The 218,688-nt window shown below is 68.3% G+C and carries 228 protein-coding genes, 5 tRNA genes, 1 other RNA gene, 3 pseudogenes and 1 riboswitch (1 of these 238 only partly in view); of the genes and pseudogenes, 117 read left to right on the top strand and 120 right to left on the bottom strand.

Going from position 1 to position 218,688, the window contains the following annotated elements; translation table 11 throughout:
* Positions 1-35: 35 nt before the first annotated feature.
* Positions 36-623, bottom strand: coding sequence for a hypothetical protein (locus DOL89_RS24945; protein ID WP_162937526.1), 588 nt, complete (start codon positions 621-623; stop codon positions 36-38).
* Between the two features lie 255 nt (positions 624-878).
* Positions 879-3,305 (bottom strand): patatin-like protein, encoded by a 2,427-nt coding sequence (locus tag DOL89_RS14250; protein ID WP_119680448.1) that lies wholly within the window; start codon positions 3,303-3,305, stop codon positions 879-881.
* 288 nt (positions 3,306-3,593) lie between these two features.
* On the opposite strand from DOL89_RS14250, the gene DOL89_RS14245 reads away from it, so the two are divergent.
* Complete coding sequence (locus DOL89_RS14245; protein ID WP_162937525.1) at positions 3,594-4,475, top strand: methylated-DNA--[protein]-cysteine S-methyltransferase; 882 nt, start codon at positions 3,594-3,596, stop codon at positions 4,473-4,475.
* 5 nt (positions 4,476-4,480) lie between these two features.
* Here the strand turns inward: DOL89_RS14245 and ddpX are convergent, their stop codons facing one another.
* Positions 4,481-5,032: a D-alanyl-D-alanine dipeptidase gene (ddpX, locus tag DOL89_RS14240; RefSeq protein ID WP_119679742.1), complete on the bottom strand. Its 552-nt coding sequence runs from the start codon at positions 5,030-5,032 to the stop codon at positions 4,481-4,483.
* Positions 5,033-5,110: 78 nt separating this feature from the next.
* Here ddpX and tsaB point away from each other — a divergent pair.
* Positions 5,111-5,710, top strand: a pseudogene (gene tsaB / locus DOL89_RS26025) (tRNA (adenosine(37)-N6)-threonylcarbamoyltransferase complex dimerization subunit type 1 TsaB); the annotation flags it as partial.
* Positions 5,711-5,801: 91 nt separating this feature from the next.
* Positions 5,802-6,296, top strand: coding sequence for a GNAT family N-acetyltransferase (locus DOL89_RS14230; protein WP_119679741.1), 495 nt, complete (start codon positions 5,802-5,804; stop codon positions 6,294-6,296).
* A gap of 21 nt (positions 6,297-6,317) precedes the next feature.
* Here the strand turns inward: DOL89_RS14230 and DOL89_RS14225 are convergent, their stop codons facing one another.
* Complete coding sequence (locus DOL89_RS14225) at positions 6,318-6,515, bottom strand: sulfurtransferase TusA family protein (protein ID WP_404813499.1); 198 nt, start codon at positions 6,513-6,515, stop codon at positions 6,318-6,320.
* A 148-nt stretch (positions 6,516-6,663) separates the two neighbouring features.
* Between DOL89_RS14225 and DOL89_RS14220 the strand changes: the two genes are divergently transcribed.
* From DOL89_RS14220 to DOL89_RS14210, 3 genes are all read left to right on the top strand, one after another.
* A complete protein-coding gene (locus DOL89_RS14220) occupies positions 6,664-7,083 on the top strand; it encodes a MucR family transcriptional regulator (protein WP_119679739.1) in 420 nt (139 codons plus the stop codon).
* Between the two features lie 215 nt (positions 7,084-7,298).
* The gene (locus DOL89_RS14215) at positions 7,299-8,117 is read left to right on the top strand and encodes a GNAT family N-acetyltransferase (RefSeq protein ID WP_119680447.1); all 819 of its coding nucleotides are present in this window, start codon (positions 7,299-7,301) and stop codon (positions 8,115-8,117) included.
* Between the two features lie 38 nt (positions 8,118-8,155).
* On the top strand, positions 8,156-8,998 hold the full coding sequence (locus DOL89_RS14210; protein ID WP_119679738.1) for a lysophospholipid acyltransferase family protein: 843 nt from the start codon (positions 8,156-8,158) through the stop codon (positions 8,996-8,998).
* Positions 8,999-9,063: 65 nt separating this feature from the next.
* Here the strand turns inward: DOL89_RS14210 and DOL89_RS14205 are convergent, their stop codons facing one another.
* The 9 genes from DOL89_RS14205 to DOL89_RS14165 all read right to left on the bottom strand — a co-directional run bounded on the left by DOL89_RS14205 (position 9,064) and on the right by DOL89_RS14165 (position 17,972).
* The gene (locus DOL89_RS14205) at positions 9,064-9,339 is read right to left on the bottom strand and encodes a hypothetical protein (RefSeq protein WP_162937524.1); all 276 of its coding nucleotides are present in this window, start codon (positions 9,337-9,339) and stop codon (positions 9,064-9,066) included.
* An 87-nt stretch (positions 9,340-9,426) separates the two neighbouring features.
* Positions 9,427-9,864, bottom strand: a complete 438-nt coding sequence (locus DOL89_RS14200; protein WP_119679736.1) for an acetyltransferase — start codon at positions 9,862-9,864, stop codon at positions 9,427-9,429.
* A gap of 62 nt (positions 9,865-9,926) precedes the next feature.
* The gene (locus DOL89_RS14195) at positions 9,927-10,583 is read right to left on the bottom strand and encodes an HD domain-containing protein (RefSeq protein WP_205574592.1); all 657 of its coding nucleotides are present in this window, start codon (positions 10,581-10,583) and stop codon (positions 9,927-9,929) included.
* Between the two features lie 138 nt (positions 10,584-10,721).
* A complete protein-coding gene (locus tag DOL89_RS14190; protein ID WP_205574591.1) occupies positions 10,722-11,297 on the bottom strand; it encodes a helix-turn-helix domain-containing protein in 576 nt (191 codons plus the stop codon).
* Positions 11,298-11,370: 73 nt separating this feature from the next.
* Entirely contained in the window at positions 11,371-14,079 is a 2,709-nt protein-coding gene (locus tag DOL89_RS14185) for a bifunctional acetate--CoA ligase family protein/GNAT family N-acetyltransferase (RefSeq protein ID WP_119679734.1), read from the bottom strand.
* A 289-nt stretch (positions 14,080-14,368) separates the two neighbouring features.
* Positions 14,369-15,082 carry a CPBP family intramembrane glutamic endopeptidase, BDIM_20840 family gene (locus tag DOL89_RS14180; protein ID WP_119679733.1) on the bottom strand — a complete coding sequence of 238 codons (714 nt, stop codon included), beginning with the start codon at positions 15,080-15,082 and terminating at the stop codon, positions 14,369-14,371.
* A 60-nt stretch (positions 15,083-15,142) separates the two neighbouring features.
* Positions 15,143-16,282 carry an AraC family transcriptional regulator gene (locus DOL89_RS14175; protein WP_119679732.1) on the bottom strand — a complete coding sequence of 380 codons (1,140 nt, stop codon included), beginning with the start codon at positions 16,280-16,282 and terminating at the stop codon, positions 15,143-15,145.
* A 73-nt stretch (positions 16,283-16,355) separates the two neighbouring features.
* A complete protein-coding gene (ppa, locus tag DOL89_RS14170; RefSeq protein WP_119679731.1) occupies positions 16,356-16,895 on the bottom strand; it encodes an inorganic diphosphatase in 540 nt (179 codons plus the stop codon).
* A gap of 201 nt (positions 16,896-17,096) precedes the next feature.
* Entirely contained in the window at positions 17,097-17,972 is an 876-nt protein-coding gene (locus DOL89_RS14165) for an alpha/beta fold hydrolase (RefSeq protein ID WP_119679730.1), read from the bottom strand.
* 194 nt (positions 17,973-18,166) lie between these two features.
* Between DOL89_RS14165 and ggt the strand changes: the two genes are divergently transcribed.
* Positions 18,167-19,939, top strand: coding sequence for a gamma-glutamyltransferase (gene ggt, locus DOL89_RS14160; RefSeq protein ID WP_119679729.1), 1,773 nt, complete (start codon positions 18,167-18,169; stop codon positions 19,937-19,939).
* A 61-nt stretch (positions 19,940-20,000) separates the two neighbouring features.
* Here the strand turns inward: ggt and DOL89_RS14155 are convergent, their stop codons facing one another.
* On the bottom strand, positions 20,001-20,348 hold the full coding sequence (locus tag DOL89_RS14155; protein WP_119679728.1) for a hypothetical protein: 348 nt from the start codon (positions 20,346-20,348) through the stop codon (positions 20,001-20,003).
* Positions 20,349-20,406: 58 nt separating this feature from the next.
* Here DOL89_RS14155 and DOL89_RS14150 point away from each other — a divergent pair, with 58 nt between their 5' ends.
* Positions 20,407-20,760, top strand: coding sequence for a hypothetical protein (locus DOL89_RS14150; protein ID WP_119679727.1), 354 nt, complete (start codon positions 20,407-20,409; stop codon positions 20,758-20,760).
* A gap of 219 nt (positions 20,761-20,979) precedes the next feature.
* A complete protein-coding gene (locus tag DOL89_RS14145; protein WP_119679726.1) occupies positions 20,980-21,681 on the top strand; it encodes a DUF599 domain-containing protein in 702 nt (233 codons plus the stop codon).
* 14 nt (positions 21,682-21,695) lie between these two features.
* Here DOL89_RS14145 and DOL89_RS14140 read toward each other — a convergent pair whose 3' ends face one another.
* Entirely contained in the window at positions 21,696-21,908 is a 213-nt protein-coding gene (locus DOL89_RS14140) for a DUF1289 domain-containing protein (RefSeq protein ID WP_119679725.1), read from the bottom strand.
* A 238-nt stretch (positions 21,909-22,146) separates the two neighbouring features.
* Here DOL89_RS14140 and DOL89_RS14135 point away from each other — a divergent pair, with 238 nt between their 5' ends.
* Entirely contained in the window at positions 22,147-24,213 is a 2,067-nt protein-coding gene (locus DOL89_RS14135; protein ID WP_162937523.1) for a PAS domain-containing sensor histidine kinase, read from the top strand.
* Positions 24,214-24,318: 105 nt separating this feature from the next.
* Here the strand turns inward: DOL89_RS14135 and DOL89_RS14130 are convergent, their stop codons facing one another.
* On the bottom strand, positions 24,319-24,981 hold the full coding sequence (locus DOL89_RS14130) for a bactofilin family protein (protein ID WP_119679723.1): 663 nt from the start codon (positions 24,979-24,981) through the stop codon (positions 24,319-24,321).
* Positions 24,982-25,054: 73 nt separating this feature from the next.
* On the bottom strand, positions 25,055-25,672 hold the full coding sequence (locus DOL89_RS14125) for an EI24 domain-containing protein (RefSeq protein WP_404813466.1): 618 nt from the start codon (positions 25,670-25,672) through the stop codon (positions 25,055-25,057).
* A gap of 192 nt (positions 25,673-25,864) precedes the next feature.
* Here DOL89_RS14125 and DOL89_RS14120 point away from each other — a divergent pair, with 192 nt between their 5' ends.
* Positions 25,865-26,851 (top strand): adenosine kinase, encoded by a 987-nt coding sequence (locus tag DOL89_RS14120; RefSeq protein ID WP_205574590.1) that lies wholly within the window; start codon positions 25,865-25,867, stop codon positions 26,849-26,851.
* A 52-nt stretch (positions 26,852-26,903) separates the two neighbouring features.
* Here DOL89_RS14120 and DOL89_RS14115 read toward each other — a convergent pair whose 3' ends face one another.
* Positions 26,904-27,428 (bottom strand): FxsA family protein, encoded by a 525-nt coding sequence (locus tag DOL89_RS14115; protein ID WP_119679721.1) that lies wholly within the window; start codon positions 27,426-27,428, stop codon positions 26,904-26,906.
* Between the two features lie 224 nt (positions 27,429-27,652).
* Here DOL89_RS14115 and DOL89_RS14110 point away from each other — a divergent pair, with 224 nt between their 5' ends.
* Positions 27,653-28,351 carry a Tim44/TimA family putative adaptor protein gene (locus DOL89_RS14110; protein ID WP_119679720.1) on the top strand — a complete coding sequence of 233 codons (699 nt, stop codon included), beginning with the start codon at positions 27,653-27,655 and terminating at the stop codon, positions 28,349-28,351.
* A 43-nt stretch (positions 28,352-28,394) separates the two neighbouring features.
* The gene (gene mltA / locus DOL89_RS14105) at positions 28,395-29,576 is read left to right on the top strand and encodes a murein transglycosylase A (protein ID WP_119679719.1); all 1,182 of its coding nucleotides are present in this window, start codon (positions 28,395-28,397) and stop codon (positions 29,574-29,576) included.
* Positions 29,577-29,691: 115 nt separating this feature from the next.
* On the opposite strand, the gene DOL89_RS14100 is transcribed toward mltA, so the two are convergent.
* The 4 genes from DOL89_RS14100 to DOL89_RS14085 all read right to left on the bottom strand — a co-directional run bounded on the left by DOL89_RS14100 (position 29,692) and on the right by DOL89_RS14085 (position 33,101).
* A complete protein-coding gene (locus DOL89_RS14100; protein WP_225889809.1) occupies positions 29,692-30,354 on the bottom strand; it encodes a LysE family translocator in 663 nt (220 codons plus the stop codon).
* Between the two features lie 131 nt (positions 30,355-30,485).
* The gene (locus DOL89_RS14095; protein ID WP_119679718.1) at positions 30,486-31,877 is read right to left on the bottom strand and encodes an aminotransferase-like domain-containing protein; all 1,392 of its coding nucleotides are present in this window, start codon (positions 31,875-31,877) and stop codon (positions 30,486-30,488) included.
* 61 nt (positions 31,878-31,938) lie between these two features.
* Positions 31,939-32,343, bottom strand: a complete 405-nt coding sequence (locus DOL89_RS14090; protein WP_119679717.1) for a DUF983 domain-containing protein — start codon at positions 32,341-32,343, stop codon at positions 31,939-31,941.
* Between the two features lie 119 nt (positions 32,344-32,462).
* Positions 32,463-33,101, bottom strand: a complete 639-nt coding sequence (locus DOL89_RS14085) for an alpha-ketoglutarate-dependent dioxygenase AlkB family protein (RefSeq protein ID WP_225889808.1) — start codon at positions 33,099-33,101, stop codon at positions 32,463-32,465.
* A gap of 170 nt (positions 33,102-33,271) precedes the next feature.
* Here DOL89_RS14085 and DOL89_RS14080 point away from each other — a divergent pair, with 170 nt between their 5' ends.
* Positions 33,272-34,375, top strand: a complete 1,104-nt coding sequence (locus tag DOL89_RS14080) for a hypothetical protein (protein WP_119679715.1) — start codon at positions 33,272-33,274, stop codon at positions 34,373-34,375.
* A gap of 166 nt (positions 34,376-34,541) precedes the next feature.
* Here DOL89_RS14080 and DOL89_RS14075 read toward each other — a convergent pair whose 3' ends face one another.
* Complete coding sequence (locus DOL89_RS14075) at positions 34,542-34,748, bottom strand: hypothetical protein (RefSeq protein WP_119679714.1); 207 nt, start codon at positions 34,746-34,748, stop codon at positions 34,542-34,544.
* Between the two features lie 567 nt (positions 34,749-35,315).
* Here DOL89_RS14075 and dnaK point away from each other — a divergent pair.
* Both dnaK and dnaJ read left to right on the top strand, forming a co-directional pair.
* Positions 35,316-37,238, top strand: a complete 1,923-nt coding sequence (dnaK, locus tag DOL89_RS14070; RefSeq protein ID WP_119679713.1) for a molecular chaperone DnaK — start codon at positions 35,316-35,318, stop codon at positions 37,236-37,238.
* 212 nt (positions 37,239-37,450) lie between these two features.
* On the top strand, positions 37,451-38,602 hold the full coding sequence (dnaJ, locus tag DOL89_RS14065) for a molecular chaperone DnaJ (RefSeq protein WP_119679712.1): 1,152 nt from the start codon (positions 37,451-37,453) through the stop codon (positions 38,600-38,602).
* Positions 38,603-38,689: 87 nt separating this feature from the next.
* On the opposite strand, the gene DOL89_RS24940 is transcribed toward dnaJ, so the two are convergent.
* From DOL89_RS24940 to znuC, 3 genes are all read right to left on the bottom strand, one after another.
* Positions 38,690-38,866 (bottom strand): hypothetical protein, encoded by a 177-nt coding sequence (locus DOL89_RS24940; protein WP_162937522.1) that lies wholly within the window; start codon positions 38,864-38,866, stop codon positions 38,690-38,692.
* 241 nt (positions 38,867-39,107) lie between these two features.
* Complete coding sequence (locus tag DOL89_RS14060; protein ID WP_225889807.1) at positions 39,108-39,950, bottom strand: metal ABC transporter permease; 843 nt, start codon at positions 39,948-39,950, stop codon at positions 39,108-39,110.
* Complete coding sequence (gene znuC / locus DOL89_RS14055) at positions 39,892-40,761, bottom strand: zinc ABC transporter ATP-binding protein ZnuC (protein WP_119679711.1); 870 nt, start codon at positions 40,759-40,761, stop codon at positions 39,892-39,894. The genes DOL89_RS14060 and znuC overlap by 59 nt, the downstream gene beginning before the upstream one ends.
* A gap of 140 nt (positions 40,762-40,901) precedes the next feature.
* Between znuC and DOL89_RS14050 the strand changes: the two genes are divergently transcribed.
* Positions 40,902-41,861 carry a zinc ABC transporter substrate-binding protein gene (locus DOL89_RS14050; RefSeq protein ID WP_119679710.1) on the top strand — a complete coding sequence of 320 codons (960 nt, stop codon included), beginning with the start codon at positions 40,902-40,904 and terminating at the stop codon, positions 41,859-41,861.
* Positions 41,862-41,937: 76 nt separating this feature from the next.
* Entirely contained in the window at positions 41,938-42,738 is an 801-nt protein-coding gene (dapB, locus tag DOL89_RS14045) for a 4-hydroxy-tetrahydrodipicolinate reductase (protein WP_119679709.1), read from the top strand.
* A 39-nt stretch (positions 42,739-42,777) separates the two neighbouring features.
* On the opposite strand, the gene DOL89_RS14040 is transcribed toward dapB, so the two are convergent.
* The 10 genes from DOL89_RS14040 to DOL89_RS14000 form a co-directional block, all read right to left on the bottom strand.
* Positions 42,778-43,551 carry an amino acid ABC transporter ATP-binding protein gene (locus tag DOL89_RS14040; RefSeq protein ID WP_119679708.1) on the bottom strand — a complete coding sequence of 258 codons (774 nt, stop codon included), beginning with the start codon at positions 43,549-43,551 and terminating at the stop codon, positions 42,778-42,780.
* Between the two features lie 19 nt (positions 43,552-43,570).
* The gene (locus DOL89_RS14035) at positions 43,571-44,704 is read right to left on the bottom strand and encodes an amino acid ABC transporter permease (RefSeq protein WP_119679707.1); all 1,134 of its coding nucleotides are present in this window, start codon (positions 44,702-44,704) and stop codon (positions 43,571-43,573) included.
* Positions 44,705-44,707: 3 nt separating this feature from the next.
* Positions 44,708-45,907, bottom strand: a complete 1,200-nt coding sequence (locus DOL89_RS14030) for an amino acid ABC transporter permease (protein ID WP_119679706.1) — start codon at positions 45,905-45,907, stop codon at positions 44,708-44,710.
* A 94-nt stretch (positions 45,908-46,001) separates the two neighbouring features.
* Complete coding sequence (locus tag DOL89_RS14025; protein ID WP_119680442.1) at positions 46,002-47,045, bottom strand: amino acid ABC transporter substrate-binding protein; 1,044 nt, start codon at positions 47,043-47,045, stop codon at positions 46,002-46,004.
* 297 nt (positions 47,046-47,342) lie between these two features.
* Positions 47,343-48,983 carry an alpha-glucosidase gene (locus DOL89_RS14020; protein ID WP_225889806.1) on the bottom strand — a complete coding sequence of 547 codons (1,641 nt, stop codon included), beginning with the start codon at positions 48,981-48,983 and terminating at the stop codon, positions 47,343-47,345.
* A gap of 182 nt (positions 48,984-49,165) precedes the next feature.
* On the bottom strand, positions 49,166-49,330 hold the full coding sequence (locus tag DOL89_RS24935; protein WP_162937521.1) for a hypothetical protein: 165 nt from the start codon (positions 49,328-49,330) through the stop codon (positions 49,166-49,168).
* Positions 49,331-49,423: 93 nt separating this feature from the next.
* Entirely contained in the window at positions 49,424-49,861 is a 438-nt protein-coding gene (locus DOL89_RS25380) for a hypothetical protein (protein WP_205574589.1), read from the bottom strand.
* A 67-nt stretch (positions 49,862-49,928) separates the two neighbouring features.
* Positions 49,929-50,882 carry a glutathione synthase gene (gene gshB / locus DOL89_RS14010; RefSeq protein WP_119679704.1) on the bottom strand — a complete coding sequence of 318 codons (954 nt, stop codon included), beginning with the start codon at positions 50,880-50,882 and terminating at the stop codon, positions 49,929-49,931.
* Between the two features lie 100 nt (positions 50,883-50,982).
* Positions 50,983-51,840, bottom strand: coding sequence for a SirB1 family protein (locus DOL89_RS14005; protein WP_119680441.1), 858 nt, complete (start codon positions 51,838-51,840; stop codon positions 50,983-50,985).
* Positions 51,841-51,970: 130 nt separating this feature from the next.
* Positions 51,971-52,981, bottom strand: a complete 1,011-nt coding sequence (locus DOL89_RS14000) for an oxygenase MpaB family protein (RefSeq protein WP_119679703.1) — start codon at positions 52,979-52,981, stop codon at positions 51,971-51,973.
* Between the two features lie 396 nt (positions 52,982-53,377).
* On the opposite strand from DOL89_RS14000, the gene DOL89_RS13995 reads away from it, so the two are divergent.
* Both DOL89_RS13995 and DOL89_RS13990 read left to right on the top strand, forming a co-directional pair.
* Positions 53,378-54,055, top strand: a complete 678-nt coding sequence (locus tag DOL89_RS13995; RefSeq protein WP_119679702.1) for a TetR/AcrR family transcriptional regulator — start codon at positions 53,378-53,380, stop codon at positions 54,053-54,055.
* 258 nt (positions 54,056-54,313) lie between these two features.
* The gene (locus DOL89_RS13990; RefSeq protein ID WP_162937520.1) at positions 54,314-54,904 is read left to right on the top strand and encodes a nucleotidyl transferase family protein; all 591 of its coding nucleotides are present in this window, start codon (positions 54,314-54,316) and stop codon (positions 54,902-54,904) included.
* A 113-nt stretch (positions 54,905-55,017) separates the two neighbouring features.
* Here the strand turns inward: DOL89_RS13990 and DOL89_RS13985 are convergent, their stop codons facing one another.
* On the bottom strand, positions 55,018-55,308 hold the full coding sequence (locus DOL89_RS13985) for a 4a-hydroxytetrahydrobiopterin dehydratase (RefSeq protein ID WP_119680440.1): 291 nt from the start codon (positions 55,306-55,308) through the stop codon (positions 55,018-55,020).
* Between the two features lie 95 nt (positions 55,309-55,403).
* On the opposite strand from DOL89_RS13985, the gene DOL89_RS13980 reads away from it, so the two are divergent.
* Positions 55,404-55,817, top strand: a complete 414-nt coding sequence (locus DOL89_RS13980) for a metallopeptidase family protein (RefSeq protein WP_119679700.1) — start codon at positions 55,404-55,406, stop codon at positions 55,815-55,817.
* A 12-nt stretch (positions 55,818-55,829) separates the two neighbouring features.
* Here DOL89_RS13980 and DOL89_RS13975 read toward each other — a convergent pair whose 3' ends face one another.
* Positions 55,830-56,693 carry an ion transporter gene (locus DOL89_RS13975; protein ID WP_119679699.1) on the bottom strand — a complete coding sequence of 288 codons (864 nt, stop codon included), beginning with the start codon at positions 56,691-56,693 and terminating at the stop codon, positions 55,830-55,832.
* 197 nt (positions 56,694-56,890) lie between these two features.
* Here DOL89_RS13975 and cobB point away from each other — a divergent pair, with 197 nt between their 5' ends.
* On the top strand, positions 56,891-57,622 hold the full coding sequence (cobB, locus tag DOL89_RS13970; RefSeq protein WP_119679698.1) for a Sir2 family NAD+-dependent deacetylase: 732 nt from the start codon (positions 56,891-56,893) through the stop codon (positions 57,620-57,622).
* 4 nt (positions 57,623-57,626) lie between these two features.
* On the opposite strand, the gene DOL89_RS13965 is transcribed toward cobB, so the two are convergent.
* From DOL89_RS13965 to DOL89_RS13945, 5 genes are all read right to left on the bottom strand, one after another.
* Positions 57,627-58,142 carry a hypothetical protein gene (locus tag DOL89_RS13965; protein WP_119679697.1) on the bottom strand — a complete coding sequence of 172 codons (516 nt, stop codon included), beginning with the start codon at positions 58,140-58,142 and terminating at the stop codon, positions 57,627-57,629.
* Positions 58,085-59,155 (bottom strand): class I SAM-dependent methyltransferase, encoded by a 1,071-nt coding sequence (locus DOL89_RS13960; protein ID WP_162937519.1) that lies wholly within the window; start codon positions 59,153-59,155, stop codon positions 58,085-58,087. The genes DOL89_RS13965 and DOL89_RS13960 overlap by 58 nt, the downstream gene beginning before the upstream one ends.
* Positions 59,156-59,409: 254 nt before the next feature.
* Entirely contained in the window at positions 59,410-60,312 is a 903-nt protein-coding gene (gene ligD / locus DOL89_RS13955) for a non-homologous end-joining DNA ligase (protein ID WP_119679695.1), read from the bottom strand.
* Between the two features lie 21 nt (positions 60,313-60,333).
* Positions 60,334-61,065 (bottom strand): endonuclease V, encoded by a 732-nt coding sequence (locus tag DOL89_RS13950; RefSeq protein ID WP_119679694.1) that lies wholly within the window; start codon positions 61,063-61,065, stop codon positions 60,334-60,336.
* 62 nt (positions 61,066-61,127) lie between these two features.
* Entirely contained in the window at positions 61,128-62,081 is a 954-nt protein-coding gene (locus tag DOL89_RS13945; protein ID WP_119679693.1) for an AEC family transporter, read from the bottom strand.
* A 326-nt stretch (positions 62,082-62,407) separates the two neighbouring features.
* On the opposite strand from DOL89_RS13945, the gene DOL89_RS13940 reads away from it, so the two are divergent.
* From DOL89_RS13940 to DOL89_RS13925, 4 genes are all read left to right on the top strand, one after another.
* On the top strand, positions 62,408-63,895 hold the full coding sequence (locus DOL89_RS13940) for a SulP family inorganic anion transporter (protein WP_119679692.1): 1,488 nt from the start codon (positions 62,408-62,410) through the stop codon (positions 63,893-63,895).
* An 11-nt stretch (positions 63,896-63,906) separates the two neighbouring features.
* The gene (locus tag DOL89_RS13935) at positions 63,907-64,758 is read left to right on the top strand and encodes a universal stress protein (protein WP_119679691.1); all 852 of its coding nucleotides are present in this window, start codon (positions 63,907-63,909) and stop codon (positions 64,756-64,758) included.
* 89 nt (positions 64,759-64,847) lie between these two features.
* On the top strand, positions 64,848-65,414 hold the full coding sequence (locus DOL89_RS13930; protein ID WP_119679690.1) for a DUF421 domain-containing protein: 567 nt from the start codon (positions 64,848-64,850) through the stop codon (positions 65,412-65,414).
* Between the two features lie 114 nt (positions 65,415-65,528).
* Positions 65,529-65,933 (top strand): tellurite resistance TerB family protein, encoded by a 405-nt coding sequence (locus DOL89_RS13925; RefSeq protein WP_119679689.1) that lies wholly within the window; start codon positions 65,529-65,531, stop codon positions 65,931-65,933.
* Positions 65,934-66,370: 437 nt separating this feature from the next.
* Here DOL89_RS13925 and DOL89_RS13920 read toward each other — a convergent pair whose 3' ends face one another.
* A complete protein-coding gene (locus DOL89_RS13920) occupies positions 66,371-67,006 on the bottom strand; it encodes a S24 family peptidase (protein ID WP_119679688.1) in 636 nt (211 codons plus the stop codon).
* A 122-nt stretch (positions 67,007-67,128) separates the two neighbouring features.
* Here DOL89_RS13920 and DOL89_RS13915 point away from each other — a divergent pair, with 122 nt between their 5' ends.
* The 9 genes and pseudogenes from DOL89_RS13915 to DOL89_RS25560 all read left to right on the top strand — a co-directional run.
* On the top strand, positions 67,129-67,491 hold the full coding sequence (locus DOL89_RS13915; RefSeq protein WP_119679687.1) for a hypothetical protein: 363 nt from the start codon (positions 67,129-67,131) through the stop codon (positions 67,489-67,491).
* Entirely contained in the window at positions 67,488-67,832 is a 345-nt protein-coding gene (locus DOL89_RS13910) for a hypothetical protein (protein WP_225889805.1), read from the top strand. The genes DOL89_RS13915 and DOL89_RS13910 overlap by 4 nt, the downstream gene beginning before the upstream one ends.
* Positions 67,833-67,912: 80 nt before the next feature.
* On the top strand, positions 67,913-68,182 hold the full coding sequence (locus DOL89_RS13905) for a hypothetical protein (protein ID WP_119679686.1): 270 nt from the start codon (positions 67,913-67,915) through the stop codon (positions 68,180-68,182).
* Between the two features lie 3 nt (positions 68,183-68,185).
* Positions 68,186-69,672: pseudogene (locus DOL89_RS13900) on the top strand (portal protein).
* A complete protein-coding gene (locus tag DOL89_RS13895; RefSeq protein ID WP_119679685.1) occupies positions 69,665-69,931 on the top strand; it encodes a Bbp19 family protein in 267 nt (88 codons plus the stop codon). Before DOL89_RS13900 ends, DOL89_RS13895 begins: the two are co-directional and overlap by 8 nt.
* A gap of 43 nt (positions 69,932-69,974) precedes the next feature.
* Positions 69,975-70,229 (top strand): hypothetical protein, encoded by a 255-nt coding sequence (locus DOL89_RS13890; RefSeq protein WP_162937518.1) that lies wholly within the window; start codon positions 69,975-69,977, stop codon positions 70,227-70,229.
* A gap of 175 nt (positions 70,230-70,404) precedes the next feature.
* On the top strand, positions 70,405-71,088 hold the full coding sequence (locus DOL89_RS13885) for a capsid assembly protein (protein WP_119679683.1): 684 nt from the start codon (positions 70,405-70,407) through the stop codon (positions 71,086-71,088).
* Positions 71,089-71,236: 148 nt separating this feature from the next.
* The gene (locus tag DOL89_RS13880; protein WP_225889804.1) at positions 71,237-71,632 is read left to right on the top strand and encodes an MbcA/ParS/Xre antitoxin family protein; all 396 of its coding nucleotides are present in this window, start codon (positions 71,237-71,239) and stop codon (positions 71,630-71,632) included.
* A gap of 31 nt (positions 71,633-71,663) precedes the next feature.
* A pseudogene (locus tag DOL89_RS25560) lies at positions 71,664-72,143 on the top strand (RES family NAD+ phosphorylase); the annotation flags it as partial.
* 109 nt (positions 72,144-72,252) lie between these two features.
* Here the strand turns inward: DOL89_RS25560 and DOL89_RS13870 are convergent.
* Positions 72,253-73,047: a helix-turn-helix transcriptional regulator gene (locus tag DOL89_RS13870; RefSeq protein ID WP_119679681.1), complete on the bottom strand. Its 795-nt coding sequence runs from the start codon at positions 73,045-73,047 to the stop codon at positions 72,253-72,255.
* Positions 73,048-73,118: 71 nt separating this feature from the next.
* On the opposite strand from DOL89_RS13870, the gene DOL89_RS13865 reads away from it, so the two are divergent.
* From DOL89_RS13865 to DOL89_RS13810, 13 genes are all read left to right on the top strand, one after another.
* Positions 73,119-73,853 (top strand): glutathione S-transferase family protein, encoded by a 735-nt coding sequence (locus tag DOL89_RS13865; RefSeq protein WP_119679680.1) that lies wholly within the window; start codon positions 73,119-73,121, stop codon positions 73,851-73,853.
* Positions 73,854-74,391: 538 nt separating this feature from the next.
* Positions 74,392-75,207 (top strand): phage capsid protein, encoded by an 816-nt coding sequence (locus tag DOL89_RS13860; protein ID WP_119679679.1) that lies wholly within the window; start codon positions 74,392-74,394, stop codon positions 75,205-75,207.
* A 144-nt stretch (positions 75,208-75,351) separates the two neighbouring features.
* Positions 75,352-75,621 (top strand): hypothetical protein, encoded by a 270-nt coding sequence (locus DOL89_RS13855; protein ID WP_119679678.1) that lies wholly within the window; start codon positions 75,352-75,354, stop codon positions 75,619-75,621.
* A 318-nt stretch (positions 75,622-75,939) separates the two neighbouring features.
* On the top strand, positions 75,940-76,512 hold the full coding sequence (locus tag DOL89_RS13850; RefSeq protein WP_119679677.1) for a hypothetical protein: 573 nt from the start codon (positions 75,940-75,942) through the stop codon (positions 76,510-76,512).
* Entirely contained in the window at positions 76,509-76,811 is a 303-nt protein-coding gene (locus DOL89_RS25950) for a hypothetical protein (RefSeq protein ID WP_318658510.1), read from the top strand. Before DOL89_RS13850 ends, DOL89_RS25950 begins: the two co-directional genes overlap by 4 nt.
* Positions 76,812-76,856: 45 nt before the next feature.
* Positions 76,857-78,407, top strand: a complete 1,551-nt coding sequence (locus DOL89_RS13845; protein WP_318658509.1) for a hypothetical protein — start codon at positions 76,857-76,859, stop codon at positions 78,405-78,407.
* Complete coding sequence (locus DOL89_RS13840; RefSeq protein WP_119679676.1) at positions 78,407-78,946, top strand: hypothetical protein; 540 nt, start codon at positions 78,407-78,409, stop codon at positions 78,944-78,946. The genes DOL89_RS13845 and DOL89_RS13840 overlap by 1 nt, the downstream gene beginning before the upstream one ends.
* 585 nt (positions 78,947-79,531) lie before the next feature.
* The gene (locus DOL89_RS13835; RefSeq protein WP_162937517.1) at positions 79,532-81,370 is read left to right on the top strand and encodes a glycosyl hydrolase family 28-related protein; all 1,839 of its coding nucleotides are present in this window, start codon (positions 79,532-79,534) and stop codon (positions 81,368-81,370) included.
* 90 nt (positions 81,371-81,460) lie between these two features.
* The gene (locus DOL89_RS13830; protein WP_119679674.1) at positions 81,461-81,769 is read left to right on the top strand and encodes a hypothetical protein; all 309 of its coding nucleotides are present in this window, start codon (positions 81,461-81,463) and stop codon (positions 81,767-81,769) included.
* The gene (gene terL, locus DOL89_RS13825; RefSeq protein ID WP_119679673.1) at positions 81,766-83,286 is read left to right on the top strand and encodes a phage terminase large subunit; all 1,521 of its coding nucleotides are present in this window, start codon (positions 81,766-81,768) and stop codon (positions 83,284-83,286) included. The genes DOL89_RS13830 and terL overlap by 4 nt, the downstream gene beginning before the upstream one ends.
* A gap of 17 nt (positions 83,287-83,303) precedes the next feature.
* Positions 83,304-83,495: a hypothetical protein gene (locus tag DOL89_RS13820; protein WP_119679672.1), complete on the top strand. Its 192-nt coding sequence runs from the start codon at positions 83,304-83,306 to the stop codon at positions 83,493-83,495.
* Positions 83,496-83,528: 33 nt separating this feature from the next.
* Complete coding sequence (locus tag DOL89_RS13815) at positions 83,529-83,837, top strand: hypothetical protein (RefSeq protein ID WP_119679671.1); 309 nt, start codon at positions 83,529-83,531, stop codon at positions 83,835-83,837.
* Complete coding sequence (locus DOL89_RS13810) at positions 83,834-84,292, top strand: cell wall hydrolase (protein WP_119679670.1); 459 nt, start codon at positions 83,834-83,836, stop codon at positions 84,290-84,292. The genes DOL89_RS13815 and DOL89_RS13810 overlap by 4 nt, the downstream gene beginning before the upstream one ends.
* A 31-nt stretch (positions 84,293-84,323) precedes the next feature.
* On the opposite strand, the gene DOL89_RS13805 is transcribed toward DOL89_RS13810, so the two are convergent.
* Entirely contained in the window at positions 84,324-84,542 is a 219-nt protein-coding gene (locus DOL89_RS13805; protein ID WP_119679669.1) for a hypothetical protein, read from the bottom strand.
* A gap of 198 nt (positions 84,543-84,740) precedes the next feature.
* On the opposite strand from DOL89_RS13805, the gene DOL89_RS13800 reads away from it, so the two are divergent.
* From DOL89_RS13800 to DOL89_RS13785, 3 genes are all read left to right on the top strand, one after another.
* Complete coding sequence (locus DOL89_RS13800) at positions 84,741-85,148, top strand: DUF952 domain-containing protein (protein WP_225889803.1); 408 nt, start codon at positions 84,741-84,743, stop codon at positions 85,146-85,148.
* A 1-nt stretch (position 85,149) separates the two neighbouring features.
* Positions 85,150-86,205 (top strand): quinone-dependent dihydroorotate dehydrogenase, encoded by a 1,056-nt coding sequence (locus DOL89_RS13795; RefSeq protein ID WP_119679668.1) that lies wholly within the window; start codon positions 85,150-85,152, stop codon positions 86,203-86,205.
* A gap of 757 nt (positions 86,206-86,962) precedes the next feature.
* Positions 86,963-87,835, top strand: coding sequence for an EAL domain-containing protein (locus DOL89_RS13785; protein WP_162937516.1), 873 nt, complete (start codon positions 86,963-86,965; stop codon positions 87,833-87,835).
* A 44-nt stretch (positions 87,836-87,879) separates the two neighbouring features.
* Here the strand turns inward: DOL89_RS13785 and DOL89_RS13780 are convergent, their stop codons facing one another.
* The 3 genes from DOL89_RS13780 to groES form a co-directional block, all read right to left on the bottom strand.
* Positions 87,880-89,556, bottom strand: coding sequence for a methyl-accepting chemotaxis protein (locus tag DOL89_RS13780; protein ID WP_162937515.1), 1,677 nt, complete (start codon positions 89,554-89,556; stop codon positions 87,880-87,882).
* Between the two features lie 325 nt (positions 89,557-89,881).
* A complete protein-coding gene (gene groL / locus DOL89_RS13775) occupies positions 89,882-91,525 on the bottom strand; it encodes a chaperonin GroEL (protein WP_119679664.1) in 1,644 nt (547 codons plus the stop codon).
* A gap of 53 nt (positions 91,526-91,578) precedes the next feature.
* Positions 91,579-91,872 carry a co-chaperone GroES gene (groES, locus tag DOL89_RS13770; protein ID WP_119679663.1) on the bottom strand — a complete coding sequence of 98 codons (294 nt, stop codon included), beginning with the start codon at positions 91,870-91,872 and terminating at the stop codon, positions 91,579-91,581.
* 320 nt (positions 91,873-92,192) lie between these two features.
* Between groES and DOL89_RS13765 the strand changes: the two genes are divergently transcribed.
* Positions 92,193-92,456, top strand: a complete 264-nt coding sequence (locus tag DOL89_RS13765; RefSeq protein ID WP_119679662.1) for an usg protein — start codon at positions 92,193-92,195, stop codon at positions 92,454-92,456.
* Between the two features lie 45 nt (positions 92,457-92,501).
* On the opposite strand, the gene DOL89_RS13760 is transcribed toward DOL89_RS13765, so the two are convergent.
* Entirely contained in the window at positions 92,502-94,496 is a 1,995-nt protein-coding gene (locus DOL89_RS13760; protein WP_119680437.1) for a BCCT family transporter, read from the bottom strand.
* Positions 94,497-94,666: 170 nt separating this feature from the next.
* Here DOL89_RS13760 and DOL89_RS13755 point away from each other — a divergent pair, with 170 nt between their 5' ends.
* Positions 94,667-95,383 carry a TorF family putative porin gene (locus DOL89_RS13755; protein ID WP_119679661.1) on the top strand — a complete coding sequence of 239 codons (717 nt, stop codon included), beginning with the start codon at positions 94,667-94,669 and terminating at the stop codon, positions 95,381-95,383.
* 23 nt (positions 95,384-95,406) lie between these two features.
* Here the strand turns inward: DOL89_RS13755 and DOL89_RS13750 are convergent, their stop codons facing one another.
* From DOL89_RS13750 to DOL89_RS13735, 4 genes are all read right to left on the bottom strand, one after another.
* Complete coding sequence (locus tag DOL89_RS13750) at positions 95,407-96,120, bottom strand: extensin-like domain-containing protein (RefSeq protein ID WP_119679660.1); 714 nt, start codon at positions 96,118-96,120, stop codon at positions 95,407-95,409.
* Between the two features lie 39 nt (positions 96,121-96,159).
* A complete protein-coding gene (locus tag DOL89_RS13745) occupies positions 96,160-96,396 on the bottom strand; it encodes a hypothetical protein (protein WP_119679659.1) in 237 nt (78 codons plus the stop codon).
* A gap of 3 nt (positions 96,397-96,399) precedes the next feature.
* Positions 96,400-96,711: a TspO/MBR family protein gene (locus DOL89_RS13740; protein WP_119679658.1), complete on the bottom strand. Its 312-nt coding sequence runs from the start codon at positions 96,709-96,711 to the stop codon at positions 96,400-96,402.
* Between the two features lie 159 nt (positions 96,712-96,870).
* Positions 96,871-100,068, bottom strand: a complete 3,198-nt coding sequence (locus tag DOL89_RS13735) for a TonB-dependent receptor domain-containing protein (protein WP_119679657.1) — start codon at positions 100,066-100,068, stop codon at positions 96,871-96,873.
* A 560-nt stretch (positions 100,069-100,628) separates the two neighbouring features.
* On the opposite strand from DOL89_RS13735, the gene DOL89_RS13730 reads away from it, so the two are divergent.
* The 4 genes from DOL89_RS13730 to DOL89_RS13720 all read left to right on the top strand — a co-directional run bounded on the left by DOL89_RS13730 (position 100,629) and on the right by DOL89_RS13720 (position 102,906).
* On the top strand, positions 100,629-101,627 hold the full coding sequence (locus tag DOL89_RS13730; RefSeq protein ID WP_225889802.1) for a DMT family transporter: 999 nt from the start codon (positions 100,629-100,631) through the stop codon (positions 101,625-101,627).
* 118 nt (positions 101,628-101,745) lie between these two features.
* Positions 101,746-102,495 (top strand): SDR family oxidoreductase, encoded by a 750-nt coding sequence (locus DOL89_RS13725; protein WP_119679656.1) that lies wholly within the window; start codon positions 101,746-101,748, stop codon positions 102,493-102,495.
* Between the two features lie 22 nt (positions 102,496-102,517).
* A complete protein-coding gene (locus tag DOL89_RS25850; RefSeq protein ID WP_263973571.1) occupies positions 102,518-102,652 on the top strand; it encodes a hypothetical protein in 135 nt (44 codons plus the stop codon).
* Positions 102,649-102,906 carry a YlcI/YnfO family protein gene (locus DOL89_RS13720; protein WP_119679655.1) on the top strand — a complete coding sequence of 86 codons (258 nt, stop codon included), beginning with the start codon at positions 102,649-102,651 and terminating at the stop codon, positions 102,904-102,906. The genes DOL89_RS25850 and DOL89_RS13720 overlap by 4 nt, the downstream gene beginning before the upstream one ends.
* 182 nt (positions 102,907-103,088) lie before the next feature.
* Here DOL89_RS13720 and gyrB read toward each other — a convergent pair whose 3' ends face one another.
* The 6 genes from gyrB to DOL89_RS13690 all read right to left on the bottom strand — a co-directional run bounded on the left by gyrB (position 103,089) and on the right by DOL89_RS13690 (position 109,488).
* The gene (gene gyrB / locus DOL89_RS13715; protein WP_119679654.1) at positions 103,089-105,794 is read right to left on the bottom strand and encodes a DNA topoisomerase (ATP-hydrolyzing) subunit B; all 2,706 of its coding nucleotides are present in this window, start codon (positions 105,792-105,794) and stop codon (positions 103,089-103,091) included.
* Positions 105,795-105,924: 130 nt separating this feature from the next.
* Entirely contained in the window at positions 105,925-107,154 is a 1,230-nt protein-coding gene (gene recF / locus DOL89_RS13710) for a DNA replication/repair protein RecF (RefSeq protein WP_225889801.1), read from the bottom strand.
* Between the two features lie 4 nt (positions 107,155-107,158).
* Complete coding sequence (locus DOL89_RS13705; RefSeq protein ID WP_119679653.1) at positions 107,159-107,515, bottom strand: type II toxin-antitoxin system PemK/MazF family toxin; 357 nt, start codon at positions 107,513-107,515, stop codon at positions 107,159-107,161.
* Positions 107,512-107,757 (bottom strand): AbrB/MazE/SpoVT family DNA-binding domain-containing protein, encoded by a 246-nt coding sequence (locus DOL89_RS13700; RefSeq protein WP_119679652.1) that lies wholly within the window; start codon positions 107,755-107,757, stop codon positions 107,512-107,514. The genes DOL89_RS13705 and DOL89_RS13700 overlap by 4 nt, the downstream gene beginning before the upstream one ends.
* A 359-nt stretch (positions 107,758-108,116) precedes the next feature.
* The gene (locus DOL89_RS13695; protein ID WP_119679651.1) at positions 108,117-109,187 is read right to left on the bottom strand and encodes a hypothetical protein; all 1,071 of its coding nucleotides are present in this window, start codon (positions 109,185-109,187) and stop codon (positions 108,117-108,119) included.
* Positions 109,188-109,412: 225 nt separating this feature from the next.
* Positions 109,413-109,488 (bottom strand) — tRNA-Ala (locus DOL89_RS13690).
* Positions 109,489-109,834: 346 nt separating this feature from the next.
* Between DOL89_RS13690 and DOL89_RS13685 the strand changes: the two genes are divergently transcribed.
* The 6 genes from DOL89_RS13685 (at position 109,835) to DOL89_RS13660 (ending at position 114,668) form a co-directional block, all read left to right on the top strand.
* Positions 109,835-110,374 (top strand): GNAT family N-acetyltransferase, encoded by a 540-nt coding sequence (locus tag DOL89_RS13685; RefSeq protein ID WP_205574588.1) that lies wholly within the window; start codon positions 109,835-109,837, stop codon positions 110,372-110,374.
* A gap of 74 nt (positions 110,375-110,448) precedes the next feature.
* Positions 110,449-110,547, top strand: a riboswitch (TPP riboswitch).
* Entirely contained in the window at positions 110,542-111,693 is a 1,152-nt protein-coding gene (gene thiO, locus DOL89_RS13680; RefSeq protein ID WP_119679650.1) for a glycine oxidase ThiO, read from the top strand. It overlaps the preceding riboswitch by 6 nt.
* A gap of 153 nt (positions 111,694-111,846) precedes the next feature.
* Positions 111,847-112,047 (top strand): sulfur carrier protein ThiS, encoded by a 201-nt coding sequence (thiS, locus tag DOL89_RS13675; RefSeq protein ID WP_119679649.1) that lies wholly within the window; start codon positions 111,847-111,849, stop codon positions 112,045-112,047.
* A gap of 20 nt (positions 112,048-112,067) precedes the next feature.
* Complete coding sequence (gene thiG / locus DOL89_RS13670; protein WP_119679648.1) at positions 112,068-112,850, top strand: thiazole synthase; 783 nt, start codon at positions 112,068-112,070, stop codon at positions 112,848-112,850.
* A 4-nt stretch (positions 112,851-112,854) separates the two neighbouring features.
* Positions 112,855-113,496 (top strand): thiamine phosphate synthase, encoded by a 642-nt coding sequence (locus tag DOL89_RS13665; RefSeq protein WP_205574587.1) that lies wholly within the window; start codon positions 112,855-112,857, stop codon positions 113,494-113,496.
* 65 nt (positions 113,497-113,561) lie between these two features.
* On the top strand, positions 113,562-114,668 hold the full coding sequence (locus DOL89_RS13660) for a COX15/CtaA family protein (protein WP_119680432.1): 1,107 nt from the start codon (positions 113,562-113,564) through the stop codon (positions 114,666-114,668).
* 96 nt (positions 114,669-114,764) lie between these two features.
* Here DOL89_RS13660 and DOL89_RS13655 read toward each other — a convergent pair whose 3' ends face one another.
* The 4 genes from DOL89_RS13655 to motA form a co-directional block, all read right to left on the bottom strand.
* Entirely contained in the window at positions 114,765-115,601 is an 837-nt protein-coding gene (locus DOL89_RS13655) for an endonuclease/exonuclease/phosphatase family protein (protein ID WP_225889800.1), read from the bottom strand.
* Positions 115,602-115,883: 282 nt separating this feature from the next.
* The gene (locus tag DOL89_RS13650; RefSeq protein WP_119679647.1) at positions 115,884-116,453 is read right to left on the bottom strand and encodes a DJ-1/PfpI family protein; all 570 of its coding nucleotides are present in this window, start codon (positions 116,451-116,453) and stop codon (positions 115,884-115,886) included.
* Between the two features lie 352 nt (positions 116,454-116,805).
* Positions 116,806-117,489, bottom strand: coding sequence for an orotate phosphoribosyltransferase (locus DOL89_RS13645; protein ID WP_119679646.1), 684 nt, complete (start codon positions 117,487-117,489; stop codon positions 116,806-116,808).
* Between the two features lie 163 nt (positions 117,490-117,652).
* Entirely contained in the window at positions 117,653-118,513 is an 861-nt protein-coding gene (gene motA / locus DOL89_RS13640) for a flagellar motor stator protein MotA (protein WP_119679645.1), read from the bottom strand.
* A 239-nt stretch (positions 118,514-118,752) separates the two neighbouring features.
* On the opposite strand from motA, the gene DOL89_RS13635 reads away from it, so the two are divergent.
* Positions 118,753-119,220: a hypothetical protein gene (locus DOL89_RS13635; RefSeq protein WP_119679644.1), complete on the top strand. Its 468-nt coding sequence runs from the start codon at positions 118,753-118,755 to the stop codon at positions 119,218-119,220.
* Positions 119,214-119,813, top strand: a complete 600-nt coding sequence (locus DOL89_RS13630) for a hypothetical protein (RefSeq protein WP_119679643.1) — start codon at positions 119,214-119,216, stop codon at positions 119,811-119,813. The genes DOL89_RS13635 and DOL89_RS13630 overlap by 7 nt, the downstream gene beginning before the upstream one ends.
* Positions 119,814-119,851: 38 nt before the next feature.
* Here DOL89_RS13630 and DOL89_RS13625 read toward each other — a convergent pair whose 3' ends face one another.
* The gene (locus tag DOL89_RS13625; RefSeq protein ID WP_225889799.1) at positions 119,852-120,589 is read right to left on the bottom strand and encodes a Crp/Fnr family transcriptional regulator; all 738 of its coding nucleotides are present in this window, start codon (positions 120,587-120,589) and stop codon (positions 119,852-119,854) included.
* Between the two features lie 302 nt (positions 120,590-120,891).
* Between DOL89_RS13625 and DOL89_RS13620 the strand changes: the two genes are divergently transcribed.
* The 4 genes from DOL89_RS13620 (at position 120,892) to DOL89_RS13605 (ending at position 124,652) form a co-directional block, all read left to right on the top strand.
* Entirely contained in the window at positions 120,892-121,389 is a 498-nt protein-coding gene (locus DOL89_RS13620) for a hypothetical protein (RefSeq protein WP_119679641.1), read from the top strand.
* 83 nt (positions 121,390-121,472) lie between these two features.
* Positions 121,473-122,678, top strand: coding sequence for a class I SAM-dependent rRNA methyltransferase (locus tag DOL89_RS13615; RefSeq protein WP_119679640.1), 1,206 nt, complete (start codon positions 121,473-121,475; stop codon positions 122,676-122,678).
* A 226-nt stretch (positions 122,679-122,904) separates the two neighbouring features.
* The gene (locus DOL89_RS13610; RefSeq protein ID WP_119679639.1) at positions 122,905-123,948 is read left to right on the top strand and encodes a class I SAM-dependent methyltransferase; all 1,044 of its coding nucleotides are present in this window, start codon (positions 122,905-122,907) and stop codon (positions 123,946-123,948) included.
* Entirely contained in the window at positions 123,945-124,652 is a 708-nt protein-coding gene (locus tag DOL89_RS13605; protein WP_119679638.1) for a pseudouridine synthase, read from the top strand. The genes DOL89_RS13610 and DOL89_RS13605 overlap by 4 nt, the downstream gene beginning before the upstream one ends.
* Positions 124,653-124,750: 98 nt before the next feature.
* Here DOL89_RS13605 and DOL89_RS13600 read toward each other — a convergent pair whose 3' ends face one another.
* Positions 124,751-125,620 (bottom strand): MaoC/PaaZ C-terminal domain-containing protein, encoded by an 870-nt coding sequence (locus tag DOL89_RS13600; protein ID WP_119679637.1) that lies wholly within the window; start codon positions 125,618-125,620, stop codon positions 124,751-124,753.
* 79 nt (positions 125,621-125,699) lie between these two features.
* On the bottom strand, positions 125,700-126,206 hold the full coding sequence (locus tag DOL89_RS13595) for a hypothetical protein (protein WP_119679636.1): 507 nt from the start codon (positions 126,204-126,206) through the stop codon (positions 125,700-125,702).
* Positions 126,207-126,397: 191 nt separating this feature from the next.
* Here DOL89_RS13595 and murI point away from each other — a divergent pair, with 191 nt between their 5' ends.
* Positions 126,398-127,264 carry a glutamate racemase gene (gene murI / locus DOL89_RS13590; protein ID WP_119679635.1) on the top strand — a complete coding sequence of 289 codons (867 nt, stop codon included), beginning with the start codon at positions 126,398-126,400 and terminating at the stop codon, positions 127,262-127,264.
* A 108-nt stretch (positions 127,265-127,372) separates the two neighbouring features.
* Positions 127,373-128,113, top strand: coding sequence for a sulfite exporter TauE/SafE family protein (locus DOL89_RS13585; RefSeq protein ID WP_119679634.1), 741 nt, complete (start codon positions 127,373-127,375; stop codon positions 128,111-128,113).
* 13 nt (positions 128,114-128,126) lie between these two features.
* Here the strand turns inward: DOL89_RS13585 and DOL89_RS13580 are convergent, their stop codons facing one another.
* From DOL89_RS13580 to DOL89_RS13570, 3 genes are all read right to left on the bottom strand, one after another.
* Positions 128,127-128,504: a response regulator gene (locus DOL89_RS13580; protein ID WP_119679633.1), complete on the bottom strand. Its 378-nt coding sequence runs from the start codon at positions 128,502-128,504 to the stop codon at positions 128,127-128,129.
* A complete protein-coding gene (locus tag DOL89_RS13575) occupies positions 128,504-130,366 on the bottom strand; it encodes a sensor histidine kinase (RefSeq protein WP_119679632.1) in 1,863 nt (620 codons plus the stop codon). The genes DOL89_RS13580 and DOL89_RS13575 overlap by 1 nt, the downstream gene beginning before the upstream one ends.
* A 268-nt stretch (positions 130,367-130,634) precedes the next feature.
* On the bottom strand, positions 130,635-132,884 hold the full coding sequence (locus DOL89_RS13570) for a S9 family peptidase (RefSeq protein ID WP_119679631.1): 2,250 nt from the start codon (positions 132,882-132,884) through the stop codon (positions 130,635-130,637).
* 152 nt (positions 132,885-133,036) lie between these two features.
* Here DOL89_RS13570 and DOL89_RS13565 point away from each other — a divergent pair, with 152 nt between their 5' ends.
* Positions 133,037-133,702 carry an HAD family hydrolase gene (locus DOL89_RS13565; protein ID WP_119679630.1) on the top strand — a complete coding sequence of 222 codons (666 nt, stop codon included), beginning with the start codon at positions 133,037-133,039 and terminating at the stop codon, positions 133,700-133,702.
* Positions 133,703-133,821: 119 nt separating this feature from the next.
* Positions 133,822-134,790, top strand: coding sequence for a hypothetical protein (locus DOL89_RS13560; RefSeq protein ID WP_119679629.1), 969 nt, complete (start codon positions 133,822-133,824; stop codon positions 134,788-134,790).
* A gap of 54 nt (positions 134,791-134,844) precedes the next feature.
* Here DOL89_RS13560 and DOL89_RS13555 read toward each other — a convergent pair whose 3' ends face one another.
* From DOL89_RS13555 to DOL89_RS13535, 5 genes are all read right to left on the bottom strand, one after another.
* Positions 134,845-135,063, bottom strand: coding sequence for a hypothetical protein (locus tag DOL89_RS13555; protein ID WP_119679628.1), 219 nt, complete (start codon positions 135,061-135,063; stop codon positions 134,845-134,847).
* 333 nt (positions 135,064-135,396) lie between these two features.
* Entirely contained in the window at positions 135,397-137,112 is a 1,716-nt protein-coding gene (locus DOL89_RS13550; protein ID WP_119679627.1) for an acyl-CoA dehydrogenase family protein, read from the bottom strand.
* 62 nt (positions 137,113-137,174) lie between these two features.
* Positions 137,175-137,540, bottom strand: a complete 366-nt coding sequence (locus DOL89_RS13545) for a hypothetical protein (protein WP_162937514.1) — start codon at positions 137,538-137,540, stop codon at positions 137,175-137,177.
* Between the two features lie 170 nt (positions 137,541-137,710).
* Positions 137,711-138,487: a hypothetical protein gene (locus DOL89_RS13540; protein ID WP_119679625.1), complete on the bottom strand. Its 777-nt coding sequence runs from the start codon at positions 138,485-138,487 to the stop codon at positions 137,711-137,713.
* Positions 138,488-138,598: 111 nt separating this feature from the next.
* Positions 138,599-138,784 carry a hypothetical protein gene (locus DOL89_RS13535; RefSeq protein ID WP_119679624.1) on the bottom strand — a complete coding sequence of 62 codons (186 nt, stop codon included), beginning with the start codon at positions 138,782-138,784 and terminating at the stop codon, positions 138,599-138,601.
* Between the two features lie 157 nt (positions 138,785-138,941).
* Here DOL89_RS13535 and DOL89_RS13530 point away from each other — a divergent pair, with 157 nt between their 5' ends.
* From DOL89_RS13530 to DOL89_RS13520, 3 genes are all read left to right on the top strand, one after another.
* Positions 138,942-140,267 (top strand): solute carrier family 23 protein, encoded by a 1,326-nt coding sequence (locus DOL89_RS13530; protein ID WP_119679623.1) that lies wholly within the window; start codon positions 138,942-138,944, stop codon positions 140,265-140,267.
* Positions 140,268-140,346: 79 nt separating this feature from the next.
* Complete coding sequence (locus DOL89_RS13525; protein ID WP_119679622.1) at positions 140,347-141,027, top strand: SDR family NAD(P)-dependent oxidoreductase; 681 nt, start codon at positions 140,347-140,349, stop codon at positions 141,025-141,027.
* A gap of 32 nt (positions 141,028-141,059) precedes the next feature.
* Positions 141,060-141,860: an acyl-CoA thioesterase gene (locus DOL89_RS13520; RefSeq protein WP_162937513.1), complete on the top strand. Its 801-nt coding sequence runs from the start codon at positions 141,060-141,062 to the stop codon at positions 141,858-141,860.
* A 163-nt stretch (positions 141,861-142,023) separates the two neighbouring features.
* Here DOL89_RS13520 and DOL89_RS13515 read toward each other — a convergent pair.
* From DOL89_RS13515 to hppD, 3 genes are all read right to left on the bottom strand, one after another.
* Positions 142,024-142,100: transfer RNA gene (locus DOL89_RS13515), tRNA-Arg, on the bottom strand.
* Positions 142,101-142,219: 119 nt separating this feature from the next.
* Positions 142,220-142,765 (bottom strand): transcription elongation factor GreB, encoded by a 546-nt coding sequence (greB, locus tag DOL89_RS13510; RefSeq protein WP_119679620.1) that lies wholly within the window; start codon positions 142,763-142,765, stop codon positions 142,220-142,222.
* A 127-nt stretch (positions 142,766-142,892) separates the two neighbouring features.
* A complete protein-coding gene (hppD, locus tag DOL89_RS13505; RefSeq protein ID WP_119679619.1) occupies positions 142,893-143,996 on the bottom strand; it encodes a 4-hydroxyphenylpyruvate dioxygenase in 1,104 nt (367 codons plus the stop codon).
* A 135-nt stretch (positions 143,997-144,131) separates the two neighbouring features.
* Here hppD and DOL89_RS13500 point away from each other — a divergent pair, with 135 nt between their 5' ends.
* On the top strand, positions 144,132-144,611 hold the full coding sequence (locus DOL89_RS13500) for an Lrp/AsnC family transcriptional regulator (RefSeq protein ID WP_119679618.1): 480 nt from the start codon (positions 144,132-144,134) through the stop codon (positions 144,609-144,611).
* A gap of 7 nt (positions 144,612-144,618) precedes the next feature.
* Here DOL89_RS13500 and DOL89_RS13495 read toward each other — a convergent pair whose 3' ends face one another.
* The 5 genes from DOL89_RS13495 to DOL89_RS13475 all read right to left on the bottom strand — a co-directional run bounded on the left by DOL89_RS13495 (position 144,619) and on the right by DOL89_RS13475 (position 152,057).
* Complete coding sequence (locus DOL89_RS13495) at positions 144,619-145,251, bottom strand: DUF882 domain-containing protein (RefSeq protein ID WP_119679617.1); 633 nt, start codon at positions 145,249-145,251, stop codon at positions 144,619-144,621.
* Between the two features lie 134 nt (positions 145,252-145,385).
* Entirely contained in the window at positions 145,386-147,104 is a 1,719-nt protein-coding gene (locus tag DOL89_RS13490; protein WP_119679616.1) for a L,D-transpeptidase family protein, read from the bottom strand.
* 223 nt (positions 147,105-147,327) lie between these two features.
* Positions 147,328-149,238: a molecular chaperone HtpG gene (htpG, locus tag DOL89_RS13485; protein WP_119679615.1), complete on the bottom strand. Its 1,911-nt coding sequence runs from the start codon at positions 149,236-149,238 to the stop codon at positions 147,328-147,330.
* Positions 149,239-149,439: 201 nt separating this feature from the next.
* A complete protein-coding gene (locus tag DOL89_RS13480; protein ID WP_119679614.1) occupies positions 149,440-149,640 on the bottom strand; it encodes a hypothetical protein in 201 nt (66 codons plus the stop codon).
* 341 nt (positions 149,641-149,981) lie between these two features.
* A complete protein-coding gene (locus DOL89_RS13475) occupies positions 149,982-152,057 on the bottom strand; it encodes a S46 family peptidase (protein ID WP_119679613.1) in 2,076 nt (691 codons plus the stop codon).
* A 343-nt stretch (positions 152,058-152,400) separates the two neighbouring features.
* Here DOL89_RS13475 and DOL89_RS13470 point away from each other — a divergent pair, with 343 nt between their 5' ends.
* On the top strand, positions 152,401-153,804 hold the full coding sequence (locus DOL89_RS13470; protein ID WP_119679612.1) for an OprO/OprP family phosphate-selective porin: 1,404 nt from the start codon (positions 152,401-152,403) through the stop codon (positions 153,802-153,804).
* Positions 153,805-153,931: 127 nt separating this feature from the next.
* On the top strand, positions 153,932-154,864 hold the full coding sequence (locus tag DOL89_RS13465; protein WP_119679611.1) for a 2-hydroxyacid dehydrogenase: 933 nt from the start codon (positions 153,932-153,934) through the stop codon (positions 154,862-154,864).
* 93 nt (positions 154,865-154,957) lie between these two features.
* Here DOL89_RS13465 and DOL89_RS13460 read toward each other — a convergent pair whose 3' ends face one another.
* The 3 genes from DOL89_RS13460 to DOL89_RS13450 form a co-directional block, all read right to left on the bottom strand.
* Positions 154,958-155,812: a C40 family peptidase gene (locus tag DOL89_RS13460; protein ID WP_119679610.1), complete on the bottom strand. Its 855-nt coding sequence runs from the start codon at positions 155,810-155,812 to the stop codon at positions 154,958-154,960.
* Positions 155,809-156,222, bottom strand: coding sequence for a MarR family transcriptional regulator (locus DOL89_RS13455; RefSeq protein ID WP_119679609.1), 414 nt, complete (start codon positions 156,220-156,222; stop codon positions 155,809-155,811). The genes DOL89_RS13460 and DOL89_RS13455 overlap by 4 nt, the downstream gene beginning before the upstream one ends.
* Before the next feature lie 142 nt (positions 156,223-156,364).
* Positions 156,365-157,750 (bottom strand): leucyl aminopeptidase family protein, encoded by a 1,386-nt coding sequence (locus tag DOL89_RS13450; protein ID WP_225889798.1) that lies wholly within the window; start codon positions 157,748-157,750, stop codon positions 156,365-156,367.
* A 147-nt stretch (positions 157,751-157,897) separates the two neighbouring features.
* On the opposite strand from DOL89_RS13450, the gene DOL89_RS13445 reads away from it, so the two are divergent.
* Entirely contained in the window at positions 157,898-158,548 is a 651-nt protein-coding gene (locus tag DOL89_RS13445; protein ID WP_119680430.1) for a glutathione S-transferase family protein, read from the top strand.
* Positions 158,549-158,552: 4 nt separating this feature from the next.
* Here DOL89_RS13445 and DOL89_RS13440 read toward each other — a convergent pair whose 3' ends face one another.
* A complete protein-coding gene (locus DOL89_RS13440; RefSeq protein WP_119679607.1) occupies positions 158,553-159,722 on the bottom strand; it encodes a TAXI family TRAP transporter solute-binding subunit in 1,170 nt (389 codons plus the stop codon).
* A gap of 156 nt (positions 159,723-159,878) precedes the next feature.
* Positions 159,879-160,454, bottom strand: a complete 576-nt coding sequence (locus DOL89_RS13435) for a HupE/UreJ family protein (RefSeq protein WP_119679606.1) — start codon at positions 160,452-160,454, stop codon at positions 159,879-159,881.
* A 209-nt stretch (positions 160,455-160,663) separates the two neighbouring features.
* Here DOL89_RS13435 and DOL89_RS13430 point away from each other — a divergent pair, with 209 nt between their 5' ends.
* Positions 160,664-162,211, top strand: a complete 1,548-nt coding sequence (locus tag DOL89_RS13430; protein WP_119679605.1) for a malonate--CoA ligase — start codon at positions 160,664-160,666, stop codon at positions 162,209-162,211.
* 19 nt (positions 162,212-162,230) lie between these two features.
* On the opposite strand, the gene DOL89_RS13425 is transcribed toward DOL89_RS13430, so the two are convergent.
* Positions 162,231-162,779 (bottom strand): hypothetical protein, encoded by a 549-nt coding sequence (locus DOL89_RS13425; RefSeq protein WP_119679604.1) that lies wholly within the window; start codon positions 162,777-162,779, stop codon positions 162,231-162,233.
* 224 nt (positions 162,780-163,003) lie between these two features.
* Between DOL89_RS13425 and DOL89_RS13420 the strand changes: the two genes are divergently transcribed.
* Together DOL89_RS13420 and DOL89_RS13415 are read left to right on the top strand one after the other, a co-directional pair.
* Positions 163,004-163,711 (top strand): glutathione S-transferase family protein, encoded by a 708-nt coding sequence (locus DOL89_RS13420; RefSeq protein ID WP_205574586.1) that lies wholly within the window; start codon positions 163,004-163,006, stop codon positions 163,709-163,711.
* Positions 163,712-163,723: 12 nt separating this feature from the next.
* Positions 163,724-164,431 (top strand): hypothetical protein, encoded by a 708-nt coding sequence (locus DOL89_RS13415; protein WP_205574585.1) that lies wholly within the window; start codon positions 163,724-163,726, stop codon positions 164,429-164,431.
* A 169-nt stretch (positions 164,432-164,600) separates the two neighbouring features.
* Here DOL89_RS13415 and hisN read toward each other — a convergent pair whose 3' ends face one another.
* Together hisN and DOL89_RS13405 are read right to left on the bottom strand one after the other, a co-directional pair.
* Complete coding sequence (gene hisN, locus DOL89_RS13410) at positions 164,601-165,383, bottom strand: histidinol-phosphatase (RefSeq protein WP_119679602.1); 783 nt, start codon at positions 165,381-165,383, stop codon at positions 164,601-164,603.
* Positions 165,384-165,480: 97 nt separating this feature from the next.
* Positions 165,481-166,020 (bottom strand): c-type cytochrome, encoded by a 540-nt coding sequence (locus DOL89_RS13405; RefSeq protein ID WP_119679601.1) that lies wholly within the window; start codon positions 166,018-166,020, stop codon positions 165,481-165,483.
* 239 nt (positions 166,021-166,259) lie between these two features.
* Between DOL89_RS13405 and DOL89_RS13400 the strand changes: the two genes are divergently transcribed.
* Complete coding sequence (locus DOL89_RS13400) at positions 166,260-167,006, top strand: 3-deoxy-manno-octulosonate cytidylyltransferase (RefSeq protein WP_119679600.1); 747 nt, start codon at positions 166,260-166,262, stop codon at positions 167,004-167,006.
* A gap of 149 nt (positions 167,007-167,155) precedes the next feature.
* On the opposite strand, the gene nudC is transcribed toward DOL89_RS13400, so the two are convergent.
* Positions 167,156-168,139: an NAD(+) diphosphatase gene (nudC, locus tag DOL89_RS13395; protein ID WP_318658539.1), complete on the bottom strand. Its 984-nt coding sequence runs from the start codon at positions 168,137-168,139 to the stop codon at positions 167,156-167,158.
* A gap of 34 nt (positions 168,140-168,173) precedes the next feature.
* Here nudC and DOL89_RS13390 point away from each other — a divergent pair, with 34 nt between their 5' ends.
* The 6 genes from DOL89_RS13390 (at position 168,174) to recR (ending at position 172,191) form a co-directional block, all read left to right on the top strand.
* Positions 168,174-168,515 (top strand): nucleotidyltransferase domain-containing protein, encoded by a 342-nt coding sequence (locus DOL89_RS13390; protein WP_225889797.1) that lies wholly within the window; start codon positions 168,174-168,176, stop codon positions 168,513-168,515.
* Positions 168,512-168,892 (top strand): HEPN domain-containing protein, encoded by a 381-nt coding sequence (locus DOL89_RS13385; RefSeq protein ID WP_162937511.1) that lies wholly within the window; start codon positions 168,512-168,514, stop codon positions 168,890-168,892. Before DOL89_RS13390 ends, DOL89_RS13385 begins: the two co-directional genes overlap by 4 nt.
* Positions 168,893-168,985: 93 nt before the next feature.
* Positions 168,986-169,083: signal recognition particle sRNA small type (gene ffs, locus DOL89_RS13380), an RNA gene on the top strand.
* Between the two features lie 139 nt (positions 169,084-169,222).
* Positions 169,223-171,154 carry a DNA polymerase III subunit gamma/tau gene (locus tag DOL89_RS13375; RefSeq protein WP_119679597.1) on the top strand — a complete coding sequence of 644 codons (1,932 nt, stop codon included), beginning with the start codon at positions 169,223-169,225 and terminating at the stop codon, positions 171,152-171,154.
* 3 nt (positions 171,155-171,157) lie between these two features.
* Positions 171,158-171,481, top strand: a complete 324-nt coding sequence (locus tag DOL89_RS13370) for a YbaB/EbfC family nucleoid-associated protein (RefSeq protein WP_119679596.1) — start codon at positions 171,158-171,160, stop codon at positions 171,479-171,481.
* A gap of 116 nt (positions 171,482-171,597) precedes the next feature.
* The gene (gene recR / locus DOL89_RS13365) at positions 171,598-172,191 is read left to right on the top strand and encodes a recombination mediator RecR (protein WP_119679595.1); all 594 of its coding nucleotides are present in this window, start codon (positions 171,598-171,600) and stop codon (positions 172,189-172,191) included.
* A 1-nt stretch (position 172,192) separates the two neighbouring features.
* On the opposite strand, the gene DOL89_RS13360 is transcribed toward recR, so the two are convergent.
* Together DOL89_RS13360 and DOL89_RS13355 are read right to left on the bottom strand one after the other, a co-directional pair.
* Positions 172,193-172,762, bottom strand: coding sequence for a PAS domain-containing protein (locus tag DOL89_RS13360; RefSeq protein ID WP_162937510.1), 570 nt, complete (start codon positions 172,760-172,762; stop codon positions 172,193-172,195).
* 64 nt (positions 172,763-172,826) lie between these two features.
* Positions 172,827-173,828: a glycosyltransferase family 4 protein gene (locus DOL89_RS13355; protein ID WP_119679593.1), complete on the bottom strand. Its 1,002-nt coding sequence runs from the start codon at positions 173,826-173,828 to the stop codon at positions 172,827-172,829.
* A gap of 143 nt (positions 173,829-173,971) precedes the next feature.
* Here DOL89_RS13355 and DOL89_RS13350 point away from each other — a divergent pair, with 143 nt between their 5' ends.
* Positions 173,972-175,171, top strand: a complete 1,200-nt coding sequence (locus DOL89_RS13350; RefSeq protein WP_119679592.1) for an NAD-dependent epimerase/dehydratase family protein — start codon at positions 173,972-173,974, stop codon at positions 175,169-175,171.
* A gap of 6 nt (positions 175,172-175,177) precedes the next feature.
* On the opposite strand, the gene DOL89_RS13345 is transcribed toward DOL89_RS13350, so the two are convergent.
* Positions 175,178-176,959, bottom strand: coding sequence for a DUF4153 domain-containing protein (locus tag DOL89_RS13345; protein ID WP_162937509.1), 1,782 nt, complete (start codon positions 176,957-176,959; stop codon positions 175,178-175,180).
* 185 nt (positions 176,960-177,144) lie between these two features.
* On the opposite strand from DOL89_RS13345, the gene rmuC reads away from it, so the two are divergent.
* From rmuC to truA, 4 genes are all read left to right on the top strand, one after another.
* Positions 177,145-178,668 carry a DNA recombination protein RmuC gene (gene rmuC / locus DOL89_RS13340; protein ID WP_225889796.1) on the top strand — a complete coding sequence of 508 codons (1,524 nt, stop codon included), beginning with the start codon at positions 177,145-177,147 and terminating at the stop codon, positions 178,666-178,668.
* A 112-nt stretch (positions 178,669-178,780) separates the two neighbouring features.
* Positions 178,781-179,293 carry a peptide deformylase gene (gene def, locus DOL89_RS13335; RefSeq protein ID WP_119679590.1) on the top strand — a complete coding sequence of 171 codons (513 nt, stop codon included), beginning with the start codon at positions 178,781-178,783 and terminating at the stop codon, positions 179,291-179,293.
* A gap of 172 nt (positions 179,294-179,465) precedes the next feature.
* Complete coding sequence (gene fmt / locus DOL89_RS13330) at positions 179,466-180,392, top strand: methionyl-tRNA formyltransferase (protein WP_119679589.1); 927 nt, start codon at positions 179,466-179,468, stop codon at positions 180,390-180,392.
* 6 nt (positions 180,393-180,398) lie between these two features.
* On the top strand, positions 180,399-181,139 hold the full coding sequence (gene truA, locus DOL89_RS13325; protein WP_119679588.1) for a tRNA pseudouridine(38-40) synthase TruA: 741 nt from the start codon (positions 180,399-180,401) through the stop codon (positions 181,137-181,139).
* Between the two features lie 3 nt (positions 181,140-181,142).
* Here truA and DOL89_RS13320 read toward each other — a convergent pair whose 3' ends face one another.
* A complete protein-coding gene (locus DOL89_RS13320) occupies positions 181,143-182,204 on the bottom strand; it encodes a patatin-like phospholipase family protein (protein WP_162937508.1) in 1,062 nt (353 codons plus the stop codon).
* A 345-nt stretch (positions 182,205-182,549) separates the two neighbouring features.
* On the opposite strand from DOL89_RS13320, the gene DOL89_RS13315 reads away from it, so the two are divergent.
* Genes DOL89_RS13315 through DOL89_RS13300 form a run of 4 tightly spaced genes read left to right on the top strand, consistent with a single transcriptional unit; the run spans position 182,550 to position 185,854 of the window.
* The gene (locus tag DOL89_RS13315; protein WP_119679586.1) at positions 182,550-182,960 is read left to right on the top strand and encodes a hypothetical protein; all 411 of its coding nucleotides are present in this window, start codon (positions 182,550-182,552) and stop codon (positions 182,958-182,960) included.
* Between the two features lie 7 nt (positions 182,961-182,967).
* Entirely contained in the window at positions 182,968-183,834 is an 867-nt protein-coding gene (locus DOL89_RS13310; protein ID WP_119679585.1) for a DUF6895 family protein, read from the top strand.
* Positions 183,831-185,315, top strand: coding sequence for an alkaline phosphatase family protein (locus tag DOL89_RS13305; RefSeq protein WP_119679584.1), 1,485 nt, complete (start codon positions 183,831-183,833; stop codon positions 185,313-185,315). The genes DOL89_RS13310 and DOL89_RS13305 overlap by 4 nt, the downstream gene beginning before the upstream one ends.
* Complete coding sequence (locus DOL89_RS13300) at positions 185,312-185,854, top strand: hypothetical protein (protein WP_119679583.1); 543 nt, start codon at positions 185,312-185,314, stop codon at positions 185,852-185,854. Before DOL89_RS13305 ends, DOL89_RS13300 begins: the two co-directional genes overlap by 4 nt.
* Before the next feature lie 282 nt (positions 185,855-186,136).
* On the opposite strand, the gene DOL89_RS24930 is transcribed toward DOL89_RS13300, so the two are convergent.
* Both DOL89_RS24930 and DOL89_RS13295 read right to left on the bottom strand, forming a co-directional pair.
* The gene (locus tag DOL89_RS24930) at positions 186,137-186,280 is read right to left on the bottom strand and encodes a hypothetical protein (protein ID WP_162937507.1); all 144 of its coding nucleotides are present in this window, start codon (positions 186,278-186,280) and stop codon (positions 186,137-186,139) included.
* A gap of 294 nt (positions 186,281-186,574) precedes the next feature.
* Positions 186,575-186,757: a hypothetical protein gene (locus tag DOL89_RS13295; protein WP_119679582.1), complete on the bottom strand. Its 183-nt coding sequence runs from the start codon at positions 186,755-186,757 to the stop codon at positions 186,575-186,577.
* A 277-nt stretch (positions 186,758-187,034) separates the two neighbouring features.
* Between DOL89_RS13295 and DOL89_RS24925 the strand changes: the two genes are divergently transcribed.
* Positions 187,035-187,172 (top strand): hypothetical protein, encoded by a 138-nt coding sequence (locus DOL89_RS24925; RefSeq protein ID WP_162937506.1) that lies wholly within the window; start codon positions 187,035-187,037, stop codon positions 187,170-187,172.
* A 70-nt stretch (positions 187,173-187,242) separates the two neighbouring features.
* Here DOL89_RS24925 and DOL89_RS13290 read toward each other — a convergent pair.
* Positions 187,243-187,329, bottom strand: a tRNA-Leu gene (locus DOL89_RS13290).
* Between the two features lie 128 nt (positions 187,330-187,457).
* On the opposite strand from DOL89_RS13290, the gene DOL89_RS24920 reads away from it, so the two are divergent.
* The 3 genes from DOL89_RS24920 (at position 187,458) to DOL89_RS13280 (ending at position 190,173) form a co-directional block, all read left to right on the top strand.
* A complete protein-coding gene (locus DOL89_RS24920; RefSeq protein WP_162937505.1) occupies positions 187,458-187,607 on the top strand; it encodes a hypothetical protein in 150 nt (49 codons plus the stop codon).
* A 71-nt stretch (positions 187,608-187,678) separates the two neighbouring features.
* Positions 187,679-188,507 (top strand): IS5 family transposase gene (locus DOL89_RS13285; protein ID WP_119678677.1). Its coding sequence is split into 2 segments (ribosomal slippage): positions 187,679-188,047 and positions 188,049-188,507, totalling 828 coding nucleotides; the frame shifts between segments, so codons are not numbered across the junction.
* A gap of 130 nt (positions 188,508-188,637) precedes the next feature.
* Complete coding sequence (locus DOL89_RS13280; RefSeq protein ID WP_162937504.1) at positions 188,638-190,173, top strand: response regulator; 1,536 nt, start codon at positions 188,638-188,640, stop codon at positions 190,171-190,173.
* Positions 190,174-190,216: 43 nt separating this feature from the next.
* On the opposite strand, the gene purB is transcribed toward DOL89_RS13280, so the two are convergent.
* The 6 genes from purB to sfsA all read right to left on the bottom strand — a co-directional run bounded on the left by purB (position 190,217) and on the right by sfsA (position 194,830).
* Positions 190,217-191,509, bottom strand: coding sequence for an adenylosuccinate lyase (gene purB, locus DOL89_RS13275; RefSeq protein ID WP_119679580.1), 1,293 nt, complete (start codon positions 191,507-191,509; stop codon positions 190,217-190,219).
* 96 nt (positions 191,510-191,605) lie between these two features.
* Positions 191,606-191,944, bottom strand: coding sequence for a hypothetical protein (locus DOL89_RS13270; RefSeq protein WP_119679579.1), 339 nt, complete (start codon positions 191,942-191,944; stop codon positions 191,606-191,608).
* Positions 191,945-191,968: 24 nt separating this feature from the next.
* Positions 191,969-192,145 carry a hypothetical protein gene (locus tag DOL89_RS24915; protein ID WP_162937503.1) on the bottom strand — a complete coding sequence of 59 codons (177 nt, stop codon included), beginning with the start codon at positions 192,143-192,145 and terminating at the stop codon, positions 191,969-191,971.
* Between the two features lie 67 nt (positions 192,146-192,212).
* Positions 192,213-193,139 carry a RadC family protein gene (gene radC, locus DOL89_RS13265; RefSeq protein ID WP_225889795.1) on the bottom strand — a complete coding sequence of 309 codons (927 nt, stop codon included), beginning with the start codon at positions 193,137-193,139 and terminating at the stop codon, positions 192,213-192,215.
* 106 nt (positions 193,140-193,245) lie between these two features.
* Positions 193,246-194,064, bottom strand: a complete 819-nt coding sequence (gene map / locus DOL89_RS13260) for a type I methionyl aminopeptidase (protein ID WP_404813465.1) — start codon at positions 194,062-194,064, stop codon at positions 193,246-193,248.
* A gap of 58 nt (positions 194,065-194,122) precedes the next feature.
* Positions 194,123-194,830 carry a DNA/RNA nuclease SfsA gene (sfsA, locus tag DOL89_RS13255; protein ID WP_119679578.1) on the bottom strand — a complete coding sequence of 236 codons (708 nt, stop codon included), beginning with the start codon at positions 194,828-194,830 and terminating at the stop codon, positions 194,123-194,125.
* 121 nt (positions 194,831-194,951) lie between these two features.
* Between sfsA and DOL89_RS13250 the strand changes: the two genes are divergently transcribed.
* From DOL89_RS13250 to DOL89_RS13240, 3 genes are all read left to right on the top strand, one after another.
* Entirely contained in the window at positions 194,952-195,554 is a 603-nt protein-coding gene (locus DOL89_RS13250) for a hypothetical protein (protein WP_162937502.1), read from the top strand.
* A 19-nt stretch (positions 195,555-195,573) separates the two neighbouring features.
* Entirely contained in the window at positions 195,574-195,885 is a 312-nt protein-coding gene (locus DOL89_RS13245) for a hypothetical protein (RefSeq protein ID WP_119679576.1), read from the top strand.
* Between the two features lie 75 nt (positions 195,886-195,960).
* Positions 195,961-196,728 (top strand): competence/damage-inducible protein A, encoded by a 768-nt coding sequence (locus tag DOL89_RS13240; protein WP_119679575.1) that lies wholly within the window; start codon positions 195,961-195,963, stop codon positions 196,726-196,728.
* A 9-nt stretch (positions 196,729-196,737) separates the two neighbouring features.
* Here DOL89_RS13240 and DOL89_RS13235 read toward each other — a convergent pair whose 3' ends face one another.
* Positions 196,738-197,775 (bottom strand): SEL1-like repeat protein, encoded by a 1,038-nt coding sequence (locus DOL89_RS13235; RefSeq protein WP_162937501.1) that lies wholly within the window; start codon positions 197,773-197,775, stop codon positions 196,738-196,740.
* Positions 197,776-197,940: 165 nt separating this feature from the next.
* Between DOL89_RS13235 and DOL89_RS13230 the strand changes: the two genes are divergently transcribed.
* Positions 197,941-198,015, top strand: a tRNA-Gln gene (locus tag DOL89_RS13230).
* 10 nt (positions 198,016-198,025) lie between these two features.
* On the opposite strand, the gene DOL89_RS13225 is transcribed toward DOL89_RS13230, so the two are convergent.
* The 4 genes from DOL89_RS13225 to DOL89_RS13210 form a co-directional block, all read right to left on the bottom strand.
* The gene (locus DOL89_RS13225; protein WP_225889794.1) at positions 198,026-199,261 is read right to left on the bottom strand and encodes an MFS transporter; all 1,236 of its coding nucleotides are present in this window, start codon (positions 199,259-199,261) and stop codon (positions 198,026-198,028) included.
* Between the two features lie 49 nt (positions 199,262-199,310).
* Positions 199,311-200,216: a KPN_02809 family neutral zinc metallopeptidase gene (gene ypfJ / locus DOL89_RS13220; protein ID WP_119679573.1), complete on the bottom strand. Its 906-nt coding sequence runs from the start codon at positions 200,214-200,216 to the stop codon at positions 199,311-199,313.
* Between the two features lie 72 nt (positions 200,217-200,288).
* Positions 200,289-201,233: a tyrosine recombinase XerC gene (locus tag DOL89_RS13215; RefSeq protein WP_119679572.1), complete on the bottom strand. Its 945-nt coding sequence runs from the start codon at positions 201,231-201,233 to the stop codon at positions 200,289-200,291.
* Between the two features lie 21 nt (positions 201,234-201,254).
* Positions 201,255-201,998 carry a DUF484 family protein gene (locus DOL89_RS13210; protein WP_225889793.1) on the bottom strand — a complete coding sequence of 248 codons (744 nt, stop codon included), beginning with the start codon at positions 201,996-201,998 and terminating at the stop codon, positions 201,255-201,257.
* Between the two features lie 331 nt (positions 201,999-202,329).
* On the opposite strand from DOL89_RS13210, the gene DOL89_RS13205 reads away from it, so the two are divergent.
* Complete coding sequence (locus tag DOL89_RS13205; RefSeq protein WP_162937500.1) at positions 202,330-203,244, top strand: hypothetical protein; 915 nt, start codon at positions 202,330-202,332, stop codon at positions 203,242-203,244.
* Between the two features lie 63 nt (positions 203,245-203,307).
* The gene (locus DOL89_RS13200) at positions 203,308-203,868 is read left to right on the top strand and encodes a hypothetical protein (RefSeq protein WP_119679569.1); all 561 of its coding nucleotides are present in this window, start codon (positions 203,308-203,310) and stop codon (positions 203,866-203,868) included.
* Between the two features lie 13 nt (positions 203,869-203,881).
* Here DOL89_RS13200 and meaB read toward each other — a convergent pair whose 3' ends face one another.
* Entirely contained in the window at positions 203,882-204,877 is a 996-nt protein-coding gene (gene meaB / locus DOL89_RS13195) for a methylmalonyl Co-A mutase-associated GTPase MeaB (protein ID WP_119679568.1), read from the bottom strand.
* A gap of 199 nt (positions 204,878-205,076) precedes the next feature.
* Between meaB and DOL89_RS13190 the strand changes: the two genes are divergently transcribed.
* Positions 205,077-205,514, top strand: a complete 438-nt coding sequence (locus DOL89_RS13190; RefSeq protein ID WP_119679567.1) for a hypothetical protein — start codon at positions 205,077-205,079, stop codon at positions 205,512-205,514.
* 41 nt (positions 205,515-205,555) lie between these two features.
* Here DOL89_RS13190 and DOL89_RS13185 read toward each other — a convergent pair whose 3' ends face one another.
* Entirely contained in the window at positions 205,556-206,731 is a 1,176-nt protein-coding gene (locus DOL89_RS13185; protein WP_119679566.1) for a DUF4097 family beta strand repeat-containing protein, read from the bottom strand.
* Between the two features lie 203 nt (positions 206,732-206,934).
* Positions 206,935-209,088 carry a methylmalonyl-CoA mutase gene (gene scpA / locus DOL89_RS13180; protein ID WP_119679565.1) on the bottom strand — a complete coding sequence of 718 codons (2,154 nt, stop codon included), beginning with the start codon at positions 209,086-209,088 and terminating at the stop codon, positions 206,935-206,937.
* 189 nt (positions 209,089-209,277) lie between these two features.
* Between scpA and DOL89_RS13175 the strand changes: the two genes are divergently transcribed.
* Positions 209,278-209,664 (top strand): ribbon-helix-helix domain-containing protein, encoded by a 387-nt coding sequence (locus tag DOL89_RS13175; RefSeq protein ID WP_225889792.1) that lies wholly within the window; start codon positions 209,278-209,280, stop codon positions 209,662-209,664.
* A gap of 16 nt (positions 209,665-209,680) precedes the next feature.
* Here the strand turns inward: DOL89_RS13175 and DOL89_RS13170 are convergent, their stop codons facing one another.
* Positions 209,681-210,562, bottom strand: a complete 882-nt coding sequence (locus DOL89_RS13170; protein WP_205574584.1) for a TIGR01459 family HAD-type hydrolase — start codon at positions 210,560-210,562, stop codon at positions 209,681-209,683.
* A gap of 88 nt (positions 210,563-210,650) precedes the next feature.
* On the opposite strand from DOL89_RS13170, the gene DOL89_RS13165 reads away from it, so the two are divergent.
* The 5 genes from DOL89_RS13165 to DOL89_RS13145 all read left to right on the top strand — a co-directional run bounded on the left by DOL89_RS13165 (position 210,651) and on the right by DOL89_RS13145 (position 215,170).
* Positions 210,651-211,244 carry a nucleotidyltransferase family protein gene (locus DOL89_RS13165; RefSeq protein ID WP_119679563.1) on the top strand — a complete coding sequence of 198 codons (594 nt, stop codon included), beginning with the start codon at positions 210,651-210,653 and terminating at the stop codon, positions 211,242-211,244.
* Positions 211,245-211,429: 185 nt separating this feature from the next.
* On the top strand, positions 211,430-212,686 hold the full coding sequence (locus DOL89_RS13160) for a porin (protein ID WP_162937499.1): 1,257 nt from the start codon (positions 211,430-211,432) through the stop codon (positions 212,684-212,686).
* A 218-nt stretch (positions 212,687-212,904) separates the two neighbouring features.
* Positions 212,905-214,149, top strand: coding sequence for a bifunctional glutamate N-acetyltransferase/amino-acid acetyltransferase ArgJ (argJ, locus tag DOL89_RS13155; protein WP_119679561.1), 1,245 nt, complete (start codon positions 212,905-212,907; stop codon positions 214,147-214,149).
* 3 nt (positions 214,150-214,152) lie between these two features.
* Positions 214,153-214,719 carry a GNAT family N-acetyltransferase gene (locus tag DOL89_RS13150; protein ID WP_119679560.1) on the top strand — a complete coding sequence of 189 codons (567 nt, stop codon included), beginning with the start codon at positions 214,153-214,155 and terminating at the stop codon, positions 214,717-214,719.
* On the top strand, positions 214,712-215,170 hold the full coding sequence (locus DOL89_RS13145; protein WP_205574701.1) for a (deoxy)nucleoside triphosphate pyrophosphohydrolase: 459 nt from the start codon (positions 214,712-214,714) through the stop codon (positions 215,168-215,170). The genes DOL89_RS13150 and DOL89_RS13145 overlap by 8 nt, the downstream gene beginning before the upstream one ends.
* A gap of 25 nt (positions 215,171-215,195) precedes the next feature.
* Here DOL89_RS13145 and DOL89_RS13140 read toward each other — a convergent pair whose 3' ends face one another.
* The 5 genes from DOL89_RS13140 to trxA form a co-directional block, all read right to left on the bottom strand.
* Positions 215,196-215,774: a YcbK family protein gene (locus tag DOL89_RS13140; RefSeq protein ID WP_119679559.1), complete on the bottom strand. Its 579-nt coding sequence runs from the start codon at positions 215,772-215,774 to the stop codon at positions 215,196-215,198.
* 80 nt (positions 215,775-215,854) lie between these two features.
* Complete coding sequence (locus tag DOL89_RS13135; RefSeq protein WP_119679558.1) at positions 215,855-216,256, bottom strand: gamma-butyrobetaine hydroxylase-like domain-containing protein; 402 nt, start codon at positions 216,254-216,256, stop codon at positions 215,855-215,857.
* A gap of 8 nt (positions 216,257-216,264) precedes the next feature.
* The gene (locus DOL89_RS13130) at positions 216,265-216,462 is read right to left on the bottom strand and encodes a Trm112 family protein (protein ID WP_119679557.1); all 198 of its coding nucleotides are present in this window, start codon (positions 216,460-216,462) and stop codon (positions 216,265-216,267) included.
* A 46-nt stretch (positions 216,463-216,508) separates the two neighbouring features.
* Positions 216,509-217,171, bottom strand: a complete 663-nt coding sequence (locus DOL89_RS13125; RefSeq protein ID WP_119679556.1) for an LON peptidase substrate-binding domain-containing protein — start codon at positions 217,169-217,171, stop codon at positions 216,509-216,511.
* On the bottom strand, positions 217,168-218,118 hold the full coding sequence (gene trxA, locus DOL89_RS13120; protein WP_119679555.1) for a thioredoxin: 951 nt from the start codon (positions 218,116-218,118) through the stop codon (positions 217,168-217,170). The genes DOL89_RS13125 and trxA overlap by 4 nt, the downstream gene beginning before the upstream one ends.
* A gap of 323 nt (positions 218,119-218,441) precedes the next feature.
* Between trxA and DOL89_RS13115 the strand changes: the two genes are divergently transcribed.
* A tRNA-Gly gene (locus tag DOL89_RS13115) sits at positions 218,442-218,516 on the top strand.
* Between the two features lie 55 nt (positions 218,517-218,571).
* Here the strand turns inward: DOL89_RS13115 and DOL89_RS13110 are convergent.
* On the bottom strand, positions 218,572-218,688 hold the end of the coding sequence (locus DOL89_RS13110) for a pirin family protein (RefSeq protein WP_119679554.1). The gene runs 747 nt beyond the window's last position; the window shows 117 of its 864 coding nt (coding positions 748-864); the start codon falls outside the window, past its right edge; it ends in the stop codon at positions 218,572-218,574.

Genomic DNA, 218,688 nt, shown 5'->3' with positions numbered 1-218,688 from the left:
TTAGGTGTCTTCACCCAAATTGGACTGGAACGGCTTCATAGCGTCTGCTTATCTGAAGGAATCCTGACCCAAACGAATCTGATCCAGTAAAAACTGAATATTAATAAGAAAATAACGCCAGGAGCACAGAGTGCAAGGATGGTAGTTTTGGTCTCTTCGAATTGAGTAGTTAGTATAGGAACCAGAAGGGCTATAAGTGGAAGTAGGGCAAAAAGTGTAAGTACCGGAATCCCTATAAGAAAAGACCTGTCTAATCTTTTGAATTCTAATTCTCGCACGTATGACTCAAAATCAGGAATCTCCTTTCCTAGAATATGTTTGATGTCGCTCTTTATATCTTTCTGGATAAAATTTCCTATGTTCGTTATAGATGTTGCGTTGTCTAACCACAAGAGACCCAGGATAGGTGAAATAACAGGAATAAGGAAGAGTATGCGATTATAAAACAGATCCGTTTTTGTAAAATATGCTCCGGCTATCAGTCCCATTGCGGTAATGTTTAATTTGATTATATTTAATTGAGTGCTGGCACGGAAAAGAATTTCGTTTCTAAGAGCTTTGAACTCCTCCATTATGATGTCAATTTGTTGAGATTTGTCTGTAGTGCTATCTTCTAATACCATGGGCTTGTCCTTATGCAGCTCCTTGGGTTTCTAGAATTAGGCGACTATACCACAAGTTCCTCATTCGTAGCCTTACCCCGATATGTTAATGCTATCTAGTCGCACGTATGCTAACGCTGCAAGGAAATGTTAGAATTATATGTCTCAGAAACGCGGAGCAACTAGCTTCGGTTAATTCGCCATTACTCACGCTAAGCGGAAATGCATGCCCGAGTTAAGTTATTCGTGATTAATGTCAGTATGTATATACAGGTATCAGGCAGAAAGCTGAACAACTGGTTTGTCGGAATACGTACAATCAATCTGTCCTTCCGCACATTTTTCCACCCACTGCTCGGCCAGCCTCAATCCCCGGCTCTCGGGTCCAAGCCGTTCGCGCTCGGTCGCCAGGATGGTGCGGAAGGCGCGGAGCTTCAGGGCGGTGACCTTGTCCGCGCGGGGACGGTTCTCGCCGGCGGCATCCACCACCAGGTCGATGGCCCGCTCCGCCGCGTGCAGCCGGCCCAGAAGATAATCATGCTCCCGGTCGGCGGCGGAGAAGAAGGCGCCGAAGCGGTTCAGCCGCGCGCCCTTCAACTGCACGGGCGCTCCGCCGCGGCGTAGCAGCCGGGCATCCGGCGGGCCGACCCGGTCCACCTTCATCGCATGGTACTCGTCCAGCTCCTTCCAGCCGCTGGTGGAGAAGGTCAGCACGTCCCAGAAGGCAAATCCCAGATAGGCGGTCAGCAGGTCGCCCCGCGCCTCCGCATCCAGGCCCGCCACCATGGAGCGGCCGAATACCTCGTCCACCTCCAGGGTCAGGCTTTCCAGGTCGAACCGCGCCTCCAGACGGGCCAGCGCCCGGTCCAGCCCGCCCACATCGGGGTCCGGGGCCAGATGCAGGATCAGGGCGGTGCGGTCCTCCTCATCCAGGATGCTGCCGTTCGTGATGCCGCGCAGCCGTTCCAGCACGGCGTAAAGGCCGGTCTTCAGGCTGTCCAGCCCGTGCGGGGCCGCAGCGCCGCCGCCGCGGGCGTAGAGACGGTTCAGCTCCCGCATCACGAAGCGCAGGCGGCGGGCGCGGAAGGCTCCGTCGAACGCCATCAGGAAGCGTACCCAGGGGGCGGACTTCCCGTCGGCATCCACCGGCTCGGTCAGCGGGCGCGGGCCGAACACGCCGCGCTCAACCGCCCAGAGGCTGAGGGCGGCATGCATCCGCGCCACCGCCTCCCCATCCGCATGGCCGCCCAGCCCGGCCAGCAGCCGGGCCAGATGATCCAGCACCCCGTCGATCTTCAGGCGCAGATAGGCCTCATAGGCGAAGCCGGCCTCCGCCGCGGCGCGGTTCATGGACATTTCGCGCCAGCGGCCGATCTCGGCTCCGGTCGGCGCTTCCGGAATGCGGCCGCCGATGGTCTCCGCCACCAGGGCGGAGATGCGGGGGCGCGCCGCCTCCACCACCCCGCGCAGCCGGTTGATGCCGGCATTGGTGGCCGCGATCTCCGCCAGCTCGTCGCGCACCGGTTCGTTCCGGGGAATGTCGGACAGGGCTCCGATGATGGTGCGGAAGAAGCCCGGCGCCTCCGTCCGGCCGAGCGGGACCGGCTGCTCCGGATTGGGATCGATATAGACCACGCGCCGGTCCACCTCGCGATAGGCGGGGCGACCCTGGATGGCCGCCAGCGCCTCCGCGAAGGGCTTGTTGTTCAGCACGCTGCCATCGATGAAGCTGGCCTGCTCCGGATCGAAGCCGCAGGCGCGGTAATAGGTGAAGTTGGCGTCGATGAAGCGGGTGCGGTCCGGCCATGCCTCCTCCCGCTCGGCCAGCAGCCGGTCGAGCTGGCGGAGCTGGGTCGGCGGGAATGCGCCGGGGAAGCTGCTGGTGGCGCGGGCGGCGAAAACCAGGCCTGGGATGTTGCCATCCTCGAAGTCGCTCACCACCCGCCCGTCGGCCCCGCGTCGGTACTGGAAGGACAGGACATGCCGATGCTCCCGCTCCTCGATCTCGGCGGGATCATGGGCGGGGATGCGTTGGCGATAGCCGTGGAAGTCGGTGACAGTGACGGACAGCGACAAAGGCAGCCCGGTCGGGATCAGGCTGCATCGCGGCTCCGCCGCCTCCCCCATGGCGCGGCTTGCCTCCAGCAGGAATTCCATCAGCCGGTGCCCGTCGAAGGGCGGGGTGAACCAGCGGGAGCGCACGAACAGGGACAGCTTCTCCTGCGTCTCCGCATCCGGCGCGATCCTGCGCCAGGCCGGCAGGGTCAGCAGGGGGCGCATGAACCACTTGCTCCAGGGCGTGGCGCGCCGGTCCTCCGCGATCAGGCGGGTGACGTCGGCATTCTCCAGCCACAGGGCGGTCAGCGGTTCCAGCGACAGGTCATGGGCCAGGGCGCGGGCCAGGAACACCCCGTTGATGCCGCCCGCACTCGATCCCGACACCACGTCGATCAGCACGCGAAGGTCCAGGCTTTCCCCGATGTCGCGCAGCAGGTCGAAATAGACGGCCTCCGTGTCGAAGGCGCGGTCGCCATCCACATCGGCGAAGCTGGAACCCGTGCGGGCAGCCGGATCGGGCAGGGCGTGCAGCGCCCGGCTGGCCCGGACCAGCTTCCATAGCTCCTTGGTGACCCCGTGCATGTAGACGGCCAGGCTGACGCCGCCATAGCAGACCAGCGCGATGCGCAGTTCCTTTTCCTTCACCGGCACACCTGGAACATCGGCCCCGCCTTCGAGTGTGCGCCCGCGTGGTGCCGCGGGTCAAATGACGGGAATGTGGAAAAGGTTGGGAGAAGGTTTTCCCTACCGTCACCCCGGCGGAAGCCGGGGCCCAGGAGTCCCGAGGAAGGTGCCCGTGGCTCTGGGTCCCGGCTTCCGCCGGGATGACAGGAAAAAGGAAAGGCGGGAACACCCGGACCCGCACCACAGCTTTCGGGTGGCGCGCCAGGTCCCGCCGCCTCATCATCCCGCCGGAAACGGGAGGACCGGGCCATGACCATAATGCTGACAAACGCGCCTGTGGATGAAGAGCTGGACAATGCCGGGCTGATCGTGCAGCGGGCGATCGAGCGGCTGGCGCGGGACTGGCAGGCTCCGCCCGACCTGGACGATCTCGCCGCCGAGGCCGGGCTGTCGCCGGCCCATTTCCAGAAGCTGTTCAAGCGCCGCGCCGGGGTCAGCCCCAAGCGCTTCGCCCAGTTCGTGACGCTGGGCCATGCCCGCCGCCTGCTGCGGGAGGAGAGGGGCGGGCTGCTGGACGCCGCCTACGATCTCGGCCTGTCCGGCCCGTCGCGGCTGCACGATCTGTTCGTGGTGGCGGAGGCCTGCACGCCGGGCGAGTACAAGGCGGCTGGAGCCGGGCTGACCATCCGTTGGGGCGTGCATGATGTGCCGCTGGGCCGCGCCCTGCTGGCCGCCACCCCGCGGGGGCTCTGCTGGCTGAGCTTCGTCGCCGCACCCGGCACCGGCAAGGGGCTGGAGGAGAATCTGGCGGAGCTGCGGGCCGAATGGCCGGCGGCCGGCCTTGTGGAGGACCCGGCGGCGACCGCCTCCATGGCGGCCCGCGCCTTCGAGGGGGTGGGGGAGGGGCCGGTGACGGTGCATCTGCGCGGCACCAATTTCCAGCTCAAGGTCTGGCAGGCGCTGCTCGCCATCCCCTTCGGGCAGGTCACCACCTATGACGCCGTGGCGCGCAGCATCGGCAGGCCGGGAGCGAACCGGGCGGTGGGCAATGCGGTGGGCGCCAATCCGATCAGCTTCGTCATTCCCTGCCACCGGGTGATCCGCAAGACCGGCGTGCTGGACAATTACCGCTGGGGCCCCGCCCGCAAGCGCGCCCTGCTGGCCTGGGAGGCGGCGCGGCTGGCGGGATAGGCCCGCTACATCACCCGCTCCCCCAAGGCGCCATCCTCCACCAGCGGGTAGGATTTCGCATCTGGAAGCTGGTAGTGCCACCACTCATACTCGTACCGCTCCCACCCCGCCGCCGTCATGATGCCCAGCAGGGTGGCGCGGTTGCGCTGGGCCTCAACCGGGATGTCGGTGCGGGCATGGTAGGCCTGCTCCTCCATATCGTCGAAGCCGGTGCCCATCTCCAGCACCGTTCCGTTGGCGGCGGAGAGCGTCAGATCCACCGCCACGCCGCGGGCGTGGTTGGAACCAATGCGGGGATCGGCGATGAAGCGCGGGTCCGGCAGCGCCCGCCACAGCGCCCATTGCGCTGCGGGCGGCCGGTAGCCGTCGAAGATGCGCAGCCGCAGCCCCATGGCCCCGGCCAGCCGCACGGCATCATCCAGCCGCGCCGCCGCCTCCGGGTGCAGCAGGCAGAGCGGCCGCGCATAGATGGGCCTTCCCGTCAGGTTGCTGGCCGTGGCATAGCGGATATCCAGATCAACGTCGAAGGCGGGCGGGGCGATCCGGCGGAACTGCATCGGGCGGTCTGCTGGTTGGGGCGGTGCGGGACGCCAGCTCTACCACGCCCGTCCCGACCGGCCAGTCAAGAGTTCGCCATGCTGACCCTCGGCCTCGAAACCGCCACCAGCGCCTGCGCCGCCGCCCTCTGGTGCGGCAGGGAGCGGCGCGTCCTGGCCGTTCGGGCGGAGCCCATGGCCCGCGGGCAGGCGGAACGGCTGGTGCCCTTGGTGCAGGAGCTGCTGGCGGAGGCGGGGGTGGGCTTCGCCGATATCCACAGATACGGCGCCACCGTGGGGCCGGGCACCTTCACGGGGCTGCGCATCGGGCTGGCGGCGGCGCGGGGGCTGGCGCTGGCCTCGGCAAAGCCGCTGGCGGGGATCACCAGTTTCGAGGCGGTGGCGCACGGGCTGGACCCGGCTGTGCGGGCGGGGCGCACCGTGCTGGCCTGTGTGGAGTCCCGCCGCGACGATCTCTTCCTCCAGCCCTTCGGCGAGGGGCTGCGGCCCCTGGCCGAACCGGCGGACGTGCTGCCCGCCGACCTGCCGGCCTGGGCGGCCCGGCATCTGCCGCCGGGGCCGCTGGTGCTGGCCGGCGACGCGGCGGAGCGGGCGGCGGCCGGCCTGGGCGGCTGGGCGGGCGACATGGAGGTGCGGCCAGGCACGGGGGCGGCGGAGGCCGTGGCCGTGGCGCGGCTGACGGCGGAATTGAGCGAGGCGGAGCTGGCGGCCCGGCCGGCCCAGCCCTTCTATCTGCGCCCGCCGACGTCACCATGCCGAAGGCCAGGGAATGACGGCGGAACCCCGGCTGGTGGAACTCGGCCCCGCGGGAGCGGAGCTGCTGGCAGCACTGCATGCGCAATGCTTCGCCGATCCGGACGTGACCGGTCCGGCCTGGGACGACAGATCCTTTGCCGACCTGCTGTCCCTTCCCGGCACCTTCGCTCTGGTCGCGGTGCGGGGGGGGGGGGCGGATGCCCCGCCCGCCGGCCTGATCCTCGCCCGCACCGCGGCGGACGAGGGGGAGATCCTGACCATCGGCGTGCTGCCGCAACAGCGGCGGGGCGGGGTGGCAAGGCATCTGGTCCGGGGCGCCATGGCCCATGCCGCCGGGGCGGGTGCGACCACCCTGTTCCTGGAGGTGGCGGAAACCAACGCGCCGGCTCGCGGCCTTTACTCCAGCCTCGGCTTCAACGATGTGGGCCGGCGGCGCGGTTATTACCGGCTGGGTGGGCGTGCGGTGGATGCCATCATCATGGCGGGACCGGCCCAATTCTTGGGCTGATCTCTCACCGGGTATGGAATTTCAAGACTTTCTTACCAGCAGACGATGCACCCCTTGCGGGTTTGTCCCATCCTCCGGCTCTACCGACAGGACAGAGTGCCCGTGTTCCGCCAATGAGCGGGGCACGTTGGCCAGCGGTTCGCCTGCATTAAGGCGCACCTCAAGCGTCTGGCCCGCAGTCAATCGCTCCACAGCCAGCTTGGTCCGAACGAAGGTCATCGGACAGACCAGAGCCGTTATGTCCAGAAAGTAATCCGCAGCTTTTTCGACCGTCACGCTGTCCTCTTCGACCGCACTAATTCGATATTGCCAAGCTTCGCTTTAAGACTTATACCACCAGTACGTTCCTACGATGGAGCAAAGATAGATGTCGTCCGAGTCCCCTATGAATGAGCTGTTGTCTCTCACCGCCGAGATCGTGGCCGCTCACGTTTCCAACAATACAGTCGCCGTTGCCGATCTGCCTTCCCTGATCGACCAAGTCTACCGCAGCCTGACCAATGTGGGTCAGGAGCAGGTTGCCCAGCCGGAGCGTCCGCAGCCGGCCGTGCCGATCAAGAAGTCCGTCACCCCGGAATACATTGTGTGCCTGGAAGACGGAAAGAAGCTGAAGATGCTGAAGCGGCATCTGAAGACTGCATACGATATGACCCCGGAAGAATACCGGGACCGTTGGGGCCTGCCGGCCGACTATCCGATGGTCGCGCCGAACTATGCGAAGCAGCGTTCCAAGCTGGCCAAGCAGATCGGGCTGGGGACGCGGGCACGCCGCAACGCGGCGGAGTAAGTCCGGCGCGAAAGGGGACACGGGCGGGGAATTCAAGAGGCGGTCCATATCGGGCCGCCTCTTCCGTACCCCCTTCCCGCACGTGAAACTTTCGTGACTTGGGGGTATCGCTACTCAGGAGTCGGTTGACCTCCGTCTGGCTCATTGTGGTATGCCATTGGGCTGAGACGTGGGGAATGGACGTTCCGTCCCGCGCCAGCGACCGTGAAGAGAGCATGGCTGATATCACCACCGACGCGCTTTCCTCCGCCGACCTGCGCATGGGCAGTCTGGAGGTCCGCCTCGCCGAAACGGCCGCTGAAGTCAAAGCGGCACAGGCCCTGCGCTACCGCGTCTTCTATGAGGAGATGAGGGCGCGTCCCACGGCGGAGATGGCCGCCATCCAGCGGGATTTCGACCTCTATGACGAGGTCTGCGATCATCTCCTGGTGATCGACCATGCGCTGGGCCAGGGTGCCGCCAGCGTCGTCGGCACCTACCGGCTGATCCGCCGCCACGCCGCCGCCCGCACCGGCTCCTTCTACTCCTCCGACGAGTACGATATCTCCCGGATCGAGAGCTATCCGGGGGAGGTGCTGGAACTTGGCCGGTCCTGCGTGGATGTGGCCTACCGCAGCCGTCAGGCGATGCAGCTTCTGTGGCGCGGCATCGCGGCCTACGCGTTCCAGTACGATATCCAGTTGATGTTCGGCTGCGCCAGCCTGCCCGGAACCGAGCCGTCGAAGCTGGCCCTGCCGCTCTCCTATCTCTACTACCATCACCTCGCGCCGCCAGCCCTGCGTCCCATGGCCCTGCCGCACCGCTATGTGGACATGCGCATGCTGGACCAGCAGGCCGTCGATGCCCGCCGCGCGCTGGCGGAGCTGCCGCCGCTGATCAAGGGCTATCTGCGCCTCGGCGGTTTCATCGGCGACGGGGCCGTGATCGACCATCAGTTCAACACGACCGACGTGGCGATCGTGGTGAAGTCGGACCTGATCACCGAGAAATACATGCGCCATTATGAGCGGCGCAGCACCCAGGCCCTGCTCTGAGCGCCATGGGAACGCAGGGGGCAGGAAGCGCGGCCGCCATGGACATCGGGTCCAGCCTGCGCGGCACATGGCGGCTTGCCCTCTACTTCGCCTTCACCTTCGCCTGCATGCCGGTGCAGCTGGCGCTGCTGGCGCTGAACAGCCCCTGGCGGACCCGTTTCCCGCGCTGGTACCACCGCATGTGCCGCCCGCTGATCGGGCTTGAGGTGGAGGTGGTGGGGAAGCCGTCGGACATTGTGCCGACCCTGTTCATTTCTAATCACTCCTCCTACCTGGACATCCCGGTCCTGGCCTCCGTGATTCCGGTCTCCTTCGTCGCCAAGACGGAGGTGGGGACTTGGCCCTTCTTCAGTTGGCTGGCCCGGCTGCAGCAGACGGTCTTCATCGACCGCACCGCCCGGCGCGAGACGCAGAAGCAGGCCGACAGCATCGCCGGCCGGCTCCAGGCCGGGGACAATCTGGTGCTGTTCCCGGAAGGGACCAGCAGCGACGGCAACCGCACCCTGCCGTTCAAGACGGCGCTGTTCGCCGTGGCCTCCACCCGGATCGGCGACCGGCCGCTGACCATCCAGCCTGTCTCCGTCACCGCCACCCATCTGGACGGCATGCCGCTGGGCCATGTGTGGCGGGCGCTCTATGCTTGGTACGGCGACATGGAGCTGCCGCCGCACCTCTGGCGGGCGGTCCGCGCCGGCATGATCCGGGTCGTGGTGGAATTCCATCCGCCGGTGACGCTGGACGGTTTCTCTAGCCGCAAGGCCTTGGCCGACCATTGCTGGAGGGAAGTCGCCGCCGGCGTCAACCGCGCCGTATCCGGCCGGCCGCTGCCCGCGGCAGCCCCGGCCAACCCCGATATGCTGCCGCTTCCAGCCGCAGGCTGAGGATTCGCGAACGTAGGTCGGTCATGCAAAGCATGGCCGACACCGCTTGCCACCATCCCACCCCACTAAACACTCACATCCAGTTTGAAACCGCTGGACTGGGTTTCCTGCTCCACCGTTTCGGCTTCCGCATCGTATTGGCGGCCGCGGAAGGTGGCGTGCTGCCCCGTGCGGCCCTTTTCCACAGGCCCCACCGGCGTCGCGGCCCGGGCCGTCTGGGCCTGCACCGGGCGGGCAACACGCTGCGCTGTCACGGCCGCCGTCGCCAGCGCGGCATTCTGCTGCGGATTGGGGCCGGCGGGCTGGGCAGGAGCCACGGGCGGGGTGGGCGGGATAAGCATGTTGAATTGGGTGGACAAAGCTGTGGATAAGTCAAGGGAAACCGGACGCGCCCTATCCGCCCGATCTGGCCGCCCCAAGCCGACCGCTCACCCCTTGCGGAGATGGAGGAGCGGATATGGGCGGCCCTCGTCATCGGTGGGGGAGCGTCCCGTTTCCGTAAATCCCATACGGTGATAGAAGCCGACGGCCTGCAGGTTCTGTTCGTTCACATCCACCGTCAGGCCGGGGAAAAGCCGCTCCGCATGGGCGAGGAGCATCCGGCCGATCCCCTTGCCCCGCTGCTCGGCGCCGACGAACAGCGCGTCGACATGGGCGCCGGTCATTCCCATGAAACCGACCGGCCGGTCCTCGCCATCGGCAGCCACCCAGAGGTCGGCGTGGGGAAGATAGGCCTCCGACACGACGGTTTCGATCTCCCGGAAATGCGCTTCCGACAGGAAGCCGTGCGTGGCGCGGACGGAACTGCGCCAGATGTCGATGAGCGCCGACAGGTCCGAGGGCCTGGATTTGCGGATGGTGATCATGGACTGCCCATGCTGGTCCCAGGCGGAAGATGCTATCGCTGTCCGGCGGTGCGGGCCCGGCCTCAGCGGCTCGCTTCCGCCGCGGCCTCGACATTGGCATCCGGAGCCGGCCGCAGCCAGCCATTCGCGACGGCATCCCTGTACACGGCTTCCGCCGCCTGCCAGAGAACGGCGGAGCCTTCCTGGATGCGGCCGGTCTTCGCCCGGCAGCGCGCCACATCTACGTCATAGTCCGTCCAGGTGCCCCCGCCGACGGCATGGTTCAGCAACACCGGCTGCAACCTGTCCAGGGCCTTCGCGAACCGGGCATCGATGGTTTCGGCGGCCTCGAACTCCTCCCACAGGCTGCGGAACTCGGCCTCCTGGTCGGGCGGCAGCAGCCCGAAGATCCTGTCGGCGGCCTGCTTCTCCCGCTCATCCTGGCTGGCGGACAGCGTGGCGTCGTAAAGCGGCGTGTCCCCGCATTCGATCTCCACGAGGTCGTGCAGGATGAGCATGGCGACGACACGGAACCTGTCGACCTCTCCGACCGCCCATTCGCCGAGCACCATCGCGAACAGCGACAGGTGCCAGCTATGCTCGGCCGTGTTCTCCCGCCGCGTGCCGTCGGAAATACGGTTGGCGCGGATGATGCCCTTCAGCCGATCCGCCTCCATGAGGAAGCCCAACTGCCTGGCAAGGCGGGGGTCGAGGGCGTGCAGCCATGCATCCGATTTCACGAGACCGTTCCTTTCCGAACACGCCGCGGCAGCCCCCTTTGCGATACTGGCTACGCTTCCGGCACTTCCCGGCAGCCATAGCCCCGTCGGGCGCGGCTGTCAGCGCATAAAATATGCGGAAAGCCCGTCGGGACCCCGTCAGGAGAAGGCGACCGTGGTGCAGAGCCGCGCCGGCGTTCCATCAGCAAGGTATATCCGCTCCCACACCATCAACCCCGCCCGGATGGTCAGCCCTGCGGCCCCGGGACCGGTGCGGACCTCGACCGGGTCCACGCACTCCTCCTCCCACCAGCCGCACTGCGCGAGGCCCTGCTCGGCCTGCTGGATCTCCGGCGTCGCGAACCTCCACAGGCTTGTGCCGAGAAGGCCGGCGCAGTCCCGGTTCCATTCCCGCACGCGGGCGGGGGAGGCGGCCAGCAGCCGGTGGTCCACGTCGGTGACCAGATGGACCGGTGCGCGCGAACTCTCGACCAGACGCCGCAAGGCCGCGTCGCCGCTTCCGGGCCGGCTCCGGGCGAGGTGCCGCAGCACGGTCTCGACCACATGGGGGTCGGGCCGCAGCGCGCCCTTCTCCCATCGGGACACCGTCGCCTGGGTGACGCCGGCCATTTCCGCCATGGCGGATTGCTTGATCCCCCGCAGCCGGCGGAGACGGCGCAGGCGCAGTCCCGGATGCGGGAGCATTGTGGCTGCCGGGGTCGGGGTTCTGCCCATGGTGCCGCTCCCTGTGGACAGGGGTTCTTATCCGATCCGGGGCGGCCGACCGTCAACCCCCGCCGCGGCCGCCCTAGAACCGGTAGCTGACCTCCACGATGCCCGGATCGTCGGGATTGTCGTGATGATGGAAGCCCAGCTCGCGGCACAGCCCCAGCATGCTGGTGTTCTCCCGCAGCACCTCGCCGAAGACTTCCCGGATGCCGCGCGACTTGGCATAGGCCAGGATTTCCCGCATCAGCAGATATCCCAGCCCCTTGCCCTTCATCTCCGTGCGCACCAGCACCGCATATTCGGCCCGCTCATTGTCGGGATCGGCGGTGATGCGGACGGTGCCGTAGATGGCCTCGCGCTGCCCGCCGGCCTCGTCCGGCACCCGGCAGGCGGCGATCAGCGCCATCTCGCGGTCATAGTCGATCTGGGTCAGGCGGGCGGCCATCTGGTGGGACAGGCGCTTCATCGGCGCGAAGAAGCGCAGCCGCAGATCCTCCATCGCCGTGTTTGCCACCATCTCGTGGATCAGCGGCTCATCCTCCGGCCGGATCGGACGGATCAGGAACTCGCGCCCGTCGCGCAGCACGGCCTTGTGCTCCAGCTTCTTCGGATAGGCGCGGATCGCCAGGCGGCTGGTGGCCTTGCCCACCAGCTTCGGCTTCGCCACCCGGATGCGGGCGTCCAGCGCCAGCACGCCGGCCTCGTCGGCGAAGAGCGGGTTGATGTCCAGCTCCGCGATCTCCGGGAAATCGGTGACGAGCTGGCTGACCTTTATCAGGGCCAGGGCGATGGCGTCCTGGTCGGCCGCCGGGCGGGAGCGGTAGCCCTGCAGCAGCCGGTTCACCCGGGTGCGGCACATCATCTCCTTCGCCAAGTTCATGTTCAGCGGCGGCAGGGCCAACGCCTTGTCGTCCACCACCTCCACCGAGGTGCCGCCCTGGCCGAACAGGATCACCGGCCCGAACAGCATGTCGTCCACCATGCCCACGATCAGCTCGTGGGCACCGGGGCGGTGGGCCATCTCCTGCACGGTGAAGCCCTCGATCCGGGCGTCGGGCACGGCGCTGCGCATGCGCTCCAGCATCGCCTCCGCCTCCGCCCAGACCTGGGCGGGGGATAGATTCAGGGCCACGCCGCCCATGTCGGACTTGTGGATGATGTCGGGCGACAGGATCTTCAGCGCGATGCGTCCGCCCAGCCTCTTGGCCGCCCGCTCCGCCTCCGCCGGGGTGGCGGCCACCACGGTCTGCACGGCGGGGATGCCATAGGCGCGCAGGATTTCCTTGGCCTCGTACTCCGACAGCCAGGACCGGCCCTCCTCCAGCGCCCGGTCCACCAGGGCGCGGGCGGATTTCATATCCACCTCGAACTGCTCCGGTACGCTGGGCGGCGTCTCCATCAGCAGCTCCTGGTTCCGGCGGTAGCGGACCAGATGCATGAAGGCGCGGACGGCCTGGTTCGGGGTGGCGTAGTCCGGGATGCGGGCCTGGGTGAACAGCTTGCGGGCATCGGCCGCCGCATATTCGCCAAGCCAGCTCGTCAGCACCGGCGCCCTGCGGATGCCGCCGCCGGTTCTGTGGGACAGCACCTCCACCACGGCCCGCGCCGCCTCCTCGCTGTCGGCCACGGCGGTGGGGCAGTTCAGGACCAGCACGGCGTCGCAGCCGCGGTCCTCCAGCAGGATCTTCAGCGCGTCGGCATAGCGCTTGCCGTTGGCGTCGCCAATGATGTCCACCGGGTTGCCGCGGCTCCATGTCGGGGGCAGGACGCCGTTCAGCTTCTGGATGGTTTCCGGCGACAGCTCGGCCAGCCTGCCGCCGCCGGTGATCAGCGCGTCGGTGGCCAGCACGCCGATGCCGCCGCCATTGGTCAGGATGGCCAGCCGGTCGCCCTCGATCTTCACGCCGGTGGCCAGCGTCTCCACGGCATCGAACAGCTCGTCCAGCTCACCGACGCGCAGCATGCCGGCGCGGCGGAAGGCGGCGTCATAGACCTCGTCCGCCCCGGCCAGCGCGCCGGTGTGGGAGCTGGCGGCCTTCGCCGCCTCCTCGCTGCGGCCGGCCTTGATGACGATGACGGGCTTGGAACGGGCGGCAGTGCGGGCGGCGCTCATGAACTTCCGCGCGTGGGTCACCGCCTCCACATACAGGCAGATGGCGCGCACGCCCGAATCCTGGGCCAGATAGTCCAGCAGGTCGCCGAAATCCACGTCGGCCATGGCGCCCAGGCTGATCAGGTGGGAAAAGCCGATGCCCTTGGGCGTCGCCCAGTCCACGATGCTGGTGACCACCGCGCCCGACTGCGCCACCAGCGCGATGTCGCCCTTCAGCGGCGGCACATGCACGAAGCTGGCGTTCAGCCCCCAGGACGGCACCATCACGCCCAGGCAGTTCGGCCCGATGATGCGCAGCAGATGCGGCTTGGCGGCATCCAGCACCTGCTGCTGCAGCCGCATGCCCTCCTCGCCCAGCTCGGCGAAGCCGGCGGAGATGACGATGGCGGACTTCGTGCCCCGCTCCCCCAGCTCGGCGATCAGGCCGGGCACGGTGTGCGGCGGAGTGGCGATCACGGCCAGGTCCGGGACCATGGGAAGGTCCGCGACGGAGGGATAGGCCAGCACCCCCTCGATCGAGCGCTCCTTCGGGTTGACCGGCATGATCGGCCCGTCGAACCCGGCATTGAACAGGTTCCGCGCAACGACCTGCCCGACCGACCGCTCCCGGCGGCTTGCCCCGATCAGTGCGATGGAGGTCGGCTTCAGCAGTCGGTCCAGGTTGCGGATGGTCATCGGCTGCGGGCTCCCTTTCGGCGGCAGAACAAATGTGCGGGCGAACAACCCGTGCCGACAGGGTAAAGGAATGGAAATCCGCGGCGATGATGTGGGTCAAAAGGCGAGGGGCCAGCCCTTTCGGGTCCCGCCGGCCCTGTCCGCTGACGTCGCTACGCAGGCCGCCATGACCCGGATCGATCCTTCCATGGAACGTTGCCGATGTCGCTGCCGGGCTGCCGGCGGGCATCGGTTCCAGTTGGTTTTCCAACGGTCCGCTTGCCTGGGCCCGTCGTGCAAGATGCGGGCGCTATATCAATGTCGATATGGAGTTTCCGAAGTTGTGCATCACGATCGGCAGCAGCAGGCTGCCGGTCCGCAATCTCAGCCAGACACCGATGAAAGAAGGAAGCGCCGTCAGGGCCATGGTGAGCGCGTCGAACGAGAACTGACCATTGGAGAAACCGAACGCGTGCGCCATGCCGAACAGAAGGGATGACAGCACTGCGCCCCAACCCCAGTCGACGCCAAGGAAATGCACGCGGCCGGTATATGCCCGGTCGAGGGCGAATAGCAGGAGGCCGCGATAGAACGCTTCTTCCGCCAGCCCCGGCATGGTGAGCTGGAACGCGATGTCTTCGGCGCTCGTCGGACCGCTTGGAAACGCCACCGCGATGACGACGAAGAATGCGCAGTACAGCGCCAGGACGGGCAGAGCGGATTTGAGGCTTCCCGATGCCTGCGCGAGCGTCAGGCCGACCCGGCGCCACCCGAACATCGGAAGTGCCGCAATCGCCAGGGTCGCGATCAGCGCCAGCAGCATTCCCTGCCAGTTCCGATCGCCCTCTATCAGATTGGGTATCGTGCGGTAGATGCGGGTGAGCAAGGCATCGTTGATTGCCACAAGCAGGGCGGCGATCAGCAGCCAGCGCGGCGCGAAGCGCTCGCGATCCAGAATGCCGATCAATCCTCCGACGAGCAGCAGGAGGACGAGGGTTCCACAAAGTCCGATCAGGGCGTTCACGCTGTTGCTCTCAGATAGTTGGCGCGCGCATCTATGCCCCTGTCGCTCGCTGCGGTCGCATCAAAAGGCGGCTGATCGTTTCTCGAAACACGGCCCGGAGGACGATTCCGCCGGAAAATCACTGTTCTGGGCCGTGGATCGGGCGGCCAGGGCCGCGTCCCTGTACTCGCCGGGCGTACACGCCTCGTTGGCGCGGAAGACGCGATTGAAGCTCGGGAGAGATGCGAAGCCGCTGTCGAGTGCGATCGCGATCAGCTTGTCAGCGGAACGGCCGGGGTCCGCCAATAGCTTCCGAGCCTCCATGACACGATAGTGGTTCAAGAAGGAGCGGAAATGGTCGAAGCCCAGCTCGTGGTTCACCAGCTTCCGGACGGCCCGTTCAGGCGCGTTCATCCGCTGCACGAACATGGCGAAGGTCAGGTCCGGATCGAGGTGAATCCGCTCCACCTCCATCAGCGCGGCCAACCGCTGCCGCAGCGCGCCGTCCGCCGTTCGATCCTCAATGTCCTCCGTGGGCGGCAACGGCGATGGCGCGGCCAGGGCGGCGCCATCGAAGCTGAGCACGTCCGACCGGGCGGTCAGGACCCGTCCCGCAAGCCAGAGCGAAAAGCCGAGGATCGCAACGTTCTGCGCCATGGCGAAAAGAAGGGGACGCCACGCGAAACCGAAGACCAGGTCGATCGAAAGGTCGGTCAGCAGCAGACCGCCGAGCAGCATAGCGATCATGGCCCTGGCATCATGGCGCTTCTGGATCAGGTCGCCTTCGCGTTCGGCATAGAGCCGCCAGACCAGATGCGCCACGATCCCGAAGCCAAGCCCGACCAGCGTATAGGACAGCGCCGGCGCCGGATCGGCGATGGCCCGATCGGCGGCGGCCAAGGCGATCCAGCATAGTCCCACCGCCAGCACCCCGCCCCGGGGCCTGAACTGCCGGTCGAAGCAGGCCAGACAGAACCACCAGAGGAAGACGACGGTGCAGCCGCTGGCGAAATGGGCGATCGCACCGGGCGCGCCGGACAGGCGCAACGCCAGATCGGGCGTGTTGCCGGTGAGGAAACCCGACAGGCAGATCGCCATGGGCGGAAACAGCAATGCGGGCATGCCGATCGTGCGCCGCTGCCGGAACAGCAGCCAAGCAAGGAACAGCAGCATGGTCATGCCGCCAAGCCGGAGGGCGGCGTCGAGTTGTCCCAAGTCCATTCACAGGTCCAAAAGAAATGGGCGGTCCGGTGGCACCGGCCCGCCCATCTCCCGCCTCCGCATCGGGGCGGGATCAGCCCTCGCCCGTCTCGCCGGCGCGCTTGATCGCTTCCTCGATCAGGCTGGCGGCCTCGTCGGCCTCGCCCCAGCGGACGATGCGCGTCCACTTGCCGTGCTCGAGGTCCTTGTAGTGCTCGAAGAAGTGGGAGATCTGCTCCACCAGGATCTGGGGAAGCTGCCGGTAGCTGGCGATGTTGGAATAGAAGGGGTGCAGCTTGTCCACCGGCACGGCCAGGATCTTCTCATCCACGCCGGCATCGTCTTCCATGATCAGCACGCCGATCGGGCGGGAGCGCAGGATCACGCCCGGCACCACGGGGGTAGTGCCGACCACCATCACGTCCATCGGGTCGCCGTCGAGGGCCAGGGAGTGCGGCACGAAGCCGTAATTGGCCGGATAGAACATCGCCGTATGCAGGAAACGGTCGACGAACAGGGCGCCGGAATCCTTGTCCAACTCATACTTCACGGGCTGGCCGCCCTGCGGGATCTCAATGACGACGTTGATGTCCCACGGCGGATTCTTGCCGACGGGGATCTTGGTGATGTCCATGGCTCAGCCTTCTTGCTGCTGGCGTTTCCTTGAAACCCGGCCCATGCTGAGCGGGGTCCGGGGTGATGCGCCGGGCAGTCTATGCGAGTGCAGTAGCGAAATGAAGCGTCCGTAAGGCGTGCATCCCGCGCGATTGCGCCGCATACGAAGGCTCCCGAAAGTCTGAGCTGAAGGAGTGGGCGTCCGGAAGGCGGATGCCCATCAGCCAAGCTGCTGGAGGAATCCGCGGATCGCCTCCAGCGCCGCATCGGGATCGTCGCGGAAGACGCCGTGCCCGCAATGGGGGAAGCGGCGGAGCTGGTTGGGACCGGGGGGCAGGCGGGCGAACAGCTCCTCCGCCGCCTCCCAGGGGGTAACCGGGTCCTGGTCGCCGGCCAGCACCAGCACCGGACAGGCGATCTCGCCCAGCCGGTCGCGGAAATCCATGCGCCAGATCTCCCCCACCTTGCCGGAGAAGTGGGCCAGGACCTCCGGCCGCACAGTCGTGCGGTTGCCGCCGGGAAGCCCGTGCGGGTGGGTGGTGGTGTAGAGCGCCATGCAGTCCCGCTGATACGGGGCCAGCGCATCCGTCGTGACGTCGCTCCAGAACAGCTCCGCCGCCGCCCGGGCCGCCGGCCCGCCGCGCCGCTCGAACGCCGCCAGGATCAGTTCCAGATCCATACGCGCCGCGGTGGAGGACAGGATCAGCCCGGCGGTATGGCCGGGATGGCGCAGCGCATAGGCCTGGGCTACGAAGCCGCCGAAGCTGTTGCCCAGCACCACCGGCCGCTCGATCCCCAGCGCATCGCAGAAGCCCCGGACATCGTCGGCCCACTGGTCCAGGGTCCAGGTCCCCGGATCGCTGCCTGTTCCCATGCCGGGTCCGCCGCTGCGCCCCTGGCCGCGCTGGTCCAGATAAACGATCTGCGCCGTGTCGGTCAGCGCGCTGAAGCAGGGCTTGAATCCGGTATGGTCGAAGCCGGGCCCGCCATGCAGCAGCAGCAGGGTAGGGCGCTGGCGCATCCCGTCCGGCTCGGCCACCAGCCCCGCACCTTCCACATCGAAATAGAGCCGCGCGCCGTTGACGGTGACGTACATGGATGCCCTCCTGCCGGCATACTCCCCATTCGGGGGAGACTGCACCGGCCGGCGATCCCGCACAAGTACGGCCGAACGGGGCTCTGCCGGTTGCGTACGCCGGCTTCGGACCTTAGAACCGTAACAACCACGCGCGGGAAGGCCCGCGCCGACCGCCAGGGACCGGCAACCGTGACTGGGAAGGCTGAAGATACATGCGCAAGAAGATCGGAGCGTTGCTGATGGCAGCGGCAACGGCCATGAGTTTCTCTGCACAGATCGCCGGTGCGGCGGAACCGATCATCCCCCAGCCCGGCCGCGGCGACCGGCTGGTCGGGCAGAACTTCGCCGGGCGCAGCGAGATCATTGCCAAGAACGGCATGGCCGCGACCAGCCAGCCCCTGGCGACGCAGGTGGCCATCGATATCCTGAAGCAGGGCGGCAGCGCCATCGATGCCGCCATTGCCGCCAACTCCACCCTCGGCTTGGTGGAGCCGACCGGCAACGGCATGGGCGGCGACCTCTTCGCCATCATCTGGGACCCCAAGACCCAGAAGCTGTACGCCTATAACGGCTCCGGCCGGTCGCCCAAGGGGCAGACGCTGGAACAGTTGATGGTCCGGCTGAAGGAGAAGAACACCGAGACGATCCCCAGCTTCGGCTCCCTGCCGGTGACGGTGCCGGGGGCGGTGGATGGCTGGTTCGCCTTGCATGAGCGCTTCGGCAAGCTGCCCATGGACCAGGTGCTGGCCCCGGCCATCGCCTATGCCCGCGACGGCTTCCCCCTTTCCCCCTTCATCGCCAAGGGCTGGGCGCGGAACATCACCCGCCTGCTGGAACATCCGGATGTGGAGGAGAAGGAGAACGCCCGCAGGACCTACACCAAGGACGGGGTGCCGCCGGTGGCGGGGCAGATCTGGACCAACCCCGATCTGGCGAACACGTTGGAGAAGCTGGCCAAGGGCGGGCGCGACGCGTTCTACAAGGGCGAGGTGGCGAAGACCCTCGACGCCTACATGAAGCGCATCGGCGGCCCGCTGCGCTATGAGGATCTGGCCAGCCACCAGGGCGAATGGGTGGACCCGGTCAGCACGAACTATCGCGGCTACGATGTCTGGCAGATCCCGCCCAACGGGCAGGGCATCGCCACGCTCCAGATCCTGAACCTGATCGAGGGCTTCGACCTCAAGGCGATGGGCCACAATTCGGCGGACATGATCCATTTGATGGTGGAGGCGAAGAAGCTGGCCTTCGCCGACCGCTCCCGCTGGTACGCCGACCAGCAGTTCGTGAAGGTCCCGGTCGCCCGCCTGATCGGCAAGGAATATGCGGATGAGCGCCGCAAACTGATCTCCATGGAGAAGGCCGCGACCAACATCCAGGCCGGCCCCATGCCGGAAAGCCACGACACCATCTTCCTGACCACCGCCGACAAGGACGGCATGATGGTCAGCCTGATCCAGTCCAACTACCGCGGCATGGGCACCGGGCTGGTGGCGGACGGGCTGGGCTTCATGCTCCAGGACCGGGGAGAGCAGTTCGCCCTCGATCCCGAGCATCCGAACGTCTATGCGCCCGGCAAGCGGCCCTTCCACACCATCATCCCCGGCTTCGTCACCAAGGACGGCAAGCCCTGGCTGTCCTATGGCGTGATGGGCGGGGCGATGCAGCCCCAGGGCCATGTCCAGGTGCTGGTGAACATGATCGACTTCGGCATGAATGTGCAGGAGGCCGGGGACGCCGCCCGCTGGCAGCATGACGGCAGCGCCGAACCCACCGGCGCCCCGGAGAACCCGCCGGGCGGCGAGCTGTGGCTGGAATATGGCGTCGCGCCGGAGGTGCTGGAGGCGCTCAAGGCCCGCGGCCACAATGCGAGCTTCCGCCAGACCCATTACGGCAGCTACGAGGCCATCCAGCGCGATCCTGCCAACGGCGTCTATCACGGCGGCACGGAGATGCGCGTGGACGGGCACGCGGCCGGGTACTGAGCCCGTATCCCATCCTGTCCGGGAAAGAGAAGGGGCGCGGCCGTGGCTGCGCCCCTTTTTCTTAGAAGACGATCCAGAGCAGGACCAGCACCGCCAGCGCGATCAGGCCCCAGGTCATCCAGCGGGTGCCGCCGATGCCGGTGGACGCCGCGGCGGTGTTGGAGGCGGCGGCCGTGGTGGACCCGGTGGAGGTTGCTCCCGCCCGGTCGTAGCTCGGCGTCGGGTTGGCGGCCATGTTCGGCGTGGTGACGTCCGGCCTGGGCGCTGCGGCCGCGGGCCGGGTCGTCTCATGATAGCGGCCGGTCTCCGCCTCCGGCGCCGGGCCGGTATGGGCGACGGTGCGGGGGAAGCCTGCGGACACGGCGCCCGGCCGTTCCGCCCCGGTCCCCAGCCTGCTGGCCCCCTCCATATCGCCGTCCCGCGGGGCCGTGGTCCCGGGGGATGCGGTACTGGCGGAAGAGGCGCCGATGGATGCAGCCGGGTTCGGCGTCGGCGTGCCCGCCGGGGCGGCGGAGGCCGACATGGGGCGGGTGGCGGCATTCATGTCGCCGGTCGTCCCGGCGGTGGGACCTGCAGTGCTGCCGGTCATTCCGGTCTTGCCGTCGGAGGTGCTGGCTCCCATGCTGCCGGCCGTGCTTCCATCCGGAGCAAAGGGCGTCTCGCCGGCGGCGAAGGGCGCGCCGCCGGAGCCGCCGTCGGCGGCGGGCCGGCCCAGGCCGGTGGGCGGCGTGGTGCCGCCGCGGTCGATCTCCGGCCCGCTTCCCTCCCGCGCGGCGGTGCCGCGCGCCGTCTCCGGCGTGGTCGGGGCATGGTGCGGTTGATGTCGCGCGCAGCATCGCTGCGGGGCGCGTCGGAGCGGGGGGTATCGGTGCGGTCGGTCTCGCGGTTGGACTCCGGGGCTGTGCTGCGGCGTTCATTGTCCATGGGTGAACCTCTCTCAGGTGGACGGGTCCTTCCCCTTTCGGCAACATCGCCCCGCGGGTGAAGTTCCGCCCCACGCCCGCCCCGCCCGACCTCCACACAAACCGGTGCCCTTCGCCATGCTCTCCCAGCTGACCGTTCCCGACCTCATTGCGCTTGGCTGGTTCTTCGCGGCCTGGGTGGTGCACGGGCTGCTGGTGGAGCGGGGCTGGTTCGGGCTGGTCAGCCTGAACGCCCACATGTACCAGGTGCGGCGGGTCTGGATGCGGAACCTGCTGCGCCGGGAAAACCGGATCATGGACAGCCAGTTGATCGGCCACCTGATCACCTCGGTCGCCTTCTTCGCCTCCACCACCACCCTGATGCTGGCCGGCGTGCTGGGCGTCCTGGCCTCGGCCGAGAACGCGCACGCCGTGGTCGTCGACCTCGGCTACACCATGACCACGAGCCGCGCCCAGTTCGAGATGAAGGTGCTGATGATCGGCGGCGTCTTCATATACGCCTTCTTCGCCTTCACGTGGTCGCTGCGGCAGTTCAACTACAGCCTGGCCCTGATGGGCGCGGCCCCGCTCGAACACGCGCCGGAGATGGACGCGCTGGCCGACCATGCGGCACAGGTGATGTCGCTGGCGGTGCGGGCCTTCAACAGCGGCATCCGATGCTATTACTACGCCTTCGCCAGCCTGGGCTGGTTCGTCAGCCCCTGGGTGTTCATGGGGTTCGTGACATTGGTGACGGCGGTGCTTCTGCTGCGGCAGTTCGGCTCCCGCGCCATGTCCTCCGTGCGTCATTTCAGCGCCGTGACCCGACTGCCGGAATAATCATCCGCGGCCCCTCAGCGGCGGAACAGGCTTCCCTTCCCGCGGCGGCCGGGCAGCTCGGCCAGGACAGCGCGCTTGGCGTCCGCCGACATGGTGCTCCAGCCGGCAATCTCATCCAGCGTGCGCAGGCATCCCGTGCAGGTCCCGGTCGCCGGGTCCAGCCGGCACTCCCGCACACAGGGGCTTCTTACATATTCCTCGGGATCGCTGGCCGCGGGGTCCCTCATGATGCGGTCTCCGGCGGATCGGCTCCTGCCGATATGGGAAAACCGGCCCTGCCCAAACAAGCGGAAAAATTGTACATCCGATACGTTAGTATGCTCTAATGTTGATGGGCTGGTAGGGAATTCGTGGAAGAATGGGGTCGGAGGGTCGTCGTGTCCAGAGGGGGGCGCGTCGACCCAGCTTGATCCTTTGTTCAAATGCTGTTCATATCGAACGTATGAGACGGGTGTGGTGGAGCGGATGACCCAGCCTGCGGACCAGGGCGGCCGGAACCTGCAACGTGCGTCGTTGCGGATCGCCCTCGCCGTGGGCGCGATCGGCGTCGTCTGCTCGCTGGCGCTGGGCGCCGTGGTGCATCATGCGGCCGGCAGGCTGGATGCGGCCCGGATGGTCGGCCGGACCGACATGGCGGCCGACCGCGTCCAACTCCGTCTGCGCGGGCTGGAGACGGGGCTGGCCGCCTCGGCCGCCTATCTCGGCAGCATCGCCGGCGGCAGGCAGCCCGACCCGGCGGAGCTGGAGGGATTCGGCCGCTTCGCCGAGCAGACCGTGATGCGCGCGGATGGGGTGAAGACCCTGGCCCTGCTGCGTGACGGCTGGCTGGACCCTGTGGCCGGCGCCGCCACCGATGCCATCACGCCGCGCCTGCTGGATGCACTGCGCGCCGCCGCGCCGGGCGGGTCCGGCCTGTCGGCCACGCTTTCGCACAACGGATCGCTGCTGGCGCTGGGCGGCCGGGTGAACGGGCTGGAGCTGGTGTTGCTGGCCGATGCCGCGCGGGTGTTCGACGCCGCCTTGCCCGGTACGGCGGCGGGGGAAGCTTTCATGCCGTGGCGGACGGTTTCCGTCCTGCCCCCTGGCGCTGCGGAGCCGGAGGGCGGGAACCAACTGGTCCGGCCGGTCGATATCGACGGCCAGCCATGGCGGCTGGTGTTCACCGCCGATCCGGCGGATGGCCGCATTCCGCGCTGGGAGGCACTGGCGGTGGTGTGCTTCGGCCTCGCCTTGAGCCTGCTGACCGCCGCCCATGCCCACGGCGTCCACCGCCGCACGCGGGAGAAGGCGGAGCTGGCCACGCGGCTGGAAGTCACCAATGCCGAGCTGCGCCGCCGCATCGCCGAGCGGGAGCGCTTCGCCGAGGTGGTGCGGGAGAGCGAGCGCCGGTTCCGCGATATCTATGAGAATGCGCTGGAAGGCATCTTCACCACCTCCCCCCAGGGGCGCTTCATCTCCGCCAACCCGGCCATGGTCCGCATGCTGGGCTACGAGACGGAGCAGGACCTGATCGACGCGGTGGAGGATACCAGCCGGCAGCTTTACGTGAACCCGGCCCGTCGGGCGGAGTTCGCCCGCCGCGTCACCCAGGACGGCACGATCCACGATTTCGAGGCGGAGATCCGGCGCAAGGACGGTTCCACCCTCTGGCTCAGCATGACGGCGCGGCTGCTGCGGGAAGGCGGGCTGCCCGATGGCGCCGTGTTGGCCTTCCAGGGCACCGCCCAGGACGTCACCGCCCGCCGCCGGGCGGAGGAGGCGCTGCGCCTCGCCAAGGAGCAGGCGGACCTTGCCAATCGCGCGAAGACCGAGTTCCTGGCCAATATGAGCCATGAGCTGCGCACGCCGCTGAACGCCATCATCGGCTTCTCCGAGATCATCGGCGACCAGGCGCTGGGCCCGATGCAGAACGAGGCTTATGCCGAGTACGCCCGCGACATCCATGAAAGCGGGCGGATGCTGCTGGACCTGATCAACGACATCCTGGACCTGTCCAAGATCGAAGCCGGCCGCAAGGAGATCAACGAGCGCACGGTGGACGTGCCGCGGCTGGTCCGCGCCAGCATGCGGCTGGTGCGGGAACGGGCGCTGAAGGGCTCCATCGATCTACGGGCCGAGCTGCCGGACGGGCTGCCGCCGGTCTGGGCGGACGAGGTGGCGCTGAAGCAGATCCTGTCCAACCTGCTGTCCAACGCGGTGAAGTTCACCCCGCCGGGGGGCACGGTCACCGCCGGGGCGGCGATGGAGCCGGACGGACGGCTGGTGCTGACGGTGCGTGACACCGGCATCGGCATCAAGGCGGAGGATATCCCCAAGGCGCTGGAGCCGTTCCGCCAGATCGAGGGCTCGCTCGCCCGCTCCACCGGCGGGGTCGGGTTGGGGCTGCCGCTGGTCCAGGCTCTGGTGGAGCTGCATGACGGCGAGTTCGGGCTGGAGAGCGAGCCCGGCGTCGGTACGGTCACCCGCGTCTGGCTGCCGGCCGACCGGCTGCGCCTCACCCCAGGCTTGCCGCCGATGCGCGCCAGCGTCTGACGCGGGCGGCCCCTCGAAGCCCGCACCCCTCGAAGCCCACATACGAAAAGCCCCGCCGCCGGTCTCCCGGGGCGGGGCTTTTGTCGTCCAGCAGGCGCTGGAGGCTTACTCGGCGGCTTCGGCGCGGACGGCCGGCTTGCCGGACAGCACCTCGATGGAGCCGGAGAGCTGGCCGCCCTGCTCCACCTCGAGGGTGCCGTAGCGGATGTTGCCCTGGATCTTGCCGGTGCCGCGGACGCGCAGCGTGCCCTTCACCGTGATGTCGCCCTCGAAGCGACCGCCGATATCGGCGTCGTCGATCTCCACCGAGCCCTTGAACAGGCCGGTGTCGGCGATCTCGATGATCTTGCCCTCGCGCAGCTTGGCCTCGACCGTGCCCTCGACCACCAGCACGTCGCAGGCGGCGATCTCACCCGACAGGGAGATGTCGCGGCCGACGATCAGCTTGCGCATGTCCGCCGACTGGGCGGCATTGCCCTCGGTCCCGGTGGGGGCGACCCGCTTCGGCGCCTGGCCGGGGATATCGACCACGCGGCGCGGAATGGCGCTGCCGGCGTTGGGAGCAAGCGGATTGCCGGCCGAGGGGGTGGCGGGCTGCGACGGGGTGGTGTTCATGGACGGCCTCACGGTGGGGTCGGGGGACTTGTCGGCAAGCGGGGAGCGGGTGTCGGACGCCGGCTCCGCCGGGCGGGCCTGGGTGGTCGGTGCCGGATCGGCAGCAGTGGTGCTGCCGGTCGGGCCGGCTGGCGGGTTACGGCGTCGGAACATGGCGGTCAGCCCCCAAGATGATTGGTACAGCGAAAGAGCGCATCGTCGCTCAAACCGGCATGCCTTCCGGGTATCATGCAGCTCCCGGAGGCGGCAAGCCCCGGCGCATATCCTCGAAGATATGAACCATGAAGGCGGCCGCGACGACTGGGATCAATAGATTCACGATCGGCAGGGTGGAAAGAAAGGCAATAATCACTCCGGCCACAAAAAGTCCCAGCGAACCTTCCGACCTTAGGTACCTCATCCGGTCGGGATCGAGTCTTCTGGCCGCCACAAGTTCGTAGTACTCCCTTCCAAGGAGGTATCCATTGACACTGTAGTAGGCCAACTGTCCCGCGACCGGGATCAGATACAGCGGCAGCACGAGAAGATTGAGGACGAGAACCAGAAGGAAGAATTTGGCGGCATTCCAGAGCGCCTCCAGCGTCGTCTGGTCGCGGGCGGGCCCCAAGCCCGGATACCAGCGCCGCTCGACCGCGTGCACCACCCCGTCCAGCATGAAGGAGGAGATGGTCAGCACCACGGCCGGGAACATCACCCAGGCCAGCGCCACCGCGGCCAGCCCGCCCAGAATGTCCGCCGCCCACTCCATCCAGCTCGTCTCGAAGATCGCCGTGTGGCTGATGAGCCAGGCGCAGGCGGCCAGCAGCACCAGAAAGAGAAACAAGGCGGACAGGATGGACCGCACCACGGTTCCACTGACGGCTGGATCGGTAAGCTGGTCGAAGGCACGGAAAAGACTGGTCAGCATGCAGGCGTCCGGGGGCCGTACGCGCGTCATTGCGCTCACCGCCATCTGGTCACAAGCGCGTGCTTGCCGCAAGACCGCGCATGCCGGTACAAGGCGGCACAACCTATCCATTGGTAGAGGAGCAGCGCCTTGGCGGCTAAGTTCGATGTGGTCGGGATCGGGAATGCGATCGTCGACGTGATTTCGCAGACAACCGACGAGTTCCTGGCGCAGAACGGGCTGGTCAAGAGCGGCATGGCCCTGATCGATACCGCACAGGCCGAGGCGCTGTACGCCAAGATGGGACCGGGGCTGGAGATGTCCGGCGGGTCAGCCGGCAACACCATGGCCGGCATCGCCGTGCTGGGCGGCAAGGGCGCCTTCATCGGCAAGGTCGCCAACGACCAGCTGGGCGGGGTGTACCGGCACGACATCCGCGCGGTGGGCGTGACCTTCGACACGCCGGACCTGACGGACGGGACGCCCACGGGCCGTTGCCTGATCCTGGTGACGCCCGACGGGCACCGCACCATGAACACCTTCCTGGGCGCCTGCCAGCAGCTCACCCCCGACGACATCGACGACGACACCATCCGGGACAGCCAGGTCACCTATCTGGAAGGCTATCTCTGGGACCCGCCGCCGGCGAAAGAGGCGTTCCTGAAGGCCGCCCGGATCGCGCACGAGGCCGGCCGCAAGGTGTCGCTGTCCCTGTCCGACGCCTTCTGCGTCCACCGCCACCATGAAAGCTTCCTGGATCTGGTGGCCGGGCACGTCGACATCCTGTTCGCCAACGAGACCGAAATCTGCGCCCTGTACGGCACCGACTTCGACGGCGCGCTACGGGCCGTACGCGGCCATTGCGAGACCGCCGTGCTGACCCGCAGCGAGAAGGGCGCCGTCGTGCTGTCGGGGGACGACATCGTCGCCGTCCCGGCCGAGCCGGTGGAGAAGGTGGTGGATACGACAGGGGCAGGCGACCTGTTCGCCGCCGGTTTCCTGCACGGCTACACCACGGGCCGCGACCTTGCGACCTGCGCCCGTCTCGGCGCCATCTCCGCGGCGGAGATCATCAGCCACTACGGCGCCCGTGCGCAGGTGGATCTGAAGACGCTGGCGGCGAAGAAGCTGGGCTGACGTCGCGGTTCGAGCAGACGGCCTCCTCTCCCCGCCGGGGAGGGGAGGACGGCTAGTCCCGCTGCGGCGGACGCCAGCGGTTGTCGGGGGGCGGCAACTCCTCCGGGCCGCGCTCATCGGCGGGGCGGACCTCCCGGTACTCGCCCTCGATCACCTCGGGACCGCGGTAGCGGGGCTGGCTGTCCCCGCGCCATTCGTAGCCGCCGCCCCTGCGCACATCCGCTGCGGTCCGCACCTTGATATGCGCCCGGCCATAGGCCCAGCTCCGCACCGGCGGCAGGAACAGCAGCACGCCGATGATGTCGGTCAGGAAGCCCGGCACGATCAGCAGAACACCGGCCAGCGCCAGGCAGATGCCGTCGAACACCTCCCGCACCGGCGGCTCGCCCTGGTTCATGCGCGCCTGGGCCCGGCGCAGCGTGTCGAAGCCCTGACGCCGCAACAGCAGGATGCCTGCCATCCCGGTCAGCAGGATCAGCGCCAAGGTGCTGAACACCCCGATCTCCCCGCCGACGATCACGAAACCCGCGATCTCGATCAGCGGAAGGAGAAGCAGGATGGGAAGGAAGAGACGCATGGCCGTCCTTGCTCTTTCTCTGTCTACAGCCTATGTAACCGGGACACGGTTGGACAATCGGGCGTGGCCCGGAACGCGCGGCGGCCCCTGCGGTTACAAGTGGTGATCGCCGCACCGGGTTGAAGGGGAGCCATCGCACCAGTCCCCGCGGCCGATCGGCCCGATTGGCATTTTTTCCATGGTTGCGCGCCATCGGGGCGTCAGCCGCACCGGCAGGCAGGCTTATGGGTGGAGACAACTTCTTCCTGGACATACTGATCTTTGCCATGGTGGCAGCCTTCCTTGTGTACCGACTGCGCGGCGTTCTCGGCCGCCGGCACGGGGAGGAGCGCCAGAGGCCGAACCCGCTGGCTCCGCGGCCGCAGAACCGGCAGGGCCAGCCCCAGGAAAGCGACAATGTCGTCCCGCTGCCCGACCGCAACCGCCCGCCGCGGGCGGACGAGCCGCCGGAATTCAGCGGCCCCGTCTCCCTGGAGGAGGGGCTGCGGCGCATCCACGCCACCGACTCCAGCTTCAATGAGCGTCATTTCCTACAAGGTGCGCGCGCCGCGTTCGAGATGATCGTGCGGGCCTTCGCCGACGGCGACACCGCCACGTTGCGCCCGCTGCTGGCCGACGACGTCTATGACCGCTTCGCCGAGGCGATCCGCCAGCGCACCGCCGCCGGCGACACGCTGGAGACCCGCATCGAGAAGTTCGAGAGCGTCGATCTGGCCGAGGCGCGGATGGAGGGCAATGTCGCCTTCTGCACCGTGCGCTTCACCACGCATCAGGTAAATGTCACCGTGGATGCCGAGGGCAATGTGGTAGACGGCGACCCGGATGAGCCGGCGGAGGTCATCGACCTCTGGACCTTCAGCCGCAATGTGCGGTCCGGCAATCCGAACTGGCTGCTGACGGAAACCCGTTCCGCCCAGATCTAAGGCCGGTTCCGCCACCACCCACGACGCCCGGATTTCCCGACCCATGCGCCGGACCCTGACCCTTGCCCTTACCGGGCTGGCCCTGTTGGGGCTGGCCGCCTGCTCGCCCCGCCCGCCGGAGGAGCCGCCGGCCCCGAAGCTGGTTCTGTCTCCCGCCGATTTCGGCGACCTGCCGGGCTGGCGCACCGACCGCCACGCCGAGGCCATTCCCGCCTTCGTCCGGTCCTGCGACCGGCTGGTCCGCCAGCCGGCGGACCGGACGCTGGGCCCCGACGGGGCCATGGGCGCCATCGCCGACTGGATCGAACCCTGCCGCGCCCTGAAGGCGCTGCCGGCCGGCAACGATGCCGCCGCCCGCGCCTATTTCGAGCAGTGGTTCCGCCCTATGCTGGCCAGCGACAATGGCGAGGCCGAGGGGCTGTTCACCGGCTATTACGAGGCCAGCCTGCGCGGCAGCCGCACCCGCAAGGGTCCCTTCCAGACGCCGCTGCGCCGCCGCCCCGCCGATCTGGTCATGGTGGACCTCGGCGAGTTCCGCCCCTCCCTGAAGGGGGAGCGGGTGGCCGGCCGGGTGGTGGATGGCCGCCTGCGCCCCTATGAGGACCGCGCCGCCATCGAAGCCGGAAAGCTGCCCGAAAAGGGGCTGGAGCTGGTCTGGGTGGACGATCCGGTGGATGCCTTCTTCCTGCACATCCAGGGCTCCGGCCGGGTGCTGATGGAGGATGGGACGGAGCTGCGTGTCGGCTATGACGCCCAGAACGGCCATTCCTATTTCGCCATCGGCCGCGAGCTGGTGGCGCGCGGCATCCTCTCCAAGGAAGAGGTCTCCATGCAGTCCATCCGGGCCTGGCTGGAGGCGAATCCGGGCGAGGCGGATGCGGTGATGAACAAGAACCCGTCCTACGTCTTCTTCCGCTTGCTGGAGGGGGAGGGGCCGATCGGGGCGCAGGGCGTGCCGCTGACGCCCGGCCGCTCCCTGGCCGTGGACCGCAGCTTCGTCGCCTATGGCACGCCGCTGTGGCTGGAGGCGGAGGACCCGCTGGACGGCAAGGCCAGCATCCGCCGGCTGATGGTGGCCCAGGATACGGGCGGGGCCATCCGCGGGCCCGTGCGCGGCGACGTCTTCTGGGGCCACGGCCCGGATGCGGAGCTGCGCGCCGGCAAGATGAGGAGCAAGGGCCGTTACTGGCTGCTGATCCCGCGCACGGCGCAGCCGGTGGGCTGATCCCGCCCACCCCGGAAGCGGCAACCGGGCGTCACAAAGTGGTTGGGGTTGGAACCCGGTCCGCCTCACAGCGGCCGGCTGCTTCCGGCCCTGGGCGGATATTGCGCCCGATGGATCAGTTCGCAGGGCGCTTGGCCAGAGCCAGACCGATGCCCAGCGCGATCATCGCGGTTCCCGATCCCTGTCGCAGGCGACGGATCAACGCGGGACGTGCAGCCGCGCCATCCCGGATGCCGCTCGCCGCGAAAGCGACCACGATGTCGGCAACGGTGTTCAGCGCAACCGATACGAAGCCGAGCATCACAAACTGCAGTGCCACATGACCCTCGGCCGGGTTCACGAACTGCGGAACGAAGGCAAGGAAGAAGGCTGCCGTCTTCGGGTTCAGCGCTTCGACCAGCACGCCTTCACGAAACGCCCGCTTCGGCCCGATCGGCGGTGCCGCCAATCCGCCATCCAAACCTGCCACCGCGTCCCGGCGGGCTGACTGGACAGTACGAAAGCCGATCCAGATCAGATAACCGGCACCGATCAGCTTCAGGGCGGTGAACAGTTCCGCGCTTGTCAGCACGACGGCGGAGACGCCCAGGCTGCCTGCAAGGACGTGGACCATGCCCCCCAACCCGGTGCCGAAGCTGGAAGCCACGCCTTCCGCGCGACCGCCGGCAAGGGTACGGGCAGCGACGTAGAAAATGCCTGGACCGGGCGTGATGGCGAGAACCAAAGCCGCGGCGAAGTACAGGGCGAATTGGGCGAGGTCTGGCATGGCATCAAGCATTTATAGCATCGCGGGCCCGCTGCCCAGGCTGAACAGCCTGTCGCGTTGCTGCCGGCTCGCAAGACCACGGACGCTGTGAGGCGTCGACCAGGAGCAGGCCCTGGAACATACCAGAGTGATCCGGAACCGCCCTAGACCACTTCCGCGGCGTGCGCCTGCTGCTCCAGCGTTGCTGCGATGCGGCCCAAGGCGGAGGTCAGGACCTGCCGGTCCGGAGCGGCGCCGAGGGAGATGCGCAGGGCCTCCGGCCCCGGCCCGCCCACGGCGAAAACCGGGCCGGGCACCACGGCCAGACCGGCCCGGCGCACCTGTTCGGCAAAGGCCACGGCGCTCCAGGCCGGGGGCAGGCGCATCCAGACATGGTGCCCTTCGGGGTGGGCGGAGATCAGCTCCGCCGGCAGGGCCGCCGCCGCCAGACGCTGCCGCTCCCGGCTCTCCTCCCGGATCGCCGCCACCATCGCAATGGCGGTGCCGTCCTGGACCCAGCGGGTCGCCACGGCGGCCGACAAGGGCGGGGCCATCTGCGCCGTGGCCCGCAACGCCGTCCGCGCCCGGCCGGCGCTGCGCTCGTCCGGGGCGGCCACATAGGCGATGCGCAGGCCGGGGAAGAGGCATTTCGACAGGGTGGAGACGTACCAGCTCAGCTCCGGCGCGAAGGCGGCGATGGGCGGGAGCGGTGCGGCGGGCAGCAGGCCATAGGCATCGTCCTCGACGATGGGCAGCCCGTGCCGGCGCGCGACTGCCGCCACAGCCTGCCGGCGGGCCGGCGTCATGGTGGCCGTGGTGGGGTTCTGGATGGTGGGGATGCAGTACAGCGCCTTCGGCCGCAGGCGGATACAGGCCTCCTCCAGCGCCTCGGGCAGCAGCCCCTCTGCATCCATGGGCAGGCCGTGCAGGCGGATGCCGGTCTGGGCGGCGGCGGCCCGGATGCCGGGATAGGTGAACTGCTCCGTCAGGACCGTGTCTCCGGCCCCGGCCAGCGTGGTCAGCAGCGCCATCAGCGCCGCCTGCGCTCCCGCCGCCATCAGCACCCGGTCGGGGGTGACGCCGGGCAGCAGCGGGGCCAGCCATGCCGCCCCGGCAGCCTGTTCCGCCCGGCTGCCGCCGCTGGGATGGTAGCTCAACAGGCGGGCGGATTCCGGGCGGCGCAGCGCCGCCGCCATGGCCCGCAACAGGGTGGCCTGGATGGATGCCGCGGCCGGCTGCGGCGGCATGTTCATGGACAGATCCACCTCGGCCGGGGCGGCCGTGGCGGGCTGGCGCGGCTCGCAGACGAAGGTGCCGCGGCCCACGGACGCATCGACCAGCCCCCGCCGCCGCGCCTCGGCATAGGCCCGCGTCACGGTGGTGAGGTCGATGTCCAGCCGCGCCGCTAGGAAGCGGTGCGTGGGCAGCCGCTGGCCGGGGACCAGAATGCCGGCCGCGATGTCCGCCTCCAGCGCCTCGACGATGGACAGGTAGATCGGACCGGACCCTGCCGGGACCGCCGGAACCCACTCGGCTGGCGGCGTGCTCCTCCTCATGGCGCTTCCCCTGGCGGAACCGGTTCTATTTGTATGGAATGTACAAGGACCGGACAAGCCGTCACGGCCGGCCCGCAGGTCCGTCGCCGGTCTCGTCGAGCCGCGCCTGTTCCGCCTTGTTCATGTACTGGGAGCAGACGAGCCACCCCTTGATCGGCCGCAGCAGGGCGCAGCAGGAGCCGATGATCAGCCCGATGGTCAGCAGCATGTTCAGCCACAGCGGTATGCCGACGGCCAGCTCCAGCCAGGCGGCGAAGCCCACGACCGGGAAGCTGGCGATGGACATGGCGAAGAAGGCCGGACCGTCCGCCGGATCGGCGAAGGAGTAGTCCAGCCCGCACACCTCGCAATGGTCCGCCAGGGCCAGGAATCCGTTGAAGATGTGCCCCTTCTGGCAACGGGGGCAGCGCCCCAGGATGCCCAACCCGATGGGGGTCTGCCAGAAGTTCGCCCGTTCGGTCGCCATGCCGCGCCTCGATTGTAGGGATGATCAGCGGCTCGATATGTATGGAACGTAAGGCCGCTTGGCTAGCCATACAAACTGAATGGCTGGCATCCGGGGGCGGCTGCGGCGGCGGGCCGCACCTAGCGGGGTCGCGTCACCCGCCGGAGGGTCAGGTTGATGCGCCCGCCGCCGGGGATCAGGGCGGAGGTGCCGGGCAGGATGCGGTCGACGCCGTGGTAGAAGGTCCGGGCCTCGCCCGCGAACACCATCACGGTGCCGCTCTGCACCACGAAGGTGCGGGCGGGATCGCCGCGCCGCCGCCCGCCGAGCCGGAACATGGCGGCATCGCCCAGCGACACGCTCAGGATCGGGGCGTCGAACGCCTCCTCATCCTGGTCCCGGTGCATTCCCAGCTTGGCGCCGACGCCCTGATAGAGGTTGATCAGGCAGCATTCCGGCGGGGCGGGATAGTCGGTCAGCTCGCGCCACAGCGCCAGCAGCAGGTCCGGGATCGGGGGCCAGGGAAGGCCGGTGCGCAGATGGGCCGGGCTGTAGCGGTAGCCGGACCGGTCGGAGACCCAGCCCAGGGGTCCCGCATTGGTCATGTCGATGGAGAGCGGCCGGCCGGTGCCGGGCATCACGAACCGGTCGAAGGGCGCGGCCTCCCCGATCCTCTCCACCTCGGCCAGCAGGCGGCGCTGCGCGGCCTCGTCCAGCCGGTCCGGCAGATAGCGGAATCCGGTCTCCGTACCGACGACCCTGGCGCTGTGCGGCTCCACCAGCTGGATACCCCTCTTGATAGCGTATTTGCGAAGTTCGGCGGAATCCGGCCGTTTCAGCCGCTTTCCGGCCCTTCCAGGCACAGATGGGGCGCATGCCGCCAGGGAAAAGTGGGCAATCTCGGGGAGGATCATGGACTCGCGCGCTCCGGACGCCTAGATTCCGCTTCATGTGGGATGAAGCCTTCGAAACCGATACGGCCATGGACTGGGCCCCCGTCGCCCTCAGGGGCGGGGTGGCGCGGCTCCGCGTGCCCGCAGACTGGCAGCGCATCTCGCGCGATGACGGCGGGCTTGCCTATCAATCGCCGGGCGAGAACCCGGTGGACCTGCTGGTGTCCGTCACCACCTACCGCAACCCCTACGGCGTCTCCGCCGACGAGGCGATCCAGTATCTGGACCGGGAGAATGTGCTGCCCCGCGGCATCAGCCCGTCCGGCGACGATGACGACCTCGACCGCCGTTGGATTGCCTATGCCGTGGCGCAGCCTCCCGACCGGCAGATCTTCGTCTGGAAGGTGGCGGAGTTCTCACCCCCCGACCATGTCCGCGTTGTCACCCTGCAGCTCCATGTGCCGGAGATCAGCGAGGCTCAGCCGGAGCTGGCCGACCTGATCGACCGGCTGGGCGAGGAAGCCGCCCGGGTGGAATTCAGCGACGGCGACCCGGTGTCGGAGCCGGTGCAGCGCGTCACCATGCGCAATGTCGGCCATGGCGACCTGGTCCGTTTCCGCCTGCCCTGGGACTGGCAGTCCGAGCCGGATGGCGAACTGACCATGTTCTTCCGCGATGCGCCGGGCACCGGCACGTTGCGGGTGGCCGTCCATGCCTTCCCCTATGACGGGCGCGAGCGCGTCGCGCAGGAGGATGGCGCGGACGGAGAGGAGGAGGATGACGGCGACGACGCGCTGAGCCTGCTGGACGGGCTGGACCCGGAGGCGGAGATCGCCGCCCGGGTGGTGCTGCGCCAGACGGCCGAACAGTTCGCCGACGGCCCGGACGGCCGGGTGGGCGAGGGCAGCGTGGAATGGCTGCCCGATGGCGAGGTGATGGCCCGCTTCTCCACCGATGGCGAGGAGGATGGGGAGAAGCTGCGCTTCCACCTCTGGCTCCGCGGTTCGGTGGCCGATGGCCAGACCACGCTCGCGCTCTTCTCCTATGCGGTCGGCGTGGACAAGCGCGACAGCGAGATCGAGAAGGCCACCATCGGCATGCTGGAATGCGAAATCCGCTCCGCCATCGTCGGGCCGGGCGCGGAAGAAGCCGAAGACTGAATATCGGGGCCCGAGCGGCGGGGCATTGGTCGGTCACGCACTGCGTGGCCGACTTTCTCATGTCCGTTTCATGCCCGGAACCTGACGCAGCACTTGCACCTGCCGGACTCGCCGGCGGCGGGCCTCTGCCCGACCGGCCTTTCCCGGTCTCCGTGGCAGGCTGGCGTCAGCAGCTGCCCGCAGGGCGGGTATGCATCAGCTCGTCCATCAGGGTTTCGGCGCCGCGCGCGGTGCGGGCTGCATCCTCGGCCGCCAGGGAGGCGATGCCGATGAAGTGGGCCAGTTCCGACAGGCTGCTTTCCTTCGCATCGCTGGCCAGCCTGTCCAGGCAGCGCTTGATGGCGATGGCAACGTCCCGCCGACGATCCGACATGGTCCACTCCGCAGCAACGGGCTGCCCTCATCCCCCGGGCCGGCCCGAATTTTCCCATAGGATGGAAGATATCCGAGTCTTTAGTCGTAGGATAGAATAAAATCGCATCCAAATTCCGCAACTCGCAATTGATGCGAGCCTCGCAAGAGAACTGAAAGCTGAGTAAACCTGTTTGCGTTACCCTTCGCTGCATTGGTGAAGGTTTGATTACTTATCCTGTTAACACGGGGTTAACTCGATACTGTTGCGGCAGGATCGAATACAATGGTGTGCAAGCCAAACAGATGCGGTCGGGCAGGCGGGGAGCCGCCGCTTCCGGTGCGGGCCGGGGCTGGGACCATTTGGTGCGTAGCGGCACAGGCCGGTTGCAGCGCCCCTCGGACCTTCCTATATCTCCCTGCGGCGCAAGGGCCGTTTCCGGGATGGCGCCCGCCGGGCTTGGGCGGGTGGTTTACGGGGCGGCTTCGGCGTCCTATCTGATGCGATCTGAAACCGATCTGGGGGATCGCGGCGGTGCCGGAACATGAGCAGGGCCGTCGCGCGTCTGCCGTAACCAAGAGGTAGAGCATGAGCAAGGTCATCGGGATCGACTTGGGCACCACCAACTCTTGCGTGGCCATCATGGAAGGCACGCAGGCCAAGGTGATCGAGAATGCGGAAGGTACCCGCACCACCCCGTCGATGGTTGCCTTCACGCAGAGCGGGGAGCGGCTCGTCGGTCAGCCGGCCAAGCGCCAGGCGGTGACGAACCCCGAGAATACCCTGTTCGCGATCAAGCGCCTGATCGGGCGTCGTTACGAGGACCCGCTGACCCAGAAGGACAAGGGCCTCGTTCCTTACAAGATCGTGTCCGGCGGCAATGGCGACGCCTGGGTGGAAGCCCAGGGTGAGAAGTACAGCCCCAGCCAGATCAGCGCCTTCATCCTGCAGAAGATGAAGGAGACGGCGGAGAACTATCTGGGTGAGAAGGTCACCCAGGCGGTCATCACCGTTCCGGCCTACTTCAACGACAGCCAGCGCCAGGCCACCAAGGACGCCGGCAAGATCGCCGGCCTGGAAGTGCTGCGCATCATCAACGAGCCGACGGCCGCCGCGCTCGCCTACGGCATGGAGCGCAAGGGCAGCGGCACCATCGCGGTCTACGATCTCGGCGGCGGCACCTTCGACATCTCCATCCTGGAGATCGGCGACGGCGTCTTCGAGGTGAAGTCCACCAACGGCGACACCTTCCTGGGCGGTGAGGATTTCGACGCCAAGATCATCGACTACCTGGCCGAGGAGTTCCAGAAGGAGCAGGGCATCGACCTGCGCAAGGACCGCCTCGCCCTCCAGCGCCTGAAAGAGGCTGCGGAGAAGGCGAAGATCGAGCTGTCCAGCTCGATGCAGACCGAGGTGAACCTGCCCTTCATCACCGCCGACGCGTCCGGCCCGAAGCACCTGAACATCAAGCTGACCCGCGCCAAGCTCGAGGCGCTGGTGGATGAGCTGATCCGCCGCACCGTCGGCCCCTGCCAGGCGGCGCTGAAGGATGCCGGGCTGAAGGCCAGCGAGGTGGACGAGGTGATCCTGGTCGGCGGCATGACCCGCATGCCCAAGGTCATCGAGACCGTGAAGCAGATCTTCGGCAAGGAGCCGAACCGCGGCGTCAACCCGGACGAGGTTGTGGCCATCGGCGCCGCCATCCAGGGCGGCGTGCTCAAGGGCGAGGTGAAGGACGTCCTGCTGCTGGACGTGACCCCGCTGAGCCTGGGCATCGAGACGCTGGGCGGCGTGTTCACCCGGCTGATCGACCGCAACACCACGATCCCGACCAAGAAGTCCCAGACCTTCTCCACCGCCGAGGACAACCAGTCCGCGGTCACCATCCGGGTCTTCCAGGGTGAGCGCGAGATGGCGGCGGACAACAAGCTGCTGGGCCAGTTCGACCTGATCGGCATTCCCGCCGCCCCGCGCGGCGTGCCGCAGATCGAGGTGACCTTCGACATCGACGCCAACGGTCTGGTCAATGTCTCCGCCAAGGACAAGGCGACGGGCAAGGAGCAGAACATCCGCATCCAGGCGTCCGGCGGCCTGTCCGACGCCGACATCGAGAAGATGGTGAAGGATGCCGAGGCGCATGCCGCCGAGGACAAGAAGCGCAAGGAGCTGGTCGAGGCGAAGAACCACGCCGACGGCCTGATCCACACCACCGAGCGCACCCTGTCGGAGAGCGGCGACAAGATCGCCCCGGCCGACAAGACCGCGGTCGAGGGCGCCATCGCCGAGCTGCGGGAAGCCCTGAACGGCGATGATCCCGCCGTCATCAAGACCAAGACCGACGCCCTGGCCCAGGCGGCCATGAAGCTGGGCGAGGCCCTCTACAAGGCCAATGAGGCCGGCGGCGATGCCGGTGCGGCCGGCGGCGAGGGTCCGACCGACACGGCCGGCGGCGACAAGGTGGTGGACGCCGACTTCGAGGAAGTCGACGACGACCGCAAGAAGTCGGCCTGACCGGGGCTGGCTGAGCCATGACGAAGGCGTCGTCCCGTTCCGCGGGTTTCCCGGACGGGGCGGCGCCATCGGCGAAGGACCGCCCCTGTCCTGGCACCAGGATGGGGGCGGTTTCATTTCATGTGCCTCCGGGCTCCCGCCCGACAATGTTCAACGTGCCTGCGGGCCTTCGCCCGTCCGGGCGGTAGCGCGGCCAGGGAAGCAGAACCGCCATGTCGAAGCGCGACTATTACGAAATCCTCGGCGTCCAGAAGGGCGCCAGCGCGGACGAGCTGAAAAAGGCCTATCGCAAGCTCGCCATGCAGTACCACCCGGACCGCAACCAGGGTGACAAGTCGGCCGAGGTGAAGTTCAAGGAAATCAACGAGGCCTATGACGTCCTCAAGGACGAGCAGAAGCGCGCCGCCTACGACCGCTTCGGCCACGCCGCCTTCGAAGGCGGGCGCGGGCCGGGCGGCATGGGCGCTGGCGCCGGCCCCGGCGGCTTCGATTTCGGCGCCGGCTTCGCCGACATCTTCGACGAGATGTTCGGGGAGTTCATGGGCGGCCGCGGCCGGCCCGGCCAGGCCAACAACCGTGGCGCCGACCTGCGCTACAATCTCGAGATCACGCTGGAGGACGCGTTCCGCGGAACCGCCTCCACCATCCAGGTGCCCACCTCCGTCCAGTGCGACCACTGCAACGGCAGCGGTGCGGAGAATGGCAGCCAGCCCATCACCTGCCCGACCTGTAGCGGGATCGGCAAGGTGCGGGCGCAGCAGGGCTTCTTCACCATCGAGCGGACCTGCCCCGGTTGCGGCGGGGCCGGCCGGGTGATCAAGGACCCCTGCCGCAGCTGCGGCGGCCAGGGACGCGTCCGCAAGGAAAAGACGCTCAGCGTCAACATCCCGGCGGGCGTGGAGGACGGCACCCGCATCCGCCTAGCCGGGGAAGGCGAGGCGGGGCTGCGCGGCGGTACGCCGGGCGACCTCTACATCTTCCTTGCGCTCGCCCCGCACCAGTTCTTCCAGCGCGATGGGGCCAACCTGCATTGCCGGGTGCCGATCCCGATGACGGCGGCGGCGCTCGGCGGTCAGGTGGAGGTGCCCACCATCGACGGCAACCGCGCCCGGATCACCATTCCAGCCGGAACCCAGACCGGGGCGCAGTTCCGCCTGAAGGGCAAGGGCATGAGCGTGCTGCGCAGCCCGGCCCGCGGCGACCTCTATATCCAGGTGATGGTGGAAACGCCGGTCAACCTGACCAAGAAGCAGCAGGAGCTGCTGAAGGAGTTTGAGAAGGCCGGCAAAGCCGACGGACACCATCCCGAATCGGAAGGCTTCTTCGCCAAGGTGAAGGAGCTGTGGACGGACCTGACGGAATAATCGGGTCCGTCAGGTCCGGAGCGTCACGTCCCCGGCGGCCCGCCGGTCACCCGCTGGTCGCTGGAACCGGAGATGCGGCGGACGGGCTCAGCAGCCCGTTCCGCCCGTCCGCTCCGCCGCCATCTGCATGGCAAGCGCCCGGCGCGTGGCGGCATCGGCCAGTTCGAACCAGGCCAGCCGTGCCACCCGGATGCTGGGCGGATCATCGCCGGTCGGGCGCTGCGCATCGTGCGGATCGTCCATCGGGCTTTGCCTGTCGAGCATGCCAGTCCCCATATCGAGATCGCTGTAAACCTCGCATGAACAGATTGGAGCCCGAGGCTCCATTTGCATAGACATTTCTCGGTGATTTTAGGGATATGCATGTGACTTTTCGTCCGCGCACCATATCTGGTGGCGATGGCGGTCCGGCCGCGTAGAAGGCCCGGCTTTGCCGCGCACCCCCCAGCGCGGGACGTACTGGCGGGAGCGGTTCCGTCGCGCGACTCGGGAATCCCGGCTCCGCTCAGGCCGTACGCGCCCGGGGCAGCAGATGGCTCACGACGAACAGCCCGGCCGCGGACACCACGATGCTGGGACCCGTCGGCATGTCGGCATAGAGCGACAGGGCAAGCCCGGACAGCACCGCCAGCGCGCCAAGCACTGCCCCGATCAGGGCCATGGCCTCCGGATTGGGGGCGAAGCGGCGGGCCGTGGCGGCGGGGATGATCAGAAGGCTGGTGACCAGCAGGATGCCAACGATCTTCATGGAGATTGCGATGGTGCCGGCGATCAGCAGCATGAATCCCATCCGGACCCAGCGCACCGGCACCCCCTCCACCCGCGCCAGATCCTCATCCACCGTCAGGGCGATCAGCCTGCGCCAGATCACGGCCAGGGCTGCCAGCACCAGCGCGCCGCCGCCCCAGATCCAGGCCAGATCCGTCGCCGTCACCGACAGCACGTCGCCGAACAGATAGGCCAGCAGATCGACCCGCACCGCCTCCATCAGCGCCAGCGCCACCAGCCCCAGCGACAAGGTGGAGTGGGAGACGATGCCCAGAAGCGTGTCCGTGGCCAGCCGCCGCTGCTCCTGCAACAGGGTCAGCGCCACGGCGATGCCGACGCAGACCAGGGCAACGCCGGTATTCAGGTCCAGTCCGAACAGGAAACCCAACGCGATGCCCAGAAGGGCGGAATGGGCCAGCGTGTCGCCGAAATAGGCCATGCGCCGCCACACCACCACGCATCCCAGCGGTCCCGTCACCAGTGCCAGCCCGATGCCGCCCAGCAGGGCGCGGACCAGGAAATCATCCAGCATGGCGGCTCTCTTGATGGTGATGATGGGCATGGCCGTGCGTATGGTCATGCCCGTGCCCATGGCTGCAATCGTGGTTGTGCTCATGCCCCAGCGGCACGGCGCAGCCATCGGCGGCGTGGGCGTGGTCGTGCATGTGGTGATAGACGGCCAGCGCCTCGGCATGCCGGCCGAACAGCGCCATGTATTCCGGATGCCGGCTCACATGCTCCGGCTTTCCATGGCAGCAGACATGGCGGTTCAGGCAGACCACCGTGTCGGTGCGGGCCATCACCAGGTGAAGATCGTGGCTGACCATCAGCACGCCGCAGCCGCGCCGCCGGCGGATGTCGCCGATCAGCTCGAACAGGGCGATCTGCCCGTGCACATCCACCGCCTGCACCGGTTCGTCCAACACCAGCAGGTCCGGCCGGCGCAGCAGGGCGCGGGCCAACAGCACACGCTGCATCTCCCCGCCCGACAGGCTCTGCACCGCGCTGTTCACCGTATGCGCCGCTCCCACCTCGGCCAGCGCCTGTTCCATCTCGCCGGGGCCGGTCCTGCCCCACAGGGACAGGAAGCGCCTCACCGTCAACGGCAGGGCGGCATCCACTGTGATCCGCTGGGGCATGTAGCCGATATTCAGGCCGGGTTGGCGGCGCACCGTGCCGGCCGCTGGCTTCACCAGCCCCAGCATGGCCTTCACCAGCGTGGACTTGCCCGCCCCGTTGGGACCGATCAGGGTCACGATCTCCCCCGGACCTACGGCCAGATCCACGCTCTCCACCGCCGTCCGTCCGCCATAGCGCACGGTCAGACCCTCTGCCGCCAATAGCGGGGCGGCGGCTTTTGCCGCCGGGGCCGGGTGGTGGTGATTGGGCATGCTGGAACTCCGCTCCGGCGGATGCGCCGCGGGCGGCATCCTGTCCGTAAAACCAATCCCCTTGACATACGTTATAATATAACGCTTCACAAGGGGCCGCTGTGCACCGGCCCCATGCCCGAATCGTCCGGAGTTCCGCCATGCCGATCCGTCTCGCCCCGCTCCTGGCCCTGCCGCTGTTGGCGGGATTTCTGCTGGCCGGGCCGGCGCGGGCCGAAGCGCCGCCGCCGGACGTGGTGGTCACGGTAAAGCCGCTGCACTCCCTGACCGCCGCCGTGATGCAGGGCATCGGCACGCCGCATCTGCTGGTCCGCGGCGCGGCCAGCCCGCATGCCTTCTCCCTGAAGCCGTCCGATGCGCGGGCGCTTGACGGGGCGGAACTGGTGGTCTGGGTCGGCCCGCCGCTGGAGGCATTCCTGGAACGGCCGCTGACCAGTCTGGCGGGCGACGCCGACATCCTGACCCTGGCCGACGTTCCGGGGATGGAGCTGGCGCAGAACCGTGTGGGCGATGCCTGGGGCGGCGGCGGTCACGGCCACGACCATGCCGCGCACGGGACGGATCATCACCACCAGGCGGGCGAGGTGGATGGGCATATCTGGCTGGACCCGCACAATGCCAAGCGCATCGTGGCTGCTGTCGCCGACGCCCTGGTCCGGATCGATCCCGCCCGCGCCGACACCTACCGGGCCAACGCGCAGGACGCGGCCGAACGGCTCGACACGCTGGACCGGGAGATGGCGGCGAATCTGGAACCGGTGAAGGACCGGCCCTTCGTCACCTTCCACGATGCCTACCAGTATCTGGAGCGGCGCTACGGGCTGAACGCCGTGGGCGCCATCACCGTCAGCCCCGACCAGCGTCCCGGCGCCCGCCATGTGGCGGAGCTGCGCAACCGCATCAGGACGCTTCAGGCCGCCTGCGTCTTCGCCGAGCCGCAGTTCGAGCCGGCGCTGGTCCGCACCGTGGCGGAAGGCACCGATGCCCGCACCGGCGTGCTGGACCCGGAGGGGGCGAACCTGACGGAGGGGCCGGATCTGTATTTCGAGCTGATGCGCTCCAATGCCGGCGCGCTGGCGGAGTGTCTTGCCGGTTCCTGACCGGCCCGCCCCCATCTCGCGGACCGGCGCTTTCTATGCTAAGGGAGCGCGCATGACAGGTCTGGAGAGGGGCGCCATGCGGATCGGGATCGTTGGCTGTGCCGGGCGGATGGGGCGGATGCTGCTGCGGGAAGTGGCTGTCCTGCCCATGGCGGAGCTGTCGGGCGGCACCGACCGGCCCGGCGGATATGAGATCGGCACCGATCTGGGCACCTTGGCCGGGCTGGACCCGATCGGCGTCACCGTGGGCGACAATCCCGACATGCTGTTCGGCGCCAGCGACGTGGTGATCGATTTCACCACCCCCACCGCCACCGTGGGCCATGCCGGGCTGGCGGCCCGCCACGGGGCGGCGCTGGTGGTCGGCACCACCGGGCTCAGCGCACCGCAGATGGATGTGCTTCGCGATGCCGGGACGAAGGTGCCTGTGGTCCAGGCCGCGAATATGAGCCTGGGCGTCAACCTGCTGCTGGGCCTCGTCAAGCGGGTGTCGGCGGCGTTGGAGGCGTCCGACTGGGATATCGAGATCGTGGAGATGCACCACCGCCACAAGGTGGACGCCCCCAGCGGCACCGCCCTCGCCCTCGGCCGGGCGGCGGCGGAAGGGCGCGGCGTGGATCTGGATGCGGTCAAGGAAACGGTGCGCGACGGCCATACCGGCCCGCGCCAGCCCGGCGACATCGGCTTCGCCACCCTGCGCGGCGGCGATGTGGTGGGCGACCATACGGTCGTCTTCGCCGGGGCGGGGGAGCGGCTGGAGCTGACCCACAAGGCCGGCGACCGCGCCATCTTCGCCAAGGGCGCCGTCCGCGCCGCCCTCTGGGCCGCCAACCAGAAGCCCGGCTTCTACGGGATGGAGGATGTGCTGGGGCTTTGATTCAAACCCCTTTCCCCGCCGGGGAGAGGGGTTGGTCTTTCAGTGGCTCAGCACCTGGCTCAGGAACAGCTTGGTGCGGTCGCTCTTCGGATTGTCGAAGAACTCCTCCGGCGGGGCCTGCTCGACGATCTCGCCGCGATCCATGAAGATCACCCGGTCGGCCACGCGGCGGGCGAAGCCCATCTCATGGGTCACGCACAGCATGGTGATGCCGGCCTCGGCCAGATCGGTCATGACGTCCAGCACCTCCTTGACCATCTCGGGGTCGAGAGCGCTGGTGGGTTCGTCGAACAGCAGGATGTTGGGGTTCATGCACAGGGCGCGGGCGATGGCGACGCGCTGCTGCTGACCGCCGGAAAGCTGGCCGGGAAACTTGTTCGCCTGCTCCGGGATGCGTACGCGCTCCAGGTACTGCAGGGCCATCCGGTCCGCCTCCGCCTTGGGCATCTTCTTCACCCAGATCGGAGCCAGCGTGCAGTTCTCCATTACCGTCAGATGGGGGAACAGGTTGAACTGCTGGAACACCATGCCGACATCGCGTCGCACTGCCTCGATGTTCTTGGAATTGTTGGTCAGCTCGATCCCGTCCACCGTGATGGTGCCGGCCTGATGCTCCTCCAGCCGGTTGATGCAGCGGATCAGGGTGGATTTGCCGGAGCCCGACGGCCCGCAGATCACGATCCGCTCCCCCTTCGCGACGACGAGGTCGATGTCGCGGAGCACATGGAACTCCCCGTACCATTTGTTGACGCCCCGAAGTTCGATCACGGGATCGCCGGCGGTGCGGTCAGGTGCGGTTTCGGCTGCGGTCATGCTGTTTCCTTTCCGTCGCTCACCGCTTGCGGCTCTTGTTGAACTCCCGCTCCAGATACATGGAGTAGCGGGACAGCGCGTAGCAGAAGGCGAAGTAGATCAGGCCGATGAAGAGATAGGCTTCCTTGTAGAAGCCGCGCCATGCCGGGTCGGTCAGGGCGGCCTTGGCAGTGGAGAGCAGGTCCAGCAGGCCGATGATGATGACCAAGCTGGTGTCCTTGAAGAAGCCGATGAAGGTGTTGACCAGCGGCGGGATCACCAGGGCCATGGCCTGGGGCAGGATGATCAGCCGCGTGCGCTGCCAGTAGCTGAGACCCAGGGCCTCCGCCGCCTCGTACTGGCCCTTCGGAATGGCCTGCAGGCCGCCGCGCACCACCTCCGCCAGATAGGCGGCGGCGAACAGGATCAGGCCGATCTGGGCGCGCAGCACCTTGTCGATGGTCATCCCCTGCGGCAGGAACAGCGGGAACATCACGCTGGCCATGAACAGGATCGAGATCAGCGGCACGCCGCGGATGGCCTCGATATAGACCACCGACAGGGCCTTCACGACGGGCAGGTTGCTGGTGCGGCCAAGGGCCAGAAGCACGCCCAGGGGAAAGGCCAGGGCCAGCCCGACCACCGACAGGGTCAGGGTCAGCGGCAGGCCGCCCCAGCGGTTGGTGTCCACATAGTCCAGCCCGAACACGCCGCCGAACATCAGCAGGGCGGCGATGCCCAGCCCGGCCCCCCAGATCAGGATCAGCGGCTTGCCCCAGAAGCGGCGGTCGGCGCTGGCCAGCAGCATGACGATCACCACCAGCATGGCCACGGTGGGCCGCCAGTGCTGCTCGTACGGGTAGGTGCCGAACAGGATGAAGCGCCACTTCTCGGCCACGAAGGCCCAGCAGGCCCCCTCGGCCGCGCGACAGACGCCGGCATCCTCCGCCGTCCATACGGCGGAGGTGAAGAGCCAGGAGACGAGGCCGGGGATCACCTGCGCCAGCAGCCAGATGATCAGGGCGGTCAGGAGGGTGTTGTACCAGGTGTTGAACAGGTTCGCCCGCAGCCAGCCCAGAACGCCGGTGGAGGCGACGGGCGGCGCCCGCCGCGGACCGGCATCGGTCTGGGCGGAGGGGTTGGGAGGAGACGCCTGATGGGCCTGCATGGTCATGGCTCAGCGCTCCTTCAGGGCGATCCTGGTATTGTACCAGTTCATCAGGAAGGACAGGGCCAGACTGATGGTCAGGAACACGGCCATGATGCTGGCCACGCCCTCGATCGCCTGTCCGGTCTGGTTGATGGTGGTGTTGGCCACCGACACGAAGTCGGGATAGCCGATGGCCACCGCCAGCGAGCTGTTCTTGGTCAGGTTCAGATACTGGCTCGTGGTGGGCGGGATGATGACGCGCAGGGCCTGCGGCAGCACCACGAGGCGCAGCACCTTGCCCTCCGACAGGCCGAGGGCGCGGGCGGCCTCCGTCTGGCCGTGGGAGACGGCCAGGATGCCGCTGCGCACGATCTCCGCGATGAAGGCGGAGGTGTAGACCACCAGACCGAACAGGAGGGCTGCGAATTCCGGCGTCAGGGTCAGGCCGCCAGTGAAGTTGAAGCCCTGGAGCGCCGGCATGTCCAGCGCCGCCCCGCCGAAGGCGATCAGCACCAGCAGCGGCAGGCCGACGACCAGACCGGTGCCGATCCAGCCCATGGGCAGCACCTGCCCGGTGCGCTGCTGGCGCGCCCGGTTCCAGCGGGACAGCAGGATCGTCGCCAGCACGCCGACGCCGAACGCCGCCATGATCCAGAACCAGGCCGGATCTTCGGCCGGCCCCGGAATCTTCAGGCCGCGGTTGGACAGGAACACGCCCGGCACAGGCTCCATCGCCTGCCGGGGGCCGGGCAGACCCTCCGTCAGCAGCCCGTACCAGAGGAAGAGCTGCAGCAGCAGCGGCACGTTACGGATCATCTCGACGAAGCCGGCGGACAGCTTCGCCACCAGCCAGTTGGTGGAAAGCCGCGCGATGCCGACCAGGGTGCCGAGGATGGTCGCCAGCACGATGCCGATCGCGGCGACCTTGAGCGTGTTCAGAAGCCCGACCAGGAAGGCGCGGGCGTAGCTGTCTGCCGGGCCGTACGCGACCAGCTGCTCACCGATCTGGAAACCGGCCGGGCGGTCCAGGAAGTCGTAGCCGGAGGAGATGGACTGGCGCGCAAGGTTCTCCATCGTGTTGGAGATCAGGTACCAGGCGATCAGACCTACCAGACCGGCAGTCAGGATCTGCCACAGGACCGACCTGACCATCGGATCGTTGAGGGAAATTCCCCGCTTCGGCGGGCCGGTGCGTACCGGCGATCTGGCCTCGGTCGCTTGCGCCATGCAGCTCGATTCCGTTGTGAACAGGACGGCAGAGATGAAAGGAACGGCCGGCCGGGCCAGGGCGTCGCGCCCATGGCCCGGCCGGCCGTCGCACTCAGCGGATCGGCATGCCGTACATCAGGCCGCCGTTGGTCCACAGCGCGTTCAGCCCGCGCTCTAGCTTCAAGGGCGTATCGGCGCCGATGTTGCGCTCGAAGACTTCCCCGTAATTGCCGACCTGCTTGACGATGCGGTAGGCCCACTGGTCATCCAGGCCAAGCGCCGTTCCCATTCCCGGCTGCGCGCCGAGCAGACGCTGGACGCTGGGATTGTCGCTCTTCGCCTTCTCGTCCACGTTCTGGCTGGTGACGCCGTACTCCTCGGCCTCGATCATGGCGTACACCGTCCACTTGACGATATCGAACCACTGGTCGTCGCCATGGCGGACCACCGGGGCCAGCGGCTCCTTGGACAGGACCTCCGGCAGGATGACGTAGTCGTCCGGATTCGGCGCGACCGAGGCGCGGATGCCCGCAAGACCGGAGATGTCGGTGGTCAGCACGTCGCAGCGGCCGGCGAAGAAGGCGGCGTTCAGCTCATCCAGCGCCTCGATCACCACCGGCTTGAACTGCATGCCGTTGGCCCGGAAATAGTCCGCCAGATTCAGCTCGGTCGTGGTGCCGGGCTGCACGCAGACGGTGGCGCCGTCCAGCTGCTTGGCGCTGGTGACGCCCAGATCCTTCCGGATCATCAGCCCCTGGCCGTCATAATAGACGACGGGGGCGAAATCCATGCCCTGGGCGTCGCGCGTCAGCGTCCAGGTGGTGTTGCGCGACAGCACGTCGATCTCGCCGGACTGCAGGGCGGTCAGGCGCTGCTGGGCGGATAGCGGCGTGTAGCGCACCTTGTTCGGGTCGCCCAGCACGGCCGCCGCGATGGCGCGGCAGACATCCACGTCCAGGCCGGTCCATTTGCCCTGGCTGTCCGGGTTGCCGAATCCCGGCAGGCCGGTGTTCACGCCGCATTGCAAGGCGCCGCGCTGCTTGATGGCGTCCAAGGTCGGCCCGGCATGGGCGGTTCCGGCCACCAGGCCGGCGGCGGTGAAGGCGGCGGCTGCGCCCAGCATGCGGAGGCCGCGGCGGATCGGTCGGTCGGTCATTATGGTCATGTCCCCTCGCTCGTCCCTGTCGGGTGCGTTCCGCCTGAACGGCGGTCGCCCGTGATTTGTTCGTGGGCAGTCTAAACATGGGAGCGCGATGCGGTACAGTCTTGATCGCCGTCCGGTGAATGCTAAACGCCCGAACGCGCTGGATTTCTCTGACCGGGGTAGGATTTCCGCTCCATCCCGGCGCTCATTGCGCCGGGAATGCCCGCACCCGCCGAAGGGGTATCGCCGACGTCCCTGTTCCCGCCATGCAGTGCGGGTCGGGCGGGGGGCGCGGGGCCTGCGTCCGGCTCAGCCCTCGCCCAGGAATACGCCCAGGGGCGGCAGGGTCAGAAGGCCGCCTTCCATGCGCGGCTCCGGCGTGCCGGGGGCCACGGGAATCTGGATCGGCCGCAGGTCGCCCGCAGGCAGGGCGCAGGCGGCGGGCTGCGTGGAGAAGTTGAAGGCGCAGACGATCCGGCTGTCGCCGCTGTCGCGGGCGAAGGACAGGACGGCGCCGTCCTCGTCCACATGGGTCAGGGCGCCCGTGGAGAGGGCGGGATGGGTGCGGCGCAGGCCCAGCGCGGCGCGCCAGACGGAGAGGGCGGAGGCGTTGCGCCGCTCCTGCACCGCCACGGCGCGGGACAGATGCGCCCGGTCCACCGGCAGCCAGGGCCGGGCGTTCTGCGGGCAGAAGCCGGCATTGGGCGCTTCCGGCGTCCAGGGCATCGGCGTGCGGCTGCCGTCGCGGCCCTTGAACTCCGGCCAGTAGTTCAGGCCGAACGGGTCGCGCAGATGCTCGTACTCCAGCTCCGCCTGCCCCAGCCCCAGCTCGTCGCCCTGATACAGGCAGATGGTGCCCGGCAGCGTCGACATCAGCACCGCCAGCAGCGCCTCGAAGCGGGCCGGGTCCGCCCCCGCCGGCCACCAGCGGCTGGCCGCCCGCTCCACATCGTGGTTGGAGAAGGACCAACAGGTATGGCCGTAGCTGTCCGCCGCCATCAGCGCGGTGCGGAAGCCCTGGGGCGTGAAGGGGCGCTTCGGCAGGTCCAGCGTGTAGGCGGAATGCAGCCCGCCGGGGGCGGTGTAGCGGGCGATGCGTTCCGCCGCGCCGGGCTGGCTGGACAGCTCGCCCAGCAGCACGCGGTCGTCATAATCGTCGGTGACCCGGCGCAGCCGTTCCAGCACGGCGCGCACATCCGCATGCATCATGTCATGGATGTGCATCTGCATGCCGAAGAGCTTGGCCGGAAACTCGTAGGGATGGGCATCGACCGGCGGGTTGCTGCGCAGGCCGGGGTCGCGGGCCAGGAAGTCGACCGCATCCACCCGGAACCCGTCCACGCCCCGGTCCAGCCAGAAGCGGGCCACATCCATCATGGCGTCGGTCAGCGCGGCGCTGCGGTAGTTCAGGGTGGGCTGCTGCGGCAGGAAATGGTGCAGATAATACTGCCGCCGCCGCGGCTCCCAGCTCCAGGCCGGGCCGCCGAACACCGACAGCCAGTTGTTGGGCGGGCTGCCATCGGGCGAAGGGTCGGCCCAGACGAACCAGTCGGCCTTGTCATTGTCCCGCGACCGGCGGCTTTCCGCGAACCAGGGATGCATCTGGCTGGTATGGCCAAGCACGAGATCCAGCAGCACCCGCATGCCCAGCCGGTGCGCCTTGGCCAGGACCCGGTCGAAGGCGGCCAGATCGCCCATGCGCGGGTCCACCGCCTTGTGGTCGGCGATGTCATAGCCGAAATCGGCCAAGGGGGAGGTGTAGAACGGGCTCAGCCAGATGGCGTCCACGCCCAGGGCGGCCACATGGTCCAGCCCTTCATACACCCCCGCCAGATCACCCCATCCGTCGCCATTCCCGTCGCGGAAGCTCAAGGGATAGATCTGATACAGCGCTGCGCCGTCCAGCCAGGAACGGCGGCCGGGCATATGGGATGCGGATGAACTCGGCACGGTCGGGGCCTCCCCTGCGGGTCGGCCTCCAACCTACCTCAAAAGAGAGGAGAGGTGCGATCGGCCGATCAGAATCCGGCCGAGCCTCTGGTGCCTCTGGTTAAGAAGGAGTGTATGGGGAGGGGGCGTCGTCCCCTCCCGCCGAGGAATATCCGGCTGGCGGCTGCGCGCCGCCCGGATGTTCAGCGCCCCGGCTTGCCGCGGGCAAAGGCCGCGGCGGCGCGCATCAGCCGCTCCATCTCGCGGATGCGCTCGGCCTGGCGGCGGATGCGCAACTCGTCGGCGCTGGGCTCGCCGCCATTGGGCATGTTGCCGGGTGTGCTGTTCGGATCGTTGCCTGCCGCCATGGTCCTGGTCCTCGCGCTCTCGTCCCTACGACCCATCCGCAACGAGGAATCAGGGCTCCGAGTTCCGCGTGCCTGTGCACGCTTTTTGCACGGTCATTGTCCTTGGGGGGCCAGGGCCAGACAATTCTCAACGATGGAGTAGCACGCCGCCGCATCGTCGGCGTCCTCGCGGTAGACCAGTTGGGCCACCCGGCCCTCGCGCAGGGTGAAGGTGGCAACGCAGCCGCTGGGTCCGCTGCCGCCGCCCAGCGGGATGCCCAGCGACAGGCCGCCGCCGATATTGCCGCCGATGCCGCCCAGCCCGACGCCGACGCTGCTGCCGCTGCGCCCGCCGCCGGTGATGTTCTGGTAGGTGAAGAACTCCGACGCTCCCGCCTGCTCGCGCCGGTTCGGAACGCCGGCGCAGGACAGAAGGGTTTCGGTCGGCATGCCGACCAAGGCCTGCTGGGCATATTGCGCCTGTTCCGCCTGACGGCTGGAACAGGCGGACAGGGCCAGGGCGGCGGCCAGGGCGATCAGCGGGGTGCGCATGACGGGACTCCTCATTGGGTTCCCAATCGAACCATGGTGGGAGCCCGCAGGTTCCGGCAGCGGCCTTTTACCTCCGCGTCGCCCGGTACCGCTCCTCGACGGCGTCCATCAGGGTGGCTTCCAGCCGGGAGCCGTCCAGGCGGTTGATCTCCTGGATGCCGGTGGGGCTGGTGACGTTGATCTCCGTCAGCCAGTCGCCGATCACGTCGATGCCGACGAAGACCAGCCCCTGCTGGCGCAGGGTGGGGCCGATGGCGGCGCAGATGTCCTTTTCCCGCGCGGTCAGGCTGGTCTTGCCGGCATTGCCGCCGGCATGGAAGTTGGCCCGCGCCTCCCCCTCCAGCGGGATGCGGCTGACCGCGCCCGCCGGCTCCCCGTCGATCAGGATGATGCGCTTGTCGCCCTTGCGGATCTCCGGCAGGTACTTCTGCACGATCACCGGCTCGCGGTAGAGCTGGGTGAAGGTCTCCAGCAGCGCGCCGAGGTTCTCGTCGTCCGGCTTCAGGTGGAACACGCCGGCCCCGCCATTGCCGAACAGCGGCTTGACGATGATGTCCTTCCACTCCGCCCGGGCCCGCAGCACCTCCTCCTTGCTGGAGGTGATGACGGTGGGCGGCATCAGCTCGGGGAAGTGGGTGACGAACAGCTTCTCCGGCGCGTTGCGCACCGCGGCCGGGTCGTTCACCACCACCGTCTTCGGATGGATGTGCTCCAGCAGGTGGGTGGCCGTGATGTAGGCCATGTCGAAGGGCGGGTCCTGGCGCATCAGCACCACGTCCATGGTGGACAGGTCCAGCGTGTCCGCCCCGCCCAGCGTGTAGTGGTCGCCCTTCTTCCGCCGCACCTCCAGCGGGCGCGCCTTGGCGTAGAGCCGGTTGCCCCGCAGCGCCATGTCGCGCGGATGGTAGTGCCAGAGCGCGTGCCCGCGGGCCTGCGCCTCCAACGCCATCATGAAGGTGCTGTCGGTTTCGATGTTGATGGACTCGATGGGGTCCATCTGGATGGCGATCTTCAGGCTCATCGCGGCGATTCCTGTGGCGCGGACGATCGGGGAAAAGACGGGAAGCCTTCCCGCCCCCGGCTGTCAAGGGCGATGACGGCGGTCACACCGGCGGCCGGGTCTAGTTCAGCCGGGTCCGCAACTGCTGCACCAGTGTCGCCGTCTGGTGCAGGAGCTGGCTGGAGGCCCCGGCCTTGGCGCCCAGATCCATGAAGGTCTCGAAGGCGGCGATGGCGCTGGTCAGGTTGCCGAGATGGGCGTTCAGCAGGCCGGATTCCCGCCACAGCGCCGGCTGGTCCGGGTAGAAGAGCAGCATGACGTCCACCACCTCCGCCGCCTTGTCGGCCCGGTCCTCGCGCAGGTGGCGGAGCTTGAGGTTGTTCTGCAGGCGCAGCAGCACCTCGCGGTTGGTGACCGGCGCGTAATGCTCCGGCGTCAACTCCGCCGTCAGGCCGGCGGTCTGCTTCAGCAGCTCCCGCAGCTCCTGCGGTTCCTTGGCGTCCAGCCCGTTGAAGGGGTCCAGGATCATCCGCTCCCCCTCATGGTCCATGCGGATCAGGAAATGGCCGGGGAAGTTCAGGCCGCGTATGTCCCAGCCCTGGGCGCGGGCGGCGTGCATGTACAGGATGCCCAACGCGACGGGCAGTCCCTTGCGCCGGTCGATCACCCGCATCAGGTTGGCGTTGGCCATGTCCTCATAGGTCAGGCTGTCGCCGCGATAATGGTAGCGGTCCACGACCACGGCGCGCAGCGCAGCAACCCGCGCTTCGAGCTGAGAGCCCGGAACGGTCGGGCTGGCGGCCATCTGGTCGGCCACGGCGGCAGCCAGATCGGCCAGATGCTGGCGGTAGGGGCCGGGCTCGGCAGCGGGGGCGTCCAGCACCGCAAGCGCCAGCGCGGCTTCGGCCAAGTCGATCTGATCGTCGGGAAGGGACCCGGTGGTGCGCAGCAGCTCCAGGGCCTTCTGGCGGGTGTTCACGGCTCGGGCTCCCTTGTCCCGGGACGGGCGGAAGGTGGTGGGGTCCAGCGTGGGCTGGACCGACATAGCGCAGGTCGAAGGGGGGTGTCGAGGGGGATGGCGTATACGCCATCCTGGCTGGGCGCGGCTCTCAAATGGCCGGCCTCCCGATCCAGGCGCGGTTCAAAAGGCGTGTATAGGGGGCGGGCCGCTCCCGCCCTGCCAGCCGGCCCGCCGCCTCCCGGTAAGGGCCGACATGGCGCAATGCCGTCGGCAGCAGGGGATAGGAGCGGCGGATGAGGAACAGGACCCGCTTCGCCCGCCGTTCCTGCCGCGGCCCCCAGGCAAGGCCGAACCCGTCGCGGAGTGCGGGCGGCATCGTCATGGCGGTCAGGTCCAGATACCAACCCGGCAGCCGCATCCAGGGGCTGCCGCCGGAAAACAGGGTCCAGGCCACATGGCGGGCGGCCCGGGTCACCGTCAGCTCCGGCCCGCCCCAGAGATTGCGGCAGGAATCCTGGAACCCCGCCCAGTCGTCGGGCAGGCTATCCGCCGGGATGCCGAACAGCAGCCCGAAACGGCGGTTCTCCTGCCAGTACCGCTCCCGCACCGCCGGGTCGAGCGGCGGCAGCACCATGTCGTGGACCCTGAGGGCGGTATCCGCCAGCGTGGCATGCACCCAGGCCAGGGCATCTGTGCGGTTCGCCTGATAGGCGCTGCCGGGGGCGAAGCCGCCCCCTCCCTCCGCCAGCGTGCCGGTCACGGCTCCGTGTCGGCGGTGCAGCCGGCGGGCGGCGGTCAGCGCTTGGTCCGTCGTGCCGAACACCATCGCATAGACATGGCCGAAGGTGCGGTGGAAGCGGCCCAGCGGGTCCTGCAGCGCCACCGAATGCTCAGCCACGCCCTCCGCCACCCAGGGATGGGCGAGCTGGAGCAGCAGGGCGCGGGCCGCGCCCAGGAACACCAGCGCCTCCCGGTCCACCTGCCAGAGGGCGCTGCCGGGGCCGAACAGGCCGGCGCGCCCATCCCTCGCCCCGCCTGGGGAGGAGGCCACGGCCTCCGTCAGGCAGGCCTCCAGCGTCTCCGCGGTGACCGGCGCGCCGAGGGGGGCGGACGGCGGGTGGCCTGCCCCTGGAAGCTCGGAAGATGGCGCGTGCGGCATCGGCGATCCGGTTAGCGGCAACTGGCAGTCGGCTCATCCCCTTGTCAGGAGAACCGGCATCATCCTGGAGGCGGCGCAAAGGGGGCGCAACCCCGCCGCTCGTCGGGAACGTCATAGCCCCCTTGGCCGGTGCCTTTCGTCCGGGTCCCGCGAAACCGGCGGGCCGTCCGGACTGTTGTCGAAGAACAGCGACCATGGGAACTGACGGGCGTGGCAGTGCCGCGCCCGTCTTTTTGTCGATGGCCAGTAATGGCGCCGCCAGCAGCACAGAATTTCTGCATCATGGCTTAAATTGCCGGAAGCATTAACACCATGTTGCGAGCATCTCTGCTGGACGTATAATCGGCCTGTGAAGCGGCGAAGCAACGCCGCCCTCCGGTTGGGATATGCGGGGTCATGGAAAGTAAAGCCGCCGGCAGCCGTGTGCGGCAGACCCGGAAAAGCATCGCGACCCGCAGCAGGGTGATCGATGCCGCCATCGCGTGTTTTCTTGAACTCGGCTATTACCGCACAAATACATCTGAAATTGCAAAACGCGCGCGCATCACCCGCGGCGCCGTCCAGTATTATTTCCCGACCACGGGCGACGTGCTGAAGGCCACGGCCGAGTATATCGTCGAACGCATCATGGCGGACTGGGAGCACCGGCTCGGCGACATGCCGCCGGACGCGGACCCGTTCGACTTCGCCATCGACCTGATGTGCGAGATCGCGCAGGGCCCGTTCTGGACCGCCTGGCGGGAGCTGGAGGCGGCGGCGCGCACCGATGCGGAACTGCGCGCCATCCTGGACCCTGTCTCCGCCGCCCTGTCCGACCGGCAGGGCCGGCTGGCATCCAGCGTGTTCAGCGAGCTGAGCAGCGCCGACCCGGATCTGTTCGATCTGTGCCGGCTAATGAACTGGTACTTCATCCAGGCCCTGTCCACGACGCCGCATGCGGCCAGCGGGCCGGCGGACAAGCAGCGTCTGGTCGCGGGATTGAAGAACCTGATGCACAGGATATGGAACCTTCCGCGCTCCGGAACCGGCGCCGCCGGCCGGTCCGTACCTGCCCTGCCGGAAGCGAATGGCTGATCGGCGTCACGCGGGCGCTTTACAGCCGCCCCGACTCCGTGTAGAGAGGAAGATGAGATAAGGAGTTGCGCTGTGGCACGTTCCAGCTTCGCATTCGTGTCGTTTTATGGGTGGACCACCGACTTGGCGGCCCACCGTTCGCGCATCTCCTAAGACGAACCAAGGGCCGCCGGCGAAAGTCGGTGGTCCTGGTCGCGAGCCTCTCTCCCGCGAAACAGCCCCGACGATCACCGGCCCCTTCAACCCAGGGGTCAGATCATGTCGCAGGTTACTTCCTCTTCCTCCCGCAGCGCCGCTCCGGTGCTGATCCGCGTTTCAGCCCAGCCGCGTCTGTCGCTGCTGCCGACGCTCCGCGCCGCCATCGCCCGCGCCCGGCGCGAGGGCGGGCAGGTGGCCGTGGCCGCCATGCCCGGCGCGCCCGAGGGAGCGAAGCATCATGTGGAGACGGCGCTGCTGGCGCTGGGCCTTCCCGCCGACCGGCTGCATGCCGGCGATCTTCCGTCCGTGAGCCGCACCTCCGCCGCCCCGCCCGCCGAGGCGGCGCTGCTGGACGGGCTGGCGCTGTTCCCCACGGCCGACGAGGTGCAGGGCTGGGTGGCGAAGCTGCCCGCCGATGGCCGTCAGGCCGGTGAGCCGAAGGACCCGGACTCCTCCCCCATCTTCCACGCCTACGCCCTGTTGGCCGACCCGATGCGGCTGGAGACCATGCGGCTGCGCTATCACGGCGGCATCAGCTGGGAGGATGCGCGCATGGCCCTGGTGCAGATCATCCTGCGCGCCACTGCCGAGCCTGCCCGTCGTCAGGCCGATCTGGCTGCCGCGGCTTCCCCCCTGAAGACGGCGGTCTGATGCGGGCGGAAGCGCTGCCGGGCGGACGGACGGGTCACGGTCCGTCGCTTCCGTCTGTCATTCCGGCCCTGACGGGGATGATGGATGGTGACGGAGAATCGGCGGCTCCACGGTCAGCCGGCGATGCTGTCCATGAACCGGGCCATGCGCACGTCCAGCTCGGTCAGTCCGTTGGCGTCATGGGTGCTCAAGGTGACTTCGACGCGGTTGTAGACATTGAACCACTCCGGATGGTGGTCCATCTTCTCCGCCAGCAGGGCCACGCGGCTCATGAAGCCGAAGGCGGCGTTGAAGTCCTTGAAGGTGAAGGTTCTGGAAATGGCGTCCCGTCCCTCTGTCACCGTCCAGCCGGACAGCTCGGACAGGGCCTGGGCGCGCGTCGCCTCGTCGAGTTTCGTGGCCATCTGATTCCCCCCCAATCGAATTGCATTCTTGCCGGCCTTGAACTGGCCGGGATAAGGCGTCACGTCAAGCCATCATGATCCTTGGACATTCCCGTATGACATCCCTGCGCCGCTTCACCACCGCCCCCACGATCGAGGAGTTCGAGGCCATTGCCGCCCGCGCCTTCGACACCATCCCGGAGGAGCTGCGCCGTCATGTCGGCAATGTGGTCATCCAGGTGGAGGAATTTCCCGACGAAGAGACCGAGCAGGAGATGAAGCTGGAGAGCCCGTTCGACATACTGGGCCTCTATCGCGGGATCGGGCTGCCCTTCCAGAGCATGACCCAGCCCCATCCGGAACCGGAGATGATCTATCTCTACCGCCGGCCCATCCTGGATTACTGGTGCGAGACCGGGGAAGAGCTGACCGACGTGATCCGCCATGTGCTGATCCATGAGATCGGCCACCATTTCGGTTTCAGCGACGACGACATGGAGGCGCTGGAGCAGCAGGCGGAGGAGGATTGAGCCGGCGGGCGCTCAGCCCCGCTTCTCCAGCACCGCCCGCAGCGCCGCCAGATCGGCCCTCAACCCGCGCAGCTCGTCGGCCATGCTCTCCCGCTCGGCGCGGGCCTTGTCCTCCCGCGCTTCCGCCTCCGCCTTGCTGTCGGCATCGTGCAGCGCCTGCATGGAGTTGACGATGATGGCGATGAACAGGTTCAGCACGGCGAAGGTCACCAGCACGATGAAGGGTATGAAGAACACCCAGGCATAGGGGTAGATCTCCATCACCGGGCGGACGATGCCCATGGACCAGCTTTCCAGGGTCATCACCTGGAACAGGGTGTACATGGACCGGCCGATGGTGCCGAACCAGTCGGGGAAGCTGGCCGCGAACAGCTTGGTCGCCAGCACGGCGGAGACATAGTAGATCAGCGCCAGCACGGCGATGATCGCCCCCATGCCCGGCAGCGCCCCGAACAGCGCCTGGATAACCGCCCGCATCTGCGGCACGACGGAGAGTAGCCGTAGGACCCGCAGGATGCGCAGGGCGCGCAGCACCGACAGGTTCCCGCCCCAGCCTACCCCGACCAGCGGCGCCAGACTCACCGCCACGATGGCGAAGTCGAAATTGTTCCAGCCCTGGCGGAAGAAGCCCAGCCGGTAGACCCAGAGCTTCAGCGCAAGCTCCACCACGAAAATGGCGAGGGCCAGCCTGTCGAGCGTTATCAGCAGCGGCCCCATGGCCGCCATCGCGCTTTCCGACGTCTCCAGCCCCAGCGTGACCGCATTGACCAGGATGACGGCGATGATGAAGCGCTGGAACCCTGCCGATTCGACCAGGCGTTGGAGCGGGCTCTGGACGCGGCGGGAGGCGGAGGAGGAGGCGACGGTGTCGGTCATGGTCAACCCTTGCTGCAGCGCCCATGAGAAAAGAAGCGTCCGGCCCACCTTCAAGGGCCGGCTGAAAAGATCGGGGATGCGGGTCGGGAGCTAATGATGGCGACGCCAGCGGCGCTGCCGCTGTTGGAGGGCGGCTTGACCTCGCCCCCGGGCTTGCCCTACCTGCCCCTTGCAACCGACAGGACAGAGCCGATCCCATGCCCACCAACATCCGCCTGCCCCGCGACGCCCGCATCGTGATCCTGACCGGTGCGGGGATCAGCCGGGAATCCGGGCTGCACACCTTCCGCGACGCCGACGGCATCTGGGCCAAGGTGAGGCTGGAGGATGTGGCGACGCCGGAGGCCTTCGTGCGCGATCCGGCGCAGGTCCAGGCCTTCTACAATACGCGGCGGCGCGACCTGCAGGACCGGAATGTCCAGCCCAACGCCGCCCATGCCGCCCTGGCCCGGCTGGAGCGGGAGTGGCGGGGGGAGGTGCTGCTGGTCACCCAGAACATCGACGACCTGCATGAACGCGGCGGCAGCCGCCACCCGCTCCACATGCATGGGGAGCTGCTGAAGGCCCGGTGCCAGTACTGCGACCATGTGGTGGAGGAGCGCGGGGACCTGTCGGTGGAGAGCGCCTGCCCCCATTGCGGCCTGCCCGGCGGCATGCGCCCCCATGTGGTCTGGTTCGGGGAGATGCCGCTGGAGATGGAGCGGATCTACGGCGCGCTGGCGGAGTGCGACCTGTTCGTGTCCATCGGCACCTCCGGCAATGTCTACCCCGCCGCCGGCTTCGTGGCGGAGGCCAGGGCGCACGGGGCGCATACGGTGGAGCTGAACCTGGAGCCGTCGGACGGGGCGCGGGCCTTCGCCGAGGGGCATTACGGCCCGGCGACGGAGGTGGTGCCCGCCTTCGTGGACGCCCTGCTGCAACAGGGCTGAGTGGTCAGGCGGCGCCCAGCGCCTGGAGCACCGGCAGCCGCTCCCGCCCGAAGCGGTGCCAGCGGTCCCCCAGCTCCTCGAGATTATCGGCCGCGCTGGACAGCAGCCGCCCGTCGCGCACCAGCCGCTCCCCCCGGCCGGACAGCACGCTCCAGGCGAAGGCCACCGGATCGCTCTCCTGCCGCAGGGCCAGCAGGAACAGCCGCTCCACCCGTTCGGTCTCCACCCCGCTGCCCAGCACGGGGGCGGCCAGGGCGGAGATGGTGTCGCCGCCCCGCGCAAGCTCCAGCACATGGGCGTTGAAGGCGGATGCGGTCGCGGTCGAGTGCGGCGTTCCGACAGCGGGGGCGGCGAGGTTCAGGGCGGCCAGGGCGACCAGCGCCTCCGCCACCTCCTCCGCGCTGCGGCCTGTGGATGGGGCGAGGCTGGCGGCGCTGCGCGGGGCCTCTGCCAGACTTTCCATCAGGCGGAGGCAGAGATCACGGTCCAGGGCGAACTCCCCCTGCGGCAGCCGGGCCATGCCGGGCACGCGGTGGGCGGGGGCCAGGGCGGCGAAGGGGATGTCGAACAGGGCAGGGGCGGGGCCTGGCGCTGGGCGCGCACCGGCGGCAGGCCGCTGGCGTTCATCTCCTCCGCCTTGGTGAACAGGTCGCGGCGGAAGGGCTGGTTGGTCAGGAAGTCGCGCACCGTCTCCCGCAGAAGGGGATCGCCGACCTCCCGCAGCAGGGCATGGCGTTCGGGCGGCAGCGCCCTGTGGTCCAGATGGTCGGAGGGCAGGGCCGGGGCGGCGAAGGCGAGCCCTGCCCTTGCCAGCTCCCCCGCCGCCTCGCTGAAATGCTGCGGGTCCCAGTGGCGGTTGAAATACTCATGCGCCAGATAGCCGGCGGGCCGGCCCTTGAGGTCGCCTAGCCGGTCCAGCGCCGTGGGTGTCGCGGCGAAATAGCCTCCGCCCGCGGCGGCCACCCTTCCCGCGAAGTCCAGCGCCCGCCCGATCTGCTCCGCCAGGGGTCCCGCATCCTGGTCCACATGCGCCTTCATCAGATGGCGCAACGGCAGATGGTGGGACCAGCCCGGCAAGGCGTTGTAGCTGACATAGACCACCCCGCCGGGCTTCAGCCTTCGGCGGATGAACTCCACCACCAGCCCCCGGTTCTCCGCCCCCACCCAGCTCCAGACGCCATGCAGGGCGATCACGTCCATGGGCGGCAGCGGGGCCTCCAGATAGCTGGCGAAGCTGTCGGCGGTGACGTGCAGGTTCGCGGCCCCCGCCGCCGCGGCAAGGCTGCGGGCGGTCTCCACATGGGCGGGCAGGATGTCGTTGCCGTAGAAGCGGCCCTGGGGATGGCAGGCGGCCAGCAAGGCAAGGTTCACCCCCTGTCCGAACCCCAGCTCGCACCAGGTGAAGGGGCGGGAGAAATCCGGCGGCTCCACCCCGCGCAGGGCCAGGGCCAATGGCACCGGCCCTGGGGCCATCTGGGCGTGGAAGCCGTGGGTATAGGCGATCTCGGTGACATAGCCGCCGGCGTCGGTCATGGGTGGGCTCATGGGGAAGGGGCGGCGGAGAGTAGCATGGAAGTGCAGTGGGAGGCCGCCACAGCCTCGCTTTCAGACAAGCGCAGGGCGAGGCTGTGGCTAGCGGTCAGGCATGAGGGTGCAAGGCGACCAATGCAGATGATATCGCCGGATCGCGTGCAGGCGTAGGTCGGACGGGCGATGCCCGGCCGACATCGGTGGGCACGGTATCCGCAGACACGGAAGAATGTCGGCCACGCGTTCGCGTGACCGGCCTACGACAGTTTGCGTGCGGCGTTCTTCCAGCCGGCCCAGGGGTCGGAGCCGCGCGACTTCAGATGGTCCGGCAGGGTCGCGACGCCCACCGTGGGCTTCCTGTCCCTCAGATCGTCCCAGGCCATGGGCAGGGCGACGGGGGCGCCTTCGCGGGCGCGGGGGCTGTAGGGGGCGACGGCGGTGGCGCCGAAGCCGTTGCGCAGCCAGTCCACATAGATGCGGCCCTTGCGCCCGGCCTTCGATGCCGTGGCGGTGAAGCGGTCCGGCTGCTCCGCCTCCAGGCTGCGGGCCAGCCCCTCCGACAGGGCGCGGGCCCGGTCCCAGTCGGCGCCGGGGGCGAGGGGGGCGGTGACGTGCAGGCCCTTGCCGCCGGTCCACATCAGGAAGGGCTCCAGCCCCGCCGCCTGCATCCGGCCGCGCATCAGCCGGGCGGCGTCCGCCACCTCCGCCCACGCCACATCCTCGCCGGGGTCGAGGTCCAGCACCAGCCGGTCCGGCTGCTCCAGGTCGGGGGCGGCGGCGCCGAACAGATGCACCTCCAGCACGCCGATCTGGGCCAGCGCCACCAGCCCGGCCACGTCCGTGGCCATGGGATAGGGCTGGGCGGCCCCGTTCCGCTCCCGCACCTCCATCGTCGCGACGGCGGGGTGCAGGCCGGCGCGGGCGTGCTTCTGGATGAAGCAGAAGCTCTGCCGCCCGCGCGGGCAGCGCATCAAGGTCAAGGGGCGGTTCGCGATATGGGGCAGGGCAAGCCCGGCCACCCGCACCCAGTGTTCGGCGAGGTCCTGCTTGGTCACGCCCTGGCCGGGCCAGAGCACCTTGTCGGGGCTGGAGAGGTCGATGCCGGCGATGGTGACGCCGGCCTCTTCCTTCTCCGTCTGTTTGCGGGCGGTTCTGGGCATGGGAAAAGAACCCGTACGGGCTCACTCCGGTTCCGCGCCGCCCTCCTCCAGCCAGCGGCGGCGGAAGGCGTTGGCGGCCTCATGCGCCTGCCGGGTGGGTTCGGGCAGGCGGTAGCGGGGGGACAGGCGCAGGGCCCATTCCACCGCCTCCCCCTCCGTCACGCGCTGGCCGATGGAGATGAAGACGGGGTTCACCCGGTTCTTGGTGCGCAGCACGGTGCCGATGTCCCGGTTCTTCCAGCGCAACGGCACCGTGCTGCCGCGCGCCTCCCCCAGCTCGGCCACGGGCTTGCCGACCAGGATGCTCTTGGCGACGCCGAAGCAGGGACGGTCCAGCAGCACGCCCAGATGTGCGGCGATGCCCAGCCCGCGGGGATGGCTGACCCCGTGCCCGTCCACCATCACCAGGTCGGGCGGGGTGGAGAGGTCGGCGAAGGCGGCCAGCAGGGCCGGCACCTCGCGGAAGCCGAGATAGCCCGGCACATAGGGCATGGGGGCGCGGCGCAGGGCGGTCGCCACCTCCCGTATCCTCATGGTCTCCGCATCCAGCAGCACGACGGCGGCGAAGATCAGGCCGCGGGGATCGCGCGGGAACTGGCTGACATCCACCCCGGCCACGGTGCGCACCGGCCCGGCCAGCGGCTCCGCCCGCACCTTCTCCGCCAGCAGGCGCTGCACGGTGCCGGCGGCTTTGAGGTCGGGCGGGGCGAGCCAGTCGGGGGATGGTCGGGGATCTGCATGGGAACGGGACAACAGGCGGGAAGGGCTTCCTGTCCCGCCCCCGGCCCGCCCCCCAGCCCGCCCTCGGCCCGGCGTCAGCTTGGCGTCAGGGGCAGTATCCAGGTGAGCACGGCGGTGAGGGTGGCGACGCTGGCGATGGTGGAGACCAGGATGACGGTGGAGGTGTGCTCCATCTCCAGTTCGTAGCGCTGGGCCACGACGAAGGTGAGCGCGCCGGTCGGCAGTGCCGCCAGCAGGATGCAGCTTCCGGCCCAGAAGGGCGGAAGCGGCCAGACCCATTGGATCAGCGCCCAGGCGATCAGAGGCTGCACCGCCAGCTTCAGCACCGTCAGCAGGATCACGTCCGGTTCCAGCACCCCGCGCAGGGGGCGGCCGGCCAGGAACAGTCCAATGGCGAACAGGGCGCAGGGGCTGGCGGCACTGCCCAGCAGATCGCCCAGCGTGACCAGGGCGCGCGGCAAGGGCAGGCCCAGCAGGGGCACCATCAGCCCGACCAGCGGCGACATCACCAGCGGGTTCTTCACCAGCGACTTCGCCACATTGCCAAGCGCCGTGCCCAGCCCCTGCCCATGGGCGCGCGCCGCCTCGATCCCCGTCACGGCGACGCCGATCACTAGGCTGGAGATCAGGATGGTCGCCAGGATCACCGGGGCCAGCCCGTTCTGGCCGAAGGCGGCCAGGAACAGGGGGATGCCCATGTAGCCGGTGTTGGAAAAGCTGGCGTTCAGCCCGTGCTGCACCAGGGAATCCGCCGGCGTGCCGCGGGCGAACAGCTTCACGATCACGATGGCCAGCCCGGCGGTGGCGAACAGGCTGGTCAGGAAGACGGCCATGAAGGGGCCGTTCAGTATGTCCTGGAGCGGGGCGCGCGCCATGCCCAGGAACAGCAGCGGCGGCAGGGCGAACCAGTAGACGAAGGTGTTCAGCGCCAAGGCCGCATCGGTGCCCATCAGCTTCGCCCGGCCGGCCAGCACGCCGCACAGCATGATGGCGAAGACGGGCAGGGCGACATCGATCAGGGCGGACATGGCGGTTCCAGGTTGGGCGGGTACGCGATCCTAGCCCAGCCGCAGTGCACAAGCCATGCGGCAGGGTGATGGAACGGGCGCTGAACCATTCCTTCGGTGCATTTCGGTATCCCGATGCCGGGAATTGCATCGGAAGCGGCAGCTCTGCTACAAAGGGTGCCATGCTGCATTGCAATACGCCGCCTTGACTGCCCGCCGCTAAGCCGGCCCGGCGCCCGATCCAGGGGCATCCGGCAGCATTTCCATGTAGAATTCCACTCCCGTGGTCTGCAGGTGCCCGTTTGGCAAGGCACATCCACGGCTACCATTCTATCCAGGAACACCCAATGGCTTTCGACGTCCAGCGGCTGCGCGCCGAATGGTTCGGCAATCCGCGGGGAGACATCCTCGCGGGTCTCGTTGTCGCTCTCGCTTTGATTCCGGAGGCGATCGCCTTTTCCATCATCGCCGGGGTCGATCCCAAGGTCGGCCTCTACGCCTCCTTCTCCATCGCCGTGATCATCGCCTTCGCCGGCGGCCGGCCGGGCATGATCTCGGCGGCGACGGGGGCCATGGCCCTGCTGATGGTCGATCTGGTGCGGGAACATGGCGTCGAGTACCTGTTCGCCGCCACGGTGCTGACCGGCATTCTCCAGGTGATCGCGGGATTTCTGCGCCTGGGTGCTTTGATGCGCTTCGTCTCCCGCTCGGTGATGACCGGGTTCGTCAACGCGCTCGCCATCCTGATCTTCATGGCGCAGCTCCCGGAACTGGTGAACGTCCCCTCCCTCACCTATGTGATGGTCGCGGCGGGGCTGGCGATCATCTATCTGCTGCCGCTGGTGACCAAGGCGGTGCCGTCCCCGCTGGTCTGCATCGTGGTGCTGACGGCCGTTTCCATCGGCTTCGGCCTCGATCTCCGCACCGTCGGCGACATGGGTGAGCTGCCCTCCGCCCTGCCGTCCTTCCTGATCCCGGACGTGCCGCTGAATTTCGAGACGCTGGCCATCATCTTCCCCTACGCGCTGACGATGATGGTCGTGGGCCTGCTGGAATCGCTGATGACGGCGCAGATCGTCGACGATCTGACGGATACGCCCAGCAACAAGAACCGCGAGTGCGTGGGCCAGGGCGTCGCCAACTTCGCCACCGGCTTCCTGGGCGGCATGGCGGGCTGCGCCATGATCGGCCAGTCGGTGATCAATGTGAAATCCGGCGGCCGTGGCCGGCTTTCCACCTTCGTGGCCGGTTCGGTTCTGCTGTTCATGATCGTGGTGCTGGGCGACTGGGTGCGGCAGATTCCCATGGCGGCCCTGGTGGCCGTGATGATCATGGTGTCCATCGGCACCTTCAGCTGGGCGTCGCTGAGGGACCTCAGGACCAATCCCAAGCGCTCCTCCGTGGTCATGCTGGCCACCGTGGTCGTGGTTGTCTTCACCCATGATCTGGCCCAGGGCGTGCTGGTCGGGGTGCTGCTGTCCGGCATCTTCTTCGCCTCCAAGGTGGCGCAGCTCTTCCGCGTCACCTCCGCCCTGTCCGAGGATGGGCGGGAGCGCACCTATATCGTCGAGGGGCAGGTCTTCTTCGCCTCCGCCGCCGATTTCGCCGCCGCCTTCGACCATAAGGAGGCGCTGGAGAAGGTCCGGATCGATGTCAGCCGCGCCCATATCTGGGACCTGTCCGGCGTTGGCGCCCTGGACATGGCCGTGCTGAAATTCCGCCGGGACGGTGCGGAGGTGGAGATCATCGGCCTGAACGAAGCGAGCGCCACCTTGCTGGACAAGCTCGCCATCCACGACAAGCCCGGCGCCATGGAGCGCCTGATGGGGCATTGAGGGAGGAAACGATGACCAGGATCCTGGCCTGCGTCGACGGCTCGGTCTACACGCAGAGCGTATGCGACCATGCGGCCTGGGCGGCGGAGCGCACCGGCGATGCCGTGGAGCTTCTGCATGTGCTGGGCAGGCGCGACGTCTCCTCCGCCCCCGCCGACCTCAGCGGCAGCCTTTCGGCGGATGATCGACAGAAGCTGCTGGCGGAATTCACGGCCCATGACGAGCAGCGCGCCAAGCTCATGCAGGTGCGCGGGCGCAGCATCCTGGAAGAGGCGAAAGCCCGCATCCAGGCCGCCGGGCAGGATGCCCAAGGCCTGCTGCGCCAGGGCGATCTGGTGGAAACCCTGGCCGAGTTCGAGGCCGAGGCGCGGCTGGTCGTCATCGGCAAGCGCGGCGAGGCCGCCGACTTCGCCCGGCTGCATCTCGGCTCCAACCTGGAGCGGGCGGTGCGGTCAAGCCACAAGCCGGTGCTGGTGGCGTCACGGGCCTTCCGGCCGGTGAACCGGTTCCTGATCGCCTTCGACGGGGGCCCGAGCGCCACCAAGGCGGTGGACATCATCGCCCAGGGGCCGCTGCTGCGCGGCATCGAATGCCATCTGCTGATGGTCGGAAGCCCCAAGCCGCAGGCGGAAGCGGCCCTGGATGCCGCCGCGGCCCGGCTGCGGGAGGCGGGGTACCCGGTTCATGCGGAGACCCGGCCCGGCCATGCCGAAGAGGTGATCGCCGCCTATGTGGAGCAGGCCGGCATCGACCTGCTGGTCATGGGCGCCTACGGGCATTCGCGCATCCGGAACCTGATCATCGGCAGCACCACCACCGCCATGGTCCGCGCCTGCAAGGTGCCGGTGCTGATGATCCGCTGAGCTACCCGGAGCGGTACGGATCGGCGGATTTCTTGGGAAAAGCGCAGGGCCGTCGGCAACACCGACGGCCCTGCGGCGTTTGAAGGGCCATGTTCTTCGATAGCTGGCCCGATCTGGGGCGGACCTTGGTGGTGGGCGCGCTGGCCTATGTGGGGCTGGTGTTCCTGCTGCGCATCTCCGGACCCCGCACCCTCTCAAAGATGAACGCCTTCGACCTCATCGTCACGGTGGCGCTGGGCTCCACCCTTGCGACGGTGCTGCTGTCCAAGGACGTGGCCCTGGCCGAGGGAATGCTCGCCTTCGCCCTGCTGATCGGGTTGCAGTTCGTCATCACATGGCTGTCTGTGCGCTCGGAAGGATTCCAGCGGCTTATCAAGGACGAACCGGCCCTGGTCGCCTGGCAGGGCAGGCTGCTGCCGGAACCCATGAAGGCCCGCCGGGTCACGCGGGAAGAGGTGATGGCCGCGATACGCGCCCAGGGCCATTCCGGCATGGACAGCGTCGGCGCGGTTGTTCTGGAAACCGACGGCAGCTTCAGCATCGTCGGCAGCCCTGTCAACAGCCCGGCCGAGGCGATGGACCCGGTCGGCGGTGCGGCCCGCCGGATGGTGACGTCCGGACCCGCCGCAAGAACCGGCGATGCCCCGCCGGGCTGATCCGCCGGCCCGTTTTCCCCATTCCCCTATCCGCCCCCGCGCTTGATTCCAGCTACATGCGTGCTGAGATAAGCGCAGGTCACAGGACGGAAGAACCCCCGAGAAGGACGCAAGATGATCGACCACCCCCGCGCGCTGATCTACACCATGGTCACTGTTTCGGCTTCCGACGGCGACATGACCGATCCCGAACTGAAGACGATCAGCGAGAATGTCCGCTACCTGCCGGCCTTCCGCGGGTTCAAGCTGAACGAACTGACCGACGTGGCGCAGGAATGCACCGAGCTGCTGTCGGACGAGGACGGGCTGGACAAGATCATCGGGATGATTAAGCAGTCCCTGCCGCCGCGACTGCGGGAAACCGCCTATGCCCTGGCCTGCGAAGTGGTGGCCGCCGACGGCACCGCCACGCAGGAGGAGCTGCGCATGCTGGAGCTGCTGCGCCACGGGCTGGATGTGGATCGGCTGACGGCGGCTGCACTGGAGCGCGGCGCCCGCGCCCGCTATGCGATGGGGTGAGGCGCGAGCCAGGTCGGATCGAGCGGAGCGCCGATCCGACCTACGGGGCCAAGGCCCGTTCCCGTGCTTTCGCCAGCCTGGTTGTCAGCCTGAGAAGCCATGCGTCCCCGCGCACCTGACGGGCCGGGAGCATGGCGCGGCGGCGGGCGGCAGCAATGCGGGCCGCCGCACAATCGCCTGCGGCCCAGGCCCTGGCGGATGCCGCCCGGTCGGCCAGCTAGGCGGCAGGTCCGCCGGCCCGCGCCACGGCAAGCGCCAGCGATGGCGGCGGACCGTCATAGGCACGCTCCAGAACATCGATCAGGGGAACGGGATCGGGGCGGTTCGGGATGGTCATGTGGGCTCCGCACGGGTGGGCGACTCGATTTCCAAGTCTCCCGCGCGCGGCGAAACTGTCAAGACTAAATTCCTAGGAGCATTTGCGGAAAATGGCCGGCCTACTGGCTGGCCCAGATGATCCGCGCCATCCAGGCCACGTCGGTCATCGCCAGCGACCGGTCGGCATGGGCCTTGTTCAGCGATTGCAACTCGATCTTCGTGGCCGTCATGCGGGCGAGATGCTTGGCCATCACCTCTCCCTCCCGTGTGCGGACCACCACCCGGTCGCCGCGGCGCACATTGGCGGCCGGCGACACGATGATGATGTCGCCATCGCGGTACAGCGGCTCCATGCTGTCGCCGGAAATCTCCAGCGCATAGGCGTGGGGATCGGCGACATGGGGGAATTCCAGCTCATCCCAGCCGCTGCCGACCGGATAGCCGGCATCGTCGAAAAACCCTTGGCTGCCGGCCTGTGCGTAGCCGATCACGGGAACCCGCTGGACCCGGCGGGGGCCTTCCGCCCCGCCGTCGGTCATGTTCACGAACTCCGCGAAGCTGCTGCCCGTCGCCTCCAGCACCTTGGCGATGCTTTCGGTCGAGGGCCAGCGCAGCTTGCCGTCCGGCGTGGTGCGCTTCGACTTGTTGAAGGTGGTTGGGTCCAGCCCGCCGCGCTTGGCGAGACCGGATGCGGATAGGCCATGGCGGGCAGCAAGCCGGTCGATGGCGCGCCAGATGTCAGCATGCTTGAGCATGGGAGAAATATCCCACGATTAAAAGAGGATGTCCCTAGGATCGTATTCCGATTCCCGTTGACTTAGGACTTAAAGCCTGAAATTCTGGTGGTCCAGTCCGCTTTCGGGGAGGGCCACCACTAATGTGTTCACGTTTTGTGCCAAACGCAACGATCTATACCGACGCCACCCCTTTCAACTCGACGGAGGAGGCTTGGTTCTGGTTCGTGCAGGCGCAGGACGCACGGGCAAACGGGGCTCGCGTGCGCGCCGGTCAGGCCCTGGTGCCCCGCCCCTGCGAACCGGTGGATGTCGCCCGCGCCGTGGACCGGCTGTACCGCCAGCGCCGCCTGTTCCGGGAGCATCTGGCCGTGATGGTGCATTACGGCCGCCGCTTCATGGCTCCCGACCCCCAGCGCCGGCATGAGGCGCGGGCCAGCGGCCTGTGGCGGGAGGCGCTGGACCGGCTGGACCCGGTGCTGCGCGGCAAGGGCATCGTGGCATGACCGCCCCCCGTACCCGCCGGCCCGGCACCGCCCTGGTCGTGTTCTGCGACGGCACGGAGCTGCCCTGGCTGCGCCTGCTGAAGCCCGGCTTCCGCCATGTCTTCGTGGCCCTGCGCGACGGGCCGCACTGGGTGACGCTGGACCCGCTCTCCCCCCACACCGAACTGGCGGTGCAGCCGATGGAGCCCGGCTTCGATCTGGCCGGCTGGTTCCGGGCGCGCGGGTTGACGGTGGTGGAAGCCCTAATCCGCCGCGGTCACCGCAAGCCGGCCCCCTTGGCCCTCTTCACCTGTGTGGAGGCGGTAAGCGCGTGCTGGGGCTGCACGCCCCCTTCGTGCTGACGCCCTTCCAGCTCTATCGCCGCCTCACCAGCCGGTAAGCCGGCTTCCCCCTTCCGCCCTTCATCCGGAGACGCCATCCCATGGCCCGCATCATCTCCTCGCCCAAGCCCCGCGCGACGGTGCCCGCCTTGACGCCGCCGGCCTCGGCCGCACCACTCGTCACCGGCAGCCCGCCCGCCGCCCCGGCTCCCGAAGCATCCGACCCGGTGGAGGCGGCGGTGGCCCAGGCCGCGGAACGTAGCCTGCTGCGCCGCTCGCTCGGCCGGGCGGGTACGGTGCTGACCGGCTGGCGCGGCGTGCTGACGCCCGGCAGCCTGGCCCCGCGCCGCAAGACCCTGCTGGGGGGCTGAACCATGCAGGCGATCACATCCACGGGCGATGCCGAAGCCATCCTGGCCCGCCACCATGCCGCACGGGTACGCCGGGCGGGGTGGGAACCGTTGTGGCGCGAATGCTATGCCCATGTGCTGCCGCAGAGCGGGATGTTCGGCGGGTCGGGCCAGGGGGCGTGGCGCGGCGACGCCCTGTTCGACGCCACCGCGGCGGACGCCGCCGACCAACTGGCCGCCAGCCTGCTGGCCCAGCTCACCCCGCCCTGGTCCCGCTGGGCCGGGCTGGCCCCAGGGCCGGAGCTGGAGGAGGGGGAGCGCGCGCTGCTGGCCCCCCTGCTGGAGCGGGCGAGCGCCGAACTCCAGGCGCAGATCGACCGCTCCAACTTCGCGGTGGAGGCGCACCAGGCCTTTCTGGACGTGGTGGCCGGCGGCACCGCCTGCCTGGCCGTGGAGGAGGCCGCCCCCGGCGGGCCCAGCGCCCTGCGCTTCACCGCCATTCCCCTGTCCGACTTGGTGCTGGAGGAAAGCGGGGAGGGGCGGCTGGACGTGGTGTTCCGGCGGGTGGAGCTGACCGGGGCGGAGATCGCGCGGCGCTTCGGCCCCGGTCGGCTGCCGCCCGACCGGCAGGCCGCGGCGGAGTCCGACCCGCAGGCGCGCTTCGCCGTGGTGGAGGCCGTGCTGCCCCTGGACCCGCAGGGCACCGGGCACCGCTGGGCCGTGGTGCTGGAGGGGGAGCCGCCGGTGCTGCTGGCCGATGGCCGCTTCGCCAACAGCCCCTTCATCGCCTTCCGCTGGCTGAAAGCGCCGGGGGAGACCTATGGCAGGTCGCCGGTGATGAAGGCGCTGCCCGACATCAAGACCGCCAACAAGGTGGTGGAGCTGGTGCTGAAGAATGCCAGCATCGCCGTGACGGGCATCTGGCAGGCCGACGATGACGGGGTGCTGAATCCCGCCAGCATCCGGCTGGTGCCGGGCACCATCATCCCCAAGGCGGTGGGCAGCGCCGGGCTGACCCCGCTGGCCAGCCCCGGTCGGTTCGACGTGTCCCAGCTTGTGCTGGACGATCTGCGCGCCCGCATCCGCCATGCCCTGCTGGCCGACAGGCTCGGCCCGCTGGAAGGGCCGCGCATGACGGCGACGGAGGTTCTGGAACGCTCCGCCGAGATGGCGCGGATGCTGGGCGCGACCTATGGCCGGCTGCAATCGGAGCTGCTGGTGCCGCTGGTGCGGCGCTGCCTCGCCATCCTGCGGCGGCGGGGGGAGGTGCCGGACGTGGTCGCCGACGGGCGGCTGGTGACGGTGCAGATCCTCTCCCCCTGGCCCGCGCCCAGGCCAAGCGGGATGGGGAGACCACCTTGCGCTGGCTGGAAAGCGTCGCTGCACTGGGGCCGGAGGCGCTGGCCGCCGTGGATCTCGGGGCCGCCGCCCGGCTGCTGGCCGATGCGGCCGGGGTGCCGGCCGGGCTGCTGAAGCCGCTGCCCGCGGCGGGGGAGGCGGACCATGCATGACCCCGCTGGCTGGGACTGGCTGCAGGACGCCCCCGCCGCCGTTCCCGCCCCGGCGGAGCTGGCCCCGGCCTGCGCCCGCCTGTTCGCAACGGCCGATGGAAAGCTGCTGCTGGCCCATCTGCGGCGAACCACCGTGGACCGCACGCTGGGGGCCAGCGCCGGCGACGCCGCCCTGCGCATGCTGGAAGGGCAGCGCGCCCTGGTGCTGCGGCTGGAGGCGCTGGCCCGTCCGGCTGCGCAAATCGCGGGCCAGGGTTAGGGCCGCGGACATGCTGGAAGATGAAGGAATGAGGGGAATGGGAATGATGGACCGGCTGCGCCGCAGGCAGTGCCCAGGACCGGGCAAGGCCGAACTGAAAGCCGAATGGCCCGGCTCCATCATGTTCATCCTTCCCATCCTTTTCATCATTCGAGATGTCGCCGGCCCGGCCATTCGACCCTGCCCGCGCGGGCCGTGGGAGACGGCTGGTTACTTGGAAAGGATGGATGGGATGGATGGGATGGCGCGCCGGACCGGCGGAGCCAGTCCTCCATCACCGGTCAAAGCCGCTGGATGAGATGCGCTCCGTCATCCCATCCATCCCATTCATCCTTTCCAATAACCCGCAGCAGCCCTCTCCACAGGGAGAACAGGGTCCAATGGCCTGGACGGGCAAAGGCTGTCGGCCACGCTGCGCGTGACCGACCTACGGTTCAGAAAATCGGCTTCATCAAACATCACCGAGGAACGACATGACCGAGACCACCATTGCCACCCGCCCCGCCAATGTGCCGGAGAAGTTCTGGGACGCCGAAGCTGGCGCCATCCGTGTGGAGGCGCTGCTGAAATCCTATGCGGAGCTGGAAAAGCGCCTCTCCGCCGCCCCCGCCCCGACGCCGGAACCGGACCGGCCGGCCCTGCTGAAGGCGCTGGGCGTGCCGGAAGGGCCGGAGGGGTACTGCATCGCCTGCGACCACGGCCTGTTCGCCCCCGATCCGGAGGTGAATGGCAGGCTCCACGCCGCCGGCTTCACGCCGGAGCAGGCGCAGCTCCTCTACGATCTGGCGGCGGAGCGCATGCTGCCGCTGGTGCAGGAGCTGGGCGGGGACCTCGCCGCCGACCGGGAGCTGGAACGGCTGGTCGCCCATTTCGGCGGGACCGATGCTTGGCGGGAGGTCAGCCGCCAGATCCTGGCCTGGGCCGAGCGCAACCTGCCCAAGGACGCGGTGGAGGCCATGGCCGCCACGGCCGACGGCGTTCTGGCCCTGCACCGCATGATGGCCGGCACGGAGCCCGCCGCCTTGAAGCCCGGCACGGTCGGGGCCGAGGACGCCGAACTCCACCGCATGGTCCGCGACACCCGCTACTGGCGCGACCGCGACCCCGCCTTCGTGGCGAAGGTCACGGAGGGGTTCAGGCGGGCATATGGGGGGTAAAATCCACCAAATGGGTCCGCGGGGACCTGTGGCTCCGCGGACTCACTTTTGATTGATACCGATTGCGCTGATCACCACGTCTTGACGGTGGGGAACCTTGCCCATATTAATCTGTAGAAAATAACGAGCCGCAATTTTGCAGGGGACGATGATGCGGAACGTGACGCCACCGGCTGCGCCTCAGGCAGAACAGGATCGTCGTGCGCATATCCTCACCAAGGCGACGATCCGTGCCGCGGATCACTTCGGGCTCAAAAGTGCAGAGCTTGCGCGCGTGCTGGGCGTATCGGACTCTACGGTCACTCGGATGCGCAAGGGCACCTATCTGCTGCAAGCCGAAACAAAGTCCTTTGAACTCGCCCAGCTCTTTTTACGATTATACCGCAGCCTTGACTCAATCACAGGAGGGGATGATAAGTCATCGGCCTCCTGGTTGAGGTCCGAAAACGTCGTGCTCGGAGCGGTTCCGGCGACGCTTATCCAATCGATCATAGGGCTGATGGCCGTTGCCGACTACTTGGACTCCAGACGCGGTACGGTCTAACGCCAGCACCTACAAGGGTAGTGTCTGGCGGGTGGTGGAAGCCCAGCATCGGGCGTCCACGAGCCGCATTACAGACAGCCTTGAGGAGCAGAGCCTGCTCGAAGAATTGATCGATGAGGTGAAACCTCCGCTTCCCACCAACTGCAGAGCCCTTCACTTCCTGCGTGCTACGCCCTTTCGGTATCGGCCAAGTAGGCCCGGGTCACGGTTCCGAAGAGCCGATCAGAAGGAAGGGGTGTTTTACGCGGCGGAGGCGGTAGAAACTGCCATAGCCGAAATGGCGTTCTACCGGCTTCTGTTCTTCGCGGAGTCCCCGAATACGGAGCTTCCAGCCAACCCGGTCGAGTTCACGGCATTTTCGGTTGAATGTGAAACCTCACGCATGGTCGACCTACAGCAGGCGCCATTTTCTTCCGATCAGCCGAAGTGGACGGACCTGTCCGACTATACAGCCTGTCAGGCCTTTGCCGATGTAGCCCGTGCCGCTGGTATCGAGATCATCCGCTTCAAGTCTGTGCGTGATCCGGGGGGCGGCGCCAATCTTGCGCTTCTGACCCCGGCGGCTTTTCCTGAAGCGGGCAGGGCCAGTGACCCCAGACAGACGGAGAGCTGGAAACTTTTCATACGCCCGACCGGCGTTCAGGCGACCCGCGAATTTCCTCGACTCGGACTGGAGTTTCCTCTGACCCAATTCGCTGGGGATCGTCGCTTGGCCTCTCTCGTCGATTTCCCTCCTCCCGCATCCGCCGGATGAAATCCACCAGCCGCCTCCCCGGCGTCAGCGGGTAGCGGTCCTCCAGGAAGTCGGCGCGGTCGACGCGGTCGATGCGGAAGCTGCGGAAGTCCTGGCGGAGTTCGCACCAGCCGACCAGAAGCCAGACCGGCGGGAAGAAGGCCAGGGCCTGGGGCCAGAGGATGCGCTCGGACGGGCGGCCGGCCTCGTCCCGGTAGGCGATCCGGAGCTTGCGCTGCTCCCGCACCCATTGGCGCAGCGTGGCCATGTCCAGCCCCGGTTCCGGCGGCGGGCGGCCGGGCGGGGCGGAAAGGCCTAGGCTGCGGATGCGGGCCTGGAGCGGGGCCGGAACCACCGCCTCGATCTTCGCCAGCAGGTCGCCGGCGGCGCGGCCGAGGGCCGGATCGGCCCAGGTCTCCACGATGCGGGCGCCCAGCACCAGCGCCTCGATCTCATCCTCCGAGAACATCAGGGCCGGCAGGTCGAAGCCCGGTTCCAGCACATAGCCCACCCCGGCCTCCCCCCTGATGGGGACGCGCCTGGCCTGGAGGTCGGCCATGTCGCGGTAGACGGTGCGCACCGTCACCTCCAGCTCCGCCGCCAGGGCCTGGGCGGTCACCGGCCGGAAGCGGTCGCGGCGGAGGATCTGGATGATCTGGAACAGGCGGTCGGCGCGGCGCATGCTGACAGGATGCTGTCAGGAGCGATGGGGCACAAGGGGGTATCCGCAACCGCTTGGGAGGAGATGCCGCCATGACCGCCCCCATCATCCTGCACAAATTCGCCGACACGCCGGGCGATGTGAATCTCAGCAGCTTCTGCCTGAAGCTGGAATGCTGGCTGAAGCTGGCCGGCCTGCCCTACCGGGTGGAGGAGATCGGCGATCTGGATGCCGCACCCAAGGGGCAGGCGCCCTGGATCACCCTGCCGGACGGCACGGTGATGGGCGACACCGGGCTGATCATTCCGCACCTGGAACGACTGTTCGGCGTGGACCCGGACGAGTGGCTGAGCCCGCGGCAGCGTGCCATGGGGCGGGCCGTGGCCGCCCTTTGCGAGGAGCGGATCTATTACGCCATCCTGCGCTTCCGCTGGATGGAGGAGGCCGGCTTCTCCGTGCTGAAGGACCTCTATTTCGATGACATCCCGGAGCCGGTGCGCACAGCGGTGTCCGGCCAGGTGCGGGACGGCGTGCGGGCCAAGCTGCACGGGCACGGCTATGACCGGCACAGGGCGGAGGAGGTGGCGGCGCTGGCCGCCGCGGACATCGCCGCTTTGTCCGAGTTGCTGGGCGACAGCCCGTGGCTGTTCGGCGACCGGCCCGGCACGGCGGACTGCACCGCCTGGGCCACGGTCGCCAATCTGCTGAGTTCCAGCTTCGTCACGCCGTTGCGGGCGGAAGCGGCAAGGCACCCGAACCTGGTGGCCTATCATCGCTGGGGAATGGCGCACTGGTTCCCGCAGGTGGCGCAGGCGCAGGCGGCGTGAGGAGGCCTAGGCGGATCGCGTCCTGGAGGGGCGATGATCCGATGTAGCGGCACCGTTCTGCACCGCTGTGTCGGATCGGCGCTGCGCTTGATCCGACCTACGGACGGGCGCCTTCCGAGCGCTGCGGGGCAGGCGCATTTTTCCGCTTGACTGAATAGGATTTTTATCTTACATCTGGCTTCGTCAACGCCCGGAGTGTGTCCGGGTCCGGCGGTGCGGGGTTCGACCCCGCCGCGGACCCGGCCCGCTGCCGGGCGTTGTGCGTTTCCGGAGCCCGCCTTCAGAGGCCCGGCCCGGAAGCGCCCTTTCCGTAGCTGTCTCCTCCCCTCGACTTCGGTGGCCGGACAACCGGTTCGGCCCGGCCACCGGCCCTTTTCCCCGGAACGGGCAGCGTCGGGGAGGGCAGCACGCATCCACGCGCACCAGCATGCGGCCATGCCCCCCGGCCAGGGGGCGTGAGAACCCATCGCGTCGGCGCGGACACCCCAATCCGGGGCCGCCCCGCGGCCCTTTCCAGTCAGGAAGGAAATCTTATCGGATGTCCACGTCCATCGATCTGGCCTTTGTAAAACAATTTGAGCGCGAAGTTCACGAGGCCTATCAGCGCATGGGATCGAAGCTGCGGTCCACCGTGCGTTCCAAGAACAATGTCCAGGGCGCCAGCACCGTTTTCCAGAAGGTCGGCAAGGGCTCCGCCAGCACCAAGTCGCGCCATGGCGAAATCCCGGTGATGAACATCGCCCACGAGTCCGTCGAGTGCCTGCTGGCCGACTATTACGCCGGCGACTGGCTCGACAAGATGGATGAGCTGAAGACCAACATCGACGAGCGCTCCGTGATCGCCAATGCCGGCGCCTATGCGCTGGGCCGCAAGACGGATGAGCTGATCATCGACGCGCTGGACGCCTCCGCCAACTATGCCGGCGATGCCGATGACGGGCTGACCAAGGAGAAGGTGCTGGCCGCCTTCGAGGCGCTGGGCGAGGCCGACGTGCCCGATGACGGGCAGCGCTACGCCGTGGTGGGCTGGAAGCAGTGGTCCCAGCTTCTCGGCATCGCGGAGTTCGCGGATGCGGACTATGTCGGCCCGGACGAGCTGCCCTGGCGCGGCACCCAGGCCAAGCGCTGGCTGGGCACGCTCTGGATGCCCCACTCCGGCCTGAAGGCGGAGGGCGGGGTGCGCAAGTGTCATTGGTACCACAAGACCGCCGTGGGCCATGCCAGCGGGGCCGACGTGCAGACGGACGTGACCTGGCACGGCGACCGGGCGTCCCACTTCGTGAACAACATGATGAGCCAGGGGGCGGTGCTGATCGACGGCGCCGGCGTCGTGACCCTGCGCTGCCTGGAGTAGCGGCGTCAGGCGGATCGGGCCCGGAAGGCAGCGATCCGATGCGGTGGTGCGAACCCGTTGCCGCCGTGTCGGATCATCGCCAGGGGCTCGATCCCGCCTACGGTCCTGCGCATCCGTCCAATCAGATATCCGGAGACTTCCCCCATGGCCTTCATGCCGAAGGATCTGAGCGTGCTTGCCTATGCCAACGGCTTCACGCTCTGGCACTACACGACGCCCGACGCCCACACCGATGTGCGGCGGACGGGCTATTTCAACGCGGCCGGCCACATGCTGCGCATCGGCGACATGTTGATGGCGAACACCAACACCGACGCCGCCCAGACCGCCGGCATCTTCCTGGTGGCCAGCAACAGCGCCGGCATCGTCGACCTGTCCGACCTGACCCAGGTGGGTGCGGCGGATACGGATTGATGTCGAGAGCCCGCCAACCACCCCTCGCCCATCGACAAGCTCAGGGTGAGGGGTGGTTGGCTCGGGGCTGGAACTCGCCTCACCGTCGTGGTGGCGGCGCATATCCTTGTCGTCAGGCGCAGTCGAAAAGCAAATCCTCGCCCTGAGCCTGTCGAAGGGCCAGGGGGCGGCGCATTTGCTTGTCATCGGACACAGGCGATCAGCAAACCCTCACCCTGAGCCTGTCGTTGCCGAAGGCAGACGCCAAAGGCAGCTAGAGCGAGGGTTTGCGCCGCCTTCGCAGGCATTCCACCAACATCCCAATCACCGGAGACTCCCATGGCCCTGACCGGCATCGGGTTGTGCGCCCGTGCGCTCTTGAAGATCGGGGCGGTGCCCATCCAGGGCTTCGCCGATGGAACGGCGGAGGCGGAGGTGGCGGCGGGGCTGTATGAGCCCACGCGCGACGCGCTGCTGTCCGCCCATGGCTGGAGCTTCGCCACCGGGCAGGCCCGGCTGGCGCGGCTGGAGGAGCCGCCGGTGGCCGATTTCACGGCCGGTTTCCGCCTGCCGCCGGACTTCCTGCGGGCCCTGTCCGCCGGGACGGGCGGCCGGGGGCGGGGGCTCTATTACCGCATCCAGGGCGGGGCGCTGCTGGCGGATGCGGGGGATGTGGTGCTGACCTACATCTTCCGCCCGGCGGAGGAGGCGTTTCCGCCCTTCTTCGACCAGGCGCTGATCGCCCGGCTGGCGGCGGAGTTCTGCGTGCCGCTGACGGAGAACAGCTCGCGGGCGGAGACGCTGTGGCGGCTGGCGGATGCGGAGTTCCGGCGCGCCCGGCTGATCGACGCCCAGCAGGACAGCCAGCCCGGATTCGAGGATTTCACCCTGATCGAGGCGAGGCGATCATGACCAGGGTGCGATCCGTCAAGACCGGCTTCACCGGCGGCGAACTCTCCCCCGCCTTGCTGGCCCGCGGCGACCTCGCGGCGTACGAGACCGGGGCGGGCAGGCTGCGCAACGTGCTGATCCAGCCCACCGGCGGGGTGCGGCGGCGGCCGGGCATGGCCTATGTCGCCACCGCCCGCGGGCCGGGCCGGCTTGTGGCCTTCACCTTCAGCACGCGCCAGAGCTACCTGCTGGTCTTCACCGACCGCTGGGTGCAGGTGTTCTTCGAGGATGCGCCGCTGGCGGAGATCGCCACACCCTAAACCTTCGAGCAGCTTGAGCGGCTGAGCTGGGCGCAGTCGGCGGATGTGCTGCTGCTGGTCCATCCCGAGGTGCCGCCGAAGCGGCTGGTGCGGGAGGGGGCGGAGGGGCGATTCCGGCTGGAGCCCTGGGAATGGCGGGTGGAGGAGGGGCTGAGCCGCATGCCCTTCCACCGCTTCGGCGCGCCGGAGGCGACCGTCGCCCCCTCCGCCGCCATGGGGCGGGTGCGGTTGACGGCCTCCGCCCCCATCTTCAGCCGCGCCCATGACGGGCAGCCCTTCCGCATCCACCGCAAGCAGCTCCGCATCGTGGCGGTGCGCTCCCCGGTGCTGGCGGAGGCGGATGTGCTGGAGGAGCTGCCGGGCACCGCGGCGACAGCGGACTGGGAGGAGCCGGCCTTCAGCGATCTGCGCGGCTGGCCGGTGAGTTGCGGCTTCCACCAGGACCGGCTGGTGATCGGCGGCAGCCGCGACCTGCCGAACCGGCTCTGGCTGTCCAGATCCGGCGACCTGTTCAATTTCGATCTGGGCGAGGGGGAGGATGACGCCGCCATCGAGTTCGCCATCCTGTCGGACGAGGTGAACCCGATCCGCAGCGTCTTCTCCGGCCGGCACCTGCAGGTCTTCACCACCGGGGCCGAATGGGCGGTGACGGGGGAGCCGTTGACGCCCGGCGGCATCCGGCTGGACCGGCAGACCCGCACCGGCTGCGCCATGACCCGGCAGGTGCCGGTGCGGGAGGTGGACGGGGCCACCCTGTTCGCCACCTGCGACGGGACTGTGCGCGAATTCGCCTATACGGAGCTGGAGCGGGGATACCAGGCCAACGATCTGGCCGTGGCCGCGCGCCATATCCTGAGCGATCCGGTGGATATGGATTTCGACCGCAGCCGCCGCCTGCTGCTGGTGGTGATGGGCGACGGCACGGTGGGGGCCTTGACGCTCCACCGGGCGGAGCAGGTCGCGGCCTGGACGGTGCTGGACACGGATGGCCGCATCCTCTCCGTCGCCTTGGCGGGCGGCACGGTCTACTGGCTGGTGGAGCGGCGGGGCACGGTGTGCGTGGAGGCCTGGGACGAGGCGTTCCGGCTGGACAGCGCGCTGGCCGGCAGCAGCCCGACGCCGACGCGCCGCTGGCGGGGGCTGGAGCATCTCAAGGGCCGTGAGGTGGGCGTGCTGGCGGATGGCGTCGTGCTGCCGGACCAGGGCATCGCCGCCGGAACCCTGATGCTGGACCAGCCGGCGGCTTCCGTGCAGGCCGGGCTCCGCTTCGCCCATGAGATCGCACCGCTGCCCGTCAATTTGCTGGCTGCGGAGGGGATGGGGCGGCGGATGCGGCCGGTGGCCGTGACCTTGCGCCTGGAGGGGACGCCGGTGCTGCGCGTCGATCTCGGGCGCGGTCCGGTGGAGGTGCCGTTGCGCCGGGCGGCGGGGCCGGCGCTGCACGGCGAGCCCGCCCCGCCTTTCACGGGGGACCGGCGGCTTTCCTGCCTGGGCTGGGCGCATGATGCGGCCCGGCCGCTGTGGCGGATCGCGGATGATCGGCCGCTGCCCTTCACGCTCCTCTCCGCGACACTCGAACTGAAGGTGAATGACTGATGGCTGGGATAAGCACGCCGGCGCTGGCGGCCCTGGGCGCCGTCAACCAGGTGCGTGGCACCGCCTCCGCCCTGGACGAGGCCACCGGCGGCGATGCGCGCCGCCGGCGCCGGGCGGAGGAAGAGGAACTGCGGCTGCTGGACGAGACGCAGGCCAGCCGGCTGGCCGAGCTGCGCGAGGCCCAGAGGCTGGAGGAGGAGCTGTCCGCCGCGGAACGGCGGGAGCGCGCCGCCCTGATCCGGGCGGAGGCGCAGGAGGCGGAGCGCAAACGCCGGAGCGCCTTGCGCCGCAGCGTATCCCGCACCCGCGCCCAACTCGGCTCCCAGGGCATCTCCAGCGCCGACGGCTCCGGCGAGGCCATCCTGCTGGGTCTGGTCCGCGAGTCCGAGGAGGAGCGGGCGGCGGAGGAGCGGCTGGAAGGGCTGCGGCTGCGGGCGCTGGATACGGACGCCACGGCCGCGCAGCGGCGCAACCTGCTGGAGCTGACCCGGCTTCAGGAGAGGCAGCGGCTGGAGCGGCTGGCGCGCGGGGTGGGGTGAGGGGGTACGCAGCCCTCTCTCCCCCGCACATAGCTTTCAATCCAACAAAGACGAGACCCGAGATGACCGAGCAAGCAGCGCTGCCGGCGGTGAGCCCGCGCGTGCAGTATGTGGCGGACGGGCAGGGGGCCGTGTTCGGCTTCTCCTTTCCGGTGTTCGAGGCCGGCGATCTGCAGATCTTCCTGGACGCCGCCCCCCAGCCCACCGGCTTCACCGTGGCCGGGATCGGACAGGCGGCAGGGGGCAGCGTCCGCTTCGACGCTGCCCCGGCCGCGGGCACCGTGGTGACGATCAGCCGGCGGCTGGCGATCTCCCGGCGGAGCGACTTCCTGGAAAGCGGCCCGCTTTCCGCCCGCACGCTGAACGACCAGCTCAGCCGGTTGACGGCCATCGCCCAGCAATTGCAGGCGGACCAGGCCCGTATGGTGCGCTATCCGGAAACGGACCTGCCGGCGGACGGGCTGCTGCCCGCCCGCGCCGCACGGGCCGGGATGGTGCTGGGCTTCGACGAGGCCGGGAACCCCGTGGCCCGGCCGCCGGCCGATCGGGGCGGACGGCACCTTCGTGCCCAGGGGCGGCGGGGCCGTGCGGCGCAGCATGCGCGACAAGCTGGGCGACATGGTCAGCGCCAAGGATTTCGGTGCGGCTGGCGACGGCATCGTGGACGACACCCATGCTATCCAGGCCGCGCTGGCCGCCCATGGGGCGGTGTTCCTGCCGGCCGGCACCTACCGCACCACCGGCACCATCACGCTGGGCCACGGGCAGAGCCTGACCGGGGTGGGGGAGGCCAGCGTGATCCAGGCGCGCGACCAGCCCTACGACGCCGTCAACCTGCCCTCCTATCCCAGCCAGTTCAACGCGGTGGAGTTGGTGGACAGCTACGCCGCCCTGCGGAACCTGCGCATCGTGGGCGGGGCGTCGGGGGTGAAGCTCTACGGTCGTGACGGGCCTTGCGTGAAGAATGTGGTGGAGAACCTGTCCATCTGGGACAGCATGATCGGCATTGTGCTGGACGGCTACAGCAGCCCGGACCGGCCCTGCTACTGGAACCATGTCGGCCGGGTGCTGGTGGCGCGGCCGCAGATCCACGGCGTGCTGTTGACGGTGGAGAGCAGCGGCGACACGCCGAACGCCAACAAGTTCCACGATGTCCGGGTCTACAGCCTGGCCGCGCCCATGAGCGGCTGCGGCTTCTTCCTGTCCGCCGGCCGCTTCAACAACAGCTTCGTGGATTGCGAGGCGAATTTGCATCCGGGCGGCGAGGCCTGCCTGCGGCTGGGCGCGGCGACGGACCAGAATTTGATCGTCAACTTCTATGCGGAAAGTGCCGGCGCGCTGCCCGGCATCCGCATCGACGGCGGCAGCCGGAACACCAGCATCGTCAACCTGTTCAGCGCCACCGCCGGCATGCCGATCTGGGACACCACCGACGCGCGCGCCTACAGCGCCGTCAATGCCGGCTTTCCGCTGCGCAACGATCTGAAGCAGACCCGCATCAGCGACCTGATGCTGGAAGGGCTGCGGCTGGAGACGGAGTATGTGGAGCCCGCTGCCGGCGGGCTGGTGGAACCGGACATCGAGGGCTGCACGATCTGGTTCGTCAGCGCCTATGGCGGGCCGGTGGAGTTCCGGCTTCCCCCCGCCGGAACCCATATCGGCCGCACCGTCACCGTCAAGAAGACGGATGGCAGCGCCAATCCGGTGACGGTGACCGTGGATGGCGGGCCGGGGCCGGACGGGGCGCCGGTGGTGCTGGCCTGCCGGCACGACCAGCTCACCGCCATCAGCAACGGCCACGGCTGGTGGGTGACCTCCTCCAACCTCATGCCCGCCAATACGGAGTTCGTGGAGGGGCCGGGGCCGTTCACGCCGGACCTGCTGAAGCCGCTCTATCTCGTCAGCGCCGCGGCGGGGGAGCTGGAGGTGCGCCTTCCGCCGGCCTCCGCCGGGGCGGGGCGCAGCGTCACCATCAAGAAGTCCGATGAGTCCGCCCATGCCGTGCTGGTGACGGAACAGGGCGGGGCCGGGCCGGACGGGCGGGTCCGGCGGCTGGGCAAGCGCTACGACTTCGTCACGGTCGCCAGCAATGGCGGCAACTGGTGGGTCACCGGCGCCCGCTCCGCCCCGCGCAGTGTGCAGTACCACGAGGCGGCGGGGCTGCTGCCCATCGATCTGGGGGCGGAGGCCTATCTGGTCAGCGCCTTCGCCGGCCCGGTGGAGGCCCGCCTGCCGGCTCCGGCGGCGGCCAATTCGGGGGCGGTGGTCGTGGTGAAGAAGACGGACCCCGGCGGCAACCCCGTCACCGTGACGGTGGCCGGCGGCACCGGACCCGACGGGGCGGCGCTGGCGCTGGGCGCGCAGCATGCGGGGGCGACGGTGCTGTCCAACGGCGCCGCCTGGCATGTGGTGGCGAGGGTGTAGGGGGATTGTGGCTGTGCGATTCGGCGCGGTGCCAACAGCGAGGCTCGGAAAACCACCCCAGCCCACTCACAACAACCAGGATGGAGACCCATGTCCGACACGGCTTTGGAAGCATGCTGCGAGGCGCTGTCGAAGGCCCTGCCGGCCGCCATGGAGATGGCGCTGAAGCGGCTGGACGGGGACAAGAGCGAGGCGGAGCTGCATGCCGTGCTGACCACGGCGGAGCGGCTCTTCAAGATGGCGAAGCTGGCGGCGGAGGCCGCCGAGAAGGCCGATCCGGAAGGGGACGCCGTCACCACGGCCCAGATGCGCCGGGTGGCGGAGCTGATGACCGAGCATGTCCACCGCATCGCGGATCAAAGCCCCTATGCCGACCAGATCAAGGAGGTGCTGGGATGACCGGAGCGGAGAGTGCGCCGACTTCCATCCCCGGCCCGCTGCCCTGGACCGAGAAGGTGCCCTTTCCCGAATTCGCCCAGATGTGGGCGGAGCATGAGGGGCGGAACCTGCCGCCGCCGCAGCTCTGGATGGCCGGGTGGCTGGGAAGGGCGTGGCGGGAAGGGCGGCGGGATCTGCTGCTGCTGGCCTTCCGCGGCAGCGGCAAGAGCAGCGTCGCCGGCCTGTTCTGCGCCTGGGCGCTGGCCGGCGATCCGGATATCCGCATCCTGGTGCTGGCGGCGGAGGATGAGCTGGCGGCCAAGATGGTGCGCACCGTCAAGCATGTGCTGGAACGCCATCCGGTCTGCATCGGCCTCCGGCCGCCGAAGATCGAGCTCTGGGGCGCCGATGCGCTGACCGTGGCGCGGGCGGGTACCTCGCGCGATCCCTCCATGCTGGCCAAGGGCATCGGGGCGAACTTCACCGGCAGCCATGCCGACATCGTGATCTGCGACGATGTGGAGGTGCCGAACACCTGCGCCACCGCCCATGCGCGGGCGGAGCTGCGGCGGCGGCTGGGGGAGATCACCCATGTGCTCGTCCCCGGCGGCACCGTGCTCTATATCGGCACGCCCCATGCCGCCGACAGCATCTATGGGGCGGAGCCGGGGCCGGGCGGGGCGGAACCGTTCCTGGCCGGCTTCCACAGGCTGGAAATCCCGGTCGAGGGCTCCCGCGGTCCCGTCTGGCCGGAGGTGTTCGGGCAGGAGGAGATCAGCCGCATCCGCACCCTCTCCGGCCCCAGCCGCTTCGCCAGCCAGATGATGCTGAAGCCCGTGCCGGTGGTCGCCGGTCTGCTGAACCCGGAGCTGCTGAGGCGCTACGATGCGGAGATCCTCTACCGCGAGGCGGGGCGGCGGCCGGTGATGGAGCTGGCGGGGCGTCGCGTCGTCTCCGCCCGGGCCTGGTGGGACCCGTCGCTGGCGCGGGCCGGCGGAGATGCCAGCGTGGTGGCGGTGGTGTTCTTCGGGGCAGAGGGCGACGCCTGGCTCCACCGCATCGAATATCTCTCCGCCGGGGCGGCGGAGGAATCGGCGCAGGCCCAGTGCGAGGCCGTGGCCGGCCTGCTCCGGAGCGTGCCGGTGCGGACCCTGCATGTGGAGGCCAATGGGGTTGGCGGCTTCCTGCCCCAGCTTCTGCGGGGGGTGCTGGCCCGGCACGGGCTGGCCGTCTCCGTCTGCAAGGAGGTCAGCCGCGCGCCCAAGGCCCAGCGCATCCAGGAGGGGATCGAGGCGCGGCTGGCCGCCGGCATGCTGCACGCCCATGCCGGCGTCTTCGCAACACCCCTGATCGCCGAGATGCGGGACTGGCGGCCGGAGGGCGCCGGTCCCGACGACGGGCTGGACGCCCTGGCCGGCTGCCTGCTGGCGGAGCCCCTGCGGCTGCCCGCCGGAAAGCCCGCCCCCGGCGCGGTGCGCCCGCCGGCATTCCCCATGGCCGCCGTCCCGCACCGGGCCGAGGCCGACTTCACCCCCTGACCATCGGGAGACACCCCATGTCGAAGCTGATCACCGGCGGCTGGTTCGCCGGGCGGAAAACCTATGTCACCGGCACGCTCACCGTTCTGGGCGCCGTCGCCGGCTATCTCACCGGGGAACTCACCCTCCCCGACCTGCTCCAGACCGCCATCCCCGCCATCATGCTGATGACCGTGCGGCATGGGGTCAGCACGGAGCGGGGGCGGTAGAGGCCACGTTTTCCTTCAACACGGAGAAAGATCATGACCGAGTCCCAGGGCATCGACCTGATCTGGTGGATCACGGTGGTGGATTTGCCGGCGATGGGCGGGCTTCTCTGGCTGATCCTGCGGGTGCGCGGGGAGGCGGAGGAGGCGACCGACCGGCTGCGCAGCGGGATGGAGGCCACCTCCATCCAGATGCGGGAGGCGCTGGCCGCCTACAAGCTGGAGGTCGCCAAGACCTATGCCAGCATCACCACGCTGCGCGAGGTGGAGCAGCGCCTGACCAGCCATCTGCTGCGCATCGAGGGCAAGCTGGACGGCGCCCGCACGGAAGGAGTTGCACGATGAGCCGCAAGACATTGAGCCCGGACACCGGAACCGCCGCCGAGCCGGAGGATGCGGTGGATGTGCTGGCCCGCACCCTGTGGGGCGAGGCGCGCGGGGAGGGGATGGCGGGGATGGAGGCGGTGGCGGCCGTCATCATGAACCGCGTCGCCCAGGCCCGGCGGCGCGGGCGCATGTGGTGGGGCAACAGCGTGGCGGAAGTCTGCCGCAAGCCCAGGCAGTTCAGTTGCTGGAACGCGGGCGACCCGAACCGGGCCAAGCTGCTGGCGGTCGATTCGACCGATCCCGTCTTCGCGCTGGCCCTGCGCATCGCCCGGCGGGCGGCAGCGGGCGGCCTGCCGGACCCCACCGCAGGGGCCACGCATTACCATGCGCGCGGCGTCCGCCCTGAATGGGCTGCCGGGCGCCAGCCGATGGCGGAGATCGGGCGGCACCTCTTCTATGCCGATGTGGGGTGACCCCGGCCGGAGGGGCGGAGCTGTTCCGCCCCTATTCGGAGGCCTTCAGCATGGCGGTATAGACGGTCCAGGCGGCCTCCACGCTGATATCCCCGGCACGGGCGCCGGCCAGAAGCATTTCCATGGTCGGCTTGACCGGCACCGCTGTCAGCCCGTGGCTGCCCATCGATTCCACGACGCCCAACGCATAGCGCATGCTCTCGCTCAGATTGTCGTCGTCGGGCAGGCCTGGGATTTCAAATGCAGTCACGCGGAACCTCCCTGGTTATACTGCTGGTGCTCCTGGAGCTGAGGCAGCTTCCAACCCCAAGTACCAACGGGCGTACTATCGAACACACATATGTGTTTAGAAAGAGTCAACTTTGCACGCTTCGCGCGTTAACCATACTGACACATACGGCCCTGCGCCCTCTGGTCAGCCGGCCGGCGCTGCACTAAGGTCGCGGCCATGAGCCAGCATCCCACCACCATCTTCCATATGTGCCGTGCCGAGGAATGGGAGGCCGCGCGGGACGCCGGCGCCTATCCCGGCTCCTCCCAGGACCGGGCGGACGGCTTCATCCATTTCTCCACCGCCGGGCAACTGCCCGTCAGTGCGGCGAAGCACCGCGCCGGCCAGACCGGCCTGCTGCTGCTGACCGTGGATGCCACGGCGCTGGGCGCTGCCCTGAAGTGGGAGCCGTCGCGGGGTGGGCAGCTTTTCCCGCATCTCTACGGCGCCCTGCCGGTCGGGGCAGCGGTGCGGGTGGACCCGCTGCCGCTGGGGCCGGACGGGCTGCACGTCTTCCCGCCCCATCTGGCGGAGGTCGCGGCGCGCGACAAGGATGCCGGCTTCCTGTCGGAGCAGGGGGGCTGACTTGGTCGATCTCTATCCGCTGGCCCGACCCTTCCTGCTGCGCATGGACCCGGAGCAGGCGCATGAGCTGACCATCCGCGCCCTGAAGACCGGGCTGGTGCCCCCGGCCGGCGGCAGGGACCCGGACATCCTGCGCACCCGCGTGCTGGGTCTGGAACTGCCGAACCCCATCGGGCTGGCGGCCGGCTTCGACAAGAATGCCGAGGTGCCGGACGCCATGCTGAAGCTGGGATTCGGGCTGGTGGAGGCCGGCACCGTCACCCCCCGCCCGCAACCTGGCAATCCGCGCCCCCGCCTGTTCCGCATTCCGGCGGCCGGGGCCGTGATCAACCGCTTCGGCTTCAACAACCAAGGCATCGACGCCTTCGCCGGCCGGCTGGAAGCGCGGGCCGAGCGGCCGGGTGCTGTCGGGGCCAATGTCGGCAAGAACAAGGAGACGGAGGATGCGGCGGCCGACTATGCCGTCGGCATCCGCCGTACCGCCCCCTTCGCCAGCTATCTGGTCGTCAACGTCTCCAGCCCCAACACGCCGGGCCTGCGCACGCTTCAGAGCAAGGAGGCCCTGTCCGCCTTGCTGGCCCGCTGCTTGGAGGCGCGGAAGCAGAGCGGGGCGGAGCCGCCGCTGCTGCTGAAGGTCGCCCCGGACCTGGCGGAGCAGGACAAGGCCGACATCGCCGAGGTGGTGCTGGGCAGCGGCATCGACGGGCTGATCGTCTCCAACACCACCATCGCCCGGCCGGACATCATTCCGCCCGAGCTGGCGAAGGAGGCCGGCGGCCTGTCCGGCCGGCCGCTGATGGTGCCCAGCACGCAGGTGCTTGGGGAGTTCCACCGGCTGATCGGCGGGCGGGTGCCGCTGGTGGGTGTCGGCGGTGTCGCCAGCGGGGCCGACGCCTATGCCAAGATCCGCGCCGGGGCCGCGCTGGTGCAGCTCTACACCGCGCTGGCCTTCAACGGCCCGGCCCTGGTCACCCGAATCAAGCGGGAATTGGCGGACCTGCTGGCCCGCGACGGATTCCGCAGCGTGGCCGAGGCAGTGGGGGCGGATCACCGGTAGGGGCGGCTCGCCGGCCATTGTTTCCCCTCGATATCCCTTCTCCCCGTCATACCTTCTCCACCGTCATCTCTTCTCCACCGTCATCTCTTCTCCATCGTCACCTCTTCTCCATCGTCATCCCGGCGAAAGCCGGGACCCAGGGGCCGCATGCACGGCTCTTGGGACTCCTGGGCCCCGGCTTTCGCCGGGGTGACGGAGATGGGTGGAAGGGCAGGTACAGCTCCTCAGGTGACGGAGATGGGTGGAAGGGTAGGCACCGCCCCTCAGGTGACGGAGATGGGTGGAAGGGTAGGTAGCGCACCTCAAGTGACGGAGATAAGGGGAGAGGACATGGAACCCGCCCCCTCACGAAAGTGGTATTTCCCCTCCAGGCGGGTAGCCGCATCCTGACCGTGTATGGATGGTCCGGGGCAGGGGGGCGGTATGGGCGGGTGGCTGCGGCATGGCATCTTCGCGGCGGTATACACCGCCATCGCCATCTCGGTGGCGCTGACCCTGCCGCTCTCCGTGGACGGAATGGACCCCCATACCGGCCTGCTGTTCGGGCTGGTGGTCTTCGTCTTCGGCGGGCTGCTGCACGAATTCTGGGCGCGGCAGGAGGAGCGGGAGCGGCTGGAGCATCGGCTCTGGCGGCTGAAGGAGGGGCAGGCGGACATCCGCGGGCTGCTGCTGAAGCTGGAACAGCGGCTGGACGGCCATCCGGCCAGCCTGCAGGAGCTGGACAGGCTGCTGTCCGACGCCCGCCTGCTGGAAAGCCTTGCCGCCCCCGTGCCGGAACCGGCGGCACCTGCGCAGCCCGTCATGGCGGAGGCGCAGCCCCAGCTTCCCCTGGACGCCACCTTCGCGCCGCCACGGGCCTCCGGCCCGGCCCCCCTGCCGCCTGCCGACGCCGCCATTCTGGAGGAGATCCGGGAGGCCCTGCGCGCCGACCGGATCGACCTGTTCCTTCAGCCCGTCGTCTTCCCTGCCCCAGCGCAAGCATCGCTACTACGAGGTATTCAGCCGCATCCGCCGCGCCGACGGCGCCCATCTGCTGCCCGAACAATATCTGCCGGTGGCGCAACGCGCCGGGCTGATCGCCGGGATCGACAACATGCTGCTGTTCCGCTGCATCCAGCTCCTGCGCGAGACGGAGAAGCGGCATCAGGCGGTGGGCTTCTTCTACAACATCTCCGCCGCCACCCTGGCCGACCGTGATTTCATGGAGGAGTTCGCCTCATATCTCGGCCGGCACCCCAACCTTGCCGCCAAGCTGGTGTTCGAGTTGGGGCAGGCCGAACTGATGCCGGACGGGTCGTTCAGCACCGGCTTCCTGGACGGGTTGCGCCGCTTGGGCTTCCGCTTCTCCATGGATCAGGTGGAGCGGCTGGAGGTGGACTGGGCGGAGATGGCCCGTCACGAAATCCGCCATGTGAAGCTGGACGCCGCCCGCCTGCTGGACCCCGCCGGTCCCTTCGCCGATCCGCAGGCCGCGCGGGACCTCAAAGGCCTTCTCGACCGCAACGCCATCGACCTGATCGCGGAGAAGGTGGAGACGGACAGGCAGCTCCTGGAGCTGCTGGACCTGCATATCGACTTCGGCCAGGGCTACCTGTTCGGCGAGCCGAAGCTGGCCCGGAAGGCGGGATAGCGGCGTAGGTCGCAAGGAGCGGAGCGGATTGCGACCTACGGGCGTCAGGCCGCGCGGATCATGGCGACGAAGCCCGCCACCTCGGCACGGAGCTTCTCGGCCTCGCCGGACAGGCCGGAGGCGGCGTTCAGCACCTGGGCGGCGGCGGCGCCGGTCTCGGCGGCGGCCTGGTTCACCCCGCCGATGCTGGCCGAAACCTCCTGGGTGCCATGGGCGGCCTGCTGGACATTTCCGGCGATCTCCCGCGTCGCCCCCTCCTGCTGCTCCACCGCGCTGGAGATGGCGGCGGCGATCCCGTTGATGCGCTCGATGGTGCGGCCGATCCCCTCGATGGCGGACTGGGCCCCGCCGGTGGCGGCCTGGATTTCCGCCACCTTGGCCTGGATGTCCTCCGTCGCCTTCGCTGTCTGGCTGGCCAGCGCCTTCACCTCGGACGCCACCACGGCGAAGCCCTTGCCGGCCTCCCCGGCCCGCGCCGCCTCGATGGTGGCGTTCAGGGCCAGCAGGTTGGTCTGGCCCGCGATGGCGTTGATCAGCTCCACCACGTCGCCGATCTGGCGCGCCGCCTCCACCAGCCCGGTGATGATGCCGGTGGTGCGCGCGGCCTCCCGCACAGCGGCGGCGGAAATCTCGGCGGAGCTGGAGACCTGACGCCCGATCTCCCCGATGGAAGCCGACATCTCCTCCGTCGCGGCGGCAACCGTGTGGACATTGACGGAGGCCTGCTCCGACGCAGCGGCCACGGCCATGGCCTGCCGGCTGGTCTCCTCGGCGGTGGCGGACATGGAGGAGGCGGAGGCCTGCATCTCCGTCGCGGCGGAGGCCACGGCCTCCACCACGCACTTCACGCTGGCCTCGAAGCTGTCGGCCAGCCGCATCATCTCGGCCCGCCGGGCAGCCTCGGCTTGGCGCTTGGTCTCCTCCTGCTCGGCGCGGAGCCGCTCCACCGCCAGGGCATTGTCCTTGAAGACGACGACGGCCTGGGCCATGCGCCCGATCTCGTCGGCCCGCGCGCTCCAGGGGATATCCACCGACAGGTCGCCGCCGGACAGCCGCTCCATGGCGGCGCGGATGCCTTCAAGCGGGCTGAACATCGCACGCCCGACCAGGAAGCAGCCGCCGGCCACCAGCAGGGCGATCACGGCGGTCAGGCCGCCGATCTTCCGATCCATGGAATTGACGCCGGCGAAGAACTCGGCCTGGGGGATGCCCACATACAGGATGCCGATGACCTTGCCGCCGGCATCCTTGATGGGATCGTAGGCGGTGAAGAACGGAACGCCCAGGATTTCGGCCTCCCCCCGGAACGGCACGCCCTGGCCCAGCACCGCGTCATGCACCGGCCCCTTCGCCAGGGTTGTGCCCACGGCCCGGCTGCCGTCCGGCTTCTTCACATTGGTGGTGATCCGCGTGTCGCCCATGAATACGGTCGCCGTGCCGCCAACCATGGCCTTGATCCGGTCCACCGGCTCGAAGAAATCGTTCAGCGGCATGTCCCCGGCCAGCAGCCGGCCATCCTCGATCCGGAACTCGCCGCCATATCGGCGCAGCACGTCCCAGGCCACCCGCATATTGGATTCCTGCCGCTCCATCGCCTGTTCACGGGCGTGGCTACGCATCGTCATGTCGGTGGCGAAGTAGATAGCGAGGCTGAGAATCGCGAGCGAACTTACGACCATGCCCGCGACCTTGGCCGACAGGGTGATTCGATGCAGTGGCATGTTGAGAATCCTGGAAGGTTTCGGATCAGCCGAAACAGCCGGCAGGAAGCGCTGCATACCATGTTATGGTGCAGTGGCGAAATAGTTTGTGCTAATAGGATAAATCTGGTGTTAACGATGCTCGGCCAGCGGGCAGTGCATGGCGCAGGGGCGGGCGCTGTTTGGCGTCGGCTGCTCTGTCATGATGATTCGGGGTCTCACCCCGCCTAAAAACAAAAACCCCCGGCGGATCGCTCCGCCGGGGGTCTTCGTGTCTTTGGCCGGTCGTAAGGAGCGTCGCAATCCGCTGCGCTCCTTGCGACCTACGGCCGGTCGAACGGACTTCTTAGAAGTCCATGTCGCCCATGCCGCCCATGCCGCCCGGGCCGCCGGCCGGAGCGGACTTCGGCTGGGGCTTCTCGCCGATCATGGCCTCGGTGGTGATCAGCAGGCCGGCAACGGAGGCGGCGTCCTGGAGCGCGGTGCGGACAACCTTGGTCGGGTCGATCACGCCGAACTTGAACATGTCGCCATATTCGCCGGTCTGGGCGTTGAAGCCGAAGTTCGCGTCGTTCTGCTCCAGCAGCTTGCCGGAGATCACGGCGCCGTCGAAGCCGGCGTTGGCGGAAATCTGACGCACGGGCGCGGTAAGCGCCTTGCGCACGATCTCGATGCCGAACTTCTGGTCCTCGTTCACCGCCTCGATGCTGTCCAGCGACTTGGTGGCGTAGAGCAGGGCGACGCCGCCGCCGGCGACCACACCCTCTTCCACCGCGGCGCGGGTGGCGTGCATGGCGTCGTCAACGCGGTCCTTGCGCTCCTTCACCTCGACCTCGGTCGCACCGCCGACGCGGATCACGGCGACGCCGCCGGCCAGCTTCGCGAGACGCTCCTGGAGCTTCTCACGGTCGTAGTCGGAGGTGGTCTCCTCGATCTGCGCCTTGATCTGGGTGATGCGGGCCTCGATGTCGTCCTTGGAGCCGGCACCGTCCACGATGGTGGTGGTCTCCTTGGTGATGACGACCTTCTTGGCCTGGCCCAGCATGTCGAGCGTGACGCTCTCCAGCTTGATGCCCAGATCTTCGGAGATGACTTGGCCGCCGGTCAGGATGGCCATGTCCTCCAGCATCGCCTTGCGGCGGTCGCCGAAGCCCGGGGCCTTCACGGCGGCGATCTTCAGGCCGCCGCGCAGCTTGTTGACCACCAGCGTGGCCAGCGCCTCGCCCTCGACATCCTCGGCCACGATGACCAGCGGACGGGAGGACTGAACCACCGCCTCGAGAACCGGCAGCATGGCCTGCAGGCCGCTCAGCTTCTTCTCGAACAGCAGGATGTAGGGGCTCTCCAGCTCCGCGACCATCTTGTCGGCGTTGGTCACGAAGTAGGGGGAGAGATAGCCGCGGTCGAACTGCATGCCCTCGACCACGTCCAGCTCGGTCTCGAGGCTCTTGGCCTCCTCGACCGTGATGACGCCCTCGTTGCCGACCTTCTCCATGGCGCGGGCGATCATCTCGCCGATCTCGCGCTCGCCATTGGCGGAGATGGTGCCGACCTGGGCGATCTCGGCGTTGGTCTCGATCTTGCGGCTGCGGGCCTTGATCTCCTCGACAACCTTGGACACGGCGATGTCGACGCCGCGCTTCACGTCCATCGGGTTCATGCCGGCGGCGATGGCCTTGGCGCCCTCGCGGACGATGGCCTGGGCCAGCACGGTCGCGGTGGTGGTGCCGTCACCGGCGAGGTCGGCCGTCTTGGAGGCGACCTCCTTCACCATCTGCGCGCCCATGTTCTCGAACTTGTCGGAAAGCTCGATCTCCTTGGCGACGGTGACGCCGTCCTTGGTGATGCGGGGAGCGCCGAAGCTCTTCTCGATCACGACGTTGCGGCCCTTCGGGCCCAGCGTGACCTTCACGGCGTCGGCGAGAATGTCCACGCCGCGCAGCATCTTGGCGCGCGCGTCGGTGCCGAACTTGACTTCCTTGGCAGCCATTTTTGTCGTCCCTATGAATTGAGCGGTTGATCAGGCGGTAAGGCGCGGTCGCATCAGGCGGCGTTCATCACGCCCATGATGTCGCTCTCCTTCATGATCAGGTACTCGACGCCGTCGATCTTCACCTCGGTGCCGGACCACTTGCCGAAGAGCACACGGTCGCCAGCCTTCACGTCGAGCGCCACCAGCTTGCCGCTCTCGTCACGGGCGCCGGGACCAACGGCTACCACCTCGCCCTCCTGGGGCTTTTCCTTGGCGGTGTCCGGGATGATGATGCCGCCGGCGGTCTTCTGCTCGGACTCGACGCGCTTGACCACCACGCGGTCGTGCAGCGGACGGAAACGCATGAATTCTCTCCCTCTAAAAGGCAAAGAGCTCGGGATGAGCCTGTTGTTAGCACTCACCCGCGGTGAGTGCCAGACGAGGTAATGGAGGCCCGTCCCCGAGTCAAGAGGGGTGGCCGTCCCCGGTTGCACGCATGCGGAGGGGGAGGGCACCCCGTTTGGCAGCACTCCAGCCCGCCGGCTGCCAACCTACTGAAATCATTACGTTTCCGTCTTCACAGAACCGTCATGTCAGGGCAACATCAAAGCTGGCGGGCGAGGGGAGGCAATCCTCCGCCCGGCCGGGGGAGACAGCCGCTGGGTCCACATCCGGGGAGACGCGAATGGCGAAGCTCTTGCTCCAGCTCAACAACTACCGCCTGACCACGGCGGAGATCCTGTATCACATGCCGGACCATCCGGGCCTGTTGCAGAGCTTCATCTGGCAGGAGCTGGACCTGGCCCCGAAATTTCCACAGCTCAAGCGGTTCCTGGATTTCTGGAGTCGTGAGCTGGACGGCAAGCTGCACAGCGTGCGGGTGGCCAGCCAGGGGCTGATCACCCCGGCGGAGGTGCGGATGGTGGGGGCGGAGCTGGTGCTGCACTGATGCCGGAAGGCCGGCCGGCCGCTCGGCGCGGCCGGCCCCGTAGCCTTACCAGCCCATCCACTTCGCATATTCGGCCACGAAGTCGCGCAGCACCGTGTCCTTGTCCGCCCCCTCCAGGGGCAGGTTCTTGTGCAGGCCGCCGCGCAGGATCACCTCCGCCTGCGCGATCCATGGCTCATCCTCCGTCTCCAGCTCGGGGAAGGCGAAGGTCCAGGGATGGTAGGCGCGGCTGCGGACCGTGTAGCTGAACTCCTCGTTCCCGTCGCGCAGCACGGTGATGCCGGCGCTGTAGCGCTCCACCGCGATCTCCGTGGTGCGCCGCTGCCGCTCCAGCTCCCGCGCAATCTGCTTGAAGGCGGGGAGTGCGGCCCCGGTGATGAAGTCGGCGGCCTGCCGCCGCGCCTCCTTCAGGCCGGGGGCCGCCGCCCCCGTCCGCTCATCCGCCCGGCCAGTCACGGCCTGCAGGCGCTGGCGCCAGTCCTCTTCCGGCAGATGGGCCAGCACCTCGTCGCCGCCCATGACCGCGGCGCCCGCCATGCCATAGGCCGCCCGGCCCTGGCTCAGGTGCCGCCGCTCCGCCGACAGGGCGTTCACCAGGCTGACGCACATCAGGATCATGACCAGGCTGAAGGGCAGGGCGGTGGCGATGGCGGCGGTCTGCAACGCGCCCAGCCCGCCCACCACCAGCAGCACCGCGGCGATCGTGCCGGTCAGCACCGCCCAGAACAGACGGCTGGCCATGGGCGGCTCCGGATCGCCATTGGAGCTGATGATGTCCATCACCAGCGCGCCGCTGTCGGCGGAGGTGACGAAGAAGGTGCCCACCATCAGCGTGCCGATGGCGGAGCTGACGACCGGCAGCGGCAGCCGGTCCAGCATGGCGAACAGGGCCGTGGGCACGCTCTCCTCCACCGCCGCGGCCATGCCGCCGGCCCCGAACACCTCCATGTGCAGGGCGGTGCCGCCGAACACGCTGAACCAGACGAAGCTCAGCAGCACCGGGGCGAACAGCACGCCGCCGATGAACTCCCGGATGGTGCGGCCCTTGCTGACCCTGGCGATGAACATGCCGACGAAGGGCGCCCAACTGATCCACCAGCCCCAGTAGAACATGGTCCAGCTCGCCTGCCATTCGATGCCGGCGAAGGGCATGGTGCGGAAGCTGGCATAGGGCAGGGTCTGGATGTAGCGGCCGATGGAATCCACCAGCTCGAACAGGATCCAGACGGTGGGGCCGACGGCGAAGACGAAGACCAGCAGCAGCAGCCCCGCCACCATGTTCAGCTCCGACAGTCGTCGGATGCCGCGTCCCAGCCCGCTGGCCACCGACGCGGTGGCGATCAGGGTGATGCCGGCGATCAGCCAGAGCTGGTTGCCCAGGCCGACATCCATCAGGCCCAGATAGTCCAGCCCGGCATTGACCTGCATGACGCCGACGCCCAGCGAGGTGGCGACGCCGAACAGCGTGCCGAAGATGGCGAAGATGTCCACCGCCCGGCCGATCGGCCCGTGGATACGCTCCCCCAGCAGCGGATAGAGGGTGGAGCGGATGGTGAGCGGCAGCCCGTGGCGATAGGCGAAATAGGCCAGGCTCAGGCCCACGACGATATAGACGGCCCAGGCATGCAGGCCCCAGTGCAGGTAGGTCAGGGTCATGGCCTGCCGGGCGGCGTCCAGCGTGCCGCCCTCCCCGAAGGGCGGGGAGGTGTAGTGCAGCACCGGCTCCGCCACGCCGTAGAACAGCAGGCCGATGCCCATGCCGGCGCTGAACAGCATGGCGAACCAACTGGCGTAGCTGAATTCCGGCTCGTCATCCTCGCGACCCAGCTTGACGGCGCCATAGGGGCTGACGAATACGCCGATGATGAACAGCAGGAACAGCCCGACGACAAGAATGTAGAACCAGCCGAAACTCCCGACGATCCCGGCCTGGAGAGAGGTCATGAAATCGGCGAGCGGTTCTGTGAACAGAACGGCAACCAGAACGAACAGGATGATGATCCCGCTCGAGATGAGGAATGTGTATCGATCGGTTTTCATGGCGGTGACTGTAGCGGAATGGGGCGGTTGGGGGAACAGTTCCGGCCCGATCCCGTCGCGCAACAATCTGTACTGATCGAAATCTATGCGAGATCAATCGCTGGCAGAGATGTTGGTCGGACCCGGCGTCATCTGCCGGGATCATCCTGCTGACAACGGTTCCATTTCTTATGCACCCACATCCCGCTTCCGCCCGCATCGCCCTGTCCCTTGCCGCTTTCGCGGCTTTTGCCGTCCTGCCGCCGGCCGCCGCGGCGCAGGCGCTGCCGGAGGAGTTCAGCGTCTCCGGGACGGTGCTGCTGGCCACCGACTATATCAGCCGGGGGCAGAGCTTCACCGGCGGGAAGCCCTTCATCCTGGGCTCGCTGGACCTTGCCCATGACAGCGGCGCCTATGCCGGCCTTTATGGCGGCAATGTGGATTTCGGGGACGACGAGTCGAACAGCGAGTTCGGCTTCTATGCCGGTTGGGCGGGCGAGGTGCAGGGCTTCAGCCTGGACACCAATGCCTACTATTACATCTATCCAGGCGTGCCGGAGGAGTTCGAGTACGATTACCTGGAATTCGGCGCCACGATCAGACGCACATTGGGCGCGTTCACGCCGCGGCTGCGGGCCAACTGGTCGCCGGACTATTTCGGCGGGCGGGGCGACGAGTTCTATCTGCGCGGCGGGCTGCGCTACGACGTTCCGCAGCTCGACGGGCTGGCGCTGGACAGCTGGGTCGGCCACCAGTTCGGCGACACGGCCGTGCCGCAGTTCGTGGATTGGGGCGCTTCGATCTCCTATGCCATTCCGGATGTCGGCAGAGTGCAGCTGCTCTGGTCCGATGCCGACCTGTCCGGCGTGGGCGACCGCCTGACCCTGGGCATCGGCCGCACCTTCTGACCGGTCCGGGCGGCGTCAGGGCGTCAGCGGCAGACGCCCCAGCGGCCGAGATCCAGATGCAGATGGTCGGCATGGGCGCGGTTGTAGTCCGGCGACAGGACTGCGCGGAAGCTGTCGCACGCCCCATCCCGCAGCCGGTGCAGGAAGCGCGCCTCCGCCGTCGACTCCCCATCCGGGCCGGTGCGGGTCCAGTCCCGCGCCACACGCACCGTGCGCCCGTCCGCCAGCGTGACGGCGGCGATGTCGATGGCGTTCGCGGTGGCGTGCTGGCTGCGATTCCGGCCCTGGCCGCGGTCGGTGCGGGTATTGCGACAGGCATAGGTGCCATAATGCTGGATGGTCTCCGCCTCCGCCCCCAGCAGCTCACGCGCCGCGGGCTGCAGCGTCCAGCGCTCCCACATCGCCAGTGCTGCCAGCACGGGGCAGGTGGCGGTGAAGGGCGCGCTGTAGCGCACCCGTTCGCTCCGCTCCATCCGCGCCGCCCCCTGGAATCCGCAGCCGGGGCCGGTCTCCCGGTCGGGCACGGGGGTGATCCGCATGCCGGCCGCCTCCACCCAGGCCAGGCAGCGGGCGGGATCGCGGTCAAGCCGCTGGAGCTGCATTCCGGTGAACAGGCCGGGCGGTTCCGCCGGGTCGGGCACGGCCCAGGGATTCCAGCGCGGCGGCGCCCAGCCCTGATGGAGGGCGAGTGCGCCGCAGCCGGCGAGCAGCAGCAGGAACAGAAGGAAGAACCGCATGCCGGATGAACACCGGCCCTGGCGGTTCGGGCAGGACGGCTAGTTCCCGCCCTGCTGCTGGCGCGGCCAGCGCATATAGGCCAGCAGCCACAGGCCGGCGGTCAGCAGCGGGAAGAACAGGAACACCAGCAGGGCCCAGAGCGGATTGCGCCCGGTCTTGCCCAGCACAAGCCCCGCCATGCAGACGGTCCAGGTGATGGCCAGCACCGCCACCAGCGTGCTGAGCCAGCCCGGCAGGAACAGCATCATCTCGGTCAGGTCGCCATAGCGCGGCATGGCCTATCTTCCCTCCTCGGCAGTGCGGGTCTCGCGCTGGCGGCGCAGCGCCTCGCGGGGGTGCAGCTTTTCCGGCCGCGGCGGCAGGTTGGGCCATTTGGCAAAGGCCAGATATGCTGCGAACACCGCCCAGCCCAGCACCGGAAGGGCCAGCCAGCCGGCATGCCCGGCCGGCAGTCCCGCCCGGCGCAGCAGCCGCACCGCCGGCCACAGCGCCAGCAGGGTCAGCGCCACATGGATCAGCAGCGCCAGCTCCAGCCCGCCGCTTCCGGCGGCCAGCTCAACCGCTCCCGTCACGCCTGCATCCGTCTCCACCGCCTGCCGCCTTTGCCTCGTGCGTCTGCGGGGGATGTAGCACAGGAACCGGGCCGGTCAAACGGATGCGGCCATCCGCCCGACGGTCAATGAAAAAGGACGGGGAGCGTACGGCCCCCCGTCCCTGTTCCGGCGCCGGACCGGCCCGACGCTGAACGGCTAGAAGCTGGCCGTCGCCCGCAGGAAGTAGGACCTTCCGCGGGCCGACACCGGAATGCTGAACTCGGTCAGGAACGGCTTCTCGTCGGTCAGGTTGTTCACGCCGGCGATGAAGCGGACCTGCTCGGTCAGTTCAAACGCGGCCGAGAGGTTGTGAACCCATGTGTTGCCCGTCTCATAGGGGGCGAAGCGCTCGAAATCGTCGGCCTCGACGCCGCGCAGATAGGTCGACTCCTCCCAGAAGGTGGACCAGTTCAGGGTGAGGCGGTCGCGGCGGTACTGGACGTTGGTGTTGAACGCCCATTGCGGCCGCTCCAGCTCGCCCAGCTCGTCGTCGGCGGCGTTGGGGTTCGCCACCGAGGCGTAGCGCACCAGCTTGTCCATGTAGGTGCCGCGCACCCCCAGGGTCAGGCTGCTGTCGTCATTGATGCCGATATCCGCCAGGTCGAAGGTGTAGCGGACATCCCAGTCCACGCCCGCCGCCTCCAGCGAGGCGAAATTCACCTGGGTCTGGCGCAGGAAGTTCAGGCCCAGGAACTGCGGGGAGCCGGACTCCCGGTTGCGGCCGATCAGGTCGCAGAACGGGTTTTCCAGCGAGTCCGCGTCATAGCAGCCGTCCACGATGTCCTGCGCGCTCACCGCCACGATGGCGTCGTCGATGGTGATGTCCCAGTAATCCACGGTCACGGTCAGGCCCGGAACGAAGTCCGGCTGGAACACCGCGCCCACCGTCCAGGAGTCGGAGGTCTCCTCCGTCAGGTCGGGATTGCCGCCGGATTCGCCGCGGAAGCGGGCGGAGAGCGGGTCGGTATAGCCCTCCGGAATGCCATCGGCGCGGCAGTTCGCCAGCCGGTTCTCCGGGGCCGGACCCTGGTTGATCTCGTTCGCGTCGCAGGGATCGACGGGGCGGAAGAAGGCCGATGACAGGGGAGAGAACAGCTCGGCGATGTTGGGCGCGCGGATGGTGCGGTTCAGGCCGCCGCGGATGCTGAGGAAGTCCGCCGGCTGATAGGTGCCGCCGACCTTGTAGGTCCAGGCGCCGCCCACATCGGTGCTGTACTCGTCGTATCGCACGGCGCCGTCCACCGCCAGAAACTGCACGAAGGGCAGGTCGCGCAGCAGCGGCGCGCTCAGCTCCAGCGACACGCCCCAGACATCGTAGCCGCCCTCGGTGATGGCCGGGTCGCTGTCGAACAGCAGGCCGGTGTCGGCCAGCTCGTCCGGGATGTACTCGCTCTGCTCGTCGCGGTACTCGCCGCCTATGGCGAAGGCCAGCGGCCCGCCCGGCAGCTCGAACAGGGCGGCGCTGTCGCCGGACAGGAAGCCGGACAGCACGAACTGCTCGATGGTCGATTCGTCATGCTGCTGATAGGCGACGAAGTCGATGGCCTCGGCCGAAGCGTTGCCCTGGCCGAAGATGTTCAGCGGCTGGCAGGTCCCGTCCAGCGGGTCGAAGGTGCTGATCTCCCCCGCATAGAAGGGGAAGGGGGATACGCTCAGCTCCCGCGAGCCGGTCAGGCTGGAGCGGCAGACGATGTTGCCGGTCGCCGGATCGCGCACCGCATCCACGGCGGCATAGAAGCGATCCTCGATGCGCTGATTGCCGTATGAGTCCTCTTTGGTCTGGCCCCAGTTGGCGGCCAGCTCATAGGTCCAGCCATTGTCGAACTCGCCGTCGAAGCCGCCGACCAGGCGGATCGTTTCGCGCTCGATCCGGTTCGGCCGTGCGGACAGCTCCGGAAAGTCTCGGGAAACGGTGACCTTGGCGGTGGAGGCGTCGAAGTCCGGGTTGGCCGCCAGGAACTCATTGATCTCGGTCAGCAGGGCGGTCGGCAGATAGGGATTGTCGAGCGCGATCGGAACCGCGTCGTTGAACGCGCCCGTGCTTGAATAATAATGGGTGGTGACGCTGGCGAATTTGGCTTCGAAGAAGGGCCGGAAGGCGGGGCTGACCTCGTAGCTGCCCATCAGATTGCCGATCAGCCGCTCATTGCGCGGGATGATGCTTTCCCGGTCCACCTGGCTGCCGGCGCCGTCGGGATTGTCGAACTGGTTGAAGCCGCCCGCCGCCGCCCCGTTCTGGAACGGACGCACATTGTTCAGCGCGGGATCGAAGACCAGACAGCCATAGCCGGCATTGGATTCCACCGTGGGCTCGGCGCAATCGGGGTTGCCGTCATTGTCCAGATCGACGAAGGCGTCGAAGGCCGGGTCGCCGTAATCGAAGGAATCGGCGTTGCCGAAGCCGATGCGCCCGTCGAAGGAGGAGATGGAGAAGGTGGGCCGGCGGCGGATGACGCGGCTGGGCGCGCCCTCCGTGCGGTCGATCAGCGACTGGGGCACGGTCAGGCCGGCGTCCACCGCGTCCAGGATGGAATCGCCGATGGCGAAGCCGGCATCGATGATCTCCTGCGTCAGCTCGCCGGGTTGGAAGAACAGGGCCGGGTTGGGGTAGTCGTCGGCCCGGCCGCGGTTGCGGGAAAAGCCGCGCTCCCCGGCCCTGACGCCCTCGTCATAGGCGTGGCTGAAGCTGGCCGTCAGGTTGGCGCGGTCGTCGGGCCCGAAATTCCGGCCCATTGTCAGGTCGAAGGTGTGGACGATGCCGCCCTCCTCCTCCGGCGCGGTGATCTGGGCGCTGGCCTCGACGCCCTCGAAATTCCGCTTCAGGACGAAGTTGACCACGCCCGTGACGGCATCGCCGCCATAGATGGCGGAAGCGCCGCCAGTCAGCACATCCACCCGCTCGATCAGCGCCTCGGGGATGGAGTTGATGTCCACGGCCGCGGAGCCGGGCACGCCGGCCACATGCCGCCGGCCATTGACCAGCACCAGCGTGCGGTCTACGCCCAGCCCGCGCAGGTCCAGCGTCGCTACGCCCACCGCGGCGCCATCCAGAACCGACTGCTCGCTGCTGATGGAGTTGGACAGGGCCGGCAGGGTGTCCAGCGCCTCGGAGACGTTGGTCTCACCCTCCAGCGCCATCTGCTCCGCCGTCAGGACCACGACCGGGATCGGGCTCTCCAGTTCCGGGCGGGCGATGCGCGACCCGGTGACGACGATCTCTTCCAGCGGAACGTCCGCCGGCGCCTCCTGCGCGACCGCGGGAACGGCCAGGATCGCTGCACCGCAGCACCCCGCCAGGAAGCCGGCGCGCAGCCCCGCGCGGCGAAGACGGCCCGAACTCACCATCAGCATCATGAAGTCCCCTGTCCTGCATCCGTTCGGCGCGCCTGTTCGTCCGTCCCGTAGCCGGGATCTGCGACGCGCCTTTTTCACATGCGCAGTTTAGGGGGGCGGCTTATCAGCCTGTCAACGATCACTCAAATATATCGCTTGCACTGTTGCAAATTGGACCCGGTATTCATAAGAGGAAACGGGCGGGAGCAAGCGATGCTCCAAATATAATGCGTGATGTCGCGCTAAGTATACTTGGCGCAATGCAAGTTTACATGCCGTGATGGCGGCGGTGTCTGTGGTTTGGCGTAACGCGGCCATGGTTCGGCGTATGAAGCACCATGATGTCCGCGCAATACTCTTCTGCCTCTGCCTAATCCGTAGGCGCGATTTGGCGGTATAGGGGCGGGTGCGGAGGCGGCGGGGCGGTGAATATTGCCGTCGGCATTGCCCGCACCAGCCATCATGACCGGGCCTGCTGCACAATTAATCGCCACTGGCAAAATCTGCCTGAAATTCGGACATTCGGCTTTTTCCTTCCTGCGCTGCACAAGGAATGGGGCCACCGGGCCCGGACGGGAACCATGGCCGTTGACAAGCGGCGGCCGGGCGGGCATCGCCAGGGCCGAACCGATGACGGGGCCGGCATGGACCACTCCACAGAGACGACGGGCACGGTGCCCGCCCGCAAGGGCATCGCCGACCAGGCATGGCTGCTGATGACCCTGCCCGGCCTGTTCTGGGCCGGCAACGCCATCGTGGGGCGGGCCGTGGCGGGGGACGTGCCGCCGGTGGCGCTGGCCTTCTGGCGCTGGGTGGGGGCGGTGCTGATCGTGCTGCCCTTCGCCTGGCGTCATCTGCGCGCCGACATCCGCCCGATGCTGAAGGCCTGGCCGATCATGCTGGCGCTCTCCGCCCTCGGCATCACGGCCTTCAATACGCTGCTCTACATCGCGGCGCAGACCACCAGCGCGCTGAACATCGTGATGCTGCAATCCAGCATGCCGGTGCTGGTGGTGGGGGCGACCTTCCTGCTGTTCCGGGAGGCGGTGACCGGGCGGCAGGCGCTGGGCATCGCGGTGTCGCTGGCGGGGGCGCTGATCCTGGTGTCCCACGGCGACCCGGCCTCCCTGGCGCGGCTGGAGCTGAACCGGGGCGATATCTGGCTGCTGGTGGCCATCGTCAGCTACGCCCTCTACACGGCCTTGCTGCGCCGCCGCCCGGCGGTGCACGGCCTCAGCCTCGTGGCCGCGACCTTCGCGCTGGGGGCGGCCATGCTGCTGCCCTTCTATCTGTGGGAAAGCCTGTCCGGCCGTCCGTTGCCTTTGACCTCCACCTCGGCCCTGGCCATTGCCTATGTGGCGGTGTTCCCCTCGATCCTGGCCTATCTCAGCTTCAACCGGGCGGTGGCGCTGCTCGGCGCGAACACGGCCGGCCTCGCCGTCCACCTCGTCCCCGTCTTCGGCACCATCCTGGCCGTGCTCCTGCTGGGGGAGACGCCCCAGCTCCACCACGGGCTGGGCATCGGCCTGATCGCCGTGGGCATCGGGCTGGCAGCGCGGCGGGCCGGCAAGGGGGCCTGACGCACCCCGCCGACATATGCGCCCGGCCCGCAGGTGCCATTACCCGGCGCAGGTTCCGGGCGGACTGCCGATGCCGCTATGATCGCCCGGCAAGGTTCCGGATCGGAGGAGGCTTCCCATGCTCACAGGGCCGGATGTTCTCTTGGTGACCGGCGGCAGCCGCGGGATCGGCGCCGCGATCGTCAGGAAGGCGGCGCGGGACGGTTACGCCGTCGGCTTCAGCTATGTGCGCAACGGCGATGCCGCCGCCCGGCTGGTTGCCGAGCTGGACCAGGCCGGCCACAGGGCCCATGCCGTCCAGGGGGATGTGGCGGACCCGGATTTCGCCGCACGGTTCTTCGACGCGGCGGAGGCCGCGCTCGGCCCCGCGACCGCCCTGGTCAACAATGCCGGGATCACGGGCCGCATCGGCCGCTTCCGGGACGCCGACCCGGCGATGCTGCGCAGCACCCTCGACACCAATGTGCTGGGCACCATGTACGCGGCACAGGAGGCCATCCGCCGCTGGGAGGCCGCCGGGATTCCCGGCCGCATGGTGAACATCTCCTCCATCGCCTCCACCCTCGGCGCGCCGGGCGAATATGTCCACTACGCCGCCACCAAGGCCGCGGTGGAGGCCTTCACCATCGGCCTGGCGAAGGAGGTGGCCCCGGCCGGCATCAGGGTCGCCGCCGTGGCGCCGGGCACCGCTTATACCGACATCCACGAAGCCGCCGGCGAGCCGAACCGCCCGGCCCGCGTCGTCTCCCGCGTGCCGATGGGCCGCATCGCCGAACCGGAGGAAATCGCCAACGCCGTGCTCTGGCTGCTCTCCGCGGAGGCGTCCTATGTGACCGGGGCGGTGCTGCGGGTGTCCGGGGGGCTGTAGCTGGCGCCAACATGATGAGATCGTGCTGGAAGCTGCCGTGAACGGGCGGGCGGACGCCCTGGTGTCATTCAACCATCGCCACTTTCTGCCGGCGGCGGAACGCTTCGCCCTGCCGGTGCTGCGGCCTGGCGAGGCATTGGAGAGGATACGGCTATGAGCAAGATGTCCACTTACCCGATACGCCTCCCGGCCTCGGTGAAGGCCGAGGCGGAACGCGTAGCCGCTGAAGACGGAACAAGCCTGAACCAGTTCGTCGCGACCGCCGTGGCCGAGAAGCTGGCTGCCCTGAGAACCGCCGCCTTCTTCGAGGAACGCCGAGGACGCGGGGACCGTGACGCCTTCAGGAAGCTGCTGACCCGCCAGGGCGGAGAACCGCCCCAGGAAGGTGACGAGCTGCCCGGTACGGCTTAGGACCGGTTAGGCGGCAAATGGCGGATCATTACAGGCACTGCCGAGACCACCAGTGACGCATAAAGGACGAACCCGACCCGCACCTTGATTATCAAGACAGGATGCGGTGCTCTGTCACTCTCATTCGCGCTTTATGCGTCAGCATTCGTCGATTATGCGTCACTTCGCACACGACACCATCCTCACACATCCAAATTCGCCACCTTCAGCGCGTTGTCCTGGATGAAGGCGCGGCGGGGTTCCACGACGTCGCCCATCAGGGTGCTGAAGACGTCCTCGGCCTCGTCGGCGTGGCTGACCTTGACCTGGAGGAGGGAGCGGATGGTGGGGTTCAGGGTGGTTTCCCAGAGCTGGTCGGGGTTCATCTCGCCAAGACCCTTGTAGCGCTGGATCTGAAGGCCGGCGCGGCCCTGCTCCAGAACCGCATCCATCAGGCCGGCCGGGCCGGTGACCAGCTTCAGCTCCTTGGCGCGGAAGCTCAGCCGGGCGGGGCCGTCGTAGAATTCCAGCAGATGGGCGGCCATGGCGTCCAGGCGGCGGGCCTCCACCGACTTCAGCAGATCGGCATCCATGACATGGCGGTGCGTGACGCCGCGGCGGGTGCGGGAGATCACATAGCCGGCCAGGGCAGCACCCTCGCCGGAGCCGTCATGGAGCAGTTCCGCCGTCCAGCCGCCGGCCAGGGCCGCGCTGGGGGGAGCGTGGTCGGGGCCGGGGGTGCTTTCGCCCACACCGGACTGGGCCGCACCGGCCGCACCGGTGCCGGCGGCGCCGCCCGCGGGCGGAACCACGGCATGGGCCAGCGTGTCGCCGGAATGCTGGAGCCGGAACAGCTCCAGCGCGTTCAGGCGGCAGGCCACCTCATCCGCCTTGGCCTTGGCCAGATCGGCATTGGCGAGCAGGGCGGTGGAGAGCGCGCCGGCGATGGCCGCCTGCTCCGCCACGTCGCGGCTGCCGGCCTTGCGGGCCAGGGTCAGGAGCTGGGTGCGGGCAAGCCGGGCCTGCTCCACCAGGGCGCGGAGCTCATCGCCGGTCTTGACGGCGTTCTGCTGGTTGGCGGTGGTGTTCTCCGCCGTCAGCGCCGTCAGCGACACGTCGGTCAGGCCCTGGCCGATCAGGTAATCCTCGAGCTGCCGGTCGTCCTTCAGGTACTTCTCCTTCGCCGTGCCGCGCTTCACGCGGTAGAGCGGCGGCTGGGCGATGTAGAGATAGCCCTTCTCGATGATCTCCGGCATCTGGCGATAGAAGAAGGTCAGCAGCAGGGTGCGGATGTGGGCGCCGTCCACGTCCGCGTCGGTCATGATGATGATCTTGTGGTAGCGCGCCTTCTCGATGTTGAACTCGTCGCGTCCGATGCCGGTGCCGAGCGCCGCGATCAGCGTGCCGATCTCGGCGCTGGACAGCATCTTGTCGAAGCGCGCCCGCTCCACATTCAGGATCTTGCCGCGCAGCGGAAGGATGGCCTGGAACTGGCGGGAGCGGCCCTGCTTGGCGGAGCCGCCGGCCGAGTCGCCCTCCACGATGAAGAGTTCGGACAGCGCCGGGTCCCGCTCCTGGCAGTCGGCCAGCTTGCCGGGCAGGCTCGCCATGTCGAGCGCGCCCTTGCGCCGGGTCAGCTCGCGGGCCTTGCGCGCGGCCTCACGGGCGGCGGCGGCCTCGACCACCTTGCCGACGATCTTGCGGGCCTCGTTCGGGTGCTCCTCGAACCAGGTGGACAGCGCCTCGCTGACGAGGTTCTCCACCACGGGGCGGACTTCGGAGCTGACCAGCTTGTCCTTGGTCTGGCTGCTGAATTTCGGGTCCGGCACCTTGACGGAGATCACGCAGGTCAGCCCCTCCCGCATGTCGTCGCCGGAGAGCGCCACCTTCTCCTTCTTCAGGATGCCGGTCTCTTCCGCGTATTTGTTGACGGTGCGGGTCAGCGCCGCGCGGAAGCCGGCCATGTGGGTGCCGCCGTCGCGCTGGGGGATGTTGTTGGTGAAGGCCAGCGTGGTCTCGTGATAGCTGTCGTTCCATTGGAGCGACACTTCCACGCCCACATTGGTGCCCAGCTCCGACGCCCGCTCCCCCTTCACATGGATGGCGGGCTTGTGCAGGGCGGTCTTGGAGCGGTCGATCCAGGCGACGAACGCCTCCAGCCCGCCCTCATAGTACAGCTCGGTGACCTTGGGCTCCACGCCGCGCGCGTCGGTGAAGACGATCAGCACGCCGGAGTTCAGGAAGGCCAGCTCGCGGAACCGGTGCTCCAGCGTGGCGAAGTCGAATTCGGTCTTGGTGAAGGTGGCCTTGGAGGCCAGGAAGGTCACCTCGGTCCCGGTCAGCGGCTGACCGGCGCGCGGTCCCTCCTTGACGATGGGGGCGGGGCCCACATCGGCCAGCGGACCCACGGCATCGCCATGGTTGAACTCCATCTCCCACTGGCGGCCCTTGCGCCAGATGCGGAGCTTCAGCACCTCCGACAGCGCGTTGACCACGGAGACGCCCACCCCGTGCAGGCCGCCGGACACCTTGTAGCTGTTCTGGTCGAACTTACCGCCGGCATGGAGCTGGGTCATGATGACCTCGGCCGCCGAAACGCCCTCTTCCTTGTGGATGTCGGTGGGGATGCCGCGACCGTTGTCGCGCACGGTCACCGACCCGTCCGCGTTCAGCGTGACCTCCACCCGGTCGGCATGGCCGGCCAGCGCCTCGTCGATGGCGTTGTCCACCACCTCGTAGACCATGTGGTGCAGGCCGGACCCGTCATCGGTGTCGCCGATATACATGCCGGGGCGCTTGCGCACCGCGTCCAGGCCCTTCAGGACCTTGATCGAGCTGGCGCCATACTCCTCGGCAGCGGCGGCGGAGGCGGCGGGCGCGGGGGTGGGGTTCGTGGGATCTTGGGTCATTGCGGCAGTATACCAGACAGGCGTTCGGACAGGGCTTAATTCGTTCGGCGGGAAAGGTTTAGAGCGTTTCACGATGGCTGGGAAGCCGCCGTTGACACCCCCTCCTTTCCGGGCGGGCGGATTCACGTTTTCAGGAGGAGTCTCCCGACCACGATCCGCCCGGCGGGCTCCTCGCCAGCCGCCCCTCCGCCACGCCGACATGGCAGGCGGCGTCGCCCAGCTCGGCGAAGAAGCCGGCATCCGTGCCGGTCATCCAGGCCTGGGAACGGGAGGCCAGGATTTCCTGGAACAGGGCGGTGCGTCGGTGCGGGTCCAGATGCGCCGCCACCTCGTCCAGAAGCAGCAGCGGGGCCGTTCCCGTCTCCGCATTCATCAGCCGGGCATTGGCCAGCACGATGGAGATCAGAAGCGCCTTCTGCTCCCCCGTGCTGCCCAGCTCCGCCGGCATGTTCTTGGCGAGGTAGGTGACGGACAGGTCGGACCTGTGCGGGCCGGTGGCGGCACCGCCCGACGCCTCGTCCTGGCGGCGGCTGGCGCGCAGGGCGGCGCGCAAGGCATCCTCCGCCGCCAGCGCCGGCATGGTTCCGATCCAGCCATCCACCTCCCCCGACAAGGACAGGCCGGGGGCGGGGAAGGGGCCGACACCCTGGCGGGCGGCATCGTTCAGGCGCCGCACCATGTCGGCCCGGGCGGCGGCCACGGCGATGCCGGTAGTGGCCATCTGGTCCTCCAGCGCCCCCAGCCAGGACGGATCGCCCACCCCGTCGCGCAGCAGCCGTGCGCGCTCCCGCAGGGCGTTCTCGAACTTGTTCAGCCGGCCGGCATGGGCGGGGTCGAAGCCGAAGACCAGCCGGTCCAGGAAGCGGCGGCGGCCCGACGCCCCCTCGATGAACAGCCGGTCCATCTGCGGGGTCAGCCAGACCACGCTGACATGCTCGGCCAGCGCCATCTGCGACTTGGCCGGCTGCCCGTCGATGCGGACCAGGCGGCGCTCCCCCTCCGTGGTGGCGGGGTCGCGGCCGGTGCCGATCTCCACGGCTCCGCGCGGCGTGTCCACATGGGCGGCCACGGCCCAGCCCTCGCCCTGCCAGTCGCCCTCGTCGGGCGGCTGGATGCGCTCCACCTCGCCCAGCTTCGCGCGGCGCAGGCCCCGGCCGGGGGCCAGGAAGCTCACCGCCTCCAGCAGGTTCGTCTTGCCGGCCCCGTTCGGCCCCGTCAGCACCACCGGCCGCGGGTCCACCTCCAGCCGTGCCGCGGCGTAGGAGCGGAAGCGGGTGACGGTCAGGCGCGTGACGGCCAGCCGGGCGGGGGCGGATTGCGGAGCGGCAAGCATCGGCATGTTCATCGCGGCCAGCATCATGCTCCTACTCCCACCCGATCAGGGCGGCCAGTTTCGCCCGCAACTCGTTCAGGACCCGCTCCGGCAGCGGGCGGCCGCTGAAACGGACCGGCCGCGCCAGCGTGTCGATGCTGCGGACATGGCTGGTCAGCACCTCTCCAGCGATGCCCAGCCCGTCCGGCAGCACCACGCTGGTCGGGAACGGGCGCACCCCGGACGTCACGGGGCAGACGATGCACAACCGGCTGATCTCCCAGAAGGCGCGGGCGGACAGCACCACGGCGGGCCTGCGGCCGCCCTGTCCGCCTCCGGTGCGGGAATCGAAGTCGGTCCAGATCAGGTCTCCGGCCTCCGGCGCGTAATCGGGTTCCGGCAGGCTCATTCGTCGACGATTTCCTGCCCCAGATCGGGACCCCAATCATAGATGCCGGCCATTTCGCCCGGCTTCATGCCGTGCAGCAGATCGTCCAGCCGATAGCGCGGGCGGCCGGGATCGATCACGATGCGGCCATTCTCCGTCGCGATCTCAACCATACTGCCTTCCACCAGCCCGACCCCGCCCGCCACGTCGCGCGGAATGCGGATGCCAAGGCTGTTGCCCCAACGGGCCACGCGCGCCTTCATCAACGATCCCCGGATATCCTGCGTATATCATCGCAGGCTCGACTGCGCGCCGCAAGGACGCGCCGGATGCAACGAAATATGGGTGCAAGGGGAGCTATTTGGAAGTGTCCGGCGGCAGGACGTGCGGACCGGGGAGGAGCGTTGCGGCGGGGTGCGTTGTCTTCAGGAAAGATGAAAATGATGAACAGGATTGAAATGATGATGCAGGGCCATTTGGCTACGCCTCAGCCCTGCATGGTCTTGAGCACCGCCTGCGGCGCGTCGGGCTTATCATCTTCATCCTGTTCATCATTTTCATCTTTCAAGATGTCCAGCACCTCGCCACCAAGTCTCCGGACATCATCTGTGCCTGCGCCGCCCTACGGGGCCTTCCGGTCCTTTGCCAGCGCCTCGTACTTGGCGAGGTTGGCCATCATCAGGTCGGCGATCAGGGCGCTCGGAAGCTGCGGCGTGCCGCCCTCGCTCCAGGCGGTGGTCTCGGCGGCAGGGGCACCGGCAGCGGTACTGGCCAGGGCGGAGGCTGCGGGCTGAGGCGCCGCGGCCGGTTGGACCGGGGCGGGGGCAGGCTGGGCGGCGGGTTGCGGTGCCGCGGCTTGTTCCTGGGCGCGCAGCAGAGCCTCCTGGGCGGCGCGGGAACGCTCCGCATTGGCCATCTGCACCACCTTGGGCGGGATCATGGATTTGGGCGGCTGCGGGCTGCCGGCCCCTGCCATGGCCCGGTACTGGGCCAGACCCATGCCTTGGGCCGCCGGCTTCGCGGCACCATTGTCCTGCATCACGGCCGCCATCACCGCATCCCCGCCGCCAAGGCCGGGAGAAGGCAGGGTGGCCGCGGCAGCGCCCGGCAGGCCGGCGGCGGCCATTGCGGCGGCGGACCCGCCCGGCGTCTCCGTCATCCGGCGAAGCTGCTCCTGCTGCAGCGCGGCCATGGGAATGGCTGTGGATTCCGCCGGCTGGCTGGCGGGCGTTGCCGCGGAAGCGGCCTCTTCGGCGGAGGGGCGGGCCGCAGGGGGCGGAGCTTCGGCGAGCTGGGTGGCATTCGCCGGCTGGGCGCTTTCCTCCCCGCTGCCGAACAGCATGGCGACCATATGCTCGCCCGCATCCTTGCCGGTTTCCTGCTTCAGCGCCACATCGGCGCTGGCGACGGCGAAGCCGACGGCGCCGAACATCAGGGTGCTTCCGGCGATCTGCGCCTCCGGACGGATGGTGTCGCCGGTCATGGCGCGGTAGGCGCGGTTGACCACGGGGATGTGCTGCAACGGGTTCACCACGTCCAGCAGATCCCAGAAGGAATAGCCGTCCTGCTGGCCGGCCGCTTCGGTCCCGGCCTCGCCGCCCTTCCGCGCAACCTCGCCCGACTGCTGCTGCGTTTCCGCTGCGCGGTGCATGTGGCGGGGATGATGGATGTTGTGGATGCTGTTCGGCGGCATGGCTCTCCCTCCTGCGATGGGAAGAGCAGCAAGCGGCGTGCCAGCCGGAAACGCCTTCAGAACAGTAGTTTAGCGAAGATGGGCGGGGGCAGACGGTGCCACCCGGCGGATTCTGCCGGGCAGATGACTCCGCCCTGCTGCGGACTGCATTCGGTGCGGCGGCGACACAGGCCAAGCACGGGCAAGACCCGATCAGCACATATATCGATGTTATCCGGGGGGAATTGGTGGAGCCGAGGAGGATCGAACTCCCGACCTACGCATTGCGAACGCGTCGCTCTCCCAGCTGAGCTACGGCCCCACGCTGGAACGCCCTGGGTATTCGGCGTTCCGAAGTGGGCGGGATAATGGTCATCCCCGCACCGGCTGTCAAGCGTCGCGATGAGCCCTTTTTGGGACGGCGTCAGGAGGGCGGCTTGACCGACCCGCAACCCCGGGTTAGCCTCCCTTCATGAGCATGCGCGCCGTATCCTGCCTAACCCTGACCGTCCAGGTCCACCTCGGTGGACAGGGGGCCATGGTCATGGGCTGACGGCAGGCGCCGCAAGCTTCCACACCCAGGCCCCGCCGGAGACGGATCGGGGCCTTTTTCATGCCTTTTCTCCCGCTTCCCTCCGCCGCCCGGCCGATAGACCGGAGATTCGGACATGGTCGAGATGGAGATGATCGAAGCGGAGAGCGGCAGGCCGGCGCCGGCCCGCATCACGGTGCGCGCGGCCCGGCCGGAGGATGCGGAGGCGGTATGGGAGATGGCCGGCATGCCGGGCTTCCGGCATGGCACTTTGCGCCTGCCGTTCCGCCCCCTGGCGGAGACGCGCCGCTGGCTGGAAAGCCCCGGCGAGGGCGACACGCTGCTGATGGCGGAGGCGGGGGGCATGGTGGTGGGCAATGCCGGTCTGCACAGGCGCAAGGGCCGCCAGATTCACACGGCCCATATCGGCATGGGCGTGCGCGATGACTGGCAGGGGCGCGGGGTCGGCAGCGCCATGATGGCGGCCCTGCTGGACACGGCGGACAACTGGCTGGACCTGAAGCGCGTGGACCTCACCGTCTATGCCGACAATGCGCCGGCCATCGCGCTGTACCGCAAGTTCGGCTTCGTGGAAGAGGGGCTGCACCGTGCCTACGCCTTCCGCGACGGGCGCTATGTAGATGCGTTGGCGATGGCGAGGCTGCGGGGTGTGTAGGGCGCGACGCGCGGCCCGGTATCCGCGGTCTCCGGTCCCACCCTCTTGCCTTGCCGTCCGCCAAGGTCCATGACTCTAGGGGCCTGGGGTGCCGCGGGCGGTCCGCGGCTGAGATCACACCCATAGAACCTGATCCGGGTCATGCCGGCGAAGGGAGCACGCGATCCATGACGATTCCATCCACATCGGCGGCCAAGCCTGCCGTCGCCATCATCGGCGGCGGCGTGGTCGGGCTGTCCATCGGCTGGCGGCTGGCGCAGGCCGGCTGCGCCGTCGACATCTATGAGAAGGGAACCGCCGGGGCGGGGGCCAGCCGCGCCGCCGCCGGCATGCTGGCCGCCGGGGTCGAGGCCGAACCGGGGGAGCAGAGCCTGCTGCCGCTGTGCCGGGAAAGCCAGCGCCGCTGGCCCGGCTTCGCGGCGGAGCTGGAGGCCGCCAGCGGCATGCGGGTCGGCCTGCGGCAGGAGGGCACGCTGGCCGTGGCCCTGACCCGCGACGATGTGGAACATCTGCGCAGCACCTATGAATTCCAGCGCGGGCTGGGGCTGGAACTGCACTGGCTGCATGGTGCCGCGGTGAAGGAGCGGGAGCCGTTCCTGAACCCCCGCACCTCCGCCGGGGTGTTCAGCCCGGCCGACGGGCAGGTGGACAACCGCCAGGTCTGCGCCGCCCTGATCCTGGCCTTCGCCAAGGCCGGCGGGCGGCTGCACCAGCGCACCGGGGTGCAGGCGGTGGACATCGCGGCCGGCCGGGTGCGCGGCGTCGTGGTGGACGGGGACTTGCGCCCGGCGGATGCGGTGGTGCTGGCGGCCGGCGCCTGGTCGCGCCAGATCGCCGGCCTGCCCGCCGGGGCCATGCCGCCGGTGCGGCCGGTGAAGGGCCAGATGCTGTCGGTGCGCATGGACCCGGCCAATCCCCTGCTGCGCCATGTGGTGTGGCCGCCGAAATGCTATCTGGTGCCCAGGCTGAACGGCACGCTGATCGTGGGGGCGACGACGGAGGAGAAGGGCTGGGACGAAAGCCTGACCGCCGGCGGCGTGCTGGCCCTGCTGGAGGCGGCGTGGCGCGCCCTGCCGGGGATCGAGGAGCTTCCCATCGCCGAGATGTGGACCGGCTTCCGCCCCGGCAGCCGCGACGACGCGCCGGTGCTGGGGCCGGCCCCCGGCGTCGACGGGCTGGTGCTGGCCACCGGCCACCACCGCAACGGCATCCTGCTGACCCCCGTGACCGCCGACAGCATCGCCGAGCTGGTCCTGACCGGGCGGACGGCCGATGTGATCGCCGGGTTCGGGATGGGGCGGTTCGGGGGTGGGGGGTGATGGGGTCCCGGCCTGCTTTGGCCTCGCCCATCGACAGGCTCAGGGTGAGGCCAAAGGGTGAGACCGGAGCAGTAACATCACGAATGGAGCCATTTTCCCTCACCCTGAGCCTGTCGATGGGCGAGGGAAAATGGCGGTGGCCTTGAGGAAAAGATGATCAAACTCAACGGAAAGCCCCGCGAGGGCGCGCCATCGGGGTTGGTGGAGCTGTTGGCCCGGGAAGGCTACGATCCCGCGGCGAAGGGCATCGCCGTGGCGCTGAACGGCGCCGTGGTGCCGCGCGCCCGCTGGGGGGAGACGTCGCTGTCCCCCGGCGACGAGCTGGAAATCGTCAAGATCATGCAGGGCGGTTGAGCCGCCGGATCGGACCCATCATGACCAATATCCACACCGACCCGCTGAAGATCGCCGGCAAGAGCTTCGGCTCCCGTCTGTTCCTGGGCTCCGCCGGCTATCCGAACCAGCAGGTGTTCCTGGACAGCCTGGCCGCGTCCGGGGCGGAGATCCTGACCGTGTCCGTGCGCCGGGCCGACTTGACCGGCCATGGGGAAGGGCTGCTGGAGCTGGTGGCCGGAAAGGTCCATCTGCTGCCCAACACCGCCGGCTGCGCCACCGTGAAGGACGCCGTGCTGACCGCCCAACTGGGGCGGGAGGCGCTGGGCACCGACTGGGTGAAGCTGGAGCTGATCGGCGACCGCGAAACGCTCTATCCGGATGTGGAGCAGTTGCTCCGCGCGGCGGATGAGCTGGTGCGCGACGGCTTCATCGTGCTGCCCTACTGCACCGACGACCACATCGTCTGCCAGAAGCTGGCCGATGTGGGCTGCGCCGCGGTGATGCCGCTGGGCTCCCCCATCGGCACGGGCTTGGGAATCCTCAACCCTTACAACATCGAAACGGTCTGCGCCCGCAGCCCGGTGCCGGTGGTGCTGGATGCCGGGATCGGCACCGCCAGCGACGCCGCCCTGGCGATGGAGCTGGGCTGCGACGCCGTGCTGCTGAACACCGCCGTCTCCAAGAGCACCGATCCGGTGCGCATGGCCGCCGCCATGCGGGCGGGGGTGGAGGGCGGCAGGCTGGCCCGTCTGGCCGGCCGCATCCCGAAGCGCACCCGTGCCGAGGCATCCAGCCCCGAGCTGGGCCTGATCGGTAGCTGACGCCGTGGCCCTGCCTGCACCGCCCGTGCTGCTGATCACCGACCGGATGCAGGCCCACCGGCCGCTGGCGGAGGTGGTCGCGGCGGCGCTGGCGGGCGGCTGCCGCTGGGTCGGCGTGCGGGAGAAGGACCTGCCGGCGGACGGGCTGGCGGCCCTGGTGCGGAAGCTGCTGCCGCTGGCGGAGCGGCACGGGGCGCGGCTGACGGTGCATGGCGATCCGGCCGCCGCGGGGCTCTGCCACGGGGTGCATCTGCCGGCCGGCGGCGATGCCGCGCGGGCCCGCGGGCTGCTCGGCCCCGCGGCGCTGGTGGGCGTCTCCTGCCACACGCTGGCGGAGGTGCGGGCGGCGCGGGAGGGCGGGGCGGATTACGTGACCTTCAGCCCGGTCTTCCCGACGGAGTCCAAGCCCGGCTACGGCCCGGCGCTGGGGCCGGGGGCGCTGGCCGAGGCGGCCGCCATCGGCGTGCCGGTGCTGGCGCTGGGCGGGGTGGATGCCGGGAATGCCGCCGCCTGCCGGCGGGCCGGGGCGGCGGGGCTGGCGGTGATGGGCGGCATCATGCGGGCGGGCGATCCTGCGGCGGCGATGCGGGAGCTGCTGGCCGCCCTGGCCGCCGATGCGACCCCGGGCCGCACGGATAGATTTTGACCCCTGCGCCCGCAGCGCCCATATCGGGCCGGAATGATGTGATCCGCCTGAAAGGGCCAGTTCCCGTGACCACCGAAACCTACAGCCCCGCCGCCGCCATCGGCGGCAAGGCGCAGGCCGCGACCAGGGCCGTGGCGGCGTGGCTGCTGTGCTGTGCGGCCATGGTCTTCGCCATGGCGATCATCGGCGCCATCACCCGTCTGACCGAAAGCGGCCTGTCCATCACCGAATGGAAGCCCATCACCGGCGCCATCCCGCCTTTGAACGAGGCGCAGTGGATGGCAGAGTTCGAGAAGTACCGCCAGATCCCGGAATACCAGTACGTCAACCGGGGCATGAGCCTGGAGGAGTTCAAGCAGATTTTCTTCTGGGAATGGTTCCATCGGCTCTGGGGCCGTCTGATCGGGCTGGTGTTCCTCATTCCCTTCGTCTGGTTCTGGGCCACGGGGCGGCTCTCGAAGCGGATGGTGCCGCGGGCCCTCGGCCTGCTGCTGCTGGGCGGGGCGCAGGGCTTCATGGGCTGGTTCATGGTGATGTCGGGGCTGGTGGACCGCACCGATGTCAGCCACTACCGGCTGGCCGCCCATCTGGGGTTGGCCTTCGTGATCTTCGGCGCGCTGCTGTGGGTGGCGCTGGACGTGCTGGACCCGCGGCCCGGCAGCCACCGGGCGCGGGAGGCGGTTGGGCTGCGCAAGCATCTCTGGTTCGCGCTGGCGATGGTGGCGGTCACCGTGGTCTGGGGCGCCTTCGTCGCCGGGCTGGATGCCGGCTTCGCCTACAATAGTTGGCCGCTGATGGACGGGCGTATCGCCCCGCCGGAGATGTGGAACCTGTCGCCGGTCATGGCGAACTTCGTGGAGAACACGGCCACGGTGCAGTTCGCCCACCGTTGGCTGGCGGTGGCGACGGCGCTGGTGGTCTGGGCCTATGCCTTCCGGGCGCTGAAGTCCGGGATCGATCCCCGCGGCAAGATGCTGGCGCTGGGCCTTGCGGGGATGATCCTTCTGCAGGTGGCCATGGGCATTGCCACCCTGCTGAGCTTCGTCTGGATTCCGGTCGCCGCCGCCCACCAGGGCGGGGCCCTGGTCGTGGTGGCCCTGATCCTGTGGAGCCTGCATGAGCTGAAGGTGCCGACGGAGGGGCGGGTGGCCTACGTGGGCGCAACCTCGTAGGTCGGATCAAGCGCAGCGCCGATCCGGCGCGGTGGCGAAGACCGGCGGCGGTATGTAGGATCATCGCCCAGGGCTCGATCCGACCTACGGACCGGCTCACCCCTTCCTCGGCACCCCGATCAGGGCCTTGACCGGCAGATGGTCGCTGGCGCGGCGGGTCAGGGCGTTGCGGACCACGTCGTAGCCGGCGAGCTTCAACTCTCCCGACACGAAAATCCGGTCCAGCCGAAGGGTCGGCAGGCGGGCGTGGAAGCTGCGCGGTGCGGCGCAGTCGGGCAGTTGCTCCGACAGGCGTTTCAGGCGCGGCGCGCTGGGCCGCCATTCGTTCAAATCGCCCATGAAGATGGTGGGCATGCTCCTGCCCGCCGCCACATGGTCCAGGATGCGGTCCACCTGGGCATTGCGCTCCCACGGGTCCAGCCCCAGATGGGCCACGATCAGCCGCACCGGCGTGCCCTCCACCTCCAGCACGGCGGCCAGCGCGCCGCGCGGCTCCCGCACTGGAAGCGACAGGTCGATGGGCACGGTGTCCAGCACCGGCAGGCGGGTCAGGATGGCGTTGCCGTAATGGGCCTGGCTGTTGTGCTTGGTGGGGCCGCTCAGCGCCTTGTAGCCGGTGGCCTCCGCCAGGAAGGCGAACTGGTCGATGCCGGTTTCGCCGCGATGGTGCCAGCCCACCTCCTGCAGCCCGATGGCGTCCACATTCAGCCCGCGGATCACGCCGGCGACCCGGTCGGGGGCGAAGCGGGCGTCGATGCCGACACAGGAATGCACGTTCCAGGTGGCCACATGCAGGGGGGCCATTCCCTCCGGCACCGGGCCTTCCCGGCGGTCGGCTGCGCGGCGCGCATCCTCATGGCTCATGAATCCGGGCTTCAGCCGTGCGGCCGCGCGCTCGCGGGCGCGACGGAGGAGCGGCGGGGTCTGGGCCATGGACACCTCGTACGTGGTCGGCGGAGCTGCCGGTCGTTCAACCGCTTGCGCGCCGGAATCTCCCCGGCACCGCGGACCGGTCGCGCAACCGCCGTCCCGTATAACGCAATCGGACGTGAATTCCTGCCCCTCTCTCGCACTGCAACGGATGATTCCGGCGCTCGGCGTCGCCCGGACATGAAAAAAGGCGCCGGAACCGGTTTCCCGGCGCCGACGCCTTTCAAGTCCGTTGCAGGGCCGCGCGGGTCGAACCGCCCGCGGGCCGATACTCTGCCTGCCGGATCAGGCCGCCTGCTTACGCTGCTCAACCGCCTGGACGAAGGTCCGGGTGACGGCCTCGACAAAGGCGTCCAGATGCTCCTGGCCCTGGGCGGTGACCAGATAGCGGTCGACCACCACGGGCTCCTCCGACCAGTCCGCACCCTCTGCCTTCAGCGCGTCGGCCACGGCCGGGGCGGAAGTCAGGGTGCGGGCCTTGGCCTTCTGGGCCGTCGCCAGCAGGGACACGCCGGTGCCGATGGCGGCGACGCCCTTGCCGGCATCCATGAAGCTGCCCAGGATGCGGCGGGTGTGCGGGTTGTTGACCAGCTTGGCCACGCTGCGCTCACCGCCCGGCAGCAGCAGCAGGTCGAAATCGGCGGCGAGAACGTCGCCGACCTGCTTGTCCACCGGGAAGTAGTGGCCCCAGGCGGTGCCGTGCCAGCCGTTGACCAGGCCCTGCTCCGGCGAAATGATCTTCAGATTGGCGCCCAGCTTCAGCAGGGCGCGCTGCGGCTCGGTCATCTCCAGCTCTTCGAAGCCGTTGGCGACGAGGATGGCGACGTTCTTTCCGGCGAGCGGCTGATCGGTCAATGTCTGTCTCCTTCTTGGTTGCTCCGGCGGCCCTGCGGTGACCGGTCCCGCCCATTCCTGCCCCAGCGTCGAACAACGCGCGGCAGGAAAGGTTCGCTGGTCCGTCCGCGGCGGCGGAAAGGACGTGACCGCTGCCACCCGATCAGCCCGTCTGGCCGGCCGGATGAAGCGACGGTCACGCGTCGCGCGCCCCCAGCGCTCAGAACGCGGGGTCGGGCGGGGGCGCGTGGTCTCGGATGTCGTGCATGGCACGGTATCTGGACGCTGGAAGCGCCGAGGTCAACATTCTATTCGGGCAGGGCAGCCATCGGCGGACGTTCGGTCGCATCGGGGAACAGCGGCGCTTACGGAGTCATCCGGTCCGCTGAGCGGTCCAGCGGCCGGGCTGGTCCAGAAAGCGCCGGATTTCCTCCTGCGCCTCCGGCGGCAGCCGGCCGGTCTCCCCCGCCGCCTCCAACAGGTCCCACCAGGTGACCAGCGCGTGCAGCCGCACGCCCATGGCGCTCAGCCGTTCATGGATGGTGTCGAAGACGCCGTACTGGAACAGGGTGAACAGTTCCGGCACCGTCGCACCGGCATCCTGCAAGGGGCGGATCAGCGCCTCCTTGCGGGCCCCGTCGGCAACGAGCTGCTCAACAAGCATAATGCGCCAGCCCGGCTCCACATGTCCTTCCACACTGTTCTTGTGCGGATTGTCCTCACAGGAGCGGCGGACGAAGACAAGGGGCAGGCACAGGCGGTCGGCGATCAGCGTGGCGAATGGCACGCCCTGGCCTTCCGTCCGGCAGGCGATGGCGTCCAGCCCCTCCGTACCGATGTCGCGCTTGATCATCTCCAGCGCCAGGCGCAACAGCTCGTCCCGCGCCGCGGGTCGGCTCAGGACCAGGCGGGCATCCACATGCAGCGGGCTTTCAAAACCCTGGGCAAGGCGGAAGGGAAGTTCCGGGTCGTAGCGCACGCATCCCGCTTCCAGCAGCAGGCGCGCCGTAGCACGGGCTTCCTGCCGCAGTTCCATGTCCGCATAGTCCGGCACCATGGCATCCTCCCCGTCCTGTGTTTTCGGTCCTTTGTCCAGGACCGTAACACCGGGAAGGCATTGGAACGGCGGGGGAGATAAGCCGGCCGGCCGGTGCAGGAGGGGTAGAGGCCCCCCTTCCTGCGGGGCGGCGGGTCGCCGTCCGCCCCGTGGACCCGCAGCCCTAGCTGATGGCGGCCAGCGCCTCTTCCAGCTCGGCGAAGTCCGGCATGTATTCCGACGGCACCTTCTTGCGCGCCGCCTCGATGGAGACCTGGGGGGCGTAGCCGGCCAGGTGGGCGGTGATGGCCGCGCGGATGACGTGGTAGAACTGGTTCTCCTCCTCCACGATGCTCTTCAGGCGGCCGGCAATGGGCGCCATGATGCCGTAGGACAGGAAGATGCCCATGAAGGTGCCGACCAGGGCGCCGCCGATCAGCTTGCCCAGCACTTCCGGCGGCTCGCTGATCGAGGCCATGGTCTTGATCACGCCCAGCACGGCGGCCACGATGCCCAGCGCCGGCATGGCGTCGGCCACGTTCTGCAAGGCGTGGGAGGAGTGGAGCCCCTCATGCTTCACCTTCTCGATCTCCTGCTCCATCAGGGACTCCATCTCGTGCGGGTTGTCCACGCCGATGGAGAACATGCGCAGGTAATCGGCCACGAACTTGACCGTGAAAGGGTCCTTCATGATCGATGGGTAGGCGTTGAAGATGTTGGACTCCATGGGCTTCTCGATGTGCTGCTCGATGGCCAGCACGCCCTTGGTCTTCATCGTCTTCAGAATCTGGTACAGGAGCGACAGCAGCTCCATGTACTCTTTCTTGTGGAAGCGTGCCCCGCTGAAGATCTTCTTGATGTCACCCATGGACTGCTTGACCACATGGGTGCTGTTCGTGATCAGGAAGGCGCAGACGGCGGAGCCGCCGATGATCATGATCTCCTTGGGCAGGGCCTCGAGCACAATCCCGATCTTGCCGCCGAAGATGATGTACCCGCCGAACACGCAGAAAAACACGCCGAACAGGCCGATGGCGGCAAACATGACCTACCCCGGTTGGTGGAAAGTACCCCTGTCTAGAGGGTCAAGGTAAACGAAAGCTTTGTCAAACCTTCCCTGCCGTATCGTCCGGCGGGCACGAGGCGTCTGTCCGGTATTCTTCCATGAAACATGGGGGTATATGGGGCCGCATTTACCGTAAAAGATGAAAGCGGCGTAGGAGGCGGCTTCACCTTCTACTCCGTTCGAGGTAGGCTCTGCCGCAGAGGACAGGCGGGGGCACCATGGCGGATATCACGGCGGAAACCGGGGCGGCGGTTGCCGGACGGCAGGCGGGCGGAACCGGATGGGCGGGGCGTCTGCGGGCCGGTGCGGAAACGGCCCCTCTCGGCACGGCCGATCATCTGATCCAGGAATGCGACGCCATGGTGCGGTATGCGCTGGGCCAGGGGCTGCGCATGCCGCCGGAAGTGGCATCCGCCATCGTGATGCTGGAGGATCGCGGCGGGCTGATGGGCGCCACGCCCACGCTGCCGCAGATCGTGAACCTGCATAACCGGCTGGGGGAGCTGGTGGCGCCCGCCAGGCCGCACACCATCCTGCTGCTCTACCAGGACCGGAACCGGTTCCCGCTTCTGAACAATTTCGGGCCGCTTCCGAACATCCGCCGCCTGATGGTGATGGCGTTCATCGCCACGGGCGGGTTCGTGACGCTCAGCCTTTCCCCTACATCACGAGCGACAGCATGCTGAAGGCGGTCTATGCGATGCAGGGGATCGAGCTGCTGACAGTGATGCTGTTCCTGATGAGCGCCGCGGCGCTGGGAGCCTGCTTCAACGCGCTGTTCACGGCCCATCATTATATCAGCGACGGCACCTACGACACGCGCTTCGACAGCTCCTACTGGATGCGGATCGGGCTCGGCGTGATCTCCGGACTGCTGATGGCGGAGCTGATCCCGGTCGATGAAGTTCTCCAGAGTGAAGATCAATCGAAGATCAAGGCCGTAGACCTCGGCAAGCCGATGCTGGCCCTGCTGGGCGGGTTCTCCGCGAACCTGGTCTATACGGTGTTGCAGCGGGTGGTGCAGACCATCCAGTCCCTGTTCCAGCCCGCCCCGGTCGAGGCCAGGGATGCGGCGGAACGGGACATGCGCAGCCGGATCGACCAGCAGGTGGCCAGAAGCCGGATGGATTCCGCGGGGACGCTGCTGACCTTGCAGGACGCAATCGCCAAGGGCACGGACAAGGACCAGCTCGCCGCCATCGTCAGTCGCGCCCTGGACACGCTGGTGCCCGGCAGCCGCGCAGCCCAGGAGAAGGCGGGCGAGGGCGGCGGAAGCTGAGGACAAGGATGCGGGCCGGCGGAAGCCGGCCCGACGCCTCACGCGCCTTCGGCCAGGTCCAGCAGGTCGCCCATGTCGTGGATCTGCACCTTGTTGCCTTCCAGAAGGCTGATCACCCGGGTGGTCTTCAACTGGGTGAAGGTGCGGCTGACGGTTTCGGTGGTCAGGCCCAGATAGTCGGCGATGTCGGCCCGGCTCATGGGCACATGCACCGGGTTCTCCTTGTAGCCGCGGCGCTGGGCGCGCTGGGACAGCATCAGCAGGAAGGAGCAGATCTTCTCCTTCGCCGTCTTGCGGCCCAGCAGCAGCATCTGGTCCTGGGCCGCCGCCAGCTCGTTCGACGCCATGGAGAAGAGACGGCGCTGCATCTTCGGGAACTCGTCCAGCAGCGCTTCCATCCGCTTGCGCGGGAAGCGGCAGAGCTGGACCGGGGTGATGGACTCCGCGGAGTAGGCGTAGTTCTCGTTGACCGCCAGCCCCATGAAATCGCCCGGCAGCAGGAAGCCGGTGATCTGCCGCCGCCCGTCGGGCAGCAGCTTGTAGAGCTTCATGGTCCCGGCGGTGACGTTGTACAGCGTGTCCGCCGTGTCGCCTTCCGCGAACAGGGTGTGGCCGGCCTCGTGCCGCACGGTCTGGAGGATTTCCGCCATCCGCCGCAGCTCCTCCGCCTCCAGGGCGGCGCAGACGGACAGGGAGCGCACCGGGCAGGCCCCGCACGGGTTCACGTCGGCCTGCGCCGACAAATCACGGACCTTGCCCATATCGAACGGCGGCACCGCCATCTCCCCACCAGAAGGCGCAAAGGCAATCAAATCATGCGCCGGGAAGTTCCCCCCTGCAACGCCTATCGGCCACAGCGCAGTTGGATGCTCCGACGCTAAGATGGATATGTGCCACCTCTTGTTCCAAGGGCGCCAGTTCCTTGCACCGGTCCGGGGGCGCTTTCCCGTGCTACGGATGGTCGCACAAAAGTGGTGAAGGGCGCGGAATCCGCCCAAGCCGCCGCACCCTTGATCCACGTCAAGGCCGGGCCGGGGGAAAGCCGGCATGGTCGGCGGGTGCAGAGAGCAGAGCCGCCATGCCCGACCAATATACATTGAAGCCGCTGGACCCCCGCCGGATCGACATGGCGTTCCCCGTCGTGCAGTCCAGCTTTCCCCGGCTGACCATCGACCGCTGGCGTGACTATGCCCGCGCCATGCTGCCCCTGGCGGACGCCGCCAGCAATGTGGTGCCGCTGCCGGGAACGGAGCCGACCGGCATCGTCGTGGCCCAACTTCCCCACGGCTATATCCACGGCGTCTTCGGCTACCGCGTGCTTCACAGCCTGTGCCACGGCCGCACCTTGCAGGTGGATGTCTTCGTGGCCCTGAACCTGTTCGATCCCACCGCGGCGGCGGAGGCGCTGCTGCTGGAGATCGAGCGGACGGCACGCCAGCACCGCTGCGACGCCATCCATTTGTCCCTGCCGGAACTGCCCGACGGCGCCCTGCGCGGCCGGATCGAGCGGATCGGCCTGCATATGGAAGGGGTGCGGCTCTGCAAGTCGCTGGCACCGGCGGCGGCAGCGGAATAGGGGCGGACCTTCGCGGCGCGCACGGGCGCCCCGCCTTTGCCGCCTATTTTCGTGGCCGGTCCGCTTCGCTATCTTCCGCGGCCATGAGCGACACCACGACCTCCCCGAAGCTGCCCGCCGTGCGCATCCAGCCCGGCCGGCACAAGCGCGCCCAGTTCGGGCATCCCTGGATCTATTCCAACGAGATCGAGATGGACAAGGCGGCCAAGGCGCTGCCGCCCGGATCGATCGTGCGGGTCACCGATGCCGGCGGCCAGCCGCTGGGCACGGCTACCTTCAACCCGCACACGCTGATCGCCTGCCGCATGCTGTCCCGCGACCCGGCGCTGGTGGTGGACCGGGCCTTCTTCGAGGCGCGGTTCCGCCGGGCGCTGGATGTGCGCGAGGCCCTGTTCGACCGGCCCTTCTACCGGCTGGTCCATGCCGAAAGCGACGGGCTGCCGGCCCTGATCGTGGACCGCTACGGCGACACGCTGGTGGTGCAGGCCAACACCACCGCCATGGATTCCCGCATCGACATGATCGTGGCCGCCCTGGACAAGGTCCTGAGCCCCGCCGCCATCGTGCTGCGCAACGACAGCGGTGCGCGCGCCTATGAAGGGCTGGCGGAGGAGGTGCGGGTCGCCAAGGGCAGCGTCGAGGGGCTGACGAGGATCGAGGAGAACGGGGCCGCCTTCTTCGCTGACCTGTCCTCCGGCCAGAAGACCGGCTGGTTCTTCGACCAGCGCGACAACCGCTCCTTCATCGCCAATCTGGCGAAGGGCCGGCGCACCATCGATTTCTACACCTATGCCGGCGGCTTCGGCGTGCTGGCGGCCCAGCGCGGGGCCAGCCATGTCACGCTGGTGGACCGCTCCGCCGCGTCGCTGGAGATCGCCATGCAGGCCGCGGAGGCCAATGGCGTCGCGGCCAAGGTGGAGGCCCGCAAGGCCGACGCCTTCAACCTGCTGGACGAGCTGGTGGCCGCGGGCGAGCGGTACGAGGTGGTGATCGCCGATCCGCCTGCCTTCGTGAAGTCGCGCAAGGATCTGGCCGTGGGCAGCCGCGCCTACCGCCGCATGACCAAGGCCGCCGCCAGGCTGGTCGCCCCCGGCGGCTATCTGCTGGTGGCGAGCTGCTCCCACAATATGGAACCGCCCCTGTTCCACCAGGAGGTGGCGCGCGGCCTGGGCGAGGCCGGCCGCACCGGCCGCATCCTGCGCTTCGCCGGCGCCGGCCCCGACCACCCGGTCCACCCGCTGCTGCCGGAAACGCAGTATCTGAAGGCCATGGTCTTCGCGGTGGATTGAGGGCCGCACCCGCCGGATGCCGGCCCGCGGAACGGAGGGCCGACGTGTTCCGGGCGGGACGCGTATCGTCGGCCCTCGGCTTCGCCTCGCACCGACCTACGGAATGGGGCCGACGTAGGTCGGATCGAGCGCATGCGAGGTCCGACGTGTTCCGGGCCGGACGCGTATTGTCGGCCCCCCGCCTCCGCCTCGCACCGGCCTGCGGAAAGCGGCAAGGAGAGTGAGCATGACCACCGATCCCGCACTCGATACCCTTCTGCTGCCGCTTCGCGGCGGCGCGCTCGCCTGGCCTGCGGAGGGGCGGGTGCTGTTCCTGCGGGCGCGGGCCGGCGCTGGGCTGGGGGATGCGCCGCGGGAGCGGCTGGTCTGCCAGCAGAGCTTCAAGCCCTTCGCCGATACCCTGACCAAGACCGGCCTCGCGGTGGCGGCCGACGTGCCGGCGGGGGAGCGGTTCGCGCTGGTGCTGGTGCTCACCCCCCGGCAGCGGGAGGAGGCGCGGGCGCTGCTGGCCCGGGCGCTGGGCCATGCGGCAGCGGGCGGAACGGTGCTGGCGGCCAGCACCAATACCGAGGGGGCGAAGAGCCATGAGGCGGACCTCGCCCGGCTCGCCCCCCTGGCCGGCGGCCTGTCCAAGAACAAGGCGCGGGCCCATTGGGTGAAGGCCGGAACCGGCGTGGACGAGGCGTTGCGGGCCGAGTGGGAGGCGCTGGATGCCCCGCGCCCGGTGGCGGACGCCCGCTTCCTCAGCCGCCCCGGCCTGTTCGCCTGGGACCGGATCGATCCCGGCAGCGCGCTGCTGGCCCGGCACCTGCCCGCCAACCTCTCCGGCCGTGCCGCCGATCTGGGCGCCGGCTTCGGCTATCTCTCCGCCGAGCTGCTGGCCCGCTGCCCCGGCGTCACGCATCTGGACCTCTACGAGGCGGAGGCGCGGGCGCTGGAACTGGCGCGTCGGAATCTTCCAAGCTCTGCCAATTTCGGCTTCCACTGGCACGATGTCACGGCCGGGCTGCCGCACCGCTATGACGTGATCGTCAGCAACCCGCCCTTCCATGTGGGCCGCGCCGACGATGTGGCCCTGGGACAGGGTTTCATCACGGCGGCGGCGGGCGCGTTGAGGCCGGGCGGGCAGTTCTGGCTGGTGGCCAACCGACACCTGCCCTATGAGGCGGAGTTGGCGGAGAAGTTCGCCTCCGCCCGCACGGTGGCGGAGGAGGGCGGCTACAAGATCATCCAGGCCGTGGCGGGACCCGCCAGGGGGGCGCGGCGATGAGGGTGGCGCGGCTGGTGGCGAATCTCGGCTATGGCAGCCAGCGGGAGGTCAAGGCCATGCTCCGCGACGGCCGGATCACCGGCACGGACGGCGCGCCGCTCGGCCCCGACGACCGGGTGGAGCATGCGGATGTGCGGGTCGACGGCGAACCGCTGGACCCGCCGCAGGGGCTGGTGCTGATGCTGAACAAGCCGGCGGGCTACACGGCCTCCACCACCGATCCGGGGCGGGTGGTCTATGAGCTGCTGCCCGGCCGCTTCATGCGCCGCAGCCCCATCGTGGCCCCGGTCGGGCGGCTGGACCGGGACACGACCGGCCTGCTGCTGATGACCGATGACGGCCAGCTCCTGCACCGCATCACCAGCCCGAAGACGCACCTGCCGAAGGTCTACGAGGTCACGCTGGACCGCCCGCTGGACGGGCACGAGGCGGAGATCTTCGCCAGCGGCACGCTGATGCTGAAGTCGGAGAAAACGCCGCTGCTGCCCGCCGTGCTGGAACCGACGGGGGAGCGGAACTGCCGCCTGACCATCACGGAGGGCCGCTACCACCAGGTCCGCCGCATGTTCGCCGCGGTGGGCAACCATGTCGCGGCCCTGCACCGCAGCGCCATCGGCGGGGTCGCGCTGGGCGATCTGCCGGAGGGGAAGTGGCGGTACCTGTCCGCGGCGGAGGTGGCGGGAATCTTCGCCGGAAACCCGTAGGTCGGATCAAGCAAAGCGCCGATCCGACACACCGCCAGCGTTCTGCACCGCCGTGTCGGATCATCGCCCCATGGGCTCGATCCGACCTACGGCAGGCCTTACCCCCGCACCTCCGCCAGCCCGTTGTTCAGCACCACGATGTTCCGCTCCACCGCGCGGACGCGCCAGGCGTGGCGGCCGGCCTCGCCCTGCCAGACCTCGGTGCGCAGGGTCTCGCCGGGGATGACGGGGGCCGTGAAGCGGCCGTCCAGGCGGGCGAGGCGGGCGGGGTCGTTGCCGCAGAGCAGCTTCAGCACGGCCCGGCCGGCCACGCCATAGGTGCAGAGACCGTGCAGGATCGGCCGGCTGAACCCCGCCATCTTCGCGAAATCCGGATCGGCGTGCAGCGGGTTCAAATCGCCCGACAGGCGGTAGATCAACGCCTGCTCCGGCCGGGTCGGCAAATCCAGCGTCAGGTCGGGGTCGCGGTCCTCGGGAACCGGGTGGGGCCTGGGCTGCCCCTCGCTCTTGCCGCCAAAGCCGCCGTCGCCGCGCACGAACACGATCTGGCGGGATGTCGCCAGATGGGTGCCGCGGCCGATATCCTCGATCTCCCGCCGGAACAGCAGAACGGCGCCCCGGCCCGGCCCCTTGTCGAAGATGTCCTCCACCGTCAGGGTGGCGCGGACGCGGCCCTCCACGGGCATGGGGGCGTGCAGGACCAGGGACTGTTCCCCGTGCAGCACCATGCGCGGATCGATGCCGTATTCGGGATTGTTGATCCAGGCGTCCGACCAGCCCAGCACCACCGCCATGGTCGGCAGGGCCAGCAGCCCGCGCTCCAGCACGAAGCGCAGATCGGCCGGGTCCAGCGGGTCCGGAATGCCGGCCCCGACGCCGAGCGCATAGAGGATGGTGTCCCGCCGGCTGAATTCCTGCTCCGCCACCAGCGGCGGGGCGGAGATCAGCTTGGCGTGGTCGATGGGCATGACGGCGTCTCCCGATATTGTTTTCCTATCGGTACGCCGGAGCCGGCGGCAGGGTCCAGGGCTTTTGCCGGGTCATCCCTTACTTCCCGCCCTTCGCCTTGTACTCGCGCAGTTCAATATTAAAGCGGTCGGCCAGCACCTGCATCACCGCGACCATGCGGTTGTGCGCCTCGGTCAGGGCCAGATAGCCGCCAACCGTGATGCTTTGCGAACTGGCCTTGTAGGCGGCGTCCAGGCACTGGATGAAGTTCTGCCCCTGGTCCACGAAGCCGCGGAAGGCGGCATGGGCCTTCTGCATCTCCTCCGCCGTGGCCTTTGCCCCGTCGGGCAGTTCGCCGGGCAGGGAGGGCGGGGTGCAGCCGGCGCGCGGCTGTGGGGCCGCACCGCCCTGGGCGATCTCCCCCAGCGTGGGAAGCGGGCGGCTCGGGCGCAGGCCGGGGGCGGCAGCGGCGGGGGCCGTCTGGATCGGGCGGCCCTGGTTCGCGATCTCTCCGATCGTGGCCTGGGCGGCAGCCGGCCCGGCGGTGAAGCTGGCGGCCAGGGCGGCGGTGCTTGCAACGGCGATGGCGCAAAGAATACGCGGCATGGTCCTCGACACTTTTTCAAGACCGGGCGGCCCGGTGCCCGGCGGCTGGAGTTACGCACAATGCGCCCCGCCTTGACAAGCGGAGGGAGCGCCCGGCCGGCCGGGCAGGCGTCCCTGGCGGTCCCACGCTTTGCCCTTTCCTCGCCCGAATGGCGTGGTAGACCGGGGCAGCACGATGGAGATGGCATCCGATGATCGGCGTGTTCGATAGCGGCCATGGCGGCCTGACGGTTCTGCGGGCCCTGCACGCAGGGCTGCCGGACAAGGATTTCACCTATCTAGGCGACCATGCCGCCGCCCCCTATGGCAACCGCACGCCGGAGGAGGTCTACCAGCTCACCCTGGCGGGGGTGGAGCGGCTGTTCGCGCTGGGCTGCCCGCTGGTGGTCCTGGCCTGCAACACGGCCAGCGCCATCGCGCTCCGCCGCCTGCAGCAGAGCTGGCTGCCCCACGCCCATCCGGACAAGCGGGTGCTGGGCGTGCTGGTGCCGATGGTGGAGGCCATCACCGGCCAGCCCTGGATGGCGGACGTTCCCGCCGGCAGCATGGCGGGGGAGCCGCGCACCATCGGCATCTTCGCCACCCGCGGCACGGTGGAGAGCGAGGCCTACCCGCGTGAGATCGGCAAGCGCGCGCCGGAGGTGCGGGTGGTGCAGCAGGCCTGCCCGGACCTGGTCCGCCTGATCGAGCAGGATGCGCCGGCCGGTGAAATCCGCGCCGCCGTGCAGACCTATGCCGACGCGCTGATGGCCAAGATGGATGGCGTGCCGCCGCAAGCGGTGATGCTGGGCTGCACCCATTATCCGCTGGTGTCCGACGCCTTCGTGGACGCGCTGCCGGCGGGGGTGGAGGTGCTGTGCCAGCCCACGCTGACCACCAGGAGCCTGGGCCATTATCTGGAACGCCACCCCGAGTTCGACCTGCCGGGCACTGGCCGGGTCACATTCCACACCACCGGGGATGCGGAAAGGGTCACGCGTCTGGCAACGCGCTTCTTCGGCCGTCCGGCGCAGTTCCGCACCCTGACCACAGCCGGCGAAAAGGTCGCAGCAAGCTGAGCAGTGGGGTAGGTCCGCTTTCGATTTGGGCTCTGGCGCCGTTGATGGATTTCCTACATCATCCGCCGTGGTGTGCAATATAGCATACCACATCAAGGGTGGCGTTAAATGTGGGAAGACCTGCTTCTGTTCGTCGCCGTGGGGTTCGCAGCGCAGTTGATCGACGGCGCCCTGGGCATGGCCTACGGCGTCAGCGCCACGACCGTTCTGCTGGGCTTCGGCGTTCCGCCCGTGACCGCAAGCGCCAGCATCCACGCGGCGGAGGTCTTCACCACCGGCGCTTCCGGCTTTTCCCACTGGCGGTTCGGGAATGTGGATTTCCGCCTGCTGCGCCGTCTCGCCCTGCCGGGCATGATCGGCGGCGGCATCGGGGCGTTCCTGCTGACCAATATACCGGGGGAAGTCGTGCGGCCGGTGGTCAGCGCCTATCTGCTGGTCATGGGCCTGTACATCCTGTGGCGGGCGCTGGGCCGCAAGCCGAACCGGACGGACGAGCCGAAGCATGTCGGCCTGCTCGGCCTGTTCGGCGGGCTGCTGGATGCCCTGGGCGGCGGCGGCTGGGGACCCATCGTCACCACCAACCTGCTGGGGCAGGGCACCGCGCCCCGCTATGCTATCGGATCGGTGAATCTGGCGGAATTCTTCGTGACCAGCACGATCACCGCCACCTTCCTGTTCACCATCGGGCTGGAGCTTTGGCCGATCATCGCCGGGCTGGTGGTTGGCGGCGTCATTGCGGCTCCCTTCGCCGCCTATGTCACCTCGCGGGTGCCGGACAAACCGCTGATGATCCTGGTCGGCATGCTGATCAGCATCCTGAGCCTGCGCGGCGTGCTCCAGGCCTTCTGAGGGGGGGCCTCCGTCAGGCCTGTGCGATCAGGCGGCGGATGGTGGCGACGATCTCGCGCGGGCTGATGGGTTTGGGGATCACCTCGATGGGGCCGGACCCTTCCCCGCGCAGCTCATCCACCCCGGTGCGGGAGATGAAGCCGGTCATGATGATGATCGGCAGGTCCGCCAGGGTCTGGCGGACTTCTCGGATCAGTTGGCGGCCGTCCATGCGGGGCATGCGGATGTCCGTGACCAGGATGTCCGGCGGGTCCACAGCCTGGGCCGCCAGCGCCTTTTCCCCGTCATAGGCGCAGGTGACACGGAAACCGGCGCGGATCAGGATGCTTTCCAGCGCCATCGCGGCCAGCACCTCGTCCTCGGCGATCAGAACGTGCGGCTTCGGCTGCATCAGCTTGCCCTGGTCAATGGAACGATCTCGCCGCTGGCGCGCGGCAGGGTGATCTGGAAGCCGGCGCCGGGGCCGTCCTCCTCCAAGGGGCGGAGCTTGCCGCCCATGGCGTCGATGATGGACAGGCTGATGGCAAGGCCGAGGCCGAGCCCGCTGCCCACCTCCTTGGTGGTGAAGAACGGCTCGAATAGGCGGGCGCGCAGCTCCGCCGGGATGCCCAGCCCGTCGTCGTTCACCTGGATATGAACGGAATCCTCTTCCGCCGAGACGACGACGCGGACCCGGCCCGGCCTCCCGTCGCGGGATTTGCGGGCGATGATGGAGTCGCGCGCATTGGCGAAGAGGTTCAGCAGAACCTGCTCCAGCCTTCCGGGCGTGCCCCGGACTCTCATCGGACCGTCCGCGCGGCTCAGTTCGAACATGATATCTTCAGCGGCGTAATGCCGATCCAGCAGGGCCACCGCCCGTTGCGCGGCCTCGCTGGCATCGAACAGCTCCTGCCCCCCTTGATCGCGGCGGCCCAGGACCCGCATGTGATCGATCACGTCCCGCATGCGGCGGGTCTGGTCGGAAATGGTGTGCAGCACCTCCACGACCCGGTCGCGCTCGAACTCCCCCTCCTCGATGGCCAGCAGCGCCTCCTCCGCCCACAGGCGGATGATGTTCAGCGGCTGGCCCAGCTCATGGGCGATGCCGGTGGACAGCGTACCCACGGTGGCAAGCCGGGCGGCCTCGTGCAGTTGGGACTGCAGGGCCTGCTGCTCCGAGACATCGCGCAGGTTCAGCAAATGCCCGCGGACATCCGGGTCCTCCGTCAGGTCCACGCAGGTGGCCTCGACCCGCACCTGATGGTCGGGCGCCACCTGCAGGTCCAGCATCGCGCGGGCGATCCGGTCGGGGGAGGCGGTGGCCGCCGCGATCAGGTCCTTGAAGCCGGAATCCACGGTGGGAAACGCCTCCCCCGCGGGCTGGCCGCGCATGGCGACAGGGTTCAGGCCCAGGCGGGAGGCGGAGGCGCTGACCAGGTCCAGCCTGCCATCCGGCCGCACCACGGCGATCACGTCGGTGGAGGCCTGGATCAAGGCCCGGAAGCGCCGCTCGTTCGCGGCGCGGAGTTCCGCCATGCGGGCGGCGGAGCGGGCCAGCCGGCGGTCATAGCGGGCGATGGCCATGGCTCCGACCAGCCCCAGCAGCATCACCGAGGCCACCCCGACCGCCATGGCGTCGTCCGGCATTCCGGCGATACCCGCCGAGCCATGACCGTCAACAAGAGTGAAGTGCGCGGCCGCCATTCCGGTATAGTGCATGGCCACCACCGCCAGCCCCAGCCCGACCGCCCCGGTCAGCCGCGCCCGGTCGCCCTCCGACCGGAAGGCAAGCCAGAGCGCGGCCGTCGACGCCACGACGGCGATGATGACGGACAGGGCGACAATCGCGGGTTCGAACCTCAGGGCGCCGGGTATGCGCATCGCCAGCATGCCGACATAGTGCATGGCGCAGATGCCGGCCCCCATCAGAAGGCCCGCCGCTGCCAGCGGCGCCGGCCTGGTTCCGTGGCGCGCCACGATCAGGATGCCCAGACCGGACACGACGATGGGCAGGGCCAGCGATATGAACGTCAGCCCCGGATCGTAGGTGACCGGCACCGGCATGCGGAAGGCCAGCATCCCGACGAAATGCATGGACCAGATGCCGGCTCCCATGGCCAGTGCCGCCGCGGTCAGCCAGCGCACCGCCGACTGCCGCCCGCCGCGGTCGCTCTCACGCGCGCGATGGGCCAGATCCAGGGCGACGAAGGCACCGGCGATGGCGATGACGATGGACAGCATCACCAGGGCCGGGTCGTAATGTCCGTGTGTCATATCCCTGTAGGCGGTGTGCAGAGCCGGAGATTATTCAATTGCGCTGATGTAAATATGATTAAGCTACCGAACTATCACGCCTTCTTTTGGGCTAGCGTCGATTTGCGCCCTTCCGGCCCGACAATTCCGCGGCACGGGCAGCTGCCCGCAGATGGTATTTAGAGGGTAGATAGCGATCCTGGGTCAACTGCCGGATGCGGACCGGCCGGGAAAACGGCCGGCCCTTTCTTCAGGGCCGGCCGCTCTATCCCATCCTACAGGCGCGGGATCATTCCACGCCGTGCGCCTTGACCAGGAACGCATAGGCCATGGCGATCTCCTTCAGCCGGTCGAACCGGCCGCTGGCCCCGCCATGCCCGGCGCCCATGTTGGTGTAGGACAGCAGCACATTGTCGTCCGTCTTCAGTTCCCGCAGCCGGGCGGCCCACTTGGCCGGCTCCCAATAGGTCACGCGCGGGTCGGTCAGGCCGGCGGTGATCAGGATATGCGGGTAGTTGCGGGCGGCGACATTGTCGTAGGGGCTGTAGCCCTTCATCCGGAAATAGGCGTCCGGCTGGTTGGGGTTGCCCCACTCGTCATACTCGCCGGCGGTCAGCGGCAACGTCTCGTCCAGCATGGTGCTGACCACGTCCACGAAGGGCACGTAGGCCACGGCGGCCTTGTACAGCCCGTCGGGGGCCATGTTCATCACCGCCCCCATCAGCAGCCCGCCGGCCGAGCCGCCGGACATCGACACGTTGCCGGCCTTGGCGTAGCCCTGCTGCACCAGATACTGGGTGGCGTCGATGAAATCGGTGAAGCTGTTGACCTTGTGCTCCAGCTTGCCGTCCTCGTACCAGCCGCGGCCCATATCGTCGCCGCCGCGCACATGCAGGATGGCGAAGGCGAAGCCGCGGTCCAGCAGGCTCATCCGCGCCGTGCTGAAGGTCGGGTCGGACGGGATGCCGTAGCTGCCATAGCCGTAGACATGCAGCGGGGCGGTGCCGTTGGCGGGGCGGTCCTTGCGGTAGACGATGCTGATCGGGATCATCGTCCTGCCGTCGCGGGCCGGGGCCATCAGCCGCTCGGAGGTGTAGAGGCTGGCGTCGTAGCCGCTGGGGATCTCCTGCACCTTGCGGGCGGCCAGCTCGCGCTTGGTCAGGTCGTAGTCGTAGACGGTGGCCGGGGTGACCAGGCTGGTGTAGTTCACCCGCAGCACGTTGCTGTCATACTCGGCATTGTTGGACGGGCTGACGTCGTAGGCGGCGTCGGGGAAGGCGATGAAATGCTCCGTCCCGTCCTTGGCGATGACGCGGACGCGCTGGTTGCCCTTGTCCCGCTCGAACAGGAACAGCCAGTCCTTGAAGGCCATCACGGACATCAGATAGACGTCGTCGCTGCCGGCGATGACCTCCTCCCAGTTCGCCTGGGCGGGATTGTCGGCCGGGGCCTTCACCAGCCGGAAGTTCCGGTGGGTGTCGTTGACCAGAATCCAGAGCGTGCCGTCCTGCTCCGCCACATCGTACTGGCGGAAGGTCTGGCGCGGGGCCAGCACGATGGGCTCCGCCGCCGGGTCGTCGGCCGGGATCAGCCGCACCTCGTTGGTGGCGTTGTTGTCGGTGACGATGACGATGAAGCGGCCGGACAGGGTCTTGCCCACCCCGGCGGTCCAGGGACCCTCGGTCTCCTCGTAGACCAGCGTGTCGGCCGCCTGCTCCGCCCCCAGCGTGTGGCGGAAGATCTTCTTCGGCCGCTGGTACTCGTCACGGATGGCGTAGAACAGGGTGCGGTTGTCGTTGGCCCAGGCCAGCCCGTAGCTGGCGCCGTCGATCACGTCCGGCAGATATTCGCCCGTGGTCAGGTCCTTGACCTTCACGGCCAGCATCTCCGACCCGTCGTCATCCTCGGTATAGGCCAGGTACTTTCCGTCCGGGCTCACCTCCATCGAGGTGACGCGCATGTACTCCTTGCCCTCGGCGAGCTGGTTCACGTCCAGGATGGTCGTGAACTCGCCGCCGCCGGCGGCCGGGCGGCGCACATAGATCGGGTGCTGCTTGCCGGTCTCGAACCGGACCTGGTACTCCCACCCGCCCTCGACATAGGGCACGCCGGTGTCGTCCTGCTTGATGCGGCCGAGCATCTCGTCGAACAGGGACTTGCGCAGCGGGCTTTCCTCTCCGCCCAGCACCTTCTCCAGATAGGCGTTCTCCGCCTTCAGATGGTTCAGGGTGTCTTCGTCGTTGACGGTGGGATATTCGGGATCGCGCATCCAGAAATAGGGATCGACGCGCACGTCACCGTGCTTTTCCAGCTCGACGGGGACCTTCTTGGCGACGGGACCGGGCCCGAAGCTGCTCTGCTGGAACGCCACGCTCTTGACCTCGCTGCTGTTCTCTTGGGGGGCGGCGGCTGCCGGGGCGGGCGCGTCGGCGGGCGCCTTCGCCATTCCGGTGCCAGCGGAATAAAGCGTAAGACCGGCCGCGGCGGCCCCGATCAGGCCAACCGCCGCGATCAGGCCGGCGGAATTCTTGTTCGACATTGCGTGAGGCTCCCTGAACCTGGTTTTGCGCCAGCATATGGGGTGCCCCGGATGGTCGGCTAGTCCTTTGCAAAGGCGGCACCGCGACAGCTTGACATTCCGGCCCGGCCCGCCAGTTTGGCGCGGTCACCCCCGCAGCCAGGACACGTCCCTTGCCCTTTCCCCGCCCCGTGCGCGCCGTCGTCTTCGACATGGACGGCCTGCTGATCGACACGGAAAAGCCGGTGCGCGCCGCCACACTGGCCGCCGCCATCGCCGTGGGCCGGCCCATGGACGAGGCTTTCTACGCCACCGTGATCGGCACCCCCTGGCCGGAGACCTGGGCGCGGCTGAAGGTCTTCTTCGGGGGGGAGGAGCAGTTGACGCGGTTCCGCGCCGCGTTTGAGGCGGAAATCTCCGGCCTTGCCCGCGACCTCCGCCTGATGGCCGGGGTGGTGGAGCTGCTGGACCATCTGGACAGGGCCGGCCTGCCCATGGCGGTCTGCACCAGCACGGGGCGGGACAAGGCGCTGCTGCATCTGGAGAAGGTAGGAATCCTGTCCCGCTTCCGCCATGTGGTGACGCGCGACGACGTCACCCGCGGCAAGCCGCACCCGGAACCCTATCTCACCGCCGCGGCACGGCTGGGGGTGGACCCGGCGGACTGCCTGGCGCTGGAGGACAGCCACAACGGCATCCGCGCCGCCCATGGGGCCGGCATGATGGCCGTGATGGTGCCGGACCTGCTGCCCGCGACGGACGAGATCAAGGCGCTGTGCCACCATGTCGCCGACGATCTGCACGCCGTCCGCGCCCTGCTGGCCCGGGCGGGCCATTGAGGCGGGGGAGTGATGCCCCACGATGTCCGCCGCGCGGGGCGCGTCCGACCTACATGCCTCCGCGTAGGTCGGTCACGCGGAGCGTGGCCGACAATTCCTGCCATGGTCGGAAAGCCTGGATGCGCGTCTTCGCGATAGCCGCCGCGATCTGGCTGGCGCTTGCCGGCCCGGCCATGGCCGAACCCCTCCCGGAACTCCGGGGCAGGGTGGTGGCGCTGGCCGAGTCGCATCTGCTGGTCGCGACTCCGGCCGGGTCGCGGACGATGCTGAACCTCTACAGCCTCTCCGACCCGCTGCGGCCGGAGAGGCTGTGGTCCGTCCCGGTGTTCGAGCCCGTGGAGGGCGGCTATGTGGATGCGGAGACCGGGGCCGTCGCCATCACGGTCGGGCAGTCGGCCGAACTGGGTGAGGGGGTCAGCATGAGCTGGTGCGATCTCGAAACCCGTGACATCGCCACCGGGCAGGTGCTCGGGCGGGCCGGTCCGCTGGGGCTGGGCTGTTCCGCCGGTCCCCTGAAGCCGGGGCTGGCCGCGGCCTATGAAAGCCGGATGCCCGGTCCCGGCCTGACGCTGGTGGACATCGGCGACTCCGACAGCCTTGGCATTCTGCCGGAAGCCGTCCCGCCGCTGCTGCGCAATCCGTCGGACCCGCAGGGCCTGCTGCCCGAGGACCGGCGGAGGGGATCGGTCCAGCGTCTGTGGATGGAGGCAGGGACGCCCTATCTGCTGTCGCGGATCGCCGGGGCGGAGGAGATCGAGGTCATCCTCTCCCTCGCCGATCCGGAGAGACCTCTGGCCCTGCTCTCAAGCCGGGATGAAGATGAGAGGCCGGGCATGCTGGAGCCCGTCGGCGGCGGCTATGTGGCGCGCTGGTCGGGCGGTCGCGTCAGCGGCCATTACCGGCTTCACCCTGACCGGGCCGAATCGCTGGACCGGCCGCCGCCGGGCTATCTGGCGGAGCCCATACTGCCTGTGCCGGAAGGCTTTCGGATTTATGGCCGGGTGGCGCAGGGCCGGGTCGGCGTGCTGGTAGGGCCGGACGACCGGATTATCGTCCAGCCCCTGACCCCGGAGCTACAGGCCCAATAGCGAAAGGGCCCCGCTGGGGGGCCCTTGGCTTCACATCTGTGATCCGTTCGGGGATCAGGCGGCCAGCGGAAGCTGCTCGGCGCTGGCGAGGAGGCTCAGATAGGTCTCACGCTGCTCGGCGATGGTGTCCAGCATCTCGGCCAGGCTCTCACGGGCATAGTCGGTGGCGGCACCGTTCATGCGGGCGACGATGGTGGCGGCGAACTGGTCCAGCAGGTCCAGGTGCAGCTTGGCGGTGGCGGCGACTTCGGCGGCGACGGTCAGGGTGCTCATTTCTCTAGTCTCCGGTCTGTCTGTTTCAGGTTCGGTATGTTCGTCCGATGAGCTGATTACAGCGCCAAGACCCTTAACGAGGACTTAATTTTGTCCCATGACTGGCCGCTTCTTAAAGGTTACACCGCGGGCGCGGAGGTGTGACTGAATTTGACCTAAGAATTACCTAGATCGTCAGCATTTCTACTACATACGTGGTAATCCTGCGGACGTGGATCGGCGGAGAACCAGGGATTCCGGCCGCAACGGGGGCGTTTCGAACAGTGGAAGCGCCGGGGCGCTATGATCTCCGCCCGCCATCCCGGTAATTCGTTAATGATTGCCGCCTGTTCGTTAATCAACCGGCTCATAGGCCAGCACGGCGTCAAAGGCGGCGCTGGCGGGATCGGCATCGGGGCCGATGGGGTCGGACTTGGCCAGCACCTTGTGCACGAAGCGCCGGGCCACCAGCCATTTGCGGCGGTCGCCCAGGGCCAGTTCATCCACCGCCTCCTCCAGCAGCAGGGCGGCCGCCATGGTGTCGGACATCAGCTCCAGCAGCCGGCGGCCATGGCGCGGCCCCTCCTCGGGATTGCCGCGAAGATAGGACAGGGCGGCCCGGCATTCCTCCATGGCGCCCTCGAGAATCTCCGCCGCGTCGGCAATGCCGGGCAGCTTGGCTTCATTGGGCAGGTCGGACAGCACCGCCCCCACCCGCGCCAGGAAGATCTGGTTCCCCGGACGGCGGCCGGCGACGAGGCGCAGCAGCTCCAGCGCCTGGATGTTGGCCGGCCCCTCCCACACCGCGGTGACCAGGCAGTCGCGGTACAGCCGGGCGGTCGGCCATTCCTCCGTATAGCCGTTGCCGCCCACCATCTCCACGGATCGGCGGCAGGCGGTCACGCACTGTTCCGCCGTGCGGTACTTGGCCAGCGCCGTGACCAGCCGCAGCCAGTCCGCCCCCTCCGGATTCTGGAGCTGGGCGTCGAAGGCTAGGACGGATTCGAAGGCCAGGGCCGTCGCCGCCTCCATCTCCATCTGCATGTCCAGCAACTGGTCCTGCACCATGGGATAGTGGCGCAGCGTGCGGCCGAAGGCGGTGCGGTGGAAGGCCCAGCCCGCCGATTCCAGGAAGGCCCGGCGCAGCATGCCGGCGCTGCCCACGGCATTGTGGATGCGGCTGTACTCCAACGCCGCCATCATCACCCGCAACCCCACGGGCGGCGGGGCCATCTCCACCGCGAACGCGCCCAGCAGATCAAGCTCCGCCGTGGCAAGGCCGCGGGTGCCCGCCTTCTCCTTCAGGCGGCGGGCGCGGTAGTGGTTGGGGCTGCCATCGTCCAGATGGCTGGGCACGAGGTAGCAGCCGAGCCCCCGCCCGCCGGCCACGTCCCGCCCGTCGAAATCCGCCGGCCGGGCGGTGGCCAGCGCCAGGCCGGAACCGGCATTGCTGGTGAACCACTTCACCCCGTCCAGCCGCCAGCCATCATTGCGCTGCTCCGCCCGCGTGGTGGTGGCCCCGACATCGGAACCGCCATGCAGCTCCGTCGCCCAGGTGCCGCCGGATTTGGTGTGCCCATCCATGCGGGTCATTTCCGGCAGGTAGCGGTCCCGCACATCCGCCGGGGCCAGCGTGTCCAGCACATGCGCCACCGCCCCCGTCATGGTGACCGGGCAATGGATGGAGATGTCGGCATGGGACAGCAGGTAGCCCATGGCGAAGCAGACGGCATGGCTCACCCGCTCCGCCCCCTCGGCATAGGGCAGGCCCACGGCCCCGCGGCGGTAGGCCTCCTGGTGGCAGTCCAGATAGTCGGAATTGAACACCACCCGGCCGGTGCGCTGGCCGTCGCCGTCATAGGGGTCCAGCTTCGGCGGGGCGAAGCGGTCGGTATATTCCGCCTGCTCGTCCAAGCGCGTGCCGGCCCAGGCGCCGAAATCGGATAGCCGCTCCCCATGCCGCTCCATCACATGGGGGGCGCGGCGCTCCAGCAGCCGGTGCAGGTTGACATCCGTGTCGAACAGGTTGGTTCCCCGCACCGTGCGGGGATAGGGGGCGCTGCCGCTCATTCCTGGTTTCCTCCCGGTTTGGCGGAAGGATAGCAGGGCAGGAGTCGGCTGGCGAAGCGGCTCTATCCCACCACCAGAAGCACGATCATGGACAGTACCGCCACCGTCAGCAGGATGATGGCGGCGCTGCCGCCCAGGCGGTAGCGGCCGGCGTTGGTCAGGCCGGACTCGTGCCGCAGATACAGCAGGATCAGCACCGTGTTCCACAGGCAGTAGCCGGTCGCACCAAACCAGAACAGACCGAACAGGAAGCCGCCGAATCCGGTCAGTTGCGCGCCCGTCATCATCATCAGCGCCAAACCCGCGATGATCAGCGCGAAAACGGTGGAAAGGGCCAGGGTCGCCCGAACGGCCCAGCGGGGCAGGCTGACGCGACTCCGGTCGACTTCGTCCGGGTCGAGCCCCGTCGGCGTTTGGTTATCGCTCATCATTGTGTCTCATGCGGTGTTCCCGGAATGGTGTCCTTGGAAACAACCGCCGGCCGGGCTGCGGGATCACGCGGAAACCGCCGCCCGCCCGCGCGCCCTTGTACGCCCTCTCACGGATGGCGGACCATCCGTGAGCTTCGGACGCCGGCACCGTCATCCGGCGGCTCGGCTCAGGCCGGGCCCGGCTTCGGCACCGCCTTGTAGGTCAGGTAGGTGGCGTGGCTGATGCCCAGCAGGTAGAGGAAGGTCTGGTCCAGGGCGGGCAGGCTGCCGATCCTGCTGCCGCTAGTGAAGGCATCCGCCATGGACAGCGCATAGACGGCCAGCAGCAGCAGGGTGAAGAAGAACTGCTGTACCTTGCTGATGTCCACGGAACCGGCGGTGCCGGCATCCTCGCCCTTGAACAGATCGGCCCAGGCGGCCTCGTCGATGCTGCATTTGGCGTGCAGGGTCGCGATTGCCGGCGTGGCGGGGGCGGGCGTCGGCGCGGCGGCGACTGCAGCCGGATCGGCTTGACCATCGGCGACCGTGGTTGCGGCAAGCGGGGCCGGGTTCCGGGTCGTGGCCAGCACCAGCGGGCTCGCCACGGCCGAGGTGCCGGCGATTCCCATCGCGATCAGCAGCTCGTTCGGAATGGTGAAGTTCAGCGGGTTGGCCGCATCGATGGACAGGTTGTAGGCGGCGGCGACCGTCACGCCGGACAGGACCACCACGGTCCACCCGACCATCTGCAGGCGTGACAGGCTGATGCGGTTGCGGCTGTCGATCAGGATGCCGGACGCCTTTCCGGTCAGGGTCTTCCCGATCTCCCCCAGCAGCAGGAACAGCAGCGCCAGCGTCATCAGCAGCGCCAGCGCATTGTTCTTGACCACACCGATCAGCAACCAGTTCGAGAGGCAGATGCCGACGATCAGCCCATAGAACGCAACCGAAAGCTTCCCCTTCATTTCTGCCCCCAATCCCCAAGCGGGCCGAAATGGCCCGGATAGAGGATAAGTTGGCATAAAAGCCATATGCCCACAATCGGGGTAACCTGTTCGGGCGGGCCGGCCGGGCGCTCAGCCGGCGAAGGCAAGCAGGATGAAGGGCAGCAGCACGATCCCGACCAGTCCGCCGATGAAGATCCAGCGGCGGGCCGGGGTATTCAGGACGATGCGGCCGCCGCGCGCCTGCTCCGCCGAATAGACCGGGGAAGCGCCTTGCGGATTGCCGGCCTGCGTGTTCCGGGGCTGTTGGTCCGTCATGATCCTGTCCCTGTTTCAAGCCTTCCGCCCGTAACAGGCGCCGGCAGCTGCCGTCACAGCGCCTGCCGCCCCCGGCGGGGTCGCGGATAACCGCCGCCGGTTGTCTTGGGATGAAGATGTGCTAGGACAGGCCGGAACGGATCGGAGGGGTTGAGGCATGTCCTATTTCCCGCGTTGGACCCTGAGAAGCGGCGGGGAGGTTGCGCCGGACGAACGGCTGCCCTGGCCGCGCATGGCGGCGCTGGGCGTACAGCATGTGGTCGCCATGTTCGGGGCGACGGCGCTGGCGCCGATCCTGATGGGGTTCGACCCGAACACCGCCATCTTCTTCTCCGGTATCGGAACGCTGCTGTTCTTCGTGATGACCGGCGGGCGGCTTCCCTCCTATCTGGGGTCCAGCTTCGCCTTCATCGCCGTGGTGGTCACGGCGACCGGCTATGCCGGCGGGGGGCCAAATCCGAACATACCGGTGGCGCTGGGCGGCATCGCCGCGGCGGGGCTGCTCTACACCCTTATCGGCATTATCGTGCATGCCGCCGGCACCGGCTGGATCGAGCGGATGATGCCGCCGGTGGTGACCGGGGCCATCGTCGCCGCGATCGGGCTGAACCTGGCGCCTATCGCGGTCAAGGACGTGTCGGGCGACGGCTTCAACAGCGTGATCGGCCTGCTGACCCTGGCGGCGGTCGCGCTGGTCGCGGTCCGCGGCGGCAACTGGCTGCGGCCCCTCCCGATCCTGGTCGGGGCGGCGGTGGGCTATGCGGCCTATTTCATCGGGGCCAATCTGCTGGGCTTCGGCACGCCCATCGATTTCAGCGGGGTCGCGGCGGCGGACTGGTTCGGCCTGCCGACCTTTACGGCGCCGGTGTTCGAGCCGGCCGCCATGGTGCTGATCGCGCCCGTCGCGGTGATCCTGGTGGCGGAGAACCTGGGCCATGTTAAGGGCATCGCCGCCATGACTGGCCGCAACCTGGACCCGCTGATCGGCCGCGCCTTCATCGCCGACGGGGTGGCCACCATGATCTCCGCCTCCGGCGGCGGCACGGGCGTGACCACCTATGCCGAGAACATGGGCGTGATGGCGGTGACACGGATTTATTCCACGCTGGTCTTCGTGGTGGCGGCAGGGGTGGCGCTGGTGCTGGGTTTCTCGCCCAAGTTCGGGGCGCTGATCATGACCCTGCCGGCCCCGGTGATCGGCGGGCTGGCGCTGGTGGTGTTCGGGCTGATCGCCGCGACCGGCGGGCGCATCTGGGTGCTGAACCGGGTGGATTTCGCCAAGGCCCGCAACCTGATCACGGCCGCCGTGGCGCTGACCGCCGGGGCGGGGGACCTGACGCTGGGCATCGGCGGCTTCACGTTGGGCGGAATCGGCACCGCCACCTTCGGCGCCATCCTGCTCTATCACCTGCTGGGCAGCCACGATCCGGAGGCGGAGCAGGTCGGGCTGGCGGACAGCGCCACCGACGTCCCGCGGCACTAGGACCGCGCAATCGGCTTGGACCGCGGCAGCGGTTGCGGCATGGTGCCGGCACAATCAAGAACCGGATAGGGGAGCGGAGATGGGCAGCAGGAACATCATCGTGTCGGGCGGATGCGGGGCGCTGGGCACGGCGGTGGCCGCCGCCTTCCTGGCGCAGGGAGACCGGGTGGCCGTGATCGATCGGGCGCAGGAGCTGCCCGCCGGCATCGCCCAGGCGGTCCTCTGCGGCGGCGTGGACCTGACTGACCCGGCGCAGGCGGCGTCGGCCCTGGACAAGGCGCGGGCGGCGCTGGGCGGGCTGGACGTGCTGGTCAATATCGCCGGCGCCTTCCGCTGGGAGACGGTGGAGGACGGATCGCCGGAGACCTGGGACATGCTCTACGCCGTCAATGTGAAGACCGCCCGCAACCTGTCGGCCGCCGCCATCGAGCACCTGCCGCCGGGCGGGCGGATCGTCAATATCGGGGCAGCCGCGGCGGCAAAGGCCGGAAAAGGCATGGCTCCCTATGCCGCCTCCAAGGCCGGCGTCGCCAAGCTGACCGAAAGCCTGGCGGAGGAGCTGGCCGGCCGCGGCATCACCGTCAACGCCGTGCTGCCCGCCATCATCGACACGCCGCAGAACCGGGCCGACATGCCCGATGCCGATCCCGCCGGATGGACCTCTCCGGCCGCCATCGCCGACGTGATCCTGTTCCTGGCCTCTCCCGCCGCCCGCGCCATTACCGGCGCTCTGGTTCCGGTGACCAATCCGGCAGCGTAAGGCGGCGTGGAACCTCAGGAGCAAGGCAGGCGATGGAACAGGAAGAGCTGGATCTGACGCGCACGCTGGAACTGATGCGCGGCGAGGGCGATGGCTTCACGGCGGTGCTGGCGCCCAACTGGGCGCAGGGCCGCGCTGGCTTCGGCGGCATGGTCGCGGCGCTGGGGCTGGAGGCTATCCGCCGCCGGGCCGGGACGGACTGGCCGCTCCGCTCCCTCACCGTCGCCTTCGTCGGGCCGGCGGTGGGCGACCTCGCCATCGAGGTGCAGCCTTTGCGCGCCGGGCGCTCCGCAGCGTTTCTGCAGGCCGTGCTGCGTGCCGGCGATCCAGTGGTGGCGACGGTCTCCGCCTGCTTCGGACCTGACCGCGCGTCGGAGCTGACGCTGCACGCCCCGGCCGGGCCGGATGTGCCGCCGCCGGAGGCTTGCCCGGAAATCCCCCTGGTAGACGGCGTCACGCCCACCTTCCTACGGAACCTGGAAATCCGGATCGCAGAGGGCCGCATCTTCGACGGCAGCGGCGGCGCCGAACTGCTGTGGTGGGTGCGGCACCGGGACGTGCGGGCGCGAGGGACGGAGGCCGGGTTTGTTGCGCTGCTGGACACGCTGCCGCCGGCGGGCGCCGGCCTGCTGACGCGCCCCGCGCCCCTGTCCAGCCTGACCTGGATGGTGGATTTCCCCACGGCGGATTTCACGACGGACGATGGCTGGTACCTGCTGCGCAGCACGGCGGATTATGTGGGCGGCGGCTTCTCCGGCCAGTCCATGACCGCCTGGACTCGCTCCGGCCGGCTCGCCGCGCTGCACCGGCAGTCGGTGGCGATCTTCGCCTGACGGCCAGGGCCACTCGGCCCTCGCTGCTAGCCGCCGCGGGGCAGGGGCGACCATGGCGGTGGTCATCGATATGGCGATACCGGACACACCGACGTGCGACGCGGCGCGTCGGACGGTCGGCTGCGCGTGATTTTCGGGGCGCTTTCTGAAGCTTGCACAGGAGTGGCGGACCCGACGAGATTCGAACTCATGACCTCTGCCTTCGGAGGGCAGCGCTCTATCCAGCTGAGCTACGGGTCCTGCGCTGGAGCGTCAGGGGCGTTTCCCCTGAAGCGGCGCGCACCATAACGCATCATTTCGCCCGATGCAAAGGGCGATCTCGGGGAAGCCCGTAGAAAACCATGACGCCCGGCCCGGCTTCATCCAGGGGAGGGGTAGGAGATGGCGACGACCTCCAGCTCCTCCGCTCCGGTTGGGGTGCGGACGGTGACCAGATCGCCTGCGCGGGCCTTCAGCAACGCACGCGCCACCGGGCTGACCCAGCTCACCCGTTGCGGCTCGCCGGGGTTGGCGAAGGCGGCGTCGGTCTCGTCGGTGCCGACGATCATCACCGTGATCTCCGTATCGTCCTCCCGCGCATAGGTCACGGTGGCGCCGAAGAAGACCTGGTCGCGGCGGGGCTGGGCGGCGGGGTCCACCACCTCCGCCGCTTCCAGCCGCTTGGTCAGGAAGCGGATGCGGCGGTCGATCTCGCGCAGGCGCTTCTTGCCGTAGATGTAATCGCCATTCTCCGACCGGTCGCCATTGCCCGCGGCCCAGGACACCACCTCCACCACCTTGGGCCGCTCCACCCGCAGCAGGTCCCGCAGCTCGGTCTGGAGCCGCCCGAAGCCGGCGGGGGTGATGTAGTTCTTGGGCGCCGGGCCGGACGGGACCGGCGCCGCTGCGGCCTGTCTGCGCTGCATCTCATCTCTCCGGGAAGCGCGGGAGCGGAGTTATAACGGCTCGGGCGGGAAACAAAAAGGCCGCTGCCCCGGCGTCCACCGGGATGACGGCCTTTCGGAAAAACGGGTCCTGGCAGGCCCGTTCAGGTCAGCTTTCGACCTTCAGCACGCCGCGGCGGATCTGGTCGCGCTCCATGCTTTCGAACAGGGCCTTGAAGTTGCCCTCGCCAAAGCCGTCATCGCCCTTGCGCTGGATGATCTCGAAGAAGATCGGGCCGATGGCCGTCTCGGTGAAGATTTGGAGCAGGTAGCGACCATCCTTGCCGTCCAGCAGGATGCCGCGGTTCCGCAGCTCCTCCACCGGCTGGCCGTGGCCGGGCAGGCGCTCCTCCAGCATCTCGTAATAGGTGGCCGGGGGCGGGGTCATGAACTTGACGCCGTTCGCCTTCATCTGGTCATAGGTGGAGATGATGTCGTCCGTCAGCAGGGCGACATGCTGGATGCCCTCCCCCTTGTAGTCGCGGATGAACTCCTGGATCTGGTCGATCTTGTCGGAGCCCTCGTCGGACTTGGATTCATTGATCGGGATGCGGATCTTGCCGCAGGGCGCCGTCAGGGCCCGGCTGGTCAGGCCGGTATATTCGCCGGTGATGTCGAAATAGCGGATCTGGCGGAAGTTGAAGATGTTGCCGTAGAAATCGGCGAAGAAGTCCATCCTGCCCTTGCGCACATTGTGGGTCAGGTGGTCGATCACCTTGAGCCCGGCGCCGGCGGGATTCCGCTCCGCCCCCTCCACCGGCACGAAGTCGATGTCGTAGATGGAGGGGCTCTGATAGCGGTCCACCAGATAGATCAGGCTGCCGCCGATCCCCTCGATGGCGGGGATGTTCAGCTCCATCGGGCCGACGGTGCCCTTCACCTCCTTCGCGCCCAGCTCCACCGCGCGCTTCAGCGCCTTGGCGGCGTCCTTGACGCGGAAAGCCATGGCGCAGGCGCTGGGGCCGTGCTCCCGGGCGAAGCGCTGGGCCAGGCTGTCTTTCTCGGCATTCACAATGAAGTTGATGTCGCCCTGGCGATAGAGGCTGACATCCTTGCTGCGGTGGCGAGCCACTTTGGTGAAGCCCATGGAGACGAACAGCCGGTCCAGCGCCTCCGTATCCTCCGCCGTGTACTCCACGAACTCGAACCCGTCGGTACCGGCCGGGTTCTCCCAGACTTCGCCATCGATTTTCAGCGCGCCATCGGCAGCCATTATTTCCTCCCTCGAACCGGAATTCGGATAGTGGAACTATAAGGTGCCGGGATAGGGCATGTCCTTGCGAAGATCGGCCGGAATCGGCACCATCGCGCAATAATTCGCCGGCTTAAGAAAAGGTCCAGCGCAGTCATGTCGAAAACCACTCTCGATGCAGCAGATTTGCGCATCCTGGACGCACTGCAGCGTAGCGGACGCCTTTCCAATGTCGATCTGGCCGATCAGGTCGGGCTCTCGCCCAGCCCCTGCCTACGGCGCGTGCGGGAGCTGGAGGAGGCCGGCTACATCCAGGGCTACGCCGCCATCCTGGACCGGCGCAAGCTGGGCCTGGGCGTCGTCGGCTTCGTGGAGGTGAAGATCAACCAGAATGCGGAGGGTGATGCCCGCTTTCGCGAAGCCGTGGAGAAGATTCCGGAGGTGGTGTCCTGCTTCGTCATGACCGGGACGATGGACTATCTGCTCCAGGTCGTGGTGCCGGACCTGGACGCCTATGCCGAGGTATCGATGCAGCGGCTGCTCCAGATCCCCGGCGTGGTGGATGTGCGGTCCAGCTTCGTGCTGGACGTGGTCAAGCACTCGACGTCGCTGCCGTTGCCGAAAATGCCGCGTTAAGCCGGACTCAGCTTCCCCACTGCCGGACCCGGCCCGTGTCTACATGGACGAAGCCGGACTTGCTGTAGAGGCCGACGCCGCCGAGCTTCAGCTCCAGCGCGGCGTTGCGCACCGCGGTCAGCTTGCGGCCGGGCACGGCGATGTCGATGGCCTTGCCCTCCATGTGCATGCTCTTCTTCGCGACCCCGTCCGACTTGGACGCCAGCATGGCGTTGGTCTTCGGGCAGCGATAGCCGGAGATGATGTTGAAGGGCTGGTCGGTGCCGAGCTTGCGGCGCAGGGCGAACAGCAGGTCGTAGAGCGCCGGGTCCATGTTCCCCACCTCGTCCGCGCGCCAGTCGCGCAGGATGTGGGCGATATCCACCAGCGCGTGGGGATCGTAGCGTCCATTGGACCAGTAGGTGGCCTTCAGCGTCTCCCCAGTGTGCAGCGACTTGAAGGCAAGGCTGCGCTTCGGGGCGGAGCTGATGGCGGCCTGCGCTTCCGGGCTGAACAGGCCAGGCGCGATTGCCCCTGCCGCACCCGCCAGGGTCAGCCCGCCGAGACGGCGGAGGAAGCTTCTGCGTCCGGGCTCCATCCCTTCCGACTCCTGCCGCGTGGCGGTGGGGTGATCAGGGGTGGCGCGCGGCAGAGGCTGCATTCCCAGGCTTCCCGTCTTGGCAAGGGGCGTTCGGTCGGGGGCGCCGCCGACGGGAACTTTGCGGTTTCCGTGTGGCGGCCATGCAGTTTGGACAAATCCAAAAGGGGAAGGCAAGCGACAAGTGCCCGTGGCGGTCAAGGACCGCTCGGCGGGTCCATCAGCGCCGGCGCCAGAAAGGCGCGGGCGGCATCGGCCGCCGGTTCCGGCCAGGGTATGCGGGACCGGCGCAGGGCCGCGGCCAGCTTGGCGTCGCGGCCGTAGATGTCATTGCGGAACTGCATCTCACCGGTCTCATCCACAAAGGCGGTGATGTAGCTGAGATGGATCGGCAGAGGAGTCGCCAGGCGGATCACCTGCCGTTGCCCGGTCAGCAATGTGGCATCCAACCGTGTCCGGTCCCATGCCTTGGTGCCGGTCATGGCCAGCACCCTTTCCGCCAGGGCGAAGGGGTCTTCAACCCGGATGCAGCCATGGCTGAAGGTCCGGTTGGCGCGGCTGAACAGGCGTCGGGACGGCGTGTCGTGGAGATAGATGTCGAACTGGTTGGGGAACATGAACTTGATCCGGCCCAGGGCATTGTTGTCGCCCGGGTCCTGACGGATCTTGTAGCCGAAGGTCTCGGGCCGCACCTTGGACCAGTCGATCAGGGCGGCGTCCAGCGGGATGGCATTCTCCGACCAGTCGCTGAACAGGGTGTAACCGTTCCTGGCCAGATAATACGGGTCCTCCTGCAACTTGGGCAGCAACTCACCCTTGGCGATGCTGGGCGGTACGTTCCAGTAGGGATTGACCTCCAGATAGGTCATGCTGTCGCTGAAGACCGGCGTTTTCTGATAGGGCGTGCCCACCACCACCCGGGCGGTATGGATCACCCGGTCGCTTTCGAACAGCTCCAGCGTGAAACCGGCCAGATTGACGAGCAGGTAGTTGGGCCCCAGCTCGTCGGGCATCCAGCGCCAACGCTCCATGTTCAGGCGGATCTGTTCGATGCGCTGATCCACCGTGACGTTCATGGCAGCCAGGGTGGCAGCGCCGACAACGCCGTCCGGCTCCAGCCCGTGGGTGCGCTGGAAGCGCCTCACGGCCTCCTCCAGGGCCGGGTCGTAGACCAGCGGGTCCGGCGGAAGGAAGTGCTCCGCGGCATATTCCCCGGTTGCGGCCAGCCGGCTGCGCAGGGCCGGCACACGGTCCTGGCGCTCACCCGGCCGCAGGGTCTCACCGGCCGGCACGGCGGGCCAGCCGCCCGCATCCTTGCGCGTGCGGTAGGCGGCCAGGGCGGCGCGGAGCTGGGTATAATCGCTACGCCGGGGCGCCATCGCGTCCAGCACCGTGCCCGGATCGGAGGCGCCGGCCAGACTGCGCAGCAGGGCGAGCGGGTCGGGCTCCGCCCTGTCAAGGTAGAGTTCCGGATCGGCCAGCTTGGGTTCGATCCGGCCGACATCCAGGTCGCGGGCATAGTTCAGGGCGGCGTGGCTCAGCAGCAATTCCAACTCCGCCAGCGCCTGCGGGCTGTCGCCCCGCTCCATCAGCGCGGTGATCCGCGCCACGCCGTAATCCCGCGGCGTCAGCCCCTCCCGGTCGGCGGCGGCCAGGGACGCCAGCAGGCGGCTGGCCTGGTCGGTGGGGCGATCCTGCACGATCCAGACCGGCTGGCCTCCGCGCCCGTCATAGAAGGCGCGCAGTATGTCCAGGTCGCGGCCCGCCCGGTCGGGAGCCGGCAGCCCCTCCCCGGACAGAAGCCGCTCGCGGAACGCGCCGTGCAGGTCCACGAGCTGCGCCGGGGCAGGGGCGGCGGCCAGCAGCGACAGGGCCAGTGCCCCGGCCAGAATTCGTGGATTCACCCAGCGCGCCATGCTCGTCCTTACCAATCCATGCCCGGAAAGATCGGGCGGGTCCGGGCAACCGTGACGGGTTGCGGCCATTCCATAGACCCATCCTGGCGCGACCATGCCAGAGATAAAGGTGGGGTGCTGTGATCCAAGGCAATGCGGCAGGGTAAAAACGAAGCCGCCCGGAGACGGCATCTCCGGGCGGGATCGTGTCGGCAGGGCCGACTGGATGTCAGGCGAACGGGCGTCAGGCCGCGGCGGAGCCGAGGCCCTTCTGCACCAGTTGCGACAGCCGCCGGGCGAAGGCGACCGGGTCGGGCAGGGGCTCGCCCTCCAGGATGCGGGCCTGGTCCAGCAGCAGCCAGGCGGCATCCTCGAGCTCCGATCCGGCGCCCTGCGCCGAGACGCGGGCGGCCAGCGCGGTCACCATCGGGTGCTTGGGATTGATCTCCAGGATACGCTTGGAGGTCTGTTCCAACTGGCGATGCTGCTTCAGCAGCCGCTCCAGATGGATGTCCATATCGCCCTCATCCGCCACCAGGCAGACGGCGCTGTCGGTCAGGCGCTCGGTGGTGCGGACGTCCTTGACCTGATCGCCCAGGGTGGTCTTCAGCAGGGCGACCAGCGACCCGACCTCGCCGCTCTCCGTCTTCTCCTCGGGCTTGGCCTCGTCCTTCTCCTCACCCTTGATCCTGGACAGGTCGGCTCCGCCGCGGGTGACGGATTTGAAGGGCTTGCCGTTGGCTTCCCGAACCTGGGGCACCCAGAACTCGTCGATGCCGTCGGTCAGCAGCAGCACCTCCACGCCCTTGGCGCGGAAGCCCTCCAATTGCGGGCTCTTTTCCAGCGCCGCCCGGTCCTCGCCGGAGATGTAGTAGATGGCGTCCTGGCCCTCCTTCATGCGGGCCACATACTCCTCCAGGCTCACCAACTCGCCATTGCTGGCGGTGGTGCGGAAGCGGGCCAGCTTCAGCAGCTCGTCGCGGTGGGTGAAATCCTCATACAGCCCTTCCTTCAGCACCGGGCCGAAGGCGTCCCAGAACTTGGCATAGGCGTCCTTGGCCTCGGCGTCGCCGGCCTTCTTCTGCAACTCGCCCAGCACGCGCTTGACCAGACCCTGGCGGATCTTGGACAGCATCGGGTTGTTCTGCAGCATTTCGCGGCTGACATTCAGCGGCAGGTCCTCGCTGTCCACCACGCCGCGCAGGAAGCGCATCCAGCTCGGCAGCAGCTCCTCCGCCTCGTCAGTGATGAAGACGCGGCGGACATACAGCTTCACCCGGTGCTTGCGGCCGGGATCGAACAGATCGAAGGGCCGCTGGCTGGGCACGAACAGCAGGCCGGTATATTCGATGACGCCTTCCGCCCGCCAATGGATGGTCAGGAACGGGTCGTCGAAGGCGTGGCCGACATGGTGGTAGAACTCCTTGTACTGCTCCTCCGTGATGGAGGCGCGGGGCCGGGTCCAGAGGGCCGAGGCGCTGTTCAGCGTCTCCTTCTCCTCCTTGCCGTCCTCATTCTTGCCCAGCAGCACGATGGGCACGGCGATGTGGTCGGAATAGCGCTTCACCACCTCGCGCAAGCGGTACTCGTCCGTGAACTCGGCCGCATCCTCCTTCAGGTGCAGGGTGATGCGGGTGCCGCGCTTCGGCGCATTGGCCTCGTCCGCCTCGGCGATGGTGAAGCTGCCGCGCCCGTCGCTTTCCCAGCGCCAGGCCTGCGCCTCGCCGGCCCGGCGGCTCACCACCGTGACCTTGTCCGCCACCATGAAGGCGGAATAGAAGCCGACGCCGAACTGGCCGATCAGCGACAGATCCTTCTTGGCATCGCCGGTCAGGTTGGCGACGAAGGCGCCGGTGCCGGACCGGGCGATGGTGCCCAGATTCTCCACCAGCTCGTCCCGGTTCATGCCGATGCCGTTATCGGCCACCGTCAGGATACGGGCATCCTTGTCCGCGGTCAGGGCGATCCTGAACTCCGGGTCCTCCGCCGTCAGCGACCCGTCGGTCTGCGCCGCATAGCGCAGCTTGTCACAGGCGTCCGACGCGTTGGACACCAGCTCGCGCAGGAATACCTCTTTTTCCGAATAGAGGCTGTGCGCCACGATGTCCAAAAGGCGGCTCACCTCCGCCTGGAAGCTGAGTTTTTCCTCAGTCATCTCGCATCACCATGGTTCCAAGCACCCCGGAATGGGCGTGCGCTGGACGATATGGGGAATGCGGCGGAAAGGCGCAAGCGGAAGGTGCAATGCGCAGGGGCCGAACGCAGGGACCAGTGCGGTCGGACCATCCTCGAAATCGGCTTCAGCGCTCCGCCATCCCGGTCTCGCCGGGAGGCGGAGAGGTGGGGTTCCGGGGCATCAGCCTTCGCGGCTGTGCTTCTCGGCGTCCTTGCGCTCCTGCTCGATTTCCTTGCTGACCTCCTCAACGGCGGAGGGGTCCATGCGCTTGGCCTGCTCGGCCAGCTTCTTGGCCTGGTCCTGATCGCCGCTGACGGCCTTATCCACGGCCTGCTCGGCCAGATCGTGGGCCTTGTCGTGCTTGGATTGCTTGTCGGTCATGGTGCGTCCCGTGCTGGTCGTCTGTTCCAGCCGATAACCGCCGGGGCCGGCGCGCCGTTCCCGCAGGATTTTCCCACGGACGGTTGCCGCAGGCTTTTCCCGCGGCAGTGCTCCGGTACCCCGGCGGCTATGCGGCCGGGCGGCGCACTGTTTCCGCCCGGCCTCTCGCAACGCCGGCTTTCAATATGGACCAGTTGCACCTACCGGCAATCGGCTCTCGCGGATAATTTGCCACTGCCTAAGCCCTAGACCTTTCTGGCTAGGTAGGAGCTGTTCGGGCACAAACGGAAACGGCGGCCCCGGTGGGGCCGCCGCTCGCGGTACGTCGATGCGATGGGCGCTTACTTCACGCCCAGCTCCGTCAGCAGATGGTCCGCACGGTAGACGCTGCGCAGCGCCTCCGCCATGCCGCGCACATCCACCCAGACCGAGCGGTTGCGCTTGGGCTCGTAACCATACTCGCCGGACAGGGAGTGGATGTTGCCGTCGAACACCAGCCCGATCACCTCTGCCTTGCTGTTCAGCAGGGGAGAGCCGGAGTTTCCGCCGATGATGTCGTTGGTGGAGACAGCATTGTACTGCACATCCTTGTTTACCCGGTCCTTGGCCTTCTGCCAGCTCTCCGGCAGGGCGAAGGGATGGGCGCCGGTGACGCGGTCGAACAGGCCGGCATAGGTGGTGAAGGGCTCCACCACCGTGCCGTCCGGCTCCGTCCAACCCTGGACCCGGCCGAAAGACAGGCGCAACGAGAAGGTGGCGTCCGGATAGATGCTGTCGCCATAGACGGCGAAGCGGGCCTGGGCGATGCGGGCCTGGGCCGCCTCGATCGTGGCGTCGTACTCCTCCTGCTTGCGGCGGGCGGCGCGGGCCTCCTCATCCACCAGCCGGGCGAGCGCGATCATCGGGTCGTCGGACTTGGCGATGGCGTCCTTGCCGCCCTCGAACAGGGACAGGCGCACGGCCGGATCGCCCAGCCTGGTGCCGGACACCAGCTCCTCCGCCACCTGCTCCGGCGACTTCTTGCCCAGCACCGCCTTGACCAGCGCGTGATCCGGTCCGAACGCCTCCCGCAGCTTGGTGAGGGAGAAGCCGAGCGTCATCTTCTCCAGTTCCACCGGAACCGGGGCCGGGTTGGACAGGCGCTGCTTCAGGGCGGGCAGGCGGGCCTCGCTGAACTCGCGCAGCCGCTCGGCATTGGGCTTGGATGCTTCCTCGGCGGCGCGCACCAGCGTGCGGGCCTGCCGGAACAGGTCGCTGTCGAAACCGCGGCCGCGCTCCAGCATCATGTAGCGCTTCTCATTGACCTGCGTGGCCTTGGCGGCCTCCTCGATCTCGCCATAGGCGTCGCCCACCAGCTCGCGCAGCTCCGGGTTCTGGGCGATCTTCTGGCGCAGCTCCAGCTCCCGGTCCACGAGGGTGGAGAAGAACTCCTGGTCGGCCAGGGCCTGCTGCCGGCCGCGCCACACTTTTAGGCCGTTCTCGATGCCCTGGAGCTGCTCCTGCGAGATGCGGAACTCCTCCGGCCCGCGGCGGCCGAACTCGGCCAGCCGGCCGCGCTTCTCCGACAGCCACATCAGCGTCTCGGGGATGTAGCTGTCACGCAGGGCCGCCAACTGGGACAGCGTGTCCAGGCGGCTGGTGGAACCGGGATGGCCGGTCACGAAGGCGGCGTCGCCCTTCTCGGCACCCGCCTTGGACCAGTTGAAATGGTCGGGGCTGGAGATCGGATTGCCGTCCGCGCCGTAGACGCGCAGCAGGCTCATATCCAGCGAGTAGCGCGGGAAGTTGAAATTGTCCGGGTCGCCGCCGAAAGCCGCGATGGAATGCTCCGGCGCGAAGGCCAGGCGGACGTCCTGGAACCGCTTGTAGCGGTACAGATGGTACTGGCCGCCCTGGTACAGGGTGACGACATCGCAGCGCAGATTGGCGTCGCCGCCGGCGCACTGCCCCTCGATCTCCGCCATGGCGGCGCGGCGGGCGGTGGCGAAAGCCTCCCCGGTCGTGCCGTCGGTGGCCTTGGCGATGCGGTCGGTGACGTCGGTGATCTCCACCAGCTGGTTGACCTCGATCCCGGCGCAACTCCGCTCCTCGGCGCGGGTCTGCGCCAGGAAGCCGTCGGCCATCAGATCGTCCTCGGCCGTGGACAGCTCCGCCAAGCAGTCGGTCACGCAGTGATGGTTGGTCATCACCAGCCCCTCGCCGGAGACAAAGCTGCCGGAGCAGCCGCCCGCGAGACGGACGGAGGAGAGGCGTACCTTCTCCAGCCACTTGGCGTCCGGCTTGAAGCCGGTTGCGGCCTCCACCTTCTCCAAGGGCACATTGTCCAGGGTCCACATCCCCTCGTCGGCCTGTGCGGCGCCCGCCGCCAGGGCCGTGGCGGCCAGCAGGGCCGCCCGCGCAAATGCAAATCCACGCATCGTGGTTCGATCCTCACTCTCCGCCCGGCCCACAGGTCCGGGGTGAACTCGCTGGCGCGGACCATGGACGGGCCGGCGAGGGCGGTCAAGCGCCGGCCACGCTCCGCCGGTTCAGGGGCAACGGAGCGGGCAGGGGGCCGTCGGACTCCGGCACTCTTTTCTCGCAGTTGCAAAATCGGCACAGGTGACCGGCGTCACTGCACTGCAACATAAATTCAAACGGATGGTCACGGCCCTCTGGTAGCCCGGCCCGGCGAGACACGGCGTCGTGCGGACGGGTGGCCCCCATCCGAAGTTCCGCTGCGGACGCCGGCATCTAAAATGAAACCGGAGTTTCCAGACCATGACGTTGAAGACCACCCTGCTTGCCGGCACCGTGCTCGGCATGTCCGCGCTGGCGGCCGGCCCTGCCGCTGCACAGGCCACCCAGGGCCAGATCGACGCCCTCAACAAGCAGATCGAGGCGCTTCAGGCCCAGGTCCGTACTCTGGCCGACAAGGTCCAGAAGGACGTGAAGGCCGTGGACGAGAAGGTGTCCCGGATGCCGAACGTGTCCGCCGATGGCGGCCGTCTCCGCGTCCGTTCCGCCGACAAGGCCTTCGACGTCGCGATCCGCTCCCGCTTCCATCTGGATTACGGGCACTGGTTCCCGGACAACGACAACGACACCGACTACAATGACGGCTTCAATGTCCGCCGCGCCCGTCTGGGCGTCGCCGGCACCGTCTTCGGCGACTGGGGCTTCGAGTTCACCGGCGACTTCGCCGGCGAGCGGGGCTCGGACGCGCTGCTGCAGGCGGCGAACATCTCCTACCGCGGCCTGGAGAGTTGGGAGTTCATCGTCGGTCTGGCGAAGCCGAAGTGGGGCCTCGAGGACAGCACCTCCTCCAACGACATCCCGTTCATGGAGCGTGCGCCGGTCGTGAACATCGTCACCGGCAATGTCGGCGGCGCCGACAGCCGCCTGCTGGCCGGCAGCCAGTATTCCGGTGAGCGCGTGTTCGCCGCCGCCTACCTGACTGGCGCCCGCACGGGCGAGGTGCTGGGCGATGACGAGGGCAACGTGCTGGGCCGCGTTGCGGTCAAGGCCTGGGAAGACAATTTCGGCACGCTCGGCATCGGCGCCACCGGTGCCTACAAGTTCGCGCCTCAGGCTCCCGCCGGCGATGCGGCCAGCCTCCGCTTCGACGATCGTCCGGCCATCCGCATCGGCGCCAACCGCGACCGCGTGACCCGCTCCGGCACCATCGGCGACGTGGACAGCGCCTACGCCTATGGCGCGGATCTGGCCTTCACCTACCAGAGCTTCTGGGCCGGCGCCGAGTATTACCGGTTCGGTGCGGAAACCGACAACGCCGTCGCGACCGCCGCCACGCCGGTCGATCCCGAGTACAGCGGCTGGTATGCCGCCGCCGGTTACGTGCTGACCGGTGAGCGTCGTGGCTACCGTGACGGCGCCTGGCGCGGCGTCACCCCGGCCTGGCCGGCGGGTCAGAACGGCGTAGGCGCCGTCGAGCTGGTGGCGCGCTACTCCGTCGTGGATCTGAGCGATGTCGGCGCCTTCGGCTCCCTGAACCAGGGCGGTCTGAACGGCGAGGAGACGATCTGGACCTTCGGCGTGAACTGGTACGCCAACTCGGCCATCCGCTTCATGCTGAACTACCTGATGATCGAGAACGACCGCCCGGGCGCCCTGCCGGACGTGGAGACCGACGCCGTCGGCGCTCGTGTCCAGTTCCAGTTCTAAGTCACGGCCCTGCCCGCATGGTGCGGGCAGGACATCGACCCCCAGCAGCATACTCGCCCCGCCGGCTTTGCCCGGCGGGGCTTTTTCATGGGATAAGGACGGCCCGTCCACGGTCCACGGGTCATCCATGCCGACGCTTCTCTTCATCTCGCCCCACGATCATGCCGCCGCCTGGATCGACGCGCTGAGGGCGCAGGTCCCTGATCTGACCTATCGTGTCTGGCCCGATTGCCCGGACCCGGCGGACGTGGTCTATGCGCTGGCCTGGAGGCCGCCGCCGGGCGTGCTGGCCGGACTGCCGAATCTGGAGGTGATCTTCTCCTTAGGCGCCGGGGTGGATGCGATGCTGGAAGACCCTACCTTGCCGAACCTGCCGCTGGTCCGCATGGTGGATTACGGGTTGACGGAGGGGATGACCGAATATGTGTGCCAGCAAGTGCTGTACTGGCACCGCGGGGCAGGGGACTTCCAGGAGCATCAGCGCCGGCGCGACTGGCACAAGCCGCAGGAACTGAAGCTGGCGCGGGAGCGGCGGGTCGGCGTGCTGGGGCTGGGCGTGCTGGGCGCGGATGCCGCGACGGTGCTGAAGGCGCTGCGCTTCGACGTGGCGGGGTGGAGCCGCACGCCGAAGACGCTGCCCGGCATCGAGACCTTCCACGGCGAGGAGGGGCTGCGCACCCTGCTGTCCGGGGCGGAGATCCTGGTCTGCCTGCTGCCGTTGACGTCCGAGACGGAAGGGCTGCTGGATGCGGAGCTGTTCGCGGCCCTGCCCCGCGGGGCCGTGGTGATCAACGCCGCCCGCGGCCAGCATCTGGTGGAGGAGGATCTGATTCCGGCCCTGGACAGCGGGCAGTTGGCGGGGGCCAGCCTGGATGTGTTCCATGCCGAGCCGCTGCCGCGGGATCACCCTTTCTGGACCCATCCCCGCATCGTGGTGACCCCCCACATCGCGTCGCTGACCCAGCCCCGTACGGCCGTCGGCTCCATCGCCGACGGCATCCGGCGGCACCGGGCGGGGGAGCCGCTGATCAATCTGGTGGATCGGGCGAGGGGGTATTGAGGCGTGGGACGGATCGAGGCCGTGGGGCGGTGATCCGGCGCACCGCCGCCGGTCCTCGCCACCGTGTCGGATCGGCGCTCCGCTTGATCCGACCTACAGCCGCTTCACCGCAGTGATGCCCTTCGCGCCGGCACGGGCAACGACATCGGCCAGGGGTTCGCGGACCACGCACATATGGTGGGCGTTGGCGTGAATCAGGTCGGTCCCGTCGGCCATGATGCCGACATGGCCGGGGAAGAAGACAAGATCGCCGCGGCGGTACTCATGGCCCCCGCCGTCCTTCGACACCAGCTCGCCCAGCGCGTCCTGCTGCTGGTCGCTGTCACGCGGCGCGTCGATGTCCGCCATCAGGCAGGCGATCTGGACAAGGGCGGAGCAGTCCAGCCCGATGCTGGTGCGCCCGCCCCAGAGATAGGGCGCGCCCAGGAACTTCAGCGCCGTCTCCACCGGATCGAGCGGCTCCGCATCCAATGGGGAGACATGGCGGGCATAGAGCCAGCCGCCGCCATCAATCGCGACCCAGCCGTCCTTCTCTCCCACCACGCCGACCAGGGCGCCCATGCTGAGCACGTCCACGGACGGGGTCTTCAGGTCGGGTTCGGCATAGAGGAAGGTGCGCAGCGCCGTGACCTGATGGGTCGGCTCCCCCACCTCGTCGGTCAGGCTTTCCAGCCGTATCCAGCCGACATATCCGTCGGTGTCGTTCTGCCCCCAGACCCAGCCGTCCCTGTCGTCATAGACGGTGAAGACCTCCCCGAACAGGAGCTGGGTGGACTGGCGCGACTCGAAGCTCGGCTTCTCCGCCATGCTGGCGAAGCCGGTGCGCACCTGACATGGTACGCCGTCGACAAAACGCTTGGCCTCCACTTGGCCCCGCAGATAGCTCGCCGCCAGATCCGGCCGGTAGGGGTGGACCCGCGGGTCGGGACGCTTGGATTTGTCGCTCATAGGGGGGCTGCCGCCGGTTCCGCTGGTGATGTGGACACCGTTCCGGCGGAGGCCGAGGCCGTGGCGGCCGGGGGCGGAACCGCTTGCCCGGCATCGATCACCATCTGCCCGAACTCCGTCAGGTACACGGACCCTTTAACCGTCCGCTGCACAAGCACGTTCCGCCGGTCCTCCGCGTCGCGCTTGCGCTTCACATAGCCCAGACGGCCCAGACGGTCCAGCGCACGGGTGATGGCGGGCTTCGATACGTTCAGCGACAGCGCCAGCCCGCGCACCGTATGGGGCGGCGGGGTCAGGTAGACGGTCAGCAGCAGGGCCAGTTGCCGCGCCGACAGGTCGGGGCCGTCATTGCGCACGCTGGCGACCAGAGCACCGCGCCACAGTTGCAGCGCTTCCAGGTTCCGCGACATCCGACACTCCCCGGGTCCAGGATATGGCCCCGGCCGGCCAGCCATGCTGGCAACCAGCCGGGGGTCCTGTCACGAGTGTGCCCAAACCTTAGGGTTGGGGCAAGCGCCAAGGGGTAAGCCGTTCGTTACGGTGCCGTGTCGGTCAGGCCGCTTTTCCGAACCGCTTTTCCAGAAGGGCGAAGATGGCGCGTAGCGTCATGGCCTCGCCCCCTTCGGGCCGGCCGGGGCGGTTGCCCTGGTTCCAGGCATAAAGGTCCAGATGCACCCAAGGGGTTGTCCTGGACACGAACTGCTCCAGGAACAGGGCCGCCGTGATGGCCCCCGCCATGCCGCCGCCCGGCGCATTGTTCAGGTCGGCGATCTTGCTGTCCAGCTGCTGCCGGTAGCCCTGCCACAGCGGCATGCGCCACAGCGGGTCGTCCGTCTCGCGGGAGGCGGCCAGCAGATCCTCCGCGACGGTATCGTCATTGCTGAACATGGCCGGCAGGTCGGCGCCCAGCGCCACGCGGGCCGCGCCGGTCAGGGTGGCGAAGTCGATCATCAGGGCCGGCTGGTCGAAATCCCCCTCCGCCAGCGCATCGCACAGGATCAGGCGGCCCTCGGCGTCGGTATTGCCGATCTCCACCGTCAACCCCTTGCGGGTAGGCAGGATGTCCATAGGGCGGAAGGCATTGCCGGAGATGGAATTCTCCACCGCCGGGATCAGGACCCGCAGCCGCACCGGCAGCTTCGCCATCATCACCATGCGGGCGATGCCCAGCGCGTGGGCCGCCCCGCCCATGTCCTTCTTCATCATCAGCATGCCGGCGGCCGGCTTGATGTCCAGGCCGCCGGTATCGAAGCACACGCCCTTGCCGATGATCACCACCGCCGGGTGGTCGGCATCGCCCCAGGTGATGTCGATGAAGACCGGCGGGCGGGAGCTGGCGCGGCCCACCGCATGCACCATGGGGAAGTTGCGGGCCAGCAGGTCGTCGCCTTCGATCAGGCGCAGGGTGGCGCTGAACTCGGCCGCCAACTGCTCCGCCGCGCGGGCCAGGTCGGACGGTCCCATATGCTCGGCCGGGGTATTGACCAGGTCGCGCACCATGTAGGCGGCGCTGGACACCCGCTCCACCGCCTCGGAATCGGCGGCCTCCGGCATCACCAGGGTCGGCAGTTCCTTGGCGGGCTTCTTGTAGCGGGTGAAGCGGTAGCAGCCCAGCGCCCAGCCGGTGGCGATGGCGGTTGCCTCGCGCTGGTCGGAAACGCCCTCGATGGCATAGCTGCCGAAGGGCAGGGACCCGGGCAGGCCGGCCAGGGACCAGAGGTCGATCCGTTCCCCCACCCCGGCCAGCACGCGGGCGAGCCTGCCATCCTCGCCGGGGATCAGGGCGGTGCTGCCGGGTGCAGCGGTGAAGCCCAGGCTCCTGACCCAGGCGGCCTGCTGCTGCGGCGCCTCCGCCAGCCAACTGTCCAGGGCGTCCTTGCGGATCGGCAGGATGGCGACGGTGTCTTCGGCGGGCGCGGGGCGCAGGCAGGACAGCACGGGTGTTTCCTCGAATTCTGATAGGCCGTCGGTCGGAACCGGCGCGCAGGATGCGCCGGACGGGCGCGCAAGAAAAGCCCCTTTGCCACGGCCGCCGCCCCGTCCTAGGCTGGCGGCCGCCGATACATGCATGTTGCGGGGTTCATCATGGCCGAAACCGTCCTCGTCATCGGGAACAAGGCCTATTCAAGCTGGTCGCTGCGCCCCTGGCTGGCGCTGAAGCTGACCGGGCAGCCGTTCCGGGAGGTGGTGATCCCGATCCGCACGCCGGAGACAAAGGCCCGCATCCTGGAGCACAGCCCCGCCGGCAAGGTGCCGGTCCTGAAGCAGGACGGGCTGACGGTCTGGGACAGCCTGGCCATCTGCGAGTATCTGGCGGAGCGGCATCCCCAGGCCGGGCTCTGGCCGGCGGAGGAGGGGGCCCGCGCCCTGGCCCGCTCGGTGGCGGCGGAGATGCATTCCGGTTTCCAGGACCTCCGCTCCAACCTGTTCATGGATCTGAAGCAGCGGCGCGACCATCCCGACCGGGTGGAAAAGGCCGCCGGCGACATCCGCCGCATCCAGGAACTCTGGGCCGACTGCCGCAGCCGGTACGGAGCCGGCGGGCCGTTCCTGTTCGGAACCTTCGGCATCGCGGACTGCTTCTACGCCCCGGTCTGCACCCGATTCGTCACCTGGGGCGTGGAGCTGAGCGCCGGGGCGCAGGCCTATGTGGACGCGGTGCTGGCCCATCCCTTCATGCGGGAATGGACCGAGTCCGCGCTGGCCGAGGAATGGGTGATCGACTTCGGAATCTAAGGGATCACTGCCCCGGCTTGCGCGCCGGGGCGGGCGCCGGTGATGAACCCGCCGCGGGCGGGGCGGGGCGGTTCAGCTCAACGGCCGGCACCACCTCCGCCGTTTCGGTGATCAGGCCGGCCTCGCGGTAGAAGCGCTCCGCCCCGGGATGCAGCGGCACGGCAAGGCCGGACAGCGCGCTTTCCAGATTGATGGAATCCGCGCGGGGGTGGGAGTTGGACAGGATCTTGGCTGTGGTGGGATTCCACAGGGCCTGGGTGATGCCGTAGACCAGATCGGCATCGATGTCGCCCCTGACGGCCCACTGCGCGCCCACGCCCAGGGTGCGGACGGCCGGCACGCCGCGATAGGCCCCTTCCTCGATCTGCGTCTCGGTGAACAGGGGCAGGCGCTTCTCCAGTTCGGCCGCATGCTCGTCGTCGAAGGGGATCAGGCGGATGGGCAGGCGCTGGGCCAGGTCGGCCACGGCGGGCAGGGGGTATCCGCCGATGATGAAAAAGGCGTCGATCTCCCCGTCCGCGAGCCGGTCGCCGGCGGTGCCGGGGCTGAGATAGACCGGCTTCACCCGCTTTTCCGACAGCTTGTAGGCGTTCAGCAGGGCCCGCGCGCTGACCAGCGTGCCGGACCCCTTCTCCCCCATCGCAACGGCCTTGCCCTTCAGGTCGGCCACGGTCCGGATGCCGCTCTCGGCGCGGACGACGAGGTGGATGGTCTCGGTATAGAGGTTTGCGATGGAGCGCAGCGTGTCGAAGGCCGGCGCATCGCTGAACGGCCCGCGGCCGAGATAGGCGGCATAGGCGATGTCGGCCTGCACCATCCCGGACTCCAGCCGGCGGTCCCGCATCGCCATCACATTCTCAACCGCGCCGGAGGTGGACTGGGCCACCACGATCAGCCCCGGCACGCCGCAGCTTCCGCCCCGGTCGCAGGGGCGCGATCCCGGCGGGTTGGAAATGGCATTGGCCAGCAGCCCGCCGATCAGGAAATAGGTGCCGCCGGTGGTTCCGGTGCCGATCTGGAAAAAGCGTATGTCCTGGGCCAGGGCATCGCCAGACCCGAACGGCCCGGCTCCCGCAAGTGCTGCCAGACCGGCGGCGACGCCTCCGCGCAGCAGGTTGCGGCGGTCGATCCGGGTTGCGCTGGTCCGCAGCTCGGTTCCCGCCCGATCGCTCATGGTCCCTGGCTCCCTCGACGGCGCATACATCCGGATGACAACCCGAATGCGGTTGAAACGGTACCGTGAACAAACTGGAACATCGAACTGTGGCGCAGTTGGACCGGAACTGTGGCTTAATTGCCGCAGCCGGTTGCGGGTGCGTGCTACGGCGGTTCAGATCACATTCAACAGCATCAGGGCGCCCACCAGCGCCAATGCGCCGCCCGTGGCGCGCGCCGCCATGCGCGACCCCAATTCGCGCAGCATGGCGGACAGCCCGACGCCGGCCGCCAGTGCCAGCAATGCGCCCGCCGCCAGACCCAGCCAGAACAGGGCGGAGGCGTTGGTGCCGGTGGCGCCCAGATGGATGCCCTGGGCGGCCCCGACGATCACGGCCACGACGATTCCGATGACCAGCGGCAAGGCCGTGCCCACCAGCACCAACCCGCCCAGCACCAACAGCGATCCTTCCAGCACCAGCATGGTGTAGGGAATGCGGACGCCGACCTGATACAGCAGGGCGAAGATGGCGGCTGCCGCCAGACCCGCGACCGGAATACGTCCGGCTTCCGTCCCGCCCTGCTCCGCCGCCCAGAGCCCCAGCGCCACCAGACCCAGCAGATGCAGCAGCACGAACAGCGGCACGGCGAAACCGCCCCCGAATGCGGTGCCCGAAAAACCGGCAGCCAACGCCGGTTCCGCGGCAAGGCAGGCGGGCAGAGCAAGGATCAGGGATCGGGCGGGCAGCATGGGAAGGCTCGTTCAGGCTGGGTGTATCCATTCGGACAGAACCCTACTCCGACAGGCTTAAGTCCCGGTCAACACGAAATCGACGGCCCGGAGGATGGCTGGCCCGTCGAGTGCAGGCCCGTGCAACATCCTCGGCAATCGACAGGTGCCGCGCGGGCGGCTATCGTCCGGTCGCAGAGAGATCAAGAACGATCCGGGAGGAAGTATCCATGGCCACCGCGCCCGCATCCGGCAATTTGTACCATCTGTTCGAGAGCCGCTTTCCGCAGGATCGGAACGCACGCTTCCTCGCCATCTGCGACGGGCCGCGGGCCGGCGACTCCTTCACCTATGGCGACGTGGATACGGTCTCCGCCCGCTTCGCCCATGCGCTGGTCTCGCTGGGCGTGCAGCCGGGCGACCGGGTCGCGGTGCAGGTGGAGAAAAGCCCCGAGAACCTGATGCTGTATCTGGCGGCGGTGCGCTGCGGGGCCGTGTTCCTGCCGCTGAACACCGCCTATCAGCGGGGCGAGATCAGCTATTTCCTGGAGGATGCGGAGCCGCGGGTCTTCGTCTGCCGGCCGGAGACGGAAGCGGAGATGAAGGGGCTGGCCGATGCGGCCGGCGTGCCGCATGTGCTGACCCTGGGCATCAATGGGGACGGCAGTCTGGCCGACATGGCCCGGGACCTGCCGCAGAGCTTCGACACCGTACCGCGGGATACCGACGATCTGGCCGCCATCCTCTACACCTCCGGCACCACCGGCCGGTCAAAGGGGGCGATGACCAGCCACGGCAATCTCTCCTCCAACGCCAGCACCCTGCACGAATACTGGCGCTTCCAGCCCGGCGACGTGCTGCTGCATGCTTTGCCGATCTTCCATGTGCACGGGCTGTTCGTGGCCACCAACACCACGCTGATGAACGGGACGGAGATGCTGTTCCTGTCCAAGTTCGATGCGGACAGGGTGGTGGAGCTGCTGCCCAAGGCGACGGTGATGATGGGCGTGCCCACCTTCTATACCCGCCTGCTGGCCCATCCGAAGTTCAACCGCGACCTCGTCTCCCACATGCGCCTGTTCGTCAGCGGCTCCGCCCCCTTGCTGGCCGACACGCACCGCGAATTCTCCGAGCGCACCGGCCATGCGATCCTGGAGCGCTACGGCATGACCGAGGCGGGCATGATCACCTCCAACCCCTATGACGGAGACCGCATCCCCGGCACGGTGGGCTTCCCGCTGCCGGATGTGGAACTGCGGGTGACGGATGAGCACGGCAAGGTGCTGGGCACGGACGAGATCGGGGTGATCGAGTTCCGCGGCCCCAACCTGTTCAAGGGCTACTGGAAGAAGCCGGAAAAGACGGCGGAGGAGATGCGGCCCGACGGCTTCTTCATCACCGGCGACGTCGGCAAGGTGGATGGGCGCGGCTATGTCCACATCGTGGGCCGGGCCAAGGACCTGATCATCTCCGGCGGATTCAACGTCTATCCCAAGGAGATCGAAACGGTGATCGACGGGCTGGACGGCGTGGTGGAGAGCGCCGTGATCGGCCTGCCGCACCCGGATTTCGGCGAGGCGGTGGCGGCCGTGGTGCAGAAGCGTCCGGGCCGGGACGATGTCACCGATCAGTCCATCATCGCCGCAGTAAAGGCCGAACTCGCCAACTTCAAGGTGCCGAAGCGCGTCTGGTTCGTGGATGAGCTGCCGCGCAACCAGATGGGCAAGGTCCAGAAGGCCCTGCTGCGGGAGCAGCACAAGGACACCTTCAAGGGCTGACGGGATCGGGGGCACGGGATCAGGGGGCGGGCGGAAACAGCTCCATCCGCATGATGTCCAGCGCCTGCTGGAACATGCGCGGGCGCTGGACCCGCCCCGCTTCCGTCAGCTCGTAGGTCAGCACGGCTGCGAACCGGCAGATTCCGCCCGCCGCATCGATGAAGGGCAGATACAGCCGCCGCGTGGTCATCAGTAGTTGCCCGTCGAGCCCCAGTTCGAAGATTCCCGCCAGCGGGCTGCGCAGCTCCTCCACCCTGTGGAAGATGTCGGCGGCGACGCGGGCAGTCGCGGGCGGATAGAATTCATCCAGGAACCGGCCGGCGGCATCGCCGCCGCCGAACATGCCGGCGACCGTGCCGATGAATTCCGCCCGCAGGCGGCCATCCGGGGTAAAGCCGCTACATACCGCCAGATGGGGCATCACGCTGCCCGGCACATTCGCAAGTTCCAGGCTTTCCGCAAGCGGCAGCGCTCCGGCGGGCGGCCGCAACCCATCCCACCACTGGAAGGCCGCGCTCAGCCGCGCCTCCGCCAGATCCATCAGCGGGCGGGCCGGCCCGATCATCATTTCTCCACACTCCCCAATGCCGCGGCTCCGATTGGAAACCTGCCTACTTGCGGACAGGTCGGCGCCGGCATCCCATAATCAAGGCAACCGAATCGCAGATCGGCCATGTTTGTATAAAATGCCGCCTATTGTCGCGGCACTGTCTCCGGGCTGCGACGACCCGGCCGCGCCGTGAAGTTTCCGCGCCCAACCCGGCAGCCTGCATGTTAGGGTTCCCGCCCGGCATGGCCCGCCATCTGGTCGATCGCGGCGGGAATGACGTGATGAGGACGATGATGAAGCTCTACGGCGCCGCCCTATCCCCCCATGTGGCCCGCGTGCTGCTGGTGATCCGGCACAAGGGGCTGGACGTTCCCCTGGCCGAGCCGGTGGGCGGCAGCCTGAAATCCCCGGAATTCCTGACCATCAACCCCTATGGCAAGATGCCGGTGCTGGAGCATGAGGGCCGCCATGTCATCGAGTCAGAGGTGATCTGCGAATATCTGGAAGAGGTCTTTCCGGAGCCGCGCATGCTGCCCCTGGGTGCTTGGGAGCGGGCGCAGGTCCGCATGATCGACCGGGCGGTGGATTTCTACATCATGCCGGTGCTGCTGGGCCTGCTGAACCAGATGAACCCGGCCACCCGCGACCAGGAGTTTGTGGACAAGAACCTCGCCGATCTGAAGCGCGGGCTGGACGGGCTGGACCGGCTGCTGGTGGGGCCCTGGGCGGCGGGGCAGAGCGTGACCCTGGCCGACTGCACTCTGGTGCCGGCCTGTTTCTATCTGGAGCGGTTCCTGCCCGCCTTCGGCCGGATCGACGCCTTCGCGGACCATCCCAAGGTGGCTTCCGTCTGGGCACGGGTGCGGACGGAGCCGCTGGTGGCGAAGCTGCTGGCCGACATGGCCGGCGCGCTGGACGATTTCATGCGCCGCCGCGCCGCCAACGCCTGAGGGCCGCCTCCGGTGCGGAATCTGACGATCGAGCGGCGCTTCCGCGGGCCGCCCGGCTCTGGCAATGGCGGCTATGTCTGCGGCATGCTGGCCGGGCTCCTGGACGGGCAGGGGGCCGAGGTTACCCTGCGCAAGCCGCCGCCGCTGGATACGGCCATGGCGGTGGAGCGGCGGGCGGACGGCAGCATCGCCCTGCTGCATGAGGGCGCGCTGGTCGCAGAGGCGAAGCCGGGCAATCCCGGCATCGAAGCGCCGCCGGCGCCCGACTTTGCCGATGCGGAAGCGGCGTCCCAGCGCTTCATCGGCTGGCAGTTCCATGCCTTTCCGGGCTGCTTCGTCTGTGGGCCTGAGCGGGAGGCTGGCGACGGTCTGCGCATCTTCCCCGGCCCGACCGGCATGCACATGGTGGCGGCCCCCTGGAGTCCAGATGAAGGTCTGGCCGGCCCGGACGGGACCGTACGGCCGGAATTCCTGTGGGCCGCCCTGGACTGCCCCGGCGCCTTCGCCGCCATGGGGGACAGGCCCGGCACCTTCCTTCTGGGCCGGTTCACCGTGGAACTGCGCGGCACAGTGCGGCCGGGGGAGCGCTGTACCCTCGCCGGCTGGCAGATCGCGGCGGACGGGCGCAAGCGCCATGTCGGCACGGCGCTCTACGATGCCGCAGGGGCGGTGGCCGGCATCGGGCGGGCGGTCTGGTTCGATATGGGCAGCGGGGTCTGAGCGGGGCTGCTGGCGAATGCGGGACGGCTCTTCGCCGGTCAGCACCTTGAGCCTGTCGAAAGGGGGGCTTGGAGGGCATCGTGCCCGCGGCTTGCGTTTGGGCGGATGTTGGAGCGAGCGGAAGCGCGTCGGTCACGCGCAGGCGTGGCCGACGCGCTTCCGCACCGGCCTACGCCCCGACCAGCTCCAGCGCCGCCGCATGTACCCGCGCGTCGCCGGCGGCGACCACATTGCCATCCGTGCCCAGCCGCAGAGGCCGGCCCTGCCAGTCGGTGATACAGCCGCCGGCGCCCTCGATCACCGGCACCAGCGCCGCCCAGTCATAGGGCTGCAGCCCGGCCTCCACCATCAGATCCACGAAGCCGGCCGCCAGCATGCCGTACATGAAGGCGTCGCCGCCCCAGACGGCATAACGGGTCCCGCCGGTCAGGCGGGCGATGACCTCCGGCCCCGCAGCCCCCGGCCCGATGGAGGCCGTGGCGGCAAAGGTGGCGGAGGCGAGGTCCGGGCAAGGGCGGGTGCGCACCACCTCGCCATTCAGCAGTGTGCGGCCGCCCCCACCCACCCAGCGGTCGCCCACGACAGGCTGGTCGATCACGCCCAGCACGGGCACGCCCCGGTGCAGCAGCCCGATCAGGGTGGTGAAGAGCGGGCGGCCGGTGATGAAGCTCTTGGTGCCGTCGATGGGGTCGATGACCCAGACATATTCGGCATCCAGCCCCTGGCTGCCATGCTCCTCCCCCAGGATGCCGTCACCCGGCCTTTCGGCGGCCAGCAGGGCGCGGATGGCGCTCTCCACCTCCCGGTCGGCGATGGTGACCGGGCTGGCGTCGGCCTTCACGTCCACCGCCACCGGCGTGCGGTAGTGGCGTCGGGCCACCATGCCGGCGGCATCGGCCAGTTGCCCGGCCAGGGTGACGAACTCGGGCGGAACGATGGTCTGGTCGGTCATGGCATGGGCCGTGCGGCAGGGGGCTGAAACGAAAAGGGGGACGGCCCTGCGACCGTCCCCCTCATCCTAGCGCATGCGCCTGTCCGGCGTCTGCCGCTTACGGCAGCGGCGGTGGGTTGGCGGACATGGTGCGCAGCCAGGCGATCAGGTTCGCACGGTCCTGCACGCTCTTCATGCCGGCATAGTTCATCTTGGTGCCGGGGATGGCCGCCTTCGGGTTGGCCAGGAAGGCGTTCAGCGCCTCGTAGTCCCACGGCTTGTCGTGCAGCGCCGCCATGGCGTCGGAGTAGGCGAAGCCCTCGGCATGGGCGTGCGGGCCGCCGACGACGCCCCACAGGTTCGGGCCGACCTTGTTGGCGCCGCCCTGCTCGAAGGTGTGGCAGGCGGCGCAGGCGCGGCTCAGCTTCTCGCCGGCGGCGGGATCGGCCGCGGCCAGCAGCGGGGCGACCGGCTCGGGCCCGGCGGGCTCCTCCTCAGCGCCGGCGGTGGCCGTGCCTTCCGGAATCTCGACCTGGTAGACGTTCTCCGCCAGCATGTGCGGATGGACGATCTGCCGGGAGATGAAGCCGGCCAGCATGGCGACCAGGATCGCCGCCAGGATAGCCATGAAAACCTTGTTGAACGTGCTGCCTGCCATAAGACTAACCCTTATATGCCGGGACCCCTCGTGCGTCCGGGTCCGCTGCCTGCCTGAAGCGGCGGCACAATAGCGCCATGACGGCGCACAGTCCATGCCATCCGCCAGCGCGAGCGCCGTCGGTTCGGTGGGCGAAGTTAGCGTAAGGTGCCGTCGCGCACATGCGGTTTCGGCCTTGACCCGGCGGACCAAATGTCGCACGGCTCCGCCATCCCGCAACCTGCGCCACCCGGTCCGCCATGTCCGCTCCCGGCAATCCCCTGATCGTCATCCCGGCTCGCCTCGGCTCCACCCGCCTGCCGGACAAGCCGCTGGCCGACATCGACGGCCAGCCCATGATCGTGCATGTCTGGCGGCGCGCCGTGGAGGCCGGGATCGGTCCCGTGGTGGTCGCCGCGGCGGAGCAGGCCATCGCCGATGCCGTGGTCGCGGCCGGTGGGCAGGCGGTGCTGACCGACCCGGACCATCCCTCCGGCTCCGACCGGATATGGGAGGCCGTGCGCCGCATCGATCCCGATGGCCGGCACGATTCGGTGGTGAACGTGCAGGGCGACCTGCCGACGGTGGAGCCGGAAACCATCCGCGCCGTCTTCGCCCCGCTCTCCCGCCCCGGCACCGACATCGCCACCCTGGCGGTGGAGATCGTGCGGGAGGAGGAGAAGGCCAATCCCAACGTGGTGAAGGCGATCCTGGAGCTGGCGCCGGGGGAGCGGGAGGGCCGTGCCCTCTACTTCACCCGGACCACTGCCCCCTGGGGCGACGGCCCGCTCTTCCACCATATCGGCCTCTACGCCTACCGCCGGGCGGCGCTGGAGCGCTTCGTCTCCCTGCCGCCGGCGGCGCTGGAGAAGCGCGAGAAGCTGGAGCAGCTCCGGGCGCTGGCCGACGGCATGACCATCCGCGCCGCGGTGGTGGACGCCGTGCCGCTGGGGGTGGACACGGCGGAGGATCTGGAGCGGGCGCGGGAGATGCTGAAGGGGCGGTGAGGGGGCGCTCAGCTTCCAAGCATCGTATCCCATCCCGTCATCCTGGCGAAAGCCGGGACCCAGGAGTCCCGAGGGCGGTGTGGGTGGCCCTGGACCCCGGCTTGCGCCGGGGTGACGGAAATTGGATCAGGCAGGATCTCGCTCCGCCCTCACCCCATTGCCAGCCAGTCGTCGATCAGCCGGCGGGAGATGCTGAGCGGCGGGGAGAGGCGGAAATCGTCGCTGGGCTTGTGGGCCTTGATCCAGTCCCGGTCGAACCAGCGGGCATCCTCCAGCTCGTCATGGTCGACCTGGATGTCCAGGCTCACCGCACGGGCCGTGAAGCCCAGCATCAGGGAGGAGGGGAAAGGCCAGGGCTGGCTGGAATGGTAGCGGACGTCGGTGACCTCGATCCCGGCCTCCTCCATCACCTCGCGCCGGACGGCATCCTCCAGGCTCTCCCCCGGCTCAACGAAGCCGGCCAGGGTGGAATAGAAGCCCTTGAGGAACTGCGCCTGCCGGCCCAGCAGGCAGCGGTCGCCGCCGTCATGCACCAGCATGATCACGGCCGGATCGCTGCGCGGGAAATGGCTGGTGGCGCAGTCGGGATTGGTGCAGCGGCGCACATGTCCGGCCTGCTCCACCGCCGTCGGGCTGCCGCAGACGCCGCAGAAGCGGTGCTTGGCATGCCAGCCCATCAGCCCGCGGGCATAGGCCAGGATGTGGCCGGCCTCCGCCGGGATGGTCATGGCCAGGGCGCGCAGCTCCACGAATCTGCCCAGGCCGGCGATGATCCGGTGCGCCTCCGGCTCCTCGATCCCGGACAGGTCGATGGCGAACCAGGCCGCCTCCGCCCCATCCGCTTCCCGGCCGAGGCCCAGGAAGACCGGGTCCAGGGTCAGATGCTCCCGCCACCAGCCCTCGCCGGAGTTCAGCCAGACCGGCTGCGGCGCCTCCGCATCGCCGCCGACCAGATAGCGGCCGCGCCAATAGGGGACGATGCGGGTCGCGGGATCGGCCAGCCGCGCCTGCAGCCACTCCGGATCCCGGCGGCGGGTGGCGGCCCTGTCCAGCGCCCCGCCCGCATAGAAATTGACGATGCTCATGGTGGGAAGAGTAGTGGCACGCGGCGTGGGGATTTTCCAGGGGGGCATACGCACGGCATGGCGACCGTGTTAGGATGCCGCCATGGATGGATCGATGCCCAACCGGATGAGCTGTCCCGACGATCCCCGGCTGCCGGGAATCGCCGCCGCTGTGCGCGCCCATTTCGGCGATCGGCTGACCAGACTGGTCCTCTACGGCTCCCGCGCCAGGGGCGACCACCGGCCCGACAGCGATTACGATATGGCGGTATTCCTGAAGGGGCAGGTGGATTGGTCGGCGGAATGGGACCAAGCCGTACCGCTGGTCTGGAAGCTCTACGAGACTTATGGCGTGAATGCCGAGATTCATGCCTTTCCGGAGGCGGAACTGGCGCAGCCGACCCTCTTCATGCGTTCCGTCCGGCAGGACGGGGTGGAGCTGTGACTCCGGAAACCGCAAGGTCTCTGGAACTGGCGCGCCACATCCTGGCGCGGAGTGAGCGGCTTGCGGCGGACGGCTACGCCGAGATCGTCGGGCACGACTGCTACCTGGCGGCTTTCCATGCGGCAAACGCCTATATCGCCGCAACGACAGGAAAAATCCCTGTCACGCATCACGGTACGAACAACCTCTTCCACCAGCTTTGTCGCGAGAAGGGCGAAATCGGCCTGGAGCATGCGGCTTTCCTGTCCCGCAGCTACAAGTACAAGGCCGCCGCCGATTATCTGGGCGAACATTATCCGGCTCCCGGGGAGGTGCCCGGCATCCTAGCCGGGGCGCATGCGTTGCTAGAAGCGGTCCGAACGGCGCTAAGGCCGTAATCGGCCGGGTCCGGAATGGTCCTGAACCCGGCACGGCCGGTGCCAATCCCTTTCCTCTTGCCTTCGCCGCCCCGCTCACCGATATAAGGGGCGGGAGGTTGGCAACGGGCGGGTCCCTCGCCAACCCGGTCAGGTCCGGAAGGAAGCAGCCGTAACGAGTTTCGGCTCGGGTCGTTCGTCCAGCCTCCCACCCTCTCCTTCGAAAATCCGCTCCGGCCCGGTCCGCCCGTCTTTGGTGGCGACAAAGGGTGCGCCCGGCTCTAGACTGCGCCCGCGCGATACCGCCCGGCGGGTTGCCGCCGTTCCGATGTTGCTGAGCATTGAGGTCCCGTGACCGACACCACGCTTGAGCCGGCCGAGCTTGCCCGGACCGAGGCCGCCCCCGCCGGAAAGGGCGGTGCGGCCTATCGGGTGCTGGCCCGCAAGTACCGGCCGCAGAATTTCGACGAGCTGGTGGGCCAGGACGCCCTGGTCCGCACCCTGCGCAACGCCATCCAGTCCGGGCGCATCCATCAGGCCTACATGCTGACGGGCGTGCGCGGCGTCGGCAAGACCACCACCGCCCGCATCATCGCCCGCGCCCTGAACTGCGTCGGGCCGGACGGAAAGGGCGGTCCCACCATCAGCCCCTGCGGTGTCTGTGAGCAGTGCGTGTCCATCGCCGCCGACCGGAATGTCGACGTGCTGGAGATGGACGCCGCCAGCAACACCGGCGTCGACAACATCCGCGAGATCATCGACGGGGTGCGCTACGCACCGGCCGGCGCGCGGTACAAGCTCTACATCATCGACGAGGTCCACATGCTCTCCAAGGGCGCGTTCAACGCGCTCCTGAAGACGCTGGAGGAGCCGCCGCCGCATGTGAAGTTCGTCTTCGCCACCACCGAAATCCGCAAGGTGCCGGTCACGGTGCTGTCGCGCTGCCAGCGCTTCGACCTGCGCCGGGTGGACCATGCCACGCTGGTCGGCCACTTCACCCGCGTGTCGGAGAAGGAAGGGGTCGCGGCGGAGCCGGAGGCCATCGCCCTGATCGCACGGGCCGCCGACGGATCGGTGCGCGACGGGCTGTCGCTGCTGGACCAGGCCATCGCGCTGGGCGGCGGGCAGGTCACGGCGCAGCAGGTGCGCGACATGCTGGGGCTGGCCGACCGATCCCGCGTCATCGACCTGTTCGCGTCCACGCTGACCGGCCGCACGGCGGAGGCGCTGGACATCCTGGACGACATGCACAAGCGGGGCGCCGACCCCATCGTGGTGGTGCAGGACCTGCTGGACTTCACCCATTTCCTGACCCGCGCCCGCGTGGTCCCCGGCACGGCGGACGACCCGTCCGTGCCGGAGGAGGAGCGCACCCGCGGGGTGGAGCTGGCGGGCAAGCTGGGCATGCCGGCTTTGTCGCGGGCCTGGCAGATTCTGCTCAAGGGCCTGAACGAGGTCAGTCAGGCGCCGGTGCCGCAGCAGGCGCTGGAGATGCTGGTCATCCGCCTCGCCTACGCCTCCGACCTGCCCAGCCCCGGCGACCTCATCAAGAAGATCCAGGAGGCCGGCGGGGCCGAGGCGGCGGCGCGCGCCCTGCTGGGGCCGAACGGGCCGGGCGGCGGAAACGGGGCCATGGCGCTGGCCGGTCCGGCCGGCGCACCCCAGGCCATGCATGGCGGCGCGCCCATGGCGCTGGTGTCCGGCGGCCGCGCCCAGGGCCTTGCCCGCCCGCTGGAGCAGCCGGCCGCCACGGTACAGCAACAGCCCGCAGTGGCGGTGGCGGCCGGTCTGGCCGACCCGCAGAGCTTCCCGGAGGTGGTGAAGCTGTTCATGGACCGGCGGGAGGGGGCGCTGGGCGGCATGCTGCACAGCGCCACCCATCTGGTGAGGTTCGAAGCCGGGCTGATCGAACTGCGCCCGGCCTCCTTCGCCCCGGCCAATCTGGCGGGCCGGGTGGGCCAGTGCCTGACCGAATGGACCGGGCGGCGCTGGGTGGTCTCCGTCTCCTCCGCCCCCGGCGCGCCCACCCTGGCGGAGCAGGAGAAGGCCGCCCTCGCCCGCGTCAAGGAGGAGGCGGCGAAACATCCCGTGGTCCAGGCCGTGCTGAGCGCCTTTCCGGGTGCGAAGATCGAGCAGGTCCGCGACCTCGCGGCCGAGCAGGCGGCGGAACAGGCGGCTGCCGCCGCGGCGTCGCTGCCCGATTCCGATGATGACAGCATCCCCGACAATCCCTATTTCGATGCACCACCCGCCGATGACGGCGATTGGGAAGGAGATTTCTGAGCCATGAAAAATCTTGGCAACATGATGAAGCAGGCCCAGCAGATGCAGGCCAAGATGCAGGAGATGCAGTCCAAGCTGGGCGAGGTCGAGATGACCGGCCAGTCCGGCGCCGGCATGGTCAGCGTCACGCTGAACGGCAAGGGCGAGCTGCGGAAGCTGAAGCTGGACAAGTCCGTGGTCGATCCGGAGGACGTGGAGGTCCTGGAGGACCTGATCGTCGCCGCCTTCAACGACGCCAAGCAGAAGGTGGAGAACCACATGGCCGAGGAGACCCAGAAGCTCATGGGCGGCCTGAAGCTTCCGCCGGGCATGAAGTTCCCGTTCTGACCGGGAAAATGGACAGGGAAAAGCGGGCGCTCTTCGCTTCGCCGATGAACAGGCCTGCCCAAATCACCATATGATGCGGGCAAAATGACGAGCGTCCTCTTTTCTTCCAGCTGCCCATGATCGGACCTGAAATCGACCGCCTGATCCAGCTCCTGGCCAAGTTGCCGGGGCTGGGGCCGCGCTCCGCCCGGCGGGCGGCGCTGCACCTTATCAAGAAGCGCGAAGGGTTGATGGACCCGCTGGCCGAAGCGCTGGCGGCGGCCTCGGCCACCATCCGCACCTGCTCGGTCTGCGGGAACCTGGACAGCCACGATCCCTGTCATGTCTGCACGGATGCGTCGCGCGACCGCACCATGCTCTGCGTGGTGGAGGAGGTCGGCGATCTCTGGGCCATGGAGCGGTCGGGTGCCTATCGCGGGCTCTACCATGTGCTGGGCGGCACCCTCTCGGCGTTGGAGGGCATCGGCCCGCAGGACCTCGCCATCCCCGGCCTGATGGAACGGGCGGCCAAGCCGCAGGTGAAGGAGGTCATCCTGGCCCTGAACGCCACGGTGGGCGGACAGACCACGGCCCATTACCTGGCCGACCGCCTCTCCACCTGCGCCGTCGCCATCTCCCGCCTCGCCCATGGCGTTCCGGTGGGCGGCGAGCTGGACTATCTGGACGACGGCACCCTGACCGCGGCCTTCCGGGCGCGGCGCAGCCTCTGACTCAGTCCGGCGACGCCGCAGCCAGCGCGGCGATATCCTCGGGCGTGGCCGCCGTGACGAGGACCTTTCCGCCGGGCGGGGGACAGGGCCTGCCTCCCTGCTCCTCCCCATGGCGGGGAAAGACGATCCCGCCCAGGAGCTGCACATCCCCGTCCTGCGCGCGGACCGGCGTCAGCAAGCGCCGGTAGGGCCGCCATTCCACTCCTTCGGCCACCAGATGCCCCGTCATCAGCAGGGGCAGGCCCCCGTCGACGCACCGGCTGAATATTCTCACCCGGTTTTCCAGCCAGTCCGGCGGGATCAGCTCATCCAGATAGCGGCCGGTGCCCTCCTGCCGGAAGGCGGCGCGCAGATTGCCGCCGGCAACGCGGCAGAAGAACCGGACCCGGCCGTCCGCTTCCCTGCGCCGTTCATAGATGAACATGCAGGGCAGCAGGTACGGTCCCAGGATTTCAGGGGCAAACGCCGATCTTGGCGGGATGCCGCCATGGGCCAGGCTTTCCCGGCACCAGAGATTCAGCAGCCGTTTCAGCGGGCCATTGCCCACTGCATCGGCGATCGAGGAACTCATTTCCATTCACCGCCGCGGGAAGAGAGGGGCAATCTATAAGCTGCATCTGATATTCGCAACTCCATCAATGGATGGGCGCTAAATTGTCCAAAAACTCTTTGGTGCATTTCCGCCAGGAGAAGGTCAGCGCATAGCTGCGGCAGGTCGCCCGGTCGATTTCCAGGCATTTCAGCGCGGCGGCGCGCAGATCCTCGCACAGGACGCCAACCGGATTGTTCCCGATCACGTCCAGCGGCCCCGGCACCGGAAAGGCAGCCACCGGCGTGCCGCAGGCCAGACTCTCCAGGCTGACCAGCCCCAGCGTTTCGAAGCGGGAGGGGAAGACGAACACGTCCGCGGCCTCGAAGTACCGGGCAAGGTCCGGGCCGGTGCGGTAGCCCAGGAAATGCACGTCCGGATATCTGGCGCGGTAGGTGGAAAGCTGCGGCCCGTCGCCCACCACGACCTTGCTGCCGGGCAGGTCCAGTTTCAGGAAGGCTTCCAGGTTCTTCTCCGCCGAGACGCGGCCCACATTGATGAAGATGGGGCGCGGCAGGTTCAGGAAGTCGCGGTCGCCCAGGGGCTGGAACAGTTCCGTATCCACCGCCCGGTTCCAGCGCTTGATATTGCGGAAGCCGCGGGCCGCCAACTCCCGCGCCAGCGTGTCGGTCTGGACCATGAAGCCGCTGCCGGCATTGTGGAACCAGCGCTGGAAGGCATAGGGCACGGCGGCGCTGATATGCAGGTTCTGGGCGAAATAGTCGCCGAACCGCGTGTGGAAGCTGGTGGTGAAGGGCCAGCCGCGCTTCAGGCATTGCCGGCGCGCGGCCAGTCCGATGGGGCCTTCGACGGGGATATGGACGGCATGGGGACGGAACCCGTCCATGATCCGGCCGATCTCCCGCCCGGGAAACAGGGCCAGCCGCACCTCCGGATAGCTGGGGGCGGGAACGGTGCGGAATCGGTCGGGACCGATGGGCAGGACCTCGTGCCCCATGTCCCGCAGATGGGCAATGGTCGTGGACAGGGCGCGCACCACCCCGTTGATCTGGGGCGTCCACGCATCGGTCGGGATCAGAATTCGCATGAGGTGGGCTACTTACTGGCTAGACCAAAAGTCGTTTTCTTTTTTGTGACAGGCAGTTGGTTATATTGCAGCCCATCCCCGGTTCCTATTCATTGCCGATATCGTTGCAAGGGTATGTCCGGCTTTCAACACGGGGAGTGCTCATGAGGGTCCTGGTTCTAGGCGGCGATGGTTTCTGCGGCTGGCCGACGGCGCTTCATTTTTCCGCCCGTGGGCACGAGGTGGTGATCGTCGACAATCTGGTCCGCCGCGCGACCGATGGCGAGCTTGGCGTTCAGAGCCTCACCCCCATCCGGTCCCTGGACGAACGGCTGGACGCCTGGCGGGAGCTGACCGGGCGGGAGATCGAGTTCAGGAACCTCAATGTCGCCCGCGACTATGAAGCGCTGGAAGAGCTGCTGCGGACGGAGCGGCCGGACGCCGTCGTGCATTTCGCCGAGCAGCGCGCCGCACCCTATTCGATGAAGAGCCGGCACCACAAGCGCTACACCGTCGACAACAATGTCAACGCCACCAACAACCTGCTCTGCGCCATGGTGGAGGCCGCCCCCGACGCCCATCTGCTGCATCTTGGCACCATGGGCGTCTATGGCTACGGCAAGGCCCGCGGCCTGCGCGTGCCGGAGGGCTATGTGGAGGCCACGCTGCGCTCCGGCGGGGCGGAGGCGGATATCGAGATGCTGTACCCGCCCGATCCGGGCAGCATCTATCATATGACCAAGTGCCTGGATCAGCAGCTCTTCCAGTTCTACGCCAAGAATGACGGGCTGAAGATCACCGATTTGCACCAGGGCATCGTCTGGGGCACCAGCACCCCCGAAACCGACATGGATGAGCGGCTGATCAACCGCTTCGACTATGACGGCGATTACGGCACGGTGCTGAACCGCTTCCTGATGCAGGCGGCCATCGGCCATCCGCTGACCGTTCACGGCACCGGCGGCCAGACCCGGGCCTTCATCCATATCCGCGACACGGTGCGCTGCATCGAGTTGGCAGCCCTGTCCCCGCCGAAGCGCGGCGACCGGGTGCGGATCATGAACCAGATGACCGAATGTCACCGGGTGCGTGACCTTGCCGCCCTGGTCTCCACCCGCACCGGCGTGCCGGTGGAGCATCTGGACAACCCGCGCAAGGAAGCGCCGGAGAACGACCTGGATGTGGAGAATGCCGGGCTGATCGGCCTCGGCCTCAATCCCACCTTCCTGTCGGAGGGGCTGATGCACGAGGTGATCGCGGTAGCCCAGCGATACGCCGACCGTTGCGACCGGAACCGGATCGTCTGCACCAGCCGCTGGGTGCAGGACGTCGCCGGCGCTGCCGCCCAGCAGGCGGCGGAGTAGGCGCACCTAACGTCCGGACGGCGCGAACAGCACCAGCAGTTCGATGGTGCGGAGCTGCGGCGTGTCACCATCCTCTCCCGCCAACGCCTCGGCGGAGAGCGGGTAGAAGGTGATCGTCCCGGCCGGGCCGGAGCGGGTGATGGGATGGCTGGACGCCGCTTCCCCTCGTTCATCCGGCACCGTTGGCCGGCCCGTCAGCTCGCCGACACCGATGCGCTCCGCCTCCGCCCCGCCGAGATCGACGAGCAGACTGTTCCCATCCGCGGCGAGACGGATATCCACCGGATACGCGGCGGAGAGGATGGCGGCGTTTCCAGCCTGCGTGTCCAGCCATATGGTACGGGCAAACCGTGTCCCTTCGGGAACTTCCAGACCCGGCTGGAACGGCGGGATATAGCCGTACTGGACCAGGTCCCGCCCCATCGGAGCGGGCTGCAGGTCCGCCCCGGTCGCCTGGGCAAGGTCGGCCACCGTGCCGGCCCCCGGCCAGGGCAGCTCATACTCCCCGCCGGCTGCCTGCCGGATCGCCTCCAGGGGGGAGGCCACCTTCCCGATATCGGCAAGACCGGAACCCTGCGCGGGAATGGTCAGCACCCCGTCCCGCAGCAGTCCCGCATCGGCCAGCGCCGTTTCCAGCCGGCCCAACTGGCTGCGCACGGTGACGGCGCTCAGCGACAACGGCCCGATGGACGTGATGGCGCTGCCCGCGGCCAGGATGACGACCAGCGCCCGCATGCCCAGCCCGGTCCAGCGCCGCGTCGCCCACCACAGGATGGACAGGGCGAACCAGACCACCACCAGCCCCAGCACCGTCCGCTCCGGCGTCCAGCCATAGGCCGCCACCCGCAGATACAGCGCATAGGCCAGCACGCCGGCGGGCACCGCCAGCGTCGGGAAGAACAGGCGGCGGTAAAGCGCCACATGCGGCCAGCGCCCGGTCTCGCCATTGCCGGTCGCCATCATCCAGGTCACGATGCCGGCCGTGCCGAACAGGCTGACCAGCCAGCCGGTCTCATTGGCGGGCACCGAGCCTGCCAGCAGGAAACGCCCGAACTGGGCATAGACCAGCAGCAGATAGGCGGTGCAGAGCGGCACGGCGATGCCGGCGCTGAGGAAGGTCAGCACCCGCAGCTCGGTGGCGCCCAGCGGGGCGGGATCGTCGGCCTGCGGCAAGGCCGCCAGGGCCAGGGCCGGCCCGAAGCCGAGCACGCAGAGGATGGCCGTGTTCTCGAAGGCCCATTCGTCGATGTCCAGCCCCAGGAGCTGCTTCACCCCGACCAGCAGCAGCATCGTTCCGCCCAGCAGCAGCAATGCCGCGGCCATGGCGATCCCGGCATGCACCACGATGGCCGCGTTGGCGGTCCAGAAGCGGCCGTCGAACCCGGCCCGACCCGGCCCCGCCGCGGTAACGATCAGCAGGGCAAGGGCGGCCGCCAGCAGCAGCATCTCGTGCCCTTCCGTCCCGCCGACGATGGCGGCGGCATAGGTCCCCACTGCCCCGCCCAGCATCACCGCCCAGGTTCGGACGGAGGACCAGCCCCCACGCTCCGCCATCAACCGCCCGGCCGTGCCCCAGGCGAACAGGGCGAAGGCGGCGATCAGGATGTGGCGTTCGGCGGCCCGGATCGCCTCACTGTAGATTTCCCCCAGATGCGCATCCGCCAGTGCGAAGCCGGTCCAGAGCAGCACGCCAACCAGGGCCACCGGGAACCTCCGCACCAGATCGGCTGCGGCCTGCAGAAATCGGTCGGTCCTGTACGGCTCCCCGGCCGGCGCGATGACGGACATCGTCCCCTCCCATGATCGGATCGGACGATCTTCAGCGCGTGTTTTGCGCGCAGCAAGGACAAGGAATGGCAATTCCATGGTGCGCATGGACCAATTCCGCCTTGGATTGCGCGCGTTCTCCCGGCGTTCACAATCCGTCCACTTTCCGTTAGCATGGGGACCTCGCGATTCGGGGTGCCCCTTTCATGATGCCTTTTGCGGTCGAGCCGCAGTCCCTGGCCCTCGGCGCCGGCATTGCGGCGGTGCTGGTCTTCATCCTGGTCCGGCTCTGGGCTGGCAGCCGGATTGCCGAGCAGGATGCCGCCCGCGCCGCGGCGGAGGCGGAGGCCGACTTCGCCCTCCGCCAGATCGAGGAGCTGAAGGCGGAGGCGGTGGAGCGCGACCGGCTGCTGGCCGATATGCAGGAGGCCCATGCCGATGACCGCGCCGCCCGCGCGGCGGCCGAGACCACGGCCGTGCGGGTGCCCGGGCTGGAGGCGGAGAACCGGGAGCTGCGCGCCGAACTCACCAGCGCCCGCCAGTCCCTGGCCCAGGCGCATGAGCAGTTGCGGCAGGAGCGGGCGGCGGCAGCGGAGAAGATCGCTCTGATCGACCAGGCCCAGACCCGCCTTGGCGACGCCTTCAAGGCGCTGTCGGCGGATGCGCTCGCCAGCAACAACCAGAACTTCCTGGCGCTGGCCCAGGCGCAGTTGGAAAAGGTCAACGAGACCGCCAAGGGCGAGCTGGAGAAGCGCCATCAGGCCATCGGCGAGCTGGTCGCCCCGGTGAAGGAGCGGCTGGAGAAGTTCGACGGCGCCATCCAGGCGCTGGAGCAGGCGCGCATCGGCGCCTATACCGAGCTGAAGACGCAGGTGGCCAGCCTGATGGACAGCCAGGGCCAGTTGCGGGCGGAAACGACCAATCTGGTCCGGGCACTTCGCAGCCCCAACACGCGCGGTCGCTGGGGCGAGATCCAGCTCCGCCGGGTGGTGGAGATGGCGGGCATGCTGGAACATTGCGACTTCGCCCAGCAGGTCAGCGTGGACGCCGGGGAGCAGGGCCGGCTGCGCCCCGACCTGCTGGTGAACCTGCCCGGCGGCAAGAGCATCGTGGTGGATGCCAAGGCCCCGCTGGAGGCGTTCCTGGACGCCGCCAACGCCACGGAGGACGGCGCCCGCACTGCCCACATGGCCCGCCACGCCCGCCACATCCGCGACCATATGAAGGGGCTGGGGGAGAAGCGCTACTGGGCGCAGTTCGAACCGGCGCCGGAATTCGTGGTCATGTTCCTGCCGGGGGAGAACTTCTTCTCCGCGGCCCTGGAGCAGGACCCGGCCCTGATCGAGGCCGGCATCGACCAGTCGGTGATCCCCGCCACCCCCACCACCCTGATCGCCCTGCTGCGCGCCGTCTCCTACGGCTGGCGGCAGGAGCAGTTGGCCCGAAACGCCCGCGAAATCTCCGAGCTCGGCCGCGACCTCTATGAGCGGCTGGGCGTGCTGGCCGGGCACATGAACCGGATGGGCAAGGGGCTGGGGCAGGCTGTGGATTGCTACAACAAGGCGGTGGGAACGCTGGAAACCCGCGTGCTGGTCACCGCCCGCAAGTTCAAGGAGCTGAAGGCCGCTCCGGAGACCGCCGAGCTGCCCGAACTGGACCAGCTCGACCACGCCCCGCGCGAACCGCAGGCGGCGGAGCTGCGCATGATCGGCACGCGGGCGGGGGAGTAGGCCGGGGCACAGGGAAATCGCATTCCAGCCTCACCGCTCCATTGCTTGACGGCGTAGCCCGTTGGTCCTATCTGCCCTGTCGAAATCCGCACCTAGCTGGAATCCCGCGTCCATGGCCCTGCTCGACATCCTCATCGTTCCCGATACGCGCCTGAAGAAGGTCTGCGCGCCCATCGCCAATGTCGACGGACGGGTGGCGAAGCTCGCGGATGACATGCTGGAGACCATGTACAAGGCGCCCGGCATCGGCTTGGCCGCCCCGCAGGTCGGGCTGCTGGAGCGGCTGATCGTCATCGACGTGGCCGACCACAAGACCGAGAAGCCGAACCCCGTCGCCATGATCAACCCGGAGGTGGTGTGGAGGTCGGAGGAGCAGTCCACCTACAATGAGGGCTGCCTTTCCATCCCCGAGGTGTATGCCGACGTGACCCGCCCCGCCCAGGTCAAGGTCCGCTATGTGGACCGCGGCGGCGAGGTGCGGGAGATGGAGGCCGACGGGCTGCTGGCGACCTGCGTGCAGCACGAGATCGACCACCTCAACGGCATCCTCTTCATCGACCACCTGTCCCAGCTCAAGCGCAGCATGATCATGCGCAAGATGACCAAGCTGAAGCGGCAGGCGTAAGCCGCCCATCCCATACCCGCCACCCGGAGCCGACCGCTATCCACCCGTCACCCCGGCGAAAGCCGGGGCCCAGAGCCCAAAGGGCGGTACATGCGGCCCCTGGGTCCCGGCTTTCGCCGGGATGACGGGCGGAGAGGGCAGGCAACCGTTCCAGAAGACCGGAGCCCCCTCCATGCCCCTTCGCCTCGCCTTCATGGGCACGCCGGATTTCTCCGTGTCCATCCTGAACGCCCTGGTGGATGCGGGGCATCGGGTTGTGTGCGTCTACAGCCAGCCGCCCCGGCCCGCCGGCCGCGGGCACAAGCTGCAGCCAAGCCCCGTCCACCGCAGGGCGGAGGAGCTGGGCATCGAGGTGCGCACCCCGAAATCGTTGCGGAAGGCGGAGGAGCAGGCGGCTTTCGCGGCGCTGGGGCTGGATGCCGCGGTGGTGGCGGCCTATGGGCTGATCCTGCCGCAGCCGGTGCTGGATGCGCCCCGGCTGGGCTGCATCAATGTGCATGCCTCCCTGCTGCCGCGCTGGCGCGGTGCCGCCCCGATCCAGCGCGCCATCCTGGCCGGCGATGCCGAGACCGGCACCACCATCATGCAGATGGATGCCGGGCTGGACACCGGCGACATGCTGCTGAAGGGCGCCGTCCCCATCGGCCCCCGCATGACGGCCCGCGAGCTGCACGACGCCCTGGCGGCGCAGGGGGCGGAGCTGATCGTGCCGGCGCTGGACGGGCTGGCTGCGGGCACGCTGAAGGGTGCCAGCCAGCCGGAGGAGGGCGTCACCTATGCCGCCAAGCTGGCGAAGGAGGAGGGCCGGCTGGATTTCAGCCGCACGGCCGCGGAACTGGACCGGCAGGTGCGCGGCCTCACCCCCTGGCCCGGCTGCTGGTTCGACGCCGCGAACGGGGAGAAGATCAAGGTGCTGGCGGCGGAGCCGGCGGCGGGAAGGGGGGAGCCCGGCGCGCTGCTGGCCGGTGACCTGACGGTGGCCTGCGCCGAGGGTGCGGTGCGGCTGCTGACCGTGCAGCGGCCGGGCAAGGGGCCGGTGGCAGGGGCGGACTTCCTCCGCGGCTTCCCCCATGCGGTGGGGGAGCGGATCGCGGTGTGAAGCACTATGACCCAGCGCTGGAAACTCACCCTGGAATATGACGGCCGGCCTTTCGTGGGCTGGCAGCGGCAGGAGAACGGGCCGTCGGTGCAGGCGGCGCTGGAGCGCGCCCTGGCCGCCTTCGGTCGGGAAACGCCGACGGTGCACGCGGCCGGGCGCACCGATTCCGGCGTCCACGCGCTGGGCATGGTGGCCAGCTTCGACCTGGACCGGCCGATCACCGGGCCGAAGCTGCGGGAGGCGCTGAACTTCCATCTCCGCCCCGATCCCGTCGCCGTGCTGCTGGCGGAACCGGTGGAGCCGGAATTCCATGCCCGCTTCTCCTGCCTGGGCCGGGCCTATCTCTACCGCATCCTGAACCGCCGCGCCCCGCCGGCGCTGGATGCCGGCCGGGTCTGGCATGTGATGCCGCCGCTGGACGCCGAGGCCATGCATGCGGCGGCCCAGAGGCTGGTGGGGCGGCACGATTTCACCAGCTTCCGCGCCAGCCAGTGCCAGGCCAGGTCGGCGGACAAGTCGCTGGACGTGCTCGCCGTCGCGCGGGTGGGGGAGGAGGTGCATGTCACCGCCCGCGCCCGCTCCTTCCTGCACCATCAGGTGCGGAACATGGTGGGCACGCTGAAGCTGGTGGGGGAAGGGCGCTGGACGGCGGACGACGTCACCCGCGCGCTGGAGGCCCGCGACCGCTCCGCCTCCGGCCCCACGGCCCCGCCGGACGGGCTCTATTTCACCGAAGCCTGGTACTGACGCTCAGCACAGCGGCTCGACCAGGTCGGCCAGCCGGTCCTTTTCCCGCGCCTCGTGCCAGATGTCGGCCAGCCGCTGGGTCTCCGCCACGGCCCGCTTCCAGGCGAGCAGGCGCTGGGCGGTGGGCATCCGCTTGAAGTCGGCGCGGTCGGGGATCTTGCCGCCGGGCAGGCCGGCGATGAACTCGGCGCTCGGGCAGACCAGCACGGTACGGGACAGGTTGCGCGGATCGGCCTTGCGCCACTTCAGGAACTTGTCGAACCAGCCGGGAATGACCCGGTCCGAGAAGTGCGGGTACAGCACCAGCCCGTCCCCCTGGAACGGGATGTCCAGGTGGTAGTCCATGATGCCGCCATCCAGATACAGGCCGGGACGGGCGCCGTGCAGCTCCAGCACCGGTTCGAACACGAAGGGCACCGCGGCGGTGGCGAGTAGTGCCGCCTCCATGTTCTGCGCCGTCAGCTTCACCGATATGGTGCGGAAGCCCTTCGCCAGATCGAAGGGCGGCGGGCTGCGGTCGTCATAGACCAGGGTGCGCTCGAAGAAGAGCGGCAGGCTGCGCCGGCTGGCGGCGTTGGCGATGGCGGCCGCGGCAAGGCCGGTGCCCATGGCCAGCGGATGCGCGCGGCCCGCCGGCCCCCGGCCCCGCACTGCCAGGATGGCTTGGCGCATGGACGGGTGGGTCAGGATCTGCTCCCGCGCATCGCCCTCCAGGATCACCTCCAGGAACTCCCGGCAATGCCGGGTCAGGATCGCGGGCGTGACCGGGGCCTCCACCGTATAGGCCAGATAATTCTCCTCGAAGCGCTGGCAGGCCGCCGCCGGGTCCCGCTGCGCCACGCAGGCGAAGCGCCAGCAGCCGATGGAGCTGCCCACCATCGACAGCGGTCGGGTGCGGGTGCGGAACCAATGGCCGAAGACGGCCCGGTCCAGCCGCGTCAGCGCCAGCCATTTCGGCCCGCCGCTGGCCCCCGCCACCACGTCGAACAGATCCTCATGCAGCCCGTCCTTCGCGATCCGGGCCCTGGCTTCGGGGCCGGCGAGAATACGAAGCGGGCTTGGCATGGGCGGGTCCGGGGATGTGTGCGCTGCAGCGGGCCGCGAGAGTAGCCCAGCCGGCCGCCGGGGCCAATCCCGACAGGAGCAGCCTGTGCCCTTGCCGCTCCTCCGAACCGTGTCTGCACTTGAGAGCATATGCCTTATACACGTAATAGAATTTTAACCCAGCACGACAAAAATCAAAGCTAGCATCTAAGGCAATTTTGACATAAGTTCAGCGCGTCCAGGCGATTTGCAGTTGCAACCGTACTGGTCAGAGAATTCAGGGTGCGTCACTCTGAATAAGAGAAAGCGTGCCCTGTATACATCAGGCAAAATGCTGATAATGTGATCATAAACAGGGGATCAATCATGTCCGACTCTTACAACAACAGCGCCAACATCTACGTGATCAACAACACCGGCGGAAATGCGATCATCTCTTTCTCGCATGAGTACAGCGATGACGGCGTGCAGGTTTGGCCGGCCGGCGGCCCCGTGATCACGGCTCCCGGCGCGTCCGCCGGTCCGCTGGTCGCCGGCCACAACACCGGCGTGTTCCGCAGCGGCAACGACTACTGGTACTGCCGCGTCCAGGTTCTGGACGGCCCGAATGCCGGCACCTATCAGACCGAAGGCACGCTGCAGCAGCCGTCCAAGCAGTGCACCATGGACTCCGACGACAGCGGCGCGTCACTGTACTTCACGGTCTCGACCTCCAGCTTCTACATGTTCGAGCAGTCCGGCGCCTGCTCGACCGGCATGTCTACCGTGAACTCCTGAACGGTGCATGATGCCGTGTCCGCATGAAGCGGCCGGCGTCCTGTGCGCCTGGATCGAGGATCATCTCGACCGGTTCCGGCCAGCGCCACGGGATGCAGCCGCCAGACTCCGCGATGTGAAGCCATTGGCGGAGCTGGCGATCATCCTGGCGGCGCTGACCGGACCCCGGCAAAGGCCGGCGGGCGGGGCGCTGGTTCCCTGGGCGGAGCGGCTTGCCGACCGCCTCTGGCCGGAAGTGCAGGCGCTTGCGGCAGCATGGGACTGGGGCCGGATCGCGGCCATGCCGTCGGCCGCCGATCTGGTCTGCGTCTTTCCGATGATGGAGCGGGCAGCCGGAAGGCGCTTCGCCTTCCGGAACAGTGTCGAGGCCGCACTGCACGCCATGCCGCCGTCCCTGCCGCGGAGCTTCGTCCTGGACATCTCCGGGATCGGGGACTGCCGGGCCGAGGCGTTGACGGCCCTGGACAAGGCGGCTGCCCGGTGCCGGGTGCGGCCGAGCCTGTCGCCACTCTACGATCTGACCCATGCGGTCTTCTTCGCAACCGGCTTCGGCTGGCGCGCGGCGGCATGGACGCCGGAGCAGCGGGACCTTCTGCATGGCTGGGCGGGCGACTGCGCCCTGGCCCGCCTCGGCGCCGGCTATTTCGATATCGCCGCCGAGCTTCTGGCCGGCATGGCCTGGGCGGGTGCGGGGGGCCCCCCCGACTACCGGACCGGCATCGGGCATCTGGCTCGTGTGGCGGCGGAGCAGGGCAGCATTCCAATCGACCCGCGCAGCACCGATCCCGGCTTCGACAGCCGATACCACCCGACCCTCATCTCCTTGGCGGCGCTTGCCGATGCGGCGCTTCCAGCAGCCTGGAATCAGCCATGACCCCGAACATCACCAATGTTTTCGTCCTCATGCTGGAGAACCGGTCCTTCGACCATATGCTGGGCCATTCCGGTCTGACCGGAACCGACGCCGTGACCGGCCAGCCCGCCAGCGTGAACGGGCCGGCCGCGACCGCGTCCAACAGCTACCAGGGCATCAGCTACGCGGTGGGCACGAACCCACCCGTCGCCATGCCGGTCGATCCCGGCCATGAATTTCTGAATGTGGTGGAGGAGCTGTGCGGGCACGGCGCGGCCTATCCGGCCGGCGGACCCTATCCGCCCATCGACAACAGCGGCTTCGTCAGCGACTACGCCGTTGCCCAGCCCGAGGATGAGGGCGGCGCTCCCGCCGGCGACTACGGCCAGATCATGCAGGGCTTCACGCCCGACGCGCTGCCGGTCCTGAACGCGCTCGCCAAGGAGTTCGCCGTCTGCGATAGCTGGTTCTCCTCCATCCCCGGCCCGACCTGGCCGAATCGGTTCTTCGTCTATGCCGCCTCCTCCGGCGGGCTGGACCACAGCCCGTCCACGTCGGAGATCCTGGAATGGGAAGGCTTCGACGGCTTCTCCTTCCCGAACGGCACGATCTTCGACGCGCTGGGCAAGGCGAAGGGCGGCTTCGGCTGGCGGATCTATGCAGGCGACCATTTCCCGGTCTCCGGCGCGCTGGCCGGCATCCATCATACGGATATCCAGAGCTATTCCCGGTTCGCGACCGATATCGCCGGGGCCAGCTATCCCTGGGCCTACACCTTCATCGAGCCGAACTATGGCGACGTGATCAAGGGCACCTACGAGTACGGCAATTCCCAGCATCCGCTGGACGGCGTCGCCAATGGAGAGGCGCTGATCAAGGCGACCTACGAGGCGATCCGCAACTCCCCCCATTGGGAGACCAGCCTGCTGATCGTCACCTATGACGAGCATGGCGGTTTCTACGACCATGTGGCGCCGCCGCCCGCCGTGGCGCCCGACGACGGTGCGTCCCGCGATTACAACCAGTATGGATTCGACTTCAAGCAGTACGGTATCCGCGTTCCGGCGGTGGTCATCTCCCCCCTGATCCCGGCGAACACCATCGACAGCCGCGTCTATGACCACACCTCCATCCTTGCCACGGTGGAGAAACTGTTCGGGATGGCGCCGCTGACGGCGCGGGATGCGGCGGCCAACACGGTGCTGCCGCTGCTCTCCCTCTCCACGCCACGCACCGACGCGCCGACCACGCTGCCTGAACCGGCCGTGCCGGGCGCGGTGCCGCCGCGGCCTGCCGCCGATCCCGACTCCACCGCCAATGCCGGGAACATTCCGGGCTTCCTGCATGTGGCGATGGTGCAGGATCTGCAGATGTCCCCACCCGCGCAGCATCCGGCGATCAAGGCCGAGGTGGCGGCGATCCAGACCCGCGGGCAGGCGGGGCAGTACCTTCAGAAGGTCAGCGGCAAGCTTCAGGCGTCACGGGCCGCGGGGGTGTCGTGAGCGGGGAGGCGCTGGACAAGGCACGGGCCGAGCTGCGGCGGCTGGCCGGACTGCCGGACGAGGTGGCGCCGGAGGTGATGGCCGGCATCTTCGCCGATCCGGACCATATCGGCGAGCTATATGCCAAGCCCCGGTCCCTGGAGGAGCTGCGGACCTGCATCGACGCCCAGGCCCGGGCCGTGCAGGCCCGGAATGCCGCAGCCGGCCCTCCGCCGGCGGAGCTTGCCGCGACTGCGGCCGCGGCCTTCTGGCGGTGGGCGCGCGCCGGGTTCGGGGTGGTGGATGCCGATACCTATGAGCGCAGGCTCCAGGCCTGCGGCGGGTGTGTGCACTTCCAGGACGCCCCGTCCGGCCTGATGCAAGCGGCAGGGCGGGCGGCTTTCCGGGAACGGAAGGTCTGCGGGCTCTGCGGCTGCTTCATGGGCAAGAAGGCCCGTCTTGCCACGGAAGGCTGCCCGGCGCCGCACCCGACGGCTCATGGCTTGACCCGCTGGGGAGAGCCGGTGGAACCGGAGCGGCGGTCCCGCGGTCGCAGATAAACTGATCGGGCCAGGGCTATTCGGCCTTGCGCCCGGTCTCCTTGTGGCAGAGCGGAGGAACATGGCCATGCCGGCATCCTCAGATCCTCTCCGCCGATGACGGTACACGCCAGCCGGGATCGTGGATTCCGTGCTGCTCCACTGGTCCGCCGGCCAGCATTCGAGCACATTGCCGCAAATGTCTGCTGCCGGAATATGAGTGCTTTAGAAACTCAGCGTTTTCTCGGGTTGGTCTTTTGCGGGCGGGTTGGCCCGCCCGCTTCATGCGACCCGCGGCATCGATCAGAACAGCCCGTTCAGGGTCACGACCATGACGATGGCGGCGGAGAGGACCGGCACGGTCTCCAGCAGGTCGGACGCGGCCGGCAGGCGGGAGATCAGGCTGGACAGCATGGAGGGGCGGGGGTTCGTGGCGATCATGGTCATCGGAAACTCCATCGGTTGCTGGTTGCGGGCTGGACCGTCTGGTCCGTCGCCCTGGGATATCCCCTTATCAGCAACCGCCGTGCCAACTTCCCGAAGTCCGGTATTTTCCAGGGTTTTCAGACGCGCGGAGCGAATGCCGGATAATCGGCCGCGACAATTTCGCTGATTTGCCCACGCTCTTGTACGATCCCGCCACTTGCATCCCAACGCACTGTTCATTTTCGGACAGCGGACACTGTCCGGAATCGGGCAGCCGTCCGGAATTGGGCGAAGACATGTTTCAGATGCGGGAGGTCAGCCGGACTTCCGGCTCGGGCGCTTCTTGCCCTTGGCGCGGGGCTTGGCTCCGGCCTTTCCGCTCATGGCGCTGATCATGGCGGTCTGCTGGCGCTTCATTTCGCCGGCCCAGAAGCCGCGCACCACGCCGGCACAGGCATTGGCCTGACTGAGCCACAGGCTGAGAAAAGGGTTCTTCATGTTTGGCAACCCTGTAGCGTGAGATGCAGGTCAACAGATGCGGCCTCCAACCGCTCCCACCGGATAGACCGGCGGCGGCGCACGGCTGAAATGCTGCGCTCTTTCGGATGGGCCGGAATCGGCCGGGCTATCCCCGCTATCCGGGTCGGCATCTGAATACGCTTTTGTGGGGCCGGTTGGCGAAAGAGACGCATCATCCGGAGGGAGCTTCCATCCGGCAAATACTTGAGATAAATCTGGGCCATCAAAGCTGCGCCAAGAGCCGAGGAGGGTTCTTATGGTAGCGAAAAACCTGAACAGACTGATTGTGGTCACGATGCTCTTGATCGTGGGCTACATGCTTTTTGCCGGCAACGCCGGTCAGAGTGTTTTCTCTGGCGGAGTTCTTGAGCTTCCGCCCCCGCCGGTCGGCTGAGAGCTCCGGTTCCTCCCCATTTTCACGGGGCCGCACCGGAAGCCATGACGGTCATGCAGTCTGAAGGGGATGGTGCCCGCTGCCGGACTCGAACCGGCACGTCCTTGCGGACAAGGGATTTTAAGTCCCTGGCGTCTACCGATTCCGCCAAGCGGGCCCCTGCGGCGGACCCTAGCGGAGCGCGAGGGCTGCGGCAAGCGCGCGGGATTGATCCCGGCCCCTTCCGGGGCCACCTCCGCCGGAGAGGCGAAGGAAAAAGGGAACGGCATGACCGAAGGACAATGGATGAGTCTGGTCGCCAGCCTGATGCTGCTGGCGTTCTTCTATCCGGCAATGCGCCGTCTGCCGCGGCAGGGACTGCTGCGCAACGTCGCCATATGGCTGGGAATTTTCGTGGTGCTGGGCCTGCTCTACAACGCGTTCGGGCCATTTTAGAGCCTATTCCAGTAGGGAGCTTGCCGTATCTGGGCTGTTGGACTTTTGCTCTTCAACGGGTGGAGGTCACGATGGGGAGATTGGTCCAGGACGATGGCTGGCGGTTGCCGGATGAGCTCTGGTGGCGCATGGAGCCGCTGCTGCCGGAGCGTCCAGCGCATCCGCTGGGCTGCCATAATCCGCGGGTTCCAGATCGCGCCGCGATGGACGCGATCTTCTTTGTCCTGCGCACGGGTAGTCAGTGGCAGGCGCTCAAAGCCACCGGCATCTGTTCGCCATCTTCCGCCTACCGCCGTTTTCGCGAATGGACCGAGGCCGGTGTGTTCGAGGCCTTCTGGCGTGAGGGGCTGCTGGCCTATGACGGCCTGGTCGGGATTGATTGGAGTTGGATGTCGGCAGACGGAGCAATGACCAAGGCACCGTTGGGCGGGGAAAAAAGTCGGCCCCAACCCGACCGACCGCTCCAAGCTGGGCACCAAGCGGTCCCTGCTGACCGATGGACGCGGCCTCCCCCTCGGCCTCGCGGTCGCTGGCGCCAACGTGATCGACTTCAAGCTGCTGGAGCAGACGCTTGAGGCTGTTGTCGTGCCGCGGCCTGAGCCCACCCCAGCGCATCCTCAGCATCTCTGCCTCGATAAGGGCTACGACTATGACGGGCCGCGGCAGCTTGGGTATGATTACAGGCTCACGACCCACATCCGCCGCAGGGGTGAGGATCGCACGGCAACGCCCGCCCACCCGCACCAACCCCGCCGCTGGATGATCGAGCGGGCACATTCCTGGCTGAACCGATACCGCCGCATCCTCGTCCGATGGGAAAAGCGCGCCGACACCTATGAAGCCATGCTCCACTTCGTCTGCGCCATCACCGTCTGGGAGTTCGTCTGCCTACTGAAATAGGTTCTTAGCCTGCCCGTGACGGTCGTCAGCTTTCCGCTGCAAATTTGCTGAGAAGTCGATATTAATGTATTAGCATATGTCCGCCCTGCCCAGCGGGGCGGATCCGGCCCGGTACATTATAGGTCCGCTGATGACTGGTGAGGTCGCCGCGCCCGACGATGAGGACTTCCTGATCGACGACGACGTGGTTGAGGTCGATGACCTGGACCCGGCGGTGGCTCTGCCGCCCTGGTGCCTGCTGGTGGTGGATGACGAGCCGGGGGTGCACGCCATCACCCAGCTCGCCCTGCGGAATCTGGAGTTCAAGGGACGGCGGCTGGAAATCCTGAACGCCTATTCCGGGGCGGAGGCGCTGGCGATCCTGCGGCAGCGGCGGGATATCGCCGTGATCCTTCTGGATGTGGTGATGGAGACGGACGACGCCGGGCTGCGCTGCGTCCGCACCATCCGGGAGGAGCTGGGCAACCGGGAAGTCCGGATCATCCTGCGCACCGGACAGCCGGGTCAGGCGCCGGAGCAGCGCGTCGTGCTGGACTACGACATCAACGATTACAAGGCGAAGACGGAGCTGACGTCGCAGCGGCTCTTCACCGCCATGATCGCGGCCCTGCGCACCTACGACCACATCATGACGATCGAGGCCAGCCGGCGCGGGCTGAGCATGGTCATCGACGCCTCATCCAGCCTGTTCATGGTGCGCTCGCTGGAGCAGTTGCATTCCGGCGTGCTGATCCAGCTCCAGGCCATGATCGGGGTTGGGGAGGATGGCATCCTCTGCGTCCAGCGCGGCGCGCCGCAGGCGGATGGCAGGCGCGACCCGGACCGGATCGTGGTGCTGGCAGCCTCCGGCCGATTCCGCGACGTTGTGAACCAGCCCCTGGATGCACGCATCCCGCAGGAAACGGCGGCGCAGATCCAGCAGACCTTCCGGACCCGCCAGCCCATCTTCGGCGAGCGGCTGACGACCCTTTACATCTCCACCCCCGGCGGGCGGGAGGTGGTCGCCAGCTTCGACAGCCAGCGTCCGATCTGCCCCCACGACCGGCAGATGATCGAGCTGTTCGCCGCCAAGGTTTCGTTGGGATTCGAGAATCTTTGCCGGTTCAACCAGCTCCGCGCCGCCAACGGGGCCGCCACGGCGCTGATCGCACAAATGACGGAATGCCGGACGCGGGATGCCGGCCGCCGCGCCCTGCATGTGGCCCGTCTGGCCGATGCCATCGCCCGGAAGCTGGCCGGCTCCGGCGTCCAGGCCGAGGCGCTGGACGGGGTGCTGCTGGACCTGTTGTCCATGGCCTGCGTGGTGGATGCCGGGCGCGAGGTGGCGGGCGAATGCCTGATCTCCGCCCCCCTGCCGGAGGAAACCCTGTACCCGGCCGGAGATGCCGGCTGGTTCGATCTGGGCGCGCAGATCGCTGATTACCGCGGCGAACGTTGGGACGGCAACGGCGGACGTAAAGGCCTGTCGGGGGAGGATATTCCCCTGGCCGCCCGGATCGTGGCAGTGGCGGAGAGGTTCGACCTCCTGTCGCAGGCGGAGTCCCCCGCCAGTGCCATCGCCCGTATCCGGGAGGAGGCCGGGACCGTTTTCGATCCGGCGGTGGTGGATGCCTTCCTGTCCGTCGTGGACGGGCACATGGCTTGGCGGGCATCGGTGGGCGGATAATCAAGCCCCCGCCCCGGTAAGGCGAGGGCTCGGGGGCGGCGCTTCACCCGAAGACGCGGGTGAAGATCGTGTCCACATGCTTGGTGTGGTAGTCCAGGTTGAAGGCGCGGTCGATCTGCTCCGCGGAGAGGTGCTGCATCACCTGCTCGTCCGCCTTCAGCAGGCTGCGGAAATCCTTGCCCTCCAGCCAGACCGGCATGGCGTTGCGCTGGACGGCGCGGTAGGCGTCCTCCCGGCTCATCCCGGCCTGGGTCAGGGCCAGCAGCACCCGCTGGGAATTGTGCAGGCCACCCAGCATGTCCAGGTTCTTCTGCATGTTCTCCGGATAGACCACCAGCTTCTCGACCACGCCGGTCAGGCGGGCGAGCGCGAAATCCAGGGTCACGGTGGCGTCGGGGCCGATCATCCGCTCCACGCTGGAATGGCTGATGTCCCGCTCATGCCAGAGGGTGACGTTCTCCAGCGCCGGGGTGACGTAGCCGCGCACCATGCGGGACAGGCCGGTCAGGTTCTCCGTCAGCACCGGGTTGCGCTTGTGCGGCATGGCGCTGCTGCCCTTCTGGCCGGGGGAGAAATACTCCTCCGCCTCGCGGACCTCCGAACGCTGCAGATGCCGGATCTCGGTGGCCAGGTTCTCGACCGAGGCGGCGATGACGCCCAGCGTGGCGAAGAACATGGCGTGGCGGTCGCGGGGGATCACCTGGGTGCTGACCGGCTCCACCGACAGGCCCAGCTTCTCCGCCACATGGATTTCCACCCTGGGGTCGATGTTGGCGAAGGTGCCGACGGCCCCGCTGATGGCGCAGGTGGCGATCTCGTCCCGCGCCGCCAGCAGCCGCGCCCGGTTGCGGGCGAAGGCGGCGTAATGGCCGGCCAGCTTGACGCCGAAGGTGGTCGGCTCGGCATGGATGCCGTGGCTGCGGCCGATGGTGGGGGTGTATTTGTGCTCGACGGCGCGGGTCTTCAGCGCGGCCAGCAGCTTGTCCAGATCGGCCAGCAGCAGATCCGCGGCCTGCTTCAACTGCACCGCCAGGCAGGTGTCCAGCACGTCGGAGCTGGTCATGCCCTGGTGCACGAACCGCGCCTCCGGCCCCACATGCTCCGCCAGATTGGTCAGGAAGGCGATGACGTCGTGCTTGGTCTCCCGCTCGATCTCGTCGATGCGGTCGATCTCCCACTTGCCGCGCTTCCAGACCGCGGCCGCGGCCTCCTTCGGCACCACGCCCAGCTCCGCCATGGCGTCCATGGCATGCGCCTCGATCTCGAACCAGATGCGGAAGCGGTTCTCCGGCTCCCAGATGCGGGTCATCTCCTGGCGGGAATAGCGGGGGATCATGGGCTGGCCTCTAGGAATGTCGGGCTTTGGCGGAAACCGGCCGGACCATAGGGGCATCACGCGGATTTGAAAAGTGCGCGGGGCGCAGGGCGGGGCTCACCCGCCCCAGGGCACGACGGGGCCGTCGGGCAGCAGCCGGCGCGGCATGTCGGCCTGGTCGTAGAGGATTTGCATCAGCACATGGCCGCCATGGTCGGCGCTCCGCCGGCAGCCGAACCAGTATCTGTGCACCTTGAACCATAGGAATCCGAGACCGGACAGATCCGGATAGCCGCCGGGATAGGTCCGCCCGCCGACCAGATCGTGGTCCAGGACCCGAAGCGCCTCATTCACGGAATCGATCAGGCGAGCAGCGGCTTCGGGACGCTGTTTCGAGACATAATGATCGAACAGCTCAAGGATGCGGTCCCGCGCAGGTTGGGTCAGGAAGGCCATCGGAGCGGCCTTCCTGTCGCGTGATCAGCGCCCGAACGCCTCGCGGAGCTTGGCCCGCATCTCTTCGACGACGGATCGGCCATCGACGACGCGCCCCTCCTCCAGGGCGCGGATGCTCTCCTCCGCTTCGCGGCGAATGGCCTCGATCTCCTCCTCCTGCCGCTTGCTGGCGGCACGCACTGCCCGGGGTCTGCCTGCCATTCCGGCCTCCTTGCTCCCGCTACCGTAACACAGCTCAGTGCTCGCACGCTCCCGATCCCAGGCGGCATCACATCAGCCCCGCCCCCTTGAAGCTGACATGCTTGCCGCCCTTTCCGATGATCAGATGGTCGTGGATCACGACGCCCAGCGCGCCGGCGGCTTGGACAATCTGCTTGGTCATCTCGATATCGGCGCGGGACGGGGTGGGGTCGCCGCTGGGGTGGTTGTGCACCAGGATGATGGCGGTGGCGCCCAGCTCCAGGGCGCGCTTCACTACCTCGCGCGGATAGACCGGCGTATGGTCCACGGTGCCGCGCTGCTGCACCTCGTCGGCGATCAGCGTGTTCTTCTTGTCCAGGAACAGCAGCCGGAACTGCTCCAGCGGCTCATGCCCCATGGCCCCCTCGCAGTAATCCAGCAGCTTCTGCCAGGAGGACAGGACCGGCTTCCTCAGGATTTCCTGGCGCGCCATGCGTAGGCCGATGGCCCCGACGATGCGGATCTTGGCGATGGCGGCGTCGCTGCCGAAATCCTCCCGCAGCTTCGGGACCGGCGCGTTCACCACCGCCCAGAGGGAGCCGTATTTCTGGATCAGCCGCTTCGCCAGCGGCTTCACATCGTTCCGCGCATCGACGGAGAAGAGCAGCATCTCCAGCAGCTCGTAATCCTGCAGCGCCTCCGGCCCCTGCTCCAGGAACCGGCTGCGCAGCCGCTCGCGGTGGCCGTGATAGTGCTGCTTCTCCTTCGCCGCCCTGGCAGGCTTCTTCGGCTCGGAGGCCGTAGGGGGCAGGGCAGGGGGATGGGGGTCGGGAAACAGGCTCTCGGGCGCCGCCGCCTGTTCGGGGGCGGGCGCGTCCAGCTTCAGTTCCCGAGGTTTCCGCGCCTGGGCTTGCCGGCCTCCGCGGCGTCCGGCAATGCGGAGGGCAAGGTCGTCCATATCCTCGCCATCGGCCACACCGCCACCGTGTCTCGAACTGTCCGTTCCTGCCGCCATGGCTGCATCACCCCTGCTGCACACTCTTGCAGGAAGTGTAGCAGGGGTGATGCAGGTCCGCAAAGTTGCGCTCGGACCAGACGGGAACCACGGAAGCGGGCTGGTCTCAGACGTAGGGCGGCTTGGTGTAGCCGGCGGGGGAAAGGGTGAAGATCTCCACCCCGTCCTTGGTGACGCCCACCGAATGCTCGAACTGGGCGGACAGGGACTTGTCGCGGGTCACGGCGGTCCAGCCGTCGGACAGAACCTTCACGTCGAACCGGCCGGCATTGATCATCGGCTCAATGGTGAAGATCATGCCTTCCTTCAGCACCGCACCCTGGCCGGGCTGGCCGTAATGCAGCACGCTGGGGGCGTCGTGGAACACACGGCCGACGCCATGGCCGCAGAAATCGCGCACCACGGAGAAGCGGTGACTCTCCGCATAGCTCTGGATCGCATGGCCGATGTCGCCCAGCGTGGCGCCGGGCTTCACCACCTCGATGCCGCGCATCATGGCCTCGTAGGTGACATCCACCAGCTTGCGCGCCTTCACCCCGGCATTGCCGGCGATGTACATGCGGCTGGTATCGCCGTACCAGCCATCGACGATCACGGTGATGTCGATGTTCAGGATGTCCCCGTCCTGAAGCCGCTTCGGCCCCGGAATGCCGTGGCACACCGCATGGTTGATGGAGATGCAGGAGGCCTTGGTGTAGCCCTTGTAGCCCACCGTCGCCGATATGCCGCCATTCGCCTCGATGAATTCGTGGCAGAGCCGGTCCAGCTCCTCCGTCGCGACGCCGGGGCGCACATGCTCCGTGATCATGTCCAGCGTGGCCGCGGCCAGGCGGCCGGCGCGGCGCATGCCCTCGAATTCCTCAAGGCTGTACAGGGTGATGGAGCGCTCGTCCTCCTGCGTCTCCATGCGGGCGGCATCGGTCATCTTACGTCCAATCTCTTTCCACAATCGGGCCGGCCAGTGCCCGCACCCGTGCAAAATCCTAAACATCCAGAACCAACGGCAGGCGTCTGTCCACCGTGATGCCGTCGGGCGTGACCTTACACGCATGGCACAGGGCTTCAACCCCGCTGGACAGCGCCTGGGCCAATCCCCGCGCATAGGTGGGATCGATGTCCCCGGCCAACCGGAACTGGTCACAATCGGCGCGCTGGACAAGATACAGCATGACCGCCCTGTGCCCCTCGCGCACCATCGCCGCCAGCTCCAGCAGATGCTTGGCCCCTCGGCTGGTGATGCAGTCCGGGAACTCGGCGATTCCAGGGCTGCGCATGAGGTGCACGTTCTTTACCTCCACATAGGCCCGCCCGCGCTCCGCATCCTCCAACAGGATGTCGATGCGAGAGTTGACTCCGTATTTCACTTCGCGCCGCAGGGTCGCGTATCCGGAAAGCTGCGGGATCGTGCCGGCCCGGATCGCCTCCTCCGCCAGCCGGTTCGGATGGCCGGTGTTGCAGCCCACCAGCGTGCCGTCCGCCTCCACCATCTCCAACGTGCAGGCCAGCTTTCGGGCCGGGTTCGGGCTTCTGGACAGCCAGACCCGGCTGCCCGGCGCATCGATGCCCAGCATGGCGCCTGAATTCGGCACATGCACGGTGACCTCCGCCCCGTCGTGCAGGACGACATCGGCCAGGAAGCGCTTGTATCGGCGGACCAAAGTGGCGGGGATCAAGGGGGTGGGAAAGTGCATGGCCGAACCTAGCCCGCCGTTCGTCCCGGCGGCAATCGCTCGCTCCCCATGGGCGCGCTTGCAATTCTACGTCGATGCGGGTGATATACCTCATACGGATTATATACTTTTGGAGAAGGTTTTGGCTGTGGGAACGATGCGGCTGGTCGCGGCCGGGCTGACATGCATGGCGCTGGTCGCCTGCGGCACGCCGCCGGAAGTGAAGACCCTGTCGTCGACGCAGGTCGCGAACTTCAAGACGCTGGCACAGGTGCAGTCGGCCCAGGCCAGCGCCATCATGACGCTGGCTGGAAAGGTTCAGGCCCAGGCGATCCAGGATCTCAGCCAGCTCCAGTCCCAGGCGGAAGCACTGGTCAAGCAGCAACTGACCGGGGCCACCGCGCCGGCTCCTGCGACCGTGGACAGCGCCATGGCGGCGATTTCCACCCAGGCGCAGGTCACCGCCCAGGCCAAAGCCAAGCTGACCGCCGACATGGCGGTGATCCAGGCCAAGCTGAACGAGATTTCCGCCTATGTGGCGGAGATGGCGCAGGCGCAGCAGGTACTGGACACCTACCTGCATCAGGAGCGGATCGGCCAGCCGCTGGTCCAGGCCATCACTGATGCCCCCTTCGTCCAGGCGGCCGTGGCCCGCGTCACCGATCTGGCCCCGAAGGTGGCGCAGTCGGCCAGCGACCTGGAGCGGCTGATGCAGGAATTCGGCGGCGCCGCACCCGCCGCGTGAAGATAAAGGAAGCAACGACATGACCGTGACCCTGACCGACCTTCAGGCCCAACTCGCCGCCCTGCAGCAGCAGATCCCCAACATGGCTCCTGCGGACCAGCCGGCGGCCAAGCTCCAGGTGCTTGAGATCGAGGCCCAGATGCAGGGGTTGGCGCTTGACGATGTCGCCACGGCGCTGGCGGGCGTCCAACTCGCCGACCTCGACTCGCTGAAGCAGCAGGTGGCTGCGGCCCAGCAGGCATCCGTCGATCAGGCGAAGCTGACCGGCTTCGTCAATGGCGGCCTGTCCAAGCTGGCCGGCATCCTCGGCGCGGTACTTGCCACCGCCTGATCCGGAAGGCTGATGGGCAGACGGTCGTCGGGGCGTTATATCCAGCAGAACGCCCCGCCGCCGTGAGACCGCCCCATGAGCACCGAATCTTCCGCCCAGGCTCCCACTGCCGCCCTGCTGATCATCGGCAACGAGATACTGTCGGGCCGGACACAGGACGCCAACCTGATCTTCATCGCCAAGTATCTGGGCGGAATCGGCGTCCGCCTGCGCGAAGTCCGTGTCGTGCCGGACGATGAGGCGGAGATCGTGGCGGCCGTGAATGCGCTCCGCGCCCGATACACCTACCTCTTCACCACGGGCGGCATCGGCCCAACCCATGACGACATCACTTCCGAATGCATCGCCAAGGCCTTCGGCGTGCCGCTGATCCAGCATCCGGAGGCGCGCCGAAGGCTGGAGGCGCACTATGCCGACAGCGGCCTGCTGAACGAGGCGCGGCTGCGCATGGCCAACACGCCGAAGGGGGCGGTGCTGATCGACAATCCGGTCAGCACCGCGCCCGGCTTCCAGATCGGCAATGTGTTCGTAATGGCGGGCGTGCCGTCGATCATGCAGGCCATGCTGACCGGCCTGGGCGACCGGCTGGCAGGCGGGCCGCCGGTGCTGTCCCGCACCGTGGTCTGCGCCGTGCCGGAGGGCACGCTGGCTGCGGGGCTGGGAGCGGTCCAGGCGGAATTCCCGGACGTGGACATCGGCAGCTATCCCGCCTTCCGTCTGGGCCAGATCAGCACCAGCCTCGTGCTGCGCGGCACCGATCCTGTCCGGCTGGACGCGGCGGCGGAGCGGGTGGCCGCCCTGGTAACGGACCTGGGCGGCACGCCGGAGATCGCCGCCGGCTGAGCGGCCGGCTCAGGCCTGGACCCGCCGGCGCAGATGCTCCAGCAGTGTTTGGGTGGCGCGTCCGTCCACCGACAGCTTCTGCGCCTTCTGATAGGCGCGGATGGCGGCAGTGGTGCGCTTGCCCAGATGGCCGTCGGCCTTGCCGGGCTTGTATCCCAATCGGGCCAGAAGCTGCTGGATTTCCTTCACGCCGGCCTGGGTGACGGGCACCGGCTTGGCGGCCTGCTTCTGCTTCTCGGCGGCGGGCGGGGCCTGCCGGGCGGCAGCGGTGGCCGTCTTGGCCATGGCGCGTTCCAGCGGCAGGTCCGCGATCCGCACATTGCCCTGTCCCTCGGCCAGTCGCTTCAGCGCCACCTCGGCCGTGGCGTCGCCGGTGGCTGCCGCTTGGCTGTACCAGCCGGCGGCGGTTTCCAGGTCCGGCGCGCCGTCCACCCCCTGTTCATAGAGGATGCCCAGCATGAACAGGGCCCGGGCGATGCCCGCATCCGCGGCGCGCTCGAACCAATGGGCCGCCTGGACCGTGTCGCGGGGAACGCCGCTGCCTTCGGTATACATCAGGCCCAGATCGTACATCGCCTCGGCATGGCCCTGGTCGGCGGCATGGCGGTACCATCTGACCGCTTCCTCCATGTCCGCCCGGCTCTTCTCCAGCAGCTCGTGCCGGTAGCGGTTCAGGGAAGCCAGCGCCCAGGCGGCATCGGCATCGCCGCGGCCGGCCGCCTGCTCGTACCAGAACAGCGCCCGTTTCACGTCCCGCGGGTCGGGTTTCGTTCCGGATACGAAATATTCGGCGAGACCGATCTGCGCATCCAGCTCCCCGGCACGGGCACGGGCATCCAGCGCGCGCAACGCGTCGTCCGCGTTCCGGGGCAGGGCGGGGGCATTGGTCACCGCGGCGGCGGCAGGCAAGGCGGCGTCCTGGCCGCCAGCCGGTTCAGGCTTGCGCGGCGGCGCCTCCGCCATTGCGGGCGTTGGGATGAGGGCGAGGAGGGGCGGGGCGGCCAGCAGGGCGCTGGCAAGCAGGGAAATGCGGGCAATCCGGCGCATGGCCGGAACCTCCAACGTCATCAATGGGGCGGCACGATTCCAATTTACCACGGAAGGGGTTAACGGGGAGTGGCCGGGACAGCGCCGCTCATGCGAATTTTCCCCGTTCCGGAATGTTGCGCCGCCCGTCGATTACGACTAATGTCCCGCGCCTACGGTGGCCGTTGGGGCGTCGCCAAGCGGTAAGGCAGCGGTTTTTGGTACCGCCATTCCCAGGTTCGAATCCTGGCGCCCCAGCCACCGGAACTTCCTAGACACGTCCCGGACACCGCGCCGACCGCCGCAGGAACAGCGGGCCCAGCGCCACGACCGCGCCGAAGCTCAGGAAGGCGAGGCCCCAGGCGGTGCGGCTGTCGGGGCCGCCGGCCATGTCCAGGATCAGGCCGAAGACCACCGGGCCGACGAAGGCGCCGGTGAAGCCCAGAAAGCTGTGCACCGCCATGGTGGCGCCGCGCCGGCCCTCCACCGCTTCGGTCACCGCGCCCACCGTCAGGCTGGCGCTGTCCCAGTTCACGGTGACGGCATAGGCTGAGCAGACCGCCACCACCAGCCAGAGCGGCAGGCCGGCGGTGAAGCCCACCACGCAGGCCAGTGCTGCCGAAATCCACATGGCGAAGGTCAGGAACCGGGTGCGGCCCCAGCGCTCCGCCGCCTCGTTGCCCAGGATGCTGGCCGGCAGGCTCAGCAGCAGCACGAAGGCGGCGATGCTGGCCAGGGTGCCGGGCTCGATTGCCGTGCCGGCGCTGAGCGCGGCGAAGCCGAGGAAGGCAACCAGCCAGCCGCGCAGCCCGAACAGCTCCCAGCAATGGACGGTATAGGCCAGGATGTAGCCCATGGCCGGCCGGTGGCGCAGCACCGGGCGCACATCCAGGATATTGCCCTCCGGCGCTGGCCGGTCGGGATCGGCGGCGGGGATGCGGAAGGCGAGCAGGACCGCGAGCAGCGTCGCCAGCGCCGAAGCCCAGAAGGCCATGCGCCAGCCGCCGGCCTCCGCCACCCATCCGCCCAGCAGCACCGATACGCTGCTGCCCAGCGCGAAACTGGCGGTATAGAAGGACATGTAGCGCCGCGCCCGCGGCCCCGTCGCATGGTCCGACAGGATGCGCAGCCCCGGCATGTAGGTGCCGGCCAGGGCGACGCCGCCCAGGGCGCGGAACAGCATCGCCGACCAGAAGCCGTCCGCCAGCCACGCGAATCCAGCGACCGACAGGGCGGCCAGCACCGTGCAGGCGATATAGATGCGGCGGGGATCGATCCGGTCCGTCCAGGTGACCAGCAGCGGCACCGCCGCCACATAGCCGGCCTGGGCGATCCCGACCAGCCATCCGCCCTCCGCCGCGCCCAGCCCCCATTCGGCCAGCAGGGCCGGCAGCAGGGCCGGCAGGGTCATGGTGCCCGCCATGCCCAGCACCTCACAGGCGCAGAGGATCAGCGCCAGGCGGCGGTCAGGGTCGGGAACGGGGGACGGGGCGGGAACGGAGGTCATGCGGCGCCGAGCCTAATGCAGGCCGGGCGGGATTGCACCGGCCTTCCCGTCAGAGCGCCCCCGCGGCAAAGGTATCGCAGGAGTCGATCCGGCCGCTCTCGAAGCCCCGGCGGAACCAGGTCGCCCGCTGCTCCGACGTGCCGTGGGTGAAGCTGTCGGGAACGACCTGGCCCTGGGACTGGCGCTGGAGCCGGTCATCGCCGATAGCGGCGGCAGCATTCAAGGCCTCCTGCAGGTCGCCCTGCTCGAGCAGTTGCCGCTGCTGGGCATAATGGCCCCACAGACCGGCGAAGCAGTCGGCCTGAAGCTCCATGCGCACAGACATGGCGTTCGATTCCGCCTGGCCCATGGCGGCCTGCGCCTCGCGCACCTGCTCGGAAATGCCCAGCACGGTCTGGACGTGGTGGCCCACCTCATGGGCGATCACATAGGCCTGGGCGAAATCGCCCGGCGCGCCCAACTGCTCGCGAAGCTGCCGGTAGAAGCTGAGATCGATGTAGAGCTGCTGATCGCCGGGACAGTAGAAGGGGCCGACGGAGGCTCCGGCGCGGCCGCAGGCCGACTGCACCGCCTGGGTGAACAGCACCAGCGTAGGCTCCGGATAGTCGGCGTTCAGGTCCCTCTGGAACACGGTGTTCCAGGTATCCTCCGTATCCGCCAGCACGACGGAGACGAATTCGGCCAGCTCCTGGTCCGCCTGCGAAAGCTGCTGCTCCTGCTGGGCGGGGGCATAGGAACGGTCGTCCACCATGCCGCCGCCGCCCAGCAGCATCATCGGATCGATGCCGAACACCAGCGCCAGCAGGATCACCGCCACCGTACCGCCCAGGCCCAGCCGCCCGATGGGCAACCCGCCCCCTATTCCGCCCCGGCGGAAACCTCCGCCGAATCCGCCGGCCGACTGGCCGCGCCGATCCTCGACATTCGTGCTCCGCCGTCCTTCCCGCCACCGCATCGGTCCGCTCCGTTTGCCTGTACCGGAGGGGAGAACAGCCGGACGGGAATACCGGCACGATCCGCCCGCGGTTCAGCTCCGGCGCGCGCGCGGATGCGCCTGGTCGTAGACGGCCAGCATGCGTTCCGTATCCACGTCGGTGTAGCGTTGGGTGGTGCTGAGGCTGGCATGGCCGAGCAGGTCCTGGATGGCGCGCAGATCGGCTCCGCCGGACAGGAGGTGCGTGGCGAAGCTGTGGCGCAGGGCATGCGGCGTCGCGCTGTCCGGCAGGCGGAGATGGCGGCGCATCTCCTCCATCCGCTTGCGGGCGACCCGGTCGTTCAGCCGCTCCCCCCGCACGCCCAGGAACAGCGGGTCGGCCCTGCCGCCGCCATGCGGGCAGGATGACAGGTAGGCGGCCACGGCCTCGTGCACCACCGGCAATACCGGAACCTGCCGCTGCTTCGATCCCTTGCCCAGCACCCGGACGGATGCCGCACCCGGCGGAAGATCGCCGCGATTCAGCCCCAGCGCCTCCGAGATGCGCAGCCCGCAGCCATAAAGCAGGGTCAACAGCGCTTTGTCGCGCAAGCCCACCCAGGGCTCATCAGCCATCTCCGCCGCGGTCTCCAGCACAAGCCCGGCATCCGCCGCGGTCAGCGGCCGGGGGGCGGGGCGGGGAGCCTTCGGCGCGGTCAGCACGCTCACGGCGGCGCAATGGACGATGCCCGCCCGGTCCAGCCAACGGAACAGGTTCCGCACGCCGGCGACGCTGCGCGCCCGCGTGGCCGCGCCCGCCCCGTCCGCGGCGCGGGCTGCCAGCCAGGATCGGAAATCGGTGATGCGCAGATCGCCCAACTCCCGCAGGCCGGGCGCGCGGCCGAGATGGCCGGCCAGGAATGCCAGGAAGCCGGTCACATCGTTGCGATAGCTGCGCAGCGTATGGGCGGAGGCGCCCCGTTCCGTCTCAAGGAACCGGAACCAGCGCCCCAGCGCCGCATCCAGATCCGGCTGGCAGGCGAAGCCCAGGCTGGCCATGTACTTCGTTCCCCGGCCCGCCTATGCCCGCGGGATGTCCAGCCACATGCGGATCGCGCGCTCCACCACGCGGGCCAGGAAGGTCAGCAGCTCGGTGCCCTGGCCCTGGTGGAACATGTCCGGCTCGCGCGAGCCGAGCGCCAGGATGCCCTGCGGCGCGTCGGCGCCGATGCGCAGCCGCACCAGCGCTTCCGAACGCACCATGCCGGCCCCCTGCGCGCCGTAGATTTCCGGCAGGCCGGGGCTGTTCTCCCGCAGCACCAGATCGCGCTTGGTGCCCAGCCACTTATCCACCGTGCCCGGCTCCAGCACGCGCACGCCGCTGCGGTGGATATGGGGCATGTCGGACGACACGCCCTCCACCGCCAAGGCGGCGACATCCAGGTCCAGCAGCACGGCCAGATCGGTGGCAATGGTCTGGACCAGCTGCTCGAAACTGGCGGCGTCCAGCAGAAACAGGACCGCGGCATGGACGCGGTTCTGGTTGTTCAGATTGGCCCGCGTGGTGGCGATCAGCTCCCGCTGCTGCTCCTGCAGGCCCTCCAACTGCGCCCGCAGCTTCTGGAGCAGGAAATACTGCATGTCCAGCACGCCGTCCCCGCGGTCGGCGGCCGGGGGAACCAGATGCGGGATCAGGTCGGGCCGGTTGGCCAGGAAATCCGGATGGTCGCGCAGATATGCCGCGACATCCTCGGCGGTCAGGTCTTCGCCCAGCGGGCTGGTGATCGGTCCGGGGTCGCGGCCCATGTCGTGCCTTGTCGTCATCCGGGAAACCTGCGTTGGTCCGCCCGATACAGCAGAACGGCGCATTCCGCCCCACCGTCCGGGTGGCGCAACTCTGGACAATGCGACCTGCGCGCGTCCAGCCCCGCATAAGGTCCGGTGTTTCATTTCAGTGCCAGCGCGGCATGTCTGCCGCACCTCGTCCGGTCGGGCAGAGGTCGCCGCCCCGGCCTTTCCCCAGGAAAACCGCCATTCCGCCCCGATCCGCTGGGACAAGTTTGGGCATAAGAGGTAACTCAGGTGTTTTCACAACATGGCTAAAGGAGTCGTCGGTACGCTTTTCCGGAATGCAGGGCGATTCGGGGAGTGCGCTGTGGCTGGGGAACGCTGCGCGGCATCCGCAACCGGGGGAAACCCCACGATTCGACAGGCCGGACATGCCGCGGCAACCGTGTTGGCGCTGCTGGCCGGCAGTCTGACCGTACCTGCCGTCGCCGAAACGCTGGCGAGCCATGATACGCGGCATCGCCTGATGCCGGATTACGATCCCCTGGGAACGGATGCCGGCACCACGCTGGACCAGGGGCGCGGGGCGCTCTTCGCCACCTTGGCGAATCTGGTGGGGCGGCTCTATGACGGGGCGAAGGCCAAGCTGGGTCTGGACGCGCCGGTCCCCCTGCCAGAGGCGGCGCAGCCTGCGGCCCGCTCCCTCCAGACCTTGACGCTGGGCACGCTGGAGCTGGAGCGCCTGACGTTCCGGGCCGATCCGCGGGGCTATCTGTCCCAGGGCATCGCGGCCGACAGCACGCTTTCCATTCTCGGGCTGGACAGCCTGGTCGGGGTGCGGGTCGGGACGGAGTCGCTGAACCAGTCCTTCTCCCTCAAGGGCGACTGTTCATCCCTCTGGATGCCCAACGATGTCAGCAGCAGCTTCAGCGCCGGGCGGGACGATCATGGGATCGGCGCTTGGTCGGGATATCTGCGGACAAGCTGGGGCACCGCCTGCACGCAGGGGCAGGCGGGCTGGCGGATCACCGCCGGGATGGAGGATTTCGGGACGGAGACGGTGAACAGCCTGGGGCTGGAATACCGGCCGGCACGCTTCACCTTCCTGGCCAAATCCGGGCTGAGCAGCCTGCGCGCCAACATGGTGGGCGAAGCGGGGCAGGTCGGCGCCGAGCTGACCATGTGGGAGATGCATGGCCAGCCGGTCCGGCTGAATGCCGGTTTCGACTGGCAGGAGAGCGGGGACCATGCCCTGCGTCTGGGAACCAGCATGCGCTTCTGACGGGGACGGGAGCGGGGAGGCCAGCCGGCGGTTGACGTCGCACCACCGCGATGGAGCGCCGCCGTGACCATCCCGTCCCTTCTGCCGGTCATTTCCCTGCTGCTGCTGCTCGCCGCCCAGTCCGCTCCGGCCGGGGCGGCGACCGAGGACACGGTCCAGACCGTGCCCGCCGAAGGCCGTCGCTTCGAGCAGGCGGTCACGGCCGCCCTGATGACCTTCGTGCAGCAGAATGCCGACCGGCCGGCATTGGACCGCGGAGCCTGCGTCGGCTATGTCAGCCCGGCCGCCGGCCCGCCGGAGGTGGCGGCCGATGCCCGCCACCTGTTCAGCCTGCCGGGACCTTTGCTCGACATCCTTGCCGCCGGACGGAAGGACTGGTCGCCGCTGGCGATCTGCCAGACCGAACCCGGTATCACCGTGGATACCCGCGTGGCCCAGGGCCCGACCGCGACCCTGCTCTATTGCGAGGGAATCACCGAGGTGGCGGAGGGGTGGAGCATGTATTGCGGAACCAAGGGGCCGGGACCGTCCGGACGTCGGCTCCAGTATCAGGTGAGCCCGGTGGAGGAGCAGCCGGGCACATGGCGGGTGTCGCGGCCCTGCGAAGCCTGCGTCCGCTACTGACCGCCGCTCCAGCCTATGATCCGGCCTGACCGCGGAAGAGGCCCAGCAGGCGCTTGGCGGCGAGGCCGGGCGTGGTGGCGCCCTCCGCCACCTCCCGCTCGAGCAGCTTCAGCTCCGCCCGCACGGCAGGGTCGGCGGAGAAGGCGGCGATCAGGTTTTCCTTGATCTCGTTCCACATCCAGGCGCGCGCCTGCTCCGCCCGCCGACGCTCGATACCGCCCTCGCCGGCCAGCGTGTCCCGGTATCGGCCGATGCTGTCCCAGACCTTGTCGATGCCGGCCCCGGTCAGGGCGGAGCAGGACAGCACCGGCACACGCCATGCGCTCTGCGGCGGACGAAGCATGGCCAGCGCATGGCGGTACTCCGCAACGGCATGGCGGGCGGCGGCGGCCAGATCGCCGTCGGCCTTGTTGACGACAATCAGGTCGGCCAGTTCCACGATGCCCTTCTTGATGCCCTGTAACTCATCCCCGCCGGCCGGGGGCAGCAGCAGCAGGAACAGATCCACCATGTCGGCCACCGCGGTCTCCGACTGGCCCACCCCCACCGTCTCCACGATCACCACGTCGAATCCCGCCGCCTCCACCAGCAGCATGGCCTCGCGCGTGCGGCGGGCGACGCCGCCCAGCGTGCTGCCGGCGGGGGAGGGACGGATGAAGGCGGACGGGTGCCGCGACAGCTCCTCCATCCGGGTCTTGTCGCCCAGGATGGAGCCGCCCGTGCGCTGGCTGGTCGGGTCGATGGCCAGCACCGCTACCCTGTGGCCCTGGCCGATGGTGTGCAGCCCGAATGCCTCGATGAAGGTGGACTTGCCCACGCCGGGCACGCCGGAGATGCCGATGCGCACGGACCGACCTGTCTGGGGCAGCACCTCCGCCAGCAGCGCGTCCGCCTGGTCCCGGTGATCCGCGCGGGTCGATTCGGTCAGCGTGATGGCCCTGGCCAGCGCCCGCCGGTCCCCCTGCAACAGGCGGGCGGCAAGCTCTTGCGGGGCGGTCTGGTCCGGCATGGCAGGCTGCGTCGGTGATTGCGGGAACAGCAGGGAGTGTGCTCCGCAGGCGGCGCCCGCGTCAAACCCGCCCGTCGCCCGGTCTAGTCCGCCATAGGCCGGCAGGGCTATATTCCCCTGAAGATAGACGACGAATGGACAGCTTCACCGTCCGCGGTTGTCGTGACAAAAAGGAGGCTCCCCAAGGGAGGCATCCGAAATGGCCAGCCCCGAAATCCTGATCCCGTCGCCGGAGTTGGCGAGCCGCCGCCCGGCCTCGCCCTGGAAGGCGTCATTCTGGCTGGAACGGATCTGGTGGCCGAACCGTCGGAGCGCGCCGCGCCTGACCGACCTGAGGGGCTTCGCCCGCGTGGACGGCATCATGGTCGGCCTCGGCGACGTGTCGCGGGGCGGCATGAAGCTGATCGGCTATCGCGGCGTGCTGGACCGGCAGGACCGGTTCGCCTTCAGCCTGTCGGTGACCTGCGACGGGAACGGTGCCGACCGTACCGACGTGACGCTGGATCTGGCGGGGGAGGCGATCGTGGCCTGGCGCCGGGGCGACCGGATGGGGGCCGCCTTCTATCAATTGGAGCCGGAGCATCGGGCCGGGCTGGACCGGCTGCTGGCCGCCATGGCCGACCGGCTGGAAGCCTGACGGCCTCAGCCCGGTCAGCCGTGAACGGCGGAAACCCGTGATCAGTGCTTCGTGACGATATCGCCGGACCCGGCGCGGTGGATGCGCGGCGTGCCCTCGATGTTCGGGACCAGGATGGTTCCGGACCCGCCCATGAACAGCTCGGGGTCCACGGCGGTGCCGGTGAAGGTGAAGTCGCCATTGCCCAGCATGGCCACGTTCAGGCTTTCCGCCCGCCCGCGTTCCACCGTGATCTCGCCGGAGCCCATGAAGGCGGCCTTCACCGGGCCCGACACCTCGCCGATATGCACTTCCGCCCGGCCTGGAATGGACATGAACGCGCCGTCGGCGACGCGCTCGATGGAGATGCTGGACCGGCCCGGCAGTTCCAGGGCGAGCGACCCGACCTGATTGGCGGAGAAGTCGCCGCTGCCATAAACGGACAGGCCGAGCTTGCCGTCCACCCGATCCACCGATACGTCGCCGCGGTTATGGATCTGGATGGTGGCGCTGGCGAGTTGCTCCGCCGCGATGTCGCCGGACATGATGTCGGCGGTCAGGTCCCCATGGAAGCTGCCGTCCAGGGATAGGTCCCCGCTGAACGCCGCCAGGAACAGGTGGCTGTCCGCCGGGATCTCCAGTATCGCGGTCACCGGGCTCTGGTCTCCCATCCCGGTGACGGTGAGCTGCCCGTCCGCCACGACCGTGTTCAGCTTCCTGCCGCCTTCCTCCACCATCAGCCGCACCTGGCCGGGCGCTCCGGCGCTTATCACCAGATCGCCGCGCAGATTGACCAGCTTCACGCCGCCGGTCACCTCATAGACGGCATCGATGGCGTCGGTCCCATGGAACTGGCCGGCGGCGGTGGCGCGCTGGCCGGTCGAGCGCTGCATCTCGGTCTGCATCGCCTCCATCTCCCGCCGGGCATCCTCCACCGCGGCCATGGCATCGCGGCGGATCGCCTCGACATCCACGTTGCGCATGGCTTCGGCGACGACGCCCTGGATATCCTCATGTCCGACCGAAATATGGGGCAGCGGCGGAATGGGCGCGAGCGGTGCCAGAGGGGCGTGGGGCGCTTGAGGCGCACGAGGTGCTGCGAAGTCCCGCTGCTCCTCATTTCCACCGGCCACCAGACCCCAGACCAGCATCACGCCCGCGACTGCGAGCGCGGCGATGCCGCCGGCGGGGACACCGGGTTGAAGCCGAGGGCGGTCGGGGAGGGCGGGGGCGTTCATGGTTCGCATCCTGCGCTGGGTCACGGGAACTTCCCCTATAATTGCGCGTCCCGGCCGGCTGTCGCGGGCAGTGACACTGCCGTTACAAAATTCACCGGCCCGTTACGTGCCGCTCATGGCTGGGTCAGACGCCAGCCACACCTTCCCAGGGCATGATGCTACGGACCGGCGCCGCTGTGAAGGCGGTGCCGGTCCTCTCCTCCTTATGCGGCCTTGGCGCGGCGACTGCGGATGATCTGCAGGATTTCGGCGGCGGCCTGGGGGATGTGCGTGCCGGGGCCGTAGATGGCGGCGGCCCCGGCCTTCAGCAGGAAATCATAGTCCTGGGGCGGGATGACGCCGCCGCACACCACGATGACGTCGCCGGCCCCCTCGTTCCGCAATGCCTCGATCAGCCCCGGAACCAGGGTCTTGTGACCGGCGGCCTGGGAGCTGACGCCCACCACATGGACGTCGTTCTCCACCGCCTGCCGTGCGGCCTCCTCCGGCGTCTGGAACAGCGGCCCCACATCCACGTCGAATCCGATGTCGGCGAAGGCGGTGGCGATCACCTTGGCTCCCCGGTCATGCCCGTCCTGGCCCATCTTCACCACCAGCATGCGGGGCCGGCGGCCCTCCTCCTCGGCGAAGGCCTCGATCTCCTTCTGGATCATCCGGAACCCCTCATCCCCCTCATAGGCCGCGCCATAGACGCCGGAGACGCTGCGGATCACGGCGCGGTGGCGGGTGAAGACCTGCTCCAAGGCATCGGAAATCTCGCCCACCGTGGCGCGGGCGCGGGCGGCCTGGACGGCAAGGTCCAGCAGGTTGCCCGACCTGGTCTGCGCCGCACGGGTCAGCGCCGCCAGCGTCTCCCGCACCTTCGCCTCGTCCCGGGTCTCGCGGATGCGCTTCAGGCGGGCGATCTGGCTCTCGCGGACGGCGGTGTTGTCGATGTCCAGCACGTCCACCTTCTCCGGATTGGCGGGACGGTACTTGTTGACGCCGACGATGGTTTCCTCGCCCCGGTCGATGCGGGCTTGGCGGCGGGCGGCGGCCTCCTCGATCAGCAGCTTGGGCATGCCGCTGTCGACCGCCTTGGTCATGCCGCCCATGCCCTCCACCTGCTCGATCAGCTCACGGGCCGCCTGGGCCAGGCTGTGGGTCAGGTGCTCAACATAATAGCTGCCGCCCAGCGGATCGACGACATGGGGGATGCCTGTCTCCTCCGCGATGATCAGCTGGGTGTTGCGGGCGATGCGGGCGCTGAAGGGCGTGGGCAGGCCCAGCGCCTCGTCGAAGCTGTTGGTGTGCAGGCTCTGCGTGCCGCCCAGAATGGCGGCCATCGCCTCGATCGTGGTGCGGACGATGTTGTTGTAGGGGTCCTGCTCGGTCAGGCTGACGCCGGAGGTCTGGCAGTGGGTGCGCAGCGCCAGCGAGCGGGCATCCTTGGGCTGGAAGTTCTTCTGCATCAGCTCCGCCCACAGCAGGCGGGCGGCGCGCAGCTTCGCCACCTCCATGAAGAAGTTCATGCCGATGGCGAAGAAGAAGGACAGGCGCGGCGCGAACTGGTCGACCTTCAGCCCCTTGCTCAGCGCTGCGCGCACATATTCCAGCCCGTCGGCCAGGGTGAAGGCCAGCTCCTGCACCGCCGTCGCCCCGGCCTCCTGCATGTGGTAGCCGGAGATGGAGATCGAGTTGTACTTCGGCATGTTCAGCGCCGTGTACTCGATGATGTCCGCAACGATCCGCATGGAGGGCTCCGGCGGATAGATATAGGTGTTGCGGACCATGAACTCCTTGAGGATGTCGTTCTGGATGGTGCCGGACAGCTTGTCGGCGCTCACCCCCTGCTCTTCGGCGGCGACGATGTACATGGCCAGCACCGGAAGCACGGCGCCGTTCATGGTCATGCTGACCGACATCTGATCCAACGGAATGCCGTCGAACAGGATCTTCATATCCTCGACGCTGTCGATGGCGACCCCGGCCTTGCCGACATCGCCCACAACCCTTGGATGATCGCTGTCATAGCCACGATGCGTGGCGAGATCAAAGGCGACCGACAGGCCCATCTGGCCGGCCTTGAGGTTCGCCTTGTAAAAGGCGTTTGACTCTTCGGCCGTGCTGAAGCCAGCATACTGTCGTATGGTCCAGGGCTTGGCCGCATACATCGTGGCGCGCGGGCCGCGGGTGAATGGGGCGAAGCCGGGCAGGGTGTCCGTTTCCAGGCCTTCCAGGTCGGCCGCGGTATAGAGCGGCTTGACCGAAAGTCCCTCTGGAGTCGCCCAGACCAACCTCTCCGGCGAGTCGCCGCGCAGGTCCTTGGCGGCCAACGCCTCCCAGTCCGCGCGGTTCTTCTTCGGGAACTCGGTCATATGCCCTCCCACTGGCAAGTCATTGGTTGGGCGGGCAATTTCCCGCCGGTCATACAGTGGCCGCTACTATAGACCCATGCCGCAGCGCTGTCATCTTACGCAGAGGTTAACGAAGAAACGTTGTGTCATACTAGTGAAGGTCATATCTTCACGACCAACGTTTTGGATGTGGTTGGTTGGAAGGTTCAGATGGCCGCAAGACGGCGTCCGGCGGTAGAGCCGAATGCGACAGCACCGGAAGTGATGCAATCCGTCTGCAAGAACATCACGGTGTCCGGCCGGCGGACCAGCGTGCGGATGGAGCCGTTGCAGTGGGACAGTCTTGCCGATATCTGCAAGCGGGAGATGAAATCAGTCCATGACATCGCCACCCTGGTGGACCACCGCCGTGGCGACAGCTCACTGACGGCGGCCCTTCGGGTCTTCATTCTCAGCTACTTCCGGGAGGCCACCGTCCGCCTCACCGGGCTGGAGGAAAGCCAGGCCCGATTCGACGGACCCGGCGCGTCCAGCGGCGTGTTCGAGCGCGCCATGGACGTGTTCTCGACCGAAACGCCCGAGAAGGCCGAGGACTGATCCCGGGTTTTGCCGCCTACCATGCCAGCCGGGGCATCGCCGCCGTCGGACGGTGGCCGCTGGCGGCGGCGAGAGCGCCCAGCCGCTCCGGGTCCGGGTGGGCTCCCCATTCGGTGCCCAGCTCCTCCCGGTGGATGCCGCCGGTGATCAGGATGCCGTCGATCCCAGCCGCGTTGGCGCCCGCGATATCGGTGCGCAGGCTGTCGCCCACCATGCAGATCCGGTCCGGCGCGACCCCGCCCAGCAGCTCCAGGCAACGGCGGTAGACCGGCGCATGCGGCTTGCCGTGATAGGCCACGCTGCCGCCCAGCTCCTCATAGCGCCGCGCCAACTCGCCGGCGCAGATCACCATGCGGCCCTGCACCACCACGACCAGGTCCGGATTGGCGCACAGCATGGGCAGGCGCCGCGCCGCGCAGGCCTGCAGCACCCCTTCGTAATCGGCCAGGGTCTCGTCGAAATCGTCGATGCCGGTGTTGACGACGAAGTCCGCTTCGGCCGGGTCGGTCACGCGGACGCGGCCCGGCAGCCCGGCATAGACGTCGTTGTCGCGCGGCGGGCCGATATGCAGCAGGCGGGAGCCCAGGGCGATATGCCAAGCGTCCGGCGGGTCGCGCAACGCCTCCCAGCTCGCCTCGCCAGAGGTGTAGAGGGCGTCATAGTGATCGGCGGTGATTCCCATCCCGTCCAGCTTGGCCCGGCTGGAGGCAATCCGGCGCGGCGCATTGGACAGCAGGCAGACCCGCTTGCCCCGGCGCTTCAGCTTGGCCAGGCACTCCGGCACGCCGGGATAGGGCTCCGCCCCGTCATGCACCACCCCCCAGAGGTCCAGGATGAAGCCGTCATAACGGTCGGCCACGCGGGACAGGCCGTCGATCAAGGGGATTGCGGAGGTCATGGTCACCATGGACGGAGAGATGGATGCGTTCCGGACGGTCGGAAGTTAGGGCCTGGGCTGACGGATGGCGAGGGGTAGATTCGCCGCCATGACCGAGGACGAATTCATCGCCGCCATCCTGCGCAACCCGCTGAATGGCGAGATCCTGCGCCGGCTGCCCGCCCTCGGCCTGCCGGACTGCTGGCTGGTGGCCGGCTGCCTGTATCAGGCGGTCTGGAACCTGAAGTCGGGAAGGCCGCCGGACGCCGACGTGAAGGATTACGATGTCTTCTACTTCGATTCGGCCGACCTGTCCTATGAGGCGGAGGACCGGGCCATCCGCGCGGCGGAGCGGCTTTTCGCCGATCTGGCGGCCCAGGGCGCTGTAGTGGAAGTGCGCAACCAGGCGCGGGTCCATCTCTGGTACGAGCGGAAATTCGGCGTGCCCTATGCGCCGCTGTCCTCCGCAACGGATGGCATCAGCCGCTTCCTGGTGGCCGGCACCTGCGTCGGCGTGCAGCCGGATGCCGATGGCGGGATTGCCCGGCTCTTCGCCCCCTACGGGCTGGAGGAGATGGAGCAGGGGCTGCTCCGTCCCTGCCCGCTGCTGCGCAATCCGGCCCGTTATGCCGAGAAGGTGGCCAGCTACAAGGCGCGCTGGCCATGGCTACGCGAGGCGGCTGCATGTACACGTCCAGAATGACTTAACATCTTTGCAACAAAAGTGGAGGTGGTGGGCCTTTGGGGCGGTGATTGTGTGTCGAACCGGCAACATGCGCGTGCTTTCCCGCGGCTCCAATCCCCGCGGAGCTTGAGTCCCAGAGGAAAATCATCATTCTGGCGGGGCACTGCAAATAGGGGTGAGATCCCCAGCGGGAGGAGTTGCACATGTTTACTCGTAGCGCCCGGACCGCCCTGATGACGGGTGGCGCTGTAATTGGTTTGATGCTGGCGTCGGCGGCCCCCGCGGCAGCCCAGAACTCCGAAGTCGAGATGCTTCGCGGCCAGGTTCAGGAACTGCTGAACCGCATCGAGCGGCTGGAGAAGTCCCCGGCGGCGGCCCCGGCCCCGACCGTCACCGCGGCCCCGACGATTGCCCAGGGCAATCCGAAGGTGAAGGTCACCTTCGGCGGCTGGATCAACCGCGCTGTCACCTACGCCGACAACGGCGCTGACGACGACTTCCTGTTCGTCGACAACAACGGCGCGTCCTCGCGCTTCAACATCAGCGCGTCGGGCAAGGTGAATGACAGCCTGTCGCTCGGCTCCGTGCTGGAGTTGGAGGCGATCTCCAACAATGCACGCAGCACCGGCCTTGAAAGCCAGTCCACGGCGCTGAGCTTCAACGAGCGCAAGATGGAAGTCTGGGCGCAGGTTGAGAATGTCGGCCGCATCTGGCTCGGCCAGGGCGACATGGCCTCCAACGTCGTCTCCGAAGTCGACCTGTCCGGCACGGCGAACCTCGGCATCTATTCCGACATCGGCGCCACCTTCGGCGGTCTGAACTTTGCGACCGGCGGGGCCTCGACGACTGTGAACGTCCAGTCCGCGTTCCAGAACTTCGACGGTCTGAACCGTGACGACCGTGTCCGGTTCGACACCACCTCCATCGCCGGCTTCACCGCCTCGGCGAGCGCCAGCCACGGCGGGAACTACGACGCCGCGCTGCGCTATGCCGGCAAGTTCGGGGACACTTCCGTGTCTGCCGCCGTCGGCTACTGGGACTTCGCCGACGACTTCGGCTCTCCGTTCGAGGACGGCTACGCCGGCTCCATCTCCGTCAAGCTGGCATCGGGCATCAACGCCACCGTCGCAGCCGGCGAGCAGAACTACAACACCGGCACGATCGACTCGGCCACCTACTGGTACGGCAAGCTCGGCTACGCCGCCAAGTTCTCGCCGATCGGCCAGACGGCCTTCGCGATCGATTACTACGAAGGTAGCGACATCCGCACTGCCACGACCGCCGGCGTCACGGTCGGGGTTGCAAGCGATGCAACTGCCTATGGCGTCACCATGGTGCAGCAGCTCGATGCGATCTCCTCCGAAGTCTATGTCTCGGTCCGGAATCACGAGCTGGATGCCGGCGGCGTGAACTACCGCGACGTTCTCGGCGTCATGACCGGCGCCCGCGTCCGGTTCTGATCCGGAAGCGTTCCCTTCGGGAGCTTCATAAGAAGGCCGGCCGGTTTTCCGGCACGGCACAAAGGCAAACCCCGCCCTTACCGGCGGGGTTTGTCCGTTATGGGCCATGCTGGAACCTGCCCGCTGGCCCCTTGACCTGTGCGGCATGTCCCGGCTTCATGCCCCCGATCCCTGGTGCGGCCGCCGCACCATCCCGCCCCCGACCGACAGGACGCCCCATGGCCTCCAAAATCTCCCCGCTCGCCCCGGCCGCCTTCCCGCAACTGCCCCCCGTGGCCGGCGTCCGCCTTGCCGCGCACCGCAGCGGAATCCGCTACAAGACGGAACGGGATGAGACCATGCTGGCGGTGCTGGAGCCGGGGACGACCGTGGCCGGCGTGCTGACCACGTCGAAGACAGCCAGCGCACCGGTGCATTGGTGCCGTCACGCGCTGAAGACCGGTTCCGCTCGGGCGCTGGTGGTGAATGCCGGAAATTCCAACGCCTTCACCGGTGCCGCCGGGGAGGCGTTCGTGCAGTCAACGCTGGACGCCACGGTCCAGGCCATCGGCTGCGCGCCGGAGGAGGTCTATCTCGCCTCCACCGGCGTGATCGGTCAGCCCATGGCGCAGGACCTGATCGCCAGGCATGTGCCAGCGATGGTCGACAAGCTGGTCCCGGCGGAAGGGGCGGCGTGGGAGAAGGCGGCCCGCGCCATCATGACCACCGACACCTTCCCCAAGGGGGCCGCGGCCTTTGCGGAAATCGACGGCGTCACCGTCACCGTGGCGGGCTTCGCCAAAGGCAGCGGCATGATCGCCCCCGACATGGCCACCATGCTGGGCTTCGTCTTCACCGACGCCGCCATCTCCTCCCCTGTGCTCCAGCAACTCCTGTCCGGCATCACGGTGCGCACCTTCAACTCCATCACCGTGGATGGCGACACCTCCACCAGCGACACGGTGATCGCCTGCGCCACCGGCAAGGCCGCGCACAGTGCCATCACCAGCATCGACGACCCCCGCGTCGCTGCCTTCGCCGCGGCGCTGGAGGAGGTCTGCCTGGATCTGGCGCAGCAGATCATCCGGGACGGGGAGGGGGCGACCAAGTTCGTCACCATCCGCGTTGCGGGCGCCGAGGATGACGCCGCCGCCAAGAGGATCGGCATGACCGTGGCCAACTCCCCCCTGGTGAAGACCGCCATTGCGGGCGAGGACGCGAACTGGGGCCGTATCGTCGCCGCCGTGGGGCGGTCGGGCGAGGCGGCAGACCGGGACAAGCTGGTCATCTCCGTCGGCGGGGTGCAGATCTGCGCAAACGGGATGGAGGTGCCGGGCTATGACGAGACGCCGGTGGCCGCCCACATGAAGGGGCTGGAGATCGATATCGACATCGACCTCAACATCGGCCCCGGCCGCGCCACGGTCTGGACCTGCGACCTGACCCACGGCTACATCGACATCAATGGCAGCTACCGGAGCTGACCGGTGCAGCTGCCCATGTCCCTGCGCACCGGCCGGCTCACGCTCCGCCAGCTGACAGCGGCCGACCTGCCCGTGCTGGTGCGGGAGATCGGGCGGTGGGAAGTGGCGCAGTGGCTGATCCATGTGCCGCATCCCTATTCCATGGCGGATGCGGAAGGCTGGCTGGCGATCACCTGCGCCCGGCGTGGGACCGGCACGCTGCTCCATCTCGTGGCCGTGCCGGATGGCGGGGCGGAGATGATCGGCGCCATCGGGCTGGACATGGCCGCTGGCGGGGAGGGGGAGGCGGAGCTTGGCTATTGGCTCTCCCCCGCCTCTTGGGGGCAGGGGCTGGGGACGGAGATGGCACAGGCCATGGTGGCCTGCGGCTTCCGCGATGTGGGGCTGTCCGCGATCGAGGCCGCCGTCGATCCCATGAACCATGCCAGCAACAACGTGCTGAAGAAGGCCGGCTTCCGGATTGTCCGGGTCGATCCGCTGCACCCCCGCGGGCTGCGCGGCGGCCCCGCCCCCGCCAACATCCACCGAATCACCCGCACCGCGTTCGAGGCCAACCATGACCATGCCTGAAGAGTCCGGCGATACTCCCTGCTGGCAGGAGGCCGACCGGGCCCTGCCGCCAGTGCGGACGGTGCTGGTGGCCGCCGTGGCGCTGGTGGATGCCGATGGCCGAATATTGCTGGCCCAGCGCCCGCCCGGCAAACAGCTCGCCGGCCTCTGGGAATTTCCCGGCGGCAAGGTGAATGAGGGGGAGACGCCCGAACAGGCGCTGATCCGCGAGCTGAAGGAGGAGCTGGGGATCGACACGGCCGAGAGCTGCCTCGCTCCGCTGACCTTCGCCAGTCATCGCTATGAGAGTTTCCACCTGCTGATGCCGCTTTATGCCTGCCGGGTGTGGAAGGGCACGCCGCAGGGGCTGGAGGGGCAGCAACTCGCCTGGGTGAAGCCGGTGCGGATGAAGGACTATCCCATGCCCCCGGCGGACATCCCGCTGGTCGCCATGCTGCGGGACCTGCTGTAGGCCCGATGCCCGAATGCGGCGGAACCTACTTCGTCCGCCAGGTGCGGACCGGGCCGGTGTCGATATGGGTGTGGCCAGTGGAGGGGTAGTAGGCGGCACCGCCGCGCTGCATGGTCTTGGCGATCTCAGCCAAGGCAGCGCCGGGAAGCAGCGGCACCCGAAAATCCATGGCCTTGCCCGACATGTGGAAGCTCTCGCGCGCCGCGTTCCTGTTCTGCGACACCAGCCGGGCATTGGTCTGGGGACTGCGGTAGCCGGAGGTGATCTGCACCTCCGTGCCTTCGGCGATGCCGGTGCGGAACAGCAGATCCCAGAGGAAATCCAGCAATAGCGGGTCGATGGGCGCCAGATCCCCCGTATTGCGGTCGCGCATCAGATTATTGATCTGCGCCAGGGCCGTGGCGTCGTAGCGCCCCTCACGGGCATAGACCACGTCCACGCGCTCCCGGCTGGGGGAGTGGACCAGCACGATGCGCCGCGTACCGGGCAGGGGCGGCAGGACCGGTTCGGCCAGTTCGGGCGTCCGTGGCCCGCCGCAGGCGCCCAGGACCATCAGGGCGGCGGCTGCGCCGCAGGCGAAAAGATGGCGGCGGGGCAGGGTCAAGGCGGGCAACTCCGGGCGGGGCAGTTCCGGCAGAGTCTACCACGAAGGCATTAAGGGTCCATTCGCGGAGACCGGTCGCCTTAGAACCGCGGGTCCCGCGACAGGCCCTTTTTCTCCAGCGCGTCCAGATAGGCAGCCCATTTCTCCGCCTGCTTTGCGCCCAGCTCATAGAGATAGGACCAGGAGAAGATGCCGGTATCGTGCCCATCGTCGAAGACGATCCGGACGGCGTAATTGCCAACCGGCTCCACCGCGCGGATGCCGACCTGGCGCTTGCCCGGCACGGTCTGCTTCTGGCCGGGGCCGTGGCCCTGCACCTCCGCACTGGGGCTTTCCACCCGCAGATACTCCGCCGGAAGGGCGAACTCAGCCCCATCCTCGAATCGGATATGCAGCAGCCGCTCCGCCTTCTTCAGGCGGATTTCCTCCGGCCAGGCCCTGGTCCCGAAGGGGTCGGTGGCGAAGCGTTCCTCAGTGGCCATGATGCTCCTCAGGCGCCGGCTCTGGCGCTGTCCAGCGGCCGGGCCTCGTCCACCAGCATTATGGGGATGCCGTCGCGGATGGGATAGGCCAGGCCGGCTTGGTCGCTGATCAACTCCTGCGCCTCGGCGTCGTAGCGCAACGGCGACTTGGTCAGCGGGCAGACCAGGATTTCCAGCAGCTTGGGATCGACCTTGGCGGCAGCCATGGCAGGGTTCCTCCGTCTCTTGTCTCCGGCCTTGGCGGCCGGCGCGTCAATGTCTGGCGGACTCGCCGCCCGGTTTGTCGTGCACCGCCATTTCCAGCAGCGCAAGCAGCAAATCGGCACGGGTCGGCAGGTCCGCCGCTTCCAACAGGGCCTGCTTCTCGAACGGATCGAACGGGCAGATCATTCCCAGCGTGGCCACCAGCCGCTCATCCGCCGTGCCGGCGATGGCGTCCCAGTTGGCCGTGATGCCCTGCTTCTGGAAATAGGCCCGCAGCGCCGAACCCAGCCGGTCGCGGTCCAGCACCTCCGCCTCGTCCTCCGTCAGGTCCAGCTCGAAGGCGGACCAGTCGGGGATGACGCGGCGATAGCCGCGGAACAGCGGCAGCTCCTGCTTCGGGGTGAAGCGGCAGAGGCCGGTCAGCGTGATCAGGATGCGGCCGTCCTCCGTCTCCGCGAAGGAGGTGATGCGGCCGGCACAGCCCATGGGCAGCAGCGGCGGCGGCTCTCCGGGAAGGCCGCCTTCCGCCGGCTGGATCATGCCGATGATCCGGTCGCCCGCCAGCGCGTCCTGGACCATGTTCAGGTAGCGCGGCTCAAAGATGTTCAGCGGGAGCTTTCCCCGCGGCAACAGCAGCGCCCCCGTCAGGGGAAAGACGGGGATGCTGGCGGGGAGCTCGTCGAAGCTCGGATCGAATGGATTGCGGCTCATGAAAATAAGATAGAGGACAATTTCCGCCGGGCCATGACCGTCAGCTTGTCCGTAGGCCCGAAAGCCTCAAAAAATTTGAGAAGCTGCTTGCGGGCCTGCTGCTCGTTCCATTCGCGGTCGCGCTTCACGATTTCCAGCAGCTCCTCCACCGCCTCTTCGCGCTTGCCGGCGGCATAGAGCGCCAGGGCGAGATCGTAGCGGGTCTGGAGGTCGTTGGGGTCCTGGGCGACGCGGTTCATCAGCTCCGGGATCGGGCCGGCCTGCTTGGCCTGCTCCGCCAGATCGAGCTGGGTGCGGATGGCCGTCAGCTCCGGCGACTTGGCGATGCCGTCCGGCGCCTGGTCCAGCATGACCTTGGCCTCTTCCGTCTGGCCCGCAGCGATCAGGCAGCGGATCAGCCCGGCGAAGGCGGCGGCATTCTCCGGATCGGCTTGGAGCACGTCATTATAGATGGCGGCGGCCGTCTGGATGTCGCCGGTCTCCAGAACCTGCTTCGCTTCTTCCAGGATGGCGGCCAGATCCTCGCCGGGGGCCACGCCGCCGGCCATCTTGATCAGCCGCTCGACGAACTGCTTCAGCTGGGATTCCGGCAGGGCGCCGACAAAACCGTCCACCGGGCGGCCCTGGAAGAAGGCATAGACGGCGGGGATCGACTGGATGCGGAGCTGGCCGGCAACGGCCGGGTTCTCGTCCGTATTGATCTTGACCATGCGGACCGCGCCCTTGGCGGCCTGCACCACCTTTTCCAGCGCCGGGCCGAGCTGCTTGCAAGGACCGCACCAGGGGGCCCAGAAATCGACCAGGACGGGTACGGTGCGCGACGTCTCGATCACGTCGGCCATGAAGCTGGCGTCGGTCGCGTCCTTGACCACGTCCGCGGCCCCGCCGCGCGGCGCGCCCGCACCTGCGCCGAAGGCTCCGCCATTGGGGGGGAAGCTGCTCTGCATTCGTCTTATCCCTTGGCTTCTCTAAGGACGTCCGCGCATCGGCCCGGCGGCTTGGCAGAGGCGCCCTTTCACTCCGCCGTTATATAGACCGCGCCACGCCTACCCGCAAAGGTCGGCTGACCGGCTGGTAACGCATGGCCCGCCCGGACCGCTCCGTCTCCTTCCGCGGCAGTCCGGGCGGGCGGGCCGAGCGGGCCTCGAAGATTTTTGCGGAGCAGCGAAAAAAGCGCTTGCAGCTCGGCGCGGCATGTATATATTCCGCGCTCACCGCCGGGGCGCACTCCTCCGGGACGCGAACGAAGCGGCGGTAACGATCTGGCGATGCGGGCGTAGCTCAGGGGTAGAGCACAACCTTGCCAAGGTTGGGGTCGAGGGTTCGAATCCCTTCGCCCGCTCCAGATTGAACAGCAAAAAGGGCCGGGAAACTTCCCGGCCCTTTTGCTTTGTCCGGCATCAGGCCAGCTGAACGCCGTGGAACTTGCCGGCCTCATAGTCGCGGATGGCGGCGATGATCTCCTCGCGGCTGTTCATCACGAAGGGGCCGTGGGCGACGACGGGCTCGTTGATCGG

This window comes from Indioceanicola profundi (assembly GCF_003568845.1).
In the GTDB taxonomy this organism is placed as follows: Bacteria; Pseudomonadota; Alphaproteobacteria; order Azospirillales; family Azospirillaceae; genus Indioceanicola; species Indioceanicola profundi.
Note: the sequence above shows the minus strand (reverse complement) of the source record. Positions and strands in the feature narration are given on the sequence as shown.

Coding starts and splice junctions, on each gene's coding strand:
- DOL89_RS13905 (WP_119679686.1), top strand. CDS start 67,913: ATGGCCCGCATCATCTCCTCGCCCAAGCCCCGCGCGACGGTGCCCGCC.
- DOL89_RS13980 (WP_119679700.1), top strand. CDS start 55,404: ATGACATCCCTGCGCCGCTTCACCACCGCCCCCACGATCGAGGAGTTC.
- DOL89_RS13570 (WP_119679631.1), bottom strand. CDS start 132,884: ATGTCGAACAAGAATTCCGCCGGCCTGATCGCGGCGGTTGGCCTGATC.
- DOL89_RS13890 (WP_162937518.1), top strand. CDS start 69,975: ATGATGGACCGGCTGCGCCGCAGGCAGTGCCCAGGACCGGGCAAGGCC.
- DOL89_RS13295 (WP_119679582.1), bottom strand. CDS start 186,757: ATGAAGAACCCTTTTCTCAGCCTGTGGCTCAGTCAGGCCAATGCCTGT.
- ypfJ (WP_119679573.1), bottom strand. CDS start 200,216: ATGCGGTGGCGGGAAGGACGGCGGAGCACGAATGTCGAGGATCGGCGC.
- sfsA (WP_119679578.1), bottom strand. CDS start 194,830: ATGCACTTTCCCACCCCCTTGATCCCCGCCACTTTGGTCCGCCGATAC.
- DOL89_RS13470 (WP_119679612.1), top strand. CDS start 152,401: ATGACGTTGAAGACCACCCTGCTTGCCGGCACCGTGCTCGGCATGTCC.
- thiS (WP_119679649.1), top strand. CDS start 111,847: ATGATCAAACTCAACGGAAAGCCCCGCGAGGGCGCGCCATCGGGGTTG.
- ddpX (WP_119679742.1), bottom strand. CDS start 5,032: ATGCAGTTCCGCCGGATCGCCCCGCCCGCCTTCGACGTTGATCTGGAT.
- DOL89_RS13910 (WP_225889805.1), top strand. CDS start 67,488: ATGACCGCCCCCCGTACCCGCCGGCCCGGCACCGCCCTGGTCGTGTTC.
- DOL89_RS13495 (WP_119679617.1), bottom strand. CDS start 145,251: ATGCAGCCTCTGCCGCGCGCCACCCCTGATCACCCCACCGCCACGCGG.
- DOL89_RS13800 (WP_225889803.1), top strand. CDS start 84,741: ATGAGCCAGCATCCCACCACCATCTTCCATATGTGCCGTGCCGAGGAA.
- mltA (WP_119679719.1), top strand. CDS start 28,395: ATGCGCCGGACCCTGACCCTTGCCCTTACCGGGCTGGCCCTGTTGGGG.
- DOL89_RS14230 (WP_119679741.1), top strand. CDS start 5,802: ATGACGGCGGAACCCCGGCTGGTGGAACTCGGCCCCGCGGGAGCGGAG.
- DOL89_RS13975 (WP_119679699.1), bottom strand. CDS start 56,693: ATGACCGACACCGTCGCCTCCTCCTCCGCCTCCCGCCGCGTCCAGAGC.
- cobB (WP_119679698.1), top strand. CDS start 56,891: ATGCCCACCAACATCCGCCTGCCCCGCGACGCCCGCATCGTGATCCTG.
- DOL89_RS13580 (WP_119679633.1), bottom strand. CDS start 128,504: ATGCAGCCGAAGCCGCACGTTCTGATCGCCGAGGACGAGGTGCTGGCC.
- DOL89_RS13370 (WP_119679596.1), top strand. CDS start 171,158: ATGAAAAATCTTGGCAACATGATGAAGCAGGCCCAGCAGATGCAGGCC.
- DOL89_RS13535 (WP_119679624.1), bottom strand. CDS start 138,784: ATGACGGACCAACAGCCCCGGAACACGCAGGCCGGCAATCCGCAAGGC.
- DOL89_RS13925 (WP_119679689.1), top strand. CDS start 65,529: ATGATCGACCACCCCCGCGCGCTGATCTACACCATGGTCACTGTTTCG.
- DOL89_RS13160 (WP_162937499.1), top strand. CDS start 211,430: ATGTTTACTCGTAGCGCCCGGACCGCCCTGATGACGGGTGGCGCTGTA.
- DOL89_RS24920 (WP_162937505.1), top strand. CDS start 187,458: ATGAGTCTGGTCGCCAGCCTGATGCTGCTGGCGTTCTTCTATCCGGCA.
- def (WP_119679590.1), top strand. CDS start 178,781: ATGGCCCTGCTCGACATCCTCATCGTTCCCGATACGCGCCTGAAGAAG.
- DOL89_RS13820 (WP_119679672.1), top strand. CDS start 83,304: ATGTCGAAGCTGATCACCGGCGGCTGGTTCGCCGGGCGGAAAACCTAT.
- DOL89_RS13725 (WP_119679656.1), top strand. CDS start 101,746: ATGCTCACAGGGCCGGATGTTCTCTTGGTGACCGGCGGCAGCCGCGGG.
- DOL89_RS14115 (WP_119679721.1), bottom strand. CDS start 27,428: ATGCGTCTCTTCCTTCCCATCCTGCTTCTCCTTCCGCTGATCGAGATC.
- DOL89_RS13465 (WP_119679611.1), top strand. CDS start 153,932: ATGCCGACGCTTCTCTTCATCTCGCCCCACGATCATGCCGCCGCCTGG.
- DOL89_RS13780 (WP_162937515.1), bottom strand. CDS start 89,556: ATGCCACTGCATCGAATCACCCTGTCGGCCAAGGTCGCGGGCATGGTC.
- DOL89_RS13405 (WP_119679601.1), bottom strand. CDS start 166,020: ATGGCAGGCAGCACGTTCAACAAGGTTTTCATGGCTATCCTGGCGGCG.
- DOL89_RS13135 (WP_119679558.1), bottom strand. CDS start 216,256: ATGGCCACTGAGGAACGCTTCGCCACCGACCCCTTCGGGACCAGGGCC.
- znuC (WP_119679711.1), bottom strand. CDS start 40,761: ATGCCCAATCACCACCACCCGGCCCCGGCGGCAAAAGCCGCCGCCCCG.
- DOL89_RS14060 (WP_225889807.1), bottom strand. CDS start 39,950: ATGACCATACGCACGGCCATGCCCATCATCACCATCAAGAGAGCCGCC.
- map (WP_404813465.1), bottom strand. CDS start 194,064: ATGACCGATGCCGCCCGCATGGAGACGCAGGAGGACGAGCGCTCCATC.
- DOL89_RS13310 (WP_119679585.1), top strand. CDS start 182,968: ATGATGCCGTGTCCGCATGAAGCGGCCGGCGTCCTGTGCGCCTGGATC.
- DOL89_RS13965 (WP_119679697.1), bottom strand. CDS start 58,142: ATGGCCCGGCTGCCGCAGGGGGAGTTCGCCCTGGACCGTGATCTCTGC.
- gshB (WP_119679704.1), bottom strand. CDS start 50,882: ATGAGCCTGAAGATCGCCATCCAGATGGACCCCATCGAGTCCATCAAC.
- DOL89_RS13360 (WP_162937510.1), bottom strand. CDS start 172,762: ATGAGTTCCTCGATCGCCGATGCAGTGGGCAATGGCCCGCTGAAACGG.
- DOL89_RS13855 (WP_119679678.1), top strand. CDS start 75,352: ATGGCCTTCATGCCGAAGGATCTGAGCGTGCTTGCCTATGCCAACGGC.
- DOL89_RS13350 (WP_119679592.1), top strand. CDS start 173,972: ATGAGGGTCCTGGTTCTAGGCGGCGATGGTTTCTGCGGCTGGCCGACG.
- DOL89_RS13390 (WP_225889797.1), top strand. CDS start 168,174: ATGGATGGATCGATGCCCAACCGGATGAGCTGTCCCGACGATCCCCGG.
- DOL89_RS13815 (WP_119679671.1), top strand. CDS start 83,529: ATGACCGAGTCCCAGGGCATCGACCTGATCTGGTGGATCACGGTGGTG.
- DOL89_RS14200 (WP_119679736.1), bottom strand. CDS start 9,864: ATGATCACCATCCGCAAATCCAGGCCCTCGGACCTGTCGGCGCTCATC.
- DOL89_RS14140 (WP_119679725.1), bottom strand. CDS start 21,908: ATGAGGGACCCCGCGGCCAGCGATCCCGAGGAATATGTAAGAAGCCCC.
- DOL89_RS13960 (WP_162937519.1), bottom strand. CDS start 59,155: ATGACCGACGCCGGCGGCTATGTCACCGAGATCGCCTATACCCACGGC.
- DOL89_RS13555 (WP_119679628.1), bottom strand. CDS start 135,063: ATGAGCACCCTGACCGTCGCCGCCGAAGTCGCCGCCACCGCCAAGCTG.
- truA (WP_119679588.1), top strand. CDS start 180,399: ATGACCCAGCGCTGGAAACTCACCCTGGAATATGACGGCCGGCCTTTC.
- DOL89_RS13170 (WP_205574584.1), bottom strand. CDS start 210,562: ATGACCTCCGCAATCCCCTTGATCGACGGCCTGTCCCGCGTGGCCGAC.
- trxA (WP_119679555.1), bottom strand. CDS start 218,118: ATGCAGAGCAGCTTCCCCCCCAATGGCGGAGCCTTCGGCGCAGGTGCG.
- DOL89_RS13245 (WP_119679576.1), top strand. CDS start 195,574: ATGACCGTGACCCTGACCGACCTTCAGGCCCAACTCGCCGCCCTGCAG.
- DOL89_RS14245 (WP_162937525.1), top strand. CDS start 3,594: ATGACCATAATGCTGACAAACGCGCCTGTGGATGAAGAGCTGGACAAT.
- DOL89_RS14155 (WP_119679728.1), bottom strand. CDS start 20,348: ATGGAGGGGGCCAGCAGGCTGGGGACCGGGGCGGAACGGCCGGGCGCC.
- DOL89_RS14075 (WP_119679714.1), bottom strand. CDS start 34,748: ATGTCGGATCGTCGGCGGGACGTTGCCATCGCCATCAAGCGCTGCCTG.
- DOL89_RS13745 (WP_119679659.1), bottom strand. CDS start 96,396: ATGCCGCGCTATGGCGACCTGACCGAGATGATGCTGTTCCTGCCGGGC.
- DOL89_RS14035 (WP_119679707.1), bottom strand. CDS start 44,704: ATGACCATGCAGGCCCATCAGGCGTCTCCTCCCAACCCCTCCGCCCAG.
- DOL89_RS14025 (WP_119680442.1), bottom strand. CDS start 47,045: ATGACCGACCGACCGATCCGCCGCGGCCTCCGCATGCTGGGCGCAGCC.
- greB (WP_119679620.1), bottom strand. CDS start 142,765: ATGCAGCGCAGACAGGCCGCAGCGGCGCCGGTCCCGTCCGGCCCGGCG.
- DOL89_RS13720 (WP_119679655.1), top strand. CDS start 102,649: ATGAGCAAGATGTCCACTTACCCGATACGCCTCCCGGCCTCGGTGAAG.
- DOL89_RS13460 (WP_119679610.1), bottom strand. CDS start 155,812: ATGAGCGACAAATCCAAGCGTCCCGACCCGCGGGTCCACCCCTACCGG.
- DOL89_RS13685 (WP_205574588.1), top strand. CDS start 109,835: ATGGTCGAGATGGAGATGATCGAAGCGGAGAGCGGCAGGCCGGCGCCG.
- groES (WP_119679663.1), bottom strand. CDS start 91,872: ATGCGTTTCCGTCCGCTGCACGACCGCGTGGTGGTCAAGCGCGTCGAG.
- DOL89_RS25380 (WP_205574589.1), bottom strand. CDS start 49,861: ATGCGCACCCCGCTGATCGCCCTGGCCGCCGCCCTGGCCCTGTCCGCC.
- DOL89_RS13215 (WP_119679572.1), bottom strand. CDS start 201,233: ATGGCCAGCCTGGGCTTCGCCTGCCAGCCGGATCTGGATGCGGCGCTG.
- DOL89_RS13830 (WP_119679674.1), top strand. CDS start 81,461: ATGTCCGACACGGCTTTGGAAGCATGCTGCGAGGCGCTGTCGAAGGCC.
- dnaJ (WP_119679712.1), top strand. CDS start 37,451: ATGTCGAAGCGCGACTATTACGAAATCCTCGGCGTCCAGAAGGGCGCC.
- DOL89_RS25950 (WP_318658510.1), top strand. CDS start 76,509: ATGACCAGGGTGCGATCCGTCAAGACCGGCTTCACCGGCGGCGAACTC.
- DOL89_RS14185 (WP_119679734.1), bottom strand. CDS start 14,079: ATGACCATCCGCAACCTGGACCGACTGCTGAAGCCGACCTCCATCGCA.
- DOL89_RS13730 (WP_225889802.1), top strand. CDS start 100,629: ATGGCCGTTGACAAGCGGCGGCCGGGCGGGCATCGCCAGGGCCGAACC.
- DOL89_RS13305 (WP_119679584.1), top strand. CDS start 183,831: ATGACCCCGAACATCACCAATGTTTTCGTCCTCATGCTGGAGAACCGG.
- DOL89_RS14090 (WP_119679717.1), bottom strand. CDS start 32,343: ATGGCGACCGAACGGGCGAACTTCTGGCAGACCCCCATCGGGTTGGGC.
- purB (WP_119679580.1), bottom strand. CDS start 191,509: ATGATCCCCCGCTATTCCCGCCAGGAGATGACCCGCATCTGGGAGCCG.
- DOL89_RS13130 (WP_119679557.1), bottom strand. CDS start 216,462: ATGGCTGCCGCCAAGGTCGATCCCAAGCTGCTGGAAATCCTGGTCTGC.
- recR (WP_119679595.1), top strand. CDS start 171,598: ATGATCGGACCTGAAATCGACCGCCTGATCCAGCTCCTGGCCAAGTTG.
- DOL89_RS13645 (WP_119679646.1), bottom strand. CDS start 117,489: ATGGTGCCGGACTATGCGGACATGGAACTGCGGCAGGAAGCCCGTGCT.
- meaB (WP_119679568.1), bottom strand. CDS start 204,877: ATGCCGGACCAGACCGCCCCGCAAGAGCTTGCCGCCCGCCTGTTGCAG.
- DOL89_RS14190 (WP_205574591.1), bottom strand. CDS start 11,297: ATGGGCAGAACCCCGACCCCGGCAGCCACAATGCTCCCGCATCCGGGA.
- DOL89_RS14220 (WP_119679739.1), top strand. CDS start 6,664: ATGTCGTCCGAGTCCCCTATGAATGAGCTGTTGTCTCTCACCGCCGAG.
- DOL89_RS14095 (WP_119679718.1), bottom strand. CDS start 31,877: ATGAGGAGGAGCACGCCGCCAGCCGAGTGGGTTCCGGCGGTCCCGGCA.
- DOL89_RS13935 (WP_119679691.1), top strand. CDS start 63,907: ATGACCAGGATCCTGGCCTGCGTCGACGGCTCGGTCTACACGCAGAGC.
- DOL89_RS13320 (WP_162937508.1), bottom strand. CDS start 182,204: ATGCCAAGCCCGCTTCGTATTCTCGCCGGCCCCGAAGCCAGGGCCCGG.
- DOL89_RS13870 (WP_119679681.1), bottom strand. CDS start 73,047: ATGCGCCGCGCCGACCGCCTGTTCCAGATCATCCAGATCCTCCGCCGC.
- DOL89_RS13760 (WP_119680437.1), bottom strand. CDS start 94,496: ATGAAAACCGATCGATACACATTCCTCATCTCGAGCGGGATCATCATC.
- ligD (WP_119679695.1), bottom strand. CDS start 60,312: ATGCCCAGAACCGCCCGCAAACAGACGGAGAAGGAAGAGGCCGGCGTC.
- DOL89_RS24915 (WP_162937503.1), bottom strand. CDS start 192,145: ATGGCAGGCAGACCCCGGGCAGTGCGTGCCGCCAGCAAGCGGCAGGAG.
- DOL89_RS13500 (WP_119679618.1), top strand. CDS start 144,132: ATGTCGAAAACCACTCTCGATGCAGCAGATTTGCGCATCCTGGACGCA.
- DOL89_RS14030 (WP_119679706.1), bottom strand. CDS start 45,907: ATGGCGCAAGCGACCGAGGCCAGATCGCCGGTACGCACCGGCCCGCCG.
- DOL89_RS13520 (WP_162937513.1), top strand. CDS start 141,060: ATGGAACAGGAAGAGCTGGATCTGACGCGCACGCTGGAACTGATGCGC.
- DOL89_RS13630 (WP_119679643.1), top strand. CDS start 119,214: ATGCTGAAGGCGGTCTATGCGATGCAGGGGATCGAGCTGCTGACAGTG.
- DOL89_RS24945 (WP_162937526.1), bottom strand. CDS start 623: ATGGTATTAGAAGATAGCACTACAGACAAATCTCAACAAATTGACATC.
- DOL89_RS14100 (WP_225889809.1), bottom strand. CDS start 30,354: ATGCTTGATGCCATGCCAGACCTCGCCCAATTCGCCCTGTACTTCGCC.
- DOL89_RS13445 (WP_119680430.1), top strand. CDS start 157,898: ATGGCCGAAACCGTCCTCGTCATCGGGAACAAGGCCTATTCAAGCTGG.
- DOL89_RS13610 (WP_119679639.1), top strand. CDS start 122,905: ATGACCACCGATCCCGCACTCGATACCCTTCTGCTGCCGCTTCGCGGC.
- DOL89_RS13190 (WP_119679567.1), top strand. CDS start 205,077: ATGGCCAGCCCCGAAATCCTGATCCCGTCGCCGGAGTTGGCGAGCCGC.
- DOL89_RS14040 (WP_119679708.1), bottom strand. CDS start 43,551: ATGACCGCAGCCGAAACCGCACCTGACCGCACCGCCGGCGATCCCGTG.
- DOL89_RS13945 (WP_119679693.1), bottom strand. CDS start 62,081: ATGTCCGCCCTGATCGATGTCGCCCTGCCCGTCTTCGCCATCATGCTG.
- DOL89_RS13880 (WP_225889804.1), top strand. CDS start 71,237: ATGATGCGGAACGTGACGCCACCGGCTGCGCCTCAGGCAGAACAGGAT.
- DOL89_RS13920 (WP_119679688.1), bottom strand. CDS start 67,006: ATGCTCAAGCATGCTGACATCTGGCGCGCCATCGACCGGCTTGCTGCC.
- DOL89_RS13585 (WP_119679634.1), top strand. CDS start 127,373: ATGTGGGAAGACCTGCTTCTGTTCGTCGCCGTGGGGTTCGCAGCGCAG.
- DOL89_RS13995 (WP_119679702.1), top strand. CDS start 53,378: ATGGAAAGTAAAGCCGCCGGCAGCCGTGTGCGGCAGACCCGGAAAAGC.
- DOL89_RS13175 (WP_225889792.1), top strand. CDS start 209,278: ATGGCCGCAAGACGGCGTCCGGCGGTAGAGCCGAATGCGACAGCACCG.
- DOL89_RS13425 (WP_119679604.1), bottom strand. CDS start 162,779: ATGATGATCGGGCCGGCCCGCCCGCTGATGGATCTGGCGGAGGCGCGG.
- DOL89_RS13810 (WP_119679670.1), top strand. CDS start 83,834: ATGAGCCGCAAGACATTGAGCCCGGACACCGGAACCGCCGCCGAGCCG.
- DOL89_RS13840 (WP_119679676.1), top strand. CDS start 78,407: ATGGCTGGGATAAGCACGCCGGCGCTGGCGGCCCTGGGCGCCGTCAAC.
- DOL89_RS13210 (WP_225889793.1), bottom strand. CDS start 201,998: ATGACGACAAGGCACGACATGGGCCGCGACCCCGGACCGATCACCAGC.
- argJ (WP_119679561.1), top strand. CDS start 212,905: ATGGCCTCCAAAATCTCCCCGCTCGCCCCGGCCGCCTTCCCGCAACTG.
- DOL89_RS13270 (WP_119679579.1), bottom strand. CDS start 191,944: ATGGCCTTCCTGACCCAACCTGCGCGGGACCGCATCCTTGAGCTGTTC.
- DOL89_RS13695 (WP_119679651.1), bottom strand. CDS start 109,187: ATGCCGCCGAACAGCATCCACAACATCCATCATCCCCGCCACATGCAC.
- DOL89_RS13940 (WP_119679692.1), top strand. CDS start 62,408: ATGGCTTTCGACGTCCAGCGGCTGCGCGCCGAATGGTTCGGCAATCCG.
- DOL89_RS14110 (WP_119679720.1), top strand. CDS start 27,653: ATGGGTGGAGACAACTTCTTCCTGGACATACTGATCTTTGCCATGGTG.
- DOL89_RS13600 (WP_119679637.1), bottom strand. CDS start 125,620: ATGCCCATCGACCACGCCAAGCTGATCTCCGCCCCGCCGCTGGTGGCG.
- DOL89_RS13165 (WP_119679563.1), top strand. CDS start 210,651: ATGACCGAGGACGAATTCATCGCCGCCATCCTGCGCAACCCGCTGAAT.
- DOL89_RS13635 (WP_119679644.1), top strand. CDS start 118,753: ATGGCGGATATCACGGCGGAAACCGGGGCGGCGGTTGCCGGACGGCAG.
- DOL89_RS13765 (WP_119679662.1), top strand. CDS start 92,193: ATGGCGAAGCTCTTGCTCCAGCTCAACAACTACCGCCTGACCACGGCG.
- DOL89_RS13895 (WP_119679685.1), top strand. CDS start 69,665: ATGCATGACCCCGCTGGCTGGGACTGGCTGCAGGACGCCCCCGCCGCC.
- dapB (WP_119679709.1), top strand. CDS start 41,938: ATGCGGATCGGGATCGTTGGCTGTGCCGGGCGGATGGGGCGGATGCTG.
- radC (WP_225889795.1), bottom strand. CDS start 193,139: ATGGCGGCAGGAACGGACAGTTCGAGACACGGTGGCGGTGTGGCCGAT.
- DOL89_RS14050 (WP_119679710.1), top strand. CDS start 40,902: ATGCCGATCCGTCTCGCCCCGCTCCTGGCCCTGCCGCTGTTGGCGGGA.
- DOL89_RS13240 (WP_119679575.1), top strand. CDS start 195,961: ATGAGCACCGAATCTTCCGCCCAGGCTCCCACTGCCGCCCTGCTGATC.
- DOL89_RS14130 (WP_119679723.1), bottom strand. CDS start 24,981: ATGTTCCGACGCCGTAACCCGCCAGCCGGCCCGACCGGCAGCACCACT.
- hisN (WP_119679602.1), bottom strand. CDS start 165,383: ATGACCGACCAGACCATCGTTCCGCCCGAGTTCGTCACCCTGGCCGGG.
- DOL89_RS13985 (WP_119680440.1), bottom strand. CDS start 55,308: ATGGCCACGAAACTCGACGAGGCGACGCGCGCCCAGGCCCTGTCCGAG.
- DOL89_RS24925 (WP_162937506.1), top strand. CDS start 187,035: ATGGTAGCGAAAAACCTGAACAGACTGATTGTGGTCACGATGCTCTTG.
- DOL89_RS13475 (WP_119679613.1), bottom strand. CDS start 152,057: ATGCGTGGATTTGCATTTGCGCGGGCGGCCCTGCTGGCCGCCACGGCC.
- DOL89_RS13750 (WP_119679660.1), bottom strand. CDS start 96,120: ATGCGGTTCTTCCTTCTGTTCCTGCTGCTGCTCGCCGGCTGCGGCGCA.
- DOL89_RS14205 (WP_162937524.1), bottom strand. CDS start 9,339: ATGCTTATCCCGCCCACCCCGCCCGTGGCTCCTGCCCAGCCCGCCGGC.
- DOL89_RS13545 (WP_162937514.1), bottom strand. CDS start 137,540: ATGAGCGATAACCAAACGCCGACGGGGCTCGACCCGGACGAAGTCGAC.
- DOL89_RS13315 (WP_119679586.1), top strand. CDS start 182,550: ATGTCCGACTCTTACAACAACAGCGCCAACATCTACGTGATCAACAAC.
- DOL89_RS13540 (WP_119679625.1), bottom strand. CDS start 138,487: ATGAAGGGGAAGCTTTCGGTTGCGTTCTATGGGCTGATCGTCGGCATC.
- DOL89_RS13930 (WP_119679690.1), top strand. CDS start 64,848: ATGTTCTTCGATAGCTGGCCCGATCTGGGGCGGACCTTGGTGGTGGGC.
- DOL89_RS13235 (WP_162937501.1), bottom strand. CDS start 197,775: ATGCGCCGGATTGCCCGCATTTCCCTGCTTGCCAGCGCCCTGCTGGCC.
- DOL89_RS14135 (WP_162937523.1), top strand. CDS start 22,147: ATGACCCAGCCTGCGGACCAGGGCGGCCGGAACCTGCAACGTGCGTCG.
- DOL89_RS13185 (WP_119679566.1), bottom strand. CDS start 206,731: ATGAACGCCCCCGCCCTCCCCGACCGCCCTCGGCTTCAACCCGGTGTC.
- DOL89_RS13355 (WP_119679593.1), bottom strand. CDS start 173,828: ATGCGAATTCTGATCCCGACCGATGCGTGGACGCCCCAGATCAACGGG.
- DOL89_RS24935 (WP_162937521.1), bottom strand. CDS start 49,330: ATGGCGGCAGGCAACGATCCGAACAGCACACCCGGCAACATGCCCAAT.
- recF (WP_225889801.1), bottom strand. CDS start 107,154: ATGATGCTGGCCGCGATGAACATGCCGATGCTTGCCGCTCCGCAATCC.
- DOL89_RS14080 (WP_119679715.1), top strand. CDS start 33,272: ATGTGGGATGAAGCCTTCGAAACCGATACGGCCATGGACTGGGCCCCC.
- DOL89_RS13345 (WP_162937509.1), bottom strand. CDS start 176,959: ATGTCCGTCATCGCGCCGGCCGGGGAGCCGTACAGGACCGACCGATTT.
- DOL89_RS13530 (WP_119679623.1), top strand. CDS start 138,942: ATGTCCTATTTCCCGCGTTGGACCCTGAGAAGCGGCGGGGAGGTTGCG.
- DOL89_RS14165 (WP_119679730.1), bottom strand. CDS start 17,972: ATGTACGTCACCGTCAACGGCGCGCGGCTCTATTTCGATGTGGAAGGT.
- thiO (WP_119679650.1), top strand. CDS start 110,542: ATGACGATTCCATCCACATCGGCGGCCAAGCCTGCCGTCGCCATCATC.
- DOL89_RS13655 (WP_225889800.1), bottom strand. CDS start 115,601: ATGGCCCAGACCCCGCCGCTCCTCCGTCGCGCCCGCGAGCGCGCGGCC.
- DOL89_RS13595 (WP_119679636.1), bottom strand. CDS start 126,206: ATGCCGCGTATTCTTTGCGCCATCGCCGTTGCAAGCACCGCCGCCCTG.
- DOL89_RS13550 (WP_119679627.1), bottom strand. CDS start 137,112: ATGAGCGGCAGCGCCCCCTATCCCCGCACGGTGCGGGGAACCAACCTG.
- DOL89_RS13480 (WP_119679614.1), bottom strand. CDS start 149,640: ATGACCGACAAGCAATCCAAGCACGACAAGGCCCACGATCTGGCCGAG.
- DOL89_RS13865 (WP_119679680.1), top strand. CDS start 73,119: ATGACCGCCCCCATCATCCTGCACAAATTCGCCGACACGCCGGGCGAT.
- groL (WP_119679664.1), bottom strand. CDS start 91,525: ATGGCTGCCAAGGAAGTCAAGTTCGGCACCGACGCGCGCGCCAAGATG.
- DOL89_RS13915 (WP_119679687.1), top strand. CDS start 67,129: ATGTGTTCACGTTTTGTGCCAAACGCAACGATCTATACCGACGCCACC.
- DOL89_RS13435 (WP_119679606.1), bottom strand. CDS start 160,454: ATGCTGCCCGCCCGATCCCTGATCCTTGCTCTGCCCGCCTGCCTTGCC.
- DOL89_RS13755 (WP_119679661.1), top strand. CDS start 94,667: ATGCACCCACATCCCGCTTCCGCCCGCATCGCCCTGTCCCTTGCCGCT.
- DOL89_RS13400 (WP_119679600.1), top strand. CDS start 166,260: ATGTCCGCTCCCGGCAATCCCCTGATCGTCATCCCGGCTCGCCTCGGC.
- DOL89_RS13560 (WP_119679629.1), top strand. CDS start 133,822: ATGCGCGTCTTCGCGATAGCCGCCGCGATCTGGCTGGCGCTTGCCGGC.
- DOL89_RS13145 (WP_205574701.1), top strand. CDS start 214,712: ATGCCTGAAGAGTCCGGCGATACTCCCTGCTGGCAGGAGGCCGACCGG.
- scpA (WP_119679565.1), bottom strand. CDS start 209,088: ATGACCGAGTTCCCGAAGAAGAACCGCGCGGACTGGGAGGCGTTGGCC.
- DOL89_RS13860 (WP_119679679.1), top strand. CDS start 74,392: ATGTCCACGTCCATCGATCTGGCCTTTGTAAAACAATTTGAGCGCGAA.
- DOL89_RS13620 (WP_119679641.1), top strand. CDS start 120,892: ATGCCCGACCAATATACATTGAAGCCGCTGGACCCCCGCCGGATCGAC.
- DOL89_RS13490 (WP_119679616.1), bottom strand. CDS start 147,104: ATGGCGCGCTGGGTGAATCCACGAATTCTGGCCGGGGCACTGGCCCTG.
- DOL89_RS24930 (WP_162937507.1), bottom strand. CDS start 186,280: ATGACCATGATCGCCACGAACCCCCGCCCCTCCATGCTGTCCAGCCTG.
- DOL89_RS14150 (WP_119679727.1), top strand. CDS start 20,407: ATGGATGCAGCCGGGTTCGGCGTCGGCGTGCCCGCCGGGGCGGCGGAG.
- DOL89_RS13430 (WP_119679605.1), top strand. CDS start 160,664: ATGGCCACCGCGCCCGCATCCGGCAATTTGTACCATCTGTTCGAGAGC.
- DOL89_RS14145 (WP_119679726.1), top strand. CDS start 20,980: ATGCTCTCCCAGCTGACCGTTCCCGACCTCATTGCGCTTGGCTGGTTC.
- thiG (WP_119679648.1), top strand. CDS start 112,068: ATGACCAATATCCACACCGACCCGCTGAAGATCGCCGGCAAGAGCTTC.
- ppa (WP_119679731.1), bottom strand. CDS start 16,895: ATGGACATCACCAAGATCCCCGTCGGCAAGAATCCGCCGTGGGACATC.
- murI (WP_119679635.1), top strand. CDS start 126,398: ATGATCGGCGTGTTCGATAGCGGCCATGGCGGCCTGACGGTTCTGCGG.
- DOL89_RS13605 (WP_119679638.1), top strand. CDS start 123,945: ATGAGGGTGGCGCGGCTGGTGGCGAATCTCGGCTATGGCAGCCAGCGG.
- DOL89_RS14210 (WP_119679738.1), top strand. CDS start 8,156: ATGGACATCGGGTCCAGCCTGCGCGGCACATGGCGGCTTGCCCTCTAC.
- dnaK (WP_119679713.1), top strand. CDS start 35,316: ATGAGCAAGGTCATCGGGATCGACTTGGGCACCACCAACTCTTGCGTG.
- htpG (WP_119679615.1), bottom strand. CDS start 149,238: ATGACTGAGGAAAAACTCAGCTTCCAGGCGGAGGTGAGCCGCCTTTTG.
- motA (WP_119679645.1), bottom strand. CDS start 118,513: ATGTTTGCCGCCATCGGCCTGTTCGGCGTGTTTTTCTGCGTGTTCGGC.
- DOL89_RS14225 (WP_404813499.1), bottom strand. CDS start 6,515: ATGACCTTCGTTCGGACCAAGCTGGCTGTGGAGCGATTGACTGCGGGC.
- nudC (WP_318658539.1), bottom strand. CDS start 168,139: ATGCCCCCCTGGAAAATCCCCACGCCGCGTGCCACTACTCTTCCCACC.
- DOL89_RS13990 (WP_162937520.1), top strand. CDS start 54,314: ATGTCGCAGGTTACTTCCTCTTCCTCCCGCAGCGCCGCTCCGGTGCTG.
- DOL89_RS13615 (WP_119679640.1), top strand. CDS start 121,473: ATGAGCGACACCACGACCTCCCCGAAGCTGCCCGCCGTGCGCATCCAG.
- DOL89_RS14175 (WP_119679732.1), bottom strand. CDS start 16,282: ATGGACTTGGGACAACTCGACGCCGCCCTCCGGCTTGGCGGCATGACC.
- DOL89_RS13525 (WP_119679622.1), top strand. CDS start 140,347: ATGGGCAGCAGGAACATCATCGTGTCGGGCGGATGCGGGGCGCTGGGC.
- DOL89_RS13420 (WP_205574586.1), top strand. CDS start 163,004: ATGGCCCGCCATCTGGTCGATCGCGGCGGGAATGACGTGATGAGGACG.
- DOL89_RS13575 (WP_119679632.1), bottom strand. CDS start 130,366: ATGACACACGGACATTACGACCCGGCCCTGGTGATGCTGTCCATCGTC.
- hppD (WP_119679619.1), bottom strand. CDS start 143,996: ATGGCTGCCGATGGCGCGCTGAAAATCGATGGCGAAGTCTGGGAGAAC.
- ggt (WP_119679729.1), top strand. CDS start 18,167: ATGCGCAAGAAGATCGGAGCGTTGCTGATGGCAGCGGCAACGGCCATG.
- DOL89_RS24940 (WP_162937522.1), bottom strand. CDS start 38,866: ATGCTCGACAGGCAAAGCCCGATGGACGATCCGCACGATGCGCAGCGC.
- DOL89_RS13735 (WP_119679657.1), bottom strand. CDS start 100,068: ATGATGCTGATGGTGAGTTCGGGCCGTCTTCGCCGCGCGGGGCTGCGC.
- DOL89_RS13280 (WP_162937504.1), top strand. CDS start 188,638: ATGACTGGTGAGGTCGCCGCGCCCGACGATGAGGACTTCCTGATCGAC.
- DOL89_RS13705 (WP_119679653.1), bottom strand. CDS start 107,515: ATGAGCCTGCCGGAACCCGATTACGCGCCGGAGGCCGGAGACCTGATC.
- DOL89_RS13440 (WP_119679607.1), bottom strand. CDS start 159,722: ATGAGCGATCGGGCGGGAACCGAGCTGCGGACCAGCGCAACCCGGATC.
- DOL89_RS13885 (WP_119679683.1), top strand. CDS start 70,405: ATGACCGAGACCACCATTGCCACCCGCCCCGCCAATGTGCCGGAGAAG.
- DOL89_RS13125 (WP_119679556.1), bottom strand. CDS start 217,171: ATGAGCCGCAATCCATTCGATCCGAGCTTCGACGAGCTCCCCGCCAGC.
- rmuC (WP_225889796.1), top strand. CDS start 177,145: ATGATGCCTTTTGCGGTCGAGCCGCAGTCCCTGGCCCTCGGCGCCGGC.
- terL (WP_119679673.1), top strand. CDS start 81,766: ATGACCGGAGCGGAGAGTGCGCCGACTTCCATCCCCGGCCCGCTGCCC.
- DOL89_RS13700 (WP_119679652.1), bottom strand. CDS start 107,757: ATGAAGGCGCGCGTGGCCCGTTGGGGCAACAGCCTTGGCATCCGCATT.
- DOL89_RS13455 (WP_119679609.1), bottom strand. CDS start 156,222: ATGTCGCGGAACCTGGAAGCGCTGCAACTGTGGCGCGGTGCTCTGGTC.
- DOL89_RS13225 (WP_225889794.1), bottom strand. CDS start 199,261: ATGACCTCCGTTCCCGCCCCGTCCCCCGTTCCCGACCCTGACCGCCGC.
- fmt (WP_119679589.1), top strand. CDS start 179,466: ATGCCCCTTCGCCTCGCCTTCATGGGCACGCCGGATTTCTCCGTGTCC.
- DOL89_RS13850 (WP_119679677.1), top strand. CDS start 75,940: ATGGCCCTGACCGGCATCGGGTTGTGCGCCCGTGCGCTCTTGAAGATC.
- DOL89_RS14215 (WP_119680447.1), top strand. CDS start 7,299: ATGGCTGATATCACCACCGACGCGCTTTCCTCCGCCGACCTGCGCATG.
- gyrB (WP_119679654.1), bottom strand. CDS start 105,794: ATGACCCAAGATCCCACGAACCCCACCCCCGCGCCCGCCGCCTCCGCC.
- DOL89_RS14000 (WP_119679703.1), bottom strand. CDS start 52,981: ATGCCGCACGCGCCATCTTCCGAGCTTCCAGGGGCAGGCCACCCGCCG.